The following is a 225,301-nucleotide window of genomic DNA, read 5'->3' as shown; positions in this document are numbered from 1 at the left end:
TCGTAACGTCAATTAGCTGCAACAGGCCCAAGGGGCAAGTACCACGGCCCAGACCTTATGGCGCCGGCGGCGATCGATGCCGAGGGCGGCGCCGAGCGATCAGTATTGCTACCGGGAAAACTCGCTGCGCACGATGCCGTGGCGCTGGAGCTTGTCATAGAAGGTCTTGCGTGGAATCCCCAGCGCTTCGATCGTGCGCCTGACATCGCCCTCATTGCGGCCGAGCGTCTCGCGAATGATATCGGCCTCGTAGCGCTCCAGCCGCTCCGGCAGCTTCATGGCGGTATCCGTCTCGGCCGGGGCAGGGGATGGCGCCTGCGTTTCTTCTTCCAGTCCAAGCACGAAACGCTCGGCGAAATGCGCGAGCTCGCGCACATTGCCCGGCCAGTCATGCTCCCTGAGATGGCGATGCACCGAGGCGGGAACAGAAGGCACCGGGCGCCGGAAACGGGCGGCGGCGCGCTCGGCGAAGTAGAAGAACAGCAAGGCGACGTCGTCGCGGCGTTCGCGCAATGGCGGGATCGAAATCGTCACCACGTTCAGCCGGTAGTAGAGATCCTCGCGGAACGAGCCACGCTGGCGCGCATCGCTAAGATCGACCTTGGCGGCGGCGACGACGCGCAAATCCACCGGCCGCACTTCGTTGGTGCCGAGCGGGGTGACCTCGCGCATTTCCAGCACGCGCAGCATCTGCACCTGTGTCGAGACCGGCATGCTTTCGATTTCGTCAAGGAACAGCGTGCCGCCGCTGGCATGTTCTATGCGGCCGATGCGCTTCTTCTGCGCGCCGGTGAAGGCGCCTGCCTCATGGCCGAACAACTCGCTCTCGATGACGGTTTCCGGCAGCGTGCCGCAATTCAGCGCGACGAAATTACCGCTGGCGCGGCGGCTCCAGCGATGCAGCAGGCTCGCCACCACCTCCTTGCCGGAGCCGGTCTCGCCGGTCACCAGCACGTCGACATCGGTGTCGGCGATCTGCCGCAGCGTGCGGCGCAGCCGCTCCATGGCCGGCGTCTGGCCGATCAGCGGCAGGCCGTCCTGCGCCTCTCCGGCCGCCTCGCGCAAAGCCCGGTTCTCCATCACCAGCCGGCGCTTTTCGGCTGCCCGCCGCACGCTCTGCACCAGCCGGTCGGCGGCGAAGGGTTTGGTGATGAAGTCGTAGGCGCCGTCCTTGATCGCCTTGACGGCAACCGCGATGTCGCCGTGCCCGGTGACGAGGATGACCGGAATGTCTTCGTCCAGGCGCAGGACGCGGTCGAAAAGCTGCAGGCCGTCGATCTCAGGCATTCTGATATCGGACACCACCACGCCGGCAAAACCGGCGTCGAGCCTGGCCAGTGCCTCGGCCGCGACCGAAAAGGCGGAGACCGAAAAGCCGGCAAGCTCCAGCGTCTGCGCGGTGGCCCTGAGAAGATCGCTGTCGTCGTCGATCAGGATGACCGGCGCTGCGTCGTCGTTCGTCATGCTGCCTTAGCCATTACGCTGCTCTTGGAAGATGGATGGTGAAGCGGGTGCCGCTGTCGTCGCTCGAAACCTCGATGCGTCCGCCATAGTCGGTGACGATGTCCTTCGAGATGACGAGGCCGAGGCCCAGGCCTTTTTCCTTCGAAGTGTTGAACGGCGTGAACAGCGACTTCAGGATCGCCGGCGGGATGCCCGGTCCGTTGTCGGAGACGTTGATGGTCACGCCGTCCGCCGTCTCCTCGACCGAGACCTGCACATGAGCGTCGTCGCGGCCGTCCAGCGCTTCCAGCGCGTTCTGGAAGAGATTGATCAGCACCTGTTCGAGCCGGATCCGGTTGCCCAGGACCTTGAGCGTCGGTGGTGGCAGGTTGAGGGTCAGCGCGTCGAGCCGGCCGGCAAAGCGGCTCTTCAGGAGCATGACGGCACCCTCGATAACGGCGCTGAGTTCGACAGGTTCGGCGGCGGTGCGGCCCTTGCGGGCAAAGGCCTTCAATTCCTCGGTGATGGTGCCAATGCGTTCGGTCAGTGCGGCGATAGCGCCGAGGTTTTCCTCGGCGGGCGCCGTCTGCTTGCGGTCGAGGAAGGTGCGGGCGTTGTCGGCATAGGCACGGATGGTGGCGACGGGTTGGTTGATCTCATGGGCGACGCCGGCGGCGACCTGGCCGAGGATGGCGAGGCGGTTGGCCTGGACCAGATCCTGCTGCACGATCTGGAGTTTTGCCTCCGTGCTGCGGTGGTCTGATATCTCGGCCTGCAGCCGGTCGCGGGCGCGGCTCAGATCCTCGGTGCGTTCAACGACGCGGCGTTCGAGCTCGGTGCGCGCCGCCTGTTCGGCGGCGATGCGCATTTGCGCTGATTGCCGGCGCCACAAAAGATACGCGGCGAGGCCGAGCAGTGGGACGACGACACCCAGCGCCAGCAACCGCATTTCGCGGGCTGCGGCGGCGATCGGCGCCTCAGCCGGGATGAGATAGTCGAGCCGCCAGGGAGTCGAAGGGACTGGCGTGGAAAGCCTGAGATATTCTGCGTCGCTGCCGCCGGGCGTCACCGCATGGACGATCGATACGTCCGGGCTCAGCGCCTGCGGGCGCGTGATCGGCAACGGCATCAACGGTGCGTTGCCGAATTGCTGGCTGTCACGGATGGCGGCGAGCTCCGGGCCGGCGAGCGGCGCCACCGTCATGAAGCGCCAGGACGGCACGCTGGTGATCAGGACGACGCCATTCTCGTCGCTGACATAGGCCGGGCGGTTCGCCTCGTGCCAGTCGGCCTCGAGCTGATCGAACTCCGCCTTGACGACGACGACGCCGAGCGGTGCGGCGGCATCGCCGACGCGGCGCGAGATGTAGAGGCCGGGGCGCTTGCTGACATTGCCGAGCGCGAAATATTCGGCGGTTCCGGATTGCATCGCCCCGGAGAAATAGTCGCGGAACCGGTAGTCGTTGCCGACGAAGCTGATCGGCTCGCGCCAGTTGCTGGAGGCGATCGCGAAGCCGTCGGCACCGATGACATAGAGCACCGAGGCCTTGGTGCCGGAGACCAGCCCTTCGAGCTTGCGGTTCAGGACATCGCTTGCAGCAGCGTTTTTCTGGGACAGCGCATCACGCACCTGCTGGTCTTCGGACAAAAGCAGGGGGAGCGCCCGCGGACTTTCCAACACAGCGCGCAGTAGCGCGATCTTCAGATTGGCGTCGGTGCGGCCTTGCGCCGCCAGTGACCCGACCTCCGTGGTGCGGCCATAGAGACCGGCGCCGTAAAGTGCGGCCGTGGCGATCGCAAGGGCGATGGCCGCAAACAGCAGCCAGGCACGGCGCGCCCGCCTGCCGAGTTGCTCGGGCGTCGACGACAAGGCAGCGGCGGGGCGTTGCAGCATTACCCATTTGTGCATGATTTCGCACAAAGTACAATTCGGCTATGCGAATATCCGCACTTCCTGTGTGCGAAACGAAATCTTGAATACGAGAATATTCAATAAAATCAAATTGATGGTCTCTTTCGCGCAATGTGGCACGGCAGTTGCAAGCACAAACTCAGCAGTCGCGAGGCTGCTGGAGGTCAATGCAATTGCCCCGGGAGGTCGAGCTTTCGATCGGGGCGTCATGGAGGACGTCATGCAGACAGCATTCGCTGCCGCCGAGCCGCGCGGCAAACTTCCGTTCTACCGGCATCTTTATGTGCAGGTGCTGGCGGCGATCGCCGCCGGCGTGCTGCTCGGTCATTTCTACCCCGAAACCGGTGAGGCGCTGAAGCCGCTCGGCGACGCCTTCATCAAGCTGGTCAAGATGGTGATCGCGCCGGTGATCTTCCTGACGGTGGCGACCGGCATTGCCGGCGTTTCCGACCTGCACAAGGTCGGCCGCGTCGCCGGTAAGGCGATGATCTACTTCCTGGTGTTTTCGACGCTGGCGCTGGTCGTCGGCCTCGTCGTCTCCAACGTCGTCCAGCCGGGCGCCGGCATGCACATCAACCCGGCCACGCTCGACCCTACCAAGGTGGCGACCTACGCCGAAAAGGCGCATGACACCAGCATCGTCGGCTTCCTGATGAACATCATCCCCGACACGATCACCGGCGCTTTCGCGAAAGGCGACATCCTGCAGGTGCTGTTCTTTTCGGTGCTGTTCGGTGTTGCTTTGGCCATGGTCGGCGATCGCGGCCGTCCGGTCGTTGATTTCCTGCAGGCGCTGACCACGCCGATCTTCCGCCTCGTCGCCATCCTGATGAAGGCCGCGCCGATCGGCGCCTTCGGCGCCATGGCCTTCACCATCGGCAAATACGGCATCGGCTCGATCGCCAATCTCGCCATGCTGATCGGCACATTCTATCTGACTGCGCTGCTGTTCGTGCTGGTCGTGCTTGGCGCCGTCGCCCGCTACAACGGCTTCTCGATCCTGGCGCTGATCCGCTACATCAAGGAAGACCTGCTGCTGGTGCTCGGAACTTCGTCCTCGGAAGCAGCACTGCCCGGCCTGATGGCTAAGATGGAGCGCGCCGGCTGCAACCGCTCGGTGGTCGGGCTGGTCATCCCGACCGGCTATTCCTTCAACCTCGACGGCACCAACATCTACATGACGCTTGCCGCTTTGTTCATCGCGCAGGCGACCGACACGCCGCTCACCTTCGGTGACCAGATCCTGCTGCTCGCCGTCGCCATGCTGAGTTCCAAGGGCGCCGCCGGCATCACCGGCGCCGGCTTCATCACGCTGGCGGCGACGCTCTCGGTGGTTCCCACCGTGCCGGTCGCCGGCATGGCGCTGATCCTCGGCGTCGACCGCTTCATGTCGGAATGCCGGGCGTTGACCAACTTCGTCGGCAACGCGGTGGCAACAGTGGTCGTGGCGCGCTGGGAAGGGGAAATCGACCAGACGAAGTTTGCCGCCGCGATGGCCGGTGACTTGCCGGAGGAGCAAGCCGACCTGCCGCTGCCAGGGTTGCAGGCCGCCTGACCGTTCAGGCGACCAGACTGTAAAAGCCCGGAGCCGGCTCGTCGCCGGCTCTGGCCCAGCATGTGGGCCGCTGCCGCATGCCGCCTGAACGCAATGCCGGCCCTGTTTTCGGCGCGCGGGGCTTGTTCCGGCCGTATTTAAAGATCACTATCTGCCATACCTTCATGGTGCCCGTCCGTTTCGATCCGACCTGATCGTGACCGAAGGCGGCACCATTTCCGTCGGACTCGGTTGCGGGATCGTCTTGGCCGAAACCGTCGGAGCCTTTGCTGCCGCCGACCATACTCTTGACCCGGGTGGCCAGCGTCGAAGGCAATGGCGGCCTCATTGCGAAGTCGCACGCAAGACGTGACCCGTCTCCTGATGGAAAGCCGCGGGCCTTTCCTCAGGAAACTCGTCGGGCACTTGAAGAGGGGGGCAGACCCACGAGCGGATTTGCCGAAACCAAAGCAAGATGCGAGGTCAAATGCGATGCAACCCGTGCCGAGAATTCCGGTATCCATCATCATCCCGAACTACAATTACGCGCGTTTCCTCAAACGCAGCATCGATAGCGCCCTGGAGCAGGACTACGCGGATGTCGAAGTCATCGTCGTCGACGATGCATCGCAGGACAACTCCACGACAATCATAGAATCATATCGCGACGAAATCCTCGCATGCCCGCGAGCGCAAAATGGCGGGCATGCGGCGGCGTTCAACACCGGCTTTGCGGCAAGCTCCGGCAGGATCGTTCTCTTTCTCGACGCCGACGACTACCTTTATCCGACCGCCGTTTCCACGATCGTCGACATCTGGGATGCGGCAACGGCCCAGGTGCAGTCCAGGCTGCACATCGTCGACGAGCGGCAACGCGTCAAGGACGTCTTTCCGCCGCCTGAACTGCCCTTCGACAGCGGTGACGTCATGCCGAAACTGCTGCACAAGGGCCGTTACCAGACAACCGTGACCAGCGGGCTGGCCTTTGATCGCGCAACCCTGGAAGCGATCATGCCGATTCCCGAGCCGGAGTTCCGCCAGGGCGCCGATGGCTATCTTGCAACGCTGGCGCCGCTTTACGGACACGTCCAATCCATCGACGAATGCGTCGGTGCCTACCGGATCCACGGCGCGAACCATTCGGTGTTCGGCGAAAAGCTCGCCGAGCGGGCCCGCTGGCGGGTCAGGCACGATTTCCAGCGGATGGAGGCGCTGTCGGAGCAGGCCGCCGGGATCGGCCTGACCATCGTGCCGTCGGATACCGTCCGCCACGACCCGGTCCACCTGGAAGAGCGGCTGGCGTCGCTGTGCGTGGACAGGCGCCGGCATCCCGTGGCCAACGATTCCCGGCTGGCGCTCGGGGCGGCCGGCGCCGTAGCCAGCCTCGAAATGACGGCGTCCCTGCGACGGCGCGCCGTCCTTGCCGCCTGGTTCCTGTCGGTGGGCATGCTGCCGCGGAAGATGGCGATGGCGGTCCTGTCGTGGAAGCTTGACGCCTCGTCGAGACCGGCATTCCTTAGCCGTCTGTCCAAGACCATCCGCCATGCCATGGGATAGCCTTGACGGGATGTGGTTTTTGAAGCCCATCAATGATGCGCAACAGCGGCGCTAGGCAGGCAGCGGAATGTCATTCGCTGAGGAAGGGGCTGAGCCCTGATGGCAAACACCAGGGCCCAGGGAATAGCAAGGGATCATGCGGCCTCTGCGAGGGCGCGTTCATTCACGCCGGATTCGCCCAGCTTTGTGAGAGCTTCGTCTGTCGCCACCTCTTCCTGCAGCGTGGTCCTGAGAAGCTGCAGGGCATCCTTCATGCCCAGCTGTTCGGCCCACGCGATAAGCGTGCCATAGCGGGCTATTTCATAGTGTTCCACAGCCTGTGCCGCGGCAACGAGGCCTGCATCCAACGCCGGAATTCCCTTATACTCTTCGAGTATTTCCGAGCCTTCTTCGAGAATGCCGTCGATGGCGGGGCAGGTCTTGCCGCGGGCCGGCTTTCCGAGAAGGTCGAACACCTGCTCGAGGCGATCGACCTGACCCTCGGTTTCCATTTGATGCTTTTCGAACGCGGCCATGACCTCCTTCGCTTCTGCGCCCCTGGCCATTTTGGGCAGGGCCTTCAGTATCTTTTTTTCCGCGTAGTAGAGGTCCTTCAGGCCGTCGAGGAACAGATCCTCGAGGCTTTTGGTCTTCGACGTTGAGGCCTTTTTCGTTGTCGCCATTTTCCGATCTCCCGTTGGTGAGCCATCCGCTGTCGGAGGCCCTAGTCAACACGGATCGGCGCAACTTGTTCCGACGAATTTCGGCTTTAGATCCGGCTTGCCTCGCTCTTAGTGCGCGCCGCGCAGCCTGCCCACCAAGCTGCGTACCGCCAGCACCAAAACCGTGATGATGATCAGGATCACCGAGAGGGCGGCGATCGCCGGGTCGATGTTGTCGCGCAGGCCCATCCACATCAGCCTTGGCAGCGTGATGGCGTTAACCGAGGTGATGAACAGGGTGACGCCGATCTCTTCCCAGGACAGCACGAAGGACAGCAAGGCCGCGGTGACGATGCCGAACTTGATGTTGGGCATGATGATGCGGGTGGCGCGCTCCCACACCGTGGCGCCGAGGCCGCGCGCGGCAAGGTCGATGCGGCGGTCGAGCTGGCTGAGCGAGACGAGGATCAGCACCGTGGCGAAGGGCACCGTCATCACGGCATGCGCCATGGCGACACCGAGCCAGGTGTCGTAGCCGAAGAACGAACTGACACCCGAGATCGAGGTCAGCAGAAAGTAGAGCGTGATCGCCGAGACGACCGGCGGCACCACCATCGGCAGCAGCACGAAGCCGACCAGTACGGCGGTAAAGCGCGGCTGGAACATCCACACACCAAGGCTGAAGCACAGCGCCAGCACGGTGGAGAAGGCGCTGCTGACGACGCCGATCCTGATCGAGAGCAGGATCGAGTTGATCCAGCGCGGATCCTCGATCAGCGCCCGGTAGTGGCGCAGCGACAATTCGCCGGACGGCATCGCCAGCATGCGGCTCGGCGTCAGCGACACCGGGATAACGGCAAGCAGCGGCAACAGCAGGAACAGCGCGACGAGTGCGGCGAGGATCAGCGAGACGGGGCCGGGGCGGTAGGTCGGCATCAGATCATCTGCTTCGGTCTGACATAGCGGAACAGCAGCGCCATCAGCGCGCCGACGAACAGCACCAGCACGACGCTGATCGCAGCCCCCAATCCCCAGTCCGGGCTCTGGAAGATGCGGAGATAGATCAGCTCGGCGATCATCACGCTGCGGCCGCCGCCGAGGATCGCCGGCGTCACGAAGAAGCCCAGCGAAAAGACGAACACGATAAGCGCCGAGCCGATGATGCCGGATCGTGTCATCGGCACGAAGACAGACCAGAAGGTGCGCATGCGGCTGGAGCCGAGCCCGCGCGCCGCCAGCAGCACGCGGTCGTCGAGGCTGCGCATCGACGACGCCAGCGGAAATACGGCGAAGGGAATGAGGAAATGCGTCATGCCGACGATGACGCCGAACTCATTGCGCACCAGCGTCAGCGGTTCCGAGATGAAGCCGATCGCTTGCAGCCAGGTGTTGATCAGGCCACGATTGGATAAGAGCGCCACCCAGCCGAAGGCGCGCGTCAGCACCGAGATCCAGAACGGCACCAGGATGCAGAACTCGGCGACCACGCGCTGCATCGGCGTGCCGCGCACCCAGACCACAGTGATGGCATAGGCGGCAGTGACGGATAGCAGGGTAACGATTGCCGCGATGCGCAGGGTGCGGATGAACACCGACTGCACAAGCGGATCGGTGGCCAGCGCGCCGTACTGCCCGAGCCCCGGTTCGGGCAGGGTGAAGCTCCAATTGACGACGCCGAGGAACGGCCAGGCATAGGCGGCACCAAGGAACAGGAGCAGCGGCGCCATCAACAGCGCCGCGCCCATCCTGTCGGAAAGGTATGCTTTCATCTCGACCCCGGTTATCCCGGCTTATCAGGCGGAGATGATCTTCGTGTACTCGTCGAGCGCTGCCCCGTAGTTCTTGGCGTACCACTCCATGTCGAGCGCGATCTGCTTCTTCATGTTTTCGGGGTCGACAGGGTTGATGCGCTTCTTGTCGGCGGGGATCAGCGCATCGGCGGCCGGATTGGCCGGGCCCTGGCCGAGCTTGTCGAACATGACCAGCTGCTTTTGCGGATCCTGGGCGCTGGCGATGAACTTCATCGCCGCCTCCTTGCCGCCGGGATTGCCCTTGAGCACGGCGAGCGCGCCGGGCGAGATCAGGCCCTGGTCCCAGATGAACTTGATCTGGCCGCCGGAATCCTGCTCGATCAGCGAGGCGCGGGTCGACCAGACGATTGCCATCGAGGCCTCGCCGTTAAGCAGAACGCTCTGGCTCTCGGCGCCGCCGCCCCAATACGCCACGACGTTCTCCTTGAAGGCGGCGACCTTGTCATGCGCGCGCTTGAGGTCGAGCGGATAGAGCTCCGCCGGCGCGATGCCGTCGGCAAGCAATGCCGCTTCCCAGCTCGACACGCCCCATTTGTAGAGCGAGCGCTTACCGGGGAATTTTGCCACGTCGAAGAAATCGGCCATGCCGGTCGGTGCTTCGCTGCCATATTTCTCGGAATCATAAGCGATGACATAGGAGAAGAAGTAGGTCGAAGCGGCATGTTCCCAGCCGAAGCCCTCGCGCATCTTCTTCTTGTCGACGATCGCATAATCGATCGGCTCCAGCATGCCCTGCGCGCCGAGCGTGATGGCCGAGAACGGATCGACGTCGACGAGGTCCCAGGTCGGGGCGCCGCTCTTGAACTGTGCGGCGATCGCGCCTTCGGTCGGGCCGGAGCCGTCCATCTTGACGGTGATGCCGGTCTCCTTGGTGAAGGCTTGGCCATAGGCCGCGTCATAGGCGGTGATGGCGTCGCCGCCCCAGTTCACCAGCACCAGCTCCTTGGCCTGCGCGAAGGCACCGGTCGAGCGCAGCAGCATCGGCGTGCCGGCCAGCACGAGTGCGGCCAGCTGCGTGAACTGCCGGCGCGAGATCTCGCCGCGCGCCGCCCTGGCGGACAGGGTTTCGATGGAGTGTTTCTTGGTTTCGCTCATCTTTGAATTGCTTGTCATCTCAGTTCCCCTTTTTGTTGTTGGTGTTTCGGCGAAAGTCAGCCTGGCGGATTTCGCTCCGCCACGCCGATCGTCATTGTCCTCCGTCCGGAAGGAGGAAACCTTTTTCCGCCGGCCATGTCAGCCATACGGAATTGCCCTTGCTGAGTGCCGAGGCGGCGACCTCGTTCGGTACCGAGACCGTCACCTTGGCGCCCTGGCGCGTCGTGAGATCCAGCCGCGTGGCGGCACCAAGATAGGTCGAGGCGGTCGCCGTCGCGGCGATGCCGTTCTCGCCCGCTGCCGCTTCGGCCGCGATCGACATGTATTCTGGCCGGATCGCCAGGATGGCATTGCTGCCGACGGCGCCGGCATTGCCACGCAGGCTCACAGTGCGGTCCTCGCACAGCCCGATGGCGCCATTGTCGGCATTGCGCACGCCCTTCAGCGGCAGCATGTTGATCTCGCCGAGGAACTCGGCGACGAACCGGTTGGCCGGCCGGTCGTAGACCTCGTCCGGCTTACCCACTTGCAGCAGTTTTCCATGGTTGAAGATGGCGACGCGCGACGACAGCGCCAGCGCCTCGCTCTGGTCATGGGTGACGAAGACGAAGGTGGTGCCGGTCTCCTGGTGCAGTCGCTTCATCTCGGCCTGCATCTGGCCGCGCAGGCCCTTGTCGAGCGCCGAGAACGGCTCGTCGAGCAAAAGCACGCCCGGCTCGAACACCAAGGCACGCGCCAGCGCCACGCGCTGCTGCTGGCCGCCGGACAATTGCGACGGCAGTTTCTTTTCGTGGCCCTTCAGCCCGACGCGCTCGATCATCTCGCCGACACGTCGCTTGATCTCGGCCGACGATTTCTTGCGCACCTTGAGCGGGAAGGCGATGTTGGCCTCGACTGACATGTGCGGGAACAGCGCGTAGCCCTGGAACACCATGCCGGCGGCGCGTTGCTCGGCCGGCCGCTCGGTGATGTCGACGCCGTCGCTGTAAAGGCGACCGTCGGTCGGCTGCACGAAACCGGCAAGAATCATCAGGAAGGTGGTCTTGCCCGAACCGGAGGGTCCGAGCAGGGTCAGGAACTCGCCGCGGCCGATATCGAGCGTCAGATCGTCCAGCGCACGGAACGAGCCGAAGCTCTTGCCGATCCCGATTGCCTTGATCTCTGCGGCCCGGCCGGGTTGCTGCATCCTGCCTTTGTCCTCAATGCTGATCGAAATCGTAGGCAGGGCGGCCGCTCACCGCAACCGAATAGTTTTCGCCTGATCGGCAAATTTGATTCATCTATGGCGCCAATCTCCCCCTTGCGGGGGAGATGTCGCCGAAGGCGACAGAGGGGGTCGTCTCGCGTAGAGCGCCAACCATCTCTGCAGCAGAAGGCCGGGCCCCGTCGGACCGACCCCCTCTGGCCGCTTCGCGGCCATCTCGCCCTCGAGGGGGGAGATTAGCGCTGGTTCTCCGACAGCTTCGACCTTAGCCACCCCCCGAATGCGTCGAGCACCGGATGTGACGCCTTGGCATGCTCGGAAACCAGGAAGTAGGAGCGCGGCGATTTGATCGCGATGTCGAAGGGGCGCACCAGCCGGCCTTCGCTGAGCGCCCGACGACTGGTCAGCTCGTCGCCCATGGCGATGCCCTGGCCGGCGATCGCCGCCGAGAAAACCAGGTTCATGTCGGAAAAGAAGATACCGCCCTCGACGTCGGGATTCTCGACCTTCGACAGCGCCAGCCAGCGCGCCCAGTCCTCGGTGTCGCCGAGATGCAGGAGATTGGCGCGCAGCACGTCGGCCGGCTTGGAAAACCCACCGATCTTGTTGAGCAGCGTCGGGCTGCACAGCGGTGTAAACGAAATCTCGCATAGGAGCTCGACCGCCCGGTTCGGCCAGTTGCCGACGCCGAAGGCGATGAAGGCGTCGGCCTCGGCATTGCTGACGTCGTCCAGCCGCCGCGGCGTCAGGATGCGCAGCGCGACATCGGGGTACATCTGCCGGAATTCGCCAATGTGAGTACACAGAAACAGCGAGGCGAAGCCCGGCGTGCAGCTGACGCTGAACGAGCCGCCGACGCCGGTGCCGGCATGGCGGCTCACCGCGTCGCCCAGCACCGTCAGCGCCTTGCGCACGTCACTGGCGTAGCGCTGGCCGCGCGGCGTCAGCGCCACGCCCTTGCCGATGCGTTCGAGCAGGTCGAAGCCGAGATCGCGTTCGAGCAGGCGAAGCTGATGGCTGACAGCGCTGCGGGTCAGATGCAGTTCGTCGGCGGCGCGCCATACGCTGCCATGTCGGGCAAAACTGTCGAGGGCGCGCAGCGCCTGAGTGGAAGGTATTCGCAAGAGGCCTCAGGTGAACCGAATTTGCATATGCCGGGAAAACATATCACTTTTTGGCGAGGCGCTTCACTGCTTTCTTCTCGTCCCATGGAGGAACCGGTGACGAACTCGGCTCAAGCAACCGCGCTTGCCTGTCTGGACGACATCCAGTCGTCACTGTCGGCATGGACGCGGACGATCTTCGATTTCGGCGAGACCGCCTGGCGCGAATACCAGTCGGCCGCCTGGTATGTCGAGCATCTGAAGCACGAGGGTTTTTCCGTCGAGGAAGGCTCCGGCGGCATGCCAACCGCCTTTTGCGCCCACTGGACCAATGGCGTCGGCCCGACGATCGGCATGTACGCCGAATACGACGCGGTGCCCGGCAATTGCCAGGATGCTGCGACCGTCAAGCGACCGCGTCCGGGTCTCGGCGAACAGGCCGGCGGCCACACCGATCCGCATTCCGGCCTCGGCATTGCCAGCCTCGGCGGGCTGCTGGCTACCAAGGCGGCAATGCAGCGCCACGGCATACCGGGCACGCTGCGCTTCACCGGCGAGCCGGCGGAGAAGGTGCGGGGATCAAAGCCGATCCATGCGGCGAAGGGCTATTATGACGGGCTCGCCGGCATGATCTCCTTCCATCCCTTCTACATGCTGCCGCTCTGCAACACGGCGCGCTGGGACACGCATTGCGGCGCGGCCTATGCGATGATCTACCGTTTCATTTGCGACGAACCGGAACACTGGGCGAGGGCGGCAGGCGACGCAGCGCCCATCCCGCAGGCGCATTCGGCGGTCAGGGCGCCCGGCGCCAACGACGCGCTCATGATGATGTACATGGCCTCCAAGGGGCTGCGAGATTCCATGCTGCCGCATCAGGGCGGCTGGTCGATCAGCGAGGCGATCCTGACGGCGGGGCAGGCGACAGCGGACAATCTGCCGGCGGGTCTGGCCGAGATCCAGTACATGATCCGCGTGCCGACTTTAGCGATGGCCGAGCAGGTCACCGCCATGCTCGATCGCAATGCCGAAGCGGCCGCAAAAATGAGCGGTTGCCGGTACGAGCGGCACTGGGTGTCGAAGTCGCGGCCGGGGCTGGCCAATCACGCCATGGCCGGTATTGCCTATGAGGCGCTGTCGACGGTCGGGCCGCCGCGCTGGAACGAGGCGGCCAAGGCGGTCGCGCGCGAAATCCAGGTTAATGCCGGTGGCATGGCGAGCGACGAACCTTTCATCGCCGAGCTGGAGCGGCTGATCGCGCCGCAGGAAGCGGAGGCTCTGCTGCGTCGCGACCTGCCGCCGTCGCAGCTCAATTCGACCTCCGACGATTACACCGACATGTCGTGGCACACGCCGACGGCGCGGTTCTACGTCGCCCGGCCGGCGCTGCGCTCCGAGAGCGGCCACGCCTATCCATCCTGGGCGATGAACGCGCTGGGCGGCATTCCCGCCACCATCGACCCGATGGTCATCTGCGCCGCGAAGACGATCGCGCTCGCGGCATTGCGCCTGCTGGAAGACAAGGCCGCCCGCGATGCGGCGATGGATGAATTCGTCACCCGCACCGGCGGTGGCATTGGCGGCTCGAACTGGCTGGCGCCGCTCTGCGACTACGAACCGCCGATCCATTTCCGCTGGCCGGAATATGTCACCACCCCGCGCGGACGGGACTGGTGGATACCAAGCACCTGCCAAGCCACATCATCACCCGCATCAGGAGAACCCCATGACCGTTCATGACCGCATCGTAGCAGAACCGTTTTCACTGCAGCGCCGCAACCCGGCCGGCGGCACCAAGCCGCTGACCGCCTGGGGCTTCGCCAACGAAACCGACGTCTTGACCGACGTGCTGCTCGGCTCGCCCAATTTCCTGCGCCACCTCTCGACCAGCTCGCTCTCGCGAAAACATCTGCGCGAGGCGCCTTGCAACGTCCAGATCGCGCAGGCGCAGCACAAGGATCTGGTCGCCGCCTACGAGCATTTCGGCGTCAACATCCACTGGCACGAGCCGACGCCGGAACTGCCGATGCAGGTCTATTCGCGCGATTCCAGCGTCATGACGCCGTACGGCGCCATCATCACAGCGATGGCCAATTGGTGGCGGCGCGGCGAGAATTATGCGGCGATCCGCACCTATGAGAAGCTCGGCATCCCGATCTACGACATGGTCACCGCAGGCACGTTCGAGGGCGGCGACTTCAACGTCATCGAGGATGGCGTGGTGCTGATCGGCTGCGGCGGCGCCCGCACTCAAGAGGAAGGCGCGCGTCAGGTCCAGGCCTGGTTCGACAAGGAGGGCTGGGAGACCCGCATCGCCTTCATCGACGAGTACTATGTCCATATCGACCTGATGGTGGTGCCGATCGCCGAAAAGCTGACCGCCGTCTGCCTGGCCTGTACGGAGCCGGGCATCGTTGATTGGCTAAAGGGCAAGGGCCACGAGATCATCGACGTGCCGTTCCAGGACACGATGGCGCTCGGCTGCAACTTCATGTCGTTGGGTAAGGACCGGGTAATCGCGCCGACCTCGAGCCAGACGCTGATCGGCCAACTCAAGGCGCGCGGTTTCGAGGTGGCGGCGGTCGACATGAGCGAGATCTCGAAGACCGGCGGCGGCATCCACTGCATGGCGCAGGCGCTGAAGCGCGAGCCGGCCTGAGGGCCGGCCTTTAGCCCGGCCGCTTCCGCGAAAGCGTCAGCAACGTCGATCCCACCTACTCGCGGCACGCGCCTACAGCACGATGAGCTTTCCCTTGCGCAGACGCCGGGCGCAACGATAGGCGAGGTCGGCGGCGACCATGTCTTCCATCGCAATGCCCATCGCCTTGTAGGTGGTGATCTGTTGATCCGAAACGCGGCCCGGCGCGCGGTCGAGCAGCATGGCGCCAAGCTCGGTGCCGAAATCCGGGTCGAAGCCGGCAAGCTCGCAAGAACCGACCGGGGTTGGTTTGAATGCATCCTTGGTCTCGATGAAAAGACTGGATTTGCCGATGAGCTCGATCGGCATTTCACCGCCGGGCGGCGCCACCCCGACCGACGAGACATGCGTGCCCGGCTGGACCCAGCCTGCGTCGATCACCGGCTGGTAGGAGTGGGTCGCCAGGCACACCACGTCGGAACTGCGCACTGCCGCCTCGAGGTCGGCGACTGCCACCACCGACGGATGCAGCCGGGCAAGCGCTGCCGCATCGTCGAAACTCTTCGAAGCGACGCGGATTTCGGCAAAGTCGCGCACCAGCGGCAACAGATGCAGGTGCTGGTTCGCCTGCACGCCGGCGCCGACCACCGTCGCTATCCTGGCATCCCGGCGCGCAAGCGCGCGCACCGACAGCACGGCGGAGCCGGAGGTTCGCACAGCGGTTATGAAGGTGCCGTCCATGATGCAGACTGGCAGGCCGGACAGCGGATCAAACAGGCTGATGGTGGCGAGGTGGCTGGGCAGGCCGATTGCCAGGTTGCCTTCGAAGACATTGACGATCTTGACGGTCAAATTCATCCCCTCCATCCAGGCCGGCATGGCGAGGCTGTAGCCTGCCCCGGGGATGTCGAGTTGTGGTCGGGGTGGATTGACGACCTTGCCTTGTGAAAGCACCTTGAAGCCGTCTTCCAGAACATCGAGAAGCTGGTTGAGGTCGATGCACGCCATCACATCGGCTTCGCTCAGCACCAGGATCTCGGCCGCTCCCTTGCTGATTTCCGCCGCACTCTTGCCGGCCTGGCTGAACGCTTCCTTGGTCATCCTGCACTCCTGTGTTGGTCGAAATCGGCTCACCACGTTTACTCTGAATGGGCGAGGGAAGCGCAGGCTATTGCGAGATTTTATGTGATGAAATACGCTAATTTTGGCATTTCTGCGTGAGATCAGCGCATTAATCCTGGAGATAGCGTGGATTATGAAATGGAAAATCTCGACCAGATAGACCGCAGCCTGCTCCGGCTGCTGCAGGAGGACGGGCGCCGGACGACGCTTGATCTTGCCGGGCGTGTTGGGCTGTCGCCGACTGGAACCAGCCAGCGGGTGAAGCGCCTGTTCCGCGATGGGTTCATCACCGCGGTCAGGGCCATGCTCGATCCACGCAAGGTCGGCCGGGGAACGCTAGTGTTCATCGAGGTCCGTCTTGACCACACGGCGCCGCATGTCTTTGACCGCTTCGCCGAAGCCGTGGCGAAAGCTCCGGAGATTCTGGAGTGCCATATGGTGGTTGGCGGTTTCGATTATCTGGTCAAGGCGCGGATCGCCGATATGGCGGTGTTCCAGGATTTCCTACAGCGGGTCATCCTGCCACTGCCCGGCGTGCGCGAAACGCACACTTTCGCCTCCATCGCCGATGTCAAGCCGAACGCCCTCTTGCCGGTGTGATGAGGTGAAGGAGGGGAACGCTGTTCAGGGCGACCTGCATCGCATCTCCGCCATGTTATCGCTCCCCCTGGCGCGCCTTTCGGTGCAGAGAGGGCGGCGACCGGCTCTAGCCCTGCGGGGTCAGCAGGTTTGCGTCGCGGGCGAGCCGCCACTCACCATCCGCCTCCTTGCGCAGGAGCGTCAGCGCATATCCCGATCGATGGACCGGCTCTCCATTCGGCGGGGTCGCGGTCATGTCGATGCGGCTGCGGATGAAGGCCCAACTGCCGAGAAGCTGTAGTTCCACGATATCGCTCGTGCCGTCGATATGAACGCCGGCCATCTCCTGCGCGGCAGTCGCGAAGCTCTCCTTGTCGAAGGGATCCCGGCCGGGAACCATGAAGATCGCGTCGTCCGTCATCAAGCTAAGGACGGTCGCGGTGTCTCCACGCTTGCTCGCATCCATCCACGTTGCGACCAGTTTTCGGATTGCTCTTTCGTCGTCCGTCATCCTTGATCTCCCTGGCTCGCGAGCGAAACAACGAACAGCCGAAGCCAATGCATGTCGCCCAAAAGAGCACGTCGCCTTTCAGACGCGACGCGCTTTAGAACGTGATCTTCACCGAAGCGGCGCTGCGGTTGGCTGGCCCGTGAAAGACGGCCTCGATGTTGTTGCCGTCGGGATCGAGCAGGAAGGCGGCATAGTAACCGGGATGGTAGTGCTGCCGCTCGCCCGGTGCGCCATTGTCCGTGCCGCCGGCCTCGAGCCCGGTCTGGTAGAAGGCGTCGACCATCGCGCGGTCCTTTGCCTGGAAGGCAAAGTGATGGCGCCCGGTCAGGTGTCCGTTGGCCGCCCGGCTGTCGATGCTGGAGACGAACAGCTCGTCGGCCCAGAAGTAATCCTCGGCGCTACCGCCTATGGGAACATCGAGCACCTTGAGAACCGCCTCGTAGAAGCGTCGGCTGGCCTTGAGATCCCTGACCACCAGCTGGATGTGGTCGATGAGCCGGCCGCGATGAAGTTCCATGCCTGATGCCTCCTGATCGCAAAGGTTGGAATCTAGCTTCGGACGATGCACCGTCAATGCAACGAAGCAATTCAGGGATGCGCTTTTCCAGACTGGATAAAAAATGCAACCGGATTGTCGGATTTCACGCTGTGACATCGTCCTTCGGACGCAAGCGGTGTGACGAAGCTCGAAAGAGGTCGCGCCGTGTCAAACGATCTCGGGAGAAAAAGCATGAACCTTTCCTATCGTTGGGTCATCGTTGCGGCAGGTGCTGTGATGACCTGTGTCGCCCTCGGGGCGATGTTCTCGCTGGCGATATTCCTCGAACCGATGACGCTCGACACGGGCTGGTCGCGCGCCGGCATATCGAGCGCTATGACGCTGAACTTCCTGGTGATGGGCGTCGGCGGCTTCGCCTGGGGCGCCATTTACGATCGCCTCGGCGCCCGCATCGTCGTGATGACTGGTGCTGCGCTGCTCGGGCTGGCGCTGGTTCTGGCGAGCCGCACCAACTCGCTGCTTGTCTTCCAGGCAACCTATGGCGTGCTCGTCGGCCTCGCGGCCAGCGCCTTCTTCGCGCCGATGATCGCGCTGACCACCGCCTGGTTCGACACCAACCGCAGTCTTGCCGTTTCGCTGGTCTCGGCCGGCATGGGCGTGGCACCAATGACGATCTCGCCCTTCGCGGGCTGGCTGATTTCGGCCTATGACTGGCGCATCGCCATGTTCGACATCGGCATCATGGCATGGGTGCTGCTCCTGCCGGCGGCCCTTCTGGTGCGTCAGCCGCCGGAGCCTGCCGCTGCCGACGCCGCTGCAGAGCCGGTCGCCGCGGGTGCAGGCATGTCGGTGCGCCAAGCGTTGCTCTCGCCACAGTTCATTGTTCTGGCGCTCACCTTCTTTGCCTGCTGCGCGGCGCATTCGGGGCCGATCTTCCACATGGTGAGCTATGCGATGCTATGCGGCATAGCGCCGATGGCGGCCGTCAGCATCTACAGCGTCGAGGGCCTTGCCGGCCTGGGCGGCAGGCTTCTGTACGGTGTCCTTGCCGACAGGCTGGGCGTCAAGCTGGTGCTGATCGCCGGGCTGGCGATACAGGCCGTGGTCATCGCAGCCTATCTCACTGTGAGCCAGTTGGGTCAATTCTACACGCTCGCCGTCATCTTCGGCGCCACTTATGGCGGCGTCATGCCGCTCTATGCGGTGCTGGCGCGCGAGTATTTTGGCCAGCGCATCCTCGGCACGGTGTTTGGTGCCGCAACCATGCTGTCCAGCATCGGCATGGCCTTCGGTCCGCTGGCCGGCGGCATGGTGTTCGATGCCTATGCCAGCTATTCCTGGCTGTTCATCGGCTCGGCCCTTGTCGGGCTCGGCGCGGTGGCGGTGGCGATCGCCTTCCCGCGACTGCCACGCAGGGAATTGCAGCCAGCGTGAGATGTGACCGGGGTGGCGGCTTGGGGCGGCAGCCGCATTCACCGCATGGCGAAGAGTTCCTGATGGAAGCGCTCCGTCACCGGCAACCCCTGTGCGGCGAAATCCAGCCGCAACGCCTCGCCGAAACCTGCCGGACCGCAGAACCAGATGCTGGCCGCGCGCCATTCCGGTACCGCAGCGCGGATGCGTTCGCCGGTCAAGAGACCGTCGCGGGCGTCAACCAGGACGTGCAGGCGGATGTCCGCGGCCGCGGCATCCGCCTTCAACTTGGCGATGGCTGTTTCGTCATACTCGGTGGTCGTGTGAAACAGGTCGATCACCGGAGGTCGAGGCTGGTTCGGGTTTGCATGCCGCTCCAGCGCGATATGCTTCATGCCGGCGATGAACGGCGTGATGCCGATGCCGCCGCCGATCCAGATCTGCCGGGGCTGGCCGTTATCGAAGGTGAAACAGCCGTATGGCCCTTCGATCTTCACCTCCTGCCCGACGTGCAATTTGTCGCGCAGGCGGCTGGTGTGGTCGCCCAGTGCCTTGGTGACGAACGTGATCCGCGGATCCTTTTCATTCCACCCAGAGGCGATGGTGTAAGGGTGAGCGCCTTCCGACGTGTTCGAGGTCGCGAAGGCGAACTGGCCGGGCTTGTGGCCGGGCCAGCCATGCGGCACCTCGATCTCCGTCTCGAGCGCCCGCACGCCGGGATAATACTGGAGCGAGGCGATCTTGCCCTGAACCTGCCGGGCCGCACCGACGCGACGCAGCAGGACGACAAGCGCCGCGTAGGTGCCCGCCGCCAAGAGCAGCGCCATCCCCATGCCGACCGGCGAAGTCCAGTAGCTGAAGCTGGTCAGCACCACCGAATGGAACACCAGCACCAGATAGGCGACGGCCAACAAGCGATGCGTCTTGTAGAACAGGCGGTAGGGAAATTGCTTGATAAGCGCCAGCGCGATCAGCAGCACGGCGGCATAGAACGCCCATTCACCCAAGCCCTCCGCAGAACCGCGCAGGGTCGAGAGGAATTGCTGCACCGGATTTTCCAGAACCGGCCTCGCTCCGCGTACAGGCGGCTCGAGCCAGCCCCAGCCGGTCGCCCATTTCGGTCCCTGGCTCCACAGCCAATGGACTACGGAGACGACGAGGGCCGCTATGCCGAGCCACTTGTGCAGGCGATACATCTTGTCCAGCCCGCCAAACCACGGCTCCGGCCAACGCGGCCGCAGCGCCAGGATCATGGCCACGCTCATTGCTGCCATGGCTATGATGCCGCTGTACTGAACCATCGTTCCTCGAAGCGCGAGGAAACTGGCCGGCTGAAACACCTGGGGTTCTGCAAAGACCCACAGAACACTCACCAATGCCAGCATGCCCCAGAAGGCGCGTTTGATGTTTCGCATCGCGGTCTTTCTCGCAAGCCAATGATCGGGATCGGTTATTTGTGCTGCTCTGGCCCGTGTCGTTGACGTGGATCAACGGGGTGGGGCGTTGTCCGCTCGCGGGCGTATCCGTCCGCTGGGTCGCCGAAACCAGCATGATGTTCATGATGCCGATGCCGCCGACGAGCAGCGGGATCGGATCCTAACGCCATACCTCTTCTGGGGGAGGGACGGGACCGGATGGTGGAAGGCGGCCGCCTTGTCGAGGACAGTTTCCTATCGTTAACGCTAAGTGAAGGCAGGCCTCTGGTAAATCACCGTGTCGTCGGGTTAGCTTATTAGGTTGGGGTAAACTGGCGTGAGGATCCCGAAAATGCAGCGGGCAAAGCGAGTCTTGGTGACTGGGGGCGCAGGTTTTCTGGGATCGTTCTTATGCGAGCGGTTGCTTGGTGAAGGCCACGAGGTTGTATGCGTCGACAATTTCTTCACCGGAAGTCGGAGAAACGTCTCGCATTTGCTCGACGACAAATCCTTTGAGATCATTCGCCACGACGTGACATTTCCGCTCTACATAGAAGTTGATGAGATATACAATCTTGCCTGCCCGGCAAGCCCCGTTCACTACCAGTTCGATCCGGTCCAGACGACAAAGACCAGCGTCCATGGGGCGATCAACATGCTGGGGCTCGCCAAACGGGTTCGCGCAAAGATCCTTCAGGCGTCCACGTCCGAAGTCTACGGCGATCCCGAGGTTCACCCGCAGACCGAGGACTATTGGGGCAGGGTAAACCCGATAGGGCTCCGTTCCTGTTACGACGAAGGCAAGCGGTGTGCCGAAACCCTGTTTTTCGACTATTGGCGGCAGCACAGGCTGCGGATCAAGGTAGCGCGCATCTTCAACACCTACGGTCCGAGGATGCGTCCGGACGACGGCCGCGTCATTTCCAACTTCATTGTGCAGGCACTGCAAAACCAGCCGATAACCGTGTACGGCAACGGTCAGCAGACACGCTCATTTTGCTATGTCAACGATCTCATCGACGGTCTGGTTCGCCTGATGCACACGGGCGACGATGTTACCGGTCCAATCAATCTGGGCAACCCGGTCGAATTCACGATGCTCGAACTCGCCGATCTCGTGATCGAACTTACCGGAAGCCGATCCAAGATCAAGTTTTTACCTTTGCCCGTCGATGATCCAAGGCAGCGACAGCCTGATATCGGGTGTGCCTTGCGCGAACTCAACTGGAAGCCAAGAATCGCATTGCGCGATGGTCTCGCCAAGACCATTGCCTATTTCGACGACTTGATCTCATCGGGACATGCTGGGTCCGCTGCAGCCGAATGAAAACAGTCTTGGTCACTGGCGGGGCAGGTTATATCGGCTCACACTGTTGCAAGGCATTCGCCGAATCCGGCTGGTCGGTCATTGCGTATGACAACCTCTCGCGCGGCTGGCGCGACGCGGTCAAATGGGGACCGCTTGTCGAGGGCGATGTTTGCGACGCCGCAGCGGTAGCAGCAGCGCTGCACCAGCATCGGCCGGATGTGGTGGCGCATTTCGCTGCCTACGCCTATGTCGGCGAGTCTGTCGAGCGCCCGGAACTCTACTACCGAAATAACAGTTTTGGGACGCTGGTCTTGCTCGAGGAAATGCTGAAGATCGGCATCGACAAGCTGATCTTGTCGAGCACCTGCGCGTCTTACGGCGTTCCGATCCGTTCTCCGATTGACGAAACGCATCCGCAATCGCCCATCAATCCCTATGGATGGTCGAAATTCATCGTGGAACGAATGGTGGACAATCTTTCGGATGCCCATGGCCTCAACGCAGTTGTGCTCCGGTATTTCAACGCGGCCGGATGTGATCCCGACGGCGAGATCGGCGAGCGGCATGAACCGGAAACGCATGTCATTCCGCTCGCTATCGAGGCGGCGGTTGGATCGGGCCGGGTTTTTACCATTAATGGCACCGACTTCGACACCCGTGACGGAACCGCGGTGCGGGACTATGTCCACGTCACCGATCTCGCCCGTGCGCACGTTCTGGCAGGGGAGAAGCTTCTCCGCGATCCGGGGGTCCACGTCTACAATCTTGGCACCGGAACGGGAACGACGGTGAACGAGTTGGTCGATGCGGTGAGCCGGGCTTCGGGAACGCGCCTTCCGGTGGCCTACGGTCCGCGCAGGGCAGGTGACCCGCCTGCGCTCGTAGCCGCGGCCGGCAAGGCGGCCCGGGAACTCGGCTGGATGCCCGAGCAATCCGGAATCGACCAGATCGTCGAAACGGCGCTGGCCTGGTATCGCAGCCGGTTGTGACGATCCTTTGCGGAAGAGCCCTACCTACCGCTTGGTCAACAAGCAATCGAGAGCGGCGGCGACTGCGACAAGCGAGAAATTTTTCTCTATCCGCTTTCGCGCCGCCCGACCCAGGCGTTCCCGCAAGTGCGGATCGTCCTTCAGGCGCTTCAGGGCATGCGCAATTTCTTCCGCCTTTCGAACCATCAGGCCAAGGTAGTGTCTCAGTTTGAAATTTGACGCGTCGCTTGTCGCGATCCTGCCCGAACTCCTATATGCTTAGCGTAATGCATACATGATGGACGCAGTTGCGCCCAAACTGGACAAACGCGGGCCGTACAAAACGAAAGCAGTCGCCTGATGCCGATAAAAGATAGCACCGGGCGGGCCGCGTGAAACGCGCGTTTCTATTCGGGCTCACGGCCCAGCTAATCTTCATTAGCGCGATCTTTCTTGTTTTTGATGATCTAATGCTTCCAATGACGCGGTCTCCGGTTATCGGCATTGTCGCGTTGGGTTTGGGCGTCGCGAGCGCATTTTTCGCTTGGGGGGCGACCCCTCATCCGTCCTGGCTGGTCAAAATCGGAATGTGGATTGCCGGCTTTCTTGCCATCTACGTGGTAATCCCCTTCATCGAAGTCGTCGTCGTGCTGACCATTCCGCTTATTTCAAACTGAGACACTACCCCGCCGAAAGCCAGTGTCGCCACGTGCTTCAATCCACCTTAAGCAACTGGGCAGAATGCGACAGTCGCACAATCCCGTGCTCTTTCAGATATGGCCAATAGGAGTCATTGACTGTTGCCGCAACAACCTCGAACGTTAGCAAGTTCTCGCTTGCGAGGTCCGGCTCATCCTCTCCCCACGCATAGAGAGCCGCTCCAGCGCTATAAGTGCCTGGCAACAATCCCAACGATCGCACGCTGAATACGACCTCGGCCTCCCCAACTATGTCAAATTGACCAACACCTTCCGCGAGGCTTTCGAGCACAGAGATCAAGTTGCCTTCCTGATCAAAAATCTGGATATGAACCACGCTTCGGTGAAACGAATCCCTCGCGCCCAGTTTCAGCACAAAATCGTAATCGCCGCCAAACTTGAGCTGGTTGCAGCGCTCGCGCGTACCCGGATACACAATAGCCACCTGCATCCAGAGGTCATCATTGCCAACGCGCTCGGCTCCATCGCTGCTCGGGACGGTGTTCGACAGGTACGCATCGATGATCGATGATGCCTCGCCAAAGTCCTTCAGAAGGCCTCGGTCCAGATAAACCGCTTTTGTGCAATGCTGCCGAACCATGGCCATGTTGTGGCTCACGAACAGCACGGTGCGACCTTCACCCGCGACGTTCTTCATCGTGCCGAGACATTTCTTTTGAAATTCAGCATCGCCGACAGCAAGCACCTCGTCGACGACGAGAATCTCCGGCTCCAGATGAGCAGCGATCGCGAAGGCAAGCCGAACATACATACCGGACGAATAACGCTTGACCGGCGTTTCGAGAAAGCTGCCGATATCGGCAAATTTGATGATCCGGTCCAGCTTACGCGTGATCTCGGCCTTGCTCATGCCGAGGATCGCGCCGTTGAGGTAGATGTTCTCGATCCCGTCGAGATCCGGATGGAATCCGGCCCCTACCTCCAGCAAGCTTCCTATCCGGCCTCGCATCACTGCCTCGCCCTCGTCCGGAGCGGTGATCGAGGTCAAAACCTTGAGCAGCGTGGTCTTTCCCGAGCCGTTGCGTCCGATGATACCGCACACGGTGCCAGTCGGAACGGAAAAAGTGATGTCCTTGATGGCGAAGAATTCGTTGAGGGAAGCTTCGGCTTCCCGCGAGCGCAAACGCGCGACAAGTTGTTCGACCTCCTCACGCAATGAGCGCACGCCGATCGCGCCGCGCCGGTAGCGCTTGGAAAGTCCTCGGACCTCAACGGCTGGCAATTCTGTCATCGATCTCAAGCCGTAACATCTGCGGTTCGACTGCCGGGTTGATCCGCGGTCAGCCCGTCCTTCACGACGCGCGCCGTTACAACGATGGGATAGGCGGTATCCCGGACGTCGAGCTTCTGGTCAGAAACTTCTTCCTTGGCGAGTCCCTGGAGAAAACAAACTGCCGCGAAGACGTTGCCGTGGGTTTCGAGCGCCATATTCGCCGCGCTGAAGGATTTCGCAAGCAACTTCGCCAACGCCGCCTGCGTCAATGACCAGAACCACGTGCTGCCCCACTCGCCGCGATCGACCGGGGTGATGCCAGGAACAGTTAGCAGCAGCACGCCCCCGGGCTTGAGCGCGTCGGCCAGTGCAGCGACCGCAGCCGACATGTCGAAGATCAGATGAAGTGTTTGCGTGAAGATGATGCAGTCGAAGGCGTTTGACGGCAGGACTCCGGGCTGCGACAGGTCGCCTATGATGGTCGCGTTTGGATTATCGGAATCAACATGCAGCACGTCGCTCTTGACGACATGAGCACCGCCAAAATGCATCGTGTAGCTGTTGTCGCCGATTTCCAGCACACGGCCATGTATGTCGGCCGCATTCAATTGTAGGAAATTCTCGATATAATATCGATCTATTGGCTTGCCGCGATCATATCCAAACGAGCGGCTCATCGGCATCGTGCGTGCGAAATCCCCAAACCGCACCGAACCGACGCGCGGAGCCCGCCAATCGGCGCCGGAAGCTCCAAGCAGCCGTTGCACATGCCTGCCGACCTTGCGCCTTATCCTAAATGCCGCCGTTTGCAGCGTGATCGGCGGCGACATCTGCAAAGCCTGCCGCAGCATGCGAATCGCTTTGGCGGGTTCGGCGCGGATCGCGCCCAAGGCCTCAGTCGTCAACTCTCCGGTATAGTAGGTCTTCCAGAACCGCCTGCCATCGCGGACTGCAAGACGCACATCGTCGTCAACCGGACCTGCCAACTGCTTGTCAAGCACCGACAAAGCTGCAGCGAGCATCATCGATCGATTATTCGACATGTTGTCGCCGTGCATGCGATACTCGGCGACGACATCGTCGTGCGTTACGATCGAACCGCGCCGGGCGATTCGCAAGAATAGCTCATAGTCTTCGCAGAGCCGCATTGAAACGTCGAACCCGCCCATGGCCGCGAGCCTCTCCCGCCGATAAACCACGGTCGCATGCATTGCAATGAAGTTTCCCGTCCGCAGTAACTGAAGATAAGGATCTTCAATAAGCGCGACGTGATGCTTGTCTGACTCGATCGCACCGCTTCCATTGATGAAGCGATGAGCTCCGTAAGCGAGAACCGCATCTGGATGCGCAACCAGCATTCGCACACCCGTCTCAATGGCATTCGGAAGGAGACGATCATCCGCGTCCAGAAAGGTGATGTAATCGGATCTGGAAGCCGCCAGCCCGGCGTTTCGGGCGGCCGCGAGCCCGCAATTGTCCTGCCTGATCAGGCGCACGCCTGGATGACGCTCGACAACCGATGCCGGATTGTCGGTGGATCCGTCGTCGACGACAATAATTTCATCCATCGGCTGGCTTTGACGAAGACAGCTCTGAATGGCGTCCTCAAGAAAGCGAGTATGGTTGTAAGTTGTTATGACGACTGCGATCATGAAACGGCCAAATTCTCCTTAGCTTCGCAGAGAGGCACGGGCTGGTGTTCGTTGCCAGAAATCGAACGCGATCTTAGGCATCACAAACAGAATTTTGGCACAGAAATGATGGACACGCGTCAATTTTAGCACGTCGCCCCTAGCGAGGCGATGCGACTTGTCATTCCCGTAAAACGGTATCGTCAATATCAGAAATCTCAGGCTCGGTCGCGATCCAATCCGCGCCACCGGTCCCGCCCACTACTTCCGTGCTCTCGTCAGCAGCCTGAACACCTTCGACAGGACGCGGCGTGGCGTCAGCCGCCGAGCGAACCGGCGTCCGGCGTCGATGGCGAGGTCAAACCTATCGCGAAGTGTCAGGGGCCGACGCTGGGCCGGATAGCGCGCAAATGCGAAGCGGAGCGCCCGCTGCAACTTCGGCGTCATCAATCCCGAGGCCGCCGCATGCATCTCAACCCATTCGAGGAAGCCAATGCGAGCAGCATGCGGGCGCAGTCGATCGTAGATGCCGGAAGCAGTCGCCTTGGCCGATATCGAATCGAGGTGCTGCCTGTATCGGCTGGTGGGCGTGGATGTCACGAATACCGGATAGCGCAACAGCAGCTTTACTAGAAGGGTCTGGTCTTCGTAGAGCTCGAACGCCTCATCGAAGCCGCCCACCGCTACCAAAGCTTCGCGGTGAACCATGATCGAGCAGATGCACGGCACATGAGCCCGCTGGCGTACGATGACCTGGTCGAGCAGGTCGGGCGGCATGTGCAGACGGTCCGATTGGCGTGGCATCAAGTCGGTCCAGTTCCGGTGCGGCTCATCGGGGAACCACCACAGGGTCGGTCCGTAAAGGACCTTAGCGCTAGGATGCGCATCAAAGATCGCAAGTTCCTTCTCGAATTTTTCCGGCTCAAATATATCGTCGCCATCCAGGAACGTGAAGAACATGCCCGACGCGGCCGCGATTCCGGCATTGCGCGCCGCGGCGGCGCCGCGACGCTGGCCGTTCGATCGAATGAAACGGATTCGCGGATCGCCGGCTGCTGCAGCCGCCGCGATTGCAACGCTCCCGTCGAATGATCCGTCGTCAATGAGAAGCATTTCCCAGTCAGTGAAGGTTTGCGCGCGCACGCTTTCGATCGCTGCCGGAAGAAACCGCTCGACATTGAGGAAAGGCGTGATGACGGAGATCAATGGCATCGGCGTCGTGCCCATTGTGCAGAATGCGCGGCGGCAGACGAAAGGCGACCTTCACTCTCTACGGGGCCGCAAGGGTTGTCATTTCTCTTCACAGCATGTCCATGGCCGTTCGTTCGACGCGTTGAAAGATCACGACGCCGAGGAACAGCACGACCGAGGTCGTGACAAGCGCTGCAGCGATTTGTGGCGCACCGACTGCCGAGGTGCCGAAGAAGCACCAGCGCCCTTCATCAATTATGACAGCGAGCGGATTCAGAAATCCGGTCAGCGTCCAGTACTGCTCGGGAATAGCCGAAAAAGGAAAGATGATCGGCGTCACGAACAGCCAGATCTGAATGAAGAACGGAGTCATATGAGCCGTATCGCGGTACTTCGCGGTTGACGCTCCTAGACAAAGCCCAACAGCCAACGAGAATGCCGCGATCTGGATGATCACCAGCGGAAAGAACGCGAGGCGCCACGATAGCCCGTCCACTTTTCCTGTCAGCTGGTACCAGAGCAAGAAGGCCAATGCGACGCCAAGCTGGATCGCCAGGGCCACACTGTTCGACAGCAGCGACGACACGGGAACGACGAGTCGCGGGAAGTAGATCTTGCTGAAAAGATGACCGTTAGCAATGAAGACTTGGCTCGCGGTGGAGACGACTTGGGAAAAATACGACCACAGCACCAGCGCTGTCAGATAAAAGATTGGCGCGGGATGGCCGCCGGTTGAAATGCCCGCGATACCGCTGATGACGGTGGTCAAGGCTGCGGTAAGCGCCAGGGGCTGCAGGATCAGCCAAGCCGGACCAAGCAAGGTCTGCTTGTAGCGGACTTTGATGTCGCGCATCGCGAACAGGAGCAGCAGATCGCGATAGCGCCACAGGTGCCAGAAATCGAGGTCAAACCAGCCGCGTCGAGGGGTGATAATGGTAATCTGCTGTGCGTTCATCAGAACAGATGATCCTCGATTTTTCGCAGGAGTTCATCCCCTGACCAGTTGCCGACATACAATCGAGGTAACCGCAGCATGTCTGCCTCGGGCGCAACGCACCCGGCGCGCGTCGTGCATGCGAACTCAAATCCTGCTTCCCTGACGGCAGATACCGACACAGCGTCATGGTCTCCGAATGGATATGCAAAAGAGAGAACGCGTTTTCCGGTCATTTGCTCACAGGCCGAACGGCCGTCGACGATCTCGCGAAGCTGGGTCGCGAAGGAATGGGCCGGAAGCGTGGGATGACTGACAGTATGACCACCGATCGTTATCAGGTCGTCACTGATATCACCAACCTCTTCGGGAGTCATAATACAGTGCTCTGGTCTGGCGTCGAGACCAACGCCCGCCCATTTCGCAATGTCTTCGACGTGTGCGTTCTGTCGCTCATACGGCAGCGTTCGGAGCGCCGACCACACCTCCCGGTAGACTTTGTCACGGCCGGCCTGATCCACCATCTTCGGGATGAGCCAGTGATGCCTGCCTCCCTCGATCGTGATGTCGAGTTGGTCAGGCAGTTCAGGCGTCTCAAGACAGATGCGCGTGAGCGCATCCCACCAGAATTCTCTGCCGCTTCCGATTGCTCCCGTCGCAACAAACAGCGTCATCGGGCAGTCGTGACGCTGTAGGATCGGGCGAGCGTTGCTGTAGACGTCGTGATAACCGTCGTCAAACGTGACAACCGCAAGCGGTTTGCCCGGCTTTCCCCGTGCGATGACATCAAACAGTTCATCCAAATGCACCACCCGCCGGCTCCGCGTCAGCGCTTCGATTTGTTCGTCGAACCTCGCCGGATGGACGGCTAGCCCCCACGGATCGACGGCGATATCTGCAACGCGATGGTACATCAGTATGATGGGAGCATGGCGCAGGCGTCGGCGCCGCACCAGCCGACCAAGCTGCAGGAGAACGCGCGGGATCACCATCGGTCTCCCGCCGCAGGAACTGTAAAAACCACGCTCATGTCCGATCGCGGATGCCATCCCCATCGGCAGAAACGCGATACATGTGAGTGTTCAAGCATATAGCTGATGGCAATAAGACCACGAGGCCACGGGCACGGATGGGAGCGAAATGAAAGGAAGCATGAAGGCATCCACAAGTTTGGGCGGATTGAAACCAGCATATTAGCACATGTCACCGCCGTAAGTGCGAAAGACCGGGCAATTCTCAGAGGTTGAAGTAGCCGTAGGGAGAGGCGCGGCTTGATGCTATCCCGCTCGAGCATGCTAGTATTTTAGGCTGGTGGCGCTCCCGTCTTTCGTCGTTCATCAAAAGCAGGTTTTTCGATATGCAACCCGCAGTTTCCGTCATCATTCCTGCTTACAATGCGGAAAAGACTATCCGAAACACCCTCCAGTCGGCCGTCTCGCAAACTTTCAAACAGCTAGAGATCATAGTGGTCGATGACGGGTCGACCGACCGGACCACTGAGATCGTCGAGGCATTTGCAACCAGCGATCCGCGTATTTCTCATCTGAGACAGCAGAACCAAGGGGTTGCTGTCGCCAGAAACCTGGCAATTCATGCGGCGAAGGGTGAATTTATAGCGCCACTTGATGCGGATGATGTGTGGCACCCGACAAAGCTGGAAAAGCAGCACCGCCTCTTTCAGTCGCGGCCGTCTCTCGGCCTTGTCTACGCATGGTATCGGGTCATCGATGATGATGATTGGGTGATCGAATGCTCCCCGCCAACTCTCGCTCGCGGCGACGTCCACAACTGGCTGCTGGTTGAGAACTTTATCGGCAATGCAAGTTCACCGCTAATCAGGCGATCAGTTCTTACGGCAACCGGGGGATACGACCCGTCGCTCAGAGCAGCAGGCGCCCAAGGAGCCGAAGACTTGCAGATGCAGCTCAACATTGCCGCGATCTGCGATTATGATGTCGTTCCGGAGTATCTGATTGGTTACCGGCGATCCCCATCTTCTATGTCGACCAGGTATGTCGTCATGCTGACATCGCACCGGATCGTCCTTGAAACAGTCCGCACGCGACATCCCGAGCTAGCGTCTTTCTTGTTTCGTTGGTCCGATGGCGTGGCCTCAGCGTATTATGGCAGCGAGGCCGCCCGCACGTCGCCACGCGCGGCCATCGCTCCGCTTGTCCACGCAACACGGATCGATCCGGCCGCGCTGTTTCATGTCTTCGCAAAGCCGTCTGCACAAGACCTGTGGCGGCGGCTGCGTCGCTTTGCGCCGAGACTGCCCGCCGTTAAACAGCGCATGGTTCCGACCTCACCGCATTCCATCTGTACCTCCGGGCGTTTTTTCGACGCCGATCCGACCTTCATATGCCAGCCATTTCCTCTGGAGTGGCTTCGAAGGCGAGTCCAGGTGGCCCTCAAGACGCCGACGCCGCGCCAGCTTCGCGAGTCAGGTCCGAGGAGTATTGATCCGTCCGCTCCCGTCGAAGGCGGCGCTTAAGGTCTTAAACACAAGGTGCCGGCACCTAGACCCCCGTGATCTGAGACCGGCTGAAATGGCAGGTGCCAAGCGACGCCCCCGCCTAGGAGGCGCAATCTCGGCAGACAGCAGAGAACTGACATGCCGCCAATCGGATGAGCCGCCGCAACCGTTCGAACAGTGAGGCGCTCACATTCACCAGCTGGTCTCTTCATAAAGCGGACGGAACTTGGCGTTCTTGTTGCGCATCCGTTTCACTCCAACCTTGATCCAGCGAGGAACCAACCTGGCCCTGCAGTAAACGTCTACCATGTTGGGCAGGCGAGAAATCGCCGTGCGCGGATCCAGGACGAAGAGTTTCTTCAATAGGTCGCAGGCCGCGTAAAGCTGCCCGCCGATCAAAGCTCTCACCGCAAGCCAACAAATCATGTCGACCAGATGGGCATCGAGATCGCTGCCGAACTGCGGATATTTTTCGCGAAACTCGGCAAGAACAATCTCACAAGAGCGAAGCATCTGCTTGACATCGCTCGACATGTTGACGTTCGTCATCCGGTAACCCACGAGATGCTGAGGCACGACGCGGAATTCGTAATTTTCCGCTATTCTGAGGCACATCAGAAGATCCTCGCAACCTTGCGCATTCCTGGCCCTCAGGGAAGGATCGAATTGTCCCGCCTGCTCGAATGCGGAGCGACGCACCAGCATCGAACTTCCGTTGCCGACAAAATTCATTCTGCACATCCGTTGCAGAACGCTGCCATCGGCATCGGGCCGGTATAGTGAGAATACCCGGCCGTCCTCGTCGATCTGTGCAAACCAGCAATATGCCAGGCCCACCGAAGAGCCGCCCTCCTGCAGGGCGCGCAGTTGCAGTGCGATCTTGGATGGCGCCCAGAGATCATCCGCGTCGACAAACGCCAGAAACTCCGCATCGGTGGAGGCCGCGCCACTGTTGCGAGCCTGCGCAACACCGGCGTTCGACTGCCTCATAAGGCGAATACGCCGGTCTTTCTCAGCACAGGAGGCCACAATCGAGGCGGACTGGTCCGTCGACCCGTCGTCCACCACGACAACGTCCAACGCCTGATGGTCCTGCTGGCAGATGCTGGTCAAGGTGGCGCGAATGGTTCGCTCGGCGTTGAACATCGGCACCACCACGCCGACCGTGGCATTGTCCTGGATCATTGGAGCCTTCGTTTTCTCCGCAAAAACTGGTCAACGACGGATGCCGCCAGCATTGCAATCAGCACCGCTCTTCTACGATCGGGGCGAATTCGAGGCAAATCAGGTCGGTCATTCTATCAGCCTGGCCTATCATAGCTGGCGGATGCGGACCGTGACGAAGCAACGCCAAATCCGAAAAACAGACAAGGATCCGTCGCGTAACGCTGCCTTATTAGCCTTTACTGAACAAGCCGGTCAACTGGCGCCGCGCCGCCAAGAGCCTGCCGGCCGCAGCACGACCATAGTCAACAGTCGTCACCACAGCACCATCTCGTTCTGTAACGACGTGGTGATCCTGAGCCACGGCCGTGTGAAAGAGCAGGCGCCTATCGCCGCTCTGGCAACGCTCGGCATGGATGAACGCTACCAGCATGAACCGCTGGAGTGATGAGGGTTAACGCACGATGCCAAGCTTGCCTCAAGCCAAGTGCCGCGCTTGGTGATCCGCTCAGGAGGCGGCCGCTTCGGGCAAGCCTTCCAAACAAAAACCCGCCCCTGTTACCGGAGCGGGTCTGTTGCCTGAGGCGGAACTCAACACATGGCCGCGATGGCGATGATCGCCGCGGCACTATGAAGATCAGGTTAACCGGCAAATTTGATTTAAATGCGCCTGTGGATATTGGCTTTCGGGTAAGCCGAACCGACCATGTTTGCCGAACGGCGGGCAATAAGGAGAAGCTATGAAAAGCGACTTTGCCGCCGCACACCTTCATCTTGAACGAGCCTGCCACTATCTGCGCGGCGATGACGAGACAAGCAGCGAGACCCGTGCTGCCCTGGATCCTCTGATCGATGCAATTGTCGCGGCCCAGTACAAGCGCCCGCCCGGAGAGGTCTTGGAATTTCCCAGAACGGCAAAGCGGCGATAGTCGGCGAGTTTTAGAAAGCTCTGATTGCCGGAAGCCGCTTATAGCGGACCGATGAGTCACCAGCCAATCGACTGCGGCTACCATCCGCAGTCGATTTCCTTCCGGATCGGAGATGTCCGGTGCCCGCTCCGTCTGCCTTGTGGGCACGTTGGCATGGCGCAGCCGCTGCGCGACGGCTGCCATATCCTTGCCGGAAGAAGAACCAGTCGAGGCATCCGGGTACGACCCGGGTTACACCTTCCTGTGCCTCTGTTCCTGCGAGGGAGGCGGGCGTATTCTTGCTGCGGTCCAATGGTCTGAAATTATCTCAGGGAGGAGATGGCGATGGCTGAGGCAGCGCGTCACGATGCTTGGCAGGCCGGGGATAGCTACGACCTCTATATGGGGCGATGGAGCCGTCAGATCGCTCCACTGTTCCTGGATTGGCTCGATCCGGCCGAGGGGCTGGACTGGCTGGAGGTAGGTTGCGGAACCGGGGCGCTATCCGCAGCCATCCTGGCGCGTTGCAACCCCAGGAGCTTGGTGTCCGTAGATCCATCGGAGGGTTTTCTCGCCAAGGCGCGTGCAAACGTGCCGGACAAACGTGTCGAGTTTCTCGCTGGTGATGCGCAGGTGTTGTCTTTCGAATCGAGCAGCAAGGACATGGTCGTGTCGGCGCTTGTTCTCAACTTCATCCCTGACAAGGAAAAGGCGCTCGCGGAGATGGGGCGGGTGGCCCGCCGCGGAGCGACGATTGGATTCTATGTGTGGGATTATCCCGGCGGCGGGGTGGAATTCATGCGGGCCTTCTGGACCGCCGCGACGGCGCTTGACCCCGGCGCCATCGACCTTACCGAGGACAGACGCTTTCCATTTTGCACCGAAGACGGATTGACCAGCCTTGCGAAGCAGGCCGGCTTCGTTTCCATCGACTGCACCCGGATTGAAATGCCGGCTGTTTTCAAGGATTTTGAAGACTACTGGCACCCCTTCACCCTGGGTGCAGGGCCGGCGCCCGGCTATTGCATGAGCCTCGCCCCCGCAGCTCGCCAGAGGTTGATGGAGAGGCTCCGCGATAGCCTGCCGCGCGGCCAGGACGGGTCCATTCCCCTGAAAACGAGAGCCTGGGCAGTCAAAGCCAAGGTTCAGTCATGACCCGGATACCCGTCGCGCCAGGGCGGCCGGCCGCAACGATATAGCTGTCCTGCGCAAAGTTCGGGTTGACCGGCCTTGTATGCAAAGCGACTATTCGTCTGGACAGCCGAGGTCGTCATGCCGGCGCAGGAGGAAATGCGATGGACGAGCCCGATCGGTGGCGTCACATGTCGAGTGCGCCAAGGGATGGCAGCAGGATCCTTGTCACGGTTCGACCGTCCGAACAGGGGCCGGCGGAAGTCGACCTGGCTTACTGGTCTCGAGCCGATCAGTTTGGCAGCGAAGGATGGCGCGCCTCCGACTCGTCGCCCGGACGCGTGGTCGAATACGCCGAACCCGAGTTGAAGTGCTGGATGCCGCTTCCCGCAGCCAATCTGAGCAAGGGTTCAATGCCCAGTCCCTGGGAAGGGGAGGATGTCCCGCTGCTGGATGGGTCCGGGATATGAGGCCGAGGCTGGTCGCCGCGTGACCAGCCGCAGGTCCGTCAGAACAGGAATGTAGCCGTGGCGGGGTTCGCGCCCGTACGACCGTCTGATGAATCCATGCCTCGGATAAGCTCGAGGTCCGCCGCGTCCAGCTCGAAATCGAAGACATCGAAGTTGGCGGCGATCCGATCCTGGTGGATCGACTTTGGAATGACGATCAGCCCTTCCTGAAGGTGCCACCGGATGATTGTTTGCGCCACGGACTTGCGGTGTTTTGCGGCGATCTTTTCAAGGGTCGGGTCGCTCAACAGCCGGCCACTGCCCAGCGGGCTCCAGCTTTCGATGCGGATGTCGTGCTTGATATGGAATTCTCTGATGTCGCGCTGCTGAAACCGGGGATGGAGCTCGATCTGGTTGACGACGGGCGTGACCCCGGTCTCGCCGATGATCTGCTCCAGATGATCCCGATTGAAGTTCGAAACGCCGATTGATTTGAGCCGGCCGCCTTGCCTGAGTTCGATCAGGGTCTTCCATGCCTCGACGTATTTGTCCTGGCTGGGCACTGGCCAGTGGATCAGAAACAGGTCGATCTGTTCGATCCCGAGCTTGTTCATCGTCTCGTCGAAGGCCCGAAGCGCGGCGTCACGCTGATGGGCGCCGTTGCGCAGTTTCGAGGTGATGAACAATTCGCTTCGCGTGACGCCAGCCGTGCGGATCGCTTGCCCGACGCCTTCCTCGTTCTGGTAGCCTTCGGCGGTGTCGATCAATCTGTAGCCGGTCTGGATCCCCCAACTCACGACCTGGGCCGTAATGGCCGGATCGACTTGCCACACGCCAAGGCCGAGTTGGGGAATGGTGGAGCCGTCGTTCAATGGTATCTGTTCAGGCATATTCACGTCCTTTTGCAACGGAGTTCCCCGCCCAGCGCACAGTCTATCTAGGCGCGGTGATCGGCAAGGCGAGTCGACGGGCCCGACAAAGTGCATCGCGAGGCCCGCTGTCGAACCAACGGCGAAGGACCAATCTGCGCTTCTGACCGCGCGAGGTCACGGCCTTCCCAGCGCGGTCGGTCGAGGGGAGAGGGCGGTTGCAAGCCTCGGCCCAGGTGCCTCTCAATCCAATCGGGTCGCGACCAGCCTGGCGTTCATCATTGGTGCCCGGCGAGCCAACATGTTATGCTGTGGTGGCAACCAGCCGTCCCAAGTGATCGTCAGGTGGGTTGAGTTATGCAACGTTTTCGGTCGTCAAGTCCGACCGGCAGATCATGCTCGGCGCTGGTAATTTCGCACAGAGCAACCGCCCGCAATGTTGTATCTGGCTACCACAGATGCCGCAAAGCTGGCCACGTGGGAGGATATCGTGATCAAGAAACTCGCTTTCGTTTTGACATGCGCTGCCACCTTTTGCGTAACGTCCGCCTTTGCACAGGACACCAATCTCGAGAAACTCGGCGGCTTCAAGACTACCGGCACACCGATGATGGAACCGATCCCGCAGACGGGGGAAAACGCCGAAGCCCTCAAGGCCATCGCAGCGAAAATCAAAGTCCCGGACGGCTTTAAGATCAACCTCTATGCCATCGTTCCCGACGCGCGTCATATGGCCGTGGGACCACAGGGTGTGGTGACGTTCGTCGGTACCCGCAAGGAGCTTGTCTATTCGATGACCGACCGCAACAAGGATCGCGTCGCCGATGATGTGAAGGTCTTCGCGCCTTCGATCAAGATGGCAGTCCCGAACGGCGTCTGTTTCTCCAGGGATGGCCACCTCTACCTGGCCGAACAGAACCGCGTATTGTGGTTCCCGGCCGCCGAGTTTTTTTACGAAGGTCCCGACGTCGCGGCTTTCGCCATCGTCAAGCAGGGCGAGCTGATACCTGCATCCGACGAGAGCTACAATCACACGGCCCGAACCTGCCGCATCGGACCCGATAAACGCCTCTATATTACCATCGGCCAGCCATTCAATGTGCCAGCGCCCGAAGTGCTCCCGGAATTCGAGAAACTGGGCATCGGCGGCATCATAAGCATGAAGCAGGACGGCACCGATCGCAAAATTTATGCGCGCGGAATGCGTAATCCCCTCGGTCTCGATTTTAATCCGAAGGACAAGACACTTTGGGTGAACGACAATCAGGTCGACGGCATGGGCGACACCATCCCTCCGGGTGAAATGAACCGTGTCACCGGACCGGATCAGAATTTTGGCTTCCCCTGGTATGGCGGCGGCAAGATTCGTACGGTTGAGTACAAGGACGCCACGGTGCCCGAAGGCGTGATCTTCCCGGAGGTCGAGCAAGAGGCTCACGCGGCCGACCTCGGCCTCTCGTTCTATACCGGCAAACAGTTCCCCGAAAAATACCGGGGCGGCATCTTCTCGACCCAGCACGGTTCGTGGAACCGCGTCGATCCAGTGGGCGCGCGGGTCATGTTCACTTCGCTCAAGGAGGACGGCACGGCGGGTAAAACTGAAGTGTTCGCTGAAGGCTGGCTGAACGAGAATGGCGAGTATCTCGGCCGTCCCGTCGATGTTCAGGTGCTCAACGACGGCTCGCTGCTGGTATCCGACGATCTGGCCGGGGCCGTCTGGCGGATTTCCTACGGCGACTGAACGCCTTCGCCAGGCGGCGGACATTTGCTGCCGCTGCCTGGCTCGTTTCCCCTCGGACGTAGGAGTTCGCAGTGCGAGGTTTGATCGTAAGTCTGGCTGTGCTCCTTGCCTGTTCGTCTCTTGCTGAGGCCGGAGGTGACGCCGCTTCGGGCAAAAAGGTCATGCTGAAGTGCCAAGTTTGCCATGGCAAGGATGGCATCGCCAAGCTGCCCGAGGCGCCGAACATAGCCGGGCAAAAGGAGGCTTATCTTGTCAAGGCGTTGATGGCCTTCAAGGCAGGCGAGCGCAAGAACGAGCAGATGACTGTCGTGACCAAGAGCTTGAGCGATGAGGATATAGCGAATGTCGCCGCCTATTATTCATCGATCAAGATCACCGTTCAGGTTCCGCCATGAGATCAAAGCGCGCCGCGTCCGAAGGGATCCATGCGACGCGCTTTAAGTTCCTGTTTTTATGTCGCCCGAACCGCTGCGCATTCTCGCCGCCTGGCTACGTCACCGGGCGATCACGGGTTCCACCCGCCGCTGACATCATTTCGCCGCGATCCGGCACTTCCCCCGATCAAGGCGGCGAAGATCCTGGAAGCGATGTCGACGGTCCGCTGAGGCGAACTGGAGACTTGCCGAAGTTGTAGGATGACCGTATGATCGGACCCATGATCACGGATCGTCCATCTCTTCAACGCGAAGCTTCTGGCGCAATTGTCGAGCTGCCTGCGCCGTTGGCGGGTGATGCGCTGATAGACGGACAGTCGCCGCTGGCAGAGCGCTACCTCGTCGATTGGAGCCGCGACCGGCGCGGTAGTGCCCGCTTCGTCGCGCGTCCAAAATCGGTGGAAGACGTCCAGGCGTTTGTGAGATGGTGCTCGCAGAGCGGTGTCGCCATCGTCGTGCAAGGCGGCAATACCGGACTTGTCGGCGGTGCGCTTCCGGACAATTCGGACTGCGCCGTGCTGTCGCTTGAGCGTCTCAACCGGATACGTTCCGTCGATCCACTGGACTTCACGCTGCAGGCCGACGCCGGTGCCGTGCTGCAGGACGTCAAGGATGCCGCCGAAGCATCCGACATGACGTTCCCTCTCGCGCTCGGTGCGCAGGGTTCGTGCACGATCGGCGGCAACGTCGCGACCAATGCGGGCGGCATCAATGTGCTGCGCTACGGCATGACGCGTGACCTGGTGCTCGGGCTTGAGACGGTCCTGCCGGACGGCACACTGTGGAATGGCATGAACGGGCTGCGCAAGGACAATCGCGGCTACAGCCTGAAGCAATTGCTGATCGGCGCGGAGGGGACGCTCGGGGTCGTCACCGGCGTCGAGGTCAGGCTCTCGCCCCGGCCAACGCAGGTCGAGACCGCCTATGTCGGGCTGGGCAGCTTCAGCCAGGCGTGCGAACTTTTCCGGATGGCGCGGCATCTCTGCTCCGACCTTCTCAGCGCATTTGAGGTCATCGGGGAGGAGTGCCTGCCGCTGGCCCATCTCATCGATCCGAACCTGCGCTCGCCGTTGACGCAGGCGTGTCCGGTTCATGCGATCGTCGAACTCGCCTGTGGGCCAGGCATAGACGCCGGCGGACTTCTTGAAACGATGCTGGCGCGCGCCCTCGAGGCCGACCTGATCAAGGACGGTGTCGTCGCGCAAAGCCGCTCCCAGGCCGCCACATTCTGGGCCATCCGGGAGGGCCTGGTCGAGGGGCAGGCGCGGCGTGGCTTTCATGTCCGCACCGACCTCTCGGTTCGCCTCAGCGAGGTGCCGAAGCTGATCGAGCAGGCCCGCGCGTGCATCGTGCGGGAGTGGCCGGGCTGGACACCGCTGGCCTACGGCCATGCGGGCGACGGCAACATCCATTTCAACGTGCTGCCTCCCACGGATTGCGAGCCCGGCGAAGCGAGGACCGTGGGTCAGGCGGTCTTGACCCGACTCTATGAGCTGGTTGGAGCGCTCGGCGGCTCGTTCAGCGCCGAGCATGGCGTGGGGCGCAGTCGCAGTCACGTGTTCTGGGCCGGTCTGTCGCAGCACGAGCGGCAGATTCATACCGCGATCAAGGCCGCCTTCGATCCGGCGGGCCTGTTCAATCCCGCGTGTCTCATGCCCGATCGGAGCGATTTGTAGGGGAAAGCCGCATGAAGCAGCGTTCGTCCATCATAGGCAGCGTGGAGGCGCTTCCGCATCGCGTCGCCTCGCATCTGAGCCGCGAGATCGAGGGCGGCGACATCATCCCGGGAGCCCGGCTTCCCACCGAAAGCCAGCTCGCCGACAAATTCGGCGTCAGCCGCAATGTTGTCAGGGAAGCGATCGCGCAGCTTCGCGCCGATGGCATGATCGAGGCGCGTCAGGGCGTGGGCGCATTCGTCATGGCACCGGAACAGCGGACGGCCATCCGGATCGACCGCGAAGCGCTGAAGGACCAGCGCAACATGGAGCAGCTCTTCGAGCTGCGCAGCATCCTCGAAACCGAATCCGCCACGCTGGCCGCGGCGCGCTGCACATCCGACGATCTTGACGCGATCAAGGCTGCGCTGGACCGCATGGGTGGCGAGGAGCGCTGGGAGGACGGCAGCATCGAGGCCGATCTGCTTTTCCATCGGGCGATCGCCCGGGCCACGGGCAACGGCTACATCTACACCTTCATTTCCTTCGTCTGCGAGCAGATCCGCCAGTCGATCCACTATGCCCGCCTCACGAACCCGCTGCACGACCTGGTCGAGGTCAACGTCGCCGAGCACGTGCGGATCTACGACGCGCTCGCCGCGCACGACCCGCAGGCTGCCGGCGAGGGGATGCGCCGGCACATCGATGGCGCCGCATCGCGCGTCGGCGTCGAACTCACCGCAAAGATCAATCGAGGCAAATGACCATGTCGCTCGGGCAGACCAAGGCAATCACCGATATCTGCCTCCTTGTGGAGGATATCGACCGCACCATCGACTTCTATACGGGGAAGCTCGGCTACCGGATCAGACGCCGCGCCGAGGGCTTTGTCGATTTTCATTCCGAGCGCGTGACGCTCGCCGCATGGGAGCTGGATCACATCAATCGCCACTGCGGCGTCTCGAATGTCCGCTCGCCGAAGCAGGCGCACAAGGCGTGCGTCGCCATGGAACTCGAAAGCGCCGGCGAGGTCGACCGGCTCTACGCCGAACTGTCGGATAAGGGAGTGCCGTTCGTCGGGCCGCCCGGCGACTATGTCTGGAACGCGCGCTGCGCCTACTTCCACGACCCGGACGGGACGCTGTGGGAGCTCTACGCCTGGACCGGCGCGGGACCGGGCGACTATCACGACACGCAAGAGTGAATCCGATCGCGACGGCCCCGCAAGAAGGGCCGCGCCGCATGCAAACAGTCCAGCAACGGAGCAAGAAGATGAGTGGGAACACATCGCAGTGGAATCGCAGATCGATCCTGAAGGCCGGCGCCGCCGGTCTGGCGGCTTTCGGGCCGGGACTTCAGCTGTTTGGCGCCAGCGCCTCGGCTGCCGCCAAGCTCGTCGTCCAGTATGACTGGCTGATGTCGAACGGCCAGATCGGCGACGTGGCAGCCGTCGCCAATGGCTACTTCAAGGAGGCCGGGCTCGAAGTCGAGTTCAGCCCCGGCGGACCGAACGCCGCCACCGTGCCGCCAGTGGTGTCCGGCGCCGCCCAACTCGGCCAATTCTCCGAATCGCCTCAACTCTATGCCGCGCGGGCGAGCGGCGTTCCGGTGAAGATCATCGCCTGCGGCTATCGCACCGGGCCCTATGCGCTGACCTCGAAACCGGCGAAGCCGATCCGCTCGGTAGCAGATCTGAAGGGCATGCGGATCGGCACGCAGCCGACCGCGCGCTTCGCCATCGATGCGATGCTCGCGAAGAACAAGATCGACCCTTCCGAGGTCACCATCGTCAATGTCGGGTTCGACAAGGCCCCGCTCGTTCGTGGCGACGTGGATGCGATCGGCGGCTGGATCACCAACACGCAGGCGCTCAGCGTCGTCGGCGATGATCGCATCGATCTTCTGTTGTCGGATCTGGGCCTGGCATCCTATGCCGACGTCTACTTCGCGACCGACAGCGCCATCGACTCCGATTCCGAGACCCTGGCGAAATTCATCGGCGCGGTCGCCAAGGGGTGGGGCTGGGTCCACGCCAACCCCGAGCAGGCGGTCGACAAGCTCGTCGCTGCCTATCCCGAGATCGACGCAGGCTGGGAAAAGAAGACGATCCCCCTGGTGCTGAAACTGTCGTTCGACGACAACACGAAAAAGGACGGATGGGGCACGTTCGATCCCGCCTCGATCGAGAGCCAGATCGCGCTGCTTGACCAGATTGGCCAGTATCCGAACGGCAGGCCGAAGGCCGAGGACGTCTATACGACTGAGATCCTCGAACTCAGTGCGGCTGAACGGCCGAAGCTCGGCGCGCCCGCCTCCTGATGGCGGCGCCGGCCATCGAGACCTCCGGGCTCGACGTCGGCTATCCCGGCCGGGGCTCGCCCGTGACGGTGATCTCCGGTCTCGACCTGACGGTCGAGGCCGGGACGTTCCTGTCGATTCTCGGGCCTTCGGGGTGCGGAAAGTCGACGTTTCTGCGGGTTGTCGCCGACCTGCTGGTGCCACTCGCGGGCACGATACGCGTGATGGGCGAAACGCCGTCGGCGGTGCGCTCCGGCCGCGGCGTGGGCTTCGTCTTCCAGGACGCAACCCTTTTGCCGTGGCGCACGGCGCGCGAGAATGTGCGGCTGCCGATCCAGGTGGGCCGCCGCAGCCTGTCGCGCATGATTGACGACCGGGCCGACGAGTTGCTCGAACTCGTCGGCCTGTCGGCGCTCAGTGAGCGCCTGCCGCATCAGCTTTCCGGCGGACAACGCCAAAGGCTGGCGATCGCCAGGGCGCTGCTTGGCGAGCCGCGCCTGCTTCTGATGGACGAGCCCTTTGGCGCGCTTGACGAGATCACCCGCGATCGCCTCAACGACGAATTGCTGAACCTTTGGCGGCGGACCGGAACGACCGTGCTGTTCGTGACGCACTCCATTGCCGAAGCCGTCTATCTCGGGCAGCGGGTGATCGTGCTTGCGGCGCATCCCGGACGGATCGTCGCCGACCACGACCTTCGTCCGCTGAAGGGACCGGACAACAGATGCTCGCGGGAGGATCCGGCGATCGTCGCGGCAATGGCCAGGATGCGCTCCGCTCTTGGAGCGGCCTCGTGACCCGTGTCCCGCTTTCGCCGTTCGCGCAGACTGTGCTGCCGATCCTCGGCGCTGGCTCGCTCATTCTCGCATGGCAGGTCCTGCTGCCGCTCGCCGGCGTGCCCGCCTACATCGTTCCGACGCCGACCGCGATCGCGGGCGTGTTTGCCAGGAACGGATCGCTTCTGCTGTCGAACCTCTGGCCGACGGCCATCGAGGCGCTCTCCGGCTTCGTGCTCGGGAACCTCGCTGCGGTGCTGCTGGCGGTCGCCTTCGTGCACAGCCGTACGCTTCAGGCCGCCTATTTTCCGGTCGTGCTGTTCTTCAACACGATCCCGGTTCTTGCGCTGGCCCCTGTCATCATCCTCATCTTCGGCCTCGGCATGCTGCCCAAGATCGTGATCGCGGCAGTGATCTGTTTCTTCCCAACGCTCATCAACATGATCCGGGGTCTGGAATCGGCCAGCGCCAGCGAGCACGAGCTCTTCCGCGTGCTGTCGGCGACGCGTTGGGAGGTGTTCTGGCGCCTGCGCCTGCCGCGCGCGCTGCCGATGCTTTTCGCTTCGCTGCGGATCGCCTCGGCGACCGCGGTGATCGGTGCGATCGTCGGCGAGTGGATCGGCTCCGACAAAGGTCTCGGCGCGCTGATCATCCAGGCGACCTTCAACTATCAGTCCGACCGGCTCTATGCCGCCATCGTGCTCTCATCCCTGTTGTCGATCGGGTTCTTCATGACGGTCGTCGCCGTTGAGCGATGGTCGGTTCGATACCGTTGACCGGCTGGCTCCCCAGGGAGGCCGCTGGGATCGCGCAGCGGACTTCGCTCTACCGCGCAGGCGAGGGCTGGCCTTCCCTGCGTCGGCCTGTAGTATGACCAGTGCATGCAGGGAGGAACTGGAGCGTGCGGCTGGATCGGACTCTGCACCGTTGGCGGATGTGGGCCCTCATCGCCGTCATCGGGCTTTCGCCGCATGCGGCGTTAGCCGACACCATTGTGCCCGACCGGATCGCGGCAGCCCTGTCCAAGCTCGAGGCACTCGCCGAAGGCGTCGTCGCGGATGGCGGGGTGCCTGGTCTCGCCATCGGTGTCGTCCATGACGACAAGGTGGTTTTTCTCAAAGGGTTTGGGCATCGCGAGGCCGGCAAAGTGGAGACCGTCGACGCCGACACGGTGTTCCAGATCGCCTCGCTTTCCAAGCCGGTCTCATCAACGATCGTGGCGGCGCTGGTCGGCGAGAAGATTGTTTCCTGGGACACCAAAATCGCTGACCTAGATCCGGCCTTCCGGCTGTCCGATCCCTATCCGACCAGCGAGCTGACGGTCCGCGACCTGTTCTCGCATCGCAGCGGACTGCCCGGCACCGCCGGCGACGACCTCGAGGGCATCGGCTATGACCGCGCCGAGATCCTGCATCGGCTGCGCTTCGTGCCGCCATTGTCGAGCTTTCGCGCCGGCTATTCCTACAGCAATTTCGGACTGACCGAGGGTGCCGTCGCGGCCGCCAGGCCGACCGGCAAATCCTGGGAAGAGGTGGCCGAGGAGAAGCTCTACCGCCCGCTTGGAATGAATTCGACCAGTTCGCGTTATGCGGATTTCCTCAAGCATGCCAACCGCGCCGCACTGCATGTCAGGGTCGATGGCGTCTGGGCGGCGAAGATAAAGCGCGACCCGGATGCGCAGGCGCCGGCCGGCGGCGTCAGCTCCACCGCGCGCGATCTCTCGCAATGGATGCGGCTGGTGCTCGGCAATGGCGTCTATGACGGCAAGCCGCTGATTGCCGCCGATGCGCTGGCTGAGACGCATGTTCCCCTGATGACGCGGGGCAAAAACCCCGTCTCCGGCGGCGAGTCCTTCTACGGCCTCGGCTGGAATGTCGAATTCGGCCGGCACGGGCTGAGCTGGGGCCATGCCGGCGCCTTCAGCGTCGGTGCCCGCACGCTGGTGACACTTTTCCCGGAGGAGAAGCTTGGCATCGTGATCGTCGCCAATGCCTTTTCGACAGGGGTGCCGGAAGGGCTGTCCGAGAGCTTTGCCGACATGGCCTTTGACGGAAAGGTCGAGAAGGACTGGGTCAAGGCATGGGACGACGCCTATGCGAGCCTGTTCGGCCCGGCTGTCGCGGCGGCCAAGGCCACCTATGCTTCGCCGCCGTCTCCGGCAAGCCCGGCCGGGCCGGCCAGCGCCTATAAAGGCCGTTATTTCAATGACTTCATCGGCGATGCGGTTGTGTCGGGTGAGGGTGACGGCCTTGTGCTCAAGGTCGGGCCGGGCGGCGCCCGGTCGTATTCGCTGAAGCATTTCGACCGCGACATGTTCCTGACCTATCCGGACGCCGAGACGCCGGACGCGCCATCTGGCGTAAGCTTTGTGCTCGGCCCCGACGGCAAGGCGTCGGCCATGACCCTGGAGTTCCTCGACGGCAATCATCTCGGCACACTGCAGCGCGTGGGTGACTAGGGTGGGTAGTGAGACGGTTGTCCCGGTCCTGCAAGACGCGGCATCAATCGACAAGGTCGACCTTCCATGCTTCGGGTCTAATCATCGAAGGAGAGCATCAAGGTGAACGAAGACGCCGCCAGTCCAAGGCCGCTTTCGGAAATTGCCAGCTATCACGCGCATATCTACTATGACGGGCAGGCCGAGCGGCAACATGCCGAATGGCTGCGCCTGCGCATCGGCGAGCGTTTCCGCGTGCGCCTGGGCAATTGGCGCGACGAGCCGGTCGGCCCGCATGAACAGGCGATGTACCAGGTCTCCTTCGCCACCGAGATTTTCGCTACGCTGGTTCCATGGCTGATGCTGAACCACGGCGGCCTGAGCATCCTCATCCACCCGAACACCACCAATCCCAAGCGCGACCACCTGGTCGACCCGATCTGGATAGGCCGGCCGCTGGGGGTGCACGGCGAGGTCCTGCCCGACGATCACGAGGCGGAAGAGGCGCTGGAGGTGAATACCGAGCCGACGCTGGGAGTTTAGGGGGAGGACGAATTCTTGCTGGCGGCGGCCAGACTTGGGCGAAGACAATCGTCTGCCTTGGGCCGGAAGCGGACGGTCCGGTTTCCTTTAAATCGCGACTGGCCCTAGCCCGATGGCGAGGCAGCCACAGGGTGGACATTTCAGCCCACATGGAAAATGATCATGTCGCCATACACAACACTGCAGTGCTCTGATCTCAACGAAAAGCCTGAGCGTAGAAGCGGATCAACCGACCTCCGGGTCCAGCGAGCGAGGACGCAAATGGACACCCCAGGGAATGGGCAGTTGCATCGCGACGCGGGCGGGCGGCCCCGTCGATCGGCCGACTGGCTTGCCCGCGCCGCCGTGTCGGCGGCATTCCTGCTCGGCATGGCTTTCAGCAGCGCTGCGTTCGCGCAGGACCAGCAGCTACCCGAGGTGACGGCGGCCAAGCCGGTGGTTCGTGAAATCGTCGAAGACGACGAGTTCGTCGGGCGCTTCGAAGCCGTCGACCAGGTCGCCATCCGCTCGCGCGTCAGCGGCTATCTGGACAAGGTCAGCTTCCAGGACGGCGCACTGGTCAACAAGGGCGACCTGCTCTTCACCATCGACAAGCGTCCGTACCAGGCGGCTTATGATGCCGCCAAATCGCAGGTGGACGTCGCCAAGAGTCTGCTCGAATTCTCCAAGATGCAGCTGGATCGCGCCGACGAACTCGCCAAGACCGGCAATATCTCAACCGCGACGGTCGACGACCGCCGGCGGGAATACCTTTCGGCGCAGGCGCAGATGCAGGGCGCGACGGCTGCGCTGACGACGGCCAGCCTGAACATGGAATTCACCGAGATCAAGGCGCCCCTGTCCGGCCGCATCGACCGCCGGCTGGTGTCAGTCGGCAACCTCGTTCAGCCGGATTCCACCTTGCTGACGACCATCGTTACGCGCGATCCGATCGACTTCTATTTCGACGTCGATGAGCGCCTGTATTTCAGCTACGCCCGCGACGCGAAGGAGCGCGGCGGCAGCATGCAGGAAGGCGCCGGCGGGCTCGATGTGGTGGTTCGCGTCGCCGACCGCGCGGAGGCGGTATTCAAAGGCAAGCTCGACTTTGCCGAGAACCGGATCGACAACGCGACCGGCACCATGCGGGTGCGTGCAAGGTTTCCCAACGCCGACGGCGTTCTCCAGCCAGGCATGTTCGGGCGCATCAACGTGCCGGGGTCGCTGCCGCATAGCGGCGTGCTGGTGCCCGACGAGGCGATCGGCGCCGATCAGGATCGCCGCATCGTGTTCCTGGTGGATGAGGCCGGGATGGTGTCGGCGAAGCCCGTGCGCACCGGCCCGCGTCTCGACGGCTACCGGGTGATCCGCCAGGGCCTGACCGGCGACGAGACGATCATCGTCAACGGGCTGATGCACGCCAGGCCCGGCACCAAGGTGAAGGTCGAGATGGTGACGTTGCCGCCCAAGGCCGAGACCGCCGAGTTGCAGCAATGAGGTTCGCACATTTCTTCGTCGACCGTCCGATCTTCGCATCGGTCGTTTCGATCGTCCTGCTGATCCTCGGCGGGATTGCTTATACCCAGCTACCGGTTGCGCAATATCCCGAGATCGCGCCGCCGACCATCGTCGTTCGCGCGCAGTATCCGGGCGCCGACGCCGAGACGGTCGCAGCGACGGTGGCAACGCCGATCGAGCAGGAGATCAACGGCGTCGAGGGCATGCTCTACATGTCGTCCTATTCGTCGGGCGACGGGGCGATGGCGCTGACCATCACCTTCAAGCTGGGCACCGATCTCGACCAGGCGCAGGTGCTGGTGCAGAACCGCGTGTCGGTCGCCGAGCCGCGCCTGCCCGAAGAAGTCCGCCGCCTCGGCATCACCACCACCAAGAGCTCGCCCGACCTGATGATGGTCGTGCACATGCTGTCGCCCGACAATACCTACGACCAGCTCTACGTCTCGAACTACGCCCGCTCGCGGGTGCGCGACATACTGCTCAGGTTAGACGGCGTCGGCGACCTCATCATCTTCGGCGAACGCGAATACTCGCTGCGCATCTGGCTCGATCCGGAAAAACTGTCCGCCCTGGGGATGACCTCGGGCGATGTGGTGCAGGCGCTGCGCGACCAGAATGTCCAGGTGTCGGGCGGCTCGATCGGCGCGCCGCCGACCAACACCGGCACGGCGTTCCAGTACACGGTCACCACGCAAGGCCGCTTCAACGACGCACGCGACTTCCGATACGTGATCGTCAAATCGACCGACGACGGCCGCCTGATCTCGCTGCAGGACGTGGCGCGCATCGAGCTCGGCGCCAAGGATTATGTCACCAACTCCTATCTCAACGGCAAACCGGCGGTGGCGCTCGCCATCTTCCAGCGGCCGGGCACCAATGCGCTCGCCGCAGCCGCGGAGATCCAGGACAAGATGAAGGAGCTTTCAGGCGACTTCCCGAAGGGATTGAGCTACGACATCGTCTACAATCCGACCGAGTTCGTCGCCGAGTCGATCCAGGAGGTCTACAAGACGATCCTCGAGGCGATGCTGCTGGTCATCATCGTCATCATCGTCTTCCTACAATCGTGGCGCATGGCGATCGTGCCGATCGTGGCGATCCCCGTGTCGCTGATCGGCACGCTGGCGGTGCTTTACGCCGCCGGCTTCTCGCTCAACATGCTGACGCTGTTCGGCCTCGTTCTGGCGATCGGCATCGTCGTCGACGATGCGATCGTCGTGGTCGAAAACGTCGAGCGCAATATCGCCAGCGGGATGGCGCCCAATCCGGCGTCGCACCTGACCATGGACGAAGTCGGAACGGCGGTCATCGCGATCTCGCTGGTGCTGATAGCCGTGTTCGTACCGACAGCCTTCATCCCCGGCATTTCTGGGCAGTTCTACCTGCAGTTTGCGATCACCATCGCGGTGTCGACGGCGATCTCGGCATTCAATTCGCTGACGCTTTCGCCGGCGCTGGCCGCACTGCTGTTCAAGCCGCACCACGCCGCGGCGGCGCCGCCGCGCTTTTTCCTGGCGCGGTTCGGACGGGCGCTCGCCGACGGCTTTAACAGCGGCTTCGACAGGGTCGCCCATTGGTATGCGAGCATCGTCCGCGTGCTGGTCGGCTCGTGGATAGCGATCACCGCCATGCTGGCCGTTTTCGCGGCCCTCATCTACGCCACGGTCTACATGGTGCAGACGGTGCCGCGCGGTTTCATTCCGTCGCTCGACCAGGGCTATGCGATCGTCGTCGTCCAGTTGCCGGACGGCGCCTCGCTGTCGAGAACCGATGCTGTCATCCAGCAGGCGTCGCAGATCATCCAGAAAACGCCAGGCGTCGACTACGCAGTCGCCTTCGCCGGCTTCTCCGGCGCGACCTTCACCAACGCCAGCAACGCGGGCGTGATCTTCGCCAGGTTCAGGCCGTTTGACGAGCGACTGAAAGCCGGCCAGTCGGCGACTCAGGTCATCGGCAATCTGTTCGGGAGCCTGCAAAGCATCAAGGAAGCCTTCATTATCGCACTGCCGCCGCCGCCGATCCGCGGCGTCGGCAATGCCGGCGGCTTCAAGCTGCAGATCCAGGAGCGCAACAGCGCCGACATGCGGCAGATCCTGGCGCTTGCCAACGAAATCGCCGGCGAGGCCAACAAGACGCCGGGGCTGACGGGCGTGTTCACCACGTTCTCCGCGTCGAGCCCGCAATTCTTCCTGGCGATCGATCGCGACAAGGCGCGCATCCTGAACGTGCCGATCCCCAACATCTTCGAGACGCTGTCGATCAATTTGGGCACCGCCTACGTCAACGACTTCAACGCTTTCGGGCGCGTCTACCAGGTGCGGGCGCAGGCCGACCAGGCGTTCCGCCTCGATCGCGCCGACATCTTGAAACTGAAGGTGCGCTCGGCGACCGGCGCGCTGGTTCCGCTCGGCACGTTGATCGAGATCCGCGACGTCACCGGCCCGGCGCTGGTCCAGCGCTACAACATGTACGTCTCGGTGCCGCTGCAGGGCAACGCCGCGCCCGGCGTTTCCACGGGCGACGCGCTGGCATTGATGGAAGGGATCACGGCAAAGACGCTGCCGGCCGGTACCTCCTATGAATGGACCGAGCTCGCCTATCAGGAGCGCAACACCGGCAATGCCGCTGTCTATATCTTCGCATTGTCGGTGCTGTTCGTGTTCCTGGCGCTGGCGGCGCAATATGAAAGCTGGGTGCTGCCGTTCGCCATTGTGCTGGTGGTGCCGCTCGGCGTGCTCGCGGCGTTGCTCGGCGTGTCTTTCCGAGGGCTGGACAACAACATCCTCGTGCAGATCGGCCTCATCGTGCTGATCGGGCTTGCCGCCAAGAACGCGATCCTGATCGTCGAATTCGCGCGGCAGGCGCAGGAACGCGGCCTGTCGGCCGCCGAGGCTGCCGTCGAAGCCTGCCGGCTCAGGCTGCGGCCGATCCTGATGACTGCCTTCTCGTTCATCCTCGGCGTCGTGCCGCTGATGATCGCAACAGGCCCGGGCGCGGAAATGCGCCAGTCGCTCGGCACCGCGGTGTTCTCCGGCATGCTCGGCGTCACCTTCGTCGGCCTGTTCCTGACGCCGGTGTTCTACGTCACGCTCAGGTCGCTGTTTTCACGGCGCAAGCCCCGTGCCGAGGCCGAGCCTTCGGGGCCGGCAGAGGCGCCATCGGAGACGGCCGCCGAGTAGGGTTGGCGCAACCGCGACCTCCGGAGTCCTCGCTTGCGATGTCTGCTTTCAGGACGCGGCGAAGCTGATCTCTACGGCCGAGATTAGGCGCAAAGCTGCCATTCTATATACCGCGCGTCCTCGCCCCCACTCACCCCCCAGCCAATCTCGGCAGCAGAAAAATCTCCGCCCCCTGTGGCAGTTCCTTCGACCACGTATCGCGATAAATCGTCCCGTCGATCGCCACCGCAATCCCCCGATCAATCCACGGCTCCATCCCGGGATACTGCTCAGCCAGTTTCCTGAACAGCTCCCTGATGTCCTTGGCCTCGATCTCGACCTTGCTCTTGCCTCCGGCGAGCGCGCCAAGCGATCCCCAGAGCGTCACTTCGACCATCAGTCTCCCCGTTCAGCCTCGATCGCCGCGAGAATCCGCGGCGGTGACATCGGGATATGCGTCATGCGTACGCCCGCGGCGTTCGACACCGCATTGGCGATCGCCGCCAGCGGCGGCACGATCGAGGTCTCGCCGACGCCACGCACCCCGTAGGGATGGTTGGGGTTGGGGATCTCGAGGATCTGCGTGTCAATCATCGGCAGGTCCGAGCAGACCGGGATGCGGTAGTCGAGGAAGCCGGGGTTTTGCAGCCGCCCGTCCTTGCCGTAGATATACTCCTCGTTGAGCGCCCAGCCGATGCCTTGCGCGGCACCGCCCTGGTACTGGCCCTCGACATAGGTCGGGTGCACCGCCTTGCCGGCGTCCTGCACGACCGTGTAGCGCAGCACCCTGGTGGCGCCGGTCTCGGGATCGACCTCGATATCGCAGATATGGGTGGCGAAGGAGACGCCGGCGCCGTCGGCGACGAGCTCGCTGTGGCCGGCGATCGGCCCGCCGGTCGTGCCCGATTTGGCCGCGATCTCCTTGAGGGACAGCGCCGCAAGGTTGCCGTACTTCTCGCCCTTGGCAATCGCGTGGCCCTTTTCCCAGACCACGTCCTCGACCGGGATGTCCCAGGTCTGCGCGGCGCGTTCCCTGAGGATCTTGATGGCGTTGCGGGCGGCCGAGATCGTTGCCATCGAGGACGAGAAGGTGCCGCGGCTGCCGTCGGTCATGTCGTTGTAGCCGAGGCTGGAGGTGTCGGCGACCACCGCCTTGACATGCTCATAGGCGATGCCGAGTTCCTCCGCCGCCACCAGCGACAGCGACGCGCGGGAACCACCCACATCGACCGTCCCGACGGCAAGCGAGACCGAGCCGTCCATGCCGATGTTGAGGTCGGTGCAGGTCTGGCCGCCGAAGTTGAACCAGAAGCCGCAAGCCATGCCGCGGCCCTGGTTCTTGCCCAGGGGGGCCTTCATGTGCGGATGGTTCTTCGCCGCCTCAAGCGTCGGGCCGATGCCGATCGGGCCGTATACCGGGCCGTAGGACGATCTGGTGCCTTCCCGGGCGGCGTTCCTGATGCGGAACTCGACCGGGTCCATGCCGACCTCCTTGGCCAACTCGTCGACAGCACTTTCCACCGCGAACGCCGCCATCGGCGCCGAGGGCGCGCGATAGGCCGCCGTCTTCGGCCGGTTGACCAGCACTTCGTAGCCGACCGTCTTGACGTTCTCCAGTCTGTAGCAGGCAAACGCGGTCATGGCGCCGAGCTCGGCCCACATGCCGGCATAGGGGCCGCAGGAATAGCGCAGCGTCGCCTCGGCCGCAGTGATCGTGCCGTCCTTGCGGGCGCCGATCCTGACGTCGATCGAGGTGGCGCTGGTCGGCCCCGAGGCGCGGAACACCTCGTCGCGCGTCATGACCAGCTTGACCGGCCGGCCGGCCTTGCGCGACAGGGCGAGCGCCACCGGCTCGGCCCAGACATGGGTCTTGCCGCCGAAACCGCCGCCGATCTCCGACGAGGTGACGCGCAGCTTGGAAGCTTCCATGCCAAGCAGTTGGGCGCAGTGCTGGCGGTAGACGAAATGGCCCTGGGTGCAGACCCAGAGGTCGGCGGTGCCGTCGGAGCTGACATTCGCCACGCAGGCATGCGGCTCGATATAGCCCTGATGCGTCTGCTCGGTCTTGAAGGAGCGTTCGACGACGAAATCGGCCTGCCCAAAACCCTGATGAACGTCGCCATGGCCGTACTGGGTGCGCTTGGCGACGTTGGACGGCTTGGCCGGCTTTTCCTCGAGGCCTTCGGTGAAGATAGCGTCGTTGAGCACGGGCGCCGAGTGCTTCATCGCCTCGTCGACATCGGTCACATGCGGCAGCACTTCGTAGTCGACTTCGATGAGTTTCAGCGCCTGCCTTGCGGTGCGGGCGTCGACCGCTGCGACCGCGGCCACCGCATGGCCGTCATAGAGCGCCTTCTTGCGCGCCATGCAGTTGTCGAGGATGTCGTACATGGCGGCATCGCCGTCGGTGAGGTCGGGCAGGTCGGCGGCGGTGATCACCGCCTTCACGCCGGCGAGCTTCTCCGCCTTCGACGTGTCGATCTTCCTGATCGTGGCGTGCGCGTGCGGGCTTCTCAGAACACGCCCGACCAGCTGGCCGGCCATGTTGAAGTCCGCGCCGTAGCGCGCGCGGCCCGTCACCTTGTCGACGCCGTCGGGACGGATGGGGCGCGTGCCGACCGAGGTGAAATTGCGCCCCGCGAAACGTGGATCGAAATTCATCGTCAGGCTCCCTTCATCACGTTTGCCGCGTCCTGGACGGCGCGCACGATCTTGTCGTAGCCGGTGCAGCGGCAGAGGTTCCCGGCGAGGCCGAAACGGATTTCCTCCTCGGTCGGGTCGGGGTTCTTGGCCAGAAGGTCCTTCGCCGCGATCAGGAAGCCCGGCGTGCAGATGCCGCATTGCAGTGCCGCGTGCTCGAGGAACTTCTGCTGCAGCGGATGCAGCGTGTCGCCATGCGCCATGCCCTCGATGGTCTCGACGCGCCGGCCTTCAGCCTCAGCACCCAGCACCAGGCACGAGCACACCAGCCGGTCGTCGAGGATGATGCTGCAGGCGCCGCAGTCGCCGGTGCCGCAGCCTTCCTTGGCGCCGGTCAGCCCGAGGCGGTCGCGCAGCACGTCGAGCAGCGTCTCGTCCGGTTGGCAAAGATACTCGAAATTGTCGCCGTTGATTGTCGTTGAGACTGCTACACCAGCCATCATTTGCCTCCTGCACGTGCATAGGCGGTCGTGGCTGCCCGCCTGGCCAGCACACCCGCAACTTTCCTTCTGAATTCGACGGTGCCCCGCTTGTCGTCGATGGGGCGGCAGGCCCCCGCGCAGACCTTGGCGAGCCGCTCCAGCGCTGCTTCGTCCAGCTTCCTGCCGATAAGGGCCTCGGCTGCCTCCTCGACCAGCAGCACCGTCGCGGCCACGGCGCCCAGCGCCACGCGGGCCGACTTGACGACGCCGTGCTCATCGAGCGTCAGGTTCACCCCGGCGCTGACCACGGCGATGTCCATCTCCGTGCGTGGAATGAAACGCAGATAGGCATCGCCGGAGCGCGGCGCGCGCCTGTCGAGCAGGATGGCCTCGATGATCTCGCCCTTGGCGAGCGAGGTCTTGCCCGGTCCGGTCGGCACGGCCTCCACGGGAACCGTGCGCTTGCCGCTTGGCCCGGCAATCAATGCCCTGGCGCCGGCGGCCACCAGCGCCGGCACGCTGTCGGCGGCCGGCGAGGCATTGCAGAGATTGCCTGTTATGGTGCAGCGACCCTGCACCTGCTTCGAGCCGATCAGCTTGGCCGCCTCGACGACGCCGGGCCATGCCTTGTTCAGGGCCGCGTTCTCTCCCAAGGCGGCGCAGGGGACCGCAGCACCGATGCTGAAGCCGTCCGCCGTTTCCCGGATTTCACTCAAGCCCTCGATCGCCTTGATGTCGATGATCAGCTCGGGTTCGACAAAGCCGCCCTTCATCCTCACCAGGAGGTCGCTGCCTCCGGCGAGGATGGCGGCCGGGCCGGCCGCTCCGGCCAACTGGCCAACGGCATCTTCTATTGAAAGCGGACGTATGTAGCGCATCGTCTCCCCTTGATCATCACAATCCTGTCGGCCTGTTATAGGGCCTCGGACCGGAATGGCTATCCCGTTCTGCACCAGCGGCGATTAGGCCAGGGCGCCGCAAAATCGAGTCCCAAACCTACCTGAACTGGCGTGCGCCCGTGTTATCCGTCGCAGAAGTCGGGTGCAGAACTGTCGTTTTAATCGGGAATTTCGCGACACCGAAACCCCGCCCTCTACCGTGCCGCCGGCTCGTTTCTCAATTCAAGACACTGGGCTCAGCTCAGGGTGCCGGGGTGAACTGGAGCAATTTGAAGCAATCGCCGCTTCCCGACGTCAATTGTGTCAGGAAGCGTTTCGACCGATCGATCCACTCCTGGTGCGACCTGGCATCGGCTTCGATCTCATCGACCGGTCCAAGGTTGACGAAGCTGCGCCCCTTGCTGAAAAGCCAGCACGCACGGCCGAGAAGTCTTCTGCTGCGTTGGCGCAAGAGGTCAGCATCATAAAAGATATCGAGCGCCTCCTGCTTGATCTTTCGCTCCTTTTCAGGATTTGCGATCGCAACCTCGATCGACTCTCCGCCGATCGCGTCCTGCAAGTCCTTGTAGTCGAGGGCGAGCTGAGTTGTGGCATATTTGATCTCGCTCTCATCCCGGACGATGTTGAACCACAGCGTGGGATCGAGTTCGTTGACGACGAACGATGCTTCGAAGTCGCGCGACAGGTTCAGGATCTCGAACGCCTGAACCTCAACGTCGCGCTCAACCAAAAGGATCTCGGCGACCTGCTTGCCGAGTTCCGCCCCGTGGGCGCTGATCGCGGCGTTCGTTCCACCGAGTTCCGGACTGATGTAAGGTCCGCCATCATCCAGCAGCGCATCGAATTCGCCAAGGGATTCGACGACGGCGGCGCCGCGAGCAATGCGCGCCGCCAGTTTGGCGAGAACCAGCTGGAGCTCCGTTTCGCGTTTGCGCTGGTCCTGATAATTCTGCTGAAAAAAGAAGATGAACAGAGAAACGCCAATTCCGATCAGGATCACGCCGAGCTGGGAAAAGATGTTGCGATAATATTCCAGCAGCTTTTCACGATGGCGTATGTCGTGGCGCACACTGTGTGCCACGCGAACATTGACGATCAGCGAAACGATCAGAAGCCCGGCACCGACCAGGATGAGGCCGCCGATGAGGAAATAGCCATGGCCTGCGCTGAAATCCATTCTTTTGCTGCGCCCCTGAAAACCCCAGATCGCGCAGATTAATACCATTCCGCTCCAACACCTATGTCTTCGTAGGGCGTCAGCACTCGGAGACAGCATGAAACGAAGTTCGCTCTATCGCGCTTTCGGTGGCCTGCTTAGCGGAGCGGTGGCTGCTGCCCGCTGCGATCACCCGCACCCTTCGCGCCCTTGCCAGCCCCAAACCGCAACCCGTCCATCAAGAGCGAGACCAGCCGGCGCGAGCGGTCGCGCCAGTCCTCGGTGTCGGGCGCCGAATAGATGCCGCCCAGCGCGTGCAGCACATCGGAACTGTCGACGTCGCCGCGGATCGAGCCGTCGGCCACCGCCGCTTCGATCAGCCGCCGCAAGGCCAGTGTCACCCGGCCCGAAACGTCGGAGAACAGGGTGGAATTCGTCGTGAGCAGGATGCGCAGGCTCGTGGCCAGGCCGCGCTTGGTGGCGATGTAGTCGACGAAGCGCTGCATCCATTGTTCGAGCGCGACGTCGGGCGGATGATGCAGGGCGAGCTCGTCGGCGGCGTGGCACAGCGCCTCAACTTCGCGCCGGTAGACCACCTCGACCAGATGCTCTCGCGTCGGAAAATGCCGGTAGAGCGTGCCGATGCCGACGCCGGCCTGGCGCGCGATCTCCTCCAGCGAGGCATCGACACCACGGGTCGCAAAGGCCACCGCCGCGACCTCGACCAGCGCGTCGCGGTTGCGCTGCGCATCGGCGCGCAGCGGCTTTGCTTCGGCCTTGTCTCCAAGCGGGGCGGGCGGCTGTGCGGCCAATTTTTTCTCCAATATCATTCCGGGCTTGAACCGGGCAGGGGAGGGTCCGGCGGGCCCAGTTAATATAGTCTCGGGATCGAGTATGTCATGTCCTTCGAGCCCGCAAGCCGGCCCCCGGCCGCGGCCGACTGCCAATGCAGATTGACAAGATGCCATGGCAGATGGCCAGACACCGGCTAGGCAGAAAGGCTCAGCCTGAACTTGTCCGTATCCTTCATCCGGCCTTGCCTTGCCATCAGGTGGTCCGTCAGCAAAGTTTCTTCGATGGGCTGCGACATGAAAAACCCCTGAGCGCTGTGACATCGCTCGGCGATCAGAAAATCAAGCTGCGTTTCGTTTTCCACACCCTCCGCCACAACGGTCAAACCGAGGGAATTGGCCAGCGCGATGATGCCTCGAACAATGTTCTGTTTCTTCTTCGACGATTCCAGACCGCTCAAGAACGATTGGTCGATCTTCAACTGATCCAGGTTGAAATCGGCAAGGTAGCCGAAACTTGAATAGCCGGATCCGAAATCGTCGAGTGCCAGGCCGACCCCGATATTTCGAATTTCCGCCAGGGCGTTTAAGGCGTTCCGGCTGTTCTGGATAAAGACCCCTTCCGTTATTTCCAGTTGCAGGCGCGACGGCGGCAATCCTGTCTGCTGCAACACCAAAAGCAGGTGGGCGAAGTATGCATCGTTTTGAAGGCTTTTGCCCGAAAGATTGACCGAGCAAACAAAATCATCGGCGCAAACAGGCATCCATCGAGCTGCCTGCAGGCAAGCCTTGCTCAACACAACCTTGTCGATTTCCAGTATCAGGTCGCTTCGTTCCGCAGTTGGAATGAACGACACCGGCAAACGAATCGCTGCCGCAGCGGGATCGCGCCAACGCACAAGCGCCTCGGCGCCGGTCATGCGGCCGGTCGCCAGCTCGAATTGCGGTTGCCAAACCAGGAAGAACTCGTCGCAGTTGAGCGCCCGCTTGATGCCAGCTTCCTCGCCAAGCTGCATGTCGAACTGATTGAGAATTGCAGGCGAAAACGTGACGAAGCCAGAGCGTCCTTCCGCCTTGGCTACATAAAGGGCGCTGTCTGCGTTGCGCAACAGGGTGGAGATATCCGAACCATGCTCGGGAAAACATGCCATGCCGATACTGGCTCCCATGCGCACGTGATGGCCTTCGAGTTCGGCAAACCGGTTCAATTGCTCCCGAAGCCGATCTCCCAGAGCATCCGCTGCCGTGTGCCGATCCCCGATCGCCATGATGGCAAACTCGTCTCCGCCCAACCGGACAGCGACCACTTCGTTGGGCCGTTCGACCGATTGCAGGACTTCGGCCACGGCTTTCAGCAGCAGATCACCGATGTGATGACCGAACGTATCGTTCACGCTCTTGAAATGATCCAGATCTATCAGGAAAAGCCGGAGTTGCTTGCCGGCCAGCCTTGCCCGGTCCAGCATCAAGTCCCTGTTGGCTGACATCCAGGCCCGATTCTTCAATTCCGTCGTGGCGTCGCGCCAGGCCAGAAATTCCAGTTTCTTTATCGTTTCCCGGCGACCGATAAGCAATACGGCAGTTCCGATAGCCAGCAGCGACAAGACCGCCAGGGCGAACGCAATCTGGTAATTGAATCTCTTCAGGCTTTTTTCTGTCGAATAGAGATCTACGTTGATCTCGTCTCCATATTTGTAATATTCGTCGTTCATCCTCTCTACGAGATGTTCGAGTTCCAGCCCCATTTCCTTCAGGCTCTTTTCGTCGAGAGGCAGCCCGCCCGCAATCATGGCATCAAGCCGCGTCACCGCATCGACGACACGCGGCACGATACTTGCGTAGGCGGGAATTTCGCTCGTTGTCCCGGTGCCGTCGATCCGCTTGAAACGAATGTAGACCAAGTCGTTCGCCGCCGATAACTGCGCAAGGCTGTCTGCAGACCCGGGTGCGGCCTGGGCGAGCGAAGTCATGTCCCTGAGGTGGGTTACATCGCGTATCGCAATGTGGAACTCGCGGATGGCGAAGAAGCCGAACCGAGGCAGCGACGTTTCGATCTTGCTGAGGCTAAGAAACAATACGGTGATCAACACGGCCGAACAGGCTACCGCAGCCGCAATGGCGGTCCCGTAGGTGAGCGGAACGCGCCAGCCTTTCGGTCCAAACCGTACCATGCGAGCCACGCCGGATCCCGATTAGCCGCCGGGCTCGAGCGTCTCGATCAGCCAGACCCATCGTGGTTTGTGGACTGGCGTATCGAAGGCCGGGTGGTCATTGAGCGGGTAGACCAGCCGGGTAGGACCCTGCGTGCGCCGGGTCAGCAATTTTCCGTTCTGGCGGGTGGCAAGCAGGAGAGGACCTTCCGTCCAATCTTCGCGCGGAATTATCTGAACGTATTCGTCCACCGCCCGCAGAGTCACGGAATCCTCGCCCTCCAATCCAACGAGCTTGAGCACATCGCGGAACAGAACGCCTTCAAATGTAAGCTGCCCCTTTTCATATGGACTTGGGGTGGTGACCCTGTAGAGACCGAGCTTTTCCAAATCTCGCAAGGTAACTGGAACCGACTTGCCGTTCTTCTGAACATTGAAGGCCACCGTGTCCGGCGGCTCCGGGAGATCAGCGGGCTCCAACGCCCTCGCCGGCAGAATGCCAAGCACCAAAACCGCCAGCATGATCAGACTGCGCCTAAGCGGCAAAAGTCCTGTGTTGAGCAAGGATGACATGCAGCAATCCTTTCTTCTCGATAGGCCAGCATCCAGCCTTTGCCTGACCTTCATTCGGGCAGACTGGTTCATCGCGCAGATTGGTCACAGTGCCATCAATGCTTAATTTTTCCGTTAGCTTTTGTTCAGGCAGGCGGGAACCGCTATTCTGATGCTGTTTCTTGAGGCCGCAAAAGGTCGGGCGGTTTCAAACCGGCAGCCGACGAGGATTTCCAGCCACAGTGAAATTGCCGAACGAATTCGGCTCAGCCGACGTTCAGGTGTCGAATGTGCGGCTGATTTCGGCGTTGTCGATTCCGTTTAACGACGCGCGCGCAGCGCGGATTCGCCTCAAAGCGCTGCGAAACCAATTTTTTCTCCACTGTGAATACGGGGCTTGAACCCGGGCGGGTCAGCCCCCACGTAATAAACGGAGGCGCCTCCGATTTAGTGGAGCACCTTTATCATGTAATCAGGGGAACCGGTATGTCACGTGTTGAGAGCTTGCAAGCCGCCGAGAGCGTGATCTCCCCCCTCGAGGGGGAGATGTCGCCGAAGGCGACAGAGGGGGTCGGTTCGACCGGGCGCGACCTCCTGCGGCAAATGGAGGTTGGCGCTCTATGCCAGGCGCCCCCCTCTGGCCGCTTCGCGGCCATCTCCCCCTCAAGGGGGGAGATCAGCCTTCATCGACACCTAGCCATAAGATGACCTTGCCGCTCGCCGGCCGGGCATCAGATCATTCCCCCTCCGCGTCAAGCAACTGGAGCCAGACGCCCCATGACAAGCAAAACCCCCATCCATCTCACCATCAACGGACATCGCCATGAACTGGAGGTCGAGCCGCGCGTCACGCTGCTCGACGCCTTGCGCGATCATCTCGGCCTGACCGGCACCAAGAAGGGCTGCGATCAGGGCCAATGCGGCGCCTGCACCGTGCATGTCGACGGCCAGCGCGTGCTGGCCTGCCTGACGCTCGCCGCCCAGGCCGAGGGCAGGGCGGTCACCACCATCGAAGGGCTTGCCGAGAGCGACGGCACGCTGCACGCGGTGCAGGCCGCCTTCCTCGAACAGGATGCCTTTCAGTGCGGCTACTGCACGCCGGGCCAGATCATGTCGGCGGTCGCCTGCATCCGCGAGGGCCGTGCCGGCTCGGATGACGAAATCCGCGAATACATGGCCGGCAATCTCTGCCGCTGCGGCGCCTATCCCCACATCGTCGCCGCCGTGCGCCAGGCGGCACTGGAGGTTGCGTCATGAGGGATTTTTCGTATCTGCGCGCCAATTCCATCGATGCGGCACGCCAGGCGGCGGCGCTGCCCGGCGCCATGCTGCTGGCCGGCGGCACCACGCTCATCGATCTCGCCAAATGCGGCGTCACCGAGCCTGAAACCGTGGTCGACATCACCCATCTCAGGGGACTGGATACGATCGCGGTCGATGACCGGGGCGCCATGATCGGCGCGCTGGCAAGGATGAGCAGCGTCGCCGACCATGCTGACATCAAGAGCCGGTTCCCCGCCGTCTCGGAAGCGCTTTGGCAGGCGGCCTCGGCGCAGCTCCGCAACATGGCGACCTTCGGTGGCAATCTTATGCAGCGCACGCGCTGCCCGTATTTCCGCGATCCGGCGAACTTTCCCGCCTGCAACAAGCGCTCGCCCGGCAGCGGCTGTTCGGCGATTGGCGGCGTCACCCGCGGGCATGCCGTGCTCGGCACCAGCGAGGCCTGCATCGCCACCTATCCGGGCGATCTCGCGACGGCGCTGGTCGCCTTCGACGCCATTGTTCATCTCGGCGACCGTCAGGTCGCGGTCGATGACTTTTTTCTCCTGCCGGGCGCCACGCCCGACAGGGAACACGCGATTGGACCGGGCGAGGTGATCACCGCGATCAGCATTCCTGCTTCCGCCGCCGCCCGGCGCTCGACCTATCTGAAGGTTCGCGACCGGCAATCCTATGAGTTTGCCGCCGCGAGTGCCGCCGTCGGCATCGAATTCGAGGCCGACGGAAGGACGATCAGGGATTTGCGAGTGGCGCTTGGCGGCGTCGCCACCAGGCCGTGGCGCGCTCGCGCGGTGGAAGACGCGCTGAAGGGCAAGGTGCTGGAGCCGGACGCCGTCAGGCGCGCCAGCCTGCTCGCCATCGAGGGCGCCGCCGACCACGGCGCCAACCACTACAAAATCGAACTGGCGCCGCGCGTCGTCGCCCGCGCCATCCTCAAAGTGGGAGAAACGGCATGACCGTTCATGAAACCAGAACCCGGCATGGTGATTCGAAAAGGGGCGACGCGTCGGACGGCGCCGTCCTCGCGGAATCCGTGGGCGGGCGGCTATCGCGCGTCGACGGCCCGGCCAAGATCACCGGTGCCGCAAAATACGCGGTCGAGCAGCAGCTCGACGGGCTTAGCCACGCCGTGCTCGTCGAGAGCACGATTGCGGCGGGCCGGGTGCGTTCGATCGACACCGCCGCCGCTGAAAGCGCACCGGGCGTGCTTCTGGTGCTGACGCCCGACAATGTGTTGCGCCTCAACACCGCGACGGACTGGCTGGGCACGCCGCCGCCGGATGCGCCCTATTGCCCGCTGGCGCGCGACATCACCTTCAGCGGCCAGCATGTCGCGGCGGTGGTGGCCGAGCGTTTCGAGCAGGCGGTTGCGGCCGCGGCATTGGTCAAAGTCAGCTATGACGAGACGCCGGCCATTGTCGACCTCGACGATCCAAAGGCCGGTGACGGCATCCCGATCGATACGATGACCAAGGAATGGGGCGACGCGCAAGCGGCGTTCGCCTCGGCGCCGGTGCGGATCTGCGCCGCCTACAACACGCCGCGCGAATACCAGACGCCGATGGAACCGCATGGCCTGATCGCGCAGTGGCAGGGCGACCGACTGACGGTGTGGGAGCCCAGCCAATGGCTCGACGGCATGGCACGGACCTATGCCGAGTGGTTCGGCGTGCCGTTCGAGAATGTGCGCCTGGTCTCGCCCTATATCGGCGGCGGCTTCGGCTCCAAGGCGTTCGCATATGGCTATAGCGCGGTGGCGGCGATTGCCGCGAAAATGCTTGGCCGGCCGGTGAAGCTCGCGGTCACAAGGCCGCAGACCTTCACCGCCTATGGCGGACGGGCGGCGACGCGCCAGACGGTGGCGCTCGGTGCCGACGCCGAGGGACGGATCCAGTCGATCGTGCACCGTGGCGTCAACGAGACTTCGGTCGACGGCATGTGGGTCGAGCCGCTCGGTTCGGTCACCTCGATCATGTATGCGACACCGAATTTCTCGTCGCGGCAGAATGTCGTGCGGGTGAACACGGTGGTGCCGGGCGCGTTACGCGCGCCGGGCGAGAACCCGAGCGCCTTTGGCATCGAAAGCGCCATCGACGAACTGGCTTACGAGGCCGGCATCGATCCGCTGGAAATCCGGCTCAGGAACTACGCCGAACAGGATCCGGAAGCGAAAAAGCCGTGGTCGACACGGCAGCTGCGCGAGGCCTTCGCTGCCGGTGCCGAAGCCTTTGGCTGGTCGAAACGCAACCCACAGCCGCGCTCGATGCGCGACGGCAACCAGCTGATCGGCTGGGGCGTTGCCGCCGGCACCTATCCGGTGCGGCGCGCCTATGGGGAGGCGATGGTGCGCATCCTCGCCGACGGTTCGGTCGAGGTCGAAAGCTCGTCGATCGACATGGGGCAGGGCACCTACACGATCCTGGCGCAGACCGCCGCCGAAGTGGTGGGCGTGCCGGCGGAAAACGTCGTGGTGAAGCTGGGTGACTCCCGCTATCCCCGCGCCGGCGTCACCGGCGGGTCGCGGCTGGCCGGTGTGATGACCGGCGCCGTGCACAAGGCGGCAAGTGCGGCGCTCGACCAGTTGGTCGGGCTGGCGATCAGCGATCCAAATTCGCCGTTCCATGCGCTGCAGGCCAACACGCTGGTCGTCGCCAACGGCCACATAAGGTCGCCGCGCGGCGACGGCCCTGAGGTCTCGATCGCCGAGCTGCTCGGCAGCGTCGGACGCGAGCAGATCGAGGCGATGGGCGATACAATGCCGGCCAATTCGACGGCTGACGACCGCTACAAGAATTACACGACCATCGCTACGGCGCTGTCGCACACCGAGGGCGACTATTCCCGCCACAGCTGGTGCGCGCATTTCATCGAGGTGCGCGTCGACGAGGATTTCGGCACGGTGCGCGTGTCACGCGTGGTGTCGGCGCTGGATTCGGGCCGGCTCTACAATCCCAAGCTTGCCGAAAGCCAGTGGAAGGGCGGCATCATCATGGGCATCGGCCAGGCGCTGCTCGAGGAAGGCATCGTCGACCGCCGCCACGGCCGCATCGTCAACAACAATCTGGCCGACTATCTCATCGCGACCAATGCCGACATCCCCGACATCGAGGTGATCTCGGTCGGCATCCCCGATTTGCATTCCTCGGTGCTCGGCGGCAAGGGCGTGGGCGAGTTGGGCATCGTCGGCGTGGCGCCGGCGATCGCCAACGCGGTGTTCCACGCCACCGGCAAACGGGTGAGGGATCTGCCGATCACGCTGGAGAAGCTGATTTAGAGCGAGACGGCGAAGCTGCCACAAGGAGGGAGATTGCTTTCGTCGCCGCTTTCGCCGATCACCAGCGTTAAGCCACGCGCTCACCACGACGGCACAAAAGCAAGTTTGCCAAAACCCCGGCGCGCGAGCTCCGGGGTTTTGTTCGATCCGGCAGATCAGAACTTGTAGCTAAGGCCGACCCGGATATCGTGGGTCTGGAGATCGACGTCCGCCACCGTGTTGACACCATCTGCTATCGAGAGATCCTGGCTGCCAAAGTCGGAGTAACGATACTCTACCCGAGCGATCCACTTGTCGGTGAAGGCGTGCTCAACGCCCGCTCCAACCGTCCAGCCAATATGGGTTTCGTCGTGGATCAGTATGTCTCCGGTGGGGGTGCCGGTGATCAAAGTCGCTTCATACTTGGCCGCGGCCACGCCTGCAGTGATGTAAGGCAAAGTCCGATCGAAAGCATAGCCGGCCCGCAGCCGCGCCGAACCCGACCACTTGATTTCGCTCTTAAGCAAACCGCTGGAAAAGGTCGTCAGTCCATCTGCGTCATTGTACGAAATGTCGGCCTCGGCACCTAGCACGAAGCGGTTCGCCATTTCTTGATTGAAGCCGACATGGATGCCGCCAATAAAACCGTCCGGATCCATGGAACTGGTAAGGTCGGTACCCCCACCGCCGAAGCCGCCGTCGATGAAAAGATCGGAGTTTCCGGCCACGTAGCTGACGTGAACGCCCGCATAGAGGCCGGACCAGCTGAAGGCGTCGACAGGCAAGGCCTCATTGATGTCTGCCGCGGACGCCATGCCGAGAGGCGCGAGAATGAAGGCTGTAGCGAGAAGGGTCGTTTTCATCGTTTGTTGCTGCCCCAAAAGGTGTTGCGTTCCCCGCCGCGGAAATGCTCCGCGGAGATCCAGGTGTTGTCGAGACTGCGGTGTTGCATTGTCCGCCGGCCGCGTCTTGGGCAGGACCGCACCCGAATTGTCCTGGAGCGCGCCGCGGCACTTTCCCGGCCGGTGTGGCTGTTCGGCCTCAGTCGGCTGGTCGCGGATTACCGGCACAAGGATGCGCGACCTGCCAATTACGCTGGAGGAGCTGATTAGGAGGAGCCGGCCTCAGCGCGATCCGGCCGGCACGAGGGGCGGGCCTATGTCCGAAATGAGTTTAACGAGATCGGCTTGGCGCCTGGTGCCGGTTTTGGCGAAGATACGGTTGAGGTGGGTCTTCAAGGTGTTTTCACCGATACCGAGCGACAACGCGCTCTTGGACGCAGTCAATCCGCCACCGATCCGCAGGAGGACGCGCGCCTCTGCGGGAGTGAGGTCGAATAGCGTTGTGAGAACGGCCTCCGGGAGCGGGGAAGAGGACGTCGTGGTCGACACGAAGACGGCAGCGCGCGCGGGTCGGAAGGCGGCGCGCGCGGTTCCTTCGGTCAACGGCAACACATAGGCGACGGCGGGCGGTTGACCGGCGGCTGAAATGGGCAGCCCGATGCCGCGGGAGCCAAGCGAAGCATCGGCGCCCGCCGCATGGGCGATTGCTTCCAGCAGAGCGCGGTTTACGGCGGGGTTCTGCGCGTGGAGCAGGCCGTTCCTGGAAAGAATAGGTCCTTGCATGGAGAACATCTGATCGGCAGCCGCATTCGCATGCAGGATTGCCCCGCTGGCGCCCGTAAGAACAACAGGCGCAGCGAGGTGGTCGAGCGCCTCGCGATAAAGTCTGGCGGTGACGCGGGTCTGATCGAGCAGATCTCCAATCAGGGAGGCACGGCGCAGATGCGGCGACAGCAATGCCAGGAAACGCTGCTCTTCAGCTGATATGATCCCTCTGCTGGCATGCGTGGTGCAGCCCATGAGCCCGATCCGGTCTGATGTGTGGACGAATTTGGTGATGCAAGCCTCGCGCAATCCCTGCGGTTTGGCCCAATTCTGAAAAAATGGCGTCTGCTGGAGTTCGGCTTCGCTCATGTGCGACAGCGTCGCAACGGGCGTGTCTATGTCGCCAATGACGGCTGCCTTCAGTCCTGGAATCCCATCAAAGTCATAGTCCTCCTGGAGCGCGCGCATCTGTACGGGATCCCAGGGCGATTGAGCCGCGAACCGGCCATGATTGTCGGCGGTGCTGGCAAGCGCGATGGTGGTATAGGCCGCGTCGACAGCCCTGGTGATCCGGACCATTACATCAGCCCAGCCTTCCGGATTCAAAACGCAGTCGTAGATATCACCGATAATCGAACTCAATGCTTCGCTGCTCAGCCTCTCCACCACGCCTCCTGTTCCTTGCATGCCCCGATCTCGCGTCGGAGGATTTCGCGGCGTCACACTTTTGGGTGACGCCACGCGTGGCTGAGCTCGATTAAGGGTTTGATTCAATCAGTTGAACGCAAGCGATCAGTGTCGCTGGTTATTCCTGGGATGGAAAGCACTGCGTTCGACATTTTTTAAACTGCTGGTGTTTTATCGGGGTGTCGCATTGTCGCGAAAGACGGTGTTTTCATCGGCTCAATTGCCATCGCATCTTAGCGAACGCGAGCGATTCTCCCTCTGGCAAGACATCCATGTCGCGCAGATATGGTCGGTCGAGTATGGCATAGCTGCAAACCTGCCTTTCGAAGCCGCGATCGAAGCCACGGCTGTGGGAGAACTGGTTCTCGGTCAGATGTCCGGAACGATCCGGCAGGCCACGAGGAAGACGAGCAATATCACTGAGGATGGCAACGATGGTTATCTCCTGCTGATCAACAAAGCCGACACCCTGCTGAGCGGGACGCAAGCCGGCCGCGAATACAGTGTCGGTCAGGGAGAGGCGGTTCTGGTCACAGCATCGGAAGCGCTGAAAATGACCGGCGCCGACAGGAATGTGTGGACCAACGTGGTGGTCCCGCGCGCTGTCCTTGCACAGGCCTTCCCGCAGATCGACGACAGGCTGGCGTTGAAGATCGGCGCCGAAAACGAAGCTCTCGATCTTCTCAAACGCTACTGTCAACTTCTTGAGACCGGCGGCCCTCTCATCTCACCCGATCTCATAACACACGCGACGGCAACGATCGTCGATTTGATCGGTCTGGTGACAGGCGCGAAAGGCGAGGCTGCCGAATTGGCCGGCTTGCGCGGTCTGCGTGCAGCCAGGTTGCAGGCCGTGTTGGCGAAAATCACAGGCAACTTTGCCGACCCTGACGTCTCCGCGCAAGGTGTCGCAAGGGAGCTCGGCCTGTCGGCCCGCTATGTCCATGATCTTCTTCAGGAAACGGGGGCCGGTTTTGCCGGGCGCGTCCTCGAGCTGCGCTTGCAGGGAGCACATAAGATGTTGTCGCAGAGAGACAACGATGGCATGCGGGTTAGCGAAATTGCCATGGCAAGCGGATTCAGCGACGTGTCGTACTTCAATCGCTGCTTTCGTCGTCGCTTCGGCTATACGCCAACGAGCGCGCGATAGAAGCTGGACACTCAGACCAGGCTTTTCGGCATCGCAATCGCCCGCCGCGCTGAGTGCCAAATCACCACAGTGCGCGGAAAAAGCACGGCACTTCTCTCCAGTCCAATTCCAGTGCGGCCCTGCCCAAGACAACGCCTGGCTCCGATGACATGTCAGCGTCAGGGCGAAACGACTGTCATGTCAGGGGACTGAATGCCGCAGAATACATTTGGAAGCCGCAAGGCGACCGGACTGAAACATCCGTTGCTGACGCCGACCGCGCCGACGCGTTACCTCAACCCCTCGCGCAATCCTCGGCACATGGCCAGCGTCAGTTTGCTCGCGCTGATGCTTGGCTCGGCCGGTCTCGGCGTTGTCGCCTTGCCCGCTCCCGTTGCGGCGGACGAATGGACCGGCGCGACATCCGGCGACTGGTTTACGACTGGAAACTGGGACACTGGCGCCGTCCCGACATCGAGCGACGATGTTTCCATCGCTACGGTCTCTCCCAATGCCACGGTGGTGAACGGCGCCAATGCTCTGGCCCACAACGTGTTTCTAGGCGACGGCGGGCCGGGCATCCTGACGATTTCGAACGGTGGAACGCTTACCAACACGTCCAGCTATATCGGCTGGGGCGGCGCCGGCACGGTGAACGTCACCGGCGCCGGATCCGCCTGGATCTCCAGCCTTGCCCTGTCGCTCGGCGTCAATGGCGGCGATGGCGTGCTGGTGGTCTCAAACGGCGCGACGGTTGCCAGCACGGGTGGCCATCTGGGTGTCGGCTACGGCGGCGCCACCGGCGCGGTGACGGTGGATGGTGCCGGCTCGAACTGGACAAACAGTTCCGACCTGTTCGTCGGCGATCAGAGCTCGGGTACGCTGATGGTCTCGAACGGCGGCGCGGTCAGCAATGCCTTGGGCTACGTTGGCTACGATAAAGGCTCGACCGGCACAGCGACGGTCACCGGCGCGGGCTCGACCTGGACCAACAGTTCGGACCTGTATGTCGGCGATTACGGCACCGGCACGCTGATGGTCTTGAACGGCGGTTCGGTCAGCAACGTCGAGGGGATCATCGGAAACAATGCCGGCTCTACCGGCACGGTGACTATCGCCGGCATTGGCTCGACTTGGGCCAACAGTTCCAGCCTTTATGTCGGTCAAGGCGGAGCCGGCACGCTGACGATCTTGAACGGCGGCGCCGTCAGCAATGACCAAGGCATTGTGGGCACGTATTCAGATTCGACCGGCACGGCGATAGTCGATGGAGCCGGTTCAACCTGGACCAACGCGTCCAGCCTGATCGTCGGCGCCTACGGTACGGGTGCGCTGACCATTTCGAACGGCGGTGCGGTCAGCAACACCCAGGGCTATGTGGGTTATAATGGCGACTCCGCTGGCACCGTTGAGGTCGATGGTCCTGGTTCGGTCTGGGCCAACAGCTCGGACTTGTTCGTCGGCTATGGCGGTACAGGCACGATGATCGTTTCTAACGCGGGTATGGTCAGCAACACCAATGGCTATGTGGGTGTCGGGGCAGGCTTGACCAGCACGGCGACGGTTACCGGCGCGAGCTCGTGGACCAACAGCTCGGACTTGTTCGTCGGCTATGGCGGCGCCGGCGTGCTGACGGTCTCGAACGCCGGCACTGTGAGCAACGCCTTCGGAATTGTGGGATACAATGCAGGGTCGACAGGCACGATAACGGTCGATGGCGCGGGCTCGATCTGGACCAACAGCTCGGACCTTTACGTCGGCTATTACGGCACCGCCATACTGACGATTTCGAACGGTGGCGCGGTTTCGGCTGGCAGTGTGGTGCTGGCCGCCAATGCGGACTCCATCGGCACGCTCAACATTGGCGGCGCTTCTGGTTCGGCGGCCACGGCAGCCGGAACGGTTACTGCGGCGGCTATCCAGTTCGGCCTCGGCAGCGGCACGCTCAACTTCAACCACATCGAAACGAATTACGGTTTTGCGTCTGGCATCAGCGGGCTGGGGACCATCAACCAGATCGCCGGCAACACCAACATGACCGGCAATTCCTCCGGCTTCACCGGGACGACGAATGTTTTCGGCGGCGGCCTCTATGTCAACGGCTCGCTCGGCGGCGCGATCAATGTCACCGGCGGCCTGCTTGGCGGATCGGGCACGGCAGGCAATGTGATCATTGCTTCGGGTGGGACTTTTGCGCCGGGTAATTCGATCGGCACGATCAATGTCAGCGACACGACCTTCCTGGCGGGCTCGACTTATGCTGTTGAAGTCGAAAGCGGCGGTACATCCGATCTGATCAGCGCCACCGGTACGGTGACGCTCAGTGGCGGCACGGTCGATGTCATCGCCTATCCGGATTATGCGCTCGGCACGACCTATACGATCGTCACGGCGGCAGGCGGTGTCACGGGCACCTTCGACAGCGCCAGTCTTGAAGGCGGCTCGGTCTTCATTGCGCCGACGCTGACCTATGACGCGAACAATGTCTATCTCGACCTGGCCAAGACAAGCTTCGCCAGCGTGGCGATGACGCCGAACCAGATTGCCGCGGCCGGCGGAGCAGACAGCCTGGGCACCGGCAATGCGCTCTACGATGCGATCTTCGCTCTTGGCACGGCATCCGAAGCCCAGACGGCTTTCGATGCGATCTCCGGCGAGATCCATGCCTCGGCCAAGGGGATGCTGCTCGAGGACAGCCGCTTCATCCGCGACGCCGCCACCAACCGGATCAGCGCCGCGTTCGGCGATGCCGGCGCAGCCGCATTGCCGGTCATGGCCTATGGCGAGGGCGGGTCGGCGATGGCGGCGGCCGACACCGACCGCTTCGCCGTCTGGGGCCAGGCCTTCGGCTCATGGGGCGATACGGACTCGAACGGCAATGCCGCCGCCTTCGACCGCTCGACGGGCGGCCTGCTGGCCGGCGCCGACGGTCTTGTCGGCGACGGGCGGGTCGGTCTGCTCGGCGGCTACAGTCATGCGTCCTTCGACGCCGACGACCGTCAATCCTCCGGCGACAGCGACAGTTATCATATCGGCCTCTATGGCGGGACGAACTGGGGCGCCGTCGCCTTCCGCACCGGCGCCGCCTACAGCTGGAACAGCATCTCGACGAAACGCTCCGTCGCCTTTGATGGTTTCGCCGACGCCCTGTCGGCCGATTACGACGCTTCCACCGCGCAGGTCTTCGGCGAACTTGCCTACAAGGTCGATGCCGACCGCTTCAGGTTCGAGCCGTTCGCCAACCTCGCCCATGTCAGCGTGCACACCGAAGGCTTCACAGAAAAGGGTGGTGTTGCCGCGCTGACCAGCCAAAGCAGCAATACCGACGCCACCTTCACCACGTTCGGCCTGCGCGCCTCCGCCGATGTGGGGTTCGGCGGGATCAAGGCGACGGCGCGCGGCACGCTCGGCTGGCGCCATGCCTTCGGCGACGTCACGCCGACCGCGACCTTCGCCTTCGCCGGCGGCGATGCCTTCACCATCGGCGGCGTGCCTGTCGCAGGGGACAGCGCGGTCATCGAGGCCGGCTTCGACCTGCAGATGTCGGCCAATGCGACGCTCGGCCTTTTCTATGCCGGCCAGTTCGGCGCCCACGCCGCCGACAATGGTGCCAAGGCCAACCTCAACGTCAGGTTCTGATTGGGACGGATTGGCGGGACGCCGAAGCCGCCAATCCCCTCCGAAAGGGGGGAGATTACGCTCTCATCCGCTTTCGTCATTCACTTCTCCCCACCCTGCTTGATGAAATGACCGAGCAGATCCATCGGCACCGGAAACACGACCGTCGACGAGCGCTCGCCGGCGATGTCGTGGAGAGCCTCGAAATAGCGCAACTGCATGGCCTGCGGGGCCTCGGCCAGCATCTTGCCGGCCTCGACGAGTTTGGCCGCCGCCTGCTGTTCGCCGTCGGCATTGATCACCTTCGCGCGCCGCAGCCGTTCGGCCTCGGCCTGCTTGGCGATGGCGCGGACCATGTTCTCGTTGAGGTCGACATGCTTGATCTCGACATCGGAGACCTTGATGCCCCAGGCATCGGTCCGCTGATCGAGAATCTCCTGGATATCGCTGTTGAGCCTGTCACGTTCGGCCAGCATTTCATCGAGCTCATGCTTGCCGAGCACCGAACGCAACGTGGTCTGTGCCAACTGGTTTGTCGCTGCCATGAAGTCCTCGACCTGGATGACCGCCCGCTCGGCGTCGACGATACGAAAATACAGCACCGCGTTCACTTTCACCGAGACGTTGTCGCGCGAGATCACGTCCTGCGGCGGCACATCCTGGACCACCACCCGCAGATCGACCCGCACCATCTGCTGCACGAAGGGGATGAGGACGATCAGGCCGGGACCCTTGACCCCGGTGAAGCGGCCGAGCGTGAAGACCACGCCGCGCTGATACTCCCTCAGGATGCGAATGGCCGCGGACAGGAACATGACCACGACGAGCGCTGCTACCAGATAGGCCACATAACCGATGATCATTGCCTTGCTCCATCGCCTCCCGCATTGCGGCGCCGTATCGTCAGCACGAGACCTCTGACGTCAGCCACCTCGACGCTGTCACCGACTGCGAGCGGTTCGTCGGCCTTCGCCCGCCAGCGCTCGCCCCGCGCCAGCACGTGGCCCTCGCCGCCCTCCCAGTCGAGGATCTTCGCGGGCAACCCCTGCATGGCCTGTGCGCCGACACGCGGAACGTTCTTGCGGGCTGCCCACAGATAGCTGCCGGTCAGCAGCGCCAGGCCAAGCGTCAGGGCGGCGGCGATGCCGATGACGGTCCACGACATCTCGAAGCCAGGCCCCTCGGTCTTGAGCAGCATGGCAGCGCCCAGCATAAAAGCAGCCACGCCTCCCAGCCCAAGCACCACAGTGGGGTTGAAGACCTCGACGACGAGGAAGATGATGCCAAGCAGCAGCAAGGCAAGGCCGGCATAGTTGATCGGCAGGAGATTGAGCGCATAGAGCCCGAGCAGCAGGCAAATCGTGCCGATCACGCCGGGCGCGACCGCGCCCGGGCTCGTGAACTCGAAGACGAGGCCGTAGACGCCGATCAGCATCAGGATGACGGCGATGTTCGGGTCCGTGATGACGGCGAGAAGCCGGATGAGCCAGCCGGGCTCCAGCGTTTCGACCGGCAGCCCTTTCGTCGCCAACGCCTCTTTCCTGCCGGCCACCTCGACCGTGCGGCCGTCGGCGAGTTGAAGCAGTTCGGCCGTGTCGCGGGCGACGAAGTCGACGACATGCTCCTGCAGCGCCGCGTTGGCCGACAGGCTGGCCGCCTCGCGCACGGCCTTTTCACCCCAATCGGCATTGCGCCCGCGCAGTTCAGCCAGGCTGCGGATCAAGGCAACCGCGTCGTTCGTCACCTTGGCCGTCATCGCATCGCCCGCCGGCGGCGGTCCGGCGGCGTTCTTCCGGTCCTTGCCCGCTTCTGGGCCTGTGCCATCGTTCTTGTCGTCGCCGTCGGGAAAGGATGGCAGCGGTCCGCCAAGCTCGACGGGCGTTGCCGCACCCAGATTGGTGCCGGGCGCCATCGCCGCCACATGGGTCGCGTAGAGGATATAGGTGCCGGCGCTCGCCGCGTGCCCGCCGGCGGGCGCGACATAGCCGATGACGGGAACCGGCGAGGCGAGGATGTCGGCGATCATCTCGCGCATGCTGGTGGCCAGGCCGCCGGGCGTATTCATCTGCAGGATGAGAACATCGGCGTTTCGCTCTGCGGCGACCGCCAGCGCTTCCTCGAACTGCCTGGCGCTCGCCGGGCCGATGGCGCCGTCTATCTCGACGCGCAGCGCAATCCTCTCTTGGCCGCTCGCCTCTCCGGGTGCGGAAGAAGGACAAACGACCACGGCGGCAACAAAAGCCGCGACAAGCAGGGCCACACGCGCGAGTCTCACGCTCAAAGCTCCCTATACAGGATATGGGCTGGATTTTGCCGAAATCCATGATGCGTCGCGGCGGATGAAGCTGATCCAGGGCAACGTGGCGTTGAAACTGCCGATCTCCCCCCTTGCGGGGGAGATGCCTGGCAAGGCAGAGGGGGTGCTGTCCCTTCGACCTGTCGTGTCGACCAATCGCAACAACTCGATCAGGCCGGTTTAGGTTGGAATGGCTGAAATCGAAAGTTGGCGTCCCACCCCCCTCTGTCCTGCCGGACATCTCCCCCACAAGGGGGGAGATCGGCAGTTTCGCCTTGTGCACAACAGGAAACGGGTGGTTTGCGCGCGCTGTTTCACCCATCTGATGGCAGGAGCCCACGAAGCCACAGGAGGCAGAGCCATGACCATTCATTCGATAGGTTCGAAGGCAGCGGCCCGATCGGCACAAGCGCGGGTCGCCGGTTATGATTGGCAGGCATTGGCCGACGAGATGAGCGGCTATGGCTGCGCCGTGATGGAAAAGCTGCTGACGCCGCAAGAGTGTAAGCAGATCGCGGCGCTCTACCCGGACGAAAGCCATTTCCGTAGCCATGTCCATATGGCGCGGCATGGCTTCGGCAAGGGCGAGTACCGTTACTTCAGCTATCCCTTGCCCGAGCTGATCGGCGGCCTGCGCACCGCGCTCTATCCGCGCCTCGCCGCGGTCGCCAACGACTGGAACGAGCGCATGGGCATCGCGCAGCGCTATCCGGACGAACACGCCGCGTTCCTCAAGCAATGCCACGACCAGGGCCAGACGCGGCCGACGCCGCTCCTGCTGCAATATGGTCCCGGTGACTTCAACTGCCTGCATCAGGATCTCTACGGCGATCTTGCCTTCCCGCTGCAGGTGGCGATCCTGCTGTCCGAGCCGGATAAGGATTTCACCGGCGGCGAGTTCGTGCTGACCGAGCAGCGTCCGCGCATGCAGAGCCGGGCCGAGGTGGTGCCGCTGCGCCAGGGCGATGCGGTTGCTTTCGCGGTCCACAATCGTCCGGTCCAGGGCACCAAAGGCAGCTACCGCGTCAACCTCAGGCACGGCGTCAGCCGGCTTCGCTCCGGCATGCGCCACACGGTGGGCATCATCTTCCACGACGCGAAATAACGCTGTCGTGGACTTCGCAGGGGCTGCGTAGAGGCGACGGGCAGCTCAGGCCCGAAACATCGCCCATTCATCGGCGCTGAGATGGCGTGCTTTGCCTTGGCAAGACCGTCGAACTGCACAGGTTGATCACGAAGCGCGGGCTTGCCGAACGATTCTCTAGGGCAAGTGCAGCGATTGGAAAGATTCGAATAAAAAGAGTCGCCCCGCAAGATCTCTGTCATCCAATCGTTAACCAAGGTTCATACGATGAGCGATGTTTTCTCCCGGCGGGCGTCCGCTCGCCGGACGGATGACTGTTGATATCTGCCAAGACTGAAAAATAACTACCTGTTTGCGCAGTGTAGTGGGGGATCGTCATGATGCTTGCAGCCGGCTTTGCTTCACTGCGGGGTAATTGGGCGAAGATAACGAGCGGCGCCATCACGCTTGCTGCTGCTGTGCTGATCGGGGCCGCTGCACAGGCTGAGCCCATTCGCGGCGCCGGATCGACACTGGCTGCACCAATCATCGGCAAATGGGCAGCGGCCTACGAGAACGCACGCGCCGATGGCGGCGACTATGTCTCGCCCGATTGGAAGGTGGACTATGAAATTATCGGCTCGCTCGCCGGCGTGCTGCGTCTCGATCAGCCGGACATGGATTTTGCCGCGACGGATGCGCCGATCAACGCCGACGAGCTCAGGAAAGCCGGCCGCCAGCAGTTTCCGATCGTGATGGGCGCCATCGCCGTCGTCACCAATCTCGATGGCATTGGCCCGGGCAGCCTTCGCCTGACGGGGCCGCTTCTGGCCGACATCTATCTGGGCAAGATCCAGTCATGGTCCGATCCCGCGATCAAGGCGGCGAATCCGGATCTGACGCTGCCCGATCTCAGGATCAGCGTTCTTCACCGCAAGGACGGTTCCGGCTCGACCTTCGTCTTCACCGAGTATCTGTCGGCGGTCAGTGAGGAGTGGAAGACCAAATACGGCGCCAATACGCTGATCTCGTGGCCGCTAGGCGCCGATGCGGAAGGCACACAGAACCTCATTCGAGCCGTGCACGACACGAAAGGCGCGATCGCCTATGCCGAATCCGGCCAGGCCCAGCGCGCAAGCCTCTCCTACGCGCTGATCCAGAACAAATCCGGCAAGTTCGTCAAGCCGGAGCCGGAGGGCGTGCAGGCTGCCGCGACGTCCATCGACTGGGCGCAAACTACCGATTTCTTCGCCTCCCTGACCGATCGAGACGGAGATGCCGCCTATCCGATCAGCACGGCGGTGTTCGCGGTCGTTCAGGTCTCGGGCCGTTCGGAACATCGCTATCGCCGGGTGCACGACCTTTTCCGGCTCGCCTTCGCGCAAGGGGCGGGCGATGCCGCAGCGCTTGGCTATGTGCCGCTGCCGAAGACGCTCGTCGACCAGATCGAACAGTACTGGGCAAGGCAAGAGCCCGTCGGAAACTGAGCGGAAGAGCCAGGCTGCCTCGCGCAGCGACGGAACTAAACGTCATATCGCGCCGCCGTGGCGGCTTGTTGGGGACTGCGTGACATGGACATAGATATCTTCAAGGACATCCTCGTGCCGGTGATCGGCGGGTTGGGCATCTTCATGCTCGGCCTGGACTTCATGGCAAACGGCATCCAGGCGCTTTCGGTCAATCGGATGCGCGCCTTTCTCGCCAAAGCCGCGGGAACGCCGATCAAGGGCGTGCTGGCGGGAACGCTGATCACGGGCGTCATCCAGTCGTCGACCGCGATGAGCGTCATGGTCGTCGGCCTGGTCAATGCCGGCGTCATCGCCTTGAGACCGGCGATCAGCGTGATCATGGGCGCCAACATCGGCACCACGCTCGGCAACGGGCTCATCGCCCTGCCGCTCGGTCCGCTCGGATTGATCCTGGCCGGCGTGTTCTCGCTGGTCTACTGCTTCGCCAAAAGCGAAAAGGTCAAGAACATAGCGCTCGCCTGCATGGGCTTCGCGCTGATCTTCTATGGCCTCAACCTGATGACCGGTGGCCTGCGTCCGCTTCGCAACCTGCCCGAAGTCATGGCCCTGCTGCAAACGCTGACGGCCGATTCCTACCTCAACCTTCTCAAATGCGTGTTCATCGCCGCCGGCGTGACGGCCATGATCCATTCGTCCTCGGCGACGATCGGCATTGTGATGGGCCTTGGCGCCGCCGGCATTCTCGACTGGACCACGGCCGTCGCCTTCTCGCTTGGCGCCGATCTCGGCACCACGATCACGTCGTGGATGGCTTCCCTCAATCTTTCGAAGAACGCCAAGCGGACCGCCTACGCGCACATCTCGTTCAACATCATCGGCGTGTGCATCACCATCCCGCTGTTCTTCGTCTCCATCGAGATCCTTGCGTGGGTCATGCAGTTCTTCGGCGGCGATCCCGCCGTTCCGGTGATCGTCGACGGCAAGGAAACCTTTCCCCTGGTGCCGGTCGCGGTCGGCATCTACTCGACCTTCTTCAATGTCTTCAACACGTTGTTGCTGTTCCCGTTCATCGGCATGTTCGAGCGGGTTCTGTCGCGTGTCGGTCACACGGATGACGAGGACGCCGAGGATTTCTCGACGCCGAGGTTCCTCGACCGCAAGCTGGCCGGCGATTTTGCCAAGGCCGTTCCCGCCGTTCAGCAGGAGACGGCCCGCCACCTCCAGGCCGGCGCCATGTTCCTCGACATCGCACGCTCGTCCAAGAAGGCGCCGTCGGATCCGGGCGAGCACTATCTCGCAACCGACATCCTCAGCCGCGATATCCGTGCCTACACCGCCGATCTGATGAAGGAGGATCTGCCCTACGACCAGCTCGATCTGATCGCCAGCCTGATCGAGGAGGCGGACTTCACGGCCGCCCTGACGGAATCGATGCATCAGGTGGCGCGCCGGGTGCGGCGCGAGAAATTCAGCAGCCCGGCGCAGGCCATCGTCGACGTCGCGTTGAGCAAGCTCGATGTCTCGCTGCGGGAGATCTTGCCGACCTACGGCATCTCCGAGCCGCAGATGCCGGCCGGCCATGTCAATCTCCCGGAGGTCGAGGAACTGCGCGCCCGCACGCTGGCACTCGGACCGAATGCGGGCGCCGCCGAGCGCGGCACGATCCTGGCCCTGCTCGGTTCAATAGAGCGCGCGGAAATCCTGATCCACCGCATCGACGCCGAGCGCAAATCCGTCAACCGGCAGAGCGTGCTCGCCCGCGCGTCGGCGCGCAAGGAAACCAGGCCGCGCTCGATGGGCGATCCCAGCCTCAGCCCGGTCCCGGCCGAGTAACGGTCAGAGGCAGTCGTCGAAGTCGGCGCCGCCCCTCATCGCCCTGCCGGGCACTTCTCCCCGTATAGTGACGGGGAGAAGGGGCTGGCGGCGACCTTGGCGAACATTCTGTAACGCTGGTGATTGGCGAAACCATCGATGAGAGCGCCCTCTCCCCGTCACTATACGCGGAGAGGAAGCCGGCAGGCAGGTGAGGGGCAGCGCAAACCTGAAGCGATTGGCCTGCGGCGATGCCGCTCTTGCCGGGTCGCTTCGGGCGTCTTCGCTCAGGCCGCAAACAGCGCCAGCTCTTCGGCAGTGAGGTGGCGTGCCTTGCCCTTGGCGAGGTCGCCGAGCTGCAAGGGGCCGATCGCCACCCGCACGAGGCGCAGCACCTCGACATCACAGGCGCCGAGCAGCCGACGGATATGGCGGTTGCGGCCCTCGTCGAGGGTGATTTCCAGCCATGCGGTGCGGGTGCCGCTGCGCAGGATTTCGATCGACCGCGCCGTCAAAAGCTCGCCGTCGACGGTCGCGCCGGCGCGCAACCGCGCCAGCATGGCCTCGTCGGGCAGGGCGCCGATCTGCACGTGATAGATCTTGGCGACGTGCGAGGCGGGATCGAGCAGGCGCTGGGCGAAGCGCGTGTCGTTGGTCATCAAAAGCAAGCCCTCGCTGGCCTTGTCGAGGCGGCCGACCGGCGACACGAAGGGCAGGGCGAGCCCGGTCAGGCAGTCATAGACGGTGCCGCGGTCCTGCGGGTCGTCGCGGGTGGTGACCAGGCCGCGCGGCTTGTTGATCATCAGATAGACCTTGCGCTCAGCGACGACGCGGCTGCCGTCGACCTCGATGCGGTCGCGGCCGGGATCGACGCGCAGCGAGCCGTTGCGCACTATTTTGCCTCCGACCCGGACGCGCCCTTCGGCGACCAGAGCCTCGGCCTGCTTGCGCGAGCACAGGCCGAGTTTCGACAGCGCACGGCAAAGGCTGACGCCTGCGGGATTGGCTCCAGCGGCGGGACGTGGCCGGCCGATTCTGGGTCGTGGCGTCATGGACCTACGTGTGGATTCCTGTGTCCGTCATTCCAGTATAGCCGGCTGCCGGCTCTGTCCACGGGAGAGGAACAGAACGTCGCCGTTGAGGAGCGAGGCGGCGTGCTCCTTTTCGGCTGCTGCTGCTCCATTCGATTTCAGCACAATATCAGCGCCCGTTCAGGACGCGGAGGAATTGTGCGGCGATGCTCTCAGGAAACAAATCCGATGAGCGGCCATGACAATCGCCCTTACAGAAGACCTCCTCGCCAGGATCGATCACAGGATCGAAGACGCCGGCCCGGCGCCCGGGCTGCGCAGCCTTGAGGATCGCGACTATGCCGACATTCGCAGGCGGCTGCTTGCCGGACGCCCGCGTGACGTTTGGGTATTCGCCTATGGCTCCCTGCTATGGAACCCATGCTTCGAATTCGTCGAGGAACGGCCGGCGACCGTGCACGGCTGGCATCGGCGATTTTCGCTGTGGCTGACCCGCTGGCGCGGCACCCGAGAGCGGCCCGGCCTGATGCTTGCGCTCGACCGTGGTGGCAGCTGCCGCGGTGTCGTCTACCGTCTCCCCGATCGTGACATCGACGCGGCAATCGACCGGCTGCTGCGCCGGGAAATGAGCGCCAACCCGCCGACCAACATTCCACGTTGGGTCTCTGTTCGAGGCGCGGGTAGGAATTTGCGGGCCATCGCCTTCGTCGCCGACCGGAGTGGCCCGGCCTACGCGGCAGGCCTGCCCGAGCAGACCACGGTGGAAATCCTGTCGCTTGCCGCCGGTCACATCGGAAGCTGCGCCGACTATCTGCGCCGCACCGTCCTTCAGCTCGAAGCCCGCAATATCCGCGACGCAACACTATGGCGGCTGCAGGGCAAGGTCGCCGCCCACCTGGCATCATTACAATCCAGCACGCCCTTGCCACCACCAACCCTGGAGATCGATCATGCATGCGAAGGTTGAACGGCTTTTCCCCCCGTCGATCACGGCACAGGAAGCGGTGCATCAGATTCTGTCGACGGGCAGCGTTGAATTTTGTGGCGGCGAAACTGTGCAGATGCTGCACTATCTCGACGCTCGGACGCCCCGCGACGCGATAATAGTCCCTGGCGAAACACGGCCGGGCCTCTGGCAGGGCGTTGCCAGCCTCTTTCGGGCCAGCCTCATTCGGCCCGGCATTTTTCGGACTTGACCTTTACCGGCCTCTGCTCCGATGATCGCCGCGCGATCAGGCGCAGCGATGGTGCAGTGGCTTGGTACAACAGATCGGCAACGCGGTTCTCGATCTCGAGCGCGGCACGTTGCGGCGCGACGGCGAGATCGTGCCGGTCAGGCCAAAGACCTTCGACCTGCTTGCCTTCCTGGTGCATAACTCCGGCCGCGTGCTGAGCAAGGACGAACTGTTCGAAGCGGTGTGGCCTGGCATCATCGTCACCGAGGACTCGCTCACCCAGTGCATCCGCGATGTGCGCAAATGCATCGGCGACGAAACGCAGTCCCTGATCCGCACCGTGCCTCGGCGCGGCTACATGTTCCAGCCTGCCGACGACACTGCGTCCGTTTCGCATATGCCTTCCGCCGCTGCGGTTGCAGCCGGACGAACGCCCGAACCGATGGTCGCCGTCCTGCCGTTTCGCGTCGACGTCGACGATACGACGGCAAAGCCGCTCTTCGATGGGGCGGTCGAGGAGATCATCAACGCGCTTTCCTACTTCAAGACCATCGCGGTGCTGGCGCGCCATTCGGCCTTCGCGCTTGCCCAATACTCCGACCAGGATATCTGGGCGACTGCCGAGCGTCTCGGAGCCGACTATGTTGCGGAAGGCGCTGTCAAAAGCGCCGACGATGGCTATAACGTGCGCGTCGTGCTGTCCGAAACAGCGTCGGGCCGACGTGTCTGGGCGCAGACGTTTTCATTCAAGACGAGTGAGATTTTCGCTTTTCAAAGAACGGTGGCGCAAAGGATCGCGTCGGCGCTGGTCGCCAATATAGAGAGTGCGGCGATGCGGCGTGTATCTCCCGCGGCCGCCGCCAATGTCGAGGCGTATGTCCATATTTTGCGCGGCATTGCGTTGCTGCGCAGTTATGGCGAGGGGGTGAACCAGCAAGCGCGCGCGCATCTGCTGAAGGCGCTGGAACTCGATCGGGAGTCGGGCCTCGCCCACGCCTATCTCGCCCTGGCGGACACGATCATCGGTGGGTATACCGGCGCGCCGCGGTCCGTGCTCGATCAGGCGCGTGACCGGGCCTTGCACGCCATGGCCCTCAGTCCCGACGAGGCACGATGCCACCGGATCCTGGCATTGATCCTGCTCTACCGGCACGATTTCGAGGCCGCGGCGCAGCATTTGGCCCGGGCGCTGGACCTCAACCCCTACGACGCCGATACACTGGCACAGACCGGCTTTTTCCACACGCTGCGCGGCAATGCCGAGACGGGCCTGGCGCTCCTCGATCAGGCCGTTGAACTCAATCCGATGCACCCGCCCTGGTACTATTACGACAGGGGCGAAGCCCTGCTTCATGTGGGTCGGTATCGAGAAGCCGCTGTTTCGTTCTCCTGCCTGCCACGCAAGAGTGCCTGGCAATTGGCCCGGCTGGCGGCATGTTACGGCCTCGACGGCGACCTCGACAAGGCGCGCTCTTGCGCCAAGGAGGGACGGCAGCTCGAACCTGGCTTAACTGTCGAGGCGATTATTGCAGACCTTCGCCTGGAACGCTTCGAGGATCGGGAACGGATACGATCGGGTCTTGAGCGTGCCGGCTGGGACGAAACGCCATTGCCGGAAACGCCATTGCCCGCGACACCACTGAAAGGGTAACACCGCTTTTCGAACTCGAGACCAGATTAGCTCCGCCTGCTTGCGCGAGCACAGGCCGAGTTTCGACAGCGCACGGCAAAGGCTGACGCCTGGGGGGCTCACTCCAGGACGACGGACTCCGGCGCTGGGGCGTTGCCGGCTAATGTTCAGCCGTGGCGTGGTCGTTCCGGCAAGGTCAGGGCTTCCCCGCCAGCCCGGCCTGGGCGAGCGTTTCCATGCCTTCTCTGAGGTGCTTTTTCAGGAGGCGAACGGCCGCCTCGGCATCGCGGTGCCGGCAGGCCGTCAAGATATCCCAGTGTTCCGACTGCGAGCGGCTGCGATAGTCCAGGTTGGACAGTAGAACGCGAATGTAGCGGTCGGCCGCGTTGTGATGAGCTTCGATCAGGTCGAGCAATCGGGCGTTGCCGCAGGCGCTGTAAAGGGCCAGGTGAAAGGCGCGGTTCAGCGTTCCCCAGCGGCCGACATTCGGCTCGGCGTCGATCTGCTTGAGCACGTGGCCGGCCTCGTCGAGCTTCTCCTTGGCGAGATTCGGGACCGAGAGCCGCAGCGCCTCGCTTTCGAGCAATGCGCGGACCGCGAAGATCTCCCTGATCTCGGTCACGTCCATCCTGGCGACATGCGCGCCCTTGGTCGGATGGATCGAAACGATGCCTTCGGCCTCGAGCTGGCGAAGGGCGTCGCGGACAGGCATGCGGCTGAAGCCGAAGCGCTCGGCAAGGTCGTCCTGACGCAGCGGCGTGCCCGCCGCCAGGCTGCCGTCGGCGATCGATTCACGCAGCACATTCGCCACCTGCTCCGCCACCGTCTGCGGCCTCTGCATCAAGCCTTCGCCAAGTCCGCGCAATCGAGCCTCCATGTCATGTGCACCTTGCCTAACAGAAAGCCGCTTGTATGGATATCTGTATTCTCGTATACGAGTATCCAAAGGCGTCACATGCCACAGGGAACTCCATGTCGCTCGCATCGGATCACTCAGACAAGAAAACCGCCTCCAACAACAGACCGGTCGACGCCGTCGTCATCGGCGGCGGCATCGCCGGCTGCACGCTGGCCTGGGAGCTGGCGTCCCGTGGTGTCGAAACGGTCGTTCTCGAACAGGCGGTGATCGCCGCCGAGTCCTCGGGACGCAACACCGGCACCTTGCTCAGCGGTCCGCAGACCGAGGTGGTCGAGATGCTCGATGCCTGCGCGGCGATCTATGAGGAGCTTTCGCAAGGGGCGGTGCCTTTCGAGTTCTCTGACATAGGGCACCTTCTCATCTCGGAAGACGAGGCCAGCTTCGAGGCGGCCGGGACTGTGGCCGATCGCTACCGCGCCGCCGGTGTCGCCATGGAAAAGATCACCGGCGCGGAGTTGGCGCGGGACCATCCGCGGATCGGCTTCAAGGTGGCGGGCGGCTATAGCGTCGGCCGCGCCTGGACGCTCGAGCCGATGGGGGCGACGCATGCCTTTGCCCACGCCGCCCGCGCGGCGGGCGCGGTGATCCGGACAGGGCTTCGCGTCGCCCAGATTTTCTCGAAGGGCGGCAAGGTCCAGGGCGTGCTGACGGATCAGGGGATCATATCAGCCGATCTCGTCTTCATCGCCAACGGGTTGTGGATGGCCGACCTGCTGCGGCGGACCGTCGGCGACGGGCCGCTTCCCGGCCTGCCGTTCACCGCCGGTCGAGGCTGGCTGATCCAGCTGGGCAAGCTCGACTTCGAGCTGCCATGGATCGTCGAGGAACTGACATGGCCGGACCAGCAGGAACTGGGTAAGCGGATGAGCCCCGCCGGCCTTGCCGATGTCGCCGAACAGCGCGACGACCAGCCGGCCGTCGAGGCTATTTGCCTCAATCCGATGCGCGGCGGCGATGCGCGGCTTGGCGCATCGGTCCAGCCGGCGTTTCGCGATCTGGTCCGCAACACCGACATGGCGAGCCGGATCGCCGGCCGCACGCTGCGCATGCTGTCCGGTCTCGGTGCGCCGCGGGTCGGCAACGTCTATCCCGGCAACCGGCCGATGCTTTCCGACGGTCTGCCGGTCGCCGGCAAGACGGCCGTCGAAGGCCTGTTCGTGCATGGCGGCATGGGCTCGATCGGCATGCATGCAGCACCGGCCACGGCGCGCTGGCTGGTGGAGGCCGTGCTTTCGGGCGACGGCAACCCAACGCAGCAATGGCTGCGCCCGGAGCGTTTTCCCGGCTGGGGGAAATGAGGGCCTGCCGCTGTGCCGCCGTTGCGGCAAAGCGACGGAACGCCTCTCAAACAGATTCACTTGTGGCTTGTATCCTCTTGAGACAAAAGAGGATTTTAATGCCGATATTGCGGGACGGCGCCCCTCTGTCCGGCAGGACAGAGGGGGCGTCACAGGGCACCTCGATTGCCCAATATTGCGGAAGGTGGCCGAGCGTCAGGCGCAATTGCAGCGTCAGGGAAGCGGTCGCCAGACGTGGGCGCCACTTCCCTGGCGTTCGACGCGGTGCCTGGCTGATCGCCAGGAGGTCTACGACTGTCAACTCAACTCGGCGCGTGGTCGTCCAGCGCTTCGACAACAAAAGACGCTGCAATCAGGTCGTCGGCATGCAGCCGAAGGGAGCCTTCACTTCCTCCCATAATGGCGGCGACCTTCTGAAAAGTTTTCATCTCGTGCTCGGTAATCCGGGCGCTTCGCATCTTTGCCTTGAGATCAGCGACGCGCAGGCTGAGCGTATGGGACGTTCCAATTTCACGGTTCGACATGATAACATGCTCCTCCCCAACCCATGCTTGTTTGCTCCCCACCGGTATTCGCCCGTGCCTATGTTGCCTAAATAGTCGCCTATGTTGCCTAAATATGAGGCATCGCGAATACAGCGCCCCGAACGCGTGATGCGAAGGAAGGTTCCAGCGCAACACGGTCACGAAATAATACGACGCGGCCGGCGGCCGGCAAAGCTATCCGTAGGAGGGTGGGCAGATCGCTGGTCGCGCTGACGGTTCTCTTGGAGCCGCAGGATACTCAGCGGCAGAGTGAATCCAAAAGGATTGACTGTATCCCCGGGGGGAGGATACGAAAGAAGCATGTCCGAAGGCATCCACCATTCGCATCCCGCTATCGTGAAGCGTCTGAAGCGCGCGCAAGGCCATCTTGCGGCGGTGCTGTCCATGTTCGAGGCGCATCGCCCTTGCGTTGATCTGGCGCAGCAACTCCATGCCGTGGAAAGCGCCATCAGCAGTGCAAAGCGCGAACTGATCCACGATCATATCGAGCATTGCCTGACAGACACCGCGGAAACGGGCGGCAACTCGCTGGCGGAACTCAAGCAACTGGCGAAATACCTGTGAGCGGTCAAATACCTGTGAGCGGTCTCGGTGCGCGCATTCTCGACTGGCTCGGGTTCGGATCGCGCGATCACGCCGTGCGTGGTCACGATCACGGCAGCGGGGCGCATGGCCATACCCACGGGGTCATCGATGCGACCATAGCGACGACCGACCGGGGCATCTGGGCGATAAAATGGTCGTTCGTCATCCTGGCCATCACGGCGGCGATGCAGATGGTCGTGGTGGTGCTGTCGGGCAGCGTGGCGCTGCTGGCCGACACGATCCACAACATCGGTGACGCCACCACCGCCATTCCGCTGTGGATCGCGTTCATACTGGCCCGGCGCAAGCCATCGCCGACATTCCCCTACGGCCTTGGCCGGGTCGAGGACCTGGCCGGGATCATCATCGTCGTGATCATCCTGTTCAGCGCCATCGTCGCCGGTTATCAGGCCATCGAGCGTCTGATAAATCCACGCGTGGTGACGCATCTTGGTTGGCTGGCGGCGGCAGGCATTGTCGGGTTTCTCGGCAATGAGGCGGTCGCGGTGTTCCGCATCCGCGTCGGCCGGGAAATCAACAGCGCCGCACTCATTGCCGACGGCTACCACGCCCGCACCGACGGCCTCACCAGCCTGGCCGTGGTCATCGGGGCGCTCGGCGTCTGGCTCGGCTTTGCGCTGGCCGACCCGATCGTCGGCCTGCTCATCACGCTGGCGATCTTCGGCATCGTCTGGCAGTCGGCGCGTTCGGTGCTGACCCGCATGCTCGACGGCATAGAGCCTGGCGTCATCGACGAAATCCACCATGCCGCCGCGCATGTGCCGGGCGTGCGCCTTGTCGACGCCAAGGCGCGGTGGATCGGTCACAGGCTGCACGCCGATATTGCCATCGCCGCAGACGAAACCTTGCCGCTATCCGAGGCAAACAAGACCACGGCAGCGCTGGAAAACGAACTGTTCGAGCACATGCCGGCGCTTGCGGCAGCCAATATAAGATTTGCGAGCGCGGATGCGGATCATCCCCATGAACATGCTCACGGCGAACACGACAGGCACAGCCACTAACGGTCGCCCCGACCAGGTCGTTTCTGTTACGCTCACCTGATGTTCCAAATTCTTGTCGAGTTCCAACGAACGATCTATCTGGCGCTCGCCGAGCAGATCAGATTGCTCTCGGTGGGAGGCGACTGGCTGGCGTTCATGGCCTTCCTGCCGATGGGCGTCGTCTTCGGCGCTGCGCATGCGCTGACGCCTGGCCACAGCAAGGCTGTGCTGGCGACATATCTTGCGGGTTCGGATGCGAAGGTTCCGCGCGGCCTTCTCGTATCGATCACGCTGTCCTTCACGCATGTGATGATTGCCGTTCTGATTGCGGTTCTCTCGCTGCCGCTGGTCTCCATCGCCTTGGGCAGCGTCGGCCGTGCTCCGCTTTTGGAGGATATCAGTCGTGGGCTGCTCGGCCTGATTGGTGTCTGGATGCTCTGGCGCGCTTTAAGCCACGGCCATCACCACAAGCATGAGGGCGAGGCGGTCGGCGTGATGGCGGGTCTGATCCCGTGCCCGCTGACGCTGTTCGTGATGACCTTCGCGATCTCCAGAGGCATTCCCGGCGCCGGCATTCTGTTCGCAATCACCATGATGGTCGGCGTGGCGTTGACGCTGTCCTGCGTCGCGGTGCTGTCGATCCTGTTTCGGGAACGTCTGGTGGATTTCTTCGCCAACAAGCCGCAGCTGTTCGAAACCATTTCCCGAACCATCGAAGGCGCCGCCGGGCTGGCGCTTGCGGGCGTTGCCGTCTGGCAGGTCGCCTCCTGATCATGCTCAAGGGTGGATCGAGCCGCACACCATGCGCCGGTGCGGCGACGCTGAGATGCCGTCCTGCCAGATGGAATTTAAGATAGGGCTCTATCTCCTTGTTTGATGGAACTTTTCCGGATCATGTCACGTCCTCGCGACACCATGTCGGGCGCGCGGCCGCGCCGCATCGACATTGTCGGTGCGGATTAGCGAGCGTCGAGCAACGGCGCACCGGACCGGCTCGCCGGAGGCCAATGGTATTTTTAATGGAACGCTAATATACATAGGCGCTCGAACGGGTAGCCCCTGCCAAATACCTGAGGAATGCCATGCGAGGCTTCATCTTCACGGCAATGTGTATTGTCGCCGCAACAGCCGCTAACGCCCATGATTGGTACCAAGACAAGATTGACCCACAGACGAAATTCAGGTGCTGCGGAGGTTCTGATTGCCGCGCCATACCTCGGTCGTCGGTGATGTCGAGGATCGACGGTGGTTACACTTACTTGCCACATAATTTCACCATCCCGCGTGACCGGGTGCAGGAATCCCCAGACGAACAATACCATATCTGCGAGAGTACCTACGCAGTAACCAATCAGCTGTATTGGCGTTGCTTTTTCGCACCTAGTGCCAATGTCTCTCTACTTCTCCAACGTTAGGGTTATAATGAATTTTGCTGCCGAGATCGACATCGGCAAAGGGCGCAACTGTGGCAAATTTGGTCGCGCCGCACGCTGCCCTGAAAGGACGTTCGCGTTCGCTACACGAGAAAGCATCCGATAGCGGATTGTCCGTTTCATGGCGCGTTGCGGCCGTTCGTGTTTGTCGCAGCGGGCGACCGCTCACCACCCTCTCCAGCCGTTCAAGTTGGCGCGTCAAAATTCAGCTGCCCGCTCAGCGGATGACCCCGCTCATTGGCTGGCGACCACCATGCGGTTGCCCTCGCTGTCGCGAAATTCCGCCACCGTGCGGCCCGGCTGCCAGGGCGCCTCCTGCGGTTCAGTGACGATCTCGACGCCGCCCGCCTTCAAAGCAGCGATCATGGCCTCGACATGCTCGTCGACCAGCACCATCACAGGCTCCGCGCCTGGCGTGTCGTCGGCGCGCTTCACGAAATGCAGGTTCGTGACAGCGCCGGGAAATGCCAGCTCGATCCAGCGCCAGTCGCGTGCATTGATGGGCGCTCACGGACGAACGCGAATGATCGTCTTCCCGCTGATCCGCTTGGTCGGGTTGAAGGCAGCGACGGCATCGTCGAGGGTCGAGACAGTTCCGATGTTCGTCCGCAGTCGTCCGTCCCGCACCCGCTGGACGATCTCACTCAGTTGGGCACGATCGGACTCGACAACGAAGTCGATCGCCAGACCGTTGGTGGGCCGTGCCTCGGCCGGCCCGACGATGGACACCAGTGTTCCTCCGGCACGAATCAGGTCTGCGGACCGCTTCTGGATGTCACCGCCGATGACATCGAACACCAGATCGACTTCGCCGACGTCTTCCAGGGCGTCGTTCTCGAGGTCGACGAACTCTTGCGCACCGAAGTCGAGCACCGCCTGACGGTCGGCGGCGCGTCCGGTGCCGATGACGTAGGCGCCGGCCTCGCGCGCGAGTTGCGTCACCATCGAACCGACTGCGCCGGCCGCGCCGTGCGCGATCACGCTCTGGCCCGCCTGAAGGCGGCCGTGCTGGAACAGCCCTTGCCACGCGGTCAGTCCCGAGATCGGCAGGCTCGCGCCCACCGTGAAGTCGACGTCGCCCGGCAACGGCGCGAGGTTGCGTGCCTCGATCGCCACATACTCGGCCAGGGTGCCGTCGCGATGCCAGTCCGCGAGGCCGAACACCCGCTGTCCCACCGACAGCCCCGTCGTGCCGTAGCCGAGAGCGGTGACCACCCCGGCCAGCTCGTGCCCAGGGATCGACGGTGTTCGGTCACGGTCGCGGCGATCGGTCCAGGTCGAGGGCCACGCCAGCTCAGTCGGGACGAATCCCGACGCATGAATCTCAACGACGACGTCGTTTATCGCTGCCTGCGGCTCGGGCCGCTCCACCAGCTTCATCCCGGCCGTTCCTGCAGCCTGGTCCGTTACCACGATCGCCTTCATCGTCCATCTGCCTGTGTGTGGTAGGTCGTCATCTTCTGAATTCCTTTGCAGACGAGCGAAAATGGGAAGGCGAAACTCGATGGGTCCAATGACCTTTTGAATCGATGCCATCGACGCGGCGTGCAAAAATCAACGGTGGGGTACAAACATCTGCTTCTCACGTCGAAAGGGAGCGTTTTCCTAAAACCACGTTGCCACTGGTGCTGGCGCGATGAAACCCGTGTCGGGCGTCTCTGGACGAGCGGATACGCATTCTGGAATCCAGGGCTGGCCAGCGCCGAGGGTCAGTGCGCCAGGCGTGCGCGAATCTGGCTAGGACGGGGAAAGAGCTCGGTTGGGTCGCAGCGTCGGGTGTGCACGAGCTCACGCAGTTTGCTTTCGGCCTTTGCTGTTTCCAGTTTTTTCTTCTGCCAAGCAGCGAGTTCAGCCAACGTTGAAGCCTGACACAGTTTCGACAGATGAACGGATGTCGCCATCGACACGCCCTTTCAAAATCGCGCGCCTGACGGGAGAGAGGCCTCGGAGTGCGGTGTTTGGCTCAAGCGCCCTTATCATCCTCACCGTTCTTTACACTGTGCCGGTACTCGCTAGGATCAACGTTGTAGGCTTTGCGAAATGCTCGCACGAAGCTTGTGCGGCTCTCATATCCCGCGTTATGCGCCACAACATCGACGGGCGTCGTAGTCGTCGTCAGATCAAGCGCAGCCTGCCGCATCCTGAGGTCGCGAAGAATGGCCATGGGCGACCGACCAAAGATTTCGGAGAAGCGGGCCATGAAGGCCGAACGGCTCAGGCTTGCGCTGTAGGCAAGACTCTGGATCGTGTGCGCAGCGCCAGGGCGGGCCACCATGTCGGCGAACGCGCGCGTGATCTGGCGGTCGGCAAGGATGGAGAAACGGTCCGTCCAGCTCTGCGATGATTTCAGCGAGCGCCGCGCCAATGCGATGATGACTTGTTTCAAAAGCGAGGCCGTCATCGCTCCCATGCCGACCTCTTGCGACAAGAGCTCATTCATGGCCTCACGGAGCTTGCCATCAATCTTGTCCGACGGTTCGAATTGCTGAACGACTGGTTCGCGCAGGTCGCGAAACAGACCAACCGACTGACCGAAGGACGCGTTGAAGAAGCCGCAAATTTGCACGACCTCGGGCTTTTCGTTCGGAACAGCGACGCGCAAGAGGCCTTCTTCGTCGCGCTTCCAACAATCGCGGTTGATCAGGCGGGTAGCACCGTTGCCGCCATCGACCTCGATCGAAAAGGGCGTATTCGGGGGAACGATGATGAGCAGGTGCGGCATCAACTGCATGTTCGGGCCGCGATTGATCGATATCCGTCCAGAACCCTTAAGGTTGTAGTGGATCGCGGGCGCATCGATCATTCCCATCTCGACCCGGTGGCCGCGCGGAACGAGGATTTCCGTCAACGCCACGACGTCGATCTCAAGCGCCCGCATGAGGTTGTTGAGGTCGGCGGTGGACAGCTTTGAGGCAGAGACGGCGATCATCGAATCGGTCCGCTCTCCCTGTCCGCTTCCGGCTCGCGATTTGATCGTATTTCGCATAGCAACCTGCTTACAAAATCAACCCGTGACTCCGCTAGGCGAATGATGCCTTCATCCTTGAACTGGATTTAGGGCGCGCTGAAAGGACTTCCGCAGTGGCTGTCCGGTTAGAATGCAGGTAGATCTACGGGCAGGAAGTGGCGAAGGGGCTGGGCACCAACGCCTTTGCCGAACCTACGTTCGGCGGAGACGTTCGGGTAAACGGCTGCTTGCTGCTATCTTCGCCCCAATAGCGGTCAGTGTCCTTGCGGCCCCGATCGAGACGTTGAGAGCCTTGCAGCAAAGCGTCCGCTTCTGGCGCAAAGTGGCTTCGGCATTGCGCCGCCCCCAACAAGGAGGGAGATTGGCAGCTCCACCGGCAGCGCCTTTCGTTCCAGCGTTGGAGACTGGCGAACGCGATGGCGACATCCGATCAAGTGGGGAGATGTCCGACAAGGGGGCGGCGTAGAGCATCGGCTTCGATGCTCCCTCGCCAGCCACTGCGCCCCGCGCAGTCTCAGTGCGTGGTGGTGTGCGCGCAGGTTTCGGCCAGGCGTCCGGCAACGTATTCGCCGTCGGCGGATATTTGGCCGGCCGGTTTTCGGCGCTGGAACTCGGCAGCGCGTCGTAATTGGTGCCGAAGAAGAAGGGGCCCGACGCCGCGCCCAGGCTCAACACCGATGACGAACGGCGGCTGCGCCGCTATGTCGATCTGTTCAACGCGCGCGACTTCCGCGCGATGAGGGCGCCGACCGGCTATACCCATCCGGGACGACCGGGTCGTCCGGCGTGCACGCACCTGGCGACTTCGGCCATCGCTGATTGGGAGCTTCCTTAAGTCATTTCCGCAACAACTGTCCCCGAGACGGGGTCCGTCACGCCGAGATCGCCACCGAGGTCTTCAAGCAGATCACGGAACCTGTCGAGAATGGCGATCATGGCGGGCCGCGCGGCGGCGAGGCTGTCCATGTCCTCCCACTCGCCAATCATGCAGAATGTGCGGTCGCTGGTCTTGATCAAGGCGCCCTTGCGAAAGCCCGTCGCGTTAAGCGAGATATTCTCATGCGCCTCGACGAACGCCTGTTCCTTGCCTGGCTTCGTGCGAAAGCGGACTACGTTGTAGGCGGTCATAGCTTCCTCCACTTTGAGCTGCAATTTTCTTGCCGCGGCCGCTAGAGCGGGATGCATTTGAATTGACCTGTCATCCCGCTCTATCTGTTTGTTTTAGCCGCATTTCTGCGACGCTAAGCGATTCCGCTTGGCTGCAAAATGCTCTAGGGGCGGGCCTCCAGCACCATGTTGAACGGCGTCTCCGCGGCGCGACGGAATCGCTTGAAGCCGCCGCTGGTCACCACCTTGCGCAGCCTCGCCTCGCCGGCCTGGGCGCCGAGCCCGAGCCCGACTTCCTGCGACAGGGACGCGGGCGTGCACACGAACGTGGAAGCGGCATAGTAGACGCGTCCGACCGGATTGAGGTTCGCCGCCAGATGATCATGCGCGAACGGCTCGACGATCATCCACGTGCCATCCGGCTTGAGCGACCCGTGGACATGGGTGGCGGCGCCCGCTGGGTCGCCCATGTCGTGAAGGCAATCGAAGAAAGCGACGAGGTCATAGGTGCCGGGATAGGTTTTGGCGGCCGCGACCTCGAAGCGCGTGTTGGCGCCGACGCCGGCTTCCTCGGCGGCCTTGCGGGCGCGCTCGATCGACGGGGCGTGATAGTCGAAGCCGACGAAGCGCGAATTGGGGAAAGCACGTGCCATCAGCACGGTCGATGCGCCATGACCGCATCCGACATCCGCGACCTCCGCGCCGCGTTCGAGCTTCTCGACGACGCCCTCCAGAGCCGGCAGCCAGGAGTCGATCAGATTGGCATTATAGCCGGGGCGGAAGAACCGTTCCGTGCCGCGAAACAGACACGCGCTGTGATCGTGCCATGCGAGGCCCTTGCCGGACTGGAATGCCTGCCTCACCTTTTCTTCATCGAGCCACAGCGAGGATAGGGCCTCGAATGCGCCAGCCATGAAGGCCGGGCTTTCTTCATCGGCGAACACCAGCTCCTGTTCGGCGTTGAGATAGAACTGGTCGTTGGCTTCATCGTAGTCGACGTAGCCCGCGGCCGCCTGCCCGGAAAGCCATTCCCTTACAAGGCGTTCCTGGGTGCCGGTGCGTGTCGAAAGTTCGGCGGCCGTCATCTTGCCGCCTTCGCGCAAGGCCTTGAACAGGCCGAGTCTGTCTCCCAGCAAGACTCCCGCGCCGGTAGCGATCGCACCGAGATCACCGACCATTTTCCCCAAGAATGCGTCCAACTTTTCCTGATTGGCTTCAGACATCGGAATCTCTCCTTTGGGCTCGATCTCCCCAATCGCGTTCGGTGACGCCGATCCTGGTTTCAGATCGGCTCCGGCGGCGGCCAAGCTGCCATAAAGGCCGCTGAAGTTTACTTGAGCGTGAGGGCGGCGGATAATGCCGAATTATCATCGCGGCGATGCAGACGAGACATCGGCGGGGGCGTATCATGGAGATGCACGAAATCCGCTATTTTCTGGCGGCCAGCGAGACTCTCAACTTCCATCGCGCGGCGGACCTCGTTCACGTCGGCCAGCCTGCGCTGACGCGGGCCATACAGAAGCTGGAGGCGGAACTTGGCGGCTATCTTTTCCACCGCGAGAAAACCCGCGTCCGGCTCACCGATTTCGGCTGTCTGATGCGGACCCATCTGGACGAAGTATTCCAGCGTTCGGAGACTGCGAAGAGCACAGCGAGGAGTTTCCTCTCTCTGGAAACGGCGTCGCTGACGCTCGGTGTGATGTGCACCATTGGCCCGCTGCGCTTCATCGGTTTCCTCAATGCCTTTCGAGAGCGCTATCCCGGCATAGAAGTGACCGTGATCGAAGGCGCAGCAAGCCATCTCACCGACCTTCTGACCGAGGGCAAGCTTGACGTCGCCCTGCTGGCAAGGCCCGAGCCATTCGACCATGGCCTGAAGGCGGATCCTGTTTACCGGGAGCGCTTCGGGCTCGCCTTCTCGACCGGCCATCCTTTCGAGATGCGCAATACGCTTCATCTTACCGACGTCCGCGGCGAAGCCTATCTTGAGCGCATCAATTGCGAATATGGCGATCACATAGACGGGCTCTGCCGCAACATCGGCTTCGATATCCGCAGCGCCTTTCGCAGCGAGCGCGAGGATTGGATTCTGGCGATGATCGCCGCGGGCATGGGTGTCTGCTTCATCGCAGAGTACTCGGCCAGCCATCCCGGTGTCCGTCACAGGCCCGTCGTCGACCCTGAAATCATCCGCGAGGTGTCGCTCGTTTCAGTGGCCGACCGCTTGCCTTCACCTGTTGTCTCGGCTTTTGCCGAAGCGGTGAGGGACCACGACTGGCAAACGGCCGAATAGCAGCTCCCGGTTGAAGTGAATCCGCGTGGCCGGGCCAGGAGCGCGGGTCTCGGTCAGTCGGACGCGCACTTCCACCATAAGGGAGGCGACATCAAGTATAATCGAGCGCGCCTTACAATTCCTTTTCGGCCAGCTCGCGAAACGCGTCGGGAACTGAGCGCGACAGTCCGAGCGCGACCGAGGCATAGCCGACCGCCTCCCAGCCGAAGCGGTCGCGGATCTTGTCGATGGCGCGGTCGGCGGTCCAGCGTGCCGCACCCTTTCGAGTACCGGGGCGGCGGCGGTCGTCGTCGAGGCCGAGCGGCAGTTCCAGTTGCAGGCCCGGCTGCTTCTCCAGATGGGAAACGGCGATTGCCAGCAGCGAGATGGCCTTCTCGTGCGGATGATCGACAAGCACCTTGCGCACCAGCGCCTCGGCGACCTCGGCCAGCATGGCGGTTGCCGAAATCGGCTGGTCGAGTGTGATCGAGCGTGTCACCGAGCGCAGATCGGCAAAGCGGACGCGGACCGTCACCGTACGGCCGGGCCGGGATTTCGCCCGCAGCCTGGTGGCGACCCTGTCGGCCAGATGCAGCAGGGTGGGCACGAACACGTTCTCCTCGGCCGGTTTCCGGCCGAGCGCCGATTGCGCGCCGGCCGACCGCGCCCGGCGCTGCGGCTCGAGCTTGCGCGGATCGCGGTTCCAGGCCAGCGCGTTGAGCTTTTCGCCCGCCGCCGGGCCGAGCAGGCGCTCCAGCGCCCCACTGTGGGCCTTCGCCAGTTCGCCGATGGTGTTGACGCCGATGCCGGCCAGCCGCTGCCTGGTCACCGGACCGACGCCCCACATCAGCTCGACCGGCAGATCGTGCAGGAACTCCAGCTCGTGGCGGGGGTCGACGACCACCAGCCCGTCGGGCTTGGCGACTTGCGAGGCGATCTTGGCCAGATGCTTGGTGCGCGCCACGCCGACCGAGATCGGCAGGCCGAGTTCGGCGCGCACGCGGCGGCGGATCGTGCCGGCGATCTCGGCCGGCGAGCCGAACAGATGGGTGCAACCTGCGACGTCGGCAAAGGCCTCGTCGATGGAAATCCGCTCGACCACCGGCGTGAAATCGCCAAGCACTTGAATAGCCGCGTCGCCCAGCCGCTGGTAGTCCTTGAAGTGGCCGCCGACGAAGATCAGCCCGGGGCAGAGTTCGCGCGCCCGCCGCCCCGGCATGCCGCCACGCACGCCGAAAGCCTTGGCCTCATAGGACGCGGCCAGCACCACGCCGCCGCCGACAGCGATCGGCTTGCCGCGCAGGGCCGGGTCGAGCAACTGTTCGACCGAGGCATAGAAGGCATCCAGATCCGCGTGGAGGATGTTGGCTTCCATCCGGCCCGTTCGCCCGCGGCGGTTCGGACGCCGCATTGTCTTGAGGGTGGTTTCGATCGGAACATAAAGAGAACATTGCGGGCGAATTGTCAAGGAGCCTGGATGACAGGCGGAGGGCAATCGCTTCAGGTTTGCGCTGCCCCCCTGCCTTCCAGTGCTGGTGATTAGCGAAAGCTGAAGCGACATCCGATCTCCCCCGCAAGGGGGGAGATCGGTAGCTTCGCCGGCGGCGCCGACTTCGATAATTGGCCGATCCGCCCTGATGACAGGTGCCGCGACCTACAACGCCATCTTGTAGCCGAGATGGCTGGCGGTGAAGCCGAGGCGCTCGTAGAAAGCGTGCGCCTCGCGTCGGCTCTTGTCCGTGGTGAACTGGACAAAGCTGCAGCCGCGCGAACGGCACGCTTCAACAGCCCATTCGACCATCCGTTTGCCGACGCCGCCGGATCGCCGGTGCCGGGCGACGCGAACGCCTTCGATCTGGCCGCGCCAGGCGCCTTTCCTGGAAATGCCCGGAAGGAAGCTGAGCTGCAGGGTTGCGACCACTTGCCCGGCTTCGACAGCCACGGCCAGCAATTGGTTGGGATCGGCGTCGATTGCCCGGAAGGCATCGAGGTAGGACGGCGCGAGCGGCGTCGACGGGTCCTCCCGGCCTGCGCCGAGCGCGTCGTCGGCAAGCATTGCAACAATCGCCGGCAGGTCGGGCGCTTGCGCGCGACGGAACTCGATCTCGCTCATCGAGGGGATGACATACGGCGTGGTGTCGGCGACGGCAAGAGCGATCCAGCCATTGGCGGCCGATGGTGTCAGCGCCTCGGCTTACGCGGCCTGCCGTCCCCAGAGGCGGTGGCCGTAGCGGCGGAAGAATCGCGCCAGGAGTCGTTGCTGCCTGGCGCGGGCGAGATCGGCGCCGCGTCTTTCCTGGCGCCAGCGCGGCATGTTGCGATAACAGGCGATGAAGCGGGCGGCGTCCTCTATCGCCTCCTCGGCCGACTGTGCCGGGCGGATCGCCGCCAGGAACAGGGCCTCGCCGTGCTTCAGCCGGTCGACCATCGCCTTGCGCTGGTCGTGGCCTTGCCGCGCCTTGCCTATGCCGTCGAGGCGGATGGCCGCGAAGGCCGCCAGCATGGCCGGGCTGTCGCCGGTGTAGCCGCAATCGTGGGCGAATTGGGCGGAGAGGGCGTCCATCCTCGTTTCCTTGCAGTTGGCAGCCGCGACGGAAGCCCGGTCCCGGCGCTCATCCATGTCGTCCGGAGCGGTATTATCGATATAAGCATAACTCAAAAATTGGTACAAGTTAAACTTTTGATCAGGTTTGAGCTGAACCGACTCGACTCTTCGGGAAAAACCCATAATGTTGTGAACAAAACAGGAACGGAGGCGTATGGGGCGATGGCATTGCCGGGCAAGGAAGCGACGATCGCCGAGGTCGTCTCGATTGCGGTCGAGTGTATCGACTGCGGCCGCAACAGATGGTGGAAGCCGGCCGAGCTCAGGCGCTTCGGGGTGACCGCGCAGACGCCGCTGGCGGCCCTTTCGGGGCGCCTCATCTGCAAGGCCTGCCGGGCCGACGGATTGCCGGGCGGGGCGGTTTCGATCCGGGCGGCGTTCATCGACGAGCAGCAGCAGCGCCGCGCCGAGGCGCGGATGCTCAGCGAGCGCGAGGTTCCCCTGGAGAGATCCAGGCGGGCTTGAGTGGTGGCGATCCCTTCTCCCGCAAGGGGGAAGGGATCGCCCGTCGCCCCTTCAATACCCCAGAAGTTCCTTGAGCGGTATGACGCGCCAGACGTGCTTGATCGCGTAGCGGTTGAAGGTCAGCGTCTTTGGCGGATTGTACTGCTCGACGACCAGCTCGGCAGCGGTCCGCTTGACCAGCTTCTTGATGAAGGCCTTGCCGTTGCGCTCGTTTTCCTCGGGGAACATCTCGATCACCACGTGGTCGCCAGGCACGGCGTCGCGGCCGCCGCAATAGAGCATCTCGCCGGGCTCGTAGCGCGGCACCATCGAGTCGGAGAGCACATGCAGCGCAAACACCTTGCGCAAATGGGCGATGCCGGGCGGGCGCTGGACATAGCCGGCGACCTCGCCGTTGAAGGTGAAGTCGCCGTCGTCGCCGCCGACGGCAGCGCCCAGAAGCTCGATGTCCATCGGGCCGGCGGGCAGGGGGGCGGCGTCGGTTACGATCTCGGCGTCGGCGACATTGTCGACGCTGTCGAGGAAGACGACCTCGCCCTTGCCGAGCGCCACTGGGTCGACGCGCAGGAAGGCGGCGGTCTTCAAAAGGTTCTCGGTCTTGGGCAGGTTGCGGCCGGTTTCCCAATTGCCGACGGCGGCGACGTCGGTGTCGTTGTGCTCGGCAATATGGCGCATCACCAGGCCGCGCTGCTTGCGCGCCTTGCGGATCGCCGCCCCGACCTTGATCGACAATGAGGTTTTCGCCATGGCGCCATCTGAAACATAAGAATCGGTTTCGTCCATGAAAGAATGGCTTGCATAAATTTTTGAGTTATGCTTATATACAGCCATGCACAAGCCGCGTCGCCCGATTTCGCTTTTCCATCCGTCCCGGCTGTCCTCCCCGGCCGGGACGAAGCCCGAGGCCAGCGCCTCGGATCCGGCCGCCTTGCCGTCACCGGCGGCGGCCGGAACGGCCGGAGCCGTCCCCCTGCCGGCTCCGGCCACGAATTTCCGCGCGTGCAAGGCGGGCCTTTCGTGCATCCGCACCGAGGACGGCACGATCATCGTCTTCGACCGGCAAACGGGCAGGGCGGTTTCCGGCGCCACCCGCGCGGCGGCCGAGGCGAAGCTTGGCCGCCGGAGGTAGCTCCCCCTCCCTGTTCACGGGAGGGGGACAGCTTCGGCATTCACGCAATCTCTTGAGACGGAGGAAGACCATGACCGCCTGCACCGACAAGCTACCCGAGCAAGCCAAGCTGCCGGGGCAAGCAGAGCTACCCGCGCAAGCCAAGCTGCCGGGGCAAGCCAAGCTGCCTGGGCAAGCAGAGCTGCCGGGGCAAGCAGAGCTGCCGGGGCAAGCCGGTCCGGCAAGGCCGGGCAGGCCACGGCACGTCACGCCGGCCAGGCTGGCGCCGCCGGTCTGGCTGCCGCAGCGCCAGTTCGTGCGCGAGGTCCACGGGCCCGACCGCGAAGTCCTCAAAGTGCCGGCGCCGCGCCCTGCCGCCGTCGGGCGCCAGCCGCATGTCGCGGCCATGCGCTTCATCGACTGCCTGTTCAACCGCTGCCGCGCGCCGCTCGACCTGACGCTGGAGGAAGACCCCGAAAACGACGCGCCCGGCAGCCGGCCGGGATTGGACATGCTGTGCTGCGGCCTGCGCACGGGGCCGCTGAAAAGCTACTGCGCCTATCACGCGGCGCGATTCTGCGACCATCGCCGCACGGCCCTGGCGGATGCGGTGTGAGTTGATCTCCAAGCGCAGCGAGACTTGGGTTCTGCGAAGGCGAAAATCAAACGAGGAGACTGCCCATGAGCAAGAAGACCGCCAAGGCCAAGGCACCCAAGCCGCCGAGACTTCTCAAGGGCGAGGTCGAGCAGGTGCGCATCCGCAAGGAGGTCGGCCATGATTTCGCGCTGAAGGACGACGCCTTCGGCCGCAAGCGGCTGGCGGCCGGCACACTGGAGGCGAGGCGCATCTATGAGGTGTCCAATGACGGCCACACCTCCACCGGCGGCATCGTACGCGTGCGCAATGTCGATCCGCTGACCGGCATCACTTCGCTGTCGCGCCAGCAGCGCGAAGCGGGCATGCGCTACCGCGAGGATTTTCGCGTCTCGGCGCAGGACGGCGTCAAGCCGATGGCGCTGACCGAGCGCGTCGACGGCGGCCGCATCGGCGGCGGCATTGCCGACCGCATCCTGTCGGCCGGCCGCGCCTATGCCGACGCCACCAGGGCGCTTGCGCATTGGGAAGTGTCGGGCGTGGTGCAAAAAGTGTGCTGCCAAGGTGAAACGGTGAAGAGCCTGGCCGAACAGACCGGCGAGGCGCGGGATGTGGTGACGAAGCTGCTCAAGGTGGGGCTGGATATGTTGGCGGTGCACTATGGGATGATGCTGATGCGGCGGCCGCGTGGGTAGCAGGCAACTGGTGCGGTGCCGGCACGGGCAATCACATGCCGGCTTGCGACACGACGGGATTAGCCGCTGACCACTGGGGAGGTGGCTTGACCGATCGGTACGATTTGCGGCGTGCCCTGACATTTTCCGTGGAACTGCCGTCCCGGTCTGCCCGTTTAGATGGGGAAACCAATATGGGAAGTGCCCGATGAACTTTTGGCAAATCAATACTTTGGAGGCGTGCTGCCTTCTCGCCGTTCCGCTGTCGCTCATCCTAACGGTGCTGGCCGCGGGTCTCATCCTTGGCTGAACCTGTTGGAATCGGTCCTTGCCATCAGGACTGGCGGGTCAGGCGGGCATCGCATAAACCATCGGGCGAGGAGACCTAAGCATCCCCTGCAGGATTTCCGGGACAACGTGGATAACAAAGGCTAGTCCGAGCTCACGCGCGTGCCGGCAGTGATCTGCGACGGCACCAGTGCGCGCACGCGGTTGGACGGCGTCGCAGGCTTGCAGCACGTCCTCTGGCCCTTGGTCACGGGCGCGACCATTCGAAGGTCGCGCTGCGGCAGCGAGAAGGCGATGTCGTTATGCCGCGTGACCTGCCCGTTTTGCGACGGCGACGGGTGGCGAGCGCGTTGAACTGACCAGCGCATTGCCGCACCCCAACCTTTTCCATCTTCCTAGTTCCCCGGGGATGGGATATCCGGGTTTTCTTTACTTCGACCCTGATCGGGATCCCCCTTGAAACTGATTGTCCAGATACCTTGCTTCAACGAGGAAGCGTCGCTGGCGGAAACACTTTCCTGCCTGCCGCGCAGCGTGGCCGGGTTCGACGCGGTGGAGTGGCTGATCGTCGACGACGGCAGCACCGACGGCACCGTCGAGGTGGCGCGGAAGGGCGGCGTCGACCACATCGTCCAGTTCCCTTTCAACCGCGGCCTTGCCAAGGCCTTCGTCGCCGGCATCGAACGCGCGCTGGAGGAGGGCGCCGACGTCATCGTCAACACCGATGCCGACAACCAGTACGATGCCAGCGACATTCCCGCCCTTGTCCAGCCGATCCTGGAGCGGCGCGCCGAGCTGGTTGTGGGCAGCCGACCGATCAGGACCATCGACCATTTCTCGCCGACCAAGAAATTGCTGCAGCGGCTGGGCAGTTGGGTGGTGCGCTTCACCTCGGGCGCCGATGTCGCCGACGCGCCGAGCGGGTTTCGCGCGCTGTCGCGCGAGGCGGCGATGCGCCTGCATATATTCGATTCCTACACCTACACGCTGGAATCGGTCATCCAGGCCGGACGCTCCGGGCTTAAGATCGTCTCCGTGCCGATCAGGGTCAACGGCGAAACGCGGCCGTCGCGGCTGGTGCGCAGCATCCCGCGCTACGTCTTTCGCTCCAGTATTTCGATCCTGCGCTCGGTGTTCATCTATCGTCCGGGCCTGACATTCTTCCTACTCGGCCTCGTCCCCTTCGCCGTCGGCTTCTTTCTCAGCGTGCGCTGGCTCGTCCTCTATTTCGAAGACGCCCAGCGCAGCCATGTCCCCAGCCTGATCCTGGCGGCGATCATGATGATCGCCGCATTCCTGTGCTGGCTTTGCGCGCTTCTCGGCGAAATCAACGGCATCAATCGAAAACTGCTCGAAGATGTGAGATACGGATTGCGGCGCAACCGTTTTGGCGGCAGTGGCAGGATCGGCAGCAGGAATGGCGGCGACAGCCAGTAAGAACAAGGGCAAGACCGTGCAGTTTGAAGATGTCCGGCGCGGCATTGCCAGCCTTGTCCTGGCCGAAATCCCCAAGCTGCTCACCTTGCTCGACCGCACGCCGGTCAGTGCCACCTATGGCTGCTTCGACCGCGCCTACTGGCACTACCGGATGATGGATTTTCCCTGCGGCATGTCGCAGGAATTCGTGCTGCCGCTGGCGCTTGTCTGGTCGATGGACGACCTGCCGGGCAATGTCTACCACCGCGATCCCCAGATCCGCGAATACATCCTGGCCGCCATCAGGTTTGCCGCCCGCTCGGCCCATGCCGATGGTTCGTGCGACGACTACTATCCGTTCGAACGGGCCGCCGGCGCCGCCGCCTTCTCGCTGTTTGCCATTCTCGAGACGCTCGATGTCATCGCGCTTCCCGCCGATCCGGAAATCGATGCCTTCGTGCAGCGCAGGGCGCATTGGCTGGCCTCGCACACCGAAAGCGGGCGGCTCTCCAACCATGAGGCGCTGATCGTCTCCTGCCTCGAGCGCGCCGGCCGCCGCTATCCCGGCGCTGGCTTCGAGGCGGCGATGGCGACGCGCCTGCGGCGGTTGCTTTCCTGGCAGCATGCGGAAGGCTGGTTCGACGAATATGGCGGCGCCGATCTCGGCTATCTCTCGCTGACCATCGGTCTTCTCGCCGACCTCGACCGCCGCCGGCCGGATCTCGACTTGAGAGGACCGCTGACCGCGGCGATCGATTTCCTGGCCAATTTCGTCCATCCCGACGGGACCGTCGGCGGCGAATATTCGAGCCGGTCGACGCTCAACTTCTTTCCGTTCGGCTTCGAGATCGCCGGCGCTTGGCATGCGGAGGCGCTGCGGATCAACAATCTGGCCTTGCTGCCGCTCGTCGAGCTCAGACCGCCCTGCTATTCGGACGACCGCATCATCGGCCATCATTTGTGGGGCTGGCTGTTCACCTTGCGGGAATTTCGCCGCGACAGGCCGCTCGACCCGCTGCAACGGACGGGCCGCGCCTGGTTCGCCGGCTGCGGGCTGTTGGTCGACAGGACCCTGTCGACCATGCTGGTCGCGGCGCTGTCGCGCGGCGGCGTCTACAAATATTTCGCCGACGGCCGGCTGGTTGCCAGCGACACCGGGATCACGCTTGCGCTGAGCGGCCGCGGCAAGGTCGCCGTCACCCATCTCGGCGGCGCCACGATGTCCGTGTCGGACACGCATATCGATGTCTCGGGTGAGATGGCCTGGGCCAAGAGCACGCGGCTGACGCCGGCCAAGAACATCGTGCTGCGCGTCGTCATGCTCGGCTTCGGCCGCTTCTTTCCCGACCTCGTGCGGCGTCTGTTGCAGAAAGTGCTCGTCACCGGCAAATCCGCCGCCCCGTTCAGCTTCCGCCGGCATTTCGAAAAGACACCGCAGGGGTGGCTGGTGCGCGACGAGATCTCGGCCGCGCAAGGCTGGCAGGATGTCGGCAGGATCGGCATCTCAGGCCATCAAAGCTCGACCACAACGATCATGGCGCGCGTCTATCAGGAAAGCCAGCTGGTCCCGTTCATCGACCTTGCGCCGCGGCTGAAAGGCCTGGCGGCCGGCGACCGGCTGAGCTTCGAACGGCATCTGCAAGGTAGCCATCCGCAAGGCGGTGGCGATGCGTAAGATCGCCGGCCTCCTCGTCAGCGCGGCGCTGCTTGCCCTGCTCTATGCCTTCATCGACGTCAACGGACTGTGGCGGGCAGCGCGCGCGGCCGATCCATGGTGGCTTGCCGCCGGCATCCTGTTCTTCATACCGCTGACGCTGCTGACCGCCTGGCGCTTCACGCTGGTCGTCATCGGCCGCATCGGCTTTGTCGAGGCCAACCGGCTGATCCTGGCGGCGAGCACGCTCAACATGTTCCTGCCGTCCAAGCTTGGCGACCTGGCCAAGGCCCATGTCCTGTCGCGCCGCCATGGCACAAGCCCCAGCATCGCCTTTGCGATCGTGGTGCTGGAAAAATCGCTCGACATGATGTCGCTGCTCGCCTGGGGCGTGTTCGGGCTGGTCGTCGTCGGCATCGGCCGCCCGGCGATGCTTTGGTTCCTGGTGCCGGTGGCCGGGCTGTGCGCGCTGCTTGTCCTTCTGATCCTGCCGCTGCGCATCCTGCCGTTTTTCCTGTCGAATTTCGGCAGGCTGCTGCCCGGCCGCCTTGCCGGGGCGCTTTCGGCGTTCGCCGGCAGCTGGCAGGAGATGTCGGAATGGTTCTGGGCGACGCCGGTGCGCGCGCTTGGCGTGATCCTGCTCTCGGTGCTGATCTGGGGCGCGCATCTCCTGCAGTTCTGGCTGTTCTCGCAGGCGCTGAACGGCCATGTGCCGGTGCTCGAAAACGCCGCCTTCGCCACGCTGTCGATCCTGGTCGGCCTGTTGCCGTTCACCTTTGCCGGCATCGGCACCAGGGACGCGGCGATCGTCTATTTCTACGCGCCGTATCTGTCGGCGGGCGCCGCCGCTGTGCTCGGCATTCTGGCGACGCTGCGCTACGTGCTCCCGGCCATCGCCGGGGCACCGTTCGTCGCCGATTTCCTCGGGCTGGTGCGGCGGCCCGATCCGGCCGGCGGCGGCTTGCGGCGGTCGCAGGAGCGCAAGAATTGAACGCGCCGACGGCCGGTCAGCCTCCACTGTCCGCCTTTGTGGCGTTCCTCAGGCAGCGGCTGGAACGCCGCGACGACGAGGACCATGTCTGGCTGCCGATGTCGCTGGGCTTCGGGCTGATCGCCAGCCTGGCGTTCCTGGTGGCGGTGTTCCGCGTCGAGGGAACCATTCAGGACGACGCGCGGATGTTCCTGTCCTGGATGGGACGCTGGGACGATCCGGACCTGCTCAAAGGCGATCTCGTCGCCGACTATTGGTATTCGGTCAGCCCCTGGCTCTACCGCGCCGTCTACCGGGCCGCCTGGCTGGTCGGCATCAAGCCGCTCGTCTTCGTCAAGATCCTGCCGGCGCTGCTGTTTGTGCCGATCGCCTTCTTCAGCTACCGGCTGCTGAGGGCGATGCGTGTCGACCCGCTCGCCGCGTTCGTCGCGACGGTCTTCATCCTCAACGTCATGGTGCGCGACGACATCGTGGTCAGCGGCACGCCGCGCGCATTCTGGCCGCTGCTGCTTCTGGTAGGCCTCGACGGCCTGGCGCGCGTCAGGGTCCTGCAGGTCGCATTGGCGCAGCTGTTGATGGCCGGCGTCTATCCGCAGGTCGCGCTGGTCATGGCCGGGGTGATCGGACTGTCCGCGCTGACACCCTGGCAGCGCCCGTGGATCGATCTCAGCCGCCGGCGGCTGGCGCTGGTCGTGCTTGCCGCGGTGGCGACGGTCGCCGGCATCGCGCCCTTCCTGCTCAGGGAGAGCCAGTTCGGCCCCGTCTTCACGTTTGCCGAAGCCAGAACGATCCCGACCTTCTTGTATGGGCGCGGCAAGGTCCTCGGAGCCGACGGCTCGGCCGATTTCCTGTGCCAGACGCGGCTCGGCATTTTCGCCGGCGGATGCAAGGGCTTGCTCGATCCGCGGCTCTATCTGCTGGTCCTTGCCAGCGGGCTTGGGCCCGTTGTCCTGCTCATGCGCATGTTCCGCGCCGGACCGAACTCTGGCGCCCGTTCGCCGCTGCCGTTCAATCTGCTGGTCAGTTCGCTGATCTGCGCGGCGCTGTCGGCGGCGGTGCTGTTCAAGCTGCATCTGCCCAGCCGCTATGCTTCGGGCTTGCTGCTGCTGCCCTATCTGGCCACCTTGCCGGTTCTGTCCGACTGGATCCGGTCGCGGCTTTCGCCGCAAATGCTGATCGAACGCTACAGCGGCAGAACCCTGCTCATCGGCACCGGCATTGCGGCGCTGGCCGGCGTGCTCGCGGTCAGCATCGTCAAGACAGGCAACGCCCTGCCGGGCGACCGCGAACTGATCGCGGCGATCCGGTCGCTGCCGAAAGACGCCGTGGTCGGCGGTTTCGTCGAAGACCTCAATTTTTCACCGGTTCTGACGGGGCGTTCGACATTGTTCAGCCGCGAACTCTCCATCGCCTATGAGAAGGGCTACTACCAGAAGGTGCACCGGCGCATGGAGGTCGTTCGCGATCTGGTGCTGACGACCGACGCATCTGTCCTTGCCGACCGGATGCGGGAGCTTCCCGTCGACGCCCTCGTCGTCACCAGGGACACGCTTGCCCAGGCGCGGATCCCTGCGACCTTTCGCGGCTTTTTCGGTGCCGATCTGGTGGAGATGGAGGCGCGGGCCGGCCAAAACGGGCCGACGCTGGTCGCCCGCCTGGCCCCAGACTGCACCATGGGCGTCTACCGCGACACCGTCATGCTGGACGCGCATTGCCTGGTTCGGGAGGCGGCCGCAGCGCGGTGAGCGATCCCGTTGCCGCTCAGTCCTTTGCGCGCTCCACATAGGCGCCATCCGCAGTCATCACCACCACGCGGGTGCCGGCTGAGATGTGTGGTGGCACTGCGGTGCGCACGCCGTTGGAGAGTGTGGCCGGCTTGTAGGACGAGGATGCCGTCTGGCCCTTGGTCACCGGCTCGGTCTCGACCACTTCGAAAGTGGCGCGCTGCGGCAGCACCAGCGATATCGCGATACCGTTGTGCTGCGAGATCTGCACCGCCATGCCTTCCAGGAGATAAGGCGCCATCTCGCCGACCACGCTTTCCGGCACCGCGACCTGGTCGTAGGTTTCCGGATTCATGAAATGGAAGCCTTCGGCGTCGCTGTAGAGGAAGGTGTGCTCGCGCTCCTCGACATAGGCGCGCTCGACCTGCTCGGTGGTGCGGTAGCGCTCGGAGACCTTCACCCCGTCGGAGATGCGGCGCATGTCGAGCTGGGTCACCGGCGTGCCCTTGCCAGGGTGGATGTTTTCGGCAAAGAGGATCACATAAAGCTTGCCGTCCTTATCGACGACGTTGCCTTTGCGTAGGGAACTGGCGATGACCTTCACCACGATTTTCAATCCTGCATTGGTTCGTTGGCCTTGTCGGCCTGAAATGGTTGATCGGCGCAAATCGGCCGCGCGAGCCGTCGCCCTAGCGCATCTTGGCTTGAACCGCCAGCCTTCTGTGCAATTCCGGTTCGCATGACCGGCGTCTCGCCCTGGTGGACGCCTGATGTCCATGCCGACCGCCGGCCGCGGCTGATCCTGCGCAACCGGATCGCTGCTGCCTTTCGCGACTGGTTTGCGCAGCGCGATTTCGTCGAGGTCGAGGCGGCGGCTCTGCAAATCTCGCCCGGCAATGAGGCGCATCTGTCGGCCTTTGCCACCGAGGCGATCGGGCCGGATGGCGCGCGCCAGCCGCTTTACCTCCACACCTCGCCGGAATTCGCCTGCAAGAAGCTGCTGGCCGCCGGCGAGAAGCGGCTGTTCAGCCTGAGTGCCGTCTACCGCAATCGTGAGCGCGGTCCCTTGCACCATCCGGCCTTCACCATGCTGGAATGGTACCGGGCCGATGAGACCTATGAGAGCCTGATGGCGGATTGCGCCGGGCTTGTTGCGCTGGCTGCCGAGCGCGCCGGCGCGAAGCGCTTCTCCTTTCGCGGCCGCGAGGCCGATCCGTTCGCCGAGCCGGAACGGTTGAGCGTCGCCGAGTCTTTTGAGCGCCATGCCGGCATCGATGTCCTGGCGACCGTCGACGCCGACGGCAGCACCGATGGCGAGGCGCTGCATGCGGCGCTGGTCGAGGCGGGCTTGCGCACGGCGCCCGACGACAATTGGGCGGATCTGTTCAGCCGGGTGATGGTGGAAAAGATCGAGCCGGCGCTGGGGCAGGGGCGTGCTACCATTCTTTATGGCTATCCGATTTCGGAGGCGGCACTCGCCCGGCCGAGCGCTGATGATGCCAGGGTTGCCGAGCGCTTCGAGCTCTATTGCTGCGGCGTCGAGCTGGCCAATGCCTTCGGCGAGTTGACCGATGCCGCCGAGCAGCGCCGGCGTTTCATTCTTGAGATGGACGAGAAGGAGCGCGTCTATGGCGAACGCTATCCGATCGACGAGGATTTCCTCGCCGCACTCGCCATCATGCCGCAGGCCAGCGGCGCCGCGCTCGGCTTCGACCGGCTGGTGATGCTGGCAACGGGGGCGGGCAGGGTGGAGGACGTGATGTGGACGCCGGTGGCGGAGTTGTAAGGAGCTCTACGGCGCCCCCCTCTGTCCTGCCGGACATCTCCCCCACAAGGAGGGAGATTGGCAGCTTCAACGCCCGGCTCACTCCCTGAGACGGTGGAGATTAGCGAAAGCGGCGTGGCGGCCGATCTCCCCGCAAGTGGGGAGATGTCCGGCAGGACAGAGGGGGGCGCTGTCCCGCCAACCTTGCCATGAGGTCCGGCTCCACCGCTTCGCTTTCCCGATGGAACCACACATCCTACCTACCGTCCCATCAGCAAATTGACGATGAGCAGCTGCATGTTGCCGCCCTGGCCGAATTCGACCTGGTCGAATTCGCGGCTTGCCTGCCGCTGCGCCTGGGAGATTTCGGCAAGCCGCCTGGTCAGTTCGGTCCTGATCTTGCTGCAGCCGGGGTCGCCGGCGACGGTCAGGCCGACGCTCACGGATTCGATCTTGCGCACCATGTCGACGATGGTGTCGCCATGCACCTTTTCATGAGCGGCGAGGCCGGCGGAAAAAGCCTCCCAGCTCTTTTGAACGGCGGCCGGCAGTCGCCCGTTCGGCTTCGGCAAGGTGTAGGTGATGATGAGCTTTGGCCGCGCCGAGGCCAGCACGCAGGCATCGCCTCGCGGCTGGTAGTCCCTGACCCAGGTCAGCTTGAAATTGGTGTGCGCAATGACGCGGTGCTTGCTCTTGCCGACCATCGGCCCGCGCTCGCCGATCGAGGTATAGAGTTCGAGGCCAGTCTGACCTGAAACGGCGTAGGTCTCGACCTTTTCGATCGGCTTCCATCCTGCCTGCACCGGCGACGCCAGGAAACAGGTCAGAAGCAGAGACGTCAGAACGACTGGTTTCATGCGAATCCCCGGCTGGCGCCAATGGCGTGGCAAATTCGCAAATCACTTGGAAGAGCGCGAATTTCGGTTTCAAAGCCACTACACCAGTCTGCGTGAGATCATCAACAAAGCCGTCAGCTGCCGACGGCAAGGGCGCCGATCGGGCTGCTCGAGGCGCTGGACGACGAAGACCTGCCGTAGGCGGCGGCCGCCTCACTTGGCAGCTGTGGTCACTTGTTCGAGAACAGCGCGCGCTCGACCGGCGGCTCCAGCGTTTGCGCAAAGGGCGTCGCCATGTGGTGGCGGTCGCGGTAGGCCAGCTTGCCATCGATGAAAACATGGCAGGTCCTGGCGTCGCAGAACCGGTCGGTCATGTCGATATAGGTCGCGTTGGGGACAGTGCGCACGATGTCGCGCTCCACCGCGGCCACGGCGTCGTTGGCGGCGTCGGTTCGCGGCGCGTCACATACCGACGGCGCCTGTCCCCGCCACAGCGCGCGGGCCACGCAGGTGTCGGCAAACATCCCGTTGAACGGCACATCGCGTATGAAGGCGACCTTCAGCCCGGCCTGGCTGAACGCCTCCAGCGTTGCACGCAGGCCGGCCTGCCAGTCCTGGTCCTGGCTATCGGATACCTCCACGTCGGGCGACAGTTTGCGCGAGCTTGTCAGCGAGATCTCCGAGATCACCACCAGACTCGGGCGCAGGGCGATGATCTCCTTGATCGATTGCTCGCGCCATTGATCGCATTCGGTGTAATCGCGCTTCAGCTTCGAGCTCCAGACCGTCAGCCGCGAGGCCCGGCAGGCGGATTTGAGCCAGGTGACGACCTTGTAGTCGTTCTTCTTCGCCGCCTCGATCAGCGGCGTCGACCAGTGGTCGGCATGCGAATCGCCGAACAGCGCGATCGAGCGCTCGGCATTCTTGGCGCCGAACACGCAAGCCTTCGGCGTGACGGTCTCGTAGTCGAGAACGCAGCCGACCTTGGCACGCGCGGTGGAGGGCTGTGCGGCAGTTTCGGCAATGATGCGTTGTGAGGGGTCGAGATCGTGCACGGCAAGGTGCGCATTGGCGTAGGTCGCCATCACGCCGGCACCGGTCAGCATCGCTGCGGGGATAAGCGCGCGCGCCGCGTTCGCCATCAGCCAGACGTTGCGGCGGATAGGGTTCTCGATGAGATTATAGGTGAAGATGGACAGCGCCAGCGTCAATGCCCCGCAGGCGAGCCGCCCGGGCCAGGCGAGGTCGGGAACCATCATCGTCGCATAGACGATGACCGGCCAGTGCCAGAGGTAGAGCGAGTAGGAAAGTTTCCCCACCCATTGCAAGGGCGGCAGCGCCAGCATTGCGCTGGGACCTCTTTGGGCATTGCCGGAACCGCTGAGCAGCAGGAGCACCGCGCCGGCCACCGGCACCAGCGCCATCACGCCGGGGAAGGGGTCCCGTTCGTTGAAGGTCAGATAGGCGCCGGCGATCAATGCCAGGCCAAGCCATGCCAGGGCTGCGCCAAGTTGCGGGCGCTCCCGCCAGAATTTCGCCGGCGCCATCGTCGCCAGCCCGCCGGCGGCGAATTCCCAGGCCCTGAGCGGCGAGAAATAGAAGGCCCAGGGCTGCGACACGGTGGTGAGCCAGGCGCAGACGACGAACGACACCACGCCGGCGAGGCCGATCACCAGGATTGCCGTGCGCTTGCCCGGGCGCAGCCATGCCGCCAGCAGAAGCAGCGCCGGCCATACGAGATAGAACTGCTCCTCGACCGAGAGCGACCAGAAATGGATGAAGGGGTTGTTCGCCGCATCGGGTGCGAAATAGTCGAACGACCAGCGGATCAGCCAGAAATTGATCGCATAGGCCGAGGCGTACATGGCGCCTTTCGAATAGAGCGACTGTTCGTCCGGCGACAGGATGAAGTAACCGGCGACGAGCGTCGCGAAGATGACGAACAGCGAGGCCGGCAACAGGCGCCTGGCGCGCCTTGCGTAGAATCGCCACAGGTTCAGCCTGCCTTCCTCGGCGATCTCCCGCAGCAGCTGGCCGGTGATCAGATAGCCGGAGATGACGAAGAAGATGTCTACGCCGGTGAAGCCGCCCGGCAGGTCCGACAGGCCGAAATGGAACGCGACGACGCCCGACACCGCCAGCGCACGCAGCCCTTCGATATCAGGCCGAAACGATGCTGACACGGCGAAACCTCGTCTAGGTCATTGAAAAAAGCCCACCCGTTGCGAAGACTCGACGGGATGCGCCGATATTGCAACGCAACAAATCTAACGCAGTGCAACATAAGTGGAAGTTCGCGGAGTTCAGCCGCGGTGTGCTCGTCGGCGTTTCATCGGTAAGCCCCGCGCCCGCGCAGGCATCTGAACCTATGCTGCGGTCGATTTTTGGCACAGAGGAAGATTAGCCCGGCTAGCGGGCCTGCGCACCGATCTCAGACTTTAGAGGAGCCTGCCGCTCACGCGCCGGGCTCCTCCCTTAATTGTCACCGATCACGCATGCGCTGGCGGATGATGACGGTAGTCCCAGACAGCCCAGGCCGATGCCGCGACCACCAGCACGCCGAGGACCACATGGGTCCCCATCGCGTTGAAGTTCGCCACAAAGCCGAGCAGCCAAGGCGAAACGATCAGCCAAAGCCCGACAACAAGGTTCACCCACTCTTCCCATTCGGCGAATGCCGAAAGCGTGGCGAGAGCCAGGGCGCCGAGCACGATGCCGGCAATCCAGGCGTTCCACGCAGGATTGGCTTCAGCAGCGAAGCCGACGATCCAGGGTGAGATGAACAGGCAGATCGCAAGGACAAGATTGATCCAATCCTGGCCCTTCTTTCCTTCCATCATTTTAATTGCCATGACAACCTCCACAGATGAAGCTTGACCAAAGCACTACGTTTCGCGTGCACCGCACGCTTAGTTATTGATATAGTTGCGTTTCAATGGCCTTCAAGAGACCCGCCCCGGCGCCGGGCGCGACGTCGGTTCTGCGCAGAACCAAATGGCAGCGCTGGCTGGGGCGGCGAGAAGACGCAGGCATCCGTCCCTTTCAGGCGGTCACGCCTTTTTCAGGAACTCGGTTTTCAGCACCAGGCCCTTCACCTGCTTGGTGTTGCACTCGATCTCGCCGGGATTGCCGTTGAGGCGAATGTTCTTCACCAGCGTGCCGCGCTTGATCGTTTCCGACGTGCCCTTGACCTTCAAATCCTTGATCAGGGTCACGGAATCGCCCTCGTTCAGCTGGGTGCCGTTGCTGTCTCTTACGATCGCGTCTGTCATGTCGGGTCTTTCATTGGAGCCGGACACCGGACTATCCGGTGGATGGCGGCAAGGTCAAGCAGGCCCTTACGTACCAGATTGTGCCATCGCCGCCTTGCGAAGCTGGCGGGCACCCGCGTTGCTCATGTCAGGTGCTTCGGCTATAGGCCGGCAGCCAATGCCGACACAGTTCAAACGGAGCCCGACCATGACAGAGAAGACCATCCTCAAATTCGGCGCGGTCGAAAACGCCGAGGCGGGCGATCTCGCAGGCTGGGTCGTGGTCGACGGTAGCCCGACCATGAAGACCGCCGTCCAGCACACCACCGCGGATGGCAAGGTCATATCGGGAACCTGGCAGGCCACCCCCGGCACCTACCATGCAACCTACAGCGACTATGAATTCGTGCACATGATATCAGGCCGCATCATCATCACGCCCGATGGCGGCGCGCCTGTCGAAGTCGGTCCGGGCGACGCCTTCGTGGTCGAAGCCGATTTCAAGGGAACGTGGAAGATCATCGAGCCGGTGACGAAGCATTTCGTCGTCAGGATCGACTGAGCCGGAAGCGAGTCCTATCCTGACACGCCGCCGCCACGCCTGTCGATCTCGGGCACCGCAAGCGGTCGAATAAAAGGATAGAGCCCCATCCATTAGGGAGGGACGAGACTCTAGAAGTTGAAATAGATCGCCGGCGGATACGGACTGGACACTTTCTTGTCGGCCGATGCCCCCATTGCACCAGACGAAGCGATAGTCCCGCCGGTGGACTTGTTGTCAAGCAACGGCCGGCATTTCTCGGCCGTGGCCACTTTCGCCTCGGTGGCGACGACTTTCGTCTTGGCTTCCATGGTTTGCGGCAGGGCAAGGACGACAAGAAGTGCAGATAGAGCAAGTTTCATGACGGGTCCCCCGTAGTTAACGCTAGGTTAACACTGACCGCCGGGTCGAACACGGCCGCTGTGCGGAACGGCGTGGAATTCTACGGAATTCCTGGAATATAGGCTTGTGGAAAAGTGCGGGCTGCGAGGAACGGACCGGCGCGTGTTAGGCTTGCTGCCGCATCAGGCGGCCGAGGCCTGGAGTGGCGCGGCCGAACACGGACACCCAGTCGACGCCCAATGTCGTGGCCAGCGCCAGTGTGAGTTCAATCCTTGAAGCCGGTCGAGTCGAGCAGGGCGACCTGCTTGCCATCGATGTAAAAGCGTATCACGTGCGCGTTGCGGTCGACTTCAATGCGTGTGGGTTGGATGGCCGGCGACGCAGGAGCCGGCTTGCCATATGTCGCTGCCGCGCGCGAGCCGGCAGTAGCTCGCGACGGTCCGTCTGGCCCGAAGGTCACCAGCAGCAGTGCAGCGGATCCGGCGGCAATTCCGGTGAAGAGGAGTTTGGGAGAGGCAATCCAGGACATCGAATTATTCCTTCCTTGGTTGAGGCGGCATCTACGCTCGTTTGTGCTGGTTCCGAGCGCTCGGCTTCGCCGTTGTTCGAATGACTGAGGAAGGGGGTTGGTATTCAAGCCTACATAGCGTGAGTTTTCATATGATTTGCCCCTTGCCCTCCGCGACCTTAGCGCCGCTCGCCGGGGCGAAAAGGGCAGGCGCGCGGAACGGCGTGGAATTCTGCGGATTTCCTGGAATATAGACTTTAGGAGAAGTCCGGCCGCCGTGAATGCGGTGGGAGCAAGTGCTGGCACATGTTATGCCTTGCTGTGGCATAAGGGGCAGGTGGGATGGCACAGCATATCGCGCAGAAGTTACGGTTGACTGCGGCCCTGCTGGGAACCGTCAGTCGCAAGGACCTTGCGGCGTCGTTCCGGAGCGTCAACCCGAAGACGGCGTTCGATCTTGGCCGTGCCGACAAATGGCTGCAGGGCCGCGCCCAGCCACGCGAGTTCAGCGTCTACGACGATTGGTCGAAGCTTCTTAAGCTGGAGCAGCCCGGCGCCTGGATCGCCGAGAGTGACCTGCCAAGCTTTACGGCGGCGATCTGCGCCAGACACGGCATCGACAGGACGGAACTGGAACGCCGCGCCGGCGCGCATCCCGAGACGACGTCCGGGCGTGAGGACCGAAGCCTTGGATTGGCCCTGGCCGGAACCTACGCATGCTATTCGCGCGCCTTGTCGCCCTATTATCGCGGCCAACTGATCAGGGGCAGCCTGTCGATAGAGGCCGGGCCGGGTGCGCATGGCCTGACTGCCGCCTATCGTGAGGTGTTGCCGACCGGGCAACTGCTGGTCGGCGGGCCAGTGACCCCGGCAAAACGCGGCCTCTATGCGCTTCTGAAGGAAACCGGCGGCGATGCCCATTTCTTCCTCTGCCTGTTCCCGCACTCGCGGCCGGGGAGCGTGCTTGGCGGCTACATGTGCGGCGGCGCCATCATCGGCCCGGAGCCGCAGCCATCCCTGACGAGGATCTTGATCATCCGCTTGCGCGATCCGGCGCCCCAGGCATGGGGCGGATACCTGCCGCCCGACGGGTCGATCGCCAAGGATCTGGCATCGATTGGCCTGACCCTCGAGCAGCCGGAAGCGGTCGACCGGCAACTGGCACAATTCCTCGCCGGAGACAGCAAGGACGGCGGCGCCAGCCAGATTCCGCCCGCCGAATTCCGGGCCATTCTCGACGTGTTCGACCGTCATTGGCTGAGCTATCCCGGCCAGGTCTGACCACAGCAACAGTGAGCCGCCGGGTGTCGTCATGACTGTGACGGGAGGCTCACAAAAATGGCGGGCACAATGGCCCGCCATTTCAGCTGGCAAGACGGCGACGGTCAGTTGGCGCCGCCGAGCTGTTTGGTCATCTTGCAGAAATGATCGTGCTCCTTGGCAATGGCCCTCGTCGCCGCATTCGTTCATCATCGCGGCGCGATCCTCTTCCGTCATTGCCATCCATGCGGCCTTAAAGTCGGCTTCCGGCTTCATGGTCTTCATCTCGGCATCGGTGAAGAAGGGCGTCATTTTTGCGGGATCGTCGAGGGCAGAGGTTCCGGTCTCACCGGCGGCAAGGGCTGCACCGGTCATCATCGTAAGCGCCATCGCGCCCATGCAAAGCATCTTGGTGTTCATGGTCGTTTCCTCCTGATTGCTTCTGAAGATCGTCCAAGCTGCGATCCATGGAAAACGGATCGGTTGCGAAAAGGGTCCGCTAATTTCCCTATCACTAGAATATTTTTGCTTATGATAGCGATTAAATAGAAAACCATACTGCATCGGCGGTCGCTGTGGCCGAGCCGATGAGGCCACGGCTGCGGGGAACCTATCACCATCCCAGGTTGTTGTGTCGCAGGAAGGCGGCCCATGCCCTTCACGATCCGAACCACGCTCTGCGACATTCGAGATGATCTGCACGCTCTGCGCAGGATGGTGGCAGCCCGTGGCCACATCGAGACGATCCAGGCCATCGATGCGCTGATCGGCGTCGCCGAAGCAGAGGCGGTCCAGGCCATCCGGTGCCTGCAGGTCGACGATGTCGGCGGCGTCCATGGCTGGAAGAGCGTCGTCGACGACGGCGTCTTCGAGGACCTGCCGAAGGCGCCCGCCCTGGACCGGACCGCTCCGGCCATCGACCAGTTGGCTCCAGTGTCGGACCACGAGCGCGAATTCGCCTGGTCGCTGCTGCAGAAGCACGCCAATTGGTGGGAGCCCGGCACCCTGAATCTCGGCGCGACGCTGGTCACTGCGGACAGCCATCTGTTCTACCAGATCAAGATCGAGACGATTTCGGGACGGCAGGCGTTCCGGTAGCTTATGGTCGGGTAGCGCCCAGATCTATGTCAAATGACATACCCGTCGCCGGGCGGCGCAAAAAAACCCGCGTTCCGGAGGGGGGATCGGGAAGCGGGCTCTTTAATGACCGAACGCTTGGGATGTTCGGTATGTCAAACAACACAGCACCGAAGGATTGGTTCCATTTGGAATCAACTAATTCGCCACAGGGTGCGCAGAACCATGATCCTCCCTGGAAGCGCTGCGATTCCATAGGATGGATCAGGCTACGCTGCCCGCGGTATGCGCGAGGTGAACGTCGCCCTGGTCACCGACACGCTGGTGCCGCTGGTGTCGCTGATGACCTCGATCTTGGCCTCCAACTGCTTGACCAGCGCCTCGACGATGGCTGTTCCCAGGCCCGCATTCGGCGTCTCGCTGGTGAGTTTGCCGGCGCCGTTGTCCGACACTGTCAGCTTCCAGTCGTCGCCGTCGGTTTCGTAAGACACCTGGATCAGCGCCTTGGCCTTCTCCATCGGGAAGGCATATTTGATCGCGTTGAGAACGAGCTCGGTGACGATCAGGCCGAGGCTCACCGCCTTCTGAGAGTCTATCCTGCCGCCCTGCGCCGTGACGTTGACCGCGATCGGCTGGTCTTCACCGACCATCGAGGCAGCCAGGCTGTCGCACAGCTTCGTCAGATAGGACACGACATCGATCTCTTCGACACCGGCCTCGGTGTGGAGATGGCGCTGCACTTCGGCGACTGACAGCACCCGCTGATGGGCATCCTTGAGATGCTGGCGAGTTTCCTCCGATGTGACGGAGCGGGCCTTCAACAAAAGGATACTGGCGATGATCTGAAGGCTGTTGGCGACCCGGTGCTCCATTTCGCGCAGCAGCATATCCTTTTGCCGCAGCAGGTCTTCAGTGCGGCCGAGAAGCTCTTCCTTTTCCCTTTCAATGGCACGGCGGGCCGTGATGTCGTTGAAGGCGAGCAGAATGGTCACGGCCGAACTGTGGTCGTAGAGCACCTTTCGGGCGTTGAGCAGCATCGTTCGCGGGCCGATATTCGGGAAATCATGCTCGACCTCAAAGCCGTCCATGGCGGTCTTCTCGGGGATGATCGTCTCCAGGAGCAGGCGCAGTGCCGGGATGTCCCACTGGCCGTCGCCGAGCGCATAGAGCAGCGAGCCGCGCGTCTGCTCGGGGTCGACCTTAAAGGTCTGATAGAAGGAGCGGCTGGCCGCCAGCACGCGAAACTTCTCGTCAAGAATGAGGAAGGGCTCGGCGATCGTGTTGACGATGGCCTGCGCCAGCGTCTGCACATCTTCGATATTGGCAATGGGATGAAACAAGGCTTGCAGCCGATCCGGGGATTTGCCCGTGTTGAGGACTTATACACTGTTGCCGGGCCGGTGTCGCGAAATGAATCGGCTGAGGTGCCGGCCTGCCTCTGCCCTTATGGGGGAACAGCCGGTCTGCGAAGCGCCCTTTGCTGCTCGCCGTCGAGCCCCGGTGCGAAGGAAGCGAAAAGTTGCGCGCCGGCTCAATATGCCTGATCATCGTGATTGACAGGGTGGAGGCATCAAGTGGCGGCCAATCGTCGAAACGGCATGCAGCCGTCGGAGCCCGGGCTGGTGGGCATTGTTTCCGCTGCCAGGACTCTCCCGCGCATGTCACTGCCCACCGTCGCGACTGTCGTGGCGGCGGTTGCGGCCTTGTATTTCGGGCGCGAGGTTTTCCTGCCGATCGCAATCGCTCTGCTGCTTACCTTTGCGCTTGCACCCATGGTTTCGGCACTCAAACGAGTTGGCATTCCCCGCCTTCCTGCAGTCATCGCCAGTGTGATGGGCGCCTTCACGGTTCTTGCGCTGTTCTCCTTCATCGTCGCCACGCAGGTCGGCGAACTGGCGCAGAACATCCCGCTTTACCAGTCAAATATCCTGACCAAGGTCCGATCGCTGAAGGAGACCGGCGTCGGCGGAGGCATCATTGCCAGGCTGAGCGGGGTGATCGAACGCGTTGGCCAGGAACTCGACAGGCAGGAAACCTCACAGCCTGCCGCGGACCAGCCACGGCGCGAGCCAGTGCCCGTCGAGATCATCGCGCGCGAAAGGCCGCTCCAGGTTCTCCAGAACCTGATCGGGCCGCTGATCAGCCCGCTGGCATCGGCCGGTCTGATCGTCGTCGTCGTCATATTCATGCTGCTCGAGCGTGAGGACCTGCGCGATCGTTTCATACGCCTCGTCGGCTACGGCGATCTTCATCGAACCACCGAGGCACTTCAGGACGCCGGCAAGCGGCTCGGGCGGTATCTTCTCATGCAATTGGTGGTCAATATCATCTATGCCATACCGATTACGGCAGGGCTTTGGGTTTTGGGCATCCCCAATGCACTGCTGTGGGGATTGCTGGCGCTGGCGCTGCGCTTTGTTCCCTATATCGGCCCGATCATTGGTGCGCTGCTGCCTCTGTTCCTGGCGCTTGCCGTGGCTCCCGGCTGGTCGCTCGTGCTGTGGACCGCCGGGCTGTTCGTGGCCATGGAAATGATAACCGGCAACGTCGTCGAACCGTGGCTCTACGGTTCACGAACGGGGCTTTCACCGTTGGCCATCATCGTTGCGGCGATCTTCTGGACCTGGCTTTGGGGTCCGCTGGGCCTGGTTCTGTCGACGCCGCTCACTGTCTGTCTCGTCGTGCTCGGCAGGCACGTGCCGCAGTTCGAATTCCTCGACGTTCTGTTCGGCAACGAACCCGTGCTCGAACCCCACGCTCGGCTCTATCAACGGCTGCTGGCCGGCGATCCGGAGGAAGCCACAGATCACGCCGAGGAGATCCTGGAGGAAAAATATCTCTTCGAATTCTATGGCAAGGTCGCCATTCCCGCACTTCTGCTTGGTGAACAGGATCGCGTGCGGGGTGTCATGGGTGATGAGCAAAGACGGCAGGTGGCGGCCAGTGCGCAGACGCTGGTGGCGAACCTCGACGACAGCGCACAGGAGGAAGCGGAAGAGGATGATGATCCGGCTGCGGCCGAGCCTGCCACAGCGGACAAGGAAAAGCAGACTCAAGGGGAGGGCGAGGACGACACCGAACTGCCGGATGGCACGGATATGACGGTGCTTTGTGCCGGTGGCCGCGGGGAACTCGATGATGCCGCCGCCGCCATGCTGGCGCAGGTGCTCGAAGTCCAGGGGGCGACGGTCTCGAAGGCGAGCTTTGCCGACATGGAGCCGGCTAATATTCGCCGGCTCGAGCTCGACACTGTCGACACCGTGGTGGCCGGATTCCTGAACCGGGACTCCGTCAAACACGCCCGTTTCCTGGTTCGTCGACTGAAACGGGCCAAGCCGGCGCTACGGGTAGGCATCGTGTTCTGGTCGGAGGACGGCGACGACAAAGAGGCAACCGTCAAATTGGCCAATGACATCAACGCCGATTTTGTGGCGTATGGCATGGTCGAAGCCGTTTTGGGCGCATTGTCGAGCGATCCGCCGGTTGCGCTGAAGGTCGCCGCCAAGCGCCGTATGCGCCGCCGGCCGCGCCCTGCCAAGAAAGCGCCGCTTGCCGCCGCAGGCTGAGACCGTAACTCACTCTCACGTCCAGAAATAACGCACGGTGTGAAAGAACACCGGGGCGGCGAAGACCAGGCTGTCGGCGCGGTCCATCATGCCGCCATGGCCCTCGATCAGATGGCCCCAGTCCTTCACCCCCTGGTCGCGCTTGATGGCGGAGGCGACCAGCCCGCCGAGGAATCCCATCAGGCAGGCGATGAAGGCGACGGCTGCCGCCTGGACGGGCGAAAACGGTGTCAGGAACGACAGCAGCGCGCCAAGCAGGCTCGACGTCACCAGCCCGCCGACCAGTCCCTCCCAGGTCTTCGACGGCGAAACCTTGGGCGACATCAGGTGCCTGCCGAACAGCTTGCCGAAGATATACTGCAGCACGTCGCTGCCTTGCACGGTGATGATCAGGAAAGCGATCAGCAACAAATTGCGGCCCTCAAAGCCGGGCACGTCGAGCGTCAGCAGCGCCGGCACGTGGCTGACGCAGTAGACCGAGATCATAACGGCCCATTGCTGCGCCGAGACGCGCTCGAGAAAGCGCTCGGTGTCGCCGTGAAGTGCGGTGATCGCTGGCATCAGCAGGAAGCAGTAGACCGGGATGAAGATGGTGAAGAGGCCGTACCAGGCGGTCCACACCAGCCAGTACTGGAACGGGATGATGATGCCGAACATCCCGAGCAGCACCCAATGGTCGCTGCGGCGGCTGTGCGTCAGCGTGACGAATTCGCGCAAGGCGGCAAACGAGATCAGTGCGAACAGGATGGTCATGCCGGAACGGCCGAAGAAGAAGGCGACGGTGATCGCCACGACCATCACCCACCAGGCATTGATGCGCTGGTTCAGGTTGACCAGCGTCGAGGAAAGCGGCTTCGGTGCGCGCCACGACAGGATGCCGGCGACCAGGCTTGCCGTCGTCAGCACCGCAGCGAGGCCGACAACCAGAATGAGGGTTTCGTGCATGGGCATGTTGTTCTAGCCGTCTCTTAGAGCATCGTGCCGGATATCGGATCGGGCACCACGCTCCAGGCTCCTGTGATCGCATGATGGTTTCCGGAAAACCGGGTTCGACTTTTCCGCATCATGCGTTTGCGGGCGGGGGTTGAGCGCAAGCAGCGTCTGGCGGGCGCGATCGAGAAAGGCGCGTCGTTCCTCACCCGGTGCAAGGGCGATCGGTGCGCCGAATATGACGCGGCAGAGCAGCGGCACCGGCACGAACTGGCCCTTGGGCAACACCCGCGACATGTTCTCGATCCAGCACGGGATGAGTTCGACGTCGGGCCGCGCCATCGACAGATTGTAGAGGCCGGAGCGGAATGGCAGCAGCGGCGCGTCAGTCATGTTGCGCGTGCCTTCGGGAAAGATGATCAGCGAATGACCTTTGTCGAGCACCGACAGCATGATCGCAATCGGGTTCTCAGCCTCGTCTGTCCACTGCCGGTGGATGAGCACGGAGGACAGCATGTCCTGCGCGATGAAACGGCGCAGCCGCGATTTTCCCCAATAGTCGGCGGCGGCGACGGCATGGGTGCGGGCGCGCTCCTTCTCGTCGAGGCAGGCCGACAACAGGATGAAGTCGCCGTGACTGGCATGGTTGGCGAAGTAGATGCGCTGCCGGTCCGACGGCTGGCTGCCGCTCCAGATCGGCCGCACGCCGGTCACCGCCCAGGCCAGCGCCGACAGGCCGACCGAGGTGACGGTCTGCAGCAGGGTGAAGCTGCGGGGGCCAAGCTTGCTCATTGTCCGGCTCAGAAAGACAAGGCGACGGCGGATGCCGCCATGAACAGGCCAAGCGCGATGCGCTGTTTCATCAGCAGGCGCTGCGTGCCCGCGATGCGCCGGTCGAGCGAGCGGATGCCGGCAGTGGCCGGTTTGACGCGCATGCGCGCCAGCACGTCGTCGACCGAGGCACCGCCAGCGGCCTCGCTGATGTGGCTCGCCATCAGCCAGAACAGCAGCGCGTCGAACACAAGCAAAGCCGAGAGAGCGATGGTGATCACGCCGCTCGCTGCCGCGACCAGCCAGGCCGCCGCCGCGAGCGTCGTCGCCTGAGGTTGCGCTGCCACGGCAATGACCGGCGCGGCCACCAAGACGGCCAGCACCAGCAGCAGCGGCCACACCGCCTGCGTCATCAGGCCGGCGGCGAATGCTTCGGCTTTGTCTCGATGGGCACTCATGCCGGCTCGTCCACCGCGATCGCAAGATGCACCGGCCGGCCGGATGCCGCGAGCCGCTTGTGCGCCTGCGCCGGCGTTGGCGAGCGGCCGCTGGCAACCAGCCATTCGGCGACGACGCCGGCGCTGCGCTGGAAGCCGAGCGCGCAGCAGACCAGCACGGTGCCCCGGGCGCGCGCGTCCTCGATCATCGCCACCGCCTCGGCAAGCTTGTTCCGGGGCGGCGGCAAGAGGTCGAGCATGGCAAGGCTGGTCCAGCCTCTGGCGACGCCGCGCGGCCGTTCCAGCTCACCGGCAAGGTCGATCACGGTGCCGAAAGCACCGGCCTCGTCAGCGGTGGGAAAGCGGCCGAGGAAAACGCCGTCGGCGACCGCGATCTGCGCCGGCAGCTTGCGCGTCCATGCCCATATGTTGATTTTCGCGCCAAGCCGGTAGGGCCAAAGAAGGATGCGGCTGGCAAGCGAGACGCTGCCGTCGGCCGCTTTCTGGAACACGTTGGCTCCAGCCCCGGCGTAGGCGAAGGCGACGATGGCCAGCGCCAGCGCCGGCCACAGCAGAATGAGCCACAGCGCCGAGACGAACGCGCCGGCCACCGCGCCGGCCAATGCCAGCGCGGCGCCAAGCGCGTAGAACCGAGCCAGTCGCCTGGCCTTGGCATCGGCGGTCAACCGGAGACCGGCGAACGGCAATTCGCCCTCGCGCGGGAACAGCCACAGGGCGAAGAAGCCGAGCAGCGCGCCGGTCGGGATGTCGATGGCATGGTGCTGCCATGTCGTCAGCACCGAGGCGCCGATCAGGAAACACCAGGCATGCCAGACGACGCCGACCATGCCTTTGAGCCGATAGCGCCAGTGATCCCAGATGATGACCAGCAGCGCGATGTGCAGCGACGGCGCCTGGTTGAACGGCTTGTCGAAGCCGCCGAGCACCGCGAACATGAAGCCCGGCAGGCCTGATGTTTGCGGCTGCGTGAAGGTCACCGTCAGCGGGAACAGGATGAAGCAGGCGACAGCGATGATCTGCGCCGTGAGGTAGCGGCCGGCGAGGCGGTCGACGCCGCGCTTCGTACCGTTCAACAGCAGCGACAGGCCATAGAACAGATTGATCGACCAGTAGGGCACGATCGTCCAGGCGACGAACGGGATGCCGCGCTCCCAGGCGAAGACGATGCTGCCGACATCGTCGCGCCGCGACGCCAGCCAGTTGGCGAAGCCATAGGTCGAATAGAAGAACGGCGCCAGAAACGCCAGCCACAACGCCGCCCGCAGCACCACGTCGGCATAGGGCGCGCGGGCAGGGGCAGTCCCGTTATGAGAGGGCCTCTGGGGAGGAGCGGCAGCGGCAGGGCCAGGGACAGGCGAGATCATGCTCAGACGCGCCGCGCGACCGAAACGGTGAAGATGCCCCACTGGTCGATGCGTTGGTCGAGCTTCTCGAAGCCGGCCGCCGCGACCAGCTGGTCCATCTCGCCTTGCGTGCGCCGCCGCATCACCCAGGCCTGGCCGCCGCGATGCGAGGTCAGGCTGCGCGCGATCATCTCGAGCTGCGGATGCCACGGCTGGTTGGTGTAGATGAGGAGGCCGCCGGGCTGCATCGCCTTGGCCAGTCCACCGAGCGAGCGGGTGATCATGGCATTGTCGGAAAACAATTCGTAAAGCCCGGAGACGATGGCGAGGTCCGGCGCCGGGTCGAGCCCGGCAAACATTTGGGCGTCGAAGGCGTCGGCCTGATGGAACGAGACGGTTCCCGGCAGCTTGCGGTCGGCGATCAGCTTTTGGCCGAGCGACACGTTGAGGTTGGAGAAATCCTGCAGCCGCACGCTGGCCGGCGGTTCAGCGCATTTGGCGACGGCGTCGAGCACGTAGCGGCCGTGGCCGGCGGCGATGTCGACGATATGGACTGGCCGGCCGGCGGCCTTGAGCGTGGCGACGGCGCCACCGATCAGCTCTTCCAGATTGAGCTTGCGCTGGCGGATGCCGCGCCAGCCGATGGCGTCGAGAAAGGTGCGGTCGATCATGCGACCAAGCGGACCGGTGCCCCGCGCCTCGTTCTCATAGACATAATCGAGCGTCGAGCCGGAATCGAAGCCGGTGGCAACCCCCGTCTTCATGCCTGACGACAGCCACGCGCCCATGCGGATCGAGGCGCGGCTCATGGCCCAGTAGAGGCCCCTCAGTGACAGCAGGGCGAGCGGCGACGCCAGCCGGTCGGCCTCGTCGCGCGTGTAGCCGGCGCGGTCGGCCCTGGTCAGGTCGACCGGCTTCTCCGCTGCCGTGAACTGTCTTTCGAGGAATGGCCGGATCAGGTCGAGCGCTTGGCTGCGGTCGCGTTCGCCCAACGTGTCGTGGAAGAAGCCGGGCAGCACATGCCGTTCCTTGGCGGGGCTGGCGAGATTGACGAAGAACTCGTGCTGCGGTCCATGCCGCACCACCCAGTCGCTGCCTGAGATCAGCACTTGCGTCGGCACGGTGATGGCGCGCGCATCCGAGACGATGCGCGCGGCGTGGTCGTAGAGCTCGACCAGGATGTTGGAGGCGATCGGCCGCGTGATCAGCGGATCGGCCTCGAAGGAGGCGATGCGCTCGGGGTCGTGTGTCAGGAACTTGGCTTTGACGTAGGAATTGACGAAGAAGCGGCCTTTGATCTTCTGCCACAGCGCGATGCCTTGCTTGGCGAACGGCACGTAGAGCTTGACCGAGAAGGCCGGCGAGGCCAGCACCAAAGCGCGAATCTGCGGCGCGTAATCATGCACCCAGGCGGCGGCGAGCACGGCGCCGAAGGATTGCGCGATCAGCGCGATGTCGCGCTGGCCGAACCCGTCCCTGCCGATCTCGCGCACAAAACAATCGATGTCGCGCACCAGTGCGGCAAAGGACGGCGCATAGCCGCGTTCGCCGGCCGAGCGGCCATTGCCGCGCGCATCCCAGGCGTAGAAGGCTTGGTCGGGCATATCGAGTTCGTCGACCAGATGGGCCATGCGGCCGCCATGCTCGTGGCCGCGATGGAACAGCAGGACCGCGCCCTTGCGGCTTTCCGACAGCGCAGGCCAGTAGCGGTAGAATATCTCGGTGCCGTCATGGCTCTTGAAGCTGCGCTCCTGCGCCACCCGCTTGAGACTTGCCAAAGCCGCGGCGGCGGCAATCGTCTGTTCGTGAAGCATGTTGTTCCCCTGGCATTGCGACCGGAATTTCAGCTTCCGTTAAGGCCGCTGCGTATCCGGTTGATGGCGGTCACCAGCGAGAATGTAGCCATGGCCGGAAACACAAAGGGCGCGATGGCCTCGACCCAGAGGCCGCAGGCGACAAGCACGGCGATTACGCCGAGCGCCAGCGCCCGGTCGCTCTTGCCGAACGGCCCGGCATAGTTGCGCCCCGTGCCCGCCGCTGTGCCGAGCACGCCGGCGAATTCCACGATGATCGCCGCGATGGAGAAAGCGACGACGCCCCAGGCTGGGAAGATGGCAGCAAAGGCCAGGATCAGAGCGAGGTCCGAGACGACGTCGCAGAGTTCGTTGAGATACATGCCGAGTTTTGACGCCTGCCCATGCTCCCGCGCCAACATGCCGTCGATGGCGTTCAGCGCCATGCGCACGAACAGCACCACCGGCATCAAGAGGAAGACCGCGCGATGGCTGGCAAGGGCTGCGACCAGAATGCCGGTGGCGACCGACAGGGCGGCGGCCAGCAGCGTGATCTGATTGGCGGTGACGCCGGCCACGGCCAGCCGGTCGGCCAGCGGCCGCAGCCTGGCCTGGAAGGCCGGTTTCAGCGCGTAAAGCGTCGGCATGTGCGAACCCCCCGGCCGCGGTGCAATCAATGTCGGCGAGGATGGTCAATTGGCGCGCAAGACGCAAGGCCGGCGAGCGATTGTACATCGTTACGATCGGCGACGCCGACGAGGCGTCAAGCGACCGCTGTGCGAGCTTGGAATTGCGTCTGGTATGTGTAGGGAATCTGCTGTGTGCGCGTTGTTACCGTCTTCGCGAAAACGGTAACAACTCCTCTTCAAGCGCAGGATGCGGGCCGAAATCACGTGTTGGCAATCCGCCTTTTCCTGCCGGTCGTCGACACATTTGTCAGCGAAGCCGAGGCGGCTCGTGCGCTGGTCGATCTCGCCCGGCCGCGATTGTCACGGCCGATGGGGAAGGGGTTGTCTACTGCGACCGCCAAGGTCAGGCGCCCACGCTGACTGACGTTCCTCCCGCCCGTCTCAGCTATAGGGCGACCAGCACTGCTGGCGAGGGCCGTTATAGGGCTGATAGCTGTTGTCCCAGGCGCGGTACGAGACATAGCGGTCATAGCACCAGCGGACATGCGCGGCGGCGAGCCGGGCGGCAGGTCTTGGTGGCGGAGCGGCGGTTGCCGCTGCAACCCCAGCGGCGAAGGCGGCAGCGGGGAACCAGTAACCTTTGTAGTAGCGATAGCCGGGGCGAACGTGCACATAGCCCCGGTGGCCATTGTAGTAGTAGGCGCCGCCGACGACATAGAAGCCGCGTCGGTGGCGGATGGGCTCGGGCGCGTTCGCAACCGATGGCTGGCTGGAGGCTGGCACGATCGGCAAGGCGGCGGCAGGCGATGCAAGCACTGAAGCGCCGAGCACCAGTCCGCAAAACGCTGTGATTATCTGTTTCATCCTATTTGTCCTCTGTTTCTTGAAAGGTCGCCGGTCACTGACGCCTGAGCGTCCGCAGTTCGGAGAGCGAAAGCGTACGGTCGCCGTTCTTGTCCGCCCGCAGCAGCCGGTCGGGGATGAAGCCGGCAAACTCGTCGCGCGAGATTTTCCTGTCGCCGTTGCTGTCCATGCGGCTTGCCTGTGCCTTAAAGCCCGCGACCTGCGCGCTCTGGAAGTCGCGTCTGGCCTTGACCTGTTCCACGGCGGTGCGCACCTCGTCCGGATCAAGCAGGCCGTTGCGGTTGGCGTCCATCCGGTCGAACATCTGCGCTCGTGCCGCCTGGATTTCGCCGAACTGCAGCATCCGGTCCCGGTTGGTGTCGATGCCCTGGAAGAGCTCCTGTGCTCCGGTCCGGTCAGTTGCCGAGGCGCTGCTTGCGCCGAGCAACAGGCCCGCGCAGGCCATGGCGATCTTGTTCATGCTGGTCTCCACTTCGATCGGACGGGCCGCCGCGGACCGTCCTTGCAGGGCCTTCTACGCGTGGCCCTGCGTGCTCCTACGCGGCACGCGGTGATTTTTTTGCACGGCACCCCAGATGGCGGCTTCGGCCTCGCCCGAGTGGATGGCGCGAAGTTTTTTTGCCGGCGAGCGTAGGGGCGGGGTCCTTCCTGCGTATCGGTCAGCAGTCGCCGCTTGCGGCCAATGACAGTGAAAGGACTATCACCATGAAACGTTCAGCACTCATCGCGGCCCTGCTTCTGGGGCTCGCACCGCTTTCCATCGCGCAGGCCCAAGATGTTTCGGGCAAGGATATCTCAGGCAAGGACATGCCGGGCAAGCGCATCCTGCAACGGGTCGACACCAATGGCGACGGGGTGATCTCGAAGGACGAGATGCTTGCGGCCCGCGAGCGCCTGTTCACGAAACTCGATCGCAATGGCGATGGCGTCATCGACGAGAAGGAAATCGAAGGCGCCCGCGACGCCATCATGGACCGCGCCGACGCCGCGCAAGCCAGGCTTGGCACCCGCTTGCGGCGCATGGACGGGAATGGCGACGGCAAGGTCTCGCAGGACGAGTTCCGCAACCGCATGCCGCTGTTCGACCTCGCCGACCGCAATGGCGACGGCACGCTGTCGGCGGACGAGATCGCCGCCATCCGCAAGCTCTTCGCCGATCGCGCCGGCTGACGATCCGATCGCGTTCCCTGCTCAGCAGAATCCGTTTTTTCAATAAAACCAAGGAGTACGACATGCTTCCTTCAGCGAAGATTCATTTGTTTTGCCTGGGCGCGATGCTGATAATGTCGACTGCCGTGCCGGCCGCCGCCGAGGAATGGCAACGGCCGACAGCGCATGGTGGCGAGATCAGCCGCAGTGTCAGTCGGGATGGTGGCGTCTACACTGGCTCGACCACGCGCACCGGTCCTAATGGCGGCACCTATACGTCGAGCTCCAAATGCGTGACGGGCGTTGTTGACCGCTGCGCCAGAAGCTACTCTGGCACCGGGCCGGACGGGCAGTCCTTCTCCGGCAAGCGGGTGTCGGCGCGTGGGCCGTTCCGTGGCCGCTCGGCCGGCAGCTTCACCGGCCCGGACGGGAACACGGCTTTCGGGTTCCGCCGCTGGCGCCGTTGACGTTCAGGAGCTTGGCCAGTTGGTGCCCGCCGCCGTGCAGCATGAGGAGCCCCGTGACGACGAACTGCTGGCACGGGTGGCGGCGGGCAACCAGGGCGCCCTGTCCGAGCTCATCGCCCGCCATGGCCGAGGCTTGCGGATTTTTGCGGCGCGCTATCTCGGCAATGCCGGCGACGCCGAGGATGTGGTGCAGGAGGTGTTCGTGACGATCTGGAAACAGGCCGCCCGGTTCGACCCCGCCAGGGGGCGTGCCTCGACCTGGCTGTACAGGATCACCGCCAATCGCTGCATCGACCAGCGCCGGCGCAGGGCGCTTCGGACCTTCATCGGTCTTGACGACGTCCATGATGAGGTTGCCTCGCAGGAGGCCGATGCCGAAGCGGCGACTGCCGCGCGGCAGGAGCTTGCGATCGTCCGCGACGGCCTGTCGCGCCTGCCGGAGCGTCAGCGCATGGCCGTGCTGCTGCGGGCCGTCGGCGATCTCGATATAGCGGCCATCGCCGAGGTGATGGGCGGCAGCGCCGGCTCGGCGGAGCAATTGCTTGTCCGCGGAAGGCGGGCGCTAAGGGACCATTTGCGGGATCATTTGGCAACGGCGGCCGACGGCCGTGAAAGGAAGTCCTCATGACACGGGACGAGTTCGAACGAAACAAGCGTCGCTTCGGCGACGATGTCGACGCCTGGCCGGCTCCCTTCCGACAGGAAGCACTGACCTTTATGGCGGGCGAAACGGACCGATCGCTGCAAGATGATCCGGATCGCGCGTTCGACCGCCTCGTGCTCGAAGCGGTCCTGATGGATAGCGACGAACAGGCGCTGGCGCGCAAGGTGCTGGCCCGTGTCGACGCCGGCCAGGCGCGGCCGTCATTCCTGCCGGGGTTCCTCCTTGCGCCGGCGGGGCTGGCGGCTTGCACCGCCGCCTTTTTGGTGGTTGCGACGCTGGCAGGCTACCAGGTGGCGCGGCTGCAGGACGACCTGCCGGATTCGGAGCTCCTGGCGCTGGCTTCCGGCGCGCGGCTGTCTGACAACGGCCTTTCTGGCGACGGCATTGCCGCCGATCCGGCGGCGGGGGAGGATTCGCTTTGACGAGGCATTCCCTAATATGGACGGCGACGCTCGTATTGCTCGCCCTTTCGCTCGCCGGCAACTTCTTCCTCCTCGGTTATGCCGCCCACGGCCTGCGGCAAGGTGGAGCGGGACGCGTGCTGATGACCGAGATCGCTGGCGCCTATCCGCCTGAGGTGAGGAAGGAGTTCCGCAGCATCCTGCGCGAAAACCGTCAGCGGACGTTCTCGGCACTGCGCGAGCTGCGCGTGGCGCGGGCCAATCTGGCGGCGGCGCAGGACGCTTCGCCCTTCGACGAAGCGGCGGTGAAGGACGCTATGGCGGCGGTGCGGACCGCCACAACGAACCTTCAGGCGACGATGCAGGACTATCTCCTGACGGCCCTGAAGAACATCAAAGCCAAACCCGCTGCCGGAAGTTGATGCTGGCAGGGTTTGTCCTTTCCAAGGGCATCCAGCCCAAAGATATCCAACGCCGCCGGGCGCAACTTTCTTGCGCCCGACGGCCAGCGTTGTCAGTGCTTGCTCTTGCCGGGGCTGGCGGCACTGCTACTGATGGCGATACGCTTGGCCTTCGTCTGCGCACGCTGGGTCTTAGGCAGCGTCACGCTGAGTACGCCGTTATGGAAGGCGGCGTTCACCTTGTCCTCCTCGACCTCGTAGCCGAGCGGGATGCGGCGCTCGAAGCGGCCGTAGAACCGCTCGGAGAAATGCCTGTCCTTGTCCTCGGTCTCGGAGCGCTTCTCGCCGCGCAGGGTCAGCACGCCGTCGTCGAGCATCACCTCGACGTCTTTCTCGTCCATGCCGGGGATTTCGGCGGTCACGCGGATCTCCTTCTCGCCGTCGGAGATCTCAATGCTCGGCCAGCTGGCGCGCGCCGACGAAAATCCGCTGAGCGACGGCATGCGCGTTTCGAAACCGCGCAACGCGTCGTCGATCAGGCGGTTCATCTCGCGATGCAACGCCATGAAGGGGTCCCGGTCATCGTCACGATAGAAGCTGGGAACCGAACTGCTCTCCCGGCCCCAGGGAATGAGATCACGAATAGCCATTGACGTTCTCCTTTCTCGACTGGTTATGCCAAAGGCGGCGCCAGAGCTCGCCTTCGCTCAGGCGGCCTGCTTCGGCTTTTCGACCTGCCCGGCCTTCGGCGCGGCGTCTTCCCCGGCGATCGTGATGCGACGTGGCTTCATCTCCTCGGGCACTTCACGCACGAGGTCGATCGTCAGCAGGCCGTTGTTGAGCGAGGCGCCAGTGACCGTCATGTGATCGGCAAGCTCGAAGCGCCGCGCGAACGGTCGCACCGGCAGGCCGCGATGCAGATATTCCACCCTGTCCTGTTGCTTGCGCTCGCCCGAGACGATGAGAAGGTTGGGCTCGTGGCTGATGTCGAGATCGTCTTCGGAAAAGCCGGCGACGGCGACCGTCACGCGATAGGTGTTCTCGTCGCTTCGCTCGATGTCATAAGGCGGCCAGCTGTCGACTGCCTGAGGCGCGTTTTCCAGCAGGTTGAAGACGCGGTCGAAACCGATGCTCGACCGATAGAGCGGGGAAAAGTCGAATGCGGTTCTCATAGCTACATCCTCCATTGAGCAACATAGTACGAGGGGCGCCAAAGAGCTGGCGCTCCCTGGGTTCTGCCGGCCCCATTCGGCGACCGGCAATTTCGATTTGGTCATTGTCAGCCCGAAATCAAGACCCAGATTCTGTCCCGCTGCCAGATTTTTTGTTGCCACATATGGCTGGCAATGCCGGTTTCAACCGTCAATTGAGGGTCGCGCCGGCGCGCCCGCATGGAGGATATCATGACCATGACACGCGACGACGTCATTTCCGTGCTTGGCCCGGTGGACGATGCCGTTATTGCCGACATCGTTTCGACCGGCGCGACGATCGAAGAGTTGCGCGAGGCCTTTGCCTGGGTCGGTGCCGATGAGGCGCTGGTCAACGAAGGGCGCCCGCTGCCGTCGGCAAGGGTGGCGACTCTGATCGGGCTTCTCGAGCCACCGGACGACGAGATATAGCCGGTCGCTGCGTCTGGGCAGGGGACAGGCAGGGAGGCCTTGAAGCGCGCAGGCAGATGAACCATCTCGTCCACCGGCACCGATCGCGGATCGGCTGCCTTCCTATTTATTCGAGGATGTTACCTGCTCTAAAAACGGAAAGAAGGAGGAAGTGATGAACGACGTCCCATTTTCCGAGCCGATCACGCTCAGGCTCCAATCCATCGGAGAGCGCAAGGTCGCCAGCAGCTGGGAAGCCATCGAATGCATGCAGCAATGGCCGGACCGGGTGCGCGGCCGGAGTTTGCGCGCAGCCTATCGCGCCTGCCGCGACGCGCTCGACGGATGGCGCACCGCCCGCGAGGCGCGCACGGCCTTCGTCAAGGCGGCTCGCACGGCCGGACTGCTTGTCCCGGGACGTAAATCCGCCTAACTGCCAGCGTGGGGTAGGCGGTGCCGCAGAGGGTCGACGCTTGCAAGCCGCCAGACCTGAATAACTCCATGATTACAGTGCATTGGCACTCTTTGTGGGTGAGTGCTAAAATTTTTTTAGCGCCCTCTTGAAAGCCCGGAGTGCCAAACTAATTCGATATGCGCGCGATGCCTGTGCCAGGGTCGCGCACCCCGCGCCGGGCCGATATTGCCGGTCCGGTCTGGAGGCCTTCGAAAACCTGTTTGTCCAAGAGGAGAACAACATGACGTTCCGTCCGTTGCATGACCGTATCCTGGTCCGCCGCATCGAGGTCGATGAGAAGACCGCCGGCGGCATCATCATTCCGGACACTGCCAAGGAAAAGCCGCAGGAAGGCGAGGTCATCGCCACCGGCCCCGGCGCGCGCGACGATAGCGGCCAGTTGCAGCCGTTGGATGTCAGGGTTGGCGACCGTATCCTGTTCGGCAAATGGTCGGGTACCGAGATCAAGCTCGATGGCGAGGACCTGCTCATCATGAAGGAGAGCGACGTGCTGGGTGTGATCGAAGCCACCGGCAAGATGCAGAAGGCCGCCTGAGCGGGGCCTCGACAAGCAATCAGTCAATGAAAAGCTGCCTATTTGAAGGAATTATCCAATGGCTGCCAAGGAAGTGAAATTCCATACCGAAGCGCGCGAGAAGATGCTGCGCGGCGTCGATATCCTCGCCAATGCGGTGAAGGTGACGCTAGGCCCCAAGGGCCGCAACGTCGTTATCGACAAGTCGTTCGGCGCCCCGCGGATCACCAAGGACGGCGTCACGGTGGCAAAGGAGATCGAGCTCGAGGACAAGTTCGAGAACATGGGCGCGCAGATGGTGCGCGAGGTGGCTTCGAAGACCAGCGACACCGCTGGTGACGGCACCACGACCGCGACGATTCTGGCTCAGGCCATCGTCCAGGAAGGGGCCAAGGCGGTTGCCGCTGGCATGAACCCGATGGACCTGAAACGCGGCATCGACAAGGCGGTCGACGCCATTGTCGCCGACCTCAAATCCAATGCCCGCAAGGTGACCAGGAACGACGAGATCGCCCAGGTCGGCGCCATCTCTGCCAATGGCGATGCCGAGATTGGCCGCTTCCTCGCCGAGGCGATGGAAAAGGTCGGCAATGAGGGCGTCATCACCGTCGAGGAGGCCAAGACCGCCGAGACCGAACTCGAAGTCGTCGAAGGCATGCAGTTCGACCGCGGCTACCTCTCGCCTTATTTCATCACCAACCAGGACAAGATGCGCGTCGAGCTCGAAGAGCCCTATGTGCTGATCCACGAGAAGAAGCTCTCCAATCTGCAGGCCATGCTTCCCGTGCTCGAAGCCGCCGTGCAATCGGGCAAGCCGCTGCTGATCATCGCCGAGGATGTCGAAGGCGAGGCGCTGGCGACGTTGGTCGTCAACAAGCTGCGCGGTGGCCTGAAGGTTGCAGCGGTCAAGGCGCCGGGCTTTGGTGACCGCCGCAAGGCCATGTTGGAAGACATTGCCATCCTGACCGGCGGCACGGCGATCTCGGAAGACCTCGGCATCAAGCTCGAGAACGTCACACTGGAGATGCTCGGCCGCGCCAAGAAGGTGCTGATCGAGAAGGAGAACACCACCATCGTCGACGGTGCCGGCCGCAAGGACGAGATCCAGGGGCGCATAACCCAGATCAAGGCGCAGATCGAGGAAACCACTTCCAACTACGACCGCGAGAAATTGCAGGAACGGCTGGCCAAGCTCGCCGGCGGTGTCGCCGTCATCCGTGTCGGCGGCTCCACCGAGATCGAGGTCAAGGAGCGCAAGGATCGCGTCGACGATGCCATGCACGCCACACGCGCGGCGGTCGAGGAGGGTATCCTGCCCGGCGGCGGCGTGGCGTTGCTTAGGGCGGCGAAGGCGCTCGACGGCGTCGCCGTCGACAATCCCGACCAGAAGACCGGCGTCGAGATCGTGCGTCGCGCGATCGAAGCTCCGGTGCGCCAGATCGCCGAGAACGCCGGTGCGGAAGGCTCGATCATCGTCGGCAAGCTGCGCGAGAAGACCGACTTCGGCTATGGCTGGAACGCGCAGACCAATACCTTCGGCGACCTGTATTCACAGGGCGTCATCGATCCGGCCAAGGTGGTGCGCACCGCGCTGCAGGGCGCCGCTTCAGTTGCCGGCCTGCTGGTGACCACGGAGGCGATGGTGGCCGAGAAGCCGAGGAAGGAAGCGGCCGCGCCGGCAATGCCCGGTGGCGGCATGGATTACTGACGCCAAGCTTCCAAGGACAAACGGCCGTGCCCGCCGACGCGAAGGTGGGCACGGCCTTGCCCACCAAACACATGCAGGGTGTTGCCATGGACATGATGAACAGTTTTGGAAAGATCGCGGCGCCGACCCTTTCCAAGACCGATTTCAACTATGAAACGGAGTGCAAGACGGCGCTGGAGCCGCTTGTCGACGGATTGCTGGACGCGGTCGAGTCGGCCGGTTGGGATCGTCGAAAGGCAGCCTACACGCTGATGTTCCTGTCGGCTCAGCGATTGGGAGCCGGCAAGGAGGAGCGCAAATGATTCCGGCGCGGATGCGTGAGTGTCTGCGTCTGCTGAGATGGTCGGAAACAGATTTCGCCGAAGAGGCGGGCTACCCGATTTCGAGGGCAAGGAACTGGCTCTGCGGGCGCGAGCATCCGCCCGTCAGCGTGATGGCCTGGCTGGAGGCACTGGTCAAGGCGCATCAGTCGCTGCCGCGGCCGAGCATGCCGGCCGCTCAGGTGCGCCGGAGCGCCGACGCTACGTTCCCCAGCCCGATGTCAGCTGCGCCCGAAATTCGCGCAGTCCCGACAGCTGAACCCGGCCAGATTTTTGAACCCGGCCAGATTCTTGAACCCGGAACGGAGACAGTTGAAGCCCGAAAGGAGAGTGTCATGGATCGTTCTTCTTTTGAAAAACCGGTCACCATCCTCACCGGCCTCGGTAACCCGACCAGGATAGAAAGCGCGGCTGAAGCCTATGCGCTGCTGTCCGACTGGCCGGCGGCGAGCCGGACGGCCGCGCATGACATCGCGGCCAAGGCTTGCCGGGCCGCGATGGACGGGGAGATCGACGCCGAGACGGCGCGGGCGACCTTCATGGCGTTTGCCCGCCGCAACGATCTTCTCGCTCCGCAGACGAGCACCAGGGTTGCGGGCGGGACGATCGTCGATTGGGCGACGCGTTCGCAGCGCGTCAATGCTCCGGCCTGAACGCGCCTTTCAGGCCAACGTTGGAGATTGGCGAAAGCCGAGGTGACACCCAATCTCCCTCTAGGAGGAGATGTCCGGCAGGACAGAGGGGATGTTCCGCCGCCTTGCCTGCCTCACCGCCGCACGCGCGACTTCAGCCAGCGGTCGAACGCCACGGCGAGGATGAGGATCAGGCCGATGACGATGCTTTGGGTGTAGGACGAGACGTTGTTGAACTGCAGCCCGTTCTGCAGCACACCGATCAATGCCGCACCCACCACCGTGCCGCCGACGCTGCCGATGCCGCCAAACAGCGAGGTGCCGCCGATGACAACGGCCGAAATCACCGTCAGCTCGTAGCCGATGCCGGCGACGGCTTCCGATGAATTGAGCCTGGCCGAGAGCACGAAGGCGGCAAGGCCGGCGAAGAAGCCGACGATGACATAGACGGAGATCAGGATGCGGTCGACGCGCAGGCCCGATAGCCGCGCCGCCTCGGCATTGCCGCCGACGGCATAGACCGCGCGGCCGTAGCGCGTGTAGCGCAGCACGATGTGGCAGAGGATCGCCGCCGCCGCGAAAATGATCGCCGGAACCGGGACCGGGCCGATCAGCCCGGTGCCGAACCAGCGCATCGAGGCATCGAAGCCGGAGATCGGGCCGCCATTGGAGATCGTCAGCGTCAGGCCGCGAAACACGGTGAGGCCGCCAAGCGTGACGACGAAGGGCGGCACCTTCAGCCTGGTGATGGCAAAACCCTGGACGCCGCCGGCCAGGGCGCCGACGACCACGGCGGCCAGAAGGGCTGCGAACCAGCCATAGCCTTGGGTGCCAGATGTCGAAAGCGACAGCGTGTTGGCGGTGCCGCCCTTGGCCACCACCGCCGCGACCATGCCGCAGAAGGCCAGCAGCGAGCCGACCGACAGATCGATGCCGGCGGTGAGGATGACGAAGGTCATGCCGAGCGCAATCAGCCCGGTGATCGAGATCTGCCGCATGATGTTGAAGATGTTGATGGGGTCGATGAAGCTCGGCTTCAGGACGGTGAAGACGACGATCAGCAGCGCCAGGAACATCAGCGGGCCGAAGCTCATCAACAGGCGCGCGACATTGATGCCGCCGCGCTGGGCTTGTTCGGTCGTGCTGCTCATGGGGTCGCTTCCTGCTTCTGATCGAGCGCCATCAGTTCCATCAGTTTTTCCTCAGTCGCCTCGATGCCTGGCATCTCGCCGGTGATGCGACCGCGCCGCATGGTGACGATCCTGTCCGACACCGCAAGCACCTCCGGCAGTTCCGAAGAGATCATCATGATGGCGATGCCGCGCTCGGCGAGCTGCACCAGGATCTGGTGCACTTCGGCCTTGGCGCCGACATCGACGCCGCGCGTCGGTTCATCGACGATCAGCACCTTGGGATCGCGCGCCAGCCAGCGGGCGAGGATGACCTTCTGCTGGTTGCCGCCGGACAGACCCTCGATAGGCTGCTCGGGCGAGGCCATGCGGATCGACAGCGTCTTCCTGTAGCTTGCCAGCGCCTCGCGCTCGCGCCGCTCGGTCATGAAGCCGGCGGCGTTGGAGTAGCGGCCGAGTGCGGCGATGGAAAAGTTGGTGAGGATGCCGAGCGTGGCGAAGATCGCCTGATGCTTGCGGTCTTCCGGCACCAGGCCGATGCCGAGTCTGATGGCATCGGCGGGTGTTTCAGGCGCGATCGGCTTGCCGTCGAGCGTGATGGTGCCGGCGGCAATGCGGTCGGCACCAAAGATGGCGCGGGCGAGCTCGGTGCGGCCGGAGCCGACGAGGCCGGCGACACCGAGGATCTCGCCCGCCTTGAGGTCGAGGTCGACGCCTTCGAGCACGATGGCGTGCGGCGCCTGCGGATCGCGCACCGTGCGCAGGCCGCGCACCGAGAGCCTGACGTCGCCGGCGACGTCGCGCTGCGTCGGCCTGGCGTAAAGCTCGGAGGCGGCGCGGCCGACCATCTTCTCGATGATCCTGGGCAGCTTGATCGGCCCGCCATCACGGTCGAGATGGCCGGCCAGCCTGCCGTCGCGCAACACCGTCATGCGGTCGCAAATGGCAGAGGCCTCTTCCAGCCGATGGGTGACGAACATGATGGCGACGCCATCCTTGCGCAGCCGGTCCATGATCGACATCAGCTTTTGAACTTCGGATTCGGTCAGCGCCGAGGTCGGCTCGTCCATGATGATGAGGCGGCTCTCCAGCGACAGCGCGCGGGCGATCTCGACGAGCTGCTGCTCGGCCACCGACAGTGCTGACACCGGCGTCTCGGGGTCAAGGTCCAGGCCGACGCGGGCGATGATGGCGCGTGAGTCTTCCTCCATCTTCCGCCAGCTGACCAGCCCGAGCGGGCCAAGCGGCGCGCGGCCGATGAAGATGTTCTCCGCCACCGTCAGCGTCGGGATCAGGCTCAGTTCCTGATAGATGGTGACGATGCCGAGGCGCTTGGCATCCTGCGGATTGTGGGGAGCAAATTCGACGCCGTCGAAGACGATGCGGCCGCTGGAGGGCGGCATCACGCCGGACAGAATCTTGAGCAGCGTCGACTTGCCGGCGCCGTTCTCGCCGAGCAGGCCGAGAATCTCGCCGGGCCGAACCTCGAGCGAGACGTCGCTCAGCGCGGTCACGCCGGCAAAGCGCTTGGTCACGCCCTCGACGACGAGGAGGGCGGGGCTCTGTGATGGCTCCAAGGCTTCGGCTGGCAAAGGATGCTCCTTCGATGCAGTTGTTCACGCCGCGCTTGAACACCCTCTGTGTCCTGCCGGACATCTCCCCCGCAAGGGGGGGAGATCGGACTTCATTCAAGCTTTCGCCAATCTCCGACATGGCAGGAATGAGCGAGGCGCTGAACCCCTTGCGGGGGGGGATGGCCGGCAGGCCAGAGGGGGGTGCTGTCCCGCCGGCCTTGCCAATTGGCCTACTTCGTCTCGCCCAGCCTTTCCGCCTTGTCGAGATTGTCCTTGCCGATGACGATCGGCGTCAGCAGCACGAGCTTTTCCTTCGGCTCGGTCTTGTCCTTGGCATAGGCGACCGCGATCTGCACCGCCGTGCGCGACTGCTCGCCGGGGAACTGTTCGACCGTGCCGGCCAGCTTGCCGTCGCGCACGGCGACCAGCGCTTCGGGAAGCGCATCGAAGCCGTAAATCTTGACGTCGGTGAAGTTGCGCGCCGCGCAGGCTTCAACCGCGCCAAGCGCCATATCGTCATTGGCGCAGATGATCGCGTCGGGCTTGCCGTTGGCGGCAAGGCCGGCTTCGGTGACGGAGAGCGCCTCGGCGCGGGCGAAGTTGGCGGTCTGCTCGAAGACGATCTGGTACTTGTCTTTCAGCGGGTCGAGAACGTTGTGCACGCCCTTGTTGCGGTCGATCGCCGGGCCGGCGCCGGGCTGTCCCTGCAAATGGAAGATCTTGGCGCCGTTCGGGAACGCCGCCACCATGGCCTGCGCTTCGGCCTCGCCGCCCTTGACATTGTCGGCGCCGACATGGGCGAGGATGCCTTCGACGCCATCGACACGGCGGTCGATGGTGACGACGGGAATGCCGGCCTGGACCGCTTGCTCGATTGCCGGCGCCAGCGCGTTGACGTCGAGCGGCGAGATGACGATGGCGTCGACCTTCTGGACAAGCGCCGCCTCGATATCGGCGGTCTGCTTGGGTGCCGAATTCTGGCCGTCGCTCTCGGTCAGGTTGACGCCCTGCGCCTGCGCCTCCGCCTTGATCTGGTTCAGCATGTGAACGAAGAACGGAAAGCCGAGGCTCGGCACCGAACCCAGGATGGTCAGCTTGTCCTGAGCAACGGCAAGTTGCGGAGCGGCCAGCGCCAATGTGCCCATCGCCACGGACGACAGCAGGAACTCACGTCTGTTCATCGATTTAGTCTCCTCCACATGAACGCACGCCCCAGAAAGCCGGAATGGTCTCCGGCAGGCTCATGCGTCGATTCAAAAATGGAGTGTCCTTTGAGCGCCCATGGGGACGCAACGGCGCTCCAGCCGGTCCACCGCGACGTTCTCCTCCGCTCGGTGCCGGCGGGCCGGATGCTAGCCAAGGCCGGAGGTTTGCGCAAGAACAGGCGAGATTCGGCGCCGGTCCGGTCCCCGGCTTGTCCTTCGGCGCTTCGCAGAGGTTCGCGGGACCCTCCCGAGGCTGTTTCTCAGTCTGCCACCGCCGGCTTGCTGGTTTCGGTCGTCAGCGACAGCAAGGTGATCGATCCAAATACAACCGCAGCACCGACTGCTCCGGCTGACGACGCCCAAGAATATGGCTGCGCCAACCGCTCCGAACACGCTCTCTGTGCTGACGATTACCGCGGCATGGCCGGCGGACGGCAGCGCATGCCCACGGCGCTGAGTGGATCGAGGTGGTCCAGCACGGTTTTCTGCGCGATATTGCCGAAGCCCCAAAAGGCAGCAGCCAGACAGTTGGCCCTCGACATATCAATGTCTCGAAAAGCTTGCGCTGCAGAGGAGCGGATTGCTGATTGCTAGCGGACGGCCAGCTTATCCAACCGTTTGCAATAAAGGCGGGCGCCGACGGGGACTATCTCATAGCCGGCGTCGTTCAACTGGAGCTTCATCTCCTCGAAATGCCGCTTTGAGCCGCTGACGATCGATTCAGGCGTGTAGTCCCAGCCGTTGCGGGCGGCATTGGCCAGGATGTCGGCATAGAGGCGCATGCTCGTGATTTTCACATCCGATTCCAGCACCTGCCTGCATCCTCTTGCGAACGACGGCGACTGGGCGGCGGAAAAACTCACGATCGTGCATGCCAGCATTATGGACACAGGACGCATGGAAACCTCCCCTGATTGCAGCTTGTTGCCGGGGGCGATCTTGCAGCCTGTGCGCCTGCGGCGGGATCGGGCAGATGCAGTATTCGATCTCCTGCATTTGTAGTATTCTGTCCTGGGACAGGCTTTACCATGCTGCTCAACGACACGTCGAAAGCGCAGACGCTCGATGCCTTGTCGGGGCGCGAGCGCGCGGTTGCGGAAAAATTCGCAGCCGGCATGACCTACCGCGAGATCGGCGAGGCACTTTTCATTGCGCCGACCACTGTTCGCACGCACCTTGCGACCATCTACGAAAAACTCGGGGTGCGTACCAAGATCGAGCTCGCGGCGTACTTTGCCGGCGCTTCCTCCGCACAGGCTCCGTCCTTGTCGGGCGCCCCGCCGGTGCTCGCCATATTCCCGATCGAATGCCTGAATTCCGAAGAGCGGTGGCGCCGCTTTGCCGACGGCCTGTCGTCGGACATTACCATCGACCTGGCACGGTACGCGGGTCTGCCTGTCATCGCCTTCCACACGATGAAATCGCTGAACAGCAAGCCGGCCGACTTCGCGGCGGACGGCAAGGCGCTTGGTGTCACCTATATCATGTCTGGCCAGTTGCGCGCGGACGACCAGAGGATTCGCTTGACGATTGAGCTTGCCGACGCGGGCAACGGCGTCAGCCTGTGGAGGGAGCGCTACGACCGCCCGGTCGAGGATATTTTTACGCTGCAGGACAGCCTGACCGAAAGCATCATCAATGTGTTCGCCGGCAGTTACGGAACGCTGGCTACCGTGGGCCGCAACGCGGTTCGGCGCAAGCCGCCGGCCAGTTTGAGGGCCTATGACTATTACTTGCTCGCCCTCGAACAGCACACCACGTTCAGCCACGCTGGCAATGCCGAGGCGATCCGTCTGTTTTCACGCGCGCTGGAGCTTGACCCTACCTTCGCCAACGGCTGGGCCGAACTCGCCTATGCCTATTCGATCGAGGCCTGCAACGGCTTTGGCGACGACGTGCTGACGTCGATCGAGAACTGGCGGACGGCGGTCGAAAATGCGCTGCGGCTCGACCCGACGGACAGCTGCGCCTATGCTTGCCTTGTCAATCTCAGGGCATGCTTCGGCGATCTCGAAGGGGCGGAGCGCGCGCATCGGCGCGCTTTCGAATACGGCTCCCACCATGCCGGCATACTGACGCTGCTGGCCGGCGGCAGGGCGCTTGTCGTCGGCGATCCGTCCGAGGCGATCCCGCTCATCGAGCGCGCCATGCGTCTCAACCCACTGGCCCCGCCCTGGTATTTCGGCATGCAGGGCCGCATCCTGTTTGCTGCGGGCAAGCATCGCGAAGCCATCGCGGCGCTCCGCAGGAGTTCGCCGGAGTCGCCGGACGTGCTGATGTTCCTGGCGCTTTCGCATGCAGCTTTGGGTGAGACCGGCGAGGCGGCCAGGATCGCAGCTCGCTTGAACGCTGAATTCCCGGGCTTTTCGGTCGAACGCTTCATCGCCGGCTATCCCGTGACAAACCGCGATGCGTTGCTTGCCATCCGCCACGCCGCCGAACTGGCGAAGCTGCTGTAGATGCCACCTACCGATCGACCATCGCCATGATGCGCTCGTTGTAGCGGGGCCCGGCGACCTTGCCCGGCGCCAGCGCCGCGTCGAGCGCCTGCATTGCGTCGTCGTCGAGTTTTATCGCCGCGGCAGCGACGTTCTCCTCGAGATATTTTCGGCGCTTGGTGCCGGGAATCGGCACGATGTCCAGCCCGAAGTCGCCGCCCTTGTGCAGCAGCCAGGCCAGAGCGATCTGGCCGGGCTTGACGCCCTTGGCCGTGGCGATGTCACGGACAACGCCGGCCGCCTGCACATTGGCGTCGTAGTTGGCTCCCTGGTAGCGCGGGTCGCCGCGGCGGAAGTCGCCCTCCGGGTAGTCTTCGGCGCGCTTGACGTCGCCGGTGAGGAAACCGCGGCCAAGCGGCGAGAACGGCACCAGGCCGATGCCGAGTTCACTGAGCAGTGGAATGATCTCCGGCTCCAGATTGCGTTCCCAAAGCGAATATTCGCTCTGCACCGCCGTTACCGGATGCACGGCGTGTGCCCGGCGGATGTTGGCGGCGCCGGCCTCCGACAGGCCGAAGAAGCGCACCTTGCCCTGAGTGATCAGCTCGCCGACAGCACCGGCCACATCCTCGATCGGCACGGCCGGGTCGATCCGATGCTGGTAGAGCAGATCGATATGGTCGGTGGCGAGCCGGCTGAGCGAACCTTCCACCGCCTCCCGGATGTGCTCCGGCCGGCTGTCGCGGTCGGTGCCGATTTGCTTGCCGTTTTCGATACGGAAGCCGAATTTGGTGGCGATCGTCACCTCGTCGCGCCGGCCCTTCAGCGCACGCCCGAGCAATTCCTCGTTGGTGTGCGGGCCATAGACTTCAGCCGTATCGAGGAAGGTGCAGCCGAGTTCGATGGCGCGGTGCAGGGTGGCGATCGATTCCGCCTCGTCGGCCGGGCCGTAGGATTGGCTCATGCCCATGCAGCCGAGGCCGATCACCGATACCTGCAGCCCCTGGCTGCCCAGCTTGCGTGTGCTCAAGGTCATGGATGAGATCTCCGGATAGTGTCAGGTTCGTGTGCGTCAGGACTATTGCCAGAGGACCATATAGAGCGCTCGCTCAATTCCCACAGTCGCTCGGCCGACGATTGCTCGCACGATCGCGTGAGCGTGAAAAGGATCGCGTCAGCCCTCGCTGGCAACCAGCAGCAAAGGCTCGCGCTCCGGCGTCGTCACCGAAAAGCCCGATGGGCCGACCGTGTTGAAGAAGCGGTGGAATATCTCGATGAAGACACGCACGAACAGCGGCTTTGCCGAACCGTACATGTCGGCGACGATCAGCGTCGGCGGCGGCAATTCGTCGAAGATCGGTTTTCGAACGATCCCGTCGCCGTCGGCGGTGGCGCGGCCGATCGGCCGCATGTTGAGGATGGCCATGCCGAAGCCGGAGGCGACGGCCGAGCGGACCGTCTCGTAGGAGCGCGTGCGAAAGCGCACCTCCGGTCGTTTCGCCAGCACGTCGAACAGGGTCAGGAGATAGGTCGCCGTGTGCGGCAGATCGAGCAGCACCAGCGGCCGCGCCGCCAGTTCCGCCAGCCAGATGCCGTCGCGCGCGGCGAGGGGATCGTCCGCATTGAGCACGGCGTGCGCCGGCACCTTGCAGATGCGGGTGATGCTGTCGATGCCGATCGGGCCGATGTCGTAGAGAATGGCCAGGTCGATCTGACCGGCGACAAGCCGCTCCTGCAACTGAACCTGATCGGCCTCGACCAGGTCGATCTCGACATCGCCGACGCTGTCCAGGTAGCTGCGCAGCATTTCCGGCATGAACAGCGCCCCGAACGGTTCGAAACAGCCGATGCGCAGGACTTTCGGCACGCGGCCGCTGAGATCGCCGATGGACCGGTTGAACTCCGTTTCCGCCGCCAGCATGACGCGGGCGGCGGCGACGAAGCGTTGGCCGGCCGGCGTGATGGAGACGCCGCGTGCCGGCCGCCTGTCGAAAAGGCGAGCCCCCATCTCGGCTTCGGCAAGCGTGATCGCCGCCAGGATGGAGGACTGTGAAATGTAGAGCGACTTGGACGCCGCCAGCACGCTGCCGAGGCGGGCAACCTCGCAGACATAGCGCAACTGCCGGATGGTCAGGTTCATGGCAATTCCATTGTTGCATTTTATGGCGCATATTACTCTCAATAATACATTTTGTGGAAATGCAGAAACCCGCCACACTGCCTCTTCTGACAAGGCCGCCGGAAGAGCGGCCATGGAACGAGGGGTTCGAACTGCATGCCGAATGGGATCTCTCCCATTGCCGACGCCGACGATCTGTGCCGCCTGAGCGCGGCGGAGCTTAACGCCGCCTACCGCGCCGGTGCACTGTCGCCCGTCGAGGTGACGATGGCGGCACTCGACCGCGCCGAAGCGATCAATCCGCTTTTCAATGCCTTCACCATGATCGACCGCAAGGCTGCGATCGAGGCCGCCGGCGCCTCCGGGAAACGCTGGCGGGCAGGCGAGCCACTATCGCCGGCCGACGGAATACCGACGACGCTCAAGGACATCGTCTGGGTCGAGGGCTGGAGCGTGCGCTATGGCAGCAGGACCACATCGGCCGCGCCTTGCGACAGGGACGCGCCAGCCGTTGCCCTGCTGCGCCGAGCAGGCGCCGTCTTCATCGGACAGACGACGACGCCCGAATTCGGCTGGAAGGCGATCACCGACAGCGGGCTCTGCGGCATCACGCGCAATCCCTGGAATGCCGAAAAGACGCCCGGCGGATCTTCGGGTGGCGCGGCGGTGGTGGCCGCCACCGGAGCCGGCGTCTTTCACCTCGGCACCGATGGCGGCGGGTCGATCCGCATCCCGGCCTCCTTCACCGGCATTGCCGGATTGAAGCCGACTTTCGGCCGCGTGCCGGCCTATCCGTCGAGCGCGTTCGGAACCGTGGCCCATATTGGACCGATGGCGCGGTCAGCGGGTGATCTTTCCATCATGGCGTGCGCCATGTCGGGCCGAGATATCAACGACTGGCAGCAGGGCGCGGGAATTCTGGCGCCGCTTGGCCGGATCGAGGAGACGCTGCAGGGGGCCCGGATCGGCTATTGGTCGAAGCCGCCGTCCGGCGCGCTGGATGGCGAGGTCGCCACGACGATTTCCCAGGCGCTGACGCATTTCGGCGCGTTTGGCGCGACGGTCGAACCGGTTGATCTTCCGGGCGATGATCTTCTCGAACTTTTCCAGTCCCACTGGTTCACCGGCGCTGCCGCGCGGCTGGCGCTGATCCCCGAGAACGAACGGACAGGCATCGATCCGGGTTTCCTGGAGATCGCCCGGGCCGGGGCGGCGTTCGACGCCGCGACGCTGGTCGCCGCGCAGATCCGTCGCGGCGAATTCGGCGCCGCCATGGACCGCCTGCTGGACACCTATGATTTCATCGTTTCGCCGGGAACATCGATTCCTGCCTTCGACGTTGGGCTTGAAGTACCCTCGGGCAGCGGCCTGTCGCGCTGGACCGAATGGGCGGCGTTCAGCTACCCGATCAATCTCAGCCAGCAACCGGCCTGCGTCATTCCTTGCGGCATGACGGCGGGCGGCCTGCCGGTCGGTTTCCAGATCATCGGAGCGCGCGGCGACGATGCCCGCGTGCTTTCGGCGGCCGCCGACCTCGAGGCCGCCCTTCGGCCCATGACGCAGGCGTTTCGCGTGAGAGATTTCGCATGAAGAAAAGACTCTAACCGACGACAAAAAGGGGAATTTGCCATGATCAACAGACGTGCAATGCTGCAAAGTGTGGTCGGCGCGGGCGCCGGTGCCGCTCTTCTTGCCGACATGAACAATGCGGCGATGGCCCAGGACGCCACGCCGATTCCGGTCGGCTCCGCCCTGCCGATGTCCGGCATCGCGGCCGCCGACGGCATCGAATTCAAGAACGGCCTCGACCTCGCCGCCGAAGAGATCAACGCGGCGGGCGGCATTCTCGGCCGGCCTGTCGAAATCCACATCGAAGACACCAAGGAAATGGGCGCCGATCTCGTCAGCCAGTCGATGCAGCGCCTGATCGACCGTTTCGAGGCGCCGGTCATCATCAACGGCTACAATCTCGGCACCAACATGATCGAGATGGACGTCGCCGCCGACAACGACGTCATCATGATGCACTACAACACGCTGATTTCGCACAATGAAAAGTTCAAGACCGACCCGGAGCGCTATTACAGCTCCTTCCAGGGCGACCCGCCGGAATTCTGGTATGGCCCCGGCTGCCTGAACTTCCTCAAGACGCTTGCCGCGGACGGCAAATGGAAGGCGCCGAACAACAAGATCGCCATCATTCCGTCGGCCAATGAATATTCGATCGTCATCGCCAACGCGATCCGCGACAAGGCGGCCGAATACGGCTTCGAGGTCAGCCTGTTCGAGACCGTTCCGTTCCCGACCAACCAGTGGGGACCGACGCTGGCGAAGCTTCGTCAGGACCCGCCGGCGGCGGTCCTGGTCACGCATTTCCTGCCGCAGGACCTGGCGCAGTTCATGGTCCAGTTCCTTTCCGAGCCGATCAACAGCCTGATCTACATGCAATACGGACCATCGCTGCCGGCCTTCCGCGAGATCGGCGGCGAGGCGGTCAACGGCGTCGTCTATTCGACGGTGATCGGCTGCCTGCCGGACGATTTCTCCAAGTCGTTCCGCGAGAGTTACCGGGCGAAATTCGGTCCCAACTCCGCCTACATCACCGGTTCGCAGACCCATGACGGCCTGTGGATGTGGGCGCTTGCCGCGGCAATTGCCGGCGGTCCGAGCGAGCCGTTCAACAAGGAGCAGACCACCAAGGTGGCCAATGCCTTGAAACGGCTGGTCTATCGCGGGGTCAACGGCACCTACCGGGCCGATCCGGCGGGCCAGTCGGCCTTCTGCTATCCAACGCAGGTGGCGGACCCGTCGCTTGGCATGCCGCACCAGTTCCTGCAGCATCAGGATTACAAGACCGATCCGAAGCTGATCGCGCCGGTGCTCTATGCGACGGACAGCTTCGTCCTGCCGCCATGGATCAAATGAACCGGGGATGCAGCGAAACCAATCGGCCGGGCCACGCGCCCGACCGCTTGTCAGCAGGTGAAAAAAGAGATGCCAGGCGAAAAAGATGACTGAGGCCACGGGGCCGATGCTGGTCTGCGACAGCGTCGTCAAGCGGTTCGGCTCGCTGGCCGCCGTCGACGGCGTGTCGATGGTGGTCAATCCGGGCGAGATCGTCGGCATTGGCGGGCCGAACGGCGCCGGCAAGACGACCTTTTTCGACGTGGTGACCGGGATCACCCCGGCCAGCGGTGGCCGCGTGCATTTCGGCGACACCGACATTTCTGCCTTTGGAGCGGATCGCATCTGCCAGCTCGGCATGGCCCGGACCTTCCAGCTCAATGCCGCCTTCGACAGCTTGACCGTTCGCGAAAACATCGAGATCGCCGCCTATTTCGGCCGCCAGCGACGCAGGCTGGCCGGCTTTCGCCTCGGCGAGGACGTCCGGCAAGCGACGATGGAGGCGCTGGACTTCGTCGGACTTGCGGCCAAGGCGGAAGAGACCGTGGCGCGGCTGCCGGTGCTCGACCGCAAGCTCCTGATGATCGCCGGCGCCATCGCCACCAGGCCGAAAATGCTGTTCCTCGACGAGCCGGTCGGCGGGCTCAATGTGGCCGAGATCGACCAGATCATGGCGATGGTGCTGAAACTGCGCGACCAGGGACTGACCATCGTCCTGATCGAGCACGTCATGCGCTTTCTCCTGGCGCTCTCCAGCCGCGTCATCATCATGCACCACGGCAAGGTGATCTTCGAGGGCAAGCCGGACAAGGTCGCCGAGGACCAGACAGTTGTCGAAACCTATCTCGGCCAGGGCACGCAGAAGCGCTTGAAGAAATTCTTCGACGAGCAGGCCGCCACGAATCCGGTCGAGGGGGCGCAATGACGAGCGCAGTCGCCAAACCGCCTGTCCTGCAGCTCGATGCCATCGTCTCCGGCTATGACGGCCTCGAGGTGCTCAAGGGTATTTCGCTCACCGTCAATGCCGGTGAGTTCGTCACCGTCGTCGGCCCCAACGGCCATGGCAAATCGACGCTGCTCAAGACGATCTCCGGCTTGGTGCCACTGCGCGGCGGACAGATCAGCATCGACGGCCAGCGTCTGTCCGGAAAGCCGCATGAGACGGCGATGCTGGGCGTCGCTCACGTGCCGCAGGGCGACATGCTGTTTGCGCAGATGAGCGTGCTCGAAAACCTGCTGATGGGCGCCTATCTGGCGCCGGACAAGGCCGAGATCAAGCGCCGGCTGGACGAGGTCTATACGCTTTTGCCGAAGCTCGCCGACCGCCGCAACCAGATCGCCTCGAGCCTGTCAGGCGGCGAACGGCGCATGGCTGGCATCGGCCGCGGGCTGATGATGGGCGGGCGCATCCTTTTGATCGACGAGCCGTCGCTCGGCCTGGCGCCGCTGATCATCGACCAGGTCTACGGCGTCATTGCCGAACTGAGCAAGGTTGGCCGGACCATCCTCCTGGTGGAGGAGAATCCGGCGCGGGTCGAGGATCTCGCCGACCGCCTGCATCTGCTCGACGACGGCGCCATCGTCTGGTCGGGCAAGCCCGCCGAACTGATGGCGCGTGACGAGCTCCTCGCAACCTATCTTGGAGGCTGACGCCATGACCGACGTTCTCATGGCCATTCTCGTCGCCGGTTTCACCTCCGGTGCGCTCTATGCCCTGGCGACGGTCGGGCTGTCGCTGGTCTGGGGTTCGATGGGCATGCTCAACATGGCCCACGCGGCGATGCTGACGCTCGGCGGCTACGTCGCCTTCACGGTGATCACCTCACTCGGCCTGCCGATCGCGATCGGCTTTGCCGGCGCCATTCTGGTGGGTGCCGCGGCCGGCGCGATCCTTTATTTTGCGATCGTTCGCAACCTGTTGAAGAACGACAAGTCGACATTCGAATCCAACGTCATGATCGCCACGGTCGGCATCGGCATCGCGCTGGAGAACGCCATCCTTTTGATCTATGGCGGGCAGCCGCTGAAGCAGCCGGTCTCGATCGCCGGCGCCTTTCGCCTTGGGCCGCTGACGCTGCCCTGGCAGAACCTGATGATCATCGCGGTGGTCGTCGTCATGATGGTGGTGGTCTCGCTGGCGCTCGGCCGCACGCGGATGGGCCGGGCGATCCGGGCAACGGCGCAGAACCGTGACGCGGCCCAGCTCATGGGCGTCGCCGTCAACCGCGTCTATCTGCAGGTGCTGATGCTGTCGGGCGCGCTCGCTGGCATTTGCGGCGTCATGGTGTCGTCGATGACGCAATTGTCGCCACCGCTCGGCAACGACCCGATGCTGAAGGCCTTCATCATGTGCGTGGTCGCCGGTCTCGGTAATCTGCCGGGCGCCGTCGCCGCCGCGCTTGGCCTGGCGCTGCTCGAATCCTTTGTCCAGTATGCGCTCGGCGCCCGCTGGGGCTTTCCGTCGCTGCTGTTCGTGGTCATTGCCGTGCTCATCTGGCGACCGTCGGGCCTCTTTGGCCGCGCCGAAATCCGGCGCATGTGAGGGCACCATGACAGACACCAGACCCATGTCGCGCATGTCCCGGTCGGCAAAGACCGATCTTGCCATCAGCCTGCTCCTGATCGCGGCGGCGATCGCGCTGCCCTTCATGATCGACAGCCGTTACATCCTCGGCCAGGTCGTGCTGGCGCTGTTTTATGCAACGATCGCATCGCAGTGGAATCTTTTGTTCGGCTTCTCCGGCATCTTCTCGCTGGCGCAAATGGCGATCTTCGCCTTCGGCGGCTATGCGACGGCAATGCTTTGCTTCTATTTCGGCTGGAACGTGTGGGCGGCGCTTGTGCCCGGCGCGCTCGGCGCCGTGCTGTTCTCGCTGGTCGTCGGCCTGGCCTGCCTGCGGCTGACCGGTGTCTATGTGGCGCTGCTGACGCTGGCGATCGCACAGACCATGTATCTGCTGATCGTCACCGACACCGAATGCTTCGTCATGGTCGGCTCGGTATGCCGCCAGTTCACCGGCGGCGCCGTCGGCTTTGCCCGCTTCGGCGATCTCGGCACCAGGGCCTTGCTCAGGGCCCAGTGGCTGGTCGGCAACTACGCAATCATCGCTGTGCTGTTCGCTGCGACCATGGTCTTCACCTACGCGATCGTCAAAAGCCCGATCGGCCTCGCCTTCAGGGCGCTCAAGGACAATCCGGGCTATGCGGTGGCGCGCGGCGTCAACCGCTTCCAGGCGCAACTGCTGGTGTTCGGGATTTCAGCCTTCTTCACCGGGCTGGCCGGCGGTTTCTACGCCGCGCATTTCCAGGCGATCGGCCCCGGCGTGCTGTCGATGTCGCAGCTGATGTTCATCATCGCCATCGTCGTGGTCGGCGGCGTCGGCACGTTCTGGGGGCCGCTGGTCGGGACGGTGGTTCTGGTGCTGGCAGACGAGTTGATGCGCGAGAGCGGCGAGTTCCGCACGCTTGGCCTCGGCCTGATCATCGCGCTGTCGGTGGTGCTGATGCCGAAGGGGCTGGTGGGCCGCTTTGGCGATCTTGTCCGCTGGCTGGCGCGCAGGCGCACCGGCCCAACGGGCAGCAACATTGTGCAAAGCCCGGCTCCGGCCGGAAAATGAGAGACTGACGATGTTCGACACGATCATAGTGGGTGCCGGCTCGGCCGGCTGCGTGCTGGCGAACCGGCTCAGCGCCGATCCCACCCGCAAGGTGCTGTTGCTGGAGGCCGGCCGCGAGGCGCCGCTCGCCTCGGACGTGCCGTCGGACTGGCCGACCATGTTCAACACCGCCGTCGATTGGGGCTATTACACCGAGCCACAGGCCGGCTGCCGCGGCCGGCGGGTGTTCTGGCCGCGCGGCAAGATGATCGGCGGTTCCGGCGCGCTGAATGCGATGATCTACATTCGCGGCCTGCCGTCCGACTATGATGGCTGGGCCGCCATGGGCTGCCCCGGCTGGGCGTGGGCCGACGTGCTGCCGGTGTTTAAGGCCAGCGAAAGCAACGCCGAGCTTGGCAACGATCCGCTGCACGGCGCCGACGGGCCGCTGCATATCGGCAATGTCGGGCATGTCGATCCCAACGAGCTCGCCTGGATCGAAGCCTGCAAGGCCGCCGGCTACAAGCACAACCGCGATTTCAACGGGGTCGAGCAGGAAGGCGTCGGGCTCTTCCAGTTCACCATCAAGAACGGCGAACGCTGGGGCACCGGCAAGGCCTATCTGCGCCCGGCGCGGGAACGCCCCAACCTGACCGTGAAAACCGGTGTGCTGGCGACGGGCCTGATCATCGAGAAGGGCCGGGTCAAGGGTATCCGCTATCTGGTCGACGGCGTGCCGGAGACCGCGTTCGCCGGCAGCGAGGTCGTGCTGTCATCGGGCTCGATCGGCAGTTGCCAGCTGATGCTGCTTTCGGGCATCGGCCCGGCAGACGAACTCAGGAGCGTCGGCGTCGATCCCGTCCATGATCTGCCGGGTGTCGGCAAGGATCTGCAGGACCACATCAACATTCCGATCACCTTCTACACCAAGGACAGGATCGGCGTCGGTGCCTGGACCGACGAGACGCTGCAGCGCGATTTTGCGGAGTGGCAGACCTCGCGCAGCGGCCCGCGCTCCTCGCCCTGGGTGGCGGCCGGCGGCTTCGTCAAGAGCCGGCCCGATGTCGAACCGGACCTGCAGCTTTACGGCGCCATCAGCCCGCACCGCGACTATGTGCGGTTCCTGTCGTCGAAGCCCGGCATCACGCTTCACACCACGCTGCAGCGGCCGGACAGCCGCGGCGAGATCCGCCTGCGCTCGGCCAATCCTATCGAATATCCGGCGATCGACCCACGCTACTTCGTCAGCGACGAGGACGGCTCGGACATCGCCACGCTGGTCGAAGGCATCCGCATCAGCCGCCGGATCGCGGCGCAGTCGCCGCTTGCCGAGATGCTGACCGGCGAGATCACGCCAAGCGCCGAATGCGAGAGCGATGCCGAGATCGCGCAGTATATTCGCGGCCACTGCACGACGCTCTATCATCCGACCAGCACCTGCCGGATGGGCACCGACGCCATGGCCGTCGTCGATCCCGCGTCGATGAAGGTGCATGGGCTGGATGGGCTTTGCGTCGCCGACGCCTCGGTCTTTCCAAAGATGGTCTCGGGCAACACCAACGCGCCGACGATCATGATCGCCGAGCGCGCCGCATCGATGATCCTGACAGGATAGGGAAGCAACATGACCACGGGTTGGAATTTTCACGAACTCTATCTCTGGCACGAGACCGGCAATGCCGCGCTGTTCTTTCAGCCGAGCCTGACCATCGAGCCGGGCGAGCATGCGGAAAATGCCGCCACCAAACGCCGGTTCCGCAATCTCATGGAGGTTTCCGGCCTCACCGAAAAGCTGGCGAAGATTGCCTCCGTTGCGGTGAGCGAGGACGATCTCGCCCTGTTCCACGACCGCGATTATGTCAGCCGCATCAAGGCGCTCAGCGACGAGCGCGGCGGCGATGCGAGCTATCTCACGCCCTTCGGCCATGGCAGCTACGAGATCGCCTGCCTGGCGGCCGGCGGCACGGCGGCGGTGATGGATGCGGTGCTGAGCGGCGATGTCGACAATGGCTATGCGCTGGTGCGGCCGCCCGGACATCATGCCGAACACGCGCAAGGCTTGGGCTTTTGCCTGTTCGGCAACGTTCCGGTCGCCATCCTGAAGAACCGGGCCAAACATGGCTTCGAGCGGGTCGCCACCGTCGACTGGGACGTCCATCACGGCAACGGCACCCAGTCCGCCTTCTATGCCGACCCGTCCGTGCTGACGATCTCGATCCATCAGGACGGGCTCTATCCGCCCGACAGCGGGCTTCACAAGGAACGCGGCGAGGGCAGGGGCGAAGGCTACAACATCAATGTGCCGCTGCCTGCCGGATGCGGCCACGGCGCTTACATGTCCGCGTTCGAACAGGTCGTGCTTCCGGCGCTCACTCGTTACAAGCCCGACCTCATCGTCGTGCCGTCAGGCTTCGATGCCTCGGCGGCCGATCCGCTGGGGCGCATGATGCTGCACAGCGGCAGCTATCGCGAGATGACGCGGCTGCTGATGCAGGCGGCGGACGACCTCTGTGGCGGGCGGCTGATGATGTCGCATGAAGGCGGTTATTCGGCTTCCTACGTGCCCTATTGCGGCCTGGCGGTGATGGAGCAATTGTCCGGCATCAAGACTGAGATCGATGATCCGTTCCTGCCGGTCTTCGAGGGCTACGCAGGCCAAGTCCTGCAGCCGCATCAGGCGGCCGCCATTGCCCAGGCGGAGGAGCTTGTGGACGGCATTGGATGACGAATAGTCAGTCGTGAGTCCGTCACGTCTCGAGTCCAATTCTCACCATTGACCATTTGATCTGGGTCAACACGCAGTTCCCTTGATGCGCCTATATGGTTTCCTGTCTTGGGAAGGACACGAGGGCGGGCGGGTGATCCACTGAGAAGCTGAAAACAGCTCCGACGTGGATCACCTTTCATTGGCGCGGTTGCTGCCACGGTCATAGTCGTCGCAGAACACGGTCATTCAAAATCGGCCGTGTTCGTGTCAACTCTCAGCGTGCGCCACAGAAAATTGACACAACCGTCTGTCTCGGCCATCCTTGTGCCAGCCGCCTTCTCCTGTGGTGGTGTGCGTATGAGCGTGTCATGGCCAGTTCCGTCACCAGCCAGAATTCCAAGCGCGCCGCGGTGCGCAAGGCACTTGAGCGCCACAAAGTCTACATCACCGCGCAGAGCTTTTCCGCCGGCGCCTACAAAGCGCGTGTCCTCGTCGACGGCGAGGCCTACTGGGTCGACGAGTTCCGGCTGAGCCAGCTCCAACAGGGTCTGTCCCCGGCCGAGCTTGAACTGACGCCGGCCACTGACGATTGAGCTGTGTGAGGCACGACATCGGCCTGCCACATGCTGACAAAGTGATTCAAGCGATGCGGGTCAAGTCCTTGTTTTTGCGCGGTCGACGCATCCCGCCTGGCGTGCGGACATGACGTCGAAGCTCAAGGCCTATCGCGCCAAGCGCGAATTCACGAAGACGCCGGAACCTTCTGGCGGCCTGGTTGTCGGAGAAGGCAACCGCTTCGTCATCCACAAGCATCACGCCACATCAGACCACTACGACCTTCGCCTGCAGGTCGGCGATGTGCTGAAGAGCTGGGCGGTGCCTCGCGGCCCGTCGCTCAATCCCGCCGACAAACGGCTGGCGGTCGAAACCGAGGATCATCCGCTCGAATATATCGATTTCGAGGGCGTCATTCCCGAGGGCGAGTATGGCGGCGGGCCGATGATCGTCTGGGACACCGGCGTCTGGGCGCCGATGGACGATGTCGAAAAGAGCCTGCGCACCGGCGCGTTCAAGTTCCGCCTGGCCGGCGAGAAGCTGAATGGCGGCTGGATGCTGACGCGGCTCAAGCCAAAACCGGGCGAGGACAGCGAGAAGAAGAACTGGCTGCTGTTCAAGGAGCGCGACCTCGCTGCCGATACCAAACTCGACATCCTTTCGGTCCGGCCGGAAAGCGTGAAATCCGGACGGCGCATCGAGGAACTGGTGGCGCCGCCGAAGCCGGCGGCCAAACAGGCAAAGCCTGTCGTGCTGAAACCCGGCGCGCTGCCCGGTGCGGTAAAGGCGCCGGCGCCTGCCCGCATCGAGCCGCAGCTGGCGACGCACGTTCCGAAGCCGCCAGGCAGTGAACATCCCGCGGAAAAAACGCGCGAAGTCTGGCTGCACGAGATCAAGTTCGACGGCTACCGTACCATGGCGCATCTTTCCGACGGCGCGGTCAAGCTGACCACCCGCGCCGGTCTCGACTGGACGAAGCGCTATGGCGATCTGCCGTTTGCCTTCGCCAGGCTGCCCTGCCGCGATGCGATCATAGACGGCGAGGTCGTCGCTCTCGATGCCAAGGGCATCAGTCGCTTCGCGCTGCTGCAGGATGCGCTGGCCGAGGGTGCTGGCAACAAGCTGCACTTCTATGCCTTCGACCTGCTTTATCTCGACGGCTGGGATCTGACCAAGGCGCCGCTCGGCCGGCGCAAGGCGCTGCTTGCGCAACTGCTGTCCGGCCTTGGCGCCAACTCCGCCATCCAGTTCTCAGACCATGTCGAGGGTGATGGGCAGGCACTCTACGACCAAGCCTCGGAACTGGGGCTGGAGGGCGTCGTCTCCAAACGCGCCACGGCAATTTACCAGAGCGGTCGCACCAAGACATGGACCAAGATCAAAGCGCTGAAAACCGATGACTTTGTCATCGCCGGCTATACCGTCTCCGACGCCGCCGAGGGGCTGGCCGCGCTGGGCATGGGCGAATGGCAGGACGGCGAACTGCATTACCGCGGCAAGGTCGGCACTGGTTTCGATGCCGAGACCGCAGGCGAATTGCTGGCGCGGCTGGAGCCTTTGCGCACCGGCGCCACCGCGCCCGAAGGGGTTCCGCGCGAGATCATGCGCGAGATGAACTGGGTGCGGCCGCTGCTTTCGGCCCGCATCCATTATGCCAACCGCACCGCCGACAATGCGCTACGCCATGGCGTGTTCCGCGGCCTGCGCGATGTCGGACTGTCGACCCCGGTGTCGGCCAAGCGCAAGCGGCTGATCGCCGAGGCCGACCTCGCCACGATCTGGGTGACCAACCCGACGCGGCGCCTGTTCGGCAAGACCGGACCGACCAAGCTCGATATCGCCGTCTACTACGCGCTGGTCGGCGACTTCATGCTGCCGCACATCCTCGGTCGTCCGGTGTCGCTGGTGCGCTGCCCGACCGGCAAGCCGCAGGACTGTTTCTTCCAGCGCCATGCCTTCACCGGCATGCCTTCTTCGGTGGCGACGTTCGAGGCGACCAATTCCGAAGGGGAGACCAAATCCTATCTGTCGGTCGAGGATGCCAAGGGCTATCTGGCGCTGGCACAGTTTGGCGTCGTCGAATTCCATACATGGGGCACCCATCGCACCAAGCTCGACAAGCCCGATTTGATTGTCTTCGACCTCGATCCCGGCGAGGGGGTTAGCTGGCGCGAGGTGGTCGAGGCGGCAGTGCATATCCGCGCCGAGCTGGAAGCGCTGGGGTTGGTACCGTTCGCCAAGACGTCGGGCGGCAAGGGCATCCACATCACCGTGCCGGTAACGCAAAAACAGAACTGGAAGAAGCTGCACCAGGCGGCCAGCGTCATTTCCTCGGCATTGGCCGCCACCGCGCCCGACACCTTCACCACCACCATGGGCAAGGACAACCGCAAGCGGCGCATTTTCATCGACTATCATCGCAATGCGCGTGGCCACACGTCGGCGGCACCTTACTCGCTGCGCGCCCGCACCAACCTGCCGGCCTCGACCCCGGTGAGCTGGCCCGATCTGGAATCCATCGACGCTCCGGAAGATTTGAATTATTCTTCGCTGCCGGGCCTTCTGGCCACCTCCGGCGACCCCTGGGCCGACATGGAAGATTTCGCCAGGGATTTGCTGCCGGTTGAAACCTGATGCTGGCTGACTGTTGGTTCATGTTTCGGGAAACAGCCTCGGAAACAGCGTGTCCAAGGCCTTGGCGGGAAAGCGCAGGGATACCGGCCCTTTTGGCGTTTCGGATTCCAGCAGTCCAAGCGAAATGACGTCATTGAAAACCCGCCGCGCCGTTCGCTCGGGCAGTCCGGTGATGCGCGAGATTTCGCCTCGCTCGAATTCGCCGCGTATCAGCGCCTCTTCCAGCAGGCGGCTGGCTTCCGGCTTCAACTCGCTGCTCGCAGCGTAGGCGCGAAGACGCCTGGCCAGCGTAGCGAGATCAAACAGGCCGGACATAAAGGTCACCTGGTCAACACAGACGCGCAGGAACCACAGGGTGAAATCCGCAAGCGCGCGCTGCGAGAGATTACCTCTGCCATCGAGATCGCCCTGACGTGGCATGTCGGCATGATCCATCATGGTCTTGTAGTCCTTTCGACTCTTCAGCCCTCGCGCCAGTCCACGTGAAATCGACCATAATCCATGAGAGGCGATACCTGCCTCATGCGCCATCGCATGGCTCATCAAGCGGCTGACGCGTCCGTTGCCGTCGGGAAATGGATGGATGAAATTGAAGCGATGATGCGCTGCGGGAATGGCGAGTATCCGGCCTGCCTTGCCGAGCTTTGCGAAGCGGTAGCGCGTTTCGAAATAATGCATGAAATCGTCAACGCGGACGCTGGATGGCGGTTCATGCCGGCCGACGGCAACATCGTGCTCAGGTTTCGATCGCCACTGCCCAGGCGCCAGGAGGAAATCGCGCCCGGCGCCTTTGACACGCAGCATGGGTTCCTCGGCATCCCGATAGAATTCCTGATGAAGCCACAGGATGAAGTCGCAGGAAGCCGGTTCAGGCAATCGGCCCCGAGCAGCCATCCGGTCGATCTCTGCCTGGAGCCTGACATGAGCGGCGGCTTCAAGTTGTAGGTTGCGCCGCTCCTCGTCCTTGTCGAAATTGCCTGCCAGCGCGCGCTCGATGTCGCGCGGACGCGTATCATGGCCCTCTATGAGGTTGCTGTAGTAAGTGTTCATGATGCGCACGAGATCGGCAAGGTTCGCGGCCGTAAGGGGATGAAGGCTGTTGCCCAACGTAGCGGATGCCGCCGAAAGTTCCGCTAGGGCATCCGAGATTTCCTCCGACGCATTCTCCAGTCGAGCCGGCTCGATCCGCTGCACGCTTTCTTCCACGGGGCTGTTGGCTTCCAAAGGGTCTGGCCGATCTTTGAGTTTTGTAACTACATATTCGTAAAGGAATTTTTTGAATTCGCCAGAAAAATTGGCCGATCATTTGGCCGATATCCGGAGCCCCATCAGCCGGATGGTGCCGCCTCGGGGATCTGACCCGATCTGGAATCCATCGACGCTCCTGAAGATTTGAACTATTCTTCGCTGCCGGGCCTTCTGGCCACCTCCGGCGATCCCTGAGCGGACATGGAAGATTTCGCTAGGGATTTGCCGGTATCCTGGGGGCCGATGTAGGATTTCCGCGGCGTCGTTCGTCCTCCGGACGAAGCGCTGCAAACAGTTCGACAGCGCACGGCCGCGTAGGAGAGTCTCATGGCGCCCAGGGCAAGTTGGAAAGGTTACCTCAAGCTCAGTCTCGTCAGCTGTCCGGTCCGGCTCTATCCGGCGACAAGCGCGAGCGAGCGCATCAGCTTCAACCAGTTGCACAAGAAGACGCACAACCGCATCAACATGAAGCCGGTCGATCCCGAACTCGGACTGGTCGAGCGCTCGGACCTGGTCAAGGGCTATGAATACGAGGACAAGCAGTACATCATCATCGACGATGCCGACCTCGACGCGGTGCGCATCGAATCCAATCATACCATGAACATCGAGGCCTTTGTCGATGAGGGCGAGGTCGACGTGATCTATCAGGACGCGCCCTATTATCTGGCGCCGGATGGCGCGATGGCGGAAGAAACCTTCGCCGTACTGCGCGAAGCCATGCGCAAGTCGGGCAAGCTGGCGATCGCGCGGCTGGTTCTGTCCAGCCGCGAGCGCGTGGTGACGATCGGGGCGCGGGAGAACGGCATGTTCGTCTGCACCTTGAGGAATCCTAACGAAGTGCGCGGCACGGCTGAATATTTCGGCAACATTCCGGCGGGCAAGCCCGACCCGGAAATGCTGCAGCTTGCCGAAGCGCTGATCAAGCAGAAGGAAACCACCTTCGATCCGAAGAACTACGAGGACCGCTACGAGATCGCGCTGATGGCGATGATCCGCGAGAAGCTCAAGGGTCACAAGCCGATCATCGCCGCCGCCCCCGAGCGCGGCAATGTCATCAATCTGATGGATGCGCTGAAGGCCAGCCTGTCGCAATCGGCCAAGCCGCCGGCCAAGTCGAAGAGCAAGGCGGATGAAGCGGCGAAACCGGCGGCCAAGGGCAAGGGCGCCGCGGCCAAGGAAAACCCGCTCAAGGCCAATCTTCTCAAGGCCGTCGGCAAGAGCAAGGGGTGACGGCGCCCACCGGTATATCGCCCCCAGGTAGCGTCTTCGGCACCATTGGTGCGCTGGCGGCGTTCCCGCTCAGGCTGGCGGCCCGCGAGGTCGAGCGGCAGCAAGGCAAATTACGGCGCGGAGTCACCCGGCGCACCACCCATGTCGTGTTCGGCCGCTTGTATCTCGCCAGGACCGGGGATGCCGAGGTCGAGCGCCGTGTCGCGACTGAGCGCGCGGCCGGCCGAAAGCTGATCAGCGAAAACGGTTTTTTGCGCCTGCTCGCGCTGATGAAGGCGCCGGAGGCCTCGGCCCTATCGCGGCAATCGCTTCTCGAACAGTCCAGGCTCGCCGCTGACGATCTCGACCTTCTCAGCCTGTTCGATGCGTTCGAGCATGATCGCGAACCCTATTCCTTCCGCGACCTGATCCTGGCCCGCAAATATGCCGGGCTGATTGCCGGCGGCGCCTCATGGGGGGCGATCGCGCGCTCGGTGCACCGCTCCGGTCCCGTCGCCTCGCTGACCGCCAAGTCGCTCAATGTCGGCTCGCAGCATGGTCGCGCCGATGCGATCTATCTCGACGACGGCCAGAGCGAGCTCGACGGTCAGTTGCTGTTCGATCTGGGATCGCCGGATGACGACACGCTGGAAGAATTGTTCGCAGACGCGGAGGCGGCGGAAGAGGCTGAAAACCATGAGCAGGCAGCGGCGCTCTACCAGCGCTGCCTTGCCATCGATCCGACCGACGCCATTGCCGCCTTCAACCGCGCCAACTGCCTGCGCGCCTCGGGCCACGCAGCCGAGGCCGCGCATGATTATGCCCGGGCCATCAAGCTCGACCCCGGCTTTGTCGAGGCCTGGTTCAATCTCGCCGGACTGATGAGCGATGAGGGCAGGGTGGCTTCCGCACGCCGGCATCTGCAAAAGGCGATCGCGCTCGACAAGGCCTATGCCGATCCGGTGTTCAATCTCGCCCGGCTGGAGTTCGACGCCGGTAATCTGATCGAGGCGCGCCGGCTTTGGGTGCGTTATCTCGAGCTCGACGCGGAGTCGGAATGGGCGCGCATGGCGCAAAAGGGGATACAGTTCGTGGGTCTGCAGCTGGTGCGGACGGCGGGGTGAGGTCATGCCGGTCGATGCCAAGTTCATTCGAACGCGGGTCGCCGAAGATCTGCATGCGCGCCTTGGCGAGAGATGGTTTACTCAGGCAACCCTAAGCTGATCATCGCGCCGGCGAACAATCATACCGATTTCAGTATCGAGCTGGATTGCTACACGGATCGCCGTTATGGCGAGTACGACTGTAGCATCGCAGTCGTTCTAAAATGGAAGAAATTCGCCAAACTATTTAGAGAGTTGGCCCATTGGTATAACGTCAAATTCCAGGGCACGGTGCGGCCGGGCAACAAGGAATTTGCCAGAGTTGATTTTGACAAAATTCATGGCGGCCCAAGCCGAGGTTTCTTCTGGGTCGCCAACGAACAAGACCTGGATGCGTTCACCGCCAGATGCGTCGATGATCTTGAAGGGAAGGTCGGTGACTGGATCAGGAGATGGTTCACATGGCCTTCGGCGCTGGACGTCATGGATGCAGACCGAGACCTCTGCGGGGCGTGGCGGAACACAGCTTACTACTGCCTGATGGAACAGGCTCACGGGAGCGGGCCTGCTTGCGATTGGGTCCGCGGAATTGATGCCGCGGGTTGGCCTGAATGGCAGGCTGCGCAAGTCGAGTATCTTCAGTTGCAGGTTTGCGGTGGAGCTTCGGAGCAACCGTAGCGATTGCCGCCTGAAAGGATCGCAATGTTTGCGCTTGTGACGGAATTCGATCTCCTCATCGAGACTGCCCCATGACCACCTTCCTCTTCGACGGACCAGACACCGCACCCATCACCATCCTGCTGGCCCATGGCGCCGGTGCGCCGATGGATTCGGCCTCGATGACCGCCACCGCCAAGGCACTCGCCGCAGCCGGCTTCCGCGTCGCCCGCTTCGAATTCCACTATATGGCCGCCCGCCGCTACGGCCACCGCAAGCCGCCGCCGCGCGCCGAGACAGTGAACCCGGAATACATCAAGGCGATCGCCGACCTTAGGGCGAAGGGCGTGACCGGACCGCTTGTCATCGGCGGCAAGTCGATGGGCGGGCGTGTCGCCTCGATGATCGCCGACGAGATGTTCTCCAAGGGCGAAATCTCGGGCCTGCTCTGCCTCGGCTATCCCTTCCACCCGCCGGCCAAGCCGACGCAGTTGCGGACAAAGCATCTGGCCGCGCTGAAGACGCCAACGCTGATCTGCCAAGGCACACGCGACGAGTTCGGGACGCCGGACGAGGTCGCGACGTATGATCTCTCCGACCGCATCGAAATGCTGTGGCTGGAGGACGGCGACCACGACCTCAAGCCGCGCAAGAGCATCTCCGGCTTCTCCACGGCCGATCATCTGAAGACAATGGCCGAAACGGTGAAGGCGTGGGCGAGCAGGGTCACTGCCTGACCCGCGATGAAGATCGCCACCTTCAACATCAACAACATCAACAGCCGGCTGCAAAACCTGCTGGCATGGCTGGCTGTCGCCAAACCCGACATCGTCTGCCTGCAGGAACTGAAGGCCAGGCAAACGCAGTTTCCGCGCACGGCACTCGCGGATGCCGGCTATGGCGCGGTATGGAAGGGCGAGCCGACCTGGAACGGCGTCGCCATACTCGCGCGCGGTTCGGAACCCGTTCTGACCCGCGACGCGCTGCCCGGCGACGATGCCGACCGGCAAAGCCGTTACATCGAGGCAGCGGTCAGCGGCATCGTCATCGCCTGCCTCTATGCGCCGAACGGCAACCCGCAGCCCGGTCCGAAGTTCACCTATAAGCTTGCCTGGCACGAGCGCCTGAACGCGCATGCGGCGGAACTGTTCGACACCGGCCTGCCGGTGGTGCTGGCCGGCGACTACAACGTCGTGCCCGAGCCGCGCGACATCTATCCGACCCGCTCCTATGACGACAACGCGCTGGTGCAGCCGGAAAGCCGGGCCGCCTTCGCAGCACTGCTCGACCAGGGCTGGACCGACGCGCTACGCAAGAAGCATCCCAAGGACACGCTCTACACATTCTGGGATTATCGCCGCAACCGCTGGCCGCGCGACGCCGGCTTGCGGCTGGATCATATGTTGCTCAGCAAGAAGCTGGCGCGCCGATTGGCCGGGGCGGGGATCGACCGCGACGTGCGCGGCGAGCCCGGCGCCAGCGACCACGCGCCGGTGTGGGTGGAGTTGCGGTGAGAACGGAGAGCCAATCTCCGCCACAAGGGGGAGATTGGCTCTCAATAGAAGGACATCGACAAGCCTGGCGCTGACCGGCATCATTGCATGCGAGACGGATAGCGGCCCAAGGGGGGAGCCCAATGAACAGGTTTACCGACAAGTTGCTCGCGGTGCTCCTGCTGGCGATCGGCCTGCTCTGCTTCATACGCGTGTATTTCGTGCTGGGCGGCGAGGGCGCCGGCGAAGGCTTCGCGTTCGTGCGCCTGGCTTTTTTCGCGGCGGCGGGCGTTGTCTCGGTGCTTGCAGCCTTGCTGTGCTGGGCTGGCCTGTTGCCAGGCCGGTCGAAGCCGGGACCAGCCACGCCCCTGTTCGGCAGGGGTGCCGAAACGAAATCCGGCGGACGACCACGCCTGCGGCAGCTCTTCGTCACCGTTCCGTTCCTCGCCGTGCTCGCTCTGGTGGCCGACCAGTTCGGCCCCTGGCCGGAGCAGCAAAACGACTACGGAAAGGGCTTGACCGCCGAGCAATCCGCGCCGAACGCCCCGAAGGGCGAAGACGTCGCCAGCGCACCAGCCACCGAGCCGAAACCGTCCGCCGCGTCGGGTCCGCCTGAGGCAGCGCTTGCGCCTGAGGCAGCGGTTGCGCCCGAGGCAGCGGTCGCGCCACCAGAGCAGGCGGCTGTGCCTGCCGAGGCTGCGCCTGCTTCGCCGCCCGAGGTGGTGGCCGCACCTCCGCCGCAGGGCGACAATGGCGGTCAATCCGGCGATACGGGTGCGGACCCCAGCGCTGAACAGGTGCAACCGCCGGCTCCTGCCTCGCCAACCGAGGTCGCGCTTGCCCCGCCTGTCTCACCGCCGGAAGCCGCTCCAGCCCCGGCTTCGCCACCGCAGACCGTCGCGCCTCTGCCCCCGGCTCCGCCGCCGCAGCCGACGCAACCGGATGGCCACCACGACGCGGTCGTCTGGCTGGCGGTGGCGTCCGACGGACACTCGATCCTGAGCGCCAGCACCGACCACTCGATCAAGCTCTGGGACATCGACGGCAAGCGCCTGATCCGCACCCTCGGCGTCCACAAGGACATGGCGCGCACAGCGCTTTTCCTGCCCGACGGGGCGCGGGCGCTGACGGCGGGCGACGATGGCGAGATCGTGCTGCGCCAGCTCTCCGATGGCGCGGTGCTGCATGTGTTCTCGTCAGGCCAGAACGGCGGCGTCAACAAGCTGGCGATCAGCCCCGACGGCAAACGTGCCGTCAGCGGGCACGACACTGGCAGGGTCATCGTCTGGGATATCGAGAAAGGCTCCGTGCTGCATGTGCTGACGAGGCACGACTGGTCGATCAGCGGGGTCGCCGTCTCGCCGGATGGCACGCGCGCGATCACCGGCAGCATCGACGGCACCCTGAAGCTATGGGACATCGACACCGGAAAGCAGCTGCGCAGTTGGCGCGGGCACGAGCGCGGCCCCTATGGCGTCGCGTTCACGGCCGATGGGCGCCATCTGATCACCGGCAGCGGCGACTATACGATCAAGCTCTGGGATCTCGACACCGGCCGCGAAGTCCGCCGCCTCGAGGGCCATTCGGGCACGGTCTATGCGCTGGCGCTGTCGGCCGACGGCAAACGGCTGCTTTCCGGCTCGCTCGACGGCACGGCACGGCTGTGGGACATGGACACGGGCAACGAGACAGCTCTGTTCGACAGCCGGTCCGGACCGGTCTACGCGGTGGCGTTCGCCGCCGACGGCACGATCCTGACCGGCGGCTACGACCGCACCATCCGGGATTGGCCGGCCGGCGGCGGCGATGCGGTGGCGCTGTTCCCGGGCGCGCCGGAGTGATGGGATCGATTGAGACTGCCAGTTTCATTGCTGGAGCCTGAACACCCCCTCGTCCTGCCGGACATCTCCCCCGCGAGGGGGGAGATCGGCAGCGTCGTCGACAGCGCCATCGCCACTAGCCTTGGAAAATACACCCATGACCGATCTCAGCATCGTAGAGGCCTCGATCGAACAGTTACGGCGAGCGCTCGATGCCGGCACCGTCACCAGCGTTGAGCTGGTCGGCGCCTGCCTGCGCAGGATCGCCTGCTACGACCGGCATGGCATCACCCTCAACGCCGTTCCCGTACTCAATCCAAAAATGTTCGAGGAGGCGGCTGCGTCCGACCGGCGCCGCCGGAACGGCGCGACGCTCGGGCCGCTGGACGGCATCCCCTACACCGCTAAGGACAGCTACAAGGTATCGGGCCTGACGGTCGCCGCCGGCTCGCCCGCCTTCGAGCATCTGATCGCCCACGAGGACGCCTTCACCATCGCGCGGCTGCGGGCCGGCGGCGCGGTGCTGATCGGGCTGACCAACATGCCGCCGATGGCCAATGGCGGCATGCAGCGCGGTGTCTACGGCCGGGCGGAAAGCCCCTACAACGCCGAATACCTGACCGCGGCCTTCGCGTCCGGTTCGTCCAACGGCTCGGGGACCGCGACCGCCGCCAGTTTCGCCGCCTTCGGGCTCGGCGAGGAGACATGGTCGTCGGGCCGGGCGCCGGCGTCGAACAATGCGCTGGTCGCCTACACGCCCTCACGCGGCGTCATTTCCGTGCGCGGCAACTGGCCGCTGGTGCCAACCATGGACGTGGTGGTGCCGCATACGCGCAGCGTGCCGGACCTGCTTGAACTGCTCGACGTGATCGTCGCCGACGACCCCGACACGAGAGGCGATTTCTGGCGGGCGCAGCCCTGGGTGGCGCTGCCGAGGAGCTCGCGGCCGCCACGCTATACCGGACTCCGGCTGGAGGGCGCGCTGCAAGGCGTGCGGCTCGGCGTGCCGCGCATGTATATCGGCCGCGACAAGGAAGCTGACGTTCCGATCCAGACCCGCGCGTCGGTGCTGGAGCTGTGGGAGCAAGCGGCGGCTGATCTCAGGCGGCTCGGCGCGACCGTGGTCGAGGTCGACTTCCCCGTCGTCTCCAACTACGAGCGCGACCGGCCGGGCACAAAAAACATGGTCGATCGCGGGCTGGTGCCGGAAGGATTCGCCGAGCGCGAGATATGGGACCTGTGCGTCTTCGCCTGGGACGATTTCCTGCGCGCCAATGCCGACCCGGCCATCCCCGATCTCGCCGCGGTCGATGGCTCCAAAATCTTTCCACAGCCGCCAGGCACGCTGCCGGATCGTTATGGCGACAGTTTCGATCTGGCGGAATATGTCGAGCGCGCCAAGCGCGGCGTCATCCCATTCCAGGCCATTCCCGAGTTGGAGGCCGGTCTGAAGGGCCTGGAGGCGACGCGACGCATCGACTTCGAGGACTGGCTCGACGCGCAAGGGCTCGACGCGGTCGTGTTTCCGGCGGTCGCCGATGTCGGGCCGGCTAATGCGGATGTCGACGAGGCGTCAGCGGCACTGGCCTGGCGCAACGGCACCTGGGTCGCCAACGGCAATCTGGTGCCGCGCCATCTCGGCATCCCGACGGTCACCGTGCCGATGGGCACGATGGCCGATATCGGCATGCCGGTCGGCCTCACCTTCGCCGGCAAAGCCCACAGCGACACGAAGCTGCTTCGGCTGGCCGGCAACTTCGAGCGCTTTGGCCGGCGCCGCACCCGCCCGCCGCGCACGCCGGAACTGGCCGACGATATCTTTCCCGTCCGGCCTGGCGACATCAGGCCCAAGGATACGCCGCTGACCATCACGCTTACCGCCGAGACGCATCGGTCGGGCGATCAGGACGCGGTCGTCATCACGCTCGACTTGCATAGCAACGCTGAGGCAGCCGTCGCAAAAGTTCATGTCAATGGCGAGCCTGTCGCCATGCACAGCAGCGGCGCGCGCTTCACCGGGCGTGTCGTTGTGGCGGCTGACACGCACGAGGCGGTCCACAGCGTCTGGCGCGGCTCGTACGGTTCGATCGTCACCGCCGTCGTGCGTTTCGAGGACGGACGCGTCGCCGGCGCTTATGCGGTAACCGGCGGGATTGCGTAGCGCCGCGCTTCGCCGTGTGCCACGGCATGCAGCGCATCTGCGGCCAGCCTCTCAATCCGCGTCAGTCCGGCTTGCAGGGGTCGCTGCCGGAATCGGCCTTGGCCGCCGCGGTCTCGTCGCCTTCCTGCTGCGCCTCTGTATCCTGCTGCGAAGTGGCAAGGTTTTTATCCCCGCCGCTTTCCTGGTTGGCAAGCGGCATGGTGTTGCCGTCCTTGTTGGCCGGACCGCCCTCGACCCTGCCATCGGCATTCGCGTCGGTTTCGAGGGGCGCACGCGTTCCGTCTTTTGCGATACCCGTCTGAGCTTCGCTCTCGATCGACGCGGTCGTGTCATGGCACTTGGCACTTGCCGTGCCAGCGGTCAGGCCGATCATAGAGGTGGCGAGCAAGATAGCGGTTAGCGTCTTCATCTCATCCTCCTTTCGGTGTTGAGGCTATCTTTCTAAACTGCCGTCAGCACCCGAGGTTCCGCCAAACCTCGAAATCGGAACGCCCAGCGGATCCTTCCGGACCGGCCATCGCTCCTAAAAATGTCCAGCCAACATCCCGAGCGGCGTTGGGAAACCACCCCACCCAAGTAACTTGCAAACCAGACGTTGCATCAGTGCAGCCGTTGCTCGACATGGTACTTGCGCAATCTCTAAAATAATGGGATGCTGGTTTGGGGTTATGGGTATCGAGTATTGGGTAAGGGGAAGGCGTCTCGGCTGTTGTAAGTCCCGGGACGACTTTGAAAATCATGAATGTGGTGCAGTTCCTGGTGGGCATGCTCATCATGTCGTCCGTCGTGGCGACCTCGACTTATTGGGCAACGGGTTCAATCTGGAAGGCTCTCGGCTGGACGATCATTGCTGTGGTCGTTTTGGAGGTTGGACATTTTGTGTACATCCTCTGGGCGACCTATAGGCCCGGGGCGGAAGCCGCAGACGCTGATCCCCCGGATACGGCTATCTGGCTCGACCAGGGATCTGGCATCTGCCTCTAGCGGGTGTCGCTCCATCTCGGCATTCCGACCGTGACCGTGCCGATGGGTCGATGGCCGATATCGGCATGCCGGTCGGGCTGGCCTTCGTCGGCAAGGCGTATGATGATTTGAAGCGTTCACTCGTTTCGGCCGACGAGCATAGGAGGCTCCACAGCGTCTGGCGCGGTTTTTTGCGGCTCGATCGTCACCGCCATCCTGCGACATGAGGACGGCTGCACCGCCGGTGCCTATGCGCTCACCGGCGGCATCGGGTGACAGAACAACACTGATCTGGCATGTTGAGCTGAGCAGGCCGCGGCAAGTATCGAGTAGTCGCAGGAGAGGGGGCTGTGTAAGTGTACGGGTCGGCTCGGCTGAAGGGTCTTTTGCGCTTGCGGCTTTTGCAGGCGATCGTGGTGTCTGCCGGGCTGGCAGGCCTGATTGAGGGCTGTGTTGGCCCTCATGTTATCGAGAGTGCGGTCCCGATGGCTCCCCAGGCCGCCCGGGCCAAGCCATCCTGCACCGCGCAATGGCGAGCTCATCGCCACACGACCCAGGCGCAAGCCCAGGCCTTCGCCAAAAAATGCCTCCATGCGCAAGGCGCGGTGGAGCAGCAGTTCGACAGAAAGACGGTCGCACGCAAGCTCGCGGCGCTGATCGACGCCGACAAAAAGTTGACTGCGCTCGAACCGTCCGACGTTGGCGCCTTCTGCCCTGGTTACATGCTGCAGGACCGGAAAGGGCGCGCGGTTTTCTGGCGCACGCTGTTGGTCAACCTGACCGGTGCGGAATCCGTCTACAACACCGCTGCGGCCTATTGGGAAGAGGATCTGGGCTGGTACAGCATAGGGCTGCTGCAGCTCTCGCTGGCCGACGAGGAAAGATACAGATGCGGCTTCAAATCGGAGGTCGACATTACCGATCCCAACCGGAATCTCGTATGCGGCGTCAAGGTCGTGACCATGCTCGTCGCCGAGGACGGCATGATTGGTGGTGGCGCCGGTCACGAGATGAAGGGTATCGGCGCTTACTGGCAGAACCTTCGGCGGCCGTCCAAGGTGCGTACCGAGTTGATGAACTCCACAAGAGCCATCGCGCAGTGTCAGGCGGACCCCCGAAACTCATAGTGGACGGAATCGGCGCCGGCAGCTGCGTTCGGTCATGCGCTACGCGATCGCAGGCGGGATTGGATGCGGCGTTGCCGGCTGAGCGCCCTCCGATCCTTGATCGGCCTCGCCGCCGTGCTATGTGAAAAAAGATGTCAGAACCAACACCCGCGCCCACCGCGCCGCTCCTCGTGATCGACCTCCAGACCGGCATGTTCGATGGCGTCGCCGAGCCACCGATCCATGATGCCGACGGCATTGCTGCTCGCACTCGAGCGCTGATCGATTGGGCACGCCGCGGCGGGCGCAAGGTCGCCTTCGTCAGGCATGACGGACCGGCGGGTGATCCGCTGGCGCCGGGCGAACCGGGCTGGCCGGTGTGGCCGGCGCTCGGCCAGGCCGGCGACGAGCCGACCTTTGCCAAGAGCGTGGGCGACGCCTTCAGCAATGCAGCGCTTGGCGAATGGGTGGCCGGGCAGGGCGCCGGCGAGGTTGTTCTGGTTGGCGCGCAGACCGACTTTTGCGTGGCCGCCACGGTGAAGGGTGCCTTCGCCGTGGGTCTTGGCGTGACCGTGGTTTCCGACGCCCACAGCACGCTGGACAGCGCCAGCGAGACCGCCGGGCAGATCATCACCCGGCACAATGCCGAATTCGCCGATGCCGGCGTCAACCTGGTGACGACGAAAGCGCTGATTAGCGGCTGAGCTTCGCAAGCAAGACCTGGAGGAGTCCTGTGAAAAACCTGACCTTGCCTGCCGTCGGCGGATGCCGCTGCAGGCGTGTCCGTGTGAGGATTCCGCGCCGCCGCTGCTGACCATGGCCTGCCATTGCACGGGGTGCCAGCGCATGTCGGCCAGCGCCTATTCGCTGAGCGCCGCCATCCCTTCGGAGGCGTTTGCGGTCACGCAGGGCGAGCCGGTGATCGGCGGGCTGCATGGCGCCTCGCGCCATTTCTTCTGCCCATACTGCATGAGCTGGATGTTCACGCGGCCGGAGGGGCTGGACTGGTTCGTCAATCTGCGCCCGACCATGCTCGACGACCCAAGCTGGTTCATGCCGTTCATCGAGACGTGGACCAGCGAGAAGCTACCCTGGGCCAGCACGCCGGTCGTGCACAGCTACGAGGCGCTGCCGGCCATGGAGGAGTATGAGAAGCTGGTCATCGAATTTGCCGGCAGCTTTGGTGGTGCGAACAACTCTGGCGACTGACCTGCCCAGGTTCGGGGCAATTTGGCGCGGGCCCGCATGATTTGCGGGCTTCCTCTGGCCCGGCCGATCGCGTAAGGCCCGGGGAAACTCCCCCTGAAGCCTCGCGTGGAAGCATGATACGTCTCGAAAACATCAGCAAGCAGAACGGCCGGCAGATCGTCTTCATCGAGGCCTCCGCCTCGCTGCAGAAGGGCGAGAAGGTCGGGCTGGTCGGCCCCAACGGCGCTGGCAAGACGACGCTGTTTCGCATGATCAACGGTGAGGAGCAGCCCGACGAGGGCCAGGTCTCGGTCGATCGCGGCGTCACCATCGGCTATTTCAGCCAGGATGTCGGCGACATGGAAGGCCGCAGCGCCGTCGCCGAAGTGATGAACGGCGCCGGGCCGGTGAGCGAAGTGGCGGCCGAGATGCGCGCGCTCGAGGCCGCCATGGGTGATCCCGATCGCGCGGACGAGATGGACGAAATCATCGCCCGCTACGGCGATCTGCAGGCGCGGTTCGAGGAGCTCGATGGCTATGCGCTGGATGGCCGCGCCCGCGAGGTGCTGGACGGCCTCGGCTTCAGCCAGGAGATGATGGACGGTGATGTCGGAAAACTTTCCGGCGGCTGGAAAATGCGCGTGGCGCTGGCCAGGATCCTGCTGATGCGGCCCGACGCCATGCTGCTCGACGAGCCGAGCAACCATCTCGACCTGGAAAGCCTGATCTGGCTGGAGCAGTTCCTGAAGACCTATGACGGCGCGCTGCTGATGACCTCGCACGACCGCGAGTTCATGAACCGCATCGTCAACAAGGTGGTGGAGATCGACGGCGGCTCGCTGACCGCCTACTCCGGCAACTACGAGTTCTACCAGCAGCAGCGGGCGATCGCCGACCGGCAGCAGCAGGCGCAGTTCGAGCGCCAGCAGGCGATGCTGGCCAAGGAGATCGCTTTTATCGAGCGCTTCAAGGCGCGCGCCTCGCATGCCGCCCAGGTGCAGAGCCGGGTGAAGAAGCTGGAGAAGATCGACCGCGTCGAGCCGCCCAAGCGTCGTCAGAAGGTGTCGTTCGATTTCCAGCCGGCGCCGCGCTGCGGCGAGGACGTGGTGACGCTGAAGAACATCCACAAGAGCTATGGCAGTCGCTCGATCTATGAGGGGCTGGATTTCCAGGTCCGCCGGCGCGAGCGCTGGTGCGTGATGGGCATCAACGGCGCCGGCAAGTCGACGCTGCTGAAGCTGGTGGCCGGCGCTTCCGAGCCGGACAACGGCACCGTGGCGCGGGGGCCCAGCGTCAAGATGGGCTATTTCGCGCAGCACGCCATGGAGGTGCTGGAGGGCGAGCGCACGGTGTTCCAGACGCTGGAGGATGCCTTCCCGCAGGCGGGCCAGGCGCCGCTCAGGGCGCTGGCCGGCTGCTTCGGCTTTTCCGGCGACGAGATCGACAAGAAATGCCGGGTGCTGTCGGGCGGCGAGAAGGCGCGGCTGGTGATGGCGCTGATGCTGTTCGACCCGCCCAACCTGCTGGTGCTGGACGAGCCGACCAACCATCTCGACATCGCCACCAAGGAGATGCTGATCACGGCGCTGTCGCAGTACGAAGGCACCATGCTGTTCGTCTCGCACGACCGGCATTTCCTGGCGGCGCTGTCGAACCGGGTACTGGAACTGACGCCCGAGGGCATCCACACCTATGGCGGTGGCTATACGGAGTATGTCGAGCGCACCGGGCAGGAGGCGCCCGGGTTGCGGAGCTGAGGCGGGCAGCGGCGCTCGCCGCTCCGCGTCACCCAAACGCTCGTTCTCAGGGGTGCTGCTCAGCCGTCCAGAACAATTTCGCACAGCGGATCGCCGCCGTCGATGAACAGCCGGCCTTGCGCCGTCAACGCGGCGCCGAGCCGTTGCAGTGCGATTTTTCCCGCTTCGGGATGGCGCCCGTCCAGCGCGCCGACGCGCACCGCAATGGCCATGTCGAAGTGCCTCTCGTCCGCCTCCAGCTCGAAGTCCTCGATGGCGACCTGGCGAAGGCTCAGCCGGCCTGCCGCAAGCTCGGCGTGCGAAGCGGCCCTGGCCTGCGCGATGGCCTTGGCCGAGCGGTCGATCGCCAGCACGTGGCCGTCGCCAAGCCGGCGCGCGATCTCGCGCGCCGCAGCACCCGGCCCGCAGCCGATCTCCAGCACCCGCATGCCCTGCCGCAACGGCAGCGCGTCGACGATCGCCAAAAGCCTTGGCGACAAATCACTTGCCATTCCCTCTTCTCCAGCCTTTTCGCGACCCGAGATTAGCGACCGTGGTCGGCGACGGAAAGGCCGACATCAACTGTCGCGACAGGGAACAGTGGGGACACTTTAAAAAGCACGTCCCGGATCGGGCGGAACCCCGAGCGGCCCGGCGTCGTAGCCTGAGGGGGGAGGAACTGGCGCCGAGCCTGACCGGTTGGAGGGGTAGATCACCGGCCATTTATTTATATACGCTCAAGCTAATGTAAGAGCAAGCTAATGTTTTGCGTTAGCTATCTTCAGCGGCGGATCAATGGATGTTTCCGGCTGGCCGCTTCCCTGGCCGCGCTCTCAACCGGACGCTGAACTGACGCCAGAGGGCACCCACACCTGTGGTGGCGGCTGTGCCTGAGGTGTCGGGCGCAGGAGGCGCTAGGGACTGCGGGGCTGAGGCGCAAGGCGGAGGCGTCTTGATGGTCGGCTTGACCATTCACAGGGCCGGCGACATTGTGGATGGCGAGTTGCTGTTCGCCAGTCCATAACGGTCGTGTGGAAATGGATTTTCGCAACGCCATCGATGAATCGCTGGCCTGGGCCAGCCGATGGCTCGACTACGCCGCCTCGCCGTGGTTTTTCTATCAGGCCGCAATCATCGTCGTGCTCTTCCTCGTCGCGAAGCTCGCGGCGCAGCGCATCGAGCCGCTCGTGGAGGACCGGGCACGCCAGATCAAGGGGCATCCCGGACTGCTGAGGGTCGTCGTCGCCCTGTTGCGGCGCACCGACTGGATCCTGTTCACGCTCTTCCTGCTTGCCGCGCTCGTTCTCATGCGCGCCGTCACCTGGCCAAGCCGGAGCCATTTCATCTACATCGCCCTCTCGCTATCCCTCGCATGGCTGTTCGCGTCGGTGCTGTCGCGCATCATCCGCAACCGCTTCGTCGCGCGGACCCTCGCCTGGCTGACCTGGATCTATGCGGCCCTTGTCATCCTGGGCATCGACGACGACACCGCGACTTTCCTGGACAGCCTCGCAATACCTTTGGGCGCGGTGCGCCTGTCGGCGCTCACGGTGCTGAAAGCGGCGCTGCTGCTGGTCGCCACGGTTTGGCTTGCGGTGGTCGTCGGCAAGTATATCGACGAGCGCGTCCGGATCTCCGAAGAGCTGACGCCCTCGATCCGCGTCCTCGTCGGCAAGGTGGCAAAGGTCGGCCTTGTGCTGGTGGCGGGTGCCATCGCCCTGTCTGCCGTCGGTGTCGACCTGACGGCCCTGACGATATTCTCCGGCGCCGTCGGCGTCGGCCTGGCTTTCGGGCTGCAGAAGGTTGTTTCAAATTTCGTCTCCGGCGTCATCATCCTTCTCGACAAGTCGATCAAGCCGGGCGACACCATTTCGCTCGAAGGCACCTTCGGCTGGGTACGCGAATTGCGGGCGCGGTTCGTCTCGGTGGTGACGCGCGACGGCCGCGAATACCTGATCCCGAACGAGGATTTCATCACCCAAAGGGTCATCAACTGGTCGTTCAGCGACAACCTCGTGCGGCTCGACGTGAATTTCGGCGTCTCCTACGACGCCGACCCGCACAAGGTCAGCGAGCTGGCGATAGCGGCCGCCATGAGCGTCGGCCGGGTCGAAGCCGACCGGCGGCCGGTCTGCTGGCTCACGGAGTTCGGCGACTCCTCACTCGATTTCGTCCTGCGCTTCTGGATCCACGACCCCCAGCAAGGCCTGACCAACGTGCGCGGAAAGGTGCTGCTGGCGCTGTGGGACACATTCAGGGAAAACGGCATTAGCATCCCCTATCCGCATCGCGAGATCATCATGAAGCCGGATGGGCGCGCGGGAGATCACGCGGGCGCTGACGGTGCAAGGCACAGCAGGTCGCGGCGCTGAAGCTGCTTCAACCCCTGGCTCCAATGCTGTATCCAGCGCGTTCAAGGAGCCCTTCGATGACCTCACATCTCGACATCCCAGACGCCAGTATGGCTGTCCCCGACGCCAGCATCGATGCGGCCGATGACGGGCGCGCCCGCGAGGACGCCGCGTGGCAGGACGATGTCCGCGCGGGCGTGCGGCATGTGCGTGATCTCACTTCCCTGCCGCTGTCGCCGGCCGAGCGCGCGGCGGCTCAAGCTGCCGCCACGCGCCACAAGGTTCGCATCCCAAAAACCTATCTCGACCTGATCGACTGGAGCGACCCCGCCGATCCCATCCGGGCGCAGGTCATCCCTTCACCCGACGAACTGGCTGAGCAGGAAGGCGAACTCGACGATCCGATCGCCGACCATGCCTTCAGCCCGGTGCCGCGATTGACGCACCGCCATGCGGACAGGGTCCTGCTGTTCCCGACTTATCAATGCGCTGTCTATTGCCGGTTCTGCTTTCGCAAGGAATCGCTGACCTCGATCGGGCGCGGCTATACGCGCGAGGCGCTGGAGCCGGCCTTCGCCTACATCGAGGCCCATCCGGAAATCCGCGAGGTGATCCTCACCGGCGGCGACCCGCTGTCGCTGCCGGACAAGGCCCTGGCGGAAATCCGCGCCCGCATCGAGGCGGTTCCGCATGTGCGGCTCTTGCGCATCCACACGCGCGTGCCTGTCGCTCTGCCTTCGCGCATCACGCCAGGGCTGGTCCGCTCCCTGCAGGGCCGGCTGATGGTCACGGTCGTCACCCATTTCAACCACGCGCGGGAGATCACGCCGGCGACCGAAGCGGCCTGCCGCACTTTGCGGCAAGGCGGCTTCGTGCTGCTGAACCAGAGCGTTTTGCTGAAAGGCGTCAACGACACGGTCGAGGTGCTGGAGGAACTGTGCCGCGAGCTGATGTACCGCCTCGGCGTCAAACCCTATTACCTGCACCATGGCGACCTCGCGCGCGGCATGGCGCACCGGCGCACCACGATCGCTGAGGGACAGGCGCTGGCCAGCGCCCTGCGCGCGCGGCTGTCGGGCATCTGCAATCCCGTCTACGTGCTGGACCTGCCGGACGGCGGCGGCAAGGTGCCGATTGGGCCGTGCCATGTCGAAGGGCGGGAGGAGGAGACCTGGCGGATTCGCGGGCAGGATGGCGAGGTGAGGGCGTATAGGGAGATTGTCGGCGACCTTTGAAAGCTTGGGTTCCTCGCCCCGCGGAGCGGGGAGAGGTGGCTCGGCGAAGCCGAGACGGAGAGGGGTCTTCGAGAAACGAAACCCTCCCGAGCGCGGAAGCTCCAGCCGCGCGCAAGTTGGAACCGGATCCAATGCCTCGCATTTTAGAGATGACGGGGCAAAGGAGCGCAAGGTGAAAGCTCTATTGGCGGTACTTGGCGGCTTCGGGCTGACGCTTGCGGTGTTCGCCAGCGGACTGGCCTTCGCCACCTGGCTGCTGACCGCCGAGCCGGTGCGCCAGGTCGCCCCGACCTCCAGCGTCGCCGAACTATGGACCAGGGAGCCGCGGAGGGTAAACCCTGCTTCGCAGCGTCTTGAGCGCCTTCCCGCCCGCCCGGTTGATCGCACCTCGAAACCTGCCGATGCCGCGGCTTCGGCGCCCATCGTCACCGGCTCTATCCAGCCGCCGGCGGACGAGCAGCGGGCGGTGCCTGCCGCCCATGTGGAATGGTGCGCAAGCCACTACCGCTCCTACAGGCCAAGCGACGACCATTACACATCCTACAGCGGACAACAGCGCCCCTGCATCTCGCCCTACTTCGAGGCCGGCGCTGCCGACCGCATCTCGCCGCTCCCCGCCGCCAGCTATGTCGAGGCGAGCGACGCCTGGCCAATGGATGGCGACGTCCCGTCGGAAGAAACCGGCGGCGCCTGGGTTTCGCCCGACCACATACAATATTGCTTCAGCCGCTACCGCTCCTACCGGCCGGAAGACAACAGCTACCAGCCTTACTCCGGCGGCCCGCGCAGGCAGTGCGAGTAGGCGGGGGTTGGGGGGGCGCCTTGCGCGCGGGCGCCTGAAAACCTCCCCTAAATTGCGTAGCTTCGAGACCTTCGAGAGAGAAGTGCCAAGACCCCTGCTCGGCCATTTCAACACGCACAGTCCGCTTCGGGGCCTGCTTGCCACGAAACAAATCTAGCTGCAGCGACGGCTACTTTAGCTGCTCCAGTTTGGTGCTTTTCATTGGCAGCATGAACATGGCACCCCCGGCGACAATTCCCGACTGTGTTTCCATCGCGCCCCATAGCGCAAGGATGCGTTCCATCTGCTTGACCAGCGGAGCCTTATACAACCCCTTCGACAAAAAGAATCCTACGAGCCGGGAGTTTCGAAAAGCGGCATATTCGACACGATTCCGTGTGATCCGCCGATCGCCGGATATGACGATCCATCTTCCCTCAGCGCTAAGTTCTTCGATCCACTCGCGGTCCTTCACACCCGGCCCGAACCGAGCACGAAGATGAACTACCTGATGATCGCCGTTGAACAGTGCGTGAAGCGCTTTTGCCAGCGCAGGAGGAAGGTTTTCGTCAATCAGGACCTTCACACCGTCCCGAGAGTGCTTTCAAAGCGCACCGCGTCCTTTACGTCAGCCAGCGAGACCTCAAAAAGTCGAGCGACCCGTTCGTGACTCCCTTCCGCCTCGACAGCCTGGGCTAGAACAATTGTGGGCACGCCGGAGTCCGCCGCAATTGGTTGTCCGAATGATCGATTAGGGTCGATCACGATAGAGTCTTTGCCATTGAAAGGACGCCAACGAGCGACCGCGTCATCCTCAATATCGAGATCCTTGAACGTGCGCTCAATGATCTGGCCAAAAACGTACTGGCGTCGTTTAAGGTCGAGCATCTCCTTTTCATCGCTGGCGAGCTTGGCACTTTCCAAGAAGATGCTCTTGCCGTCAGTACGGAATCTACGGGTCGAAAAAGGATGGTCGTCCGCGACAAGATGACGAGCGAAATCAAGACAGTTGCGAATCGCCAGAAGGCCGACGCCAGCTTCTGTGAAGACCTTTACGAACCTTAGCTCAATGAGGTCGCGAAATCCGATCTCGACCGGATCATTGTCGCCGGTCGGCCATTGTGTCCGCCAAAGCGGCGGGCTGGCGTACAGTTGACCCTTTCGACGATAACTGTAGCCCCTCATCCATCGAGAGACATTGATCGCAGGCGTGCGAACAAGGCGAGCGGCTTCCTGTATTGTGTAGGAGCCCACTCCGAACAGGTCTGCCCCGCGCAGTATGTCTGTTGTCGCCATCGCCGGAACTATCCATCTTTCAGCCCGCGGCGCAAGCCATTCCTGCGACCTAGCCGTGCCGGCTAGTCGGGATGTACTCGCTACTCTCGCGTGTGGCCCGGCGCCGGCCCTCCACCGCATCAAGCCGCTCCTGAAGATAGCCGTTGAGCACGATCATTTCCTTGAGTGCCTTCACCGCATCGCCCTTGTGCAGGGCAATGAACTTGTCGGCGACTGCCTGAAGGGCAGCCTCCTGGCGGCTGTCCAGCGTCACAATGTGGTCCATGGCGATGACTCCAAATGGTTCATTAGGGGATAGTGAACAAATAGGGAACAAAAATGTCAAGAGCGAATTGACTCGGCGAGGAATGCCTTCCTATTTGTCAGCAGGTGGGGCGGTTGCTCGCAAACTGGGGAGAGCCGCGATGGGCAGACGAAACAGCCGCTACGATCGCTTGTTTACGCGCGACGCGGAGGCGATCATCAGCGATGCGCTGCGCCTGCGCGGAACAGTGCTTGCGGCGCAGCTGCACCTGAAGGCAAATGGTGAACTGTTCTGGCAGCTGAGCGGGCTGGTCGACAAGCTGCATGCCGTGATGGCGACCGTAGCGGAGAAGGAGCCCGATTTCCGCGCGGCAGGGCTCGGCCTGTTGCCGCTCCCCGAGGATTATTCCAGCCGGAAATGAGCCATGGCCGGGCCGATGGACAGTGTTGGACGTGCCGCGAAGGCCAATATGCTGCTCATCGTGGAGTGCGGCCACTGCTACCATGTCGGACGCTTCAGGGCGAACGATGTCGCTCAGGTGGTGGGCTGGAACAAGCCGCTGGAGGCCATCCGGTTCAGGTGCAAGCAGTGCAGTCGCAAGGACACGAAGGTGAAGACGCAGTTCATCGACCAGGACCATCCGCCGAAGGGCTACATCTGGGTGCTGCAGAAGTTCAAACTCTAGAACAGCGAGCCCTGCGCCGGCGCTGGCGGCGCCTGTGGCGGAAATTTGATCTGGGTGGCCGGCTTGTCGACGATCACCAGTGCGTCGTCCGGTGCCGTGCGCTGCAGGTGCCTCGCCTCCGACCACGGCGCGGTCAGCCAGGTCTCGGTTTCCTCCTGCGTGGTCAGGATGACCGGCATGGCCTTCTCGTGGATCGGCGCGATCAGGGCGTTCGGTTTGGTGGTCAGGAAGCCGTAGAGTTCGAAGTCGCCGGGCCCGTCCTTGACCTTGCGCACGCCTTGCCAGCGCGTCCACAGGCCGGCGAAGAAGAACAGCGGTCGCTCCTCGTTCAGCGCGAACCAGTAGTTCCTCTGGATACCAGTATCCGGGTCCTTGTCGCCGGGCGTTGGGCTGGGCTCGGCGAAGCTCGTGAGCGGCACCACGCAGCGGTTTTCGACGCCGAGATATTGTTGCCAGTGGCCGTATTGCGGGTTGCGGATGTTGGTGGTGCCATAGTCGGCCTTGCCCTTCACCCGCTCGATCGGCGTCGGCATGCCCCACAGCAGCTTGGCCAGCTCGCGCTCGCCGTCCGGCGCGTTGCGCACCACCGGGCCGGGTTGGTTGGGGTAGATGTCGATGGATGGCTCGAGATTGCCGAGAATATCGCGCAAGGCGCGGGTCCACTGGCGAATCGCCTCCTGGCTGGTGGTGATGTTGTAGAGGTTGCACATGTCGAGCCCTCCGGAATGTTCAGGCATCTTGTGGGAAAGGGCAGGGGAATTCCAGCGCCGTCCGGCTGGCTGCTGACACGCTACCCCAGCCACCACCACAGCGCCGCGATCACCGCCGCCCCCGGCGATCGACAGCCCAGAAGGATACTACCGTGCGCAGCGGCGAGCCACGGGCTCCGCTTACGCAACGCATGCCGATTGCGTGCGTTCTACCCATTAGGAGGACCATGGCCGATGTGACGGCTGGTCTCATGCGCCTACAGTCGGAGGCAAACAATGATGTCTAAGTTCAAAGAAGCCCTTGAGCGCGGGAAGGAAGCTCGCCGTGAGCAAGAGGGGCACGTCCGCAATGAGAAGGCTGAGGGAGGTGTGGTGGACTTCGGCGCGCAAGCCAGGGCCTGGCTAAACGACGTCGTGGTTGCGTCGTTGGAAGCGGCCAAGGCTGACGTGGCGGGCGAGGTGACTGTCGACATGGACACCGCGCCACGCCGCCAGGCCAAAGCGTCAACACCATCTATTCGGTTCAAAGTCTACAGGCAGCGAGGAATGGAGAAGGAGGCAGTCAGAAGGACGTTCACGGTCAACGTTCAGCTGAGTGGGCAAGTGTCAGTCTCTTCGCCCGGGATCGTGGCGAGAGAAGTGGGAAACATAGAGGATAGGTCCGACGAGCGGTTCTCTACCTTGCTAGCGGAACTGATCGAGGACGCAGCGAAGGGCAGTTAGCCCGCAAGGTGTCGAGGAAAGGGCAGGCAATTTCCAGCACGGTCCGCTCGGCCGCTGACGCGGCCGGTTCTGTCAGCAATGGCTTTTCCGAATGTCGCAAATACCCTTCCATTAACCTTTCGTTAACCATGGCTGGCTAGCGTTTACCTATCAGTAAGGAATCGCTGTCCGTGACCTTCGCCGCCCCCGTCGAGACCAAATCCATCCGCTTTCGCGCCCGCTCCTTCGTCGCCTTCACGCTCACCCCGGAGGCGCCGCTTTCGGCGTGGCTGGAGAGCCTCGATCGCTGGATCGGCAACTCGCCGGGCTATTTTGCCGGCCGGCCGGTGGTGCTTAACCTCAACACGCTGAAACCCGAGGTCGGCGAGATCGAAGCGCTGGTCGCCGAACTTGGCCTGCGCGGCATCCGCATCTATGCCATCGAGCTCGACGGCAGCACGGCGCTTGCGCCCCATCTGCCGCCGGTGCTGATCGGCGCCAAGGAGGCCACCGCCGGGCTGCTCATGCAGGCCGACGGCAAGGGCAGGCCGGAAGAGGCAAGCGGGGCGGAAGAGACGGGCAAGCGGGAAGAGGCAAGCAGGGCGGGACCGGGCAAGCAGCCAGAAGACAGGCAGCCGGAAGCGCCGGCGACGCTGATGGTCAAGACGCCGATCCGCTCGGGCCAGTCGGTCTTCCACGCGCATGGCGATGTCATCGTGCTGGGCTCCGTCGCCTCCGGTTCCGAGATCGTCGCCGCCGGCTCCATCCATGTCTACGGCACGCTGCGCGGGCGCGCGTCGGCCGGCGTGCTCGGCCATTCGGCGGCGCGCATCTTCTGCCGCAGGAACGAGGCCGAGCTTTTATCGGTCGACGGCTGGTACTGCACCGCCGAGGAGATGGAGCCGTCCTCGCGTGGCAAAGCCGTCCAGGCCTTTCTCGAAAAAGACACGCTGCGCATCGCGCCGTTCAACTGACGATCCCAACAACAATAATGGAGGCATATATGGGCAAGGTAGTGGTGGTCACCTCGGGCAAGGGGGGCGTCGGCAAGACGACCTCGACTGCCGCCCTTGGTGCCGCGGTCGCAAGGACCGGCAAGAAGGTGGCCCTGGTCGATTTCGACGTCGGCTTAAGGAACCTCGATCTGATCATGGGCGCCGAGCGGCGGGTCGTGTTCGACCTGGTCAACGTCATCCAGGGAACGGCCAAGCTGTCGCAGGCGCTGATCCGCGACAAGCGGGTCGAGACGCTGTTCCTGCTGCCGGCCTCGCAGACGCGCGACAAGGATGCGCTGACCGAGGAGGGCGTCGGCGAGGTGATCGACAAGCTGCGCTCGGTGTTCGACTACGTCTTCTGCGACAGCCCGGCCGGCATCGAGCGCGGCGCGCAACTCGCCATGCGCTTTGCCGACGAGGCGGTCATCGTCACCAACCCGGAAGTCAGCTCGGTGCGCGATTCCGATCGCATCATCGGCCTGCTCGACGCCAGGACCGTCAAGGCCGAACAGGGCGAGCAGATCGCCAAGCACGTGCTGGTCACCCGCTACGACGCGGCGCGCGCGGCGCGCGGCGAAATGCTGTCGATCGACGACGTGCTGGAAATCCTGTCGACGCCGCTGCTCGGCATCATTCCCGAGAGCCAGGACGTGCTCAGGGCCTCCAACCTCGGTTCGCCGGTCACGCTCAGCGATCCCCTGAACCCGGCCGCCCGCGCCTACATCGATGCCGCTAGGCGGCTCGAGGGCGAGGAGCTGCCTGTCGTTGTGCCGTTCGAGCGCAAGGGTTTCCTCGACCGGCTTTTGGGAAGGAGGGCAGCATGAACCTGTTCGACCTCTTCAAGCGGCGCGGCAGCGCGCCGGTGGCGCGCGAGCGGCTGCAGGTGCTGCTCGCCTATGAGCGCCGCAACCGCAGCCAGCCCGATCTCGTCTCGGTGCTGCGCGAGGAGATCATGGCCGTCATCGCCAGGCATGTGCAGATCGACCAGGATTTTCTGCAGGTCTCGATGGATCGCGGCGAGACGATGTCGACGCTGGAGATCGACATCCAGATCCCCAACAAGAGCGCAAGGCCATTGGCCGCCCTGTCGGCCTGAGCGGCAGTGTTGCGCCTGTAGCAGACTTTTGACGCCGGCGGGACAGCACCCCCCTCTGGCCTGCCGGCCATCTCCCCCGCAAGGGGGGAGATCGGCAGCCTTAGTGCCCCGCTGATTTTGCACCGCTGGCGAATTGGCGAAAGCCGAAGTGACATCCAATCTCCCCCCTTGCGGGGGAGATGTCCGGCAGGACAGAGGGGGGTGGGAAGGAACACTACAGTTCGGCATTTACTTTGCGCCATTGCATTCCTCGGACGGCGTCACGATAGCGGAGGCGCCACGCGCCTTCTATCGCTCGCCCCCTTGCCCCACCCAACCACCTCTCGCTGCCTCACGACAGGCAAGCCCATTGGTCCTATCTCCGCCCCATGCCGTCGCGCATAGCCCGCCGGCAGTGGAGGACCAATCACAGTGACGTCGACGCCGGTTGCCAACCGTCCCGAAACCGCGCCCCTGCCCATCGCGGCGCTGCTCGGCGCCATGGTGTCGATCCAGATCGGCGCGACCTTCGCCAAGGGCCTGTTTCCGCTGGTCGGCGCGCAGGGCACGACGGTGCTGCGGCTGGTCGTCGGCGCGCTGATGCTGGCGGCGGTGCTGCGGCCCTGGCGGGTGCGGCCGTCCAAAGCCGTCTGGCCATGGCTGATCGCCTATGGGGTGACGCTCGCCGCGCTGAACCTTTTGTTCTATGCGGCGCTCAAGACGATCCCGCTCGGCATCGCGGTGGCACTCGAATTCTCCGGTCCGCTCCTGGTCGCGACGCTGTCGTCCCGGCGCGGCAGCGACTTCGCCTGGGTGGCGCTCGCCATCGCCGGTATCGTTTTGTTGTCGCCCCTCGTCCATTCGCCCGAGGCGCTCGATCCGGCCGGCGTGATGCTGGCTCTGGCGGCCGGCGGCTGCTGGGCGCTCTACATCGTGTTCGCCCAGAAGGCGGGCGCGGAACTCGGCGGCCAGACCACGGCTTACGGCATGGCAATCGCCGCAGTGCTCGCGCTGCCGTTCGGCGTGGCCGAGGCGGGGCCGGCACTGGTCGCGCCGTCGATCCTGGCCGCCGCCCTGCTGGTCGGGCTGTTTTCCAGCGCCCTGCCGTTCTGGCTGGAGATGATGGCGCTGACCAGAATGCCCGCCAGGCTCTACGGCACGCTGACCTGCCTGGAGCCGGCGCTGGGCGCGCTTGCGGGGTTCCTGTTCCTGCACGAGATCCTGACCGGGCTGCAATGCCTGGGGGTAGCCGCCGTCATAGCCGCTGCCTTCGGTGCCACCATGACGAACAAACCGCCTGTGCCTTCGCCCGAATAAGGTTCATTGGCCGGCGGGTCGAACGTGATCGGAAGGGCATTGCGCATGTGGCGAGCGCCGACGCGGTCCGAAGCCGACCTCGGCTGCGCAGCGGCCTCGGGTCAAGTCCTTTCGCCATGGATTTCGCCATTTTGAGCGGGCCGGCGGCAGCCGGGAAACCCTCAACCAGAGACTGCATTAAGCATGCGTACACCTCTAATCGATTTGGCACTTGCGCAACCATCGAAAGGGTGAAACCGTTGGTCTGGGGTAAATGGGCAGGGAGTCGTCTCGGCTGTTGTCAGTTCCGGGACGGCCGAAAAGATGATGAATTTTCCACAGTTCCTGGTGGGAATGGCCACCGCGTCATCCATCGTGGCGCTCTCGACTTTTTTGACGACGGGTTCGATCTGGAAGGCGCTGGCCTGGACGATTGTTACCTTGATCGTTCTGCAGGTCGGATATTTTGTATTCGTCGTCCGGCTGATCTATGGAGCCGGGGCGGAAGACGCAGAGGCAAGTCCGCGGTCCGTGAGTGTGGGTCGGCCAGGGCATCGAGGCGGTGTCCGACCCAGACCATGACATCACGGTGCAGGCCGGACATGTTCGGTTCTGGGAATGTGCATTGGACGTTCCGTTACTTTAGCCAACTAACATACACCTCCTGATCCATAAGCCAGGAATTAGGCAGCGCGGAAGCCTGCCTGCGGCTTGTGCAATCCCGACTCCAAGGCGTCGGTCGCCTCTCCCTTGCGTTCTGGTCTCGCGGCAATCGTGGCGCTCGTGCAACAGGCTCGACGGATCCGCCGGGCGGGAAGGGCGCTCGCCGCTTGTGCGATCTGGCCGGAGGCGAGATGAATGCTCGTCACGTCGATCGATGACGAGGGGTCCATCGCATGAAAAGGCTGATCGATTGAAGAGGCGTGCCATGGCCTTCGACGATCCCGGATCGTCGCGCGTGATCCTGCTGCTCGGCAGCGCGCCCGATGTGGTACGCTGCGAGGCCTGGCCGAAGCACGCCTTCAGCAAGATCGTCGCCATCAACAACGCCTGGCGCGTGCGCCCCGACTGGGATCTTCTCGTCCATGCCGGCGATTTCCCGCCGGACCGGCTGCCCCGGGACGAAACCCTTCAGCAGGCCCAGATATTCAGCGCCGAGCACTACGTGCCGGCCCAGAACGCCTTCGGCGGCTTCGTCTATGCCGGCGGCACGATGGCGATGACGGCGGCCTACTGGACGATCCACAGCCAGAAGCCCGATGTCCTGGCGTTCCTGGGCTGCGACATGATCTACGACCAGCCCGGCAAGACGCATTTCTACGGCATCGGCCGTGCCGACCCGCTGCGCAACGATGTGACGCTGCGCGACCTCGAGGCCAAGTCCGCCCGCCTGCTGGTCCAGGCGCTGAAGCGGGATTGCCTGTGCATCAACCTGTCCAACCTGCCGCGCAGCCGGCTGGTCTTTCCGAGGCTGACATTCGATGAACTGACCGGCCTTTCGCCTTCGAGAATTGCCGACATGAAAACCGAGATCCTTGCCGGCATCCAGTTCGACAAGGCGGAGAAAGCCGAGGCGATCGAGCAGGATCTCGGCTATTTCTACGAGGACGGAATGTACTGGAACCATCTCGACGAGATCGACGAGACGCATCTCGCCGACATTGACCGGCTCTGGATATCCGCCGTAGACCATGGGCCCAGACTCCTAACGGGGCGTCAGGCGGCGGCGAAGAGCAAAGCTTCGACTCCGGCCATACCATAGGTGTGTTTCTTCCTATCGTTCCGACTTGGTGCTAATTTTATAGGGCTTTGCACTGGACCTGCCGGACAATGCCGGGGATCAACTTAGACCATCGGGTGGCGACACGTGCCGATATGCCGGCGCTGGCTGTACTGATGAATGCGGCCATTGGCGAGCTTCAGAAGCCTTTCCTCACGCAGGAACAGATCGACTCGAGCAGAGCAATCATGGGGCTGGATACGCAGCTCATCGACGATGGAACGTATTTTGTCGTGGAGCAGAATGGCGTCTTGGTCGGTTGCGGCGGATGGAGCCGGCGGGCAACCCTCTATGGAGGCGACCGTTCATCCGGGCGCGATGCTGCGCTGCTCGACCCCGCGCACGACGCCGCCCGCGTGCGTGCCATGTATACGCATCCAAGCTTCACCCGCCGAGGGGTAGGGCGCCTGATCCTCACGCTGTGCGAGGATGCCGCCCGCGCCGAGCGCTTCACCCATGTCGAGCTCATGGCTACGATGGCCGGCGAACCGCTCTATCGAGCCTGCGGCTATCAAGCGATCGAGGACGTCGTCGACGCCAGAGGCGGAGCGGACGTGCCGCTATTGCGGATGAGGAAGGCGTTGTGAACGATCGTCAGGTTCGGGTGGCGATGCGGCGGAAATCCTTGAGGCGTCTGAACATGCGCTCCCTGGAAGCGTAGGCGCCGGAACCCTCCGGCGCCACGCGTCTGGCCAATGCCGCTCACTCCGCCGCCAGCTTGTCCTGCGTGTTGGTGTCGAAATCGCTGGCGTCGTGGCGTTCGTGCAGCTGCATCGCGGGCTCGCCGAAAGCGCGGTTGACCATGCGCCCGCGTTGCACCGCCGGCCGTGCGTCGATCGCGTCGGCCCAGCGCTGCACGTGTTTGTATTCCTGCACCGACAGGAACTCGCCGGCGTCGTTGTACATGCGGCCCTTGGCCAGCCCGCCATACCAGGGCCACACCGCCATATCGGCAATCGTGTAGTCGTCGCCGCCCAGATATTCGCTTGTCGCCAGGCGCCGGTCGAGCACGTCCATCTGGCGCTTCGTCTCCATGGCGAAGCGGTCGATGGCATACTCGATCTTTTCCGGCGCGTAGGCGTAGAAATGGCCGAAGCCGCCGCCGAGATAGGGCGCCGAGCCCATCTGCCAGAACAGCCATGACAGGGTCTCGGTGCGCGCCGCCGTCTCGGTCGGCAGGAATTCGCCAAACTTTTCGGCCAGATAGAGCAGGATCGAACCGGACTCGAAGACGCGGATCGGCTTTGGCCCGCTGTGATCCATCAGCGCCGGGATCTTGGAGTTGGGATTGACCTCGACGAAGCCGCTGCCGAACTGGTCGCCGTCGTTGATCCTGATCAGCCAGGCGTCGTATTCGGCGCCCTTGTGGCCTCGTGCCAGCAGTTCCTCCAGCATGATCGTCACCTTGACGCCGTTGGGCGTCGCCAGCGAATAGAGCTGCAGCGGATGCTTGCCGACCGGCAGTTCCTTCTCATGCGTCGGGCCCGATATCGGGCGGTTGATGTTGGCGAAGGCGCCGCCGTTTGCCTTGTTCCAGGTCCATACTTTCGGCGGTGTGTATTGGTTCATGTCGGGAGGCCTCTTGATGTGAGCGGGTCTTGGGAAGGATCAGCTTGCGCGATAGCGGCGAGGGTTTGCATGGGACAGGGTCATCTACACATAGGGACAGATAGTGCGGGGTACAGGTAGTGCGGGCCGCAGAAAGTTCAACTTGTGTTGAACTATTGTCGATGTCGCGCCCACCTTCTCCCACGGGGAGGAGGATCACCGATGCCCTTGCGCCTCGCCTTACCCGCCATACCTATAGAAGACATCGGGCCTTCGCCGGCCGTCATGAACATTGCCAGGATTGAAAGCATGACCATCGATACGATTTTGCGGTCCATCGTGGCGGTGCGCGCCTCGATCCCCGACGACGCCTTCACCGCGAACGCGCTGGGCACGAGCCGGGAAGGCAGCGGTGTGGTCATTCGCGACGACGGGCTGGTGCTCACCATCGGCTATCTCATCACCGAGGCGGAAGAAGTCTGGCTGACCGATCACAACGGGCACGTGGTTCCCGCGCACGCGCTCGCCTACGACCAGGAATCGGGCTTCGGCCTGCTGCAGGCGCTGGCTCCGCTCGGCCTGCCCGCCGTGGCTTTCGGCGACGCGGCCAAGGCGATGGCCGGAGATCCCGTCGTGCTCGCCGACGGCATCGGCCAGTCGGTCAGGGCGCACATCGTCACCAAGCAGGAATTCGCCGGCTATTGGGAGTATCTGCTGGACGAGGCGATCTTCACCGCCCCGGCCCATCCGTCATGGGGCGGTGCGGCCCTCATCGGGCAGGACGGCAGGCTGCTCGGCATCGGTTCGCTGCGCCTGCAGATGAGCCGCGCCGGTGAGATCGCCGACATCAACATGGTGGTGCCGATCGACCTTCTGCCGCCCATTCTCGACGATCTGCTGACGCGCGGCCAGGTCGCCAAGCCGCCGCGCCCGTGGCTTGGAGCCTTCTCCGCCGAGAGCAATGGCGAGGTCGTGGTGATGAGCGTCGCCGAAGGCAGCCCGGCCGCCGAAGCCGGCCTGCGCCAGGGCGACATCATCTCGGATGTGCGCGACGGCGAGGTCGACGGGCTGGCCGATTTCTACCGCAAGCTGTGGCAGAATCCGGCAGGCGCGGAGATCCCGTTGCGGGTGGTGCGCGACGGCCGCGAGACGTGGCTGCGCGTGAAGTCGGCCGATCGCAACAGCTTTCTCAAGAAACCGCAGCTGCAGTGATTGGGCGATAGCGTTGAAGCGGCCAATCTCCCGCTGCAAGGGGCGAGATCGAGTGTCGCCCGGCTTTAGCCACTCTTCGACGATTACTCGCCGCAAGCGCTGAAGCCGGTTCCGGGGTTCCACTCCGAGAAGGGGATGGTTTTCCCTTCGACAGACACGGTTGCGCGCTCGGTGGTGCCATCCGGCTGCATCTTGCTGCTTTTGCCCTTGCCGGTCAAAACATTGTAGTCGCAGTCGCTTGCGACATTGTCCTCAAGGTAATCGTGATAATCATAGGCAAAGCCGGCGACGATGAAGGCATCGTTGCGGTATGCGAGCGTCAGCGTCTGGTTGGTCCGTTTGCTGCCGACCGGCATTGCCGGCAAGTATAGCTTGATCGAGCCGTTCGGCAGCGCGGTCAGTTCCGGCTCGGTGTCGGAGGCCTCGTAGCCCGGCCGGTCGTAACCGTTCCACTCGCCGGTGATCTGCTCTCGCACGATGCCCGCAGGCCGCAGAAAGTTATGCTCGCGATCCCTGAGAAAGAAATGCATGTCCATCGGGTTGCTGGGCTCGGTCTCGACGATCATCGCCAGATCGGTGGCGCCATCGCCGTTCCAGTCGCCGGTGGCCGCCGTGATGATCTTCTGGGTTTCGATCGGTTCCGCGAGGGCCGTGGTCGGCAACAGCAGGGCAAGACCGAACAGCATCGCTCGCATGGCAACATACCCCCGTTGTAGCCGTGGCGTCCAGAACCGCACCTGGCCGGTTCCGCCAGGGAGGTTCCTACATCACGACGGGATGAACCGCCATGGGTGCCAGCGGCCGAGGGAAGGGGGATCGGACTGGCAGCCACAACCATCTCCATCTGTTGACGATTTCCCGCCCTTGCTTCATCCAGACAAGATGACGGCTGCGCAGGCGGGAACGATGACTGAGATACCCGATCGGCGAACGCTTGGCGTTACCCATGCGGAAAGGCGAACCCGCTGATGGCGCCGGTCAAGGTCGATCCTGAAAAAGTGCACGAATTCAGGGATGCCGAAAGCTTCTACACCTGGCTCGGCAAGCACCACGACACGGAAACCGAAGTCTGGATCAAGATCCACAAGGCCGGTTCGGGGCTGGCTTCGATCACGCCCAAGGAGGCGATCGACGTCGTGCTGTGCTGGGGCTGGATCGACGCGGTGCGCAAGGGGCTCGACGACAAGAGCTATTTGCAGCGCTACACGCCGCGCGGCAGGAAGAGCATCTGGAGCCAGATCAACGTCGCCAACGTCGCCCGGCTGATCGAGGAGGGCCGGATGACCAGGCATGGGCTAAAACAGGTCGAGGCGGCCAAGGCCGACGGGCGCTGGGCGCGCGCCTATGGAAGCGGCAAGGACATGAAAATCCCCGGGGATTTACAGGCCGCCATCGATGCCGAGCCCAAGGCCAAGGCGATGCTGGCAACGCTCAGCGCGCAGAACCGTTTCGCGCTCGCCTTCCGCACCCACAACATGAAGACCGAGGCCGGACGCAAGAAGAAGATCGCGGCGTTTGTCGAGATGCTGAAGCGCGGCGAGACGGTCTACCCGCAAGGGAGGAAGTGAACCTAGCCGCCGGGCAGCCTAAAGGTTGGCGCCCGCAAGCAGGATCCCGAAGCCGGCGAGGCAGATGGCGCTCGCTCGTCGCAGCGACCGCTGGCTGAGAAGGCCGGAGCCGCTGCGGCGAACCACAAACCCGACGACGACCCAGGCCGCCCCGGTCAGGCAGACAAGCGCGGCGATCTCGACCAGAAACCAGACTGTCATGCCTTCGCTCTGAACGAGCAGCGCGACGATCATTGCCTTGGGATTGATCAGCGTGGTGACGAAAACATGCCTCGCCGTCACCAGCCGGACATCGAGGCCGTCATCATTCCTTGTCCAGACGCTGTGGGCCAGCCAAAGCAGCCACAGGACTGCACAGGCCCTCAGGACGGTCCGGATTTCGAACTGGCTGCCTGTCGCGATCGAGGCGGCCAACGCTGCAACCGCCAAGATAACCGCCAGATAGGCAATGACGGCCGCGCTCAGTATCGGAACCGTGCGCCGCACCCCGGACGAAATGGCCGAAAAGGCCAGCAGGATGTTGGTTGGTCCTGGCGTCAGCAGCAGCCCGCCCAGGGCCAGGAGATCAAGGTCGAGCATCCCAAACCGTCGCCCGTGCAAAGTCAATCGCTTGGGACTGTTAGCGGCGGCGGGGCCGGGAGTCGAGTTGACACGCTGCCGCTCCGGCCTGCCCAGGGCAGGAGCGCGCCCAATCGCTACGGCCTGGGTGCTTTCTACGAAACGCATGTCTGGGCCTGGAAGGGCAACCCGACCGGCACTTTCGCCGACATGAACCCGAACGTGTCGTGCGACCCGACAGCCGCCCCAAGCCAGTAGGCGATCAGGCTGGGCGGCGCCACTGCCGCCTGGCCGTTCGGCCGTCTCCCGCCGGACTTGAAACCACGTCCGGCTCCTCCATCTAGTTCGCCATAGCGCGCAACTTTCGAAACGAGGAAGCGCCAGGAGTTGCTGGCCTCCGACAAACCAGAATGGCCGCCCGTTCGTTTTTGGGCGGGCGCCGACAATCGAGCGTCTTCCTCATCGTTGTGAGACGAAGGGAGATCAAAATGGCAAAGGTCGTTTGCGTCCTCTATGACGATCCGGTCGACGGTTACCCGTCAAATTATGCGCGGGATGGGCTGCCGAAGCTCAACCGCTATCCCGGCGGCCAGACGCTCCCCACGCCGAAGGCCATCGACTTCGAACCGGGGGTTCTGCTCGGCTCCGTGTCTGGCGAGCTCGGCCTGAGGCCATTTCTCGAGAGTGCCGGGCACAGCCTGGTCGTGACCGCGGACAAGGACGGTCCCGACAGCGTTTTCGAACGCGAGCTCGGTGACGCCGAAATCGTCATCTCGCAGCCGTTCTGGCCGGCATATCTGACCAGGGAACGGATAGCCAAGGCAAACAAATTGAAGCTTGCGATCACCGCCGGCATCGGCTCCGACCATGTCGATCTGCAGGCCGCGATGGACCGCGGCATCACCGTCGCCGAGGTGACCTACTGCAACTCGATAAGCGTGTCCGAGCATGTGGTGATGATGATCCTGGCGCTGGTACGAAACTACATCCCTTCCTACCAGTGGGTCATCAAGGGCGGCTGGAATATCGCCGACTGCGTCGCGCGCTCCTACGATGTCGAGGGGATGCAGATCGGAACCGTCGGCGCCGGCCGCATCGGCAGCGCCGTGCTGCGCCGGCTGCGGCCATTCGACGTCAAGCTGCACTACACCGACCGTCACCGCCTGCCCGAGGCGGTCGAAAAGGATCTCGGCGTCACCTTCCACCCAGACCCCGCATCGATGGTCGGCGTCTGCGACGTGGTGACGATCAACGCACCTCTGCATCCGGAGACGGAGAACCTGTTCGACGAGGCGATGATCGCCAGGATGAAACGCGGCGCCTATCTGGTGAACACGGCGCGCGGCAAGATCTGCAATCGTGACGCCGTCGCCCGCGCGCTGGAGAGCGGCCAGCTCGCGGGCTATGCCGGCGACGTCTGGTTCCCGCAGCCGGCCCCCAAGGACCATCCGTGGCGATCGATGCCGCATCACGGCATGACGCCGCATATCTCGGGATCGTCACTCTCCGCCCAGGCGCGCTACGCGGCAGGCACGCGCGAAATCCTGGAATGCTGGTTCGAAGGGCGGCCGATCCGCGAAGACTACCTGATCGTCGATGGCGGCAAGCTGGCCGGCGCCGGCGCGCATTCCTATAGCGCGGGCGACGCCACAGGCGGTTCGGAAGAAGCGGCGCGCTTCAGGACCAAGACGTGATCCAACAAGGCCTGATCCAGGCGGGATCAGGCCTGCCGCAGGTCGAATGCGACAGTTTGCGGGGATCGTGTAGACCTGCGGTTGGCCAAGCGCGGCGAGACGATCTACCGGCAGGGCAGAGGCGGAGGCGGCCGTTCGAGCGGCGCGGGCGATGCGCTTGACGAGCAGGTGGCGGAACGTCGCAAGCGGCCGCAATCGAGGGTCTGTCTGGCGACGCACGAGACTTTTGGCGTTCGGCCGACCTCATTCGCCGATTTTCGCCGGCGCCACGCGGCGGTGTTTCGCGGTGAGATCCGCTGAGCCTGTGCGGACGTTGGCGGTCAGCGCCGCCGCATGCGGTGTCTTGGCGGAGTGACATCGCAGCGCTTCGCGCGTCTCATCCTCGAAATCGACGTCGATCTCGGATGCCCACTGGCGGAGCCCTCCCGCTCAACATAGTGTTGATACGCGCCGCTTGTGTGGGAGGGGCTGCAGTGCTTCTGCGAAGTTGGATAACCTTCTCGGTGGTCATCGCCCTGCTGCAGGCGGTTGTGGGACTGCTTTCGGTTCTCCAGCACAATGCTGTGCTTTCCGACCTTCTGCGCCAGCGCATTTCCGTCATCGCCCAGACGACCGCAACGTCGTTCAAGCCGATCATCGACCTCGGCTTGCCGATTTCGATGATCCGCAACGGCGACGCGATCGTCGCGCGGGCGCTGGAGACCGATGCGGAGGTCAACGCCGTCCATGCGATTAATCCGTCGGGGATCATCGTCTATTCAACCGATGCATCACGGTCAAAGGAGGTTCCGCGCGAGGTGCTGCAAGCGATGCAGTTATCGAAGGACGTCAAATGGAGCACCGAGACCGGCGAGCAAATCTATAGCGGGTTCAACGTCGTGGGCCGTGACGGCGCCACCAGCGGGGCCGTGCTTGTTGCCTACCCGAAAGACCGGCTCGAAGCGGCTTCACAGGCCATTATGCGTAAGGTCGTCCGGAACGCCCTTGTGATCTGGGCTGCGTTCTCGGCGCTATCCTACGTTTTGTTAAGCCTGCTTCTCGGAACCCCTCAGCGCCGGCTTGCCCGCCTGGAGGGCGTTGCCCGCGGCGAACCCGATGCGGAGATCGGCGCCAATGGCAACTTGAAGACGAGTGGTTCCGGCGCGTTCTGGCGCGACCTCTTCGGCCCCCAAATCCGGCAACTTGACGCAAATCTGGCAGACGCCAGACGGCAATATGATGAGGCCAACCGGGAACTCAGCGCCTTCAAGTCACCGGCTGCAGAGGACGGGCAAGCCGAGAGCGACGCCGTCGTTGCGGCCAGTCCGGCTCCCGAGACCGAGGTTGCGTCCAACCCCTCGCGCTCACTCGCCCGGCAGATCGCATCGCGCCTGGCTCCGCTGGCGGCGGTGCTGATGGTGAGTTCCGCCCTGATTTTGGGCATCATCACACTTGGCAACGTCAATCGCTCCATTGAACCTGAGCTGTCGGCCCGCACAAACCTGATTGCCACGGTCGTCGGCGAAGACGTCCAGCGCGCCTTGGCGACGGGTGTGCCATTGGACAGTCTCGTCAGCGCCGAGAGTTTTTTCGCTGATATGCTCAAGCAATTGCCCGAGATCGCATACGTTGCAGTGGCGACAGGTCGGGTGGTGCTGGAAGTCGGCGAACGGATAGACCCTTACCTCGCACCGCCGCGCGAGCGCAAAGGCGTACGCAGCCATCCGATCATGCACAATGGCGAGGAGATCGCCTATGTGGTGATCGACGTCGACCCCGCCTTCATCTCCAAGAAGTTCCTCGACGTCTTTCTCGATATGGGCGTCGTCGTGGTGGTGGCCGTACTTATCGCTTTCGAAATCATGGTGCTGATGAGCAGTCGCTCGCTGACGGCCGCTCTCGACCGGCTGCAGCGGCTGGCGGCGATGCAGGCGGCCGGAGACTTCTCCAAGCGAGTGGTGGTGGGCGCCCGCACCGCCATCGACCGCGCCGCCCAGATCCTGGTCGAGCGCACCGAAGGCCTCAGCGCACAATTCGCCGCGGCATGGCAAGGCATCGACGGTTCTCAAGCGAGGGGAGCCAGGCTCGCCACATTGCAGGCGCGCTACGGTCTTTCGCTGAACGGGCCGACGACCCTGCGCTTTTCCTATTTCACCGATCTGCGGCTGGCGCTGTTTCTGTTCGCGGCCGCCGACGAGCTGCCGCTTTCCTTCATGCCGCTTTACACGAGGGCGGCGCACAATCCCTTTCCGTGGCTTTCCGAGACCGTGCTGATCAGCCTGCCGCTTGCCGGATACTTGCTTGCAATCGTGCTGGTATCGCCGTTTGCACGGCCGCTTGCCCGCTGGCTTGGGCCGCGAAGACTGCTGATCCTGGCAGCGGCACCGACAATTGCCGCTCATCTTTGGCTCTATTTAGCAAGCAGCGTGCCCGAGATCGTCGCATCCCGCACGATCCTTGGGGTGGGCTATGCTTTGGTGACGCTCGCCTGCCAGGATTACGTCATCGACAACACGCCGCGCGACGAGCGTGACCGGTCGCTCGGAATGTTCTCAACGGTGTTGTTTGGAGGAATATTCTGCGGCACGGCTCTGGGTGGTGTGCTGGCAGACAGACTGGGCCAGTCCAATGTCTTTCTTCTTAGCGCCACCTTTGTCCTGATCTCCGCGCTTCTGATCTTCTCGTTGGTCGCCAATACCGCGAACCGGGGAGACGGCACGCGTGTCAAGGCGGCTCGACCGCCGCTGCTTGCCTCGTTGCGCAATTGGCATTTCGCCGCGCTGGTGTTCGGCATCGCCATCCCCGGCAACGTCTGCCTGCAGGCCTTCATTTCCTATCTCGTGGCTTTGACGCTTGATTCCCTTGGTGCCTCGCCGGCGGATATCGGACGCACGCTGATGGTCTACTTCCTCGCCATCGCCCTGGTCGGCCCGCTTGCGGGGCGCGCGGCGGAGCGGGGAATTCCGGTAACGGCCGTAGCCCTGTCCGGGGGAATTCTCTGCGGCATCTCGCTGCTGACGGCCGCCGTCTGGCCGAGCCAGATCACCATCTTCCTTGCGGTGCTGGGCTCAGGAATCGGCAGCGGCATGGTTCGGGGAGCGCAGGTTTCGCTCTCGATGTCGATCGCGGAAACAGAGCTGAAGCATCTGGGGGCCGATCCGGTTCTGGGGGCATTGCGAACGATCGAGCGGTTCGCCAGCATCGCCGGCCTCCTGTTGGTCGCTGCTGTCGCGGGCCTCTATGGCTATGCTGTAGCGACGGCCGTCGTGGCGGCGCTCGCGCTTGGAGGCGCCGTGCTGTTCGGGCTGTCGGTGCTGGGCAAGCGAGCGGCCCAGGGCCCGGCAGCCGGCGCCGTGAATTAGTTGGCATTAAATTAGCTGGAAGTTGCCTGCCGGGGCCAGGCAGAGTTAGACTGGCGGCCAGCGCCTCGGGCGCATCACGGGGGAATCGTCATGAGATCGATCGTACGCGGCCTCCTCCCGTTGGCCGTATGTGTTGTGCTGACCACCCTGGCTCATGCGGCCGACAGAAAGCAAATATTGGGCGTCTTCTACGAAGGGTGCGAAAATGTCTGCGAAGGGTTCAAGGCGGCGATCAAAGAGAGCGGCTTCGCCGCAGACGTGACGATCATCGATCTGGCACAGGACAAGTCGCGCATCCCCACCGCAATCGCCCAGGCGCGGGCTATGCCGGCCGATCTGGTGCTCACCTATGGCACGAACGGGACGCTTGGCGTCATCGGCACGCTGGACGATGTGGGAAATTCTGCATATCTCACCGAGATTCCCGTCGTCTTCGTCAAAGTTGCCGACCCCTTCGGCACGCACATCGCCAAGGGCTTCGAAGGCAGCGGACGCGCCAATGTCGCCGGCACCTTCAACCGGGTGCCGGAAGCGATCAACATCGAGATCGTCCGCCAGTACGATCCGACGTTCGACAAGCTCGGCCTGCTCTACAACTCCAACGAACGCAATTCGGCGATCACGGCAGAAGAACTCAAGAAAATTGCGCCGACGCTCGGCGTCAAGCTTGTCGCGCTCGAAATCGACCCCGGCAATGACGGCGTGCCGGATGTCGCCCGGATTGCCGAGCGCATGGCCGAGCTGCGCGAGGAAGGAGTCCGGTGGCTTTATGTCGGATCGAGCTCGTTCCTGAACACCAATGGCGAGTTGTTCACGAAGACGGCGGTCGACAACGGCATCGCCGTTGTGAGCCCGTACGAGCCGCTGGTGCGCGAGCATCACGCGATGCTTTCCATTGCGGCCCGGATGGAAAATGTCGGCCGTCTCGCGGCGGAACAAGCGCTCAAGATCCTGCGCGACGGGGCGACCCCCGGCGACCTTCCGATCCTGCGGGCAACCGACTTCGCCTATGTCGTGAACATGGAGGTCGCCAAAAAGCTGGGCCGCTATCCTCCCTTCGCCTTCCTGCAAGTGGCCGAGGCGGTGAACAACTGACCCAAGCGGCAGAAGCACCTCGGGGTTGGGAAATGAACGCCCATATGTGGCGCAAAGCCACCCTGATCAAACCAACCGTCAGACCGAGCCTCGCCGCGTCGACACCTCCAGGCCCAGCTTGACCGGTCCATTCGGAAGGGATGAGACCTGCGATTCCGCCCGGTTGATTTCGCGATCCCTGCGGTAACGGTTTCTTCTTTGCTTTTGCCGCACATTGGCTGCGACGGAGCGGGCGAAGTCCAGGGCATGGCCGACAAGCAGAATCGCAACGGGGAATTCTGGGAGCTTGCGCTCGAACGCGCGCATCTTGGCGTCTGGGACTGGGATCTGCGCAGCGGAGACTGTTTTTACTCGGCAATGTGGTCGCAAATGCTGGGCTATGGCGAGGGCGAGCTTGTCAAGACAAGCGATCTCTGGCTGCAGCTGACGCATCCCGACGATCGCGAGCGGGCGGTGGCCAGCGGCGAACGCCATATTGCCGGCCAGACCGCTTTCATCGAGACCGAGCTCAGGCTGAAGCACAAATCCGGCCATTGGGTATGGGTTCTCGATCGCGGCGGGGTGGTCGAACGCGACACGGAAGGCAAGCCCATCCGGCTGATGGGCGTCCAGACCGACATTACCAAGCAGAAGCAAGCCGAACACGAGCTCGAACAGGTGAATGCGCGCTTTCGCCTGGCATTGGCGGCCAGCGGCACCGGCATCTGGCATCACGATCTGGCGACACGCAAAAGCTACTGGGACGAGCGCACCAGGGAGATCTTCGGGTTTGTCGCCGACACCGACGAGGTGCCGCACGACCTCTGGCACAGCTATCTGCATCCGGACGACAAGGCCGATGCCGAGCGGGCCCACATGGCGCCGTTGCAAACGCAAAAGGTCGTCGCCGTGCAATACCGGATCGTCAAGCGGGACGGCGAAGTCCGGCATGTCGAATCGCTGCTGCGCTTCATCGCCGACGCTCAATCGTCAGGCCAGATCCTGGGCACGGTGCGCGACATCACCGAGGCGAAACAGCGCGAGCAGGAACTTGCCCACGCGGCCCATTACGACGCGCTGACCGGCCTTTTGAACCGCGCCGCATTCGACCGGCTGCTGGCCGAGCATATCGCAACGGCACGCCCGCTCGCGGTCTTCTACGTCGATCTCGACTACTTCAAGGCCCTGAACGATTTCGCCGGCCACGCCGCCGGCGACCTCGCTCTGAAAAGCGTCGCCGAGGGCATTTTGAGCTGTCTGCCGCCGTCGGCGCATGCGGCGCGGCTCGGCGGCGACGAGTTCGCGCTGCTGGTGCCCGATTGCGACGCACGGCAAGCCGAAAAGCTGGCCGGTGCCGTTCTCGCGGCGGTTCGCACCGCCGAACCCGGCTCGGCGGTGGCGCGCAAGCTCGCGGCCAGTATCGGCATCGCCCATGTCGCCGACCGGAACACCACAGTGGCCGACGCGCTCGCCTGCGCCGACGATGCCTGCTATGCGGCCAAGGCCGCCGGGCGCAACCGCTTCGCGGTGTTCTCCCCCGAGACAACATCCGGTTCCGGCGGCCTCAATGCGGCGCGGCTGGCGGCCGACACCGTCGATGCCATGGAAGACGGCAGGCTGAAACTGTTCGGCCAGGAAATCCATCGGCTCGGAAAGCCCTGGGAAGACAGCCGCCATGTCGAGGTCCTGGCGCGGCTGGTCGGGCACAACGGGCGGCTGATCCCGCCGGGAGAGTTCATCCCGGCGGCGGAGCGGTTCGGCATAGCCTCGCGGCTCGATCGCTGGATCATCAGGACGGCGCTCTCACTTCACGGTCCGGCGCTGAAGTCAGGGGTGCTCACGCTTGGCTTCAACCTGTCGGCGCAGACGCTGAGCGACCCGCAGCTCTGGGACTTCGTCGACGCCGTCATCGACGAGACCGGGGCGCCGCATTCCGGCATCGGCTTCGAGATCACGGAAACCGCCGCGGTCACCAATTTCACTGCTGCCGAACAGTTCGTCCGCAAGGCGCGCGAGCGGCGCTGCCGCGTCAGCCTCGACGATTTCGGAGCGGGAATGAGCTCGTTCGAATATCTCCGGCGCTTTCCCGTCGATGCGATCAAGATCGACGGTTCCTTCATCGAGCATATTGCGCAAAGCCGCTTCGACCGCGAGATCGTCTCGGCCATATCGGGCATCGCCAGAAGCCTCGGCTGCTCTGTGGTGGCGGAGAAGATCGAGGAGCAGGATGCGCTCGACGTCCTCAGGGATATGGGCGTTGCCTTCGGTCAGGGGTTTCTGCTGCACCGGCCGGAGCCACTGGAGGCGATCGTGGCGCGGGCGAGCGCGCAGGCGGCTTTGCCGGTTGGACGGCAAGCGTAGGACTCCGTCAAGGACAGGCAAGCCGGTGGGTCGTGGCGTTTAAGCATCCGCTGCTTCCTGGCCGATGCCTTGCCGCCCACTGCTTTGTGAGATTAATTCTTCTGCTTGGTGCCGGACGGCATCGTCGTGCTCACCCAGCCCTGGGCCTCGCGCATGATCTTCAGCGCTTCATCCCGCGTCAGCCCGCACTTCCGGGCGAAGTAGGTCGCCTCATAGGCTTCAGCCGCAGAGACCGCGGAAATGCCGGATGGTTCCAGTTTTGATTTCTTCTTGGCCATGCCAATTCGCCAACTGTGAATCGATTAGTCAGCTAATATAGCATCTTTGTTTGTCAAGGCGAAATCCCGGTCCTTCGAAGCAAACGGCGAGCGGGCCGGGTGAACGACATCTGCGTGTCGTACAGCGCGCGATCCATCCGCATGGCGGCGTTCCAGGGGTGAGGGAAGTTTGTCCCGCAGCCGTGCAGGCCCGGCGCCGCTCACGCATCCGGCAGAAACCGGGTGGCAAACGGCCATTGCACAGATCGATGGATTTTGTTCGAAGCGCCAGCCTCGGGCTCGCGCTGGGCGTCGTTCAGGAGGCCCGGCTCTGCCGGGTATCGGCCGAGCCTGTCTCGGAGCCTGTCTCATTCAGAAGGTTGCAGAGCGAAACGGCCTCCTTGCGACACAGGCCGATCAGTGCCAGCGCCGAAAACTGGGCCGGCAGATCGATGCTGGCGTCCCAGACCATCCACCGGCCGTTTGGCTCCATGACACATTCAAAGCGCAATGCACGGTCCGACATCCGACCTCCCCAACGAATCTTCGCCGGACTGGTAGCGTCTTGAAGTAAACGAGTTGTTGCGTTCTTGAAACCTGACGTTGAATCCGGTCGATGGCAATAGCAGCCGAAAACAGGCTGCATGGTCACCGGCCGGACGGTCCGGATCATGCCGCATGGCAACGTTTCACAGGTTCACTGTGAAGCAGGCCAAGGCACCGACCGGCCCCTTGGGATGCGAGGTTCCTTTGATCCGCGACGCCGCCGGATGCAGATCAGGCGTTGCGGCTCGCCATATGCGCGTCGAGCTTCTTCCTCGAAGGCCCGTACCGCTTGATGATGGTCGCGGCCTCGCTCGGCGGTATGCCGTATTTTTTCGCAAAAGCCGCAACTTCGTAAGGCTCCTCGCTGGAAACCAGCTTGCGATCCTGCTTGGTCTTGGATTTGTCGTCGGCCATGTCGTCCTCCGTCACATCTGGTCGTTATAGGGTTCTCTAGTCCGCCCGACCATCCTTGCCGGTTCGGTCTGTGGCCAGCTTGGCTTCGCTGTGTTCCGCCGAGGCGGGTTCGTCTCGTTTCGCCATGGGATTGCTCCTCCGAAAACACCGGGGCGATAATGAATGTGCTCACCCGCATCTGCAAGGAAGGACGCCGGCGCCTTAGTCAAGGTGTTGCTAATATAGATGAGCCTGCTACCTCCAATCGGTAAATGGAGCCCATCATAGGCCGGTGCTACTTTGATGCACGGCCGCGCCACCATGGCAAGGCCCAGGGCGGGAACCAGGGTTTGCTGAGCAAGGAAGCCGCTGGCTATAGGGGCTAAATATGAGAAAGACGACTCTCATTGCTATCGCTGTCCTCGCGATCAGCGTCGGCTATGTCGAAGCCGCGGACCGTAAGGTCGAAACCGCGACTCTCGGGACGTACGCCAATTCGAAGAACCTGCCGGTTTGCACCTCGTCAAGCACACTCTTCGAAGTCCTCGGTGACAAGTGTTTTCTCGTCAAAGGTTCGAGGATCTATGGCGACATCGCCGAGCTTTCCCAGATAGTCACTGTCAACTGGTAGCTGTATTCCGCGGAAGCGGGATCGTCACCGGCCCTTGCAAGGAAGGACGGCCGGCACCACTTGGGCGGGGGGCTTGATAGGCACCGGCCTAACGGATTGGGACTCCGCTACCGTTGGATAGTACCGCGTATGGCGATTCGAGCAATTCCGTGATCACGGAAGCAGCTACGCGCTGCCGTCCGTTTCGCTTTCCTCTCGATCGTTCGGATAGCGTTGGTTTCCAGCCATTCGCGCAGCACGATCTGAATGAGGTCCGACCGGCCAATCTTCATCTCGGTAGCAATGGAATCGAGCACGTCTGCGAAGCCGCACCGGAGCATCTTTGCAGGAGAGACACAAGGACACCGAGACGCCTCCTTCTCCCATTGCAGGTGCCGGCTACCCCCAATCTCCAAGTTGATCAAACGACAGTTGATCCCTTAGCCTGCAAAATTGCAGGTGTCAGCAACGCCGGATGTTGGAACCCGGCAATTGGGGCAATTGGGGAGACGCATCATGACCGATCCCATCATTGACTTAGTCGAAACGGCCATCATCCCCGATGTCTTCATTTCAGGGATGGCCGACATGGAAAATTTGGGAGATGGGAATTTCCGGTGCATATTTTACAGCCGGCAGCGAGCGATCTACGAGCGTGGAAAGTTCGAACACGTGATTGTGTGCCGCCTCGTCATGTCGGCTGGCGCGGCTCATGCGATGCTGAAACAAATCGCACATGCCGTTGAACGAGGATCGGATAACACAGATTCCATCGGCTTTCCTGGTGGGGCACTGCAATGACAACAACTGGCCCGATCTGCTAGACCATGGCCCTGATCGCGGACGCCAGTCGTTCAGGCAGGGAACAGCGAAAAAATCTGCATGACGATTCCGCACAGGAATAGCGCGGTCGCTACTCCAGCAGCTTTCACCGATCGTCCGGTGCCGACTTTCGCGTCGATGATTGGCCAAATCCTGATTGCTTCAACAACCTTGATCATGTCCTGATGGATTTCTAGCTGATCTCGAATTTCAGAGTACAGCTTTTCATATGAAACAGGTTTGGTCTGCGTCTCCGGATGCAACCACGTGACGGTCTCTTCATATTTGTCTGAGATGCGGCGGTTGACCTCTGTTTCCGCTCCAATTTGTCCCGGCTTTTTGCTGTGGTGACTGCATAGTGGATGCGTCGAATATCGAACGCCAAAACGAAAAAAGCGGCCAAATCAAAGCAAATTGCAGTGCTGGCCCTAAGCCATTTAGGGCCGAGCAGTATCGCAAGATTTTGCCAGTCCTGAAATGAAGTCACGATGTCGGCCACGCGAGGAGAGGGCGAAATGACACTCAACCATTAATGCGGCGCTCCCTACTCTCACATAGTTTGAGACCTCGCTTATGTTCGCAGGACGTCCTTGAAATGGCAACGTGGCAAGAGCGCGGGTCTTCGATCCCGATCGCGCGTAGCGCCATCCAGAACCGCTACAAAGGCCCGGACCGTCTGATGGCTATACGGAGGTCCCCGAGCCGCCATCGCGCCGCGCACCGTCGCCCCACCTCGGCGATTATAGGCCAGATATTGGACTGTTCAGCGAGAAAATCAGCTAAGCTCTTGAAATTACTGGTTCCCGCTCATGGGCTCGAACCACGATTCACGCCTTCAAAGGGCGCTGTCCTACCATTAGACGAAGCGGGAGTAGAGGAAGTGGATGCTGTCTAACACTTTCTCTTTCACGCATGAAGCCGCTTTGTGCCGTTACCTGCTTGAGCACCATCGGCTGCGACGCCCTGCTGGATTAACGGGTCCTGAGCCTAGACGCGCGCAATCGCGAACAGCCACGCCAAAAGTTCGAGCAACAATAGAAACAGGGCAAGCTGCAGCGACACGCGCAGGCGTTGAATGATCCGCCAATTGCTGGCCATGTCGGTTTTAATGCGGAGCGCAAGCGCGCGGTGCATCCCATCCATGGTTTCCGAAGGGTTTTGATCGACAAAGTCCTGGAGCAACTGCTCCGGATCGAAGCGGAAGGTAAAGGCGTAGTAGGGCCACAACATGATCACGACCAGCAGCCCGATCAGGAAAAGCAGCGCCAGCGCCAGCCAGCCCCACAGGCCCAGCCCCTCCGCCAGAGCCCTGCCACCGAGCAGGGAACTCACGAAGGCGGTTGCAAAGATCAGATTGCCAGCGCGCGTGTTGAGGCTCTCCACCACATTCTGCTGGTGTTGGAGGCCACGCACCGCCTCCGCATAAACGAAGGCCAGGCGAGGGTCAGGTGCCGCAGCGGACTGGGAATGGCTTTCTCCCCCTGATGAAGGATGCTCGGGCATGGGTGCGCTTCCATGTTCGGATATGAACCACGATATGGACAATGGCAGTTGCCTGTCTACCGCCTGTCAGGGGCCGCCAGCCTTGACGCCCGAACACTCTGCCCCAGATTACGCCGCGGAGTTTCGGCTATGCGATACGATTGGCAGGGGCCGCCCCGATTCCTGGAACGGCATTTCGGCATTGTTATTGCAATCGGCCTGGTTGCAGGGCTGTCGGTTCTGGCGGTGCTGGGCTACACGCCTTAAAATCTCGGGTTCAGCGGCCAAATCGCTAATGTAAGCGAAATGTGACGGTGCAGACGCAACCGAACGGGCGCCATGCGCATTTCAATGCATGACGATAATGTTTCGCCCCGATAGCCCCGCGAAGTGCTGCGCTTATTGCGGCGGGCGCGACCATGGCTACGAGGATTGCCCGAAGCGGAGAGCCGATGCCGGATCATGGAAGGACCAGCGCGTCGCTCCGGTCCCAAGGCCGGCATGGCGGATAGACAAGCCCGACAAAACCGCAGCTTGAATCATCCCCCCTTATCCTAAACCGAACGAAGCCCGTCGCTGCCGGCGGTCTACGGTGTCTTCTGCGTATGCCCAACGGCATTGGCGAAAGAAATGTCACCCTTGATCTCGCGCATGGCCATCGAGGTGATCGTGCGGCGCACGCCGGGCAGGCGGCTGAGCTCGACGCGCAGCATCCTGTCCAGCGCCATCATGTCGACCGTCACGATCTGCAGGAGATAGTCGGCCTCGCCTGTCGTGGCGTGGCAGCGCCGGATCAGCGGGTGTGCCTGGACCGCGGCCTCGAAGGCTTCGGAAAGCTCGAAATCGATCGACACCTGAATGAAGGCTTCGATGCCGAAGCCGAGTTTCGCCGGGTCGACGCGCGTCGAGTAGCCGCGGATGATGCCGGCGTCCTCCAGCGCCTTGACCCGCTTCCAGCACGGCGTCTTGCTCAAGCCGACCTCGTCGGCGAGCGCCGCGAAGGAGATTCGCGCGTCGCGTTCCAGCGCCGAGACGATCTTCCGGTCGAGCGTATCCAGCATAAAGCGTTCTCCAAAACCGTTCAATAAATGGACTTTCGTCCTTCATCTCATGCCAATTGGATAACAGAAAGGAACAATGTTCAAGCCGAAAGCGACTACACTGCGGGCTCGGACCGAACAGATGCCCTGAGCCGACGGGCCGGGTAAAAGGAGCAGCTGCCATGCACAAGCCGGACTATTACGCCCGCATCGAAACGCCTGAGATGCGCGACTACGGCGTCTACCTGCAATGCGACAAGCTTCTCGCCTGCCAGAAGCCGCTGGCCGAGATGGTCAATGCCGACGAGCTGCAGTTCCAGATCGTGCACCAGGTCGAGGAGCTGTGGATGAAGCTCATCACCTACACGCTGGTCGACGTCGTCGACTTCCTCGAGCAGCAGAACACGCACCGCGTCGTCACGCTGATGGGGCGCGTGCATCGGCTGATGCGCATGATGACGGCGCAGCTCGACCTGCTCGAAACCATGTCGCCCAAGGAATACCAGCAGATCCGGCTGCAGCTCGGCAATGGCAGCGGCCAGGAATCGCCAGGCTTCAAGCTGCTCTTGCGCATGCCGCCGGATCTATGGCGGGCCTTCAAGGCGTCCTATCTCGATGGCCGCGGGCTTTCGGTCGAGGATGTCTACGATATCAGCTATGATCACGGCGACAGCTATGTCGTTGCCGAGGCGCTGATCGAATTCGACGAGCTGTTCCAGAAATTCCGCGCCAACCATCTTTACCTCATCCATCGCTCGATCGGGCTCGGCTCCAAGTCGCTAAAAGGCCGTCCGGTCGAACTGCTGGCGGCCGGCGCCCGCCATCGCTTCTTTCCGGAGCTGTGGGATGTCCGCTGCGACATGACCGACCGTTGGGGCAGCGAGTACGGCACGGTGCGGGATTCGATCAGTCACCACGCGGCGGAGTAGGCCGCTTCGCGTCCCGCCGGAGTCTCACGGCTGGTAGCCTAGGCAGATGGCGCCGAGTGCGACGATGGCGCAGGCGGCGATGCGCCGGGGCGTCAGCACCTCGCCGAGAAATAGCCAACCGATCAAGGCCGCGAAGATGACGCTGGTCTCCCGGATCGCCGTGATCGGACCGGCCGGCCCTAGCGCGAAAGCGGCGACCACGAGGCCGTAGGCCAGCAGCGCGAACACGCCGCCGCCGAGCGCCTTCAGCGTTTCGGCCGAGCGAAGATCGACGACGAGCCGGCCGCGGAAGGCAATGAAGGCTGCCGGCAGCAGGGCGCCGTAGATCAACAGGACCCACGCGGTGTAGGCGGTGGCGCTTCCCACCTGGCGAACGCCGATCGCATCGACCGTCGCATAGGCGGCGATGATCGCGCCCGCCGCCAGCGCATGGAGGATCGACGTGGTCGCGGCCCGTGCCTTGCCCGAGGCGAGACTCATAATGCCGCCGGCGACGAGAGCGACGCCGAGGACTTGCGGCATGGCGAGATGCTGGTTGGCCAGGAAAAATCCGCCAAGTGTGACCAGCAGCGGCACGCTGCCGCGGACGATCGGATAGACCTGGCCCAGTTCGCCGTTCCTGTAGGCAGCCACCAGAAACATGCTGTAGCCGACCTGCAGGCAGGCCGAGAGCACGACATAGGGCCAGGCGTGGGGTGCCGGAAACGCGCTGGAGATCGCCAACGGAATGGCGACCACCGTGCTCGAAAAGCTCATCACGGTGACGGTCCTCAGCCTGTCGGCCCCTGTTCGCAAAAAGGCGTTCCAGCTTGCGTGCAGGATTGCGGCAAGCAGTGCCAGCCCGATGACCGTCGCGCTCATGGCGCGGTCATGGCGCTGGGGGCGGCGATGATGCTGAAGGCTGCCTCGCGGGCATCGCGAATGGCGGTGTCGGTCTGTCCCATCTGGGCCACGAGGGTTGCCCCTTCGATCAGCATCAGTAGCGCCGCCGCCGTGCTTGCGGCGCGGTCGGGCGGCATCATGTCTTCGAGGATGGACTGCATGCGCCGCCTGAGGCCGTTCTTTTGCTCGGCGACGGCCCTGAACACCGGGTGTTCTGGATTGCCGAACTCGGCCAGCGCATGCGCGAACAGGCAGCCGTGGAAATCGGCGCTGCGAAACCAGCGCTCGTACCAGTCGAAGATGGTCGCGATCTTCTTCTCGGGCGTGACGGCCGCATCGGCGAGCCGGTCGAGCTGGCGGTCGAAACGCCGGGCGCGATAGTCGAGCACCCCGACTATCAGGTCGTCCTTGCTGGGGAAGTGGCGATACATCGTCATCTTGGCGACCTCCGCCTCGGCGATGATCCGGTCGATGCCGGTGGCATGAAAGCCGCCGCGCTTGAACAGCGCATAGGCGGTTTCGACGACGTGCCGGCGTTTATCGGAGCCGATCGGGGATGACGAGGTCATGGTTTGTCACGCGTAGTGATGAGACAGGTCTGTCTCTTTGCTAGGCGACGGCCTGCCATCCGTCAATACTCGGTTCGGCTTGAAAAGCATTGGCGGCAGCGGGAGGATGACTACAGGGCCGGACGGCAGATCCATGCGGAGAAACGAGGAAGAAAAAGCAGCCCGGTGTCGGACTTGTGGCCGGTCGACCGTCCTTGGGTCGAACCATCGCAACATCTGGGAGAGAGATCATGCCGTCAGAAACCGTTCACACGCTGTGGCAGACCGCGGCAATCCTCATTGGCCGGCTGATCTTCGCGGCCGTCTTCCTCATGGCGGTGATTTTCAAATTCACCGGCATGGGCGCCACCGCGGGCTACATCGCCGCCGCCGGATTTCCGTTCCCGCTGTTTCTGGCCTGGTGCGCGGCGCTGCTCGAAGTCGTCCTCGTCCTGTGCTTCCTGACCGGCGCCTTCTTCTCGCAGGCCGCTCTTGTCGCCGCCGCCTATGTGCTGTTCCTCGGCTTTGCCTTCCACGGGCCATCGCACTGGGCCGGCAACCAGGCCGAGTTCGGCTTCTTCGTCGATCATTTCACCTTCCTGGCCGGGCTGCTGTTTGCCGCCGTCCACGGGCCGGGCCGCGTGCTGACGCTGAAGCTTGGGTCTGCGAGCTGATCCCGGCCTGCCGCCTTTGATGCGGGGAGGGGAGTCACATCTGGTCGTTGTAGGGTTCCTTCATCTGGCCGACCATGCGCGCCAGCTTCGAGAACGACGGCATGTCCGCCTCCGGCTGACACTGATTGGCCAGTTCCAGCAGCCGGATCGGGAAGTTGACGGCATCGCGGCTCGACGCCGACATGCCGTTGGACCGTTCCTCGCTGGTTTCGCTGGCTTCGGCCCTGCGCAAGGCGATGTCTATCTCCTCGACCGTGAGCACGCCCTTGCGGACCAGGACCTGGTTGATCGATGCGACGGCCATCAGCAGGCCTTCGAGTTGCAGATTGGCGACGTTCATGGCTTTGCTCCCATTGGCTAAAGCACGTCGCGTTCCGCGCTTGGCGACATGCATCAAGCACCAAACGCGCGAGGGTCTTTTCCGATCCGGCATGGCGGTACGGGGATCGGGCGCTTCGCAGACATTCTTGCGCGAGAGACGCTCGATCCAGGAATTTTTTCCTTGAATCGACCGTTTCACCATTGACATCGTGACGGCAGTTATGCTATTAATTTAGGTATGGTGCTGATTTGCGCCAACGACCCGCCCGCCGAGGCGGGTTTTTTGTTTCAAGCCCTCTTCGATCGTTCGCTGCCTGTGTCGCCGATATCAGATGTCGGCGCGAAGGAACGCGACCCTTGCCGCCGCCGCTCGTCAAAAGACCCTTCCGCCAACACATTTCTTCAGGCGTGCCATAGCGCGCGCCGCTCGCCAGAGACCCCCCAATGTCCAGCCGTTACTCCACCATCATCACTGACGATGACGGCCGCGAGGTCGTCAGCGCCATCGGACAGTTCGAGGGTGCGCCGCCGCAATCGCGCGCAGGCCATTTCGAACCGGTCGCGGCCGGTGTGCGAATCGGCATGGTGCGGGGCGGTCCCGTCGATGCGGCTGGCGGCTTCGGTTTTTCCTCGGCGGGCGTCAGCGCCGGCGCGGTGGGTATCGTCCGGGCGGCCCTCAAAGTCCTGCCCGATGCCGGCTCGGTAAAGCGCGGCACGACTGCCGAGGCGAAACCGGCAGGCCGGCCGCGCAAGCCGAAGTCGGCGCGTGCGAAGCCCGGCAAGCGGGCAAAGTCGCGCAAGCGATCCGCGCGGGTGGTCAGGAAAGCGGCGAAGCCCGAGACCGCGGCGCGCGCCGGGACGGTGGGGTAGGGCATGGCCGAGGATATTTTCGACGACGAACCGCCTGAAGTGGCGGAACCCAGGCCCTCCGGCCGGCCAAAGCGGACGAAAAAGACGCTGGCCGATGGTTTTCTGGAAGCGATCCGCGCCGATTTCCGGGCGCATGGCGCTGGCGTCATCGCCGAGGTGCGCACCGAAAAGCCCGACCAGTATCTGAAGATCGTGCTGTCGGTGCTGCCCAAAGATGTCAACATCAACAATCTGGATGCATTGAGCGATGACGAAATCAGGCAGCGCATCCGCGGCCTCGAAGCCGTCCTGCGGCCATTCCTCACAAAGCCTGGCCTCGCAAAGCCGCGTCTCACAAAGCCGGGCCTCGACGGCAAAGACCGAGTATCTGAGCCTGCTCAGGGAACTGGACCGGAGGCGGCGCACTAACCAGCTTGCCGCCTACCGGCCTTACCCCAGGCAGGCCGAGTTCCATGCGGCGGGCGCGACCAATCGCGAGCGGCTGTTCATGGCTGGCAACCAGCTCGGCAAGACCAGGGCCGGGGGTGCCGAATGGGCCATGCACCTCACCGGCCGCTATCCGGACTGGTGGCAAGGCAAGGTCTTCGACACGCCCGTGCGGTTTTGGGCCGCCGGCATCACCGCCGAGGGCACGCGCGACAATCCGCAGCGCATCCTGATCGGCCCGCCGCAGCAGCCGGCTGCATGGGGCACCGGCATGATCCCGGCCGACGCGATCGTCAGCACCCTCATGGGGCGCGGCGCGCCGCATGGGCTGGACAGCGTGGTGGTGCGCCATGGCGGCGGCGGCGATGTCCAGGCCGATGAATCGGTGCTGTCGTTCAAGAGCTACGAGAAGGGCCGCGAGAAGTGGCAGGGCGAAACGCTGCACGGCGTGTGGTTCGACGAGGAACCGCCGCTCGACATCTATTCCGAGGGCCTGACCCGCACCAATGCGACGGGCGGCATCACCATCGTCACCTTCACGCCGCTGCTCGGCATGTCGGAGGTGGTGCTGCTGTTCCTGTCGGCGGAGCAGGTGGAGGGGATGGGGCGGTGAGGTTTGCAAGACTTGGGCTCCTCGCCCTCGCGAAGCGGGGAGAGGTGGCCGCGCAGCGGCCGGAGAGGGGCTTCGTAAGGTGCCAGTTTAACAAGGTGGGGTTCGCTTCGTCTGGCTCTGCGCCATTCCCCTCTCCGTCTCGGCTTCGCCGAGCCACCTCTCCCCCATCAAGAATGGGGGCGAGGAACCCAAGCTTTCCAAAGGCAATGCCATGACCCGTCACGTCACCTTCATGACCATCGACGACGCCGGGCATTATACGCCCGGGCAGCGCGCCGCGATCGTCGCCGCCTATCCCGCGCATGAGCGCGAGGCGCGGGCCAAGGGCATTCCGGTACTCGGCTCCGGTCGCATCTTTCCGGTGGCCGAGGAGCTGATCGCCTGCGAGCCGTTCCGCCTGCCGCGCTATTGGCCCAGGCTCGGGGCGCTGGATTTCGGTTGGGACCATCCGTCGGCCGCGGTCGAGCTCGCCTGGGATACGGAGGCCGATGTCGTCTATGTCACAAAGGCCTGCCGCGCCTCGCAGCAGACTCCCGCCATGCAGGCGCTGACCCTGAAACCGTGGGGCGAGTGGCTGCCCTGGGCGTGGCCGCGCGACGGCCGCCGCGAGACGCTGGAAGGGGCAGGCGTAGCGCTGGCCCGGCAATATGCGGCGCATGGGCTGAACATGCTTGTCCGCCATGCACAGTTCGCCGACGGTTCGGTCTCGGTCGAGGCCGGGCTGATGGAAATGCTCGACCGCATGCAATCAGGCCGCTTCAAGGTGTTTTCGACGCTTTTGCCCTGGTTCGAGGAGTTCCGGCTCTATCACCGCAAGGACGGCCAAGTGGTGAAGCTGCGCGACGATCTGATGGCGGCGACCCGCTACGGCGTGATGATGATGCGGGAAGCGGTGGTCGATCCGGCGGAGTTTCGGGCGGCGAGGCGGAGGGTAGGGCAGGCGACCCGCTGGGAGCGTTTCGGTGACTCGAAGGCAAGCGCATACCACGATCTCCTCTGTCCGCATCATCCCCGCCACGTTGCGCGACCTCAGCTACATCGCCGCCAATCTGCGCCCCGAGGACCGGGCCGAGATCGACTGCCAGTTCGACACGTGGTCGCCGGCGCTGCTGGCGCAGACGGCGCTGCAGGGGTTTGCCTATGTCGCCGAGCTGGACGGCAATCCGGAGGCCGGCTTTGGCGCCGCCGAGCAGCGCGGCGGCTTGTGGATCGCCTGGAGCTGGGGCACGCGCCGCATGCGGCGCTGCGCGCCTGGTATCACGGAGTTCTTCCACGCCGTGCTCGCCCGCCAAGTTGCCGCGCGCGGCGCCTGGCGAGTCGAGGCGCGGGCGCTCGCCGCCAATGAGTTGGCGCTGCGCTGGCTTGCCCGGCTTGGCGCGACGCAACGCTGCCTGCTGCCGGGCTATGGCAGGAACGGCGAAGATTTTTTGCTCTACGACTGGACGAGAACGTCTCACTTTGGAGAAAGCTGGAACCATGTGCCTTTTTCAAAAGCCGCCGGCGCTGAAGCCGCTGCCGCCGACACCGACCATCGCCGACAAGGACGTGCAGGCGCGCGAAGCAGCTCTACGGGCTGAGCTCGAACAGCGCCAGGGTACCGCCGGCACGGTCAAGACCGACCTGTCGCCGAGCGACCTCACCGGCCAGCGCCGCGTGCTGCTGGGGGTATGATGATATGGGTGCGATGAAACGTACGTTTCGGAACCGGGTGCTCGCCTGGTGGACCTGGCGGCGACATGCGCGGTTGGTGAAGCGGCGAGGGTGAGGAGCGCAATCTCCCCCCTTGAGGGGGAGACGGCCGGCAGGCCAGAGGGGGTCGGCGCGACCGGGCGCGGCCTCCTGCGGCAGATCAAGTTGACGCTCTACGCGCGGCGACCCCCTCTGTCGCCTTCGGCGACATCTCCCCCTCAAGGGAGGAGATCAGCACTCACCCCTTCCGCGCAAACGCCCAGACCATCAGCGGATATTCCTCGTCGTTGCTGAGGTCGCGCCACATGCCGTAGGAGCGCACTGGCCCGCCGATATGGGCTTTTGCGCAGGCTTTGTTGCCCCAGCTGAACACCTCTATGCCGGCTTCCGGAAAGCCGCCTTCGACCAGCAACTGCTTCAGGCCGGCGGGGGTCCAACGGTTGTAGTCGTGCGGCCTGGCATGCACCCTGAACAGGAACGGCGTCGCCACCATCGCCCAGCCGCCCGGCCTGGTCATGGCGTGGATGTTCGTGGCCGCGGCCAGCGGCCGCTGCACATGCTCCAGCACCTGGTCGGCGATGACGATCGCAAATTGCCTCTCGGTGCGGTCCTTGCAGATGTCAAATTCGGGGAAATCGACCGACGTGTAGTCGGAGCACATCGTCTTCCAGTAGCGGTTCCAGCCGGGCGAAACCTCGACCACCGGGGAAGATTTGCGGCCGTCCGCTTCAAGAAACGCAGTGAACGCCTCGATCTGCCTGATGCGCAGCCAGTTGCGGGAGTCGTAGCCGAGCAGCCGTTTTACAGCCTGTTTGCTGCGTCTCTTCAAGGCACCGGGCAGGCTTTCCGTCATTGTCACATCGATCTCCTTAAGGCCCGCCGCGCACCCCGTTGAACATTGCAAAAGCGAACAAAATTCGACCTGGCCTTGACAATATCTGGGCTTCGAACAGGCGACACCACCGAAGAAAGAATGCCATGACGAGCGATTCCCGTGCCCACGATATCCTGTCGCGACAGGCCGAACTGGAGACCGAGCGCAGCCAGTACGAGGCTGTCTGGGAGGCCGTGTCGGAGTTCTGCGATCCCGACGCGCCCGACATCTGGAGCGGCCGCCGGCAGGCCGGCGCGGCCTCGCAGGCCGAGCGGCAGGAGCGGCGCGGCGTCCGTGTCTACGCCAACACCATCAACTCGGCCGCCAACCGGCTGGCCGCCGGGCTGGAAAGCCTGATCATCCCGCAGTCGGAAAAATGGCACGGGCTGTCGACCGCCGCCATGAACGACGAGGAGACCGATGAGGAAAAGGAATGGGCGGAAGCGCTGCGCGATTTCCTGTTCGCGCTGCGCTATTCCGCCAATTCGAACTTCGTGCCGGCGACGCAGGCCTGCCTGCGCAACGTCGTGCGCTACGGCCCGGCCTATCTCTATGCCGAAGAGGGCTTCGGCGGCACGCTGATCCGCTATGCCTCGATCCCCGTGGTCGAGGGTTATCTCTCGCGCAACCGCTGGGGCCAGGTCGACACCTTCCACCGCCGCTACGAGCGCACGGCGCGGCAGGCGGCGCAGCTGCTCGGCTATGAGAAGCTGCCGGCGCGGATCAAGGTGCTGGTCGACGACCCCTCGAAATGCGAGACGAAGATCGCGCTGATCCAGTGCATCCAGCCGCGCGACGAGCGCAAGATGTACCGGTCGGGCGGCACCTACCAGTATCTCGACACGGCGTTCGCCTCCTATCACGTCATCGAGGACGAGGAGGTTATCGTGCGGGAGAGCGGTTTCCGCTCGTTCCCGGTGTCGTGCTTCAACTGGCGCCGTTACGAGGGCGACCCCTATGGCATCTCGCCGACCATCGAGGCGCTGACCACGGTGCGCGAGGAAAACGCCGTGCGCCGCTCGGGTCTCCGGGCGCTGCAGCAGATCACCGATCCGGCGACCGCGTCGAAGGCGCGGCTCGACTATGTGCCGGTGCTCAATCCGGGCGAGAATTATCCCGGCCTGATCGACGACAATGGCCGGCCGCTGATCGCGCCGATCGCTACGGGGCAGAACCCGACCTACGCGTTCAATTATGCCGAGAGCCGGGCCGAGGAGATCCGCGACATGATGTTCGTCAATCTGTTCCAGACGCTGGTGCAGAACCCGCAGATGACGGCGACCGAAGCCTTGATCCGGCAAGAAGAGAAGGGCGCGCTGCTCGGGCCGTCCGGCTCGATCATCCAGGCCGGCTTTGCCTCTAACCTCGACCGCGAGCTCGGTATCCTGGAAGACAAAGGCTTATACGAGGAGGACAGCCGCTTCCTGCCGCCGGCGAGCCTTGCCGGCAAGGCGGTGCGGCCGACCTTCACCGGCCCGCTCGACGTGCTGCGCCGCTCGGCCGAGGCGCGCGACACCATCCAGGTGGTCACCACCGCCATGCAGATGGCGCAGTTCGACCCCGGCGTGATGGACAATATCGACGGCGACGAGGCGCTGAAGATCGTGCAGAGCGCCGGCCGCAGCCCGCAGCGCATTTTTCGTCCCAGGCAAGAGGTCGCCGGCATCCGCGACGCACGCGCCAAGGCTCAAACTGCGCAGGCCGGCATGGCGGCGATCGCCACCGCCGGCAAGGTCGCCAGGGACGCCGTGCCGGCCGCCGTGCAGGCGCGCGACAGCGGCTTGCTCGACGGCCTGCAAGGCATGTTGCAGGGCGGGCAGGCTGACATGCCGGGCGGTCCGGCTGTATCGGGCGCCGGCGCATGAGCCGGAAACACTTCGCCCATTCCGGGCAGGCCGGCGGTCCGGCCAGGGCGCAGGATGCGCTGACCAAGGCCTATCTCAGGGTCTTCTCCGGCCAGGACGGCGAGATGGTGCTGGCCGACCTGACGGCCGCGACCGGCTATTACCGCCGCCCGTCCTATGGCGAGTGGCTGGCCAAGACGAAAACACCGAACGGCTTCGAACTGCATAGTGCCTTGAGCAACGCCCGCGCCGAAGTGGTGCAGCATATTATGGGGTTCCTGACGCTGGACGAGGCGCAGCTGGCGGCGCTGGAGAAGGCTGCGAGATTGGAGGAGAGGTAGGATAAGGCCCGAAGCGCGTGGCGCCCCCCTCTGTCCTGCCGGACATCTCCCCCACGAGGGGGGAGATTGGCCGTCGCCGGCGCTAACTCAATAATTGCCGTCGTAGTAGCGGTCGTCGCAAGGCGCGGTGTAGATGCGGCCGCTGTTGCGATCCTGGTAGCGGCAAAGCTGTTCGCCGCGCCGCTGCGGTGTGGTCGCGCTGCCGACGACCGCACCGAGCAGGGCGCCGCTGGCTGCACCGATAACCGTGCTCTTGGTGTTGCCGCCTATGGCCTGACCGACGAGCGCGCCGCCCGCGCCGCCGACCAGGGCGCCCGTGGTGGCTCTCTGCTGCCCTTCGGTCTGCGCACACCCTGCCAGAACGGCAGCCAGAAGCGCGGCGGCAATGGCTTTCTTGATCATGTAAAGGTTCTCCTTTGAAGCCCAAAAGGCCGAATACCTTGCCAAGTGCGGGCGCATTGCGGCGGAACAGGGGCACCACGCCTCACGAAATGAGACATGGTTTCTTTCGTCTTGATGACCGAGGCCTTCGGTTCGGAAAGATCATGGTCAAACAAGACGATAAAGCATGTTTCTATTGAAATGAATCAGGCTCCGGCCGCAACGATTCCGCCGCCCAGCCGATCCCTCAAATCCAAAACAATAAGCCTGGCTGAAACCGGCCAGGGCCTTTCCCTTGCAATCAACACGAAGGAATCTTTCTCATGACAGATCTGGCAGACGCCGGGTCCGTGGTGGCGTCGCCACCGGCGGGCAACCTTGCACGGCCACAGGCCAACGGGGACAACGGGTCCGCCCCGCCGGCTGCAAAAAGCTGGTTTGACGGTCTTTCCGAAGGCAACCGCAAGCTCGCTGAAACCAAGGGCTGGACCAAGCCTGAAAGCCTCGATCGGGTTTTCACATCCTATGCGGAGCTGGAACGGCAGCAGGGTGAAAGCCTGCGCGTTCCCTCGGCGGACGCACCTGGGGAAGACTGGGACAGGTTCCATGCCCGGCTGCCCGAGGCGATGCGTCCGCTCACATCGCCCGACAAGGTCGAGTACAAGCGCCCCGACGGGCTCCCCGAAGACTTCGCCTATTCGGAAGAGCTCGCCAATGCGTCCAAGGCCTGGGCGGTCGAGGCCGGCGCCACGCCGAACGTCGCGCAGGCCTATCACGACCGCTTCGTCGGCTACATGGCCGAGCAGGCCAAGGTGCAGCAGATCGCCCTTGCCCGGTCGGTCGAGGCGACCCACGACGACCTCGTCAGGGATTGGGGACCGACCGACAGCGACGGTTTCCGCCAGCGACTGGAAGTCGCCAACCGGGCCATGAAGAAGCTCGGCCTGGTCGATGCCTACAAGGCGAAGGGCATCCTTCTGCCCGACGGGGCGTTGACCGATCCGCAGATCGCCAAGGCGTTCCACGCCATCGGCGAGGCGATGTTCCGCGAAGACACGATCGACGGCGGCGCGGCTTTGAGCGGAGGCAATCCCTTCAAGCGCAACGCCGCCGGCGAACGCAACCTGACTGATATCTCGGCCCTCGTCAAAAGCGACCCGGCCCGCGCCCGGCGCCTGGCACGCGAGGCCGGTGAAAACCCCGATCTATGGATGCCCAACAACCCTCTTTGAACAGCCGCCAATCAAACCTGAAGGAAGACAAAAATGGCAGACGCCTATACCCGTATCGCGGACGCGATCGTTCCCTCCGCCTATGCGCAATACTCGTTCGAGGAGCACGTCCAGTCGCTCGAGATCTACCAGGCCGGAATCCTGTTTTCCGACCCGTCGATCGCCTCGAAGCTCTCCATGGGCGGGCGTTCCGTCGACATGCCCGGCTGGAAAGATCTCGGCAACGATCCGTCCGAGCCGGTCAATGACGATCCGGCCGACTCGATCGAGATGAAGAAGATCGGCGCGCGCCGCGAGGTCGCCGCCCGCAATGTCCGCGCCCAGGCGTGGGGCATTCCGGACCTGACATCGATCCTGGCCGGCGACGACCCGCAGAAGCTGATCGTGCGCCGCCAGACCGACTACTGGCAGCGCGCCAACAAGCTGACGCTGCTCGGCATCCTGAAAGGGGTGCTGGCCGACAACATCGCCAATGACGGCGGCGATCTGGTGCGCGCCACCGGCGCCTCCATCGTCGACGCCGACATCATCGAGGCCGCCTATCTGATGGGTGACCGCGCCGACTCTTTCAAAACGATCTGGATGCATTCCAAGCAGATGAAGGCGCTGAAGCTCGCCGACCTGATCGACTACGTGCCGTCCTCGCAGCAGGGCGGGCCGCTGATCCCGTACTACATGGGGCTTCGCGCGGTGGTCGACGACGACATTCCCGTGTCGGCCGGCGAGTACACGGCGTTTCTGTTCAAGAACAAGGCGATCCTGTGGAACGAGCTGCCGGTGAACACGGAAGGCGGGCCGCTGGAGTTCGACCGCAAGCCGCGCCAGGGCCATGGCGGCGGCGTCACCGAAATGGTCGGCCGCCGGCACTTTGTCCCGCATGTGCCCGGCACCCGCTTCCTCGACGCCTCCTCCGCCGGCGAATTCGCCACCGATGCCGAGCTGGCGCTGGCGGCGAACTGGGACCGCACGGCATCGAGCGTCAAGAACATGACGTTCATAGCGCTGAAGACGACCGAGGCCTGACAGGGCCAAGGGCGGGGGCGAAGAGCGCCTCCGCCCTAAAACAAAGGTCGCGACGGAACGCGACCTCAGTATCCAATCACTCCGGAAAATCCCCAGCCGCCTTACAGCGGCTTTTTGCCGTGGAGGCACCATGTCCCGTTTTCCCCGACTCCCGCTGACGGAGGCCTGAGCCATGGCCATCACCCCGCTCGACATCGCCAATATGGCGCTTGGCGTCCTCGACGAGGCGCCGATCGACAGCCTTGACCAGGATGTGAAAGCCGCGCGTTTGCTCAACCTCCATTTCGACCTGACGCGCGAGGCGGAGCTGACGAAACACGCCTGGGTGTTCGCCATCCTGGCGGCCTTCGTCGCCGGTGCCGACACCGGCAGCGGCGCGGGCACGCTGAACTTTGCCTATGAATTGCCCGTGGACTGCCTGCGGCCGTTGCCGCTGACCCATAATGGCGAGCCGGACGGCGTTCCGATCTCCTGGCGGCAGGAGGCCGGGCTGATCTATTGCGACCAGCCCGGGCCGCGCCTGATCCGCTACATCGCCAACCTCACCGACCCCAACGATTGGGACGCGCTGTTCACGGAGGTGCTGGTCGCCGCCTTGGCCATCAAGATCGCGCATCCGCTGACCCACAAGGCGGGCATGATCGACATCGCCCGCAGTGCCTATGACCGGGCGCTGGACGCGGCGTTCGGCGCCAACGCCATCCAGCGCGGCGGTCGGCTCTCGACGTCGTCCTGGTCGATCCAGCGCGGCGACAACCGGTTTGTGCGCTGATGACGACGCTCTATCCGGTCCAGGACGTCTTCACCCGTGGCGAGATCTCGCCACGCCTGCATGCGCGCGCCTCGCTCGATCTCTATCGGGCGGCGCTTTCCAAATGCGAGAACTTCGTCACGCTGCCGCATGGCGGCATCAGGAAGCGCGGCGGCACCATCTTCGTCGGCGAGGTGAAGAACGCGGCCAAGACAACGCGCGGCATTCCTTTCATCTTCTCCTCCGAGCAGGCCTACTGCCTGGAATTCGGCGATCAATATATCCGCGTCTACGCCTATGGCGCCCGCGTCGGCACGGTCGAGATCGCCTCGCCCTATGTGGAAGCCGACCTCTTCGATCTCGCCTATGTCCAGTCGGCCGACCAGATGTGGATCAGCCACAAGGACTATCCGCTCAAGGTACTGACCAGGACAGCGCACACGATATGGACACTGGAGGACTACGAGTTCGAAGACGGGCCGTATGACGACATCAACGACACCGCAACAACGCTGACGCCTTCCAATACCGGCCATCTGACGCCCAACATGACCGGCAACACGGCACCGAGCGGAACGGCATCGACCGCAAGCGGTACCGCCAGCGCCTACCAGATGTTCGACCGCGACAAAGTGCAGGCCATCACTCTCGCCGGTGGCTCGACCGGCTACATTCGCTTCAGAAATGCTGGCGGCGCGCGACGTGTCATCGACGCCTACTGGCTGACCGCAGGCAATGACGTTACCGGCGATGCCGATTATTTCACCGCTTGGGAAGTGCAGGGATCCAACGACGGCACCAACTGGGTGACGCTCGACAGCAGGACCGGGGAAAGCGGCTGGGGCAATTCGGAAACCCGCTTCTATGAATTCTTCAACAAGGCCGCCTTCGAATATCACCAGTTGATCTTCACCGGCGGCGGTGGCGGCGATGCCGTGGAATCGGTGGCTGCCGAACTGGCTTTCCATGTCGCCGCATCGGACCAGACGCCGTTCGATTTGACCGCCTCGTCGATCGACGGCATCAACGACGGCACCGGGTTCCAGACTACGGATGTCGGTCGCGCCATCCGGCTCCTGGGTTCGGACGGACACTGGCGTTGGGCGAAGATCACCAGCCGCACCAGCACGACGGTCGTCAAGATCATCCTTTACGGCCACGCTCTGCCGAATCTGAGCCCGATCACCCGCTGGCGGCTGGGCACATTCGTTCCCGGCAAGTATGTCGAAAGCGGTTCGCTCTACGAAGAGCGCCTGGCGTTCAGCCGGAAGTTCTCGGTCTATGCGTCGGCGACCGGCGACTTCGACAATTTTGCGCTGGGCGAGAAGGACGACGACGCGCTGGAATTCGTCCAGGCCGGCGGCGGGCAGGCCAACGACATCGTCTGGATCGCCGATTCCGAAGGCGCGCTTTTGATCGGCACCTCAGGCGGCATCGGGGCGCTATCGGGCTCCGGCATCGACGAGGCGCTGACGCCGTCGTCGTTCAAGAACCGCAATTCGCGCACCTTCGGCTGCGCCCGCATCCGCCCGGTCGATGCCGGACAGTCGTTCCTCTATGTCACCCGCAGCCGCAAGTCGATCGCCGAGCTGGTGCAGACCTCTGCCAGCAAATTCACCTCCGACGATATCGGCCAGATTTCCGAGCACATCCCCAAGCAAGGCGTCGTCGAGCTGGCGTTCCAGACCGACCCCGATCCGGTGCTGTGGTTCCCGCTCGAAAATGGCGAGCTCGGCGGCTATACGCACCAGCCGTCGCAGGATGTGCGCGGCATGCACCGCCACCGCCTCGGTGGCAGCTTCGCCGGTTCGGCTGACTCAAATTGGCCGATCATCGAAAGCGCCGTGGTGACGCCCGGCCAGAACGGCGCCGACGACGTCTGGCTGTTCGTCAAGCGGACCATCGGCGGCGTGACGAAGCGCACCATCGAGATCATGACGGCGCCGTTCGAATATGGCGCGCTGGACGACGCCTTCCAGGTCGATTGCGGCCTGGCCTATTCGGGTGCCGCCGTCAATATCGTCTCCGGGCTCGATCATCTCGACGGCGAAAGCGTCGACGTGCTGGCCGACGGCACGGTCTATCACGATCTGCCCGTGGCCTCCGGCCAGGTGACGCTGCCCGGCGGCGCAACGGCAGCGAAATGGCAGGTCGGACTCGGCTACCACTGCGAGGCCAATACGCTGGAGCTCGATGTCGGTGGCCGTGACGGTTCGATCGTCGGCCGCCGCAAGAAGGTCGCCAAGGTGATGATGTCGCTGCTCGAGACCGACACAACGGGGCTCGAAGTGCAGTCCTTGCTGCGCGGCCGCTGGGAGAAGGTGCGCATGCCAAGCATCGTCCCACCCGACGGCCGGGCCGATCTCTTCACCGGCAATGTCGAGGTGCCGATCGACGACAGCTGGGAAGGGCAGGGCAGGGTGAAAATCCGCCACGTCAACCCGACGCCCTGCACGATACGGGCGTTCACGCCGGTGTTCGATGCCGAGCCTTAGCTGAAGCCTTTGATGACGGCCAATCTCCCCGCTTGTGGGGGAGATGCCCGGCAGGACAGAGGGGGGCGCTGTCCCGCCGACCTTCAATCAATTGCGTCCCTTTCCTAGGCCAGTTTTCGGCGGTTCGCAGGTAAGACCCTCGCCCAGCGATCCTTCACGCCCCCCTCTGCCCTGCCGGGCATCTCCCCCACGAGGGGGGAGATCGGCAGCTGCGCGGACCGCTCCTCATTCTCCTCAAAAAAGGAAACCTCCCGTGACCACAATCCCCCTTGCCGAAGATCTCGGCAGGGCGCGGACGGCTGCCGATTTTGCTGCCGTCATCGCCTTGCTGGAGACCGATCTCAATGACGCGATCGCCCGCAAACAGGACCTGGAACAGGCCGAGGATCGCGCGATCTTTGGCGACGGCGACCTGGCCGAGGTGCGTGCCGCGCTCGCCAGGACCAACGCGGCAATCGCGCTGATCGAGAAAACCATCGAGGCCGGGGGCAAGCGCCGCGCCGCCGCTGCGCAAAGCGAAGCGCGGGCCGACATCGTCGCCCTTGGCGACGAGATCAAGTCCAAGGCCGCTTCCCTCGGCGAGCGCTGGCGCATCGTCCACCGGCTGATCGAGCAGTTGCGCCAGGAACTGTTCGAGGCCGATGCCTTGAACCGCGCCATTACCACCGCCAACGGCCTGTTCGACGCCGCCGGCATTGCCGACCTCAAGATCAATCTGACCACCACCCGCCGCGCCGCCATGGCCGCGCCGCGCGCGGCGGTGCCCGCCCGTCTCAGCCGGCCGGCGATCCAGGCCGACAAGCTCTTGCTGTCCTTCCTCAGCCCCGGCGGCGTGCTCGATCCGCGCCCGGCGCTCGGCGCGCCGGTCAACGGCGTCAAGAGCAAATTCATTCCCGTCGCCAGCGAACGAGGCTGACCATGTGCACACTTGCCCTTATCGGCACAGCTCTTTCGGTCGGCGGCGCACTGGTCGAAGGCCAGCAGTCGAGGCAGATGGCCGACTATCAGGCCAAGGCCTATGAGCAGCAGGCGCGGGCCGACGCGCAAGCCGCGGCCTTCGAACAAGGCCAGGAGCGCCACAAGCAGGACCTCTTGCTGTCGCAGGCGCGCGCCCAGGCCGGCGCGTCGGGCGTCGGCATAGCAGGCTCGCCGGCCGAAGTGCTGGCCGCCAATGCAAGGCAGGGTCAGCTCGACATCAAGGCGATCCAGTACGGCTCGCAGCTGCGCCAGAACAGTCTCACCACCCAGGCCGCGATCTCGCGCTTTTCCGGCAAGCAGGCGATGACGGCTGGCATCTTCAAGGCCGGCGGCAATCTCGTGTCGGGTCTTTCCGGCATCTACGACCCGACCAAGGCCATCAAGTTCGGCGGGTCGGCGCTCAGCGATCCTTGGGCGGGGATGCGATAAATGGCGACCATCCCTCTCCAGCTCGCCCAGCGCCGGCTCGATATCGGCAGCGTGGTTTCCTATCCGCAGGGCTCGCCGGTTGGCGCCGCCATGCAAGGCTTTGGCGACGAGCTTACGGCCGTCGCCGAGCGCTATCGGCGACAAAAAGAGCAGCAGGAAGCGTTCGACGCCGAGATCGTGCGCCGGCAGTTCGACGGGCAGATCGCGCAGACCGAAAATGATGCGGTGCAGAATGCGCCGGCCGACGGCAGCGGCCTGCATGATGCGATGTACGGCCAGGTCGATCCGCGCACCGGCCAGGTGATCAAATCAGGCCTGTTCGACAAACTCTTCGACAGCACCCTGCCAAAAATACCCGAGAGCCAGCGCGCCAACTTCATCAGGCAGAAGGAAGTCCTGCGCGCGACCGGCTCGGCGCGCATGGCGGCTCAGCAACAGGCGCGCCGCGATGAGTATGAGCAGGTCGAATGGACCAAGGTCGAGAACATCTACACCGGCTCGATCGCGCAGAGCGACCCGAACGACACCGGCACGTTCGAGGCGATCAGGCAGAGCGGGCTCGACCTTATCGGCAAGATAGGCAACCCGCTTGCGAGGCAAGCTGCCGAAACCGCTTGGCGCAGCAACACGGCAAAAGCGCTCGTCCAGGCGATGATCGCCCAGGATCCGAAACGCGCGGTTGAGATGCTGGGTGCGGGGACGGTCGAGGGCAGGACCAAGGACGATACCGTCGAGGCTGTGGTTGCTGTGGTTGGACCATGGGCGAGTGGATCTGGCGTGCCGGCAACGCGCGAAGCGCTTGCTGGTGGCCTCCCGCCTGACGAAAGACCGGTTCGCAGAAATTCCGCGCAGCCCGACGGGAAGGCCGTGTGGGCGGCGGCTCCCTGGATCGCCGACCTGTCGCCGGACGCCGTGCAGGATCTCGGCCAGAAGGCGCAGGTGGCGATGACGGCGCAACTCATCGATGCGCGTACCAACATCTACCTCGCTTACCAGAATGCGCCGGCCGCCCTCATGTATACCGGCAATTATTCAAGAGAAATTCCAGGTCCCGAAGACTTCACCGCCGTCTACGGCGCCGAGGAGGGCAGCAAACAGGTTCAGGGTCTCGACAGGGCGTTCGATGCCGGCCGCCAGGCGTTCGGCATGGTTAGAATGCCGAACGATGCCATTGAGGCGAAGGTGGCGGCGGCCAAACCCAAGCCAGGCAGTGCAACGCCGGAACAGGATCAGGCGCGGTTTGAGATAACCGCCTCTGCCGCCAAGCGGGTTCTGCGCGCCCGAGCTAGTGCCCCTGCCGACTTTGCTCGCAAAGTCGACGCCAGCCTGGACGCCGCATGGAACGAAGTGTCGAAGCCCGACAGTTACGATCCGGACGCTTGGCAGAAGGCGATCGCCCGCTCTGTCGCCGTGCAGCAGCAGCTCGGCATCAAGAGCATCCAGCCGCTACCGCCGTCCGTTGTCGAGGACCTCGTCGATACGCTCAATGATGAGAACGTGTCGCAACGAGACCGGGATGCAACCCTGCGCGATCTGTTTGCTGGCACGTCAGAGCCAGGTGTTCAGGCAGCGATGGCGCTGCAACTGGCCGACTCCAACCAGTCTCGGATAGCCCTAAGCATCGCAAACAACGCAGCTCCGGTGTCGGCAGAGGAGCGCGTGAATCGAAATCTGGCAGCGTTCGATGCTCTGCCGATGTACCTGAAGCCGCTCGTTGCTCTCAACGACACCGTACGCCTGATGGCCGATGGGGCAACACTAGGCTACGCGGACAAATTCGCCGCCCTTATGAATTCGCTGATCTCGGGAAGCAGCTACGAGGAAGAACTCGCGGCTGAGCGCGCCGGAACACAAGATGCACGGGATCGGGCTGGGTCTGCGGGTACAGCTGCAGAGATACTTGGCGCCTATCTGACCGGCCGTGGCCTTGGGAGTGCAGGTATCACCCTTAATGGCAGGTTAGGCACAGCTGCCATGGAAGGCTTGTCCGGCGTTCTCGCGCGAACCGGCCTTGTGAGTGTCGAGGGTGCTGCGTACGGCGCGGTGGAGGCAAACGGCCGTAATGAGGACATCGGTAGCGAAGCAGTTTCCGGTGCCCTGTGGGGCGCTGGCGGCAACATTTTTGGGGAGGGGCTCAGCGTCATCTACAGTCAGTTGGCGCGAAGATTCGCACGTCGTCTCGTTCCTGCCGAGCCAGGTGCTTCCCCCGGAGATGCGGATGCTGCCGTAAGCCCGGATGGTTCGGTTCCTCCGGTTTCCGAGGCAGTTCCGGAGCCGTTTGCGGTGGAGGGCGGGGCCACCGGACGGGCGGCAAGCGAAATCTCTGTTGGCCATGACTTGCATCTATACTACATGCCTGAATGGGACGCTGCGCAACGCGCTGCAGCAGACTTGAAAGTCCAGTTGCTTACCGATTCTGAAACCGTGGTTAGCACGTCGGTTCGCGGGTCCAAATCGGCCCGCAAAATGTTTGAAGAAGCTGGCAATGAGATTCCCGCTGGCAGTGATGTGGATCACGGAATTGATCTGCAATTAGGAGGCTCTCACACCGTATCTAATTTGGCCGTATTGGATTCGAGCGTTAACCGCAGCCTGGGTCCACAGATATGGCATCAAATCAAAGACTTACCTCTTGGAACTAAAATCAATAGAGTCACAATTGGAGATCGCTAGTGTTCGAGATATTCCGACAAAATTTTGCTGTGGATGCCAGACTACCCTCGGACGGAGACGATGTTTCCCAGGATACTAGAGTTGCAGGGCTGAACGAGCTTTTTGCGAGTTTTGGCGGCGCTTCGTTCAAGCAAGGGTTGTATCGGATAATCCGGGCACAAGATATGGCAGCTTGGAACGCACGGGTCTCCCTGGGTTTCCCTGAGTTTAGCGAGCGGATCACTTGCTTTGGCTACGATTGGCAGGGCTCGGCGTTTGCAGTTGATAAACAGAGGCTGGAACAGGGGGAGCCTGGTGTTCTCATGTTTGAGCCGGGCACAGGCAAGGCTCTTAAGATACCGGCCAATATCCAAACCTTCCACGAAGTTCAGGTCATACAAAACGCAGATGCGGCATTAGCCGCCAACATCTACGCAGACTGGCGTGAGGCCGGCGGGGCGGAGCCAGCCTATGCGCAATGCATAGGATACAAAAGACCGCTGTTTCTCAGCGGAGAGGACGCGATCGAGAATATGGAACTGTCGGACCTGGAAGTCTATTGGCACCTCATGGGCCAGCTTATAGCTAAGGTCAAAGGCTTGCCGCCGGGAACGCCTGTCAACATCCGGAACCTTATCTAAAAACAGGGTTTCCGCTGGGCAGTAATCTGCACCCTTTGTGGGAACCTGTCGCAACGCGACGGTTCGTTTTGGTTGATAGACGGTCGGGGACAGACCGTGGAGAATAACATAAACACAGCCACCCCGGACCTCAGTAAAGTCAGTCGTTTGCCGCTTGCGGCCGGCGATCCGGACGCAGACGATAACCTTGACTCAGCCCTTCTCGAAGCCCGTGAATATCTTCAGTTCTATGACTGGGGAAAGGCCATCAAAGGCGAATATCTCGGATATGGTGCCGAGGGGATAATATACATTTTTCTCTTCGAGATTTCACCCGGCAGACCAGATGTGCCCCAATGGATATGGGTAATCGTGGGTGACGTACCTCCGACATATATGCCTGGCGACGACCTCAAGGCTCCGTATGACGCGTTGGACGGATATATCGGTGCCATGGAAGAATGGGTTGAAGCCGCGCGGCAGGGGAAGTCAGTCGCGAAGCTGATCCCTGTCAATGTCCCGGCCAATCCCGCCAACGCCGAAATGTTGGGTGGACGTCTCAAGTTCCTTGATGAAAAGGTACTCTCGGAACTTCGAGAGTGATGTAACGGCGTTTTGCCAACAGGCGCTGCCAATCATGCGGGGCCGCCGCGCTCTATCGCGCTGTCATCGGCCGGTGGTCTGATTATGGTCATGATGGTAGCCTATGGCGTGCCGCAGCCTCCAAATTGTCGCGCAAGCGGTGGTGCCTGCCGGGCCATGCTAGCCAGACTTTTCAGATGAAGGATTGACCCTATCTTGTTGCGTTTAGACTCTTATCCGGTGGTGGCAAGGATCGTTTTTCTGGTCACCTTGGCCGCCGTTCTCCTGCTCGCTTTTCTGCCGGTACAGCTCTCGCCGGATATCGGCTGGACCGTCCATCAGGACAAGCTCAACCACGCCGCAGCCTTCGCCGTGTTGGCGGCCCTGGGAAGCCTCGGCTGGCCGGAACGCAAGATAAGGCTGATTGTTCTTCTCGCTTTTACCGGCGCGGCGATCGAGGTTCTTCAGGGCGTGCAACTGGTAGGACGCGATATGGATGCGTTGGACTTGGTTGCCGACTGCGCCGGCATGGCGTTCGGGCTGACAATCGCAAGCTGGACAAAGAGACGGCGCGTTGGCGGATTGCCATAGGTACGTAGCGTTTTTTGGAGCGCCCCTTTTCTCTCAGGACAAGCCCCCGGCTGAACCAGCCGCGTCTCTTCCGCGCCTAAGGGGCGGATCTTTCCCAAACCCCAGATACGTCATGGACCGCCCGTCCTGCGGGCGCGCGTTGACACCCTTCAAGCCTCGCTTCGCGGGGCTTTTTTCATGGAGCAAGCCTGATGGCCCGACCTGCAACTGCCGCCGTTCGACTGTTGACCGGCGAACGCGAACCCGTGCGTCTGGCGACCACGGCCAACATCATCCTTCGTAGCCTGCAGGCCATCGACGGCGTGCCGTGCGAGGTTGGCGACCGGGTGCTGGTCAAGGACCAGGCCGACCAGAGACAGAACGGCATCTACACCGTGAGCGAAGGCGAATGGTTCCGCGCCGCCGACGCCCGCACCGCCCGCACCTTGCAAAAGGGGACGACGGTTCACACGCAGGTCGGGACTGTCAATGCCGACCGGGTGTTTGAATTTACGGCCGATGAGCCGGCGTTGGGCAGCGATGCCATCACCATTGCCCCGCTCGTGCCGCCCGATATCTCGGAGGTGGTCGACCAGGTCGGAGCGCTGAAGGATGCAACAGTTACGGCCGCCGATGCGGCCGCCGGCAGCGCCATGGCAGCCGCCGCGAATGCCGGCCTGACCGCCGCCGACCGCCTTGAGACGGCTGCCGCCGTGGTTGCGACAGCCGCCAATGTCGTCGCCACGGCCGCTACCCTTGCCAGCGCCCAGGCCGCGCGCGACGCGTCTCTATATGGCAAGGGCATCTTTCCGACGATCGCGGCGGCGATCGGCCTTGGCATCGTCGGTAGCGGCGCGATCACGGCGGGCTCCGGTGGCACCAACGGCACCTTCGATTTGGCGTTTACCGGCGGCGCCGGTTCGGGTGCGGCCGGGCGGTTCGTCGTCGCCGGCGGCGTGTTGACCCAGATCCTGATCACGGCGCCCGGCTCCTATACCGTGGCGCCGAGCTTCAGCTTCGCGGCGTCGGCGGGGCTGGCCGGTGCGGCCGCTGCAGTCGTGCTCGGCAGGAATGTTGATGTCGGTGAATATTTCTGGACAGAGGTTTCAACCGGTGTCCTTGGCCTTTACAACGTTACGGCTGGACCGGTTGCGACGGATACGGGGGGCAGGGCGGCGCTTGCCGATGCAGAGACTTTAGCCCTCCTGGCCGAAGCCCTGCAATACGATGACAGCGGCGTGGCGATTGCTTTCGATGTGCTACTCCCTGCCATCCTGATCAAGGACGCTGCTTCGCCGGCCAAGCGCTACGTTGGCAGCTTGTTGCCCCTGCTAACGTCAAGTCGCTCGACGGCGGCCTGGTATTTCGACAGGCTGGGACTACTCAGACAGGCTGGCGTGAATACCCCTCGCTTTACCTATGACTACAAGTCGCTTGCGCCTCGCGGTCTTCTGTGCGAGCCGGCGCGCGTCAATCGCGTGCTGTGGAATCGCGACCTCACGAATGCCGCATGGACTAAGTCAAACATGACGGCGGCGCTCGACCAGGTCGGCCTGGACGGCATCGTCGCTTCGGCCTCCTCGATCACGGCGACCGCAGACGATGCGACCGTGCTGCAGCCCATCGTTATCGCGTCGGCTGCCTACTTCCAGACTGCCTACATCAGGCGCCTCTCGGGAGCTGGCGCGATCTCCATGACGATGGATGGCGGCGCCACATGGACCGATGTGACGCCTCCAGATGCCTACTGGAACCGTATGAGCATTCTGTCTCAGACGCTGGCCAACCCGAATGTCGGCTTCAAGATCGCCACCAGCGGCGACAGCTTCGCCATCGACCTCGTCCAGAACGAGAATGGCAACTACAAAACTAGCCCTATGGTCACGACGACGGCGTTCTTCTCCAGGGGCGTCGACCTGAACAGCATCGATCTATCGACCATTCCGTTCGACGTGGCGCTCGGCGCTCTGGTTGTAGAGGGCCGTACGCAGGCGTCGGACAACGTTTCCCGCACTATGGCCCAGATCGATGATGCTACCGCGGCTAATCAAATTTCGTGCAATATGTCGTCTCTTGGTGGCGGCCAGTTCACCATAAGGGCGGCGAATGCTGTCGTGGCGAACGTTCTTCCTGGCATCACGGTTGTGGACAAGACGACGCGGCTGGCGGCTTCGTGGGGTCCGAACTACGCGCAGGCGGCGCTCGACGGCTCGGTGGGCGCGCAAGACAACGCTCTGACCGTGCCTTCGGGGCTCACCAGGCTGCGCATCGGCAGCGGCATTAGCGGCACAACGTCGTTCGGCGGTACAATCTCCAGGCTCACCCTCAGACTAAGAACGCAGGACGGAACAGAGCTGACGGCGATGTCGAACTTCGGCCCGCTCGGAGTCGAGCCTCTCATTAATATCGTGCCCAATGACAGCAAGATCGAAGACAGCGATTACGCTGCGACTCTCGCCGCAACAACGTCTCAGGTCAGCGGTGTTCGACCGGTTATCTTCTCTGGCTACCAATACGCCAATCCCGGCTGGCGTCGACGCTTTAAAACCCGTGCTACTTCGGTGGTGCTGCATTTTCAGAATCTCAATCTCGTCGGCGGCAGCTACAACGCCAAAGGTCAGATCCTCGTCAATGGCGTACACAACACCTATTTCACCTCGCCGCAGGCGCTCGGAAAGTTCTTCGTCAGGTTGGATTTTTCGTCGAATGCTGATCGCCTGATCGAGATCGTCATGCCGTACTCGGCATCGATCGCGCATCTTGGCATCACGACCTACGGCGCGCCTATCACCTTGCCGACACCGCGTTCGACTTTGCCGCGTGCGGTCTTTCTCGGCGACAGCCGCTTCCAGGGCTTCAATGCGACCAGCATCGACAAGCATTGGACGGAAATCCTCTGCCGCGCGAAGGGCTGGGAGCATATCAATCTCGGCTATGGTTCCTCCAGTGTCACTTCGGCGTGGGGAACCGATCTCGGCAATGCCGATCCGAATGTTGCCTTCGTCATGTTCGACTACAACAATCGGACGGCACAGACGGCACTCCTGTCCTTCAAGAACGCCTACAAGGCGCTGATCGACAACTTCCGTGCGGTGAAGCCTACGACCAAGCTGTACGCAGTGACGTCAAACTGGATCTCGACCGCTAATGATGCGCTGACGTTGAAGATCGCGGATTACCGCCAGGCCACGTCCGATGCTCTGACAGAACTGGCCGACGCCAACAACATCCTGATCGACGGGCTGACGCTGACCACCAACAGCACGGCGTCGATCGGCGACGGCATCCATCCGAACGATGTCGGCGAGGCCGAGTGGGCGGCGAACATCGCGCCGCTGGTGAGCGTTTAGCCGAACTGCTCTGGACGGTATTCTTGGGCTATGGCACGTTCGATGAAAGCGGGGGGGTCATCTGAAGGGATGACCCAATGGCCAACGCCGGTAGCATTATTGCCGTCTACAACGACTACTACACCGACGGGAAGATAGCCGTAAAACGTGAGATTGCATCCAACCAATCGGTCGGGCACATCGAGGCGATTGCACAAGGCCAGTCCTTCGAGAGTATACTCGACATCGGGGCTGGCGAAGGCGCCGTGTTGGACAAGCTGAACAAGAAAGGTTCGGAAAGACCCTTGGCGCCGTCGAGATATCAACCAGTGGCGTCGAGGCGATCAAGGCCAGGAAAATCGCCAACCTAGCTGTGAGCCTTCAGGAGGTTGTCCATTCGGCCCCGACCGAGAAAGCTGAGGTTGTC

Annotated in this window: 224 protein-coding genes, 1 tRNA gene and 4 pseudogenes; 136 read left to right on the top strand and 93 right to left on the bottom strand. The window is 63.4% G+C overall.

Features of this window, described 5'->3' with window-relative positions:
• Nucleotides 1-108: 108 nt before the first annotated feature.
• Together E5X88_RS03010 and E5X88_RS03005 are read right to left on the bottom strand one after the other, a co-directional pair.
• Nucleotides 109-1,464 (bottom strand): sigma-54 dependent transcriptional regulator, encoded by a 1,356-nt coding sequence (locus E5X88_RS03010; protein ID WP_292158093.1) that lies wholly within the window; start codon nt 1,462-1,464, stop codon nt 109-111.
• Between the two features lie 13 nt (nt 1,465-1,477).
• Nucleotides 1,478-3,337 (bottom strand): ATP-binding protein, encoded by a 1,860-nt coding sequence (locus E5X88_RS03005; protein WP_292158091.1) that lies wholly within the window; start codon nt 3,335-3,337, stop codon nt 1,478-1,480.
• Nucleotides 3,338-3,575: 238 nt separating this feature from the next.
• Between E5X88_RS03005 and E5X88_RS03000 the strand changes: the two genes are divergently transcribed.
• Nucleotides 3,576-4,910: a dicarboxylate/amino acid:cation symporter gene (locus tag E5X88_RS03000; RefSeq protein ID WP_292158089.1), complete on the top strand. Its 1,335-nt coding sequence runs from the start codon at nt 3,576-3,578 to the stop codon at nt 4,908-4,910.
• 4 nt (nt 4,911-4,914) lie between these two features.
• Here the strand turns inward: E5X88_RS03000 and E5X88_RS02995 are convergent, their stop codons facing one another.
• Nucleotides 4,915-5,226 (bottom strand): hypothetical protein, encoded by a 312-nt coding sequence (locus tag E5X88_RS02995; protein ID WP_292158087.1) that lies wholly within the window; start codon nt 5,224-5,226, stop codon nt 4,915-4,917.
• A gap of 155 nt (nt 5,227-5,381) precedes the next feature.
• On the opposite strand from E5X88_RS02995, the gene E5X88_RS02990 reads away from it, so the two are divergent.
• On the top strand, nt 5,382-6,446 hold the full coding sequence (locus E5X88_RS02990) for a glycosyltransferase (RefSeq protein WP_292158085.1): 1,065 nt from the start codon (nt 5,382-5,384) through the stop codon (nt 6,444-6,446).
• A 134-nt stretch (nt 6,447-6,580) separates the two neighbouring features.
• On the opposite strand, the gene E5X88_RS02985 is transcribed toward E5X88_RS02990, so the two are convergent.
• From E5X88_RS02985 to E5X88_RS02960, 6 genes are all read right to left on the bottom strand, one after another.
• Complete coding sequence (locus E5X88_RS02985) at nt 6,581-7,108, bottom strand: ferritin-like domain-containing protein (protein WP_126043283.1); 528 nt, start codon at nt 7,106-7,108, stop codon at nt 6,581-6,583.
• Nucleotides 7,109-7,216: 108 nt separating this feature from the next.
• The gene (locus E5X88_RS02980; RefSeq protein WP_292158080.1) at nt 7,217-8,023 is read right to left on the bottom strand and encodes an ABC transporter permease; all 807 of its coding nucleotides are present in this window, start codon (nt 8,021-8,023) and stop codon (nt 7,217-7,219) included.
• Nucleotides 8,023-8,856, bottom strand: coding sequence for an ABC transporter permease (locus E5X88_RS02975; protein WP_292158078.1), 834 nt, complete (start codon nt 8,854-8,856; stop codon nt 8,023-8,025). Before E5X88_RS02975 ends, E5X88_RS02980 begins: the two co-directional genes overlap by 1 nt.
• Before the next feature lie 24 nt (nt 8,857-8,880).
• Nucleotides 8,881-9,993, bottom strand: a complete 1,113-nt coding sequence (locus E5X88_RS02970) for an ABC transporter substrate-binding protein (RefSeq protein ID WP_292158334.1) — start codon at nt 9,991-9,993, stop codon at nt 8,881-8,883.
• A 91-nt stretch (nt 9,994-10,084) separates the two neighbouring features.
• Nucleotides 10,085-11,179 (bottom strand): ABC transporter ATP-binding protein, encoded by a 1,095-nt coding sequence (locus E5X88_RS02965; RefSeq protein WP_292158076.1) that lies wholly within the window; start codon nt 11,177-11,179, stop codon nt 10,085-10,087.
• Between the two features lie 254 nt (nt 11,180-11,433).
• A complete protein-coding gene (locus tag E5X88_RS02960) occupies nt 11,434-12,321 on the bottom strand; it encodes a LysR substrate-binding domain-containing protein (protein ID WP_292158074.1) in 888 nt (295 codons plus the stop codon).
• An 84-nt stretch (nt 12,322-12,405) separates the two neighbouring features.
• Between E5X88_RS02960 and E5X88_RS02955 the strand changes: the two genes are divergently transcribed.
• Both E5X88_RS02955 and E5X88_RS02950 read left to right on the top strand, forming a co-directional pair.
• Nucleotides 12,406-14,040 (top strand): amidohydrolase, encoded by a 1,635-nt coding sequence (locus E5X88_RS02955; RefSeq protein ID WP_292158072.1) that lies wholly within the window; start codon nt 12,406-12,408, stop codon nt 14,038-14,040.
• Nucleotides 14,027-14,959: a dimethylarginine dimethylaminohydrolase family protein gene (locus E5X88_RS02950; RefSeq protein WP_292158070.1), complete on the top strand. Its 933-nt coding sequence runs from the start codon at nt 14,027-14,029 to the stop codon at nt 14,957-14,959. Before E5X88_RS02955 ends, E5X88_RS02950 begins: the two co-directional genes overlap by 14 nt.
• Nucleotides 14,960-15,031: 72 nt before the next feature.
• Here E5X88_RS02950 and E5X88_RS02945 read toward each other — a convergent pair whose 3' ends face one another.
• On the bottom strand, nt 15,032-16,039 hold the full coding sequence (locus E5X88_RS02945) for an ornithine cyclodeaminase family protein (protein WP_292158068.1): 1,008 nt from the start codon (nt 16,037-16,039) through the stop codon (nt 15,032-15,034).
• A 159-nt stretch (nt 16,040-16,198) separates the two neighbouring features.
• Between E5X88_RS02945 and E5X88_RS02940 the strand changes: the two genes are divergently transcribed.
• Nucleotides 16,199-16,660 carry an Lrp/AsnC ligand binding domain-containing protein gene (locus tag E5X88_RS02940; protein WP_292158332.1) on the top strand — a complete coding sequence of 154 codons (462 nt, stop codon included), beginning with the start codon at nt 16,199-16,201 and terminating at the stop codon, nt 16,658-16,660.
• 106 nt (nt 16,661-16,766) lie between these two features.
• Here the strand turns inward: E5X88_RS02940 and E5X88_RS02935 are convergent, their stop codons facing one another.
• Both E5X88_RS02935 and E5X88_RS02930 read right to left on the bottom strand, forming a co-directional pair.
• Nucleotides 16,767-17,150 (bottom strand): SgcJ/EcaC family oxidoreductase, encoded by a 384-nt coding sequence (locus E5X88_RS02935; RefSeq protein ID WP_292158066.1) that lies wholly within the window; start codon nt 17,148-17,150, stop codon nt 16,767-16,769.
• A gap of 94 nt (nt 17,151-17,244) precedes the next feature.
• The gene (locus E5X88_RS02930; protein ID WP_292158064.1) at nt 17,245-17,667 is read right to left on the bottom strand and encodes a VOC family protein; all 423 of its coding nucleotides are present in this window, start codon (nt 17,665-17,667) and stop codon (nt 17,245-17,247) included.
• A gap of 213 nt (nt 17,668-17,880) precedes the next feature.
• Here E5X88_RS02930 and E5X88_RS02925 point away from each other — a divergent pair, with 213 nt between their 5' ends.
• Nucleotides 17,881-19,083 (top strand): MFS transporter, encoded by a 1,203-nt coding sequence (locus tag E5X88_RS02925; RefSeq protein ID WP_292158061.1) that lies wholly within the window; start codon nt 17,881-17,883, stop codon nt 19,081-19,083.
• 38 nt (nt 19,084-19,121) lie between these two features.
• Here the strand turns inward: E5X88_RS02925 and E5X88_RS02920 are convergent, their stop codons facing one another.
• A complete protein-coding gene (locus E5X88_RS02920) occupies nt 19,122-20,477 on the bottom strand; it encodes a ferric reductase-like transmembrane domain-containing protein (protein ID WP_292158059.1) in 1,356 nt (451 codons plus the stop codon).
• 352 nt (nt 20,478-20,829) lie between these two features.
• Between E5X88_RS02920 and E5X88_RS02915 the strand changes: the two genes are divergently transcribed.
• Together E5X88_RS02915 and galE are read left to right on the top strand one after the other, a co-directional pair.
• Nucleotides 20,830-21,804, top strand: coding sequence for a UDP-glucuronic acid decarboxylase family protein (locus E5X88_RS02915; RefSeq protein WP_292158057.1), 975 nt, complete (start codon nt 20,830-20,832; stop codon nt 21,802-21,804).
• Nucleotides 21,801-22,775, top strand: a complete 975-nt coding sequence (gene galE, locus E5X88_RS02910) for a UDP-glucose 4-epimerase GalE (protein ID WP_292158055.1) — start codon at nt 21,801-21,803, stop codon at nt 22,773-22,775. The genes E5X88_RS02915 and galE overlap by 4 nt, the downstream gene beginning before the upstream one ends.
• 24 nt (nt 22,776-22,799) lie before the next feature.
• Here galE and E5X88_RS02905 read toward each other — a convergent pair whose 3' ends face one another.
• Nucleotides 22,800-22,961, bottom strand: coding sequence for a glycosyltransferase (locus E5X88_RS02905; protein WP_292158053.1), 162 nt, complete (start codon nt 22,959-22,961; stop codon nt 22,800-22,802).
• 185 nt (nt 22,962-23,146) lie between these two features.
• On the opposite strand from E5X88_RS02905, the gene E5X88_RS02900 reads away from it, so the two are divergent.
• Entirely contained in the window at nt 23,147-23,431 is a 285-nt protein-coding gene (locus tag E5X88_RS02900) for a hypothetical protein (protein WP_292158052.1), read from the top strand.
• A gap of 37 nt (nt 23,432-23,468) precedes the next feature.
• Here E5X88_RS02900 and E5X88_RS02895 read toward each other — a convergent pair whose 3' ends face one another.
• The 5 genes from E5X88_RS02895 to E5X88_RS02875 all read right to left on the bottom strand — a co-directional run bounded on the left by E5X88_RS02895 (nt 23,469) and on the right by E5X88_RS02875 (nt 29,434).
• Nucleotides 23,469-24,704 (bottom strand): polysaccharide ABC transporter ATP-binding protein, encoded by a 1,236-nt coding sequence (locus tag E5X88_RS02895; protein ID WP_292158050.1) that lies wholly within the window; start codon nt 24,702-24,704, stop codon nt 23,469-23,471.
• A 5-nt stretch (nt 24,705-24,709) separates the two neighbouring features.
• Nucleotides 24,710-26,338, bottom strand: coding sequence for a glycosyltransferase (locus tag E5X88_RS02890; protein ID WP_292158049.1), 1,629 nt, complete (start codon nt 26,336-26,338; stop codon nt 24,710-24,712).
• A 240-nt stretch (nt 26,339-26,578) separates the two neighbouring features.
• Entirely contained in the window at nt 26,579-27,529 is a 951-nt protein-coding gene (locus E5X88_RS02885; protein ID WP_292158048.1) for a glycosyltransferase, read from the bottom strand.
• An 88-nt stretch (nt 27,530-27,617) separates the two neighbouring features.
• The gene (locus E5X88_RS02880) at nt 27,618-28,463 is read right to left on the bottom strand and encodes an ABC transporter permease (RefSeq protein WP_292158046.1); all 846 of its coding nucleotides are present in this window, start codon (nt 28,461-28,463) and stop codon (nt 27,618-27,620) included.
• A complete protein-coding gene (locus tag E5X88_RS02875) occupies nt 28,463-29,434 on the bottom strand; it encodes a polysaccharide deacetylase family protein (protein WP_292158045.1) in 972 nt (323 codons plus the stop codon). Before E5X88_RS02875 ends, E5X88_RS02880 begins: the two co-directional genes overlap by 1 nt.
• A 365-nt stretch (nt 29,435-29,799) precedes the next feature.
• Between E5X88_RS02875 and E5X88_RS02870 the strand changes: the two genes are divergently transcribed.
• The gene (locus tag E5X88_RS02870) at nt 29,800-30,936 is read left to right on the top strand and encodes a glycosyltransferase family 2 protein (RefSeq protein ID WP_292158043.1); all 1,137 of its coding nucleotides are present in this window, start codon (nt 29,800-29,802) and stop codon (nt 30,934-30,936) included.
• Between the two features lie 174 nt (nt 30,937-31,110).
• Here the strand turns inward: E5X88_RS02870 and E5X88_RS02865 are convergent, their stop codons facing one another.
• Nucleotides 31,111-32,103 carry a glycosyltransferase family A protein gene (locus E5X88_RS02865; protein ID WP_292158042.1) on the bottom strand — a complete coding sequence of 331 codons (993 nt, stop codon included), beginning with the start codon at nt 32,101-32,103 and terminating at the stop codon, nt 31,111-31,113.
• Here E5X88_RS02865 and E5X88_RS02860 point away from each other — a divergent pair.
• The 4 genes from E5X88_RS02860 (at nt 32,057) to E5X88_RS02845 (ending at nt 34,591) form a co-directional block, all read left to right on the top strand.
• Entirely contained in the window at nt 32,057-32,530 is a 474-nt protein-coding gene (locus tag E5X88_RS02860; protein WP_292158344.1) for a hypothetical protein, read from the top strand. The two genes, E5X88_RS02865 and E5X88_RS02860, sit on opposite strands and share 47 nt — an antisense overlap.
• A 292-nt stretch (nt 32,531-32,822) precedes the next feature.
• A complete protein-coding gene (locus E5X88_RS02855; protein ID WP_292158040.1) occupies nt 32,823-33,011 on the top strand; it encodes a hypothetical protein in 189 nt (62 codons plus the stop codon).
• A gap of 324 nt (nt 33,012-33,335) precedes the next feature.
• Entirely contained in the window at nt 33,336-34,145 is an 810-nt protein-coding gene (locus tag E5X88_RS02850) for a class I SAM-dependent methyltransferase (RefSeq protein ID WP_292158039.1), read from the top strand.
• A gap of 140 nt (nt 34,146-34,285) precedes the next feature.
• Nucleotides 34,286-34,591: a hypothetical protein gene (locus tag E5X88_RS02845; RefSeq protein WP_126043254.1), complete on the top strand. Its 306-nt coding sequence runs from the start codon at nt 34,286-34,288 to the stop codon at nt 34,589-34,591.
• A 38-nt stretch (nt 34,592-34,629) separates the two neighbouring features.
• On the opposite strand, the gene E5X88_RS02840 is transcribed toward E5X88_RS02845, so the two are convergent.
• Nucleotides 34,630-35,460 carry an aldo/keto reductase gene (locus E5X88_RS02840; RefSeq protein WP_292158035.1) on the bottom strand — a complete coding sequence of 277 codons (831 nt, stop codon included), beginning with the start codon at nt 35,458-35,460 and terminating at the stop codon, nt 34,630-34,632.
• Nucleotides 35,461-35,953: 493 nt separating this feature from the next.
• Here E5X88_RS02840 and E5X88_RS02835 point away from each other — a divergent pair, with 493 nt between their 5' ends.
• The 12 genes from E5X88_RS02835 to E5X88_RS02780 all read left to right on the top strand — a co-directional run bounded on the left by E5X88_RS02835 (nt 35,954) and on the right by E5X88_RS02780 (nt 49,999).
• Nucleotides 35,954-37,180, top strand: coding sequence for a PQQ-dependent sugar dehydrogenase (locus E5X88_RS02835; protein ID WP_292158330.1), 1,227 nt, complete (start codon nt 35,954-35,956; stop codon nt 37,178-37,180).
• Between the two features lie 71 nt (nt 37,181-37,251).
• Nucleotides 37,252-37,575 (top strand): cytochrome c, encoded by a 324-nt coding sequence (locus E5X88_RS02830; protein ID WP_366929925.1) that lies wholly within the window; start codon nt 37,252-37,254, stop codon nt 37,573-37,575.
• Between the two features lie 248 nt (nt 37,576-37,823).
• Entirely contained in the window at nt 37,824-39,290 is a 1,467-nt protein-coding gene (locus E5X88_RS02825) for an FAD-binding oxidoreductase (protein ID WP_292158033.1), read from the top strand.
• Nucleotides 39,291-39,301: 11 nt separating this feature from the next.
• Nucleotides 39,302-40,033, top strand: a complete 732-nt coding sequence (locus E5X88_RS02820) for a FadR/GntR family transcriptional regulator (RefSeq protein ID WP_292158031.1) — start codon at nt 39,302-39,304, stop codon at nt 40,031-40,033.
• The gene (locus tag E5X88_RS02815; RefSeq protein ID WP_292158029.1) at nt 40,030-40,473 is read left to right on the top strand and encodes a VOC family protein; all 444 of its coding nucleotides are present in this window, start codon (nt 40,030-40,032) and stop codon (nt 40,471-40,473) included. Before E5X88_RS02820 ends, E5X88_RS02815 begins: the two co-directional genes overlap by 4 nt.
• Before the next feature lie 68 nt (nt 40,474-40,541).
• Entirely contained in the window at nt 40,542-41,588 is a 1,047-nt protein-coding gene (locus tag E5X88_RS02810; protein ID WP_292158025.1) for an ABC transporter substrate-binding protein, read from the top strand.
• Complete coding sequence (locus tag E5X88_RS02805) at nt 41,585-42,364, top strand: ABC transporter ATP-binding protein (RefSeq protein WP_292158326.1); 780 nt, start codon at nt 41,585-41,587, stop codon at nt 42,362-42,364. Before E5X88_RS02810 ends, E5X88_RS02805 begins: the two co-directional genes overlap by 4 nt.
• Nucleotides 42,361-43,119 carry an ABC transporter permease gene (locus tag E5X88_RS02800; protein ID WP_292158023.1) on the top strand — a complete coding sequence of 253 codons (759 nt, stop codon included), beginning with the start codon at nt 42,361-42,363 and terminating at the stop codon, nt 43,117-43,119. The genes E5X88_RS02805 and E5X88_RS02800 overlap by 4 nt, the downstream gene beginning before the upstream one ends.
• Nucleotides 43,120-43,244: 125 nt before the next feature.
• On the top strand, nt 43,245-44,801 hold the full coding sequence (locus tag E5X88_RS02795; protein ID WP_292158021.1) for a serine hydrolase: 1,557 nt from the start codon (nt 43,245-43,247) through the stop codon (nt 44,799-44,801).
• Between the two features lie 102 nt (nt 44,802-44,903).
• Nucleotides 44,904-45,323 (top strand): DOPA 4,5-dioxygenase family protein, encoded by a 420-nt coding sequence (locus tag E5X88_RS02790; RefSeq protein WP_292158019.1) that lies wholly within the window; start codon nt 44,904-44,906, stop codon nt 45,321-45,323.
• Nucleotides 45,324-45,692: 369 nt separating this feature from the next.
• Nucleotides 45,693-46,799 (top strand): efflux RND transporter periplasmic adaptor subunit, encoded by a 1,107-nt coding sequence (locus E5X88_RS02785; RefSeq protein ID WP_292158324.1) that lies wholly within the window; start codon nt 45,693-45,695, stop codon nt 46,797-46,799.
• Nucleotides 46,796-49,999, top strand: coding sequence for an efflux RND transporter permease subunit (locus E5X88_RS02780; protein ID WP_292158017.1), 3,204 nt, complete (start codon nt 46,796-46,798; stop codon nt 49,997-49,999). Before E5X88_RS02785 ends, E5X88_RS02780 begins: the two co-directional genes overlap by 4 nt.
• A gap of 130 nt (nt 50,000-50,129) precedes the next feature.
• Here the strand turns inward: E5X88_RS02780 and E5X88_RS02775 are convergent, their stop codons facing one another.
• From E5X88_RS02775 to E5X88_RS02740, 8 genes are all read right to left on the bottom strand, one after another.
• Entirely contained in the window at nt 50,130-50,375 is a 246-nt protein-coding gene (locus E5X88_RS02775; RefSeq protein WP_292158015.1) for a MoaD/ThiS family protein, read from the bottom strand.
• Entirely contained in the window at nt 50,375-52,639 is a 2,265-nt protein-coding gene (locus E5X88_RS02770) for a xanthine dehydrogenase family protein molybdopterin-binding subunit (protein WP_292158014.1), read from the bottom strand. Before E5X88_RS02770 ends, E5X88_RS02775 begins: the two co-directional genes overlap by 1 nt.
• Nucleotides 52,640-52,641: 2 nt before the next feature.
• Complete coding sequence (locus E5X88_RS02765) at nt 52,642-53,118, bottom strand: (2Fe-2S)-binding protein (RefSeq protein WP_292158013.1); 477 nt, start codon at nt 53,116-53,118, stop codon at nt 52,642-52,644.
• Nucleotides 53,118-53,978 carry a xanthine dehydrogenase family protein subunit M gene (locus E5X88_RS02760; protein WP_292158011.1) on the bottom strand — a complete coding sequence of 287 codons (861 nt, stop codon included), beginning with the start codon at nt 53,976-53,978 and terminating at the stop codon, nt 53,118-53,120. The genes E5X88_RS02765 and E5X88_RS02760 overlap by 1 nt, the downstream gene beginning before the upstream one ends.
• A gap of 262 nt (nt 53,979-54,240) precedes the next feature.
• Nucleotides 54,241-55,176: a hypothetical protein gene (locus tag E5X88_RS02755; RefSeq protein WP_292158009.1), complete on the bottom strand. Its 936-nt coding sequence runs from the start codon at nt 55,174-55,176 to the stop codon at nt 54,241-54,243.
• A 137-nt stretch (nt 55,177-55,313) separates the two neighbouring features.
• On the bottom strand, nt 55,314-55,967 hold the full coding sequence (locus E5X88_RS02750; protein ID WP_292158007.1) for a TetR family transcriptional regulator: 654 nt from the start codon (nt 55,965-55,967) through the stop codon (nt 55,314-55,316).
• A gap of 176 nt (nt 55,968-56,143) precedes the next feature.
• Nucleotides 56,144-58,117, bottom strand: coding sequence for a bifunctional diguanylate cyclase/phosphodiesterase (locus tag E5X88_RS02745; RefSeq protein WP_292158322.1), 1,974 nt, complete (start codon nt 58,115-58,117; stop codon nt 56,144-56,146).
• 21 nt (nt 58,118-58,138) lie between these two features.
• A complete protein-coding gene (locus E5X88_RS02740) occupies nt 58,139-58,669 on the bottom strand; it encodes a molybdopterin-dependent oxidoreductase (protein WP_292158005.1) in 531 nt (176 codons plus the stop codon).
• Nucleotides 58,670-59,425: 756 nt separating this feature from the next.
• Between E5X88_RS02740 and E5X88_RS02735 the strand changes: the two genes are divergently transcribed.
• From E5X88_RS02735 to E5X88_RS02725, 3 genes are read left to right on the top strand one after another with little or no spacing between them, the layout of a single operon-like run.
• Nucleotides 59,426-59,905 carry a (2Fe-2S)-binding protein gene (locus E5X88_RS02735; RefSeq protein WP_292158003.1) on the top strand — a complete coding sequence of 160 codons (480 nt, stop codon included), beginning with the start codon at nt 59,426-59,428 and terminating at the stop codon, nt 59,903-59,905.
• Nucleotides 59,902-60,885 (top strand): xanthine dehydrogenase family protein subunit M, encoded by a 984-nt coding sequence (locus tag E5X88_RS02730; RefSeq protein WP_292158001.1) that lies wholly within the window; start codon nt 59,902-59,904, stop codon nt 60,883-60,885. The genes E5X88_RS02735 and E5X88_RS02730 overlap by 4 nt, the downstream gene beginning before the upstream one ends.
• Entirely contained in the window at nt 60,882-63,203 is a 2,322-nt protein-coding gene (locus E5X88_RS02725; RefSeq protein WP_292157999.1) for a xanthine dehydrogenase family protein molybdopterin-binding subunit, read from the top strand. Before E5X88_RS02730 ends, E5X88_RS02725 begins: the two co-directional genes overlap by 4 nt.
• A gap of 155 nt (nt 63,204-63,358) precedes the next feature.
• Here the strand turns inward: E5X88_RS02725 and E5X88_RS02720 are convergent, their stop codons facing one another.
• Nucleotides 63,359-64,045 carry an outer membrane protein gene (locus E5X88_RS02720; RefSeq protein WP_292157998.1) on the bottom strand — a complete coding sequence of 229 codons (687 nt, stop codon included), beginning with the start codon at nt 64,043-64,045 and terminating at the stop codon, nt 63,359-63,361.
• Between the two features lie 261 nt (nt 64,046-64,306).
• A complete protein-coding gene (locus E5X88_RS02715) occupies nt 64,307-65,458 on the bottom strand; it encodes a LuxR family transcriptional regulator (protein WP_292157997.1) in 1,152 nt (383 codons plus the stop codon).
• A 109-nt stretch (nt 65,459-65,567) separates the two neighbouring features.
• Here E5X88_RS02715 and E5X88_RS02710 point away from each other — a divergent pair, with 109 nt between their 5' ends.
• Both E5X88_RS02710 and E5X88_RS02705 read left to right on the top strand, forming a co-directional pair.
• The gene (locus E5X88_RS02710; RefSeq protein ID WP_292157995.1) at nt 65,568-66,626 is read left to right on the top strand and encodes an AraC family transcriptional regulator; all 1,059 of its coding nucleotides are present in this window, start codon (nt 65,568-65,570) and stop codon (nt 66,624-66,626) included.
• 192 nt (nt 66,627-66,818) lie between these two features.
• The gene (locus E5X88_RS02705; protein WP_292157993.1) at nt 66,819-70,244 is read left to right on the top strand and encodes an autotransporter domain-containing protein; all 3,426 of its coding nucleotides are present in this window, start codon (nt 66,819-66,821) and stop codon (nt 70,242-70,244) included.
• An 80-nt stretch (nt 70,245-70,324) separates the two neighbouring features.
• On the opposite strand, the gene E5X88_RS02700 is transcribed toward E5X88_RS02705, so the two are convergent.
• Nucleotides 70,325-71,086, bottom strand: coding sequence for a slipin family protein (locus E5X88_RS02700; RefSeq protein WP_292157991.1), 762 nt, complete (start codon nt 71,084-71,086; stop codon nt 70,325-70,327).
• Complete coding sequence (locus E5X88_RS02695; protein ID WP_292157989.1) at nt 71,083-72,498, bottom strand: nodulation protein NfeD; 1,416 nt, start codon at nt 72,496-72,498, stop codon at nt 71,083-71,085. The genes E5X88_RS02700 and E5X88_RS02695 overlap by 4 nt, the downstream gene beginning before the upstream one ends.
• Before the next feature lie 382 nt (nt 72,499-72,880).
• Between E5X88_RS02695 and E5X88_RS02690 the strand changes: the two genes are divergently transcribed.
• The 3 genes from E5X88_RS02690 (at nt 72,881) to E5X88_RS02680 (ending at nt 76,884) form a co-directional block, all read left to right on the top strand.
• Nucleotides 72,881-73,624: a 2OG-Fe(II) oxygenase gene (locus E5X88_RS02690; RefSeq protein ID WP_292157987.1), complete on the top strand. Its 744-nt coding sequence runs from the start codon at nt 72,881-72,883 to the stop codon at nt 73,622-73,624.
• Nucleotides 73,625-73,980: 356 nt separating this feature from the next.
• Nucleotides 73,981-75,069 carry a phosphate ABC transporter substrate-binding protein PstS gene (gene pstS, locus E5X88_RS02685; protein ID WP_292157985.1) on the top strand — a complete coding sequence of 363 codons (1,089 nt, stop codon included), beginning with the start codon at nt 73,981-73,983 and terminating at the stop codon, nt 75,067-75,069.
• Nucleotides 75,070-75,153: 84 nt separating this feature from the next.
• A complete protein-coding gene (locus E5X88_RS02680) occupies nt 75,154-76,884 on the top strand; it encodes a Na/Pi symporter (RefSeq protein WP_292157983.1) in 1,731 nt (576 codons plus the stop codon).
• A gap of 266 nt (nt 76,885-77,150) precedes the next feature.
• Here E5X88_RS02680 and E5X88_RS02675 read toward each other — a convergent pair whose 3' ends face one another.
• On the bottom strand, nt 77,151-77,915 hold the full coding sequence (locus tag E5X88_RS02675) for a pseudouridine synthase (RefSeq protein WP_292157981.1): 765 nt from the start codon (nt 77,913-77,915) through the stop codon (nt 77,151-77,153).
• A gap of 217 nt (nt 77,916-78,132) precedes the next feature.
• On the opposite strand from E5X88_RS02675, the gene E5X88_RS02670 reads away from it, so the two are divergent.
• The 3 genes from E5X88_RS02670 (at nt 78,133) to E5X88_RS02660 (ending at nt 80,720) form a co-directional block, all read left to right on the top strand.
• Complete coding sequence (locus E5X88_RS02670; protein ID WP_292157979.1) at nt 78,133-78,861, top strand: gamma-glutamylcyclotransferase; 729 nt, start codon at nt 78,133-78,135, stop codon at nt 78,859-78,861.
• Nucleotides 78,845-79,090: a hypothetical protein gene (locus tag E5X88_RS02665; RefSeq protein WP_292157977.1), complete on the top strand. Its 246-nt coding sequence runs from the start codon at nt 78,845-78,847 to the stop codon at nt 79,088-79,090. The genes E5X88_RS02670 and E5X88_RS02665 overlap by 17 nt, the downstream gene beginning before the upstream one ends.
• A gap of 61 nt (nt 79,091-79,151) precedes the next feature.
• Nucleotides 79,152-80,720: a winged helix-turn-helix domain-containing protein gene (locus tag E5X88_RS02660; protein WP_292157975.1), complete on the top strand. Its 1,569-nt coding sequence runs from the start codon at nt 79,152-79,154 to the stop codon at nt 80,718-80,720.
• A 175-nt stretch (nt 80,721-80,895) separates the two neighbouring features.
• Here the strand turns inward: E5X88_RS02660 and E5X88_RS02655 are convergent, their stop codons facing one another.
• Entirely contained in the window at nt 80,896-81,564 is a 669-nt protein-coding gene (locus E5X88_RS02655) for a GntR family transcriptional regulator (protein ID WP_292157973.1), read from the bottom strand.
• Nucleotides 81,565-81,671: 107 nt separating this feature from the next.
• Between E5X88_RS02655 and E5X88_RS02650 the strand changes: the two genes are divergently transcribed.
• Complete coding sequence (locus E5X88_RS02650) at nt 81,672-82,916, top strand: FAD-dependent oxidoreductase (protein WP_292157971.1); 1,245 nt, start codon at nt 81,672-81,674, stop codon at nt 82,914-82,916.
• A 302-nt stretch (nt 82,917-83,218) separates the two neighbouring features.
• Here E5X88_RS02650 and E5X88_RS02645 read toward each other — a convergent pair whose 3' ends face one another.
• Nucleotides 83,219-83,440 (bottom strand): hypothetical protein, encoded by a 222-nt coding sequence (locus E5X88_RS02645; protein WP_292157969.1) that lies wholly within the window; start codon nt 83,438-83,440, stop codon nt 83,219-83,221.
• 321 nt (nt 83,441-83,761) lie between these two features.
• On the opposite strand from E5X88_RS02645, the gene E5X88_RS02640 reads away from it, so the two are divergent.
• The 3 genes and pseudogenes from E5X88_RS02640 (at nt 83,762) to E5X88_RS02630 (ending at nt 85,821) form a co-directional block, all read left to right on the top strand.
• A complete protein-coding gene (locus tag E5X88_RS02640; protein WP_126043224.1) occupies nt 83,762-84,025 on the top strand; it encodes a metal-sensing transcriptional repressor in 264 nt (87 codons plus the stop codon).
• A 74-nt stretch (nt 84,026-84,099) separates the two neighbouring features.
• Nucleotides 84,100-85,017 (top strand): annotated as a pseudogene (locus E5X88_RS02635) (cation diffusion facilitator family transporter); the annotation flags it as partial.
• A 93-nt stretch (nt 85,018-85,110) separates the two neighbouring features.
• A complete protein-coding gene (locus tag E5X88_RS02630; RefSeq protein WP_292157966.1) occupies nt 85,111-85,821 on the top strand; it encodes an ABC transporter permease in 711 nt (236 codons plus the stop codon).
• Nucleotides 85,822-86,717: 896 nt separating this feature from the next.
• Here the strand turns inward: E5X88_RS02630 and E5X88_RS02625 are convergent.
• From E5X88_RS02625 to E5X88_RS02610, 4 genes are all read right to left on the bottom strand, one after another.
• Complete coding sequence (locus E5X88_RS02625) at nt 86,718-86,918, bottom strand: VOC family protein (RefSeq protein WP_292157964.1); 201 nt, start codon at nt 86,916-86,918, stop codon at nt 86,718-86,720.
• 72 nt (nt 86,919-86,990) lie between these two features.
• Nucleotides 86,991-87,908 carry an NADP-dependent oxidoreductase gene (locus E5X88_RS02620; protein ID WP_292157962.1) on the bottom strand — a complete coding sequence of 306 codons (918 nt, stop codon included), beginning with the start codon at nt 87,906-87,908 and terminating at the stop codon, nt 86,991-86,993.
• Nucleotides 87,909-88,192: 284 nt separating this feature from the next.
• Nucleotides 88,193-88,384, bottom strand: coding sequence for a hypothetical protein (locus E5X88_RS02615; RefSeq protein WP_292157960.1), 192 nt, complete (start codon nt 88,382-88,384; stop codon nt 88,193-88,195).
• A 62-nt stretch (nt 88,385-88,446) separates the two neighbouring features.
• Nucleotides 88,447-89,412 carry a helix-turn-helix transcriptional regulator gene (locus E5X88_RS02610; protein ID WP_292157958.1) on the bottom strand — a complete coding sequence of 322 codons (966 nt, stop codon included), beginning with the start codon at nt 89,410-89,412 and terminating at the stop codon, nt 88,447-88,449.
• 670 nt (nt 89,413-90,082) lie between these two features.
• Here E5X88_RS02610 and E5X88_RS02605 point away from each other — a divergent pair.
• On the top strand, nt 90,083-90,286 hold the full coding sequence (locus E5X88_RS02605; protein WP_292157956.1) for a hypothetical protein: 204 nt from the start codon (nt 90,083-90,085) through the stop codon (nt 90,284-90,286).
• Here the strand turns inward: E5X88_RS02605 and E5X88_RS02600 are convergent.
• A complete protein-coding gene (locus tag E5X88_RS02600; protein ID WP_292157954.1) occupies nt 90,283-90,579 on the bottom strand; it encodes an antibiotic biosynthesis monooxygenase in 297 nt (98 codons plus the stop codon). The genes E5X88_RS02605 and E5X88_RS02600 overlap by 4 nt on opposite strands.
• 143 nt (nt 90,580-90,722) lie before the next feature.
• The gene (locus E5X88_RS02595; RefSeq protein ID WP_292157952.1) at nt 90,723-91,781 is read right to left on the bottom strand and encodes a trans-aconitate 2-methyltransferase; all 1,059 of its coding nucleotides are present in this window, start codon (nt 91,779-91,781) and stop codon (nt 90,723-90,725) included.
• Between the two features lie 185 nt (nt 91,782-91,966).
• Here E5X88_RS02595 and E5X88_RS02590 point away from each other — a divergent pair, with 185 nt between their 5' ends.
• Nucleotides 91,967-92,851, top strand: a complete 885-nt coding sequence (locus E5X88_RS02590) for a LysR family transcriptional regulator (RefSeq protein WP_292157951.1) — start codon at nt 91,967-91,969, stop codon at nt 92,849-92,851.
• 112 nt (nt 92,852-92,963) lie between these two features.
• On the opposite strand, the gene dinB is transcribed toward E5X88_RS02590, so the two are convergent.
• The 3 genes from dinB to E5X88_RS02575 all read right to left on the bottom strand — a co-directional run bounded on the left by dinB (nt 92,964) and on the right by E5X88_RS02575 (nt 95,393).
• Nucleotides 92,964-94,205 carry a DNA polymerase IV gene (gene dinB / locus E5X88_RS02585; RefSeq protein WP_292157949.1) on the bottom strand — a complete coding sequence of 414 codons (1,242 nt, stop codon included), beginning with the start codon at nt 94,203-94,205 and terminating at the stop codon, nt 92,964-92,966.
• Nucleotides 94,206-94,484: 279 nt separating this feature from the next.
• A complete protein-coding gene (locus E5X88_RS02580; RefSeq protein ID WP_292157947.1) occupies nt 94,485-94,943 on the bottom strand; it encodes a GNAT family N-acetyltransferase in 459 nt (152 codons plus the stop codon).
• An 81-nt stretch (nt 94,944-95,024) separates the two neighbouring features.
• Nucleotides 95,025-95,393: a hypothetical protein gene (locus E5X88_RS02575; RefSeq protein ID WP_292157945.1), complete on the bottom strand. Its 369-nt coding sequence runs from the start codon at nt 95,391-95,393 to the stop codon at nt 95,025-95,027.
• A gap of 204 nt (nt 95,394-95,597) precedes the next feature.
• On the opposite strand from E5X88_RS02575, the gene E5X88_RS02570 reads away from it, so the two are divergent.
• The gene (locus E5X88_RS02570) at nt 95,598-95,900 is read left to right on the top strand and encodes a hypothetical protein (RefSeq protein WP_292157942.1); all 303 of its coding nucleotides are present in this window, start codon (nt 95,598-95,600) and stop codon (nt 95,898-95,900) included.
• Nucleotides 95,901-95,951: 51 nt separating this feature from the next.
• On the opposite strand, the gene E5X88_RS02565 is transcribed toward E5X88_RS02570, so the two are convergent.
• A complete protein-coding gene (locus E5X88_RS02565) occupies nt 95,952-96,647 on the bottom strand; it encodes a helix-turn-helix transcriptional regulator (RefSeq protein ID WP_292157940.1) in 696 nt (231 codons plus the stop codon).
• 82 nt (nt 96,648-96,729) lie between these two features.
• Between E5X88_RS02565 and E5X88_RS02560 the strand changes: the two genes are divergently transcribed.
• From E5X88_RS02560 to E5X88_RS02550, 3 genes are all read left to right on the top strand, one after another.
• Nucleotides 96,730-97,029, top strand: coding sequence for a hypothetical protein (locus E5X88_RS02560; RefSeq protein ID WP_292157938.1), 300 nt, complete (start codon nt 96,730-96,732; stop codon nt 97,027-97,029).
• 70 nt (nt 97,030-97,099) lie between these two features.
• On the top strand, nt 97,100-97,624 hold the full coding sequence (locus tag E5X88_RS02555; protein WP_292157936.1) for a hypothetical protein: 525 nt from the start codon (nt 97,100-97,102) through the stop codon (nt 97,622-97,624).
• A 65-nt stretch (nt 97,625-97,689) separates the two neighbouring features.
• Nucleotides 97,690-98,298: a DUF6456 domain-containing protein gene (locus E5X88_RS02550; RefSeq protein ID WP_292157935.1), complete on the top strand. Its 609-nt coding sequence runs from the start codon at nt 97,690-97,692 to the stop codon at nt 98,296-98,298.
• 410 nt (nt 98,299-98,708) lie between these two features.
• On the opposite strand, the gene E5X88_RS02545 is transcribed toward E5X88_RS02550, so the two are convergent.
• On the bottom strand, nt 98,709-98,933 hold the full coding sequence (locus E5X88_RS02545) for a hypothetical protein (protein ID WP_292157933.1): 225 nt from the start codon (nt 98,931-98,933) through the stop codon (nt 98,709-98,711).
• Nucleotides 98,934-99,021: 88 nt separating this feature from the next.
• Between E5X88_RS02545 and E5X88_RS02540 the strand changes: the two genes are divergently transcribed.
• Genes E5X88_RS02540 through E5X88_RS02525 form a run of 4 tightly spaced genes read left to right on the top strand, consistent with a single transcriptional unit; the run spans nt 99,022 to nt 104,371 of the window.
• On the top strand, nt 99,022-100,002 hold the full coding sequence (locus tag E5X88_RS02540) for a glycosyltransferase family 2 protein (RefSeq protein WP_292157931.1): 981 nt from the start codon (nt 99,022-99,024) through the stop codon (nt 100,000-100,002).
• Nucleotides 99,983-101,656 carry a hypothetical protein gene (locus E5X88_RS02535; RefSeq protein WP_292157929.1) on the top strand — a complete coding sequence of 558 codons (1,674 nt, stop codon included), beginning with the start codon at nt 99,983-99,985 and terminating at the stop codon, nt 101,654-101,656. Before E5X88_RS02540 ends, E5X88_RS02535 begins: the two co-directional genes overlap by 20 nt.
• Entirely contained in the window at nt 101,649-102,626 is a 978-nt protein-coding gene (locus tag E5X88_RS02530; protein ID WP_292157927.1) for a lysylphosphatidylglycerol synthase transmembrane domain-containing protein, read from the top strand. The genes E5X88_RS02535 and E5X88_RS02530 overlap by 8 nt, the downstream gene beginning before the upstream one ends.
• Nucleotides 102,623-104,371 carry a hypothetical protein gene (locus E5X88_RS02525; protein ID WP_292157925.1) on the top strand — a complete coding sequence of 583 codons (1,749 nt, stop codon included), beginning with the start codon at nt 102,623-102,625 and terminating at the stop codon, nt 104,369-104,371. Before E5X88_RS02530 ends, E5X88_RS02525 begins: the two co-directional genes overlap by 4 nt.
• A gap of 16 nt (nt 104,372-104,387) precedes the next feature.
• Here the strand turns inward: E5X88_RS02525 and efp are convergent, their stop codons facing one another.
• Nucleotides 104,388-104,957: an elongation factor P gene (gene efp / locus E5X88_RS02520; protein WP_292157923.1), complete on the bottom strand. Its 570-nt coding sequence runs from the start codon at nt 104,955-104,957 to the stop codon at nt 104,388-104,390.
• Between the two features lie 132 nt (nt 104,958-105,089).
• On the opposite strand from efp, the gene epmA reads away from it, so the two are divergent.
• Nucleotides 105,090-106,136, top strand: a complete 1,047-nt coding sequence (gene epmA, locus E5X88_RS02515) for an EF-P lysine aminoacylase EpmA (RefSeq protein ID WP_292157921.1) — start codon at nt 105,090-105,092, stop codon at nt 106,134-106,136.
• A 239-nt stretch (nt 106,137-106,375) separates the two neighbouring features.
• On the opposite strand, the gene E5X88_RS02510 is transcribed toward epmA, so the two are convergent.
• The 4 genes from E5X88_RS02510 to E5X88_RS02495 all read right to left on the bottom strand — a co-directional run bounded on the left by E5X88_RS02510 (nt 106,376) and on the right by E5X88_RS02495 (nt 110,223).
• Complete coding sequence (locus tag E5X88_RS02510) at nt 106,376-106,972, bottom strand: DUF922 domain-containing protein (protein ID WP_292157919.1); 597 nt, start codon at nt 106,970-106,972, stop codon at nt 106,376-106,378.
• Nucleotides 106,973-107,181: 209 nt separating this feature from the next.
• Entirely contained in the window at nt 107,182-109,134 is a 1,953-nt protein-coding gene (locus tag E5X88_RS02505) for an acyltransferase family protein (RefSeq protein WP_292157917.1), read from the bottom strand.
• A 306-nt stretch (nt 109,135-109,440) separates the two neighbouring features.
• Nucleotides 109,441-109,803 carry an SPW repeat protein gene (locus E5X88_RS02500; RefSeq protein ID WP_292157915.1) on the bottom strand — a complete coding sequence of 121 codons (363 nt, stop codon included), beginning with the start codon at nt 109,801-109,803 and terminating at the stop codon, nt 109,441-109,443.
• A 198-nt stretch (nt 109,804-110,001) separates the two neighbouring features.
• Complete coding sequence (locus E5X88_RS02495) at nt 110,002-110,223, bottom strand: alkylphosphonate utilization protein (protein ID WP_145719180.1); 222 nt, start codon at nt 110,221-110,223, stop codon at nt 110,002-110,004.
• Between the two features lie 187 nt (nt 110,224-110,410).
• On the opposite strand from E5X88_RS02495, the gene E5X88_RS02490 reads away from it, so the two are divergent.
• A complete protein-coding gene (locus tag E5X88_RS02490; protein WP_292157910.1) occupies nt 110,411-110,764 on the top strand; it encodes a cupin domain-containing protein in 354 nt (117 codons plus the stop codon).
• A 110-nt stretch (nt 110,765-110,874) separates the two neighbouring features.
• On the opposite strand, the gene E5X88_RS02485 is transcribed toward E5X88_RS02490, so the two are convergent.
• Nucleotides 110,875-111,105, bottom strand: coding sequence for a hypothetical protein (locus tag E5X88_RS02485; protein ID WP_292157909.1), 231 nt, complete (start codon nt 111,103-111,105; stop codon nt 110,875-110,877).
• A gap of 245 nt (nt 111,106-111,350) precedes the next feature.
• Nucleotides 111,351-111,614, bottom strand: a complete 264-nt coding sequence (locus E5X88_RS02480; protein WP_292157907.1) for a hypothetical protein — start codon at nt 111,612-111,614, stop codon at nt 111,351-111,353.
• Between the two features lie 321 nt (nt 111,615-111,935).
• Here E5X88_RS02480 and E5X88_RS02475 point away from each other — a divergent pair, with 321 nt between their 5' ends.
• The 3 genes from E5X88_RS02475 (at nt 111,936) to E5X88_RS02465 (ending at nt 113,951) form a co-directional block, all read left to right on the top strand.
• Nucleotides 111,936-112,874, top strand: a complete 939-nt coding sequence (locus E5X88_RS02475; RefSeq protein WP_292157905.1) for a hypothetical protein — start codon at nt 111,936-111,938, stop codon at nt 112,872-112,874.
• A 156-nt stretch (nt 112,875-113,030) separates the two neighbouring features.
• Nucleotides 113,031-113,402, top strand: coding sequence for a hypothetical protein (locus E5X88_RS33610; RefSeq protein WP_366664769.1), 372 nt, complete (start codon nt 113,031-113,033; stop codon nt 113,400-113,402).
• Nucleotides 113,403-113,504: 102 nt separating this feature from the next.
• Nucleotides 113,505-113,951, top strand: a complete 447-nt coding sequence (locus tag E5X88_RS02465) for a hypothetical protein (RefSeq protein WP_292157904.1) — start codon at nt 113,505-113,507, stop codon at nt 113,949-113,951.
• Between the two features lie 248 nt (nt 113,952-114,199).
• Here E5X88_RS02465 and E5X88_RS02460 read toward each other — a convergent pair whose 3' ends face one another.
• A complete protein-coding gene (locus E5X88_RS02460; protein ID WP_292157902.1) occupies nt 114,200-115,270 on the bottom strand; it encodes a histidine kinase dimerization/phosphoacceptor domain -containing protein in 1,071 nt (356 codons plus the stop codon).
• 234 nt (nt 115,271-115,504) lie between these two features.
• On the opposite strand from E5X88_RS02460, the gene E5X88_RS02455 reads away from it, so the two are divergent.
• Nucleotides 115,505-117,496: an AI-2E family transporter gene (locus E5X88_RS02455; protein ID WP_292157899.1), complete on the top strand. Its 1,992-nt coding sequence runs from the start codon at nt 115,505-115,507 to the stop codon at nt 117,494-117,496.
• Nucleotides 117,497-117,511: 15 nt separating this feature from the next.
• Here the strand turns inward: E5X88_RS02455 and E5X88_RS02450 are convergent, their stop codons facing one another.
• The 8 genes from E5X88_RS02450 to E5X88_RS02415 form a co-directional block, all read right to left on the bottom strand.
• Entirely contained in the window at nt 117,512-118,441 is a 930-nt protein-coding gene (locus tag E5X88_RS02450; RefSeq protein WP_292157898.1) for a phosphatidate cytidylyltransferase, read from the bottom strand.
• 12 nt (nt 118,442-118,453) lie between these two features.
• On the bottom strand, nt 118,454-119,218 hold the full coding sequence (locus tag E5X88_RS02445; RefSeq protein ID WP_292157895.1) for a 1-acyl-sn-glycerol-3-phosphate acyltransferase: 765 nt from the start codon (nt 119,216-119,218) through the stop codon (nt 118,454-118,456).
• An 8-nt stretch (nt 119,219-119,226) separates the two neighbouring features.
• Nucleotides 119,227-119,655, bottom strand: a complete 429-nt coding sequence (locus tag E5X88_RS02440) for a hypothetical protein (protein WP_292157893.1) — start codon at nt 119,653-119,655, stop codon at nt 119,227-119,229.
• On the bottom strand, nt 119,652-121,019 hold the full coding sequence (locus tag E5X88_RS02435; protein ID WP_292157891.1) for a phosphatase PAP2/dual specificity phosphatase family protein: 1,368 nt from the start codon (nt 121,017-121,019) through the stop codon (nt 119,652-119,654). The genes E5X88_RS02440 and E5X88_RS02435 overlap by 4 nt, the downstream gene beginning before the upstream one ends.
• Before the next feature lie 2 nt (nt 121,020-121,021).
• The gene (locus E5X88_RS02430; RefSeq protein WP_292157888.1) at nt 121,022-122,812 is read right to left on the bottom strand and encodes a bifunctional alpha/beta hydrolase/class I SAM-dependent methyltransferase; all 1,791 of its coding nucleotides are present in this window, start codon (nt 122,810-122,812) and stop codon (nt 121,022-121,024) included.
• A 29-nt stretch (nt 122,813-122,841) separates the two neighbouring features.
• Entirely contained in the window at nt 122,842-123,438 is a 597-nt protein-coding gene (locus tag E5X88_RS02425) for a CDP-alcohol phosphatidyltransferase family protein (RefSeq protein WP_292157886.1), read from the bottom strand.
• A 423-nt stretch (nt 123,439-123,861) separates the two neighbouring features.
• Nucleotides 123,862-124,284 (bottom strand): BA14K family protein, encoded by a 423-nt coding sequence (locus E5X88_RS02420; protein WP_292157884.1) that lies wholly within the window; start codon nt 124,282-124,284, stop codon nt 123,862-123,864.
• A 34-nt stretch (nt 124,285-124,318) separates the two neighbouring features.
• Nucleotides 124,319-124,744 carry an EF-hand domain-containing protein gene (locus E5X88_RS02415; RefSeq protein ID WP_292157882.1) on the bottom strand — a complete coding sequence of 142 codons (426 nt, stop codon included), beginning with the start codon at nt 124,742-124,744 and terminating at the stop codon, nt 124,319-124,321.
• Nucleotides 124,745-124,989: 245 nt separating this feature from the next.
• Here E5X88_RS02415 and E5X88_RS02410 point away from each other — a divergent pair, with 245 nt between their 5' ends.
• From E5X88_RS02410 to E5X88_RS02390, 5 genes are all read left to right on the top strand, one after another.
• Nucleotides 124,990-125,454, top strand: coding sequence for an EF-hand domain-containing protein (locus E5X88_RS02410; protein WP_292157880.1), 465 nt, complete (start codon nt 124,990-124,992; stop codon nt 125,452-125,454).
• A gap of 62 nt (nt 125,455-125,516) precedes the next feature.
• Complete coding sequence (locus tag E5X88_RS02405) at nt 125,517-125,900, top strand: hypothetical protein (protein WP_292157878.1); 384 nt, start codon at nt 125,517-125,519, stop codon at nt 125,898-125,900.
• A gap of 22 nt (nt 125,901-125,922) precedes the next feature.
• A complete protein-coding gene (locus E5X88_RS02400) occupies nt 125,923-126,528 on the top strand; it encodes a sigma-70 family RNA polymerase sigma factor (protein WP_292158320.1) in 606 nt (201 codons plus the stop codon).
• The gene (locus tag E5X88_RS02395) at nt 126,525-126,986 is read left to right on the top strand and encodes a hypothetical protein (RefSeq protein ID WP_292157876.1); all 462 of its coding nucleotides are present in this window, start codon (nt 126,525-126,527) and stop codon (nt 126,984-126,986) included. The genes E5X88_RS02400 and E5X88_RS02395 overlap by 4 nt, the downstream gene beginning before the upstream one ends.
• The gene (locus E5X88_RS02390; RefSeq protein ID WP_292157874.1) at nt 126,983-127,387 is read left to right on the top strand and encodes a periplasmic heavy metal sensor; all 405 of its coding nucleotides are present in this window, start codon (nt 126,983-126,985) and stop codon (nt 127,385-127,387) included. Before E5X88_RS02395 ends, E5X88_RS02390 begins: the two co-directional genes overlap by 4 nt.
• A gap of 92 nt (nt 127,388-127,479) precedes the next feature.
• Here E5X88_RS02390 and E5X88_RS02385 read toward each other — a convergent pair whose 3' ends face one another.
• A complete protein-coding gene (locus E5X88_RS02385; protein WP_292157872.1) occupies nt 127,480-128,016 on the bottom strand; it encodes an Hsp20/alpha crystallin family protein in 537 nt (178 codons plus the stop codon).
• Nucleotides 128,017-128,073: 57 nt separating this feature from the next.
• Nucleotides 128,074-128,538 (bottom strand): Hsp20 family protein, encoded by a 465-nt coding sequence (locus E5X88_RS02380; protein ID WP_292157870.1) that lies wholly within the window; start codon nt 128,536-128,538, stop codon nt 128,074-128,076.
• Nucleotides 128,539-128,769: 231 nt separating this feature from the next.
• On the opposite strand from E5X88_RS02380, the gene E5X88_RS02375 reads away from it, so the two are divergent.
• The 6 genes from E5X88_RS02375 (at nt 128,770) to E5X88_RS33605 (ending at nt 132,637) form a co-directional block, all read left to right on the top strand.
• Nucleotides 128,770-128,988 carry a hypothetical protein gene (locus E5X88_RS02375; RefSeq protein ID WP_292157868.1) on the top strand — a complete coding sequence of 73 codons (219 nt, stop codon included), beginning with the start codon at nt 128,770-128,772 and terminating at the stop codon, nt 128,986-128,988.
• Between the two features lie 154 nt (nt 128,989-129,142).
• A complete protein-coding gene (locus E5X88_RS02370) occupies nt 129,143-129,400 on the top strand; it encodes a DUF982 domain-containing protein (protein ID WP_292157866.1) in 258 nt (85 codons plus the stop codon).
• 262 nt (nt 129,401-129,662) lie between these two features.
• Nucleotides 129,663-129,977 (top strand): co-chaperone GroES, encoded by a 315-nt coding sequence (locus E5X88_RS02365; RefSeq protein ID WP_292157864.1) that lies wholly within the window; start codon nt 129,663-129,665, stop codon nt 129,975-129,977.
• Between the two features lie 58 nt (nt 129,978-130,035).
• Nucleotides 130,036-131,664: a chaperonin GroEL gene (groL, locus tag E5X88_RS02360; protein WP_292157862.1), complete on the top strand. Its 1,629-nt coding sequence runs from the start codon at nt 130,036-130,038 to the stop codon at nt 131,662-131,664.
• A gap of 26 nt (nt 131,665-131,690) precedes the next feature.
• Nucleotides 131,691-131,966, top strand: a complete 276-nt coding sequence (locus E5X88_RS02355) for a hypothetical protein (protein WP_292157861.1) — start codon at nt 131,691-131,693, stop codon at nt 131,964-131,966.
• Nucleotides 131,963-132,637, top strand: a complete 675-nt coding sequence (locus tag E5X88_RS33605) for a DUF982 domain-containing protein (protein WP_366664770.1) — start codon at nt 131,963-131,965, stop codon at nt 132,635-132,637. The genes E5X88_RS02355 and E5X88_RS33605 overlap by 4 nt, the downstream gene beginning before the upstream one ends.
• 113 nt (nt 132,638-132,750) lie before the next feature.
• Here the strand turns inward: E5X88_RS33605 and E5X88_RS02345 are convergent, their stop codons facing one another.
• From E5X88_RS02345 to E5X88_RS02330, 4 genes are all read right to left on the bottom strand, one after another.
• Entirely contained in the window at nt 132,751-133,767 is a 1,017-nt protein-coding gene (locus tag E5X88_RS02345; RefSeq protein WP_292157860.1) for an ABC transporter permease, read from the bottom strand.
• On the bottom strand, nt 133,764-135,338 hold the full coding sequence (locus E5X88_RS02340) for a sugar ABC transporter ATP-binding protein (RefSeq protein ID WP_292157859.1): 1,575 nt from the start codon (nt 135,336-135,338) through the stop codon (nt 133,764-133,766). The genes E5X88_RS02345 and E5X88_RS02340 overlap by 4 nt, the downstream gene beginning before the upstream one ends.
• Before the next feature lie 212 nt (nt 135,339-135,550).
• Nucleotides 135,551-136,501 (bottom strand): substrate-binding domain-containing protein, encoded by a 951-nt coding sequence (locus E5X88_RS02335; protein WP_292157858.1) that lies wholly within the window; start codon nt 136,499-136,501, stop codon nt 135,551-135,553.
• Nucleotides 136,502-137,115: 614 nt separating this feature from the next.
• A complete protein-coding gene (locus tag E5X88_RS02330; RefSeq protein ID WP_292157857.1) occupies nt 137,116-137,322 on the bottom strand; it encodes a hypothetical protein in 207 nt (68 codons plus the stop codon).
• Here E5X88_RS02330 and E5X88_RS02325 point away from each other — a divergent pair.
• Both E5X88_RS02325 and E5X88_RS02320 read left to right on the top strand, forming a co-directional pair.
• Nucleotides 137,312-137,527, top strand: coding sequence for a hypothetical protein (locus E5X88_RS02325; protein ID WP_292157856.1), 216 nt, complete (start codon nt 137,312-137,314; stop codon nt 137,525-137,527). The two genes, E5X88_RS02330 and E5X88_RS02325, sit on opposite strands and share 11 nt — an antisense overlap.
• Before the next feature lie 26 nt (nt 137,528-137,553).
• Nucleotides 137,554-138,984 (top strand): LuxR C-terminal-related transcriptional regulator, encoded by a 1,431-nt coding sequence (locus tag E5X88_RS02320; RefSeq protein ID WP_292157855.1) that lies wholly within the window; start codon nt 137,554-137,556, stop codon nt 138,982-138,984.
• 7 nt (nt 138,985-138,991) lie between these two features.
• Here E5X88_RS02320 and E5X88_RS02315 read toward each other — a convergent pair whose 3' ends face one another.
• Nucleotides 138,992-139,999: an aldo/keto reductase gene (locus E5X88_RS02315; protein WP_292157854.1), complete on the bottom strand. Its 1,008-nt coding sequence runs from the start codon at nt 139,997-139,999 to the stop codon at nt 138,992-138,994.
• 138 nt (nt 140,000-140,137) lie between these two features.
• Entirely contained in the window at nt 140,138-141,103 is a 966-nt protein-coding gene (locus E5X88_RS02310) for a LysR family transcriptional regulator (protein WP_292157853.1), read from the bottom strand.
• 135 nt (nt 141,104-141,238) lie between these two features.
• On the opposite strand from E5X88_RS02310, the gene E5X88_RS02305 reads away from it, so the two are divergent.
• From E5X88_RS02305 to ligD, 10 genes are all read left to right on the top strand, one after another.
• Nucleotides 141,239-142,672: an amidase gene (locus E5X88_RS02305; protein WP_292157852.1), complete on the top strand. Its 1,434-nt coding sequence runs from the start codon at nt 141,239-141,241 to the stop codon at nt 142,670-142,672.
• A 39-nt stretch (nt 142,673-142,711) separates the two neighbouring features.
• Entirely contained in the window at nt 142,712-144,007 is a 1,296-nt protein-coding gene (locus E5X88_RS02300) for an ABC transporter substrate-binding protein (RefSeq protein ID WP_292157851.1), read from the top strand.
• Nucleotides 144,008-144,092: 85 nt separating this feature from the next.
• Nucleotides 144,093-144,911: an ABC transporter ATP-binding protein gene (locus E5X88_RS02295; protein ID WP_292157850.1), complete on the top strand. Its 819-nt coding sequence runs from the start codon at nt 144,093-144,095 to the stop codon at nt 144,909-144,911.
• Nucleotides 144,908-145,636 carry an ABC transporter ATP-binding protein gene (locus E5X88_RS02290; RefSeq protein WP_292157849.1) on the top strand — a complete coding sequence of 243 codons (729 nt, stop codon included), beginning with the start codon at nt 144,908-144,910 and terminating at the stop codon, nt 145,634-145,636. Before E5X88_RS02295 ends, E5X88_RS02290 begins: the two co-directional genes overlap by 4 nt.
• A gap of 4 nt (nt 145,637-145,640) precedes the next feature.
• The gene (locus tag E5X88_RS02285) at nt 145,641-146,528 is read left to right on the top strand and encodes a branched-chain amino acid ABC transporter permease (RefSeq protein WP_292157848.1); all 888 of its coding nucleotides are present in this window, start codon (nt 145,641-145,643) and stop codon (nt 146,526-146,528) included.
• 7 nt (nt 146,529-146,535) lie between these two features.
• Nucleotides 146,536-147,603 (top strand): branched-chain amino acid ABC transporter permease, encoded by a 1,068-nt coding sequence (locus tag E5X88_RS02280; protein ID WP_292157847.1) that lies wholly within the window; start codon nt 146,536-146,538, stop codon nt 147,601-147,603.
• 10 nt (nt 147,604-147,613) lie between these two features.
• The gene (locus E5X88_RS02275; RefSeq protein ID WP_292157845.1) at nt 147,614-149,197 is read left to right on the top strand and encodes a GMC family oxidoreductase N-terminal domain-containing protein; all 1,584 of its coding nucleotides are present in this window, start codon (nt 147,614-147,616) and stop codon (nt 149,195-149,197) included.
• Nucleotides 149,198-149,206: 9 nt separating this feature from the next.
• Nucleotides 149,207-150,307 carry a class II histone deacetylase gene (locus tag E5X88_RS02270; protein WP_292157843.1) on the top strand — a complete coding sequence of 367 codons (1,101 nt, stop codon included), beginning with the start codon at nt 149,207-149,209 and terminating at the stop codon, nt 150,305-150,307.
• Between the two features lie 350 nt (nt 150,308-150,657).
• Nucleotides 150,658-150,882: a hypothetical protein gene (locus E5X88_RS02265; protein WP_292157841.1), complete on the top strand. Its 225-nt coding sequence runs from the start codon at nt 150,658-150,660 to the stop codon at nt 150,880-150,882.
• A 109-nt stretch (nt 150,883-150,991) separates the two neighbouring features.
• Nucleotides 150,992-153,478, top strand: coding sequence for a DNA ligase D (gene ligD / locus E5X88_RS02260; RefSeq protein ID WP_292157840.1), 2,487 nt, complete (start codon nt 150,992-150,994; stop codon nt 153,476-153,478).
• A gap of 18 nt (nt 153,479-153,496) precedes the next feature.
• On the opposite strand, the gene E5X88_RS02255 is transcribed toward ligD, so the two are convergent.
• Complete coding sequence (locus tag E5X88_RS02255; RefSeq protein WP_292157838.1) at nt 153,497-154,672, bottom strand: Fic family protein; 1,176 nt, start codon at nt 154,670-154,672, stop codon at nt 153,497-153,499.
• A 381-nt stretch (nt 154,673-155,053) separates the two neighbouring features.
• On the opposite strand from E5X88_RS02255, the gene E5X88_RS02250 reads away from it, so the two are divergent.
• The 7 genes from E5X88_RS02250 (at nt 155,054) to E5X88_RS02220 (ending at nt 163,172) form a co-directional block, all read left to right on the top strand.
• Nucleotides 155,054-155,959 (top strand): Ku protein, encoded by a 906-nt coding sequence (locus tag E5X88_RS02250; RefSeq protein ID WP_292157836.1) that lies wholly within the window; start codon nt 155,054-155,056, stop codon nt 155,957-155,959.
• On the top strand, nt 155,956-157,062 hold the full coding sequence (locus E5X88_RS02245) for a tetratricopeptide repeat protein (RefSeq protein WP_292157834.1): 1,107 nt from the start codon (nt 155,956-155,958) through the stop codon (nt 157,060-157,062). Before E5X88_RS02250 ends, E5X88_RS02245 begins: the two co-directional genes overlap by 4 nt.
• A gap of 72 nt (nt 157,063-157,134) precedes the next feature.
• Entirely contained in the window at nt 157,135-157,719 is a 585-nt protein-coding gene (locus tag E5X88_RS02240; RefSeq protein WP_292157832.1) for a hypothetical protein, read from the top strand.
• A gap of 71 nt (nt 157,720-157,790) precedes the next feature.
• Nucleotides 157,791-158,435, top strand: a complete 645-nt coding sequence (locus E5X88_RS02235) for an alpha/beta fold hydrolase (protein WP_292157830.1) — start codon at nt 157,791-157,793, stop codon at nt 158,433-158,435.
• Nucleotides 158,436-158,441: 6 nt separating this feature from the next.
• Complete coding sequence (locus tag E5X88_RS02230; protein WP_292157828.1) at nt 158,442-159,212, top strand: exodeoxyribonuclease III; 771 nt, start codon at nt 158,442-158,444, stop codon at nt 159,210-159,212.
• A gap of 122 nt (nt 159,213-159,334) precedes the next feature.
• Nucleotides 159,335-161,032 carry a WD40 repeat domain-containing protein gene (locus tag E5X88_RS02225; protein ID WP_292157825.1) on the top strand — a complete coding sequence of 566 codons (1,698 nt, stop codon included), beginning with the start codon at nt 159,335-159,337 and terminating at the stop codon, nt 161,030-161,032.
• A 136-nt stretch (nt 161,033-161,168) separates the two neighbouring features.
• A complete protein-coding gene (locus E5X88_RS02220; protein WP_292157823.1) occupies nt 161,169-163,172 on the top strand; it encodes an amidase in 2,004 nt (667 codons plus the stop codon).
• A 61-nt stretch (nt 163,173-163,233) separates the two neighbouring features.
• On the opposite strand, the gene E5X88_RS02215 is transcribed toward E5X88_RS02220, so the two are convergent.
• Nucleotides 163,234-163,581 (bottom strand): hypothetical protein, encoded by a 348-nt coding sequence (locus E5X88_RS02215; RefSeq protein WP_292157821.1) that lies wholly within the window; start codon nt 163,579-163,581, stop codon nt 163,234-163,236.
• Between the two features lie 329 nt (nt 163,582-163,910).
• On the opposite strand from E5X88_RS02215, the gene E5X88_RS02210 reads away from it, so the two are divergent.
• The 6 genes and pseudogenes from E5X88_RS02210 (at nt 163,911) to E5X88_RS02185 (ending at nt 168,186) form a co-directional block, all read left to right on the top strand.
• Nucleotides 163,911-164,156, top strand: a complete 246-nt coding sequence (locus tag E5X88_RS02210) for a hypothetical protein (protein WP_292158317.1) — start codon at nt 163,911-163,913, stop codon at nt 164,154-164,156.
• 50 nt (nt 164,157-164,206) lie between these two features.
• The gene (locus tag E5X88_RS02205) at nt 164,207-164,362 is read left to right on the top strand and encodes a hypothetical protein (protein ID WP_292157819.1); all 156 of its coding nucleotides are present in this window, start codon (nt 164,207-164,209) and stop codon (nt 164,360-164,362) included.
• 165 nt (nt 164,363-164,527) lie between these two features.
• A complete protein-coding gene (locus E5X88_RS02200; RefSeq protein ID WP_292157817.1) occupies nt 164,528-165,262 on the top strand; it encodes a hypothetical protein in 735 nt (244 codons plus the stop codon).
• A 131-nt stretch (nt 165,263-165,393) separates the two neighbouring features.
• On the top strand, nt 165,394-165,945 hold the full coding sequence (locus tag E5X88_RS02195) for an isochorismatase family protein (RefSeq protein ID WP_292157815.1): 552 nt from the start codon (nt 165,394-165,396) through the stop codon (nt 165,943-165,945).
• A 29-nt stretch (nt 165,946-165,974) separates the two neighbouring features.
• A pseudogene (locus tag E5X88_RS02190) lies at nt 165,975-166,450 on the top strand (GFA family protein).
• A gap of 113 nt (nt 166,451-166,563) precedes the next feature.
• The gene (locus tag E5X88_RS02185) at nt 166,564-168,186 is read left to right on the top strand and encodes an ABC-F family ATP-binding cassette domain-containing protein (RefSeq protein WP_292157813.1); all 1,623 of its coding nucleotides are present in this window, start codon (nt 166,564-166,566) and stop codon (nt 168,184-168,186) included.
• 59 nt (nt 168,187-168,245) lie between these two features.
• On the opposite strand, the gene E5X88_RS02180 is transcribed toward E5X88_RS02185, so the two are convergent.
• Complete coding sequence (locus E5X88_RS02180; RefSeq protein WP_292157811.1) at nt 168,246-168,677, bottom strand: cyclopropane-fatty-acyl-phospholipid synthase family protein; 432 nt, start codon at nt 168,675-168,677, stop codon at nt 168,246-168,248.
• Between the two features lie 525 nt (nt 168,678-169,202).
• On the opposite strand from E5X88_RS02180, the gene E5X88_RS02175 reads away from it, so the two are divergent.
• The 3 genes from E5X88_RS02175 to E5X88_RS02165 all read left to right on the top strand — a co-directional run bounded on the left by E5X88_RS02175 (nt 169,203) and on the right by E5X88_RS02165 (nt 172,553).
• Nucleotides 169,203-170,537 carry a mechanosensitive ion channel domain-containing protein gene (locus E5X88_RS02175; RefSeq protein WP_292157809.1) on the top strand — a complete coding sequence of 445 codons (1,335 nt, stop codon included), beginning with the start codon at nt 169,203-169,205 and terminating at the stop codon, nt 170,535-170,537.
• 56 nt (nt 170,538-170,593) lie between these two features.
• A complete protein-coding gene (locus tag E5X88_RS02170; protein WP_292157807.1) occupies nt 170,594-171,751 on the top strand; it encodes a KamA family radical SAM protein in 1,158 nt (385 codons plus the stop codon).
• A gap of 172 nt (nt 171,752-171,923) precedes the next feature.
• Entirely contained in the window at nt 171,924-172,553 is a 630-nt protein-coding gene (locus E5X88_RS02165) for a BA14K family protein (RefSeq protein WP_292157805.1), read from the top strand.
• Between the two features lie 169 nt (nt 172,554-172,722).
• Here E5X88_RS02165 and E5X88_RS02160 read toward each other — a convergent pair whose 3' ends face one another.
• Genes E5X88_RS02160 through E5X88_RS02150 form a run of 3 tightly spaced genes read right to left on the bottom strand, consistent with a single transcriptional unit; the run spans nt 172,723 to nt 174,093 of the window.
• A complete protein-coding gene (locus tag E5X88_RS02160; RefSeq protein ID WP_292157803.1) occupies nt 172,723-173,118 on the bottom strand; it encodes a DUF5615 family PIN-like protein in 396 nt (131 codons plus the stop codon).
• Complete coding sequence (locus E5X88_RS02155) at nt 173,115-173,828, bottom strand: DUF433 domain-containing protein (RefSeq protein WP_292157801.1); 714 nt, start codon at nt 173,826-173,828, stop codon at nt 173,115-173,117. The genes E5X88_RS02160 and E5X88_RS02155 overlap by 4 nt, the downstream gene beginning before the upstream one ends.
• 49 nt (nt 173,829-173,877) lie before the next feature.
• Nucleotides 173,878-174,093, bottom strand: a complete 216-nt coding sequence (locus tag E5X88_RS02150; protein ID WP_292157799.1) for a hypothetical protein — start codon at nt 174,091-174,093, stop codon at nt 173,878-173,880.
• Nucleotides 174,094-174,232: 139 nt separating this feature from the next.
• On the opposite strand from E5X88_RS02150, the gene E5X88_RS02145 reads away from it, so the two are divergent.
• Together E5X88_RS02145 and E5X88_RS02140 are read left to right on the top strand one after the other, a co-directional pair.
• Nucleotides 174,233-174,493, top strand: a complete 261-nt coding sequence (locus E5X88_RS02145; protein ID WP_292157797.1) for a hypothetical protein — start codon at nt 174,233-174,235, stop codon at nt 174,491-174,493.
• Nucleotides 174,494-174,496: 3 nt separating this feature from the next.
• Nucleotides 174,497-174,757 (top strand): hypothetical protein, encoded by a 261-nt coding sequence (locus tag E5X88_RS02140; protein WP_292157795.1) that lies wholly within the window; start codon nt 174,497-174,499, stop codon nt 174,755-174,757.
• Here the strand turns inward: E5X88_RS02140 and E5X88_RS02135 are convergent.
• Nucleotides 174,754-175,467: an SOS response-associated peptidase gene (locus E5X88_RS02135; RefSeq protein WP_292157793.1), complete on the bottom strand. Its 714-nt coding sequence runs from the start codon at nt 175,465-175,467 to the stop codon at nt 174,754-174,756. The two genes, E5X88_RS02140 and E5X88_RS02135, sit on opposite strands and share 4 nt — an antisense overlap.
• 276 nt (nt 175,468-175,743) lie before the next feature.
• On the opposite strand from E5X88_RS02135, the gene E5X88_RS02130 reads away from it, so the two are divergent.
• From E5X88_RS02130 to E5X88_RS02100, 7 genes are all read left to right on the top strand, one after another.
• Entirely contained in the window at nt 175,744-176,190 is a 447-nt protein-coding gene (locus tag E5X88_RS02130; RefSeq protein WP_292157791.1) for a hypothetical protein, read from the top strand.
• Between the two features lie 170 nt (nt 176,191-176,360).
• A complete protein-coding gene (gene minC / locus E5X88_RS02125) occupies nt 176,361-177,143 on the top strand; it encodes a septum site-determining protein MinC (protein WP_292157789.1) in 783 nt (260 codons plus the stop codon).
• 29 nt (nt 177,144-177,172) lie between these two features.
• Nucleotides 177,173-177,988 (top strand): septum site-determining protein MinD, encoded by an 816-nt coding sequence (minD, locus tag E5X88_RS02120; RefSeq protein ID WP_292157787.1) that lies wholly within the window; start codon nt 177,173-177,175, stop codon nt 177,986-177,988.
• Nucleotides 177,985-178,260 carry a cell division topological specificity factor MinE gene (gene minE, locus E5X88_RS02115; protein ID WP_292157785.1) on the top strand — a complete coding sequence of 92 codons (276 nt, stop codon included), beginning with the start codon at nt 177,985-177,987 and terminating at the stop codon, nt 178,258-178,260. The genes minD and minE overlap by 4 nt, the downstream gene beginning before the upstream one ends.
• Nucleotides 178,261-178,671: 411 nt before the next feature.
• On the top strand, nt 178,672-179,556 hold the full coding sequence (locus tag E5X88_RS02110) for a DMT family transporter (protein WP_292157783.1): 885 nt from the start codon (nt 178,672-178,674) through the stop codon (nt 179,554-179,556).
• A 907-nt stretch (nt 179,557-180,463) separates the two neighbouring features.
• On the top strand, nt 180,464-181,297 hold the full coding sequence (locus tag E5X88_RS02105; RefSeq protein ID WP_292157781.1) for a hypothetical protein: 834 nt from the start codon (nt 180,464-180,466) through the stop codon (nt 181,295-181,297).
• A gap of 113 nt (nt 181,298-181,410) precedes the next feature.
• On the top strand, nt 181,411-181,902 hold the full coding sequence (locus tag E5X88_RS02100) for a GNAT family N-acetyltransferase (RefSeq protein WP_292157779.1): 492 nt from the start codon (nt 181,411-181,413) through the stop codon (nt 181,900-181,902).
• Between the two features lie 115 nt (nt 181,903-182,017).
• On the opposite strand, the gene yghU is transcribed toward E5X88_RS02100, so the two are convergent.
• Entirely contained in the window at nt 182,018-182,884 is an 867-nt protein-coding gene (gene yghU, locus E5X88_RS02095; protein WP_292157777.1) for a glutathione-dependent disulfide-bond oxidoreductase, read from the bottom strand.
• Between the two features lie 288 nt (nt 182,885-183,172).
• Between yghU and E5X88_RS02090 the strand changes: the two genes are divergently transcribed.
• Nucleotides 183,173-184,075, top strand: coding sequence for a S1C family serine protease (locus E5X88_RS02090; RefSeq protein WP_292157775.1), 903 nt, complete (start codon nt 183,173-183,175; stop codon nt 184,073-184,075).
• A gap of 83 nt (nt 184,076-184,158) precedes the next feature.
• On the opposite strand, the gene E5X88_RS02085 is transcribed toward E5X88_RS02090, so the two are convergent.
• Nucleotides 184,159-184,770 carry a hypothetical protein gene (locus E5X88_RS02085; protein ID WP_292157774.1) on the bottom strand — a complete coding sequence of 204 codons (612 nt, stop codon included), beginning with the start codon at nt 184,768-184,770 and terminating at the stop codon, nt 184,159-184,161.
• A 273-nt stretch (nt 184,771-185,043) separates the two neighbouring features.
• Between E5X88_RS02085 and E5X88_RS02080 the strand changes: the two genes are divergently transcribed.
• Nucleotides 185,044-185,643 (top strand): YdeI family protein, encoded by a 600-nt coding sequence (locus E5X88_RS02080; protein WP_292157772.1) that lies wholly within the window; start codon nt 185,044-185,046, stop codon nt 185,641-185,643.
• A gap of 18 nt (nt 185,644-185,661) precedes the next feature.
• On the opposite strand, the gene E5X88_RS02075 is transcribed toward E5X88_RS02080, so the two are convergent.
• The gene (locus E5X88_RS02075) at nt 185,662-186,222 is read right to left on the bottom strand and encodes a hypothetical protein (RefSeq protein ID WP_292157769.1); all 561 of its coding nucleotides are present in this window, start codon (nt 186,220-186,222) and stop codon (nt 185,662-185,664) included.
• Nucleotides 186,223-186,689: 467 nt separating this feature from the next.
• On the opposite strand from E5X88_RS02075, the gene E5X88_RS02070 reads away from it, so the two are divergent.
• From E5X88_RS02070 to E5X88_RS02050, 5 genes are all read left to right on the top strand, one after another.
• Entirely contained in the window at nt 186,690-187,895 is a 1,206-nt protein-coding gene (locus E5X88_RS02070) for an NAD-dependent formate dehydrogenase (protein WP_292157767.1), read from the top strand.
• A gap of 81 nt (nt 187,896-187,976) precedes the next feature.
• A complete protein-coding gene (locus E5X88_RS02065) occupies nt 187,977-188,195 on the top strand; it encodes a hypothetical protein (protein ID WP_292157765.1) in 219 nt (72 codons plus the stop codon).
• Between the two features lie 173 nt (nt 188,196-188,368).
• Entirely contained in the window at nt 188,369-191,236 is a 2,868-nt protein-coding gene (locus E5X88_RS02060) for an MFS transporter (RefSeq protein ID WP_292157763.1), read from the top strand.
• A 90-nt stretch (nt 191,237-191,326) separates the two neighbouring features.
• Nucleotides 191,327-192,331 carry an ABC transporter substrate-binding protein gene (locus tag E5X88_RS02055; RefSeq protein WP_292157761.1) on the top strand — a complete coding sequence of 335 codons (1,005 nt, stop codon included), beginning with the start codon at nt 191,327-191,329 and terminating at the stop codon, nt 192,329-192,331.
• 246 nt (nt 192,332-192,577) lie between these two features.
• A complete protein-coding gene (locus tag E5X88_RS02050) occupies nt 192,578-194,671 on the top strand; it encodes an EAL domain-containing protein (protein ID WP_292157759.1) in 2,094 nt (697 codons plus the stop codon).
• Between the two features lie 92 nt (nt 194,672-194,763).
• On the opposite strand, the gene E5X88_RS02045 is transcribed toward E5X88_RS02050, so the two are convergent.
• From E5X88_RS02045 to E5X88_RS02035, 3 genes are all read right to left on the bottom strand, one after another.
• Nucleotides 194,764-194,949 (bottom strand): hypothetical protein, encoded by a 186-nt coding sequence (locus E5X88_RS02045; protein WP_292157757.1) that lies wholly within the window; start codon nt 194,947-194,949, stop codon nt 194,764-194,766.
• Nucleotides 194,950-195,244: 295 nt separating this feature from the next.
• Nucleotides 195,245-195,454: a hypothetical protein gene (locus E5X88_RS02040; RefSeq protein WP_292157755.1), complete on the bottom strand. Its 210-nt coding sequence runs from the start codon at nt 195,452-195,454 to the stop codon at nt 195,245-195,247.
• A gap of 251 nt (nt 195,455-195,705) precedes the next feature.
• Nucleotides 195,706-195,888 carry a DUF3606 domain-containing protein gene (locus tag E5X88_RS02035; RefSeq protein ID WP_126043107.1) on the bottom strand — a complete coding sequence of 61 codons (183 nt, stop codon included), beginning with the start codon at nt 195,886-195,888 and terminating at the stop codon, nt 195,706-195,708.
• Between the two features lie 367 nt (nt 195,889-196,255).
• Here E5X88_RS02035 and E5X88_RS02030 point away from each other — a divergent pair, with 367 nt between their 5' ends.
• Complete coding sequence (locus tag E5X88_RS02030) at nt 196,256-196,498, top strand: hypothetical protein (protein WP_292157749.1); 243 nt, start codon at nt 196,256-196,258, stop codon at nt 196,496-196,498.
• Between the two features lie 495 nt (nt 196,499-196,993).
• Nucleotides 196,994-197,278 carry a hypothetical protein gene (locus tag E5X88_RS02025; protein ID WP_077384049.1) on the top strand — a complete coding sequence of 95 codons (285 nt, stop codon included), beginning with the start codon at nt 196,994-196,996 and terminating at the stop codon, nt 197,276-197,278.
• 53 nt (nt 197,279-197,331) lie between these two features.
• Here E5X88_RS02025 and E5X88_RS02020 read toward each other — a convergent pair whose 3' ends face one another.
• The 4 genes from E5X88_RS02020 to E5X88_RS02005 form a co-directional block, all read right to left on the bottom strand.
• The gene (locus E5X88_RS02020; RefSeq protein ID WP_292157746.1) at nt 197,332-197,562 is read right to left on the bottom strand and encodes a hypothetical protein; all 231 of its coding nucleotides are present in this window, start codon (nt 197,560-197,562) and stop codon (nt 197,332-197,334) included.
• Nucleotides 197,563-198,096: 534 nt separating this feature from the next.
• Nucleotides 198,097-198,170 (bottom strand) — tRNA-Gln (locus E5X88_RS02015).
• 116 nt (nt 198,171-198,286) lie between these two features.
• Nucleotides 198,287-198,802 (bottom strand): hypothetical protein, encoded by a 516-nt coding sequence (locus E5X88_RS02010; protein WP_292157744.1) that lies wholly within the window; start codon nt 198,800-198,802, stop codon nt 198,287-198,289.
• Between the two features lie 566 nt (nt 198,803-199,368).
• Nucleotides 199,369-199,842 (bottom strand): Lrp/AsnC family transcriptional regulator, encoded by a 474-nt coding sequence (locus E5X88_RS02005; protein WP_292157742.1) that lies wholly within the window; start codon nt 199,840-199,842, stop codon nt 199,369-199,371.
• A gap of 161 nt (nt 199,843-200,003) precedes the next feature.
• Here E5X88_RS02005 and E5X88_RS02000 point away from each other — a divergent pair, with 161 nt between their 5' ends.
• A complete protein-coding gene (locus E5X88_RS02000) occupies nt 200,004-200,750 on the top strand; it encodes a tryptophan 2,3-dioxygenase family protein (RefSeq protein WP_292157740.1) in 747 nt (248 codons plus the stop codon).
• A 24-nt stretch (nt 200,751-200,774) separates the two neighbouring features.
• Here E5X88_RS02000 and E5X88_RS01995 read toward each other — a convergent pair whose 3' ends face one another.
• Together E5X88_RS01995 and E5X88_RS01990 are read right to left on the bottom strand one after the other, a co-directional pair.
• Nucleotides 200,775-201,611: a DMT family transporter gene (locus E5X88_RS01995; RefSeq protein ID WP_292157738.1), complete on the bottom strand. Its 837-nt coding sequence runs from the start codon at nt 201,609-201,611 to the stop codon at nt 200,775-200,777.
• Entirely contained in the window at nt 201,608-202,201 is a 594-nt protein-coding gene (locus E5X88_RS01990) for a TetR/AcrR family transcriptional regulator (RefSeq protein ID WP_292157736.1), read from the bottom strand. Before E5X88_RS01990 ends, E5X88_RS01995 begins: the two co-directional genes overlap by 4 nt.
• Before the next feature lie 230 nt (nt 202,202-202,431).
• On the opposite strand from E5X88_RS01990, the gene E5X88_RS01985 reads away from it, so the two are divergent.
• Entirely contained in the window at nt 202,432-202,854 is a 423-nt protein-coding gene (locus E5X88_RS01985) for a DoxX family protein (RefSeq protein WP_292157734.1), read from the top strand.
• 34 nt (nt 202,855-202,888) lie between these two features.
• On the opposite strand, the gene E5X88_RS01980 is transcribed toward E5X88_RS01985, so the two are convergent.
• Nucleotides 202,889-203,194: a hypothetical protein gene (locus E5X88_RS01980; protein WP_292157732.1), complete on the bottom strand. Its 306-nt coding sequence runs from the start codon at nt 203,192-203,194 to the stop codon at nt 202,889-202,891.
• 425 nt (nt 203,195-203,619) lie between these two features.
• Here E5X88_RS01980 and E5X88_RS01975 point away from each other — a divergent pair, with 425 nt between their 5' ends.
• The 5 genes and pseudogenes from E5X88_RS01975 (at nt 203,620) to E5X88_RS01955 (ending at nt 206,755) form a co-directional block, all read left to right on the top strand.
• Nucleotides 203,620-204,045: a hypothetical protein gene (locus E5X88_RS01975; RefSeq protein ID WP_292157730.1), complete on the top strand. Its 426-nt coding sequence runs from the start codon at nt 203,620-203,622 to the stop codon at nt 204,043-204,045.
• A 3-nt stretch (nt 204,046-204,048) separates the two neighbouring features.
• On the top strand, nt 204,049-204,453 hold the full coding sequence (locus E5X88_RS01970) for a hypothetical protein (protein ID WP_292157728.1): 405 nt from the start codon (nt 204,049-204,051) through the stop codon (nt 204,451-204,453).
• Nucleotides 204,356-205,051, top strand: a pseudogene (locus E5X88_RS01965) (terminase family protein); the annotation flags it as partial. The gene E5X88_RS01970 and the pseudogene E5X88_RS01965, both read left to right, overlap by 98 nt.
• 265 nt (nt 205,052-205,316) lie before the next feature.
• Nucleotides 205,317-205,976 (top strand): annotated as a pseudogene (locus E5X88_RS01960) (terminase family protein); the annotation flags it as partial.
• 584 nt (nt 205,977-206,560) lie between these two features.
• Nucleotides 206,561-206,755 carry a hypothetical protein gene (locus E5X88_RS01955; RefSeq protein ID WP_287178423.1) on the top strand — a complete coding sequence of 65 codons (195 nt, stop codon included), beginning with the start codon at nt 206,561-206,563 and terminating at the stop codon, nt 206,753-206,755.
• Between the two features lie 256 nt (nt 206,756-207,011).
• On the opposite strand, the gene E5X88_RS01950 is transcribed toward E5X88_RS01955, so the two are convergent.
• Nucleotides 207,012-207,626 (bottom strand): methyltransferase domain-containing protein, encoded by a 615-nt coding sequence (locus E5X88_RS01950; RefSeq protein ID WP_292158315.1) that lies wholly within the window; start codon nt 207,624-207,626, stop codon nt 207,012-207,014.
• 125 nt (nt 207,627-207,751) lie between these two features.
• Between E5X88_RS01950 and E5X88_RS01945 the strand changes: the two genes are divergently transcribed.
• Together E5X88_RS01945 and E5X88_RS01940 are read left to right on the top strand one after the other, a co-directional pair.
• Entirely contained in the window at nt 207,752-209,512 is a 1,761-nt protein-coding gene (locus E5X88_RS01945; protein WP_292157724.1) for a portal protein, read from the top strand.
• Nucleotides 209,509-209,832: a hypothetical protein gene (locus E5X88_RS01940; protein WP_292157721.1), complete on the top strand. Its 324-nt coding sequence runs from the start codon at nt 209,509-209,511 to the stop codon at nt 209,830-209,832. The genes E5X88_RS01945 and E5X88_RS01940 overlap by 4 nt, the downstream gene beginning before the upstream one ends.
• 87 nt (nt 209,833-209,919) lie before the next feature.
• Here the strand turns inward: E5X88_RS01940 and E5X88_RS01935 are convergent, their stop codons facing one another.
• Nucleotides 209,920-210,234, bottom strand: coding sequence for a YMGG-like glycine zipper-containing protein (locus E5X88_RS01935; protein ID WP_292157719.1), 315 nt, complete (start codon nt 210,232-210,234; stop codon nt 209,920-209,922).
• Nucleotides 210,235-210,330: 96 nt separating this feature from the next.
• On the opposite strand from E5X88_RS01935, the gene E5X88_RS01930 reads away from it, so the two are divergent.
• The 13 genes from E5X88_RS01930 (at nt 210,331) to E5X88_RS01870 (ending at nt 225,245) form a co-directional block, all read left to right on the top strand.
• Entirely contained in the window at nt 210,331-210,540 is a 210-nt protein-coding gene (locus tag E5X88_RS01930; protein WP_292157717.1) for a hypothetical protein, read from the top strand.
• Complete coding sequence (locus E5X88_RS01925; RefSeq protein ID WP_292157715.1) at nt 210,537-211,445, top strand: hypothetical protein; 909 nt, start codon at nt 210,537-210,539, stop codon at nt 211,443-211,445. Before E5X88_RS01930 ends, E5X88_RS01925 begins: the two co-directional genes overlap by 4 nt.
• A gap of 33 nt (nt 211,446-211,478) precedes the next feature.
• Entirely contained in the window at nt 211,479-212,468 is a 990-nt protein-coding gene (locus tag E5X88_RS01920; protein ID WP_292157713.1) for a Coat protein, read from the top strand.
• Nucleotides 212,469-212,640: 172 nt separating this feature from the next.
• The gene (locus tag E5X88_RS01915) at nt 212,641-213,240 is read left to right on the top strand and encodes a hypothetical protein (RefSeq protein WP_292157711.1); all 600 of its coding nucleotides are present in this window, start codon (nt 212,641-212,643) and stop codon (nt 213,238-213,240) included.
• Entirely contained in the window at nt 213,240-215,714 is a 2,475-nt protein-coding gene (locus E5X88_RS01910) for a hypothetical protein (RefSeq protein WP_292157708.1), read from the top strand. Before E5X88_RS01915 ends, E5X88_RS01910 begins: the two co-directional genes overlap by 1 nt.
• A gap of 253 nt (nt 215,715-215,967) precedes the next feature.
• The gene (locus tag E5X88_RS01905) at nt 215,968-216,630 is read left to right on the top strand and encodes a hypothetical protein (protein WP_292157706.1); all 663 of its coding nucleotides are present in this window, start codon (nt 215,968-215,970) and stop codon (nt 216,628-216,630) included.
• Nucleotides 216,631-216,632: 2 nt separating this feature from the next.
• On the top strand, nt 216,633-217,121 hold the full coding sequence (locus tag E5X88_RS01900; RefSeq protein WP_292157704.1) for a hypothetical protein: 489 nt from the start codon (nt 216,633-216,635) through the stop codon (nt 217,119-217,121).
• Nucleotides 217,122-219,794, top strand: a complete 2,673-nt coding sequence (locus E5X88_RS01895; RefSeq protein ID WP_292157701.1) for a hypothetical protein — start codon at nt 217,122-217,124, stop codon at nt 219,792-219,794.
• The gene (locus tag E5X88_RS01890) at nt 219,794-220,414 is read left to right on the top strand and encodes a T6SS immunity protein Tdi1 domain-containing protein (protein WP_292157698.1); all 621 of its coding nucleotides are present in this window, start codon (nt 219,794-219,796) and stop codon (nt 220,412-220,414) included. The genes E5X88_RS01895 and E5X88_RS01890 overlap by 1 nt, the downstream gene beginning before the upstream one ends.
• A 96-nt stretch (nt 220,415-220,510) precedes the next feature.
• The gene (locus E5X88_RS01885) at nt 220,511-220,996 is read left to right on the top strand and encodes a hypothetical protein (RefSeq protein ID WP_292157696.1); all 486 of its coding nucleotides are present in this window, start codon (nt 220,511-220,513) and stop codon (nt 220,994-220,996) included.
• Nucleotides 220,997-221,245: 249 nt separating this feature from the next.
• Complete coding sequence (locus E5X88_RS01880) at nt 221,246-221,566, top strand: hypothetical protein (RefSeq protein WP_292157670.1); 321 nt, start codon at nt 221,246-221,248, stop codon at nt 221,564-221,566.
• 191 nt (nt 221,567-221,757) lie between these two features.
• Nucleotides 221,758-224,895 carry an SGNH/GDSL hydrolase family protein gene (locus tag E5X88_RS01875; protein WP_292157668.1) on the top strand — a complete coding sequence of 1,046 codons (3,138 nt, stop codon included), beginning with the start codon at nt 221,758-221,760 and terminating at the stop codon, nt 224,893-224,895.
• Between the two features lie 77 nt (nt 224,896-224,972).
• The gene (locus tag E5X88_RS01870) at nt 224,973-225,245 is read left to right on the top strand and encodes a hypothetical protein (RefSeq protein WP_292157666.1); all 273 of its coding nucleotides are present in this window, start codon (nt 224,973-224,975) and stop codon (nt 225,243-225,245) included.
• The last annotated feature ends 56 nt before the right edge of the window (nt 225,246-225,301 follow it).

Origin of the sequence: Mesorhizobium sp. (assembly GCF_004962245.1) — a bacterium.
GTDB lineage: Bacteria > Pseudomonadota > Alphaproteobacteria > Rhizobiales > Rhizobiaceae > Mesorhizobium.
Note: the sequence above shows the minus strand (reverse complement) of the source record. Positions and strands in the feature narration are given on the sequence as shown.

Excerpts from the sequence above, each read along its gene's own strand:
- E5X88_RS01920 (WP_292157713.1), top strand. The coding sequence starts at position 211,479 with ATGGCAGACGCCTATACCCGTATCGCGGACGCGATCGTTCCCTCCGCC.
- E5X88_RS02240 (WP_292157832.1), top strand. The coding sequence starts at position 157,135 with ATGGTTTACTCAGGCAACCCTAAGCTGATCATCGCGCCGGCGAACAAT.
- E5X88_RS02765 (WP_292158013.1), bottom strand. The coding sequence starts at position 53,118 with ATGGCTGGTGTAGCAGTCTCAACGACAATCAACGGCGACAATTTCGAG.
- E5X88_RS02320 (WP_292157855.1), top strand. The coding sequence starts at position 137,554 with ATGCTGCTCAACGACACGTCGAAAGCGCAGACGCTCGATGCCTTGTCG.
- E5X88_RS02915 (WP_292158057.1), top strand. The coding sequence starts at position 20,830 with ATGCAGCGGGCAAAGCGAGTCTTGGTGACTGGGGGCGCAGGTTTTCTG.
- E5X88_RS02155 (WP_292157801.1), bottom strand. The coding sequence starts at position 173,828 with ATGGCGACAACAGACATACTGCGCGGGGCAGACCTGTTCGGAGTGGGC.
- E5X88_RS02820 (WP_292158031.1), top strand. The coding sequence starts at position 39,302 with ATGAAGCAGCGTTCGTCCATCATAGGCAGCGTGGAGGCGCTTCCGCAT.
- E5X88_RS02145 (WP_292157797.1), top strand. The coding sequence starts at position 174,233 with ATGGGCAGACGAAACAGCCGCTACGATCGCTTGTTTACGCGCGACGCG.
- E5X88_RS02140 (WP_292157795.1), top strand. The coding sequence starts at position 174,497 with ATGGCCGGGCCGATGGACAGTGTTGGACGTGCCGCGAAGGCCAATATG.
- E5X88_RS02815 (WP_292158029.1), top strand. The coding sequence starts at position 40,030 with ATGACCATGTCGCTCGGGCAGACCAAGGCAATCACCGATATCTGCCTC.
- epmA (WP_292157921.1), top strand. The coding sequence starts at position 105,090 with ATGACCGGCGTCTCGCCCTGGTGGACGCCTGATGTCCATGCCGACCGC.
- E5X88_RS02045 (WP_292157757.1), bottom strand. The coding sequence starts at position 194,949 with ATGGCCAAGAAGAAATCAAAACTGGAACCATCCGGCATTTCCGCGGTC.
- E5X88_RS02840 (WP_292158035.1), bottom strand. The coding sequence starts at position 35,460 with ATGCCTGAACAGATACCATTGAACGACGGCTCCACCATTCCCCAACTC.
- E5X88_RS02775 (WP_292158015.1), bottom strand. The coding sequence starts at position 50,375 with ATGGTCGAAGTGACGCTCTGGGGATCGCTTGGCGCGCTCGCCGGAGGC.
- E5X88_RS02485 (WP_292157909.1), bottom strand. The coding sequence starts at position 111,105 with ATGAAACTTGCTCTATCTGCACTTCTTGTCGTCCTTGCCCTGCCGCAA.
- E5X88_RS02780 (WP_292158017.1), top strand. The coding sequence starts at position 46,796 with ATGAGGTTCGCACATTTCTTCGTCGACCGTCCGATCTTCGCATCGGTC.
- E5X88_RS01915 (WP_292157711.1), top strand. The coding sequence starts at position 212,641 with ATGGCCATCACCCCGCTCGACATCGCCAATATGGCGCTTGGCGTCCTC.
- E5X88_RS02785 (WP_292158324.1), top strand. The coding sequence starts at position 45,693 with ATGGCTTTCAGCAGCGCTGCGTTCGCGCAGGACCAGCAGCTACCCGAG.
- E5X88_RS01875 (WP_292157668.1), top strand. The coding sequence starts at position 221,758 with ATGGCCCGACCTGCAACTGCCGCCGTTCGACTGTTGACCGGCGAACGC.
- E5X88_RS02935 (WP_292158066.1), bottom strand. The coding sequence starts at position 17,150 with ATGACGGACGACGAAAGAGCAATCCGAAAACTGGTCGCAACGTGGATG.
- E5X88_RS02975 (WP_292158078.1), bottom strand. The coding sequence starts at position 8,856 with ATGAAAGCATACCTTTCCGACAGGATGGGCGCGGCGCTGTTGATGGCG.
- E5X88_RS02415 (WP_292157882.1), bottom strand. The coding sequence starts at position 124,744 with ATGAACAAGATCGCCATGGCCTGCGCGGGCCTGTTGCTCGGCGCAAGC.
- E5X88_RS02940 (WP_292158332.1), top strand. The coding sequence starts at position 16,199 with ATGGAAAATCTCGACCAGATAGACCGCAGCCTGCTCCGGCTGCTGCAG.
- E5X88_RS02270 (WP_292157843.1), top strand. The coding sequence starts at position 149,207 with ATGACCACGGGTTGGAATTTTCACGAACTCTATCTCTGGCACGAGACC.
- E5X88_RS02215 (WP_292157821.1), bottom strand. The coding sequence starts at position 163,581 with ATGAAGACGCTAACCGCTATCTTGCTCGCCACCTCTATGATCGGCCTG.
- E5X88_RS02135 (WP_292157793.1), bottom strand. The coding sequence starts at position 175,467 with ATGTGCAACCTCTACAACATCACCACCAGCCAGGAGGCGATTCGCCAG.
- E5X88_RS01910 (WP_292157708.1), top strand. The coding sequence starts at position 213,240 with ATGACGACGCTCTATCCGGTCCAGGACGTCTTCACCCGTGGCGAGATC.
- E5X88_RS01975 (WP_292157730.1), top strand. The coding sequence starts at position 203,620 with ATGTCCAGCCGTTACTCCACCATCATCACTGACGATGACGGCCGCGAG.
- E5X88_RS02870 (WP_292158043.1), top strand. The coding sequence starts at position 29,800 with ATGCAACCCGCAGTTTCCGTCATCATTCCTGCTTACAATGCGGAAAAG.
- E5X88_RS02185 (WP_292157813.1), top strand. The coding sequence starts at position 166,564 with ATGATACGTCTCGAAAACATCAGCAAGCAGAACGGCCGGCAGATCGTC.
- E5X88_RS02565 (WP_292157940.1), bottom strand. The coding sequence starts at position 96,647 with ATGGCGAAAACCTCATTGTCGATCAAGGTCGGGGCGGCGATCCGCAAG.
- E5X88_RS02285 (WP_292157848.1), top strand. The coding sequence starts at position 145,641 with ATGACCGACGTTCTCATGGCCATTCTCGTCGCCGGTTTCACCTCCGGT.
- E5X88_RS02420 (WP_292157884.1), bottom strand. The coding sequence starts at position 124,284 with ATGAAACAGATAATCACAGCGTTTTGCGGACTGGTGCTCGGCGCTTCA.
- E5X88_RS02890 (WP_292158049.1), bottom strand. The coding sequence starts at position 26,338 with ATGATCGCAGTCGTCATAACAACTTACAACCATACTCGCTTTCTTGAG.
- E5X88_RS02300 (WP_292157851.1), top strand. The coding sequence starts at position 142,712 with ATGATCAACAGACGTGCAATGCTGCAAAGTGTGGTCGGCGCGGGCGCC.
- dinB (WP_292157949.1), bottom strand. The coding sequence starts at position 94,205 with ATGGAAGCCAACATCCTCCACGCGGATCTGGATGCCTTCTATGCCTCG.
- E5X88_RS02210 (WP_292158317.1), top strand. The coding sequence starts at position 163,911 with ATGAATGTGGTGCAGTTCCTGGTGGGCATGCTCATCATGTCGTCCGTC.
- E5X88_RS02100 (WP_292157779.1), top strand. The coding sequence starts at position 181,411 with ATGCCGGCGCTGGCTGTACTGATGAATGCGGCCATTGGCGAGCTTCAG.
- E5X88_RS02205 (WP_292157819.1), top strand. The coding sequence starts at position 164,207 with ATGGCCGATATCGGCATGCCGGTCGGGCTGGCCTTCGTCGGCAAGGCG.
- E5X88_RS02170 (WP_292157807.1), top strand. The coding sequence starts at position 170,594 with ATGACCTCACATCTCGACATCCCAGACGCCAGTATGGCTGTCCCCGAC.
- E5X88_RS02725 (WP_292157999.1), top strand. The coding sequence starts at position 60,882 with ATGACCGTTCATGAAACCAGAACCCGGCATGGTGATTCGAAAAGGGGC.
- E5X88_RS02615 (WP_292157960.1), bottom strand. The coding sequence starts at position 88,384 with ATGGCGACATCCGTTCATCTGTCGAAACTGTGTCAGGCTTCAACGTTG.
- E5X88_RS02560 (WP_292157938.1), top strand. The coding sequence starts at position 96,730 with ATGCACAAGCCGCGTCGCCCGATTTCGCTTTTCCATCCGTCCCGGCTG.
- E5X88_RS02310 (WP_292157853.1), bottom strand. The coding sequence starts at position 141,103 with ATGAACCTGACCATCCGGCAGTTGCGCTATGTCTGCGAGGTTGCCCGC.
- E5X88_RS02150 (WP_292157799.1), bottom strand. The coding sequence starts at position 174,093 with ATGGACCACATTGTGACGCTGGACAGCCGCCAGGAGGCTGCCCTTCAG.
- yghU (WP_292157777.1), bottom strand. The coding sequence starts at position 182,884 with ATGAACCAATACACACCGCCGAAAGTATGGACCTGGAACAAGGCAAAC.
- E5X88_RS02810 (WP_292158025.1), top strand. The coding sequence starts at position 40,542 with ATGAGTGGGAACACATCGCAGTGGAATCGCAGATCGATCCTGAAGGCC.
- E5X88_RS01930 (WP_292157717.1), top strand. The coding sequence starts at position 210,331 with ATGGTTTCTTTCGTCTTGATGACCGAGGCCTTCGGTTCGGAAAGATCA.
- E5X88_RS02510 (WP_292157919.1), bottom strand. The coding sequence starts at position 106,972 with ATGAAACCAGTCGTTCTGACGTCTCTGCTTCTGACCTGTTTCCTGGCG.
- E5X88_RS02480 (WP_292157907.1), bottom strand. The coding sequence starts at position 111,614 with ATGTCCTGGATTGCCTCTCCCAAACTCCTCTTCACCGGAATTGCCGCC.
- E5X88_RS02690 (WP_292157987.1), top strand. The coding sequence starts at position 72,881 with ATGACCATTCATTCGATAGGTTCGAAGGCAGCGGCCCGATCGGCACAA.
- E5X88_RS02385 (WP_292157872.1), bottom strand. The coding sequence starts at position 128,016 with ATGGCTATTCGTGATCTCATTCCCTGGGGCCGGGAGAGCAGTTCGGTT.
- E5X88_RS02055 (WP_292157761.1), top strand. The coding sequence starts at position 191,327 with ATGAGATCGATCGTACGCGGCCTCCTCCCGTTGGCCGTATGTGTTGTG.
- E5X88_RS02130 (WP_292157791.1), top strand. The coding sequence starts at position 175,744 with ATGATGTCTAAGTTCAAAGAAGCCCTTGAGCGCGGGAAGGAAGCTCGC.
- E5X88_RS02965 (WP_292158076.1), bottom strand. The coding sequence starts at position 11,179 with ATGCAGCAACCCGGCCGGGCCGCAGAGATCAAGGCAATCGGGATCGGC.
- E5X88_RS02865 (WP_292158042.1), bottom strand. The coding sequence starts at position 32,103 with ATGATCCAGGACAATGCCACGGTCGGCGTGGTGGTGCCGATGTTCAAC.
- E5X88_RS02550 (WP_292157935.1), top strand. The coding sequence starts at position 97,690 with ATGAGCAAGAAGACCGCCAAGGCCAAGGCACCCAAGCCGCCGAGACTT.
- E5X88_RS02490 (WP_292157910.1), top strand. The coding sequence starts at position 110,411 with ATGACAGAGAAGACCATCCTCAAATTCGGCGCGGTCGAAAACGCCGAG.
- E5X88_RS02760 (WP_292158011.1), bottom strand. The coding sequence starts at position 53,978 with ATGCGCTACATACGTCCGCTTTCAATAGAAGATGCCGTTGGCCAGTTG.
- E5X88_RS02555 (WP_292157936.1), top strand. The coding sequence starts at position 97,100 with ATGACCGCCTGCACCGACAAGCTACCCGAGCAAGCCAAGCTGCCGGGG.
- E5X88_RS02680 (WP_292157983.1), top strand. The coding sequence starts at position 75,154 with ATGGACATAGATATCTTCAAGGACATCCTCGTGCCGGTGATCGGCGGG.
- E5X88_RS02630 (WP_292157966.1), top strand. The coding sequence starts at position 85,111 with ATGTTCCAAATTCTTGTCGAGTTCCAACGAACGATCTATCTGGCGCTC.
- E5X88_RS01895 (WP_292157701.1), top strand. The coding sequence starts at position 217,122 with ATGGCGACCATCCCTCTCCAGCTCGCCCAGCGCCGGCTCGATATCGGC.
- E5X88_RS02105 (WP_292157781.1), top strand. The coding sequence starts at position 180,464 with ATGGCCTTCGACGATCCCGGATCGTCGCGCGTGATCCTGCTGCTCGGC.
- E5X88_RS02825 (WP_292158033.1), top strand. The coding sequence starts at position 37,824 with ATGATCGGACCCATGATCACGGATCGTCCATCTCTTCAACGCGAAGCT.
- E5X88_RS01980 (WP_292157732.1), bottom strand. The coding sequence starts at position 203,194 with ATGAACGTCGCCAATCTGCAACTCGAAGGCCTGCTGATGGCCGTCGCA.
- E5X88_RS02220 (WP_292157823.1), top strand. The coding sequence starts at position 161,169 with ATGACCGATCTCAGCATCGTAGAGGCCTCGATCGAACAGTTACGGCGA.
- E5X88_RS02365 (WP_292157864.1), top strand. The coding sequence starts at position 129,663 with ATGACGTTCCGTCCGTTGCATGACCGTATCCTGGTCCGCCGCATCGAG.
- E5X88_RS02225 (WP_292157825.1), top strand. The coding sequence starts at position 159,335 with ATGAACAGGTTTACCGACAAGTTGCTCGCGGTGCTCCTGCTGGCGATC.
- E5X88_RS02295 (WP_292157850.1), top strand. The coding sequence starts at position 144,093 with ATGACTGAGGCCACGGGGCCGATGCTGGTCTGCGACAGCGTCGTCAAG.
- E5X88_RS02880 (WP_292158046.1), bottom strand. The coding sequence starts at position 28,463 with ATGAACGCACAGCAGATTACCATTATCACCCCTCGACGCGGCTGGTTT.
- E5X88_RS02545 (WP_292157933.1), bottom strand. The coding sequence starts at position 98,933 with ATGCGCTGGTCAGTTCAACGCGCTCGCCACCCGTCGCCGTCGCAAAAC.
- E5X88_RS02570 (WP_292157942.1), top strand. The coding sequence starts at position 95,598 with ATGGCATTGCCGGGCAAGGAAGCGACGATCGCCGAGGTCGTCTCGATT.
- E5X88_RS02575 (WP_292157945.1), bottom strand. The coding sequence starts at position 95,393 with ATGGACGCCCTCTCCGCCCAATTCGCCCACGATTGCGGCTACACCGGC.
- E5X88_RS02005 (WP_292157742.1), bottom strand. The coding sequence starts at position 199,842 with ATGCTGGATACGCTCGACCGGAAGATCGTCTCGGCGCTGGAACGCGAC.
- E5X88_RS02025 (WP_077384049.1), top strand. The coding sequence starts at position 196,994 with ATGACCGATCCCATCATTGACTTAGTCGAAACGGCCATCATCCCCGAT.
- E5X88_RS02645 (WP_292157969.1), bottom strand. The coding sequence starts at position 83,440 with ATGTCGAACCGTGAAATTGGAACGTCCCATACGCTCAGCCTGCGCGTC.
- E5X88_RS02920 (WP_292158059.1), bottom strand. The coding sequence starts at position 20,477 with ATGCGAAACATCAAACGCGCCTTCTGGGGCATGCTGGCATTGGTGAGT.
- E5X88_RS02610 (WP_292157958.1), bottom strand. The coding sequence starts at position 89,412 with ATGATCGCCGTCTCTGCCTCAAAGCTGTCCACCGCCGACCTCAACAAC.
- E5X88_RS02620 (WP_292157962.1), bottom strand. The coding sequence starts at position 87,908 with ATGAAGGCGATCGTGGTAACGGACCAGGCTGCAGGAACGGCCGGGATG.
- E5X88_RS02275 (WP_292157845.1), top strand. The coding sequence starts at position 147,614 with ATGTTCGACACGATCATAGTGGGTGCCGGCTCGGCCGGCTGCGTGCTG.
- E5X88_RS02070 (WP_292157767.1), top strand. The coding sequence starts at position 186,690 with ATGGCAAAGGTCGTTTGCGTCCTCTATGACGATCCGGTCGACGGTTAC.
- E5X88_RS02945 (WP_292158068.1), bottom strand. The coding sequence starts at position 16,039 with ATGACCAAGGAAGCGTTCAGCCAGGCCGGCAAGAGTGCGGCGGAAATC.
- E5X88_RS03000 (WP_292158089.1), top strand. The coding sequence starts at position 3,576 with ATGCAGACAGCATTCGCTGCCGCCGAGCCGCGCGGCAAACTTCCGTTC.
- E5X88_RS02075 (WP_292157769.1), bottom strand. The coding sequence starts at position 186,222 with ATGCTCGACCTTGATCTCCTGGCCCTGGGCGGGCTGCTGCTGACGCCA.
- E5X88_RS02990 (WP_292158085.1), top strand. The coding sequence starts at position 5,382 with ATGCAACCCGTGCCGAGAATTCCGGTATCCATCATCATCCCGAACTAC.
- E5X88_RS02230 (WP_292157828.1), top strand. The coding sequence starts at position 158,442 with ATGAAGATCGCCACCTTCAACATCAACAACATCAACAGCCGGCTGCAA.
- E5X88_RS02855 (WP_292158040.1), top strand. The coding sequence starts at position 32,823 with ATGAAAAGCGACTTTGCCGCCGCACACCTTCATCTTGAACGAGCCTGC.
- E5X88_RS02705 (WP_292157993.1), top strand. The coding sequence starts at position 66,819 with ATGCCGCAGAATACATTTGGAAGCCGCAAGGCGACCGGACTGAAACAT.
- E5X88_RS02425 (WP_292157886.1), bottom strand. The coding sequence starts at position 123,438 with ATGCCGACGCTTTACGCGCTGAAACCGGCCTTCCAGGCCAGGCTGCGG.
- E5X88_RS01935 (WP_292157719.1), bottom strand. The coding sequence starts at position 210,234 with ATGATCAAGAAAGCCATTGCCGCCGCGCTTCTGGCTGCCGTTCTGGCA.
- E5X88_RS02665 (WP_292157977.1), top strand. The coding sequence starts at position 78,845 with ATGCATGCGAAGGTTGAACGGCTTTTCCCCCCGTCGATCACGGCACAG.
- E5X88_RS02845 (WP_126043254.1), top strand. The coding sequence starts at position 34,286 with ATGGACGAGCCCGATCGGTGGCGTCACATGTCGAGTGCGCCAAGGGAT.
- E5X88_RS02435 (WP_292157891.1), bottom strand. The coding sequence starts at position 121,019 with ATGATCTCGCCTGTCCCTGGCCCTGCCGCTGCCGCTCCTCCCCAGAGG.
- E5X88_RS01955 (WP_287178423.1), top strand. The coding sequence starts at position 206,561 with ATGTGCCTTTTTCAAAAGCCGCCGGCGCTGAAGCCGCTGCCGCCGACA.
- E5X88_RS02450 (WP_292157898.1), bottom strand. The coding sequence starts at position 118,441 with ATGCACGAAACCCTCATTCTGGTTGTCGGCCTCGCTGCGGTGCTGACG.
- E5X88_RS02280 (WP_292157847.1), top strand. The coding sequence starts at position 146,536 with ATGACAGACACCAGACCCATGTCGCGCATGTCCCGGTCGGCAAAGACC.
- E5X88_RS01995 (WP_292157738.1), bottom strand. The coding sequence starts at position 201,611 with ATGAGCGCGACGGTCATCGGGCTGGCACTGCTTGCCGCAATCCTGCAC.
- E5X88_RS02380 (WP_292157870.1), bottom strand. The coding sequence starts at position 128,538 with ATGAGAACCGCATTCGACTTTTCCCCGCTCTATCGGTCGAGCATCGGT.
- E5X88_RS01950 (WP_292158315.1), bottom strand. The coding sequence starts at position 207,626 with ATGACGGAAAGCCTGCCCGGTGCCTTGAAGAGACGCAGCAAACAGGCT.
- E5X88_RS02370 (WP_292157866.1), top strand. The coding sequence starts at position 129,143 with ATGAACGACGTCCCATTTTCCGAGCCGATCACGCTCAGGCTCCAATCC.
- E5X88_RS01870 (WP_292157666.1), top strand. The coding sequence starts at position 224,973 with ATGGCCAACGCCGGTAGCATTATTGCCGTCTACAACGACTACTACACC.
- E5X88_RS02590 (WP_292157951.1), top strand. The coding sequence starts at position 91,967 with ATGGAGATGCACGAAATCCGCTATTTTCTGGCGGCCAGCGAGACTCTC.
- E5X88_RS02740 (WP_292158005.1), bottom strand. The coding sequence starts at position 58,669 with ATGTCATCCTTGCTCAACACAGGACTTTTGCCGCTTAGGCGCAGTCTG.
- E5X88_RS02375 (WP_292157868.1), top strand. The coding sequence starts at position 128,770 with ATGACCATGACACGCGACGACGTCATTTCCGTGCTTGGCCCGGTGGAC.
- minD (WP_292157787.1), top strand. The coding sequence starts at position 177,173 with ATGGGCAAGGTAGTGGTGGTCACCTCGGGCAAGGGGGGCGTCGGCAAG.
- E5X88_RS02080 (WP_292157772.1), top strand. The coding sequence starts at position 185,044 with ATGGCGCCGGTCAAGGTCGATCCTGAAAAAGTGCACGAATTCAGGGAT.
- minE (WP_292157785.1), top strand. The coding sequence starts at position 177,985 with ATGAACCTGTTCGACCTCTTCAAGCGGCGCGGCAGCGCGCCGGTGGCG.
- E5X88_RS02650 (WP_292157971.1), top strand. The coding sequence starts at position 81,672 with ATGTCGCTCGCATCGGATCACTCAGACAAGAAAACCGCCTCCAACAAC.
- E5X88_RS02030 (WP_292157749.1), top strand. The coding sequence starts at position 196,256 with ATGAGAAAGACGACTCTCATTGCTATCGCTGTCCTCGCGATCAGCGTC.
- ligD (WP_292157840.1), top strand. The coding sequence starts at position 150,992 with ATGACGTCGAAGCTCAAGGCCTATCGCGCCAAGCGCGAATTCACGAAG.
- E5X88_RS02290 (WP_292157849.1), top strand. The coding sequence starts at position 144,908 with ATGACGAGCGCAGTCGCCAAACCGCCTGTCCTGCAGCTCGATGCCATC.
- E5X88_RS02410 (WP_292157880.1), top strand. The coding sequence starts at position 124,990 with ATGAAACGTTCAGCACTCATCGCGGCCCTGCTTCTGGGGCTCGCACCG.
- E5X88_RS02315 (WP_292157854.1), bottom strand. The coding sequence starts at position 139,999 with ATGACCTTGAGCACACGCAAGCTGGGCAGCCAGGGGCTGCAGGTATCG.
- E5X88_RS02640 (WP_126043224.1), top strand. The coding sequence starts at position 83,762 with ATGTCCGAAGGCATCCACCATTCGCATCCCGCTATCGTGAAGCGTCTG.
- E5X88_RS02175 (WP_292157809.1), top strand. The coding sequence starts at position 169,203 with ATGGATTTTCGCAACGCCATCGATGAATCGCTGGCCTGGGCCAGCCGA.
- E5X88_RS01990 (WP_292157736.1), bottom strand. The coding sequence starts at position 202,201 with ATGACCTCGTCATCCCCGATCGGCTCCGATAAACGCCGGCACGTCGTC.
- E5X88_RS02700 (WP_292157991.1), bottom strand. The coding sequence starts at position 71,086 with ATGATCATCGGTTATGTGGCCTATCTGGTAGCAGCGCTCGTCGTGGTC.
- E5X88_RS02530 (WP_292157927.1), top strand. The coding sequence starts at position 101,649 with ATGCGTAAGATCGCCGGCCTCCTCGTCAGCGCGGCGCTGCTTGCCCTG.
- E5X88_RS02950 (WP_292158070.1), top strand. The coding sequence starts at position 14,027 with ATGACCGTTCATGACCGCATCGTAGCAGAACCGTTTTCACTGCAGCGC.
- E5X88_RS33605 (WP_366664770.1), top strand. The coding sequence starts at position 131,963 with ATGATTCCGGCGCGGATGCGTGAGTGTCTGCGTCTGCTGAGATGGTCG.
- E5X88_RS02305 (WP_292157852.1), top strand. The coding sequence starts at position 141,239 with ATGCCGAATGGGATCTCTCCCATTGCCGACGCCGACGATCTGTGCCGC.
- groL (WP_292157862.1), top strand. The coding sequence starts at position 130,036 with ATGGCTGCCAAGGAAGTGAAATTCCATACCGAAGCGCGCGAGAAGATG.
- E5X88_RS02180 (WP_292157811.1), bottom strand. The coding sequence starts at position 168,677 with ATGGCAAGTGATTTGTCGCCAAGGCTTTTGGCGATCGTCGACGCGCTG.
- E5X88_RS02985 (WP_126043283.1), bottom strand. The coding sequence starts at position 7,108 with ATGGCGACAACGAAAAAGGCCTCAACGTCGAAGACCAAAAGCCTCGAG.
- E5X88_RS02735 (WP_292158003.1), top strand. The coding sequence starts at position 59,426 with ATGACAAGCAAAACCCCCATCCATCTCACCATCAACGGACATCGCCAT.
- E5X88_RS01940 (WP_292157721.1), top strand. The coding sequence starts at position 209,509 with ATGAGCCGGAAACACTTCGCCCATTCCGGGCAGGCCGGCGGTCCGGCC.
- E5X88_RS01970 (WP_292157728.1), top strand. The coding sequence starts at position 204,049 with ATGGCCGAGGATATTTTCGACGACGAACCGCCTGAAGTGGCGGAACCC.
- E5X88_RS02925 (WP_292158061.1), top strand. The coding sequence starts at position 17,881 with ATGAACCTTTCCTATCGTTGGGTCATCGTTGCGGCAGGTGCTGTGATG.
- E5X88_RS02850 (WP_292158039.1), top strand. The coding sequence starts at position 33,336 with ATGGCTGAGGCAGCGCGTCACGATGCTTGGCAGGCCGGGGATAGCTAC.
- E5X88_RS02595 (WP_292157952.1), bottom strand. The coding sequence starts at position 91,781 with ATGTCTGAAGCCAATCAGGAAAAGTTGGACGCATTCTTGGGGAAAATG.
- E5X88_RS02875 (WP_292158045.1), bottom strand. The coding sequence starts at position 29,434 with ATGGTGATCCCGCGCGTTCTCCTGCAGCTTGGTCGGCTGGTGCGGCGC.
- E5X88_RS01925 (WP_292157715.1), top strand. The coding sequence starts at position 210,537 with ATGACAGATCTGGCAGACGCCGGGTCCGTGGTGGCGTCGCCACCGGCG.
- E5X88_RS02250 (WP_292157836.1), top strand. The coding sequence starts at position 155,054 with ATGGCGCCCAGGGCAAGTTGGAAAGGTTACCTCAAGCTCAGTCTCGTC.
- E5X88_RS02955 (WP_292158072.1), top strand. The coding sequence starts at position 12,406 with ATGGAGGAACCGGTGACGAACTCGGCTCAAGCAACCGCGCTTGCCTGT.
- E5X88_RS03010 (WP_292158093.1), bottom strand. The coding sequence starts at position 1,464 with ATGACGAACGACGACGCAGCGCCGGTCATCCTGATCGACGACGACAGC.
- E5X88_RS02000 (WP_292157740.1), top strand. The coding sequence starts at position 200,004 with ATGCACAAGCCGGACTATTACGCCCGCATCGAAACGCCTGAGATGCGC.
- E5X88_RS01900 (WP_292157704.1), top strand. The coding sequence starts at position 216,633 with ATGTGCACACTTGCCCTTATCGGCACAGCTCTTTCGGTCGGCGGCGCA.
- E5X88_RS02770 (WP_292158014.1), bottom strand. The coding sequence starts at position 52,639 with ATGAATTTCGATCCACGTTTCGCGGGGCGCAATTTCACCTCGGTCGGC.
- E5X88_RS02465 (WP_292157904.1), top strand. The coding sequence starts at position 113,505 with ATGCCCTTCACGATCCGAACCACGCTCTGCGACATTCGAGATGATCTG.
- E5X88_RS02930 (WP_292158064.1), bottom strand. The coding sequence starts at position 17,667 with ATGGAACTTCATCGCGGCCGGCTCATCGACCACATCCAGCTGGTGGTC.
- E5X88_RS02970 (WP_292158334.1), bottom strand. The coding sequence starts at position 9,993 with ATGAGCGAAACCAAGAAACACTCCATCGAAACCCTGTCCGCCAGGGCG.
- E5X88_RS02720 (WP_292157998.1), bottom strand. The coding sequence starts at position 64,045 with ATGAAAACGACCCTTCTCGCTACAGCCTTCATTCTCGCGCCTCTCGGC.
- E5X88_RS02090 (WP_292157775.1), top strand. The coding sequence starts at position 183,173 with ATGACCATCGATACGATTTTGCGGTCCATCGTGGCGGTGCGCGCCTCG.
- E5X88_RS02905 (WP_292158053.1), bottom strand. The coding sequence starts at position 22,961 with ATGGTTCGAAAGGCGGAAGAAATTGCGCATGCCCTGAAGCGCCTGAAG.
- E5X88_RS02600 (WP_292157954.1), bottom strand. The coding sequence starts at position 90,579 with ATGACCGCCTACAACGTAGTCCGCTTTCGCACGAAGCCAGGCAAGGAA.
- E5X88_RS02980 (WP_292158080.1), bottom strand. The coding sequence starts at position 8,023 with ATGCCGACCTACCGCCCCGGCCCCGTCTCGCTGATCCTCGCCGCACTC.
- E5X88_RS02085 (WP_292157774.1), bottom strand. The coding sequence starts at position 184,770 with ATGCGAGCGATGCTGTTCGGTCTTGCCCTGCTGTTGCCGACCACGGCC.
- E5X88_RS02895 (WP_292158050.1), bottom strand. The coding sequence starts at position 24,704 with ATGACAGAATTGCCAGCCGTTGAGGTCCGAGGACTTTCCAAGCGCTAC.
- E5X88_RS02440 (WP_292157893.1), bottom strand. The coding sequence starts at position 119,655 with ATGAGTGCCCATCGAGACAAAGCCGAAGCATTCGCCGCCGGCCTGATG.
- E5X88_RS02730 (WP_292158001.1), top strand. The coding sequence starts at position 59,902 with ATGAGGGATTTTTCGTATCTGCGCGCCAATTCCATCGATGCGGCACGC.
- E5X88_RS02010 (WP_292157744.1), bottom strand. The coding sequence starts at position 198,802 with ATGCCCGAGCATCCTTCATCAGGGGGAGAAAGCCATTCCCAGTCCGCT.
- E5X88_RS02195 (WP_292157815.1), top strand. The coding sequence starts at position 165,394 with ATGTCAGAACCAACACCCGCGCCCACCGCGCCGCTCCTCGTGATCGAC.
- E5X88_RS02535 (WP_292157929.1), top strand. The coding sequence starts at position 99,983 with ATGGCGGCGACAGCCAGTAAGAACAAGGGCAAGACCGTGCAGTTTGAA.
- E5X88_RS02445 (WP_292157895.1), bottom strand. The coding sequence starts at position 119,218 with ATGAGCAAGCTTGGCCCCCGCAGCTTCACCCTGCTGCAGACCGTCACC.
- E5X88_RS02395 (WP_292157876.1), top strand. The coding sequence starts at position 126,525 with ATGACACGGGACGAGTTCGAACGAAACAAGCGTCGCTTCGGCGACGAT.
- E5X88_RS02405 (WP_292157878.1), top strand. The coding sequence starts at position 125,517 with ATGCTTCCTTCAGCGAAGATTCATTTGTTTTGCCTGGGCGCGATGCTG.
- E5X88_RS02755 (WP_292158009.1), bottom strand. The coding sequence starts at position 55,176 with ATGGATTTCAGCGCAGGCCATGGCTATTTCCTCATCGGCGGCCTCATC.
- E5X88_RS02745 (WP_292158322.1), bottom strand. The coding sequence starts at position 58,117 with ATGGTACGGTTTGGACCGAAAGGCTGGCGCGTTCCGCTCACCTACGGG.
- E5X88_RS02235 (WP_292157830.1), top strand. The coding sequence starts at position 157,791 with ATGACCACCTTCCTCTTCGACGGACCAGACACCGCACCCATCACCATC.
- E5X88_RS02430 (WP_292157888.1), bottom strand. The coding sequence starts at position 122,812 with ATGCTTCACGAACAGACGATTGCCGCCGCCGCGGCTTTGGCAAGTCTC.
- E5X88_RS02885 (WP_292158048.1), bottom strand. The coding sequence starts at position 27,529 with ATGCCATTGATCTCCGTCATCACGCCTTTCCTCAATGTCGAGCGGTTT.
- E5X88_RS01945 (WP_292157724.1), top strand. The coding sequence starts at position 207,752 with ATGACGAGCGATTCCCGTGCCCACGATATCCTGTCGCGACAGGCCGAA.
- E5X88_RS02500 (WP_292157915.1), bottom strand. The coding sequence starts at position 109,803 with ATGGCAATTAAAATGATGGAAGGAAAGAAGGGCCAGGATTGGATCAAT.
- E5X88_RS02335 (WP_292157858.1), bottom strand. The coding sequence starts at position 136,501 with ATGAACAGACGTGAGTTCCTGCTGTCGTCCGTGGCGATGGGCACATTG.
- E5X88_RS02675 (WP_292157981.1), bottom strand. The coding sequence starts at position 77,915 with ATGACGCCACGACCCAGAATCGGCCGGCCACGTCCCGCCGCTGGAGCC.
- E5X88_RS02050 (WP_292157759.1), top strand. The coding sequence starts at position 192,578 with ATGGCCGACAAGCAGAATCGCAACGGGGAATTCTGGGAGCTTGCGCTC.
- E5X88_RS02495 (WP_145719180.1), bottom strand. The coding sequence starts at position 110,223 with ATGACAGACGCGATCGTAAGAGACAGCAACGGCACCCAGCTGAACGAG.
- galE (WP_292158055.1), top strand. The coding sequence starts at position 21,801 with ATGAAAACAGTCTTGGTCACTGGCGGGGCAGGTTATATCGGCTCACAC.
- pstS (WP_292157985.1), top strand. The coding sequence starts at position 73,981 with ATGATGCTTGCAGCCGGCTTTGCTTCACTGCGGGGTAATTGGGCGAAG.
- E5X88_RS02040 (WP_292157755.1), bottom strand. The coding sequence starts at position 195,454 with ATGTCGGACCGTGCATTGCGCTTTGAATGTGTCATGGAGCCAAACGGC.
- E5X88_RS02670 (WP_292157979.1), top strand. The coding sequence starts at position 78,133 with ATGACAATCGCCCTTACAGAAGACCTCCTCGCCAGGATCGATCACAGG.
- E5X88_RS03005 (WP_292158091.1), bottom strand. The coding sequence starts at position 3,337 with ATGCTGCAACGCCCCGCCGCTGCCTTGTCGTCGACGCCCGAGCAACTC.
- E5X88_RS02345 (WP_292157860.1), bottom strand. The coding sequence starts at position 133,767 with ATGAGCAGCACGACCGAACAAGCCCAGCGCGGCGGCATCAATGTCGCG.
- E5X88_RS02580 (WP_292157947.1), bottom strand. The coding sequence starts at position 94,943 with ATGAGCGAGATCGAGTTCCGTCGCGCGCAAGCGCCCGACCTGCCGGCG.
- E5X88_RS02475 (WP_292157905.1), top strand. The coding sequence starts at position 111,936 with ATGGCACAGCATATCGCGCAGAAGTTACGGTTGACTGCGGCCCTGCTG.
- E5X88_RS01985 (WP_292157734.1), top strand. The coding sequence starts at position 202,432 with ATGCCGTCAGAAACCGTTCACACGCTGTGGCAGACCGCGGCAATCCTC.
- E5X88_RS02265 (WP_292157841.1), top strand. The coding sequence starts at position 150,658 with ATGGCCAGTTCCGTCACCAGCCAGAATTCCAAGCGCGCCGCGGTGCGC.
- E5X88_RS02035 (WP_126043107.1), bottom strand. The coding sequence starts at position 195,888 with ATGGCCGACGACAAATCCAAGACCAAGCAGGATCGCAAGCTGGTTTCC.